Raw genomic sequence first — 230,686 nt, forward strand, 5'->3', positions numbered from 1 at the left:
CGACGTCCAGCGCGGTGGTCGGTTCGTCGAGAATCAAGAGTGATGGCTTGAGCGCTACGGCCATGGCGATTACGGCGCGCTGTCGCATGCCTCCTGAGAGCTGGTGTGGGTAGGACTTGAGGCGTGCGGGGTCGATCCTTACCAATTCCAGCAACTCGCCGGCACGCCGCATCGATTCCTTGCGCGAGTAGCCCGCATGCGTGGTAAAAATATCCACAATTTGCTCGCCGATGGTCAGCACCGGGTTGAGCGAGTTCATGGCCGACTGGAACACCATGGCAACGTCCTGCCAGCGGAAGCGCCGCAGCTCGTCCGGGCTCATCGCCAGGACATCCCTGCCGCCGAAGGAGATGCTGCCGCCAGCGATCTTCGCCGGATCCTTGAGAAGGCGCATGATCGAGTTGGCGATGGTGGACTTCCCACAGCCTGACTCGCCCGCCAGTCCGAACACCTCACCGGTGCCGATGCTGAAGGAAACACGGTCGACGGCGGTGGTCGAGCGCGTGTCGCCGATGTACTTGACAGTGAGGTTCTTGACGTCGAGGACGGGCTCATGGGAGCCGAAGGAAACTTGGGAGACTGTCACTTGGCGGCGCTCCTTTCGGTATTTTTTGGGGTTTTGATCTTCCGTAGCCGCGGATTGGTGACTTCGTCCACGGCATAGTTGATCAGGGCCAACGCGAACGCGACCAACGCGATGCACGCACCCGAGGGAACAAAGACCCACCAGCTGCCGGTCAGCAGGGCACCCTCGTTACCCGCCCAGAAGAGGTTGTTGCCCCAGGAAACAGTGCTCACGTCGCCCAAGCCCAGGAACTCCAGGCCGGCCTGGGCGCCGATGCCGTAAATGACGCAGCCGAGTAGCGTTCCCATGACTATCGATGCCATGTTCGGCAGGATTTCGCGGAACATGATCCGGCCGGCCCGTTCGCCGGACACTACGGCTGCGGCCACAAAGTCCTTTGAGCGGATGGACAGGGCCTGGGACCGCAATACCCGTGCCGAGCCAGCCCAACCGGTGACCACAAGCACCAGGATCACAGTTCCCAAACCTGGCGGCAGGAAAGCTGCCAGGATGACAAGGAGCGGGAGTCCGGGCAGGAGCAGGAAGACATTGGTCACCAGGGATAGTGCTTCGTCAATGAACTTGCCGAAGTACGCCGACGCCAAGCCCACCAAGACGCCGATGAAGGTGGATGCGAAGCCCACAGTCAACCCGACGAACAGTGAACTGCGGGAGCCATGCACTGTCAAGGCAAGTACGTCCTGACCTTTGGCCGTGGTGCCGAGCCAGTGCTCCGGAGACGGTTCGAGCGAGGCCATCGCGGTGATCCGCGACGGGTCACCGGGGAACAGTACGGGGGCCACCAAGGCAAGGACGATGAACACGAGCATCACAATCATGCCCACCAGGGCCTTCTTGTTGGTGATTAGTCCATGGACGAAACTGCGGTTGGGCCTGCGGGCAGCTGTGGGCTCAGTGGGCTGCTTGAGAATTGCGGTTGTCATGATGGCTCCTCAGTTGCTGCGCACGCGCGGGTCGAGGCGGACGTAGAGGATGTCCACCAGGAAGTTCGCCAGCAGCACGGCGGCGGTGATGGTCAGGAACAGGCCCTGCATAAGCGGGTAGTCGAGGCCTTGGACGGCGTTGAGGAGTTGGTAGCCGACGCCGGGATACGCGAACACCACCTCGGTGAGCATTGCGCCACCCACCACAAAGCCCAACCCCATGCCGAAACTCGTGACCGATGGGAGCATGGCGTTCCTCGCCGCGTAACGGAGCATGATGCGGCCCGGCCGGAGACCCTTGGCCTCAGCCATGGTGATGTAGTCCTCCGAGTTCGTCGCGATCATGGTGTTCCGCATGCCCAGCATCCAGCCACCGATAGACACCAGGACGATCGTCAGCGCCGGGAGTATGAGGTGCGCGCCGACGTCGCCGATGAACTCCGAGGTGAAAGCGGGCTCCAGTCCATCTGTGAACGCGTGGCGGATCGGGAACCAGCCCAGCACGACGCCGAACAGGTACAGGGCTCCCATGGCCAGCCAGAAGTACGGGAAGGATCCAATGAAGACCAGGAGCGGGGGAAGGGCGGAGTCGATCGCGCCGCCGCGTCGCCAGGCGGCCAGGATGCCCAGAAGATTGCCGACGACGGCGGCGCACACCAGGGCGGTTCCACCCAACAACAGGGTCCAGCCGATCTGGCTGGCGATGACCTCGGTGACAGGGGTGGGGAAACGCGAGATGGAGACACCCATCTGGCCGGTCAGGATGTTGTGCATGTAGTCGACGTACTGTTCCCAGAGCGGCCGCGTATCCACGCCGAGCATCTTGCGCAGGGCATCGATCTGTTCGGGCTGCATCTTGCCCTGGGTTCGGGCGAACATGCGTGAGACGGGGTCTCCCGGCATGAAACGCGGGAGTAGGAAGTTCAGGGTGATGGAGGCCCAGAAAGCGATCAGGTAGAAACCCAGGCGGCGCAGAATAAAGCGCACGGTTGCTCCGTTCGGGAAAGGCGGGGTCCTGGAGGAAAGTGGCCCCGGCGGAAAGGGTGAAGACGTTCTCGGCCGGTGGGAACCGGAATGGCAACGGCCGCCACCGGCCGAGAACTGGTGCGGGCTACTTGCGCGGTTCCAGGGTGGTCAGGATCAGGACCGTGGTGGGGGAGCGGTCGGAGAGCGTTGCGTAGGGGTTGTCCTGGGTGGGCCATCCCGTGAAGTGAACGTCCGTGTAGTCGCCCCATTCGGGGCCTGAGAACAGCGGAACCGTCGGGGCCACCGCGTTATATTCTGCTTGAAGCTGGTTTGCGATCTGCTTCTGCGTGGCTTCGTCACCGGCAGCGGCGAACTTCTGCAGGAGATCATCGGCCTTTGGATCGCCGAAACGGTGATAGTTCTCGGTGGCCTTCGCGCCCACCGGCTTGACGGTAGAGGTGCCCATTGTGGAGCTGAAGTACTTGAACGGGCTGGGGTCGTTCGCGCTCCAAACTATTCCGGTGTCGAACGTTCCCTGTTCGTAGCCGGAGACGACGGAGGCCCAGTCAGGGGAGTCCACCTTGGCAGTGACGCCGACGGCCTGGAGGTTCTGGGAGATCACGTTGGCCACAGAGAGCCAATCGGAGGAACTGGCGCCCACGGAGATCTTGAACTCGAAAGGCTTGCCGTCCTTGAGGGTGCGCTTGCCGTCGGCGCCCTTGGGGTAACCTGCGGCGTCGAGCATCTTGTTGGCTTCGTCAACGTTCAGCTTGGTCCAAGTGCAGTTATTCGTCACATCGGTGCTCTTCCAGCTCGCGTAGTTGCCGGACAGGCCTGAGCAGTCGGCCGGAGTGGCGTACCCGCTCATGCCGATCTTGGTGACCTGGTCACGGTCAACCGCCATGCTCAGTGCCTTGCGCACGGTCGCGTCATTGAACGGCGCCTTGGTGGTGTTCAACTGCCAGTTGATCATGGCGCCCGTCGGCGGGAACCAGAAGTGGCGGTGGTCCTTGTCCTTGGCGATGAAGGTCTTCTCGATGTTCGGGATGAACTGGGTGGACCAGTCCACATCTCCGTTGACGCTGGCCAAGTTGGCGGCATCGTTTCCGGACATCGCCAGCATCTTGATGCCGGCGATTTTCTGCTTGTCAGGCTGCCAGTAGTTCGGGTTCTTCTTCAGCACGAAGGACTGGGACTGGAAGCTGTCCACCTGGGTGTAGGGACCGGTTCCCACGGGATTGGCGTTGGTGTCCTTCGCCGGATCGGCTATGGATGACCAGATGTGCTTGGGGAGGATGGGGACTTGGCCGATCTCGTAGAGCGCGGGGGACCAGGGCTTGTTGAACGTGAATGTCACCTTGTCGGAGCCCACCGGAGTGACGGAGTCCAGGTACTCGAAGCCGCCCTTAAGCTTCTTCTGCAGCTGGAAGGTGTATGCCACATCGTCGGCGACGAAAGGCTGCCCGTCGGACCACTTCACGCCCTGGCGCAGGGTGAAGGTGACGGACTTGCCGTCCTTGGCAGCGTCCCAGGAGGCGCCCAGCCAGGGGACGGCGTTGCCTTTGGCCGGGTTGAAGACCAGCAGGGGTTCGTAAATCGCCTGCTGGACCATGGGGTTCACAGTGGGCGCGAAGGGATTGAAGTTACGGTCGAAGGTGCTCATGTCCTCACGCGGGATGGTGAGCAAGGCGTTCGCGTTAGCTCCGGCGTCGGTGCCTGCCGACTTATTGACGGTGGCGGAGCAGCCGGTCAGCAGCATCGCGCCTACTGCCAGTCCGGCCGCTGCTATGCGGGCGGACCTGAGGAACCTGGTTTGTGTCATGATGGGTTATCTCTTCCTGTCTTCATCAGCAAGGTGAAGGGTGGGTGGGGGATTTGCTCTTCGACGTTGATTTCGCGGTCAGACCGAAGAGCGTTCTAGCAGCGGACAGTCGACCAACTGCTGGTCGGCAGTGATCGGCTGTCCTGCTGTAAGAGCGGCGAGCGTCTGGACTCCCAGGGCGCCCATCTTTTCGAACGGCAACGCAACCGTGGTCAGCTTGGGCCTGAGGTAGGCCGCGATGAGTTCCTGGTTGTCGAAGCCGATCACGGCGATGTCACCTGGGATGGCCAGGCCACGTTCTTTGATGGCGTCATAAGCGCCCATGGCCATCCGGTCGTTGAGGCAAAAGAGGGCGGTGGGCCTGTCCTTGACAGGGTACCGGTCAAGGATTTGGCAGGCGGCGTCGTAACCGCCGTCGGCCGTCGCATACCCTGCCACCACCAGCTCGGGATCCAGCTCCAGGCATGCGTCGGCCAGGGCCTCCCGGACGCCCTGTAGACGCCCGATAGCTGCCGGGATGGTCGGGTCCAAGTTGATCACACCGATCTTGGTGTGGCCTGCTTGCAGTAAACGTTCGACGGCGACCCGTCCGCCGGCCCGTTCGTCAGGGATGATCGAGGGCAGCTTCCCGTCGAGGTCGAAACAGTTGATGAGCACCGTTGGCACTTCGTGGGCGCTGCTGGGCACAAGTACACCGCGGTGGTGTGTTGCGGCGTACAGCAAGCCTTCGACCCGCTGTTCGAGCAGCTTCTCTACGGCAGCATCTTCCATGCCCTGGTTCGGGCCAGCCGCAACTCCCTGGTCCGATGGGGCGACAAGGAGGAATCGGCGGTCAATCCAGGCCTGGTCCTGGGCGCCTTTGATGATGTCCACGGCGAAGGGTGCCGTCACGATCTCAGTGACAATTCCGTACCAGTCGCTGCGCTGGGAGGCCAACGCCCTCGCCCCGGCATTCGGGCGGTAGCCTAACGCCTGAACGGCCTCTGCGATGCGGGTGCGCGTTTCTTCCGAGATGCTTGCGTTTTCGCGGTTGCTGAGCACGAATGAGACAGCGGTGCGGGACACTCCGGCATGCTTGGCAACGTCATTCATCGTGACGCCACGCTGCCGGGCCGTGACGGGTTTATCTGAGGACGCTGTGTTCGCCATTGAATGCTCCAGTGATCTGCGTTGAGCTTGGTGTTGCCGGAACTACGGGGAGAAAGCCGGTCCGGTTTCGTTTGTCGAAGTAACTCGCGTTACTCCCGGGGTGTGATCCAAGTTACCCGCGTTACTTCCGGGTGTCAATAAGATCTTTAGGGTCGATGCGGCGAGTTCGGATTGCGTGCGGTGTGCTGGGCAGCGGCCCGGACAGAGGGGTTAAGCCTGAACGCCCAGCGCTGCCCCCGCAGGGCTCCCAGCGCGGTTCAGGGACGGTTCTTGAAGGATTCGACTTTGTCCGGGTCTCTTTCGACGACGGGGCCGAGGATGTCATCGATTCTCTGGAGCAGTTCAGGGTCGAGCTTAACTCCTGCGGCCTGGACGTTGTCGACGAGCTGGTCGGGCCGGGATGCTCCGACAATGGCCGCTGAGACGTTGGGGTTTTGCAGGACCCAGGCTACGGCGAAGGCCGCCATGGACAGTCCGGTCTCTTCGGCCAGGGGCTTCAGTTTCTGGACGCGGGCGAGGATGTCCTCGCTGAGAAAGCGGTTGTTACTCTTGAGCTCGCCGTCCTTGCCCCGGAAGCGCGAGCCTGGCGGAGCCGCCGCTCCGGGGGCGTACTTTCCTGTGAGGACTCCCTGGGCAAGTGGAGACCAGCAGATCTGGCCGATGCCCAATTCCTCACTCAGGGGAACGATCTCCTGTTCGATGACGCGCCAGAGCATGGAATACTGTGGCTGGTTGGAGATGAGCTGGACGCCAAGTTCCTTGGCAAGGGCAACGCCGGACCGGATCTCCTCCGTCCTCCACTCTGACACCCCGATGTAATGCGCTTTTCCCGCCCTGACGATATCGGCGAAGGCCTGCATGGTCTCTTCCAGCGGGGTCTCGTAGTCGTACCTGTGGGCCTGGTAGAGATCGACGTAGTCGGTTTGGAGCCGACGCAGCGATGAGTTGATGGATTCCATGAGGTGTTTGCGGGACAGGCCGCGATCGTTCCGGCCCTTCCCGGTCGGGAAGTAGGCCTTGGTGAAAATCTCGACGCTTTCACGACGTGTTCCTTTGAGCGCCTCGCCCAAGGCTTCTTCGGCACGGGTTCCGGCATACGCATCGGCGGTGTCGAAGGTGGTGATACCTAAATCCAGTGCCTGTTTGACGCATTGCGTAGCTGCGGCCTGGTCGATCTGCTCACCGTGGGTGAACCAGTTTCCGTAGGCGATTTCGCTGATGTACAGGCCGGAGGAGCCCAGCTTGCGGTGTTCCATCAGGGCTTGTCCTTTCCCAAGTCGATAAGTTGGAATGCAGCGTTGGCCGTCCCGCCGTTGGAGTAGAGGGTGAGGGATGTTTGGGTAGGATCCGGGAAAATCAGTTCGGTCACGGTAACGAGCCCGGCGTTGGCGAAGACTTCCACCGAACAGTGATCAACGAAGATCTGCAGGGTGTAGCTGCTGTCCGGTCCTGTGGTAATCGGGGCGCGGCTGGTGGAGGAAAAGGCTTCGTGGAAACCGGTGTCGCCGGAGTTGGTGCGGTCCACGATCAGTTCTCCGCTGCCGGGGCGGATCCCGACCCGTGTCCCAACCGTGCCGTCCGCTGACCCCCTGACAACAAGACCGAATTCCTCGGCGTCACCGGGCGTGAAGGCGATGTCAATAAGCTGAACTGCCGCACCGCCCTCAACCGGTACGGGCCCGTCTACGGTCATCCTCGTCACGCGACCGGGTTGCGAAGTTGCTCTCAGTTCCGGCACGGCTTGCTGCGCGAGCCGGGGTTGTCTGTTCACGGAAACGAGGGACACATCCCGGACCAAGCTCATGGGGCTGCGCCAGGGCGAGGTCGGTATGTGGTTGGCGTACTGCCAGTTGTTCATCCAACCAATCATCAGCCTCCGGCCGTCCGGGACATTGCTGAACGAGACGGCGGCGTAGTAGTCACGCCCCCAGTCCAGCCACTGGTAGTCAGTTACGCGTTCGGCGTCCTGCATTCCTTCGGTGAGGCTGGTCTCAGAGCTGAAGGTGACGCCGTCGAAGGTTCCCACAAAGTACTGCCCGGCCGACCCGCCGTTCGGGCCCCCGGGGTTCATGTTTACCGTTAGGACCCATTTCATGGCCGCGGCATCACCGTCCAGCGGCAGCTCAAAGAGGTCCGGGCATTCCCAGATTCCACCGGTGCCGTTGGCAGGGCCGAAAGTGCTGAGGTATTCCCAGTTCTTGAGGTCCGCCGAGCGATAGAGCAGGACAGTGAAGTCGTGTGCTTCGACTGCCACCATGACCCAGTAGCTGCCTGCCGGGCCGTTGTAGCGAAAGACCTTGGGATCCCGGAATTCCGGGGAATTTCTTGTTAGGACAGGGTTGTCAGCGTACTTGGACCAGGTGTAACCGCCGTCGGTGCTCCAGGCGATGGACTGGGCCTGCGTGCCTTCATGCAGGGAACCCGGTTTGTACGCGCTCGTGTAGATGGCCACCAAAGGAGCTTTCCCGTCTGCGCCGAATCCGCTGGTGTTGTCGGTGTCCACCACGACGCTGCCCGAGAATATCTCCTCGGTCTCATCGCAGGGGATTGCTACTGGTTGTTCTTTCCAGCTAACGAGGTCGGTGGAGGTGGCATGGCCCCAGGACATGTTGCTGTGGACGTTTCCGAAGGGGTTGTTCTGGTAGTAGAGATGGTAGACGCCCTCGTGGAAGACCAGTCCGTTCGGATCGTTAAGCCAAGTGTTCCGTGCGGCAAAGTGCATGGCCGGCCTGAAGGCCTCAAGGGTGGAAGTGACACTGTTCATTGTTCTCGTTTCATGGCCGTACGTGAGGTCCGCGGACCCGTGGAGGAGGCATGCGTTGGCGTGAAGGAGTAGCCCGGACTCAGGCAGGCTGCGCCGCGTGGGTGTTTCAGGGATCAATAGCTCATGGGTTCATCAGCATTGGACGCACCTCACGGAAGGATTCGTGGACCATTCTAGTAACCCGCGTTACTTGAGCTGCGTGATCTAGTTTACTCGCGTTACCTTTTCGGTGTCAAAGGGTTTTTAGGTCGAGGTCACGAGCGCATTGTGCAAAGCCGTTGCAGTAGAAGTTTTTGAGCCGGACTCCCAAGCGGGGGCCGGAAGCATCCGGTCTTCCGTATGGCCCCTGTCGCGCAGGACGAGCGGGCCGGCGCCTGTGCTGCCTTCAGCTGGAACGCCGACATCGGACTTCGGCAGGCTGTGGACGTGCTGCCGTTTGCAGCCGTCCTGTAGCCACATAAGTCGCAAAGCACGGGGCGGCGGACGGTTCAGGCTCGGTGTCGGAACATACGGCCAAGTCTCCGCTTTTGTTGCAGGGGGCCTGAGTTGGGTCTTCAGCGCCACGTGGGCCAGCGTGAGCTCACTTAATGCCCTGCATTTGTGGTGAGCATGACACCGAGCTGCTGAAGCGCTTTCTTGGAGTCGGCTGTCCGGTTCGGTGCGGGACTGGGCTGGATTCCGGGCCTGTCCGCGATTTTCCAGTGTTCTCAAGGCCTGGAATCCCGGTCGAGTCCCGCCTCGGGCACAGAAAGACCCCCTCTGCGGAGAGGGTTTTGCTTTAGCGCGTCGACAACGCTTGACAGGTGCCTCTGATTGGGAGCCCGAGCTGGTGCCTAGCCTCCGGGTACGGCCTGATCAGTTTAGGTGGGGGGAGCAGTTTCAGTGGCAGGCTGGTGTGCGCGCCGCTGTCGCTGAAACTGGGCTCATGCTGTTCCTTCTTCTGTTCAGTAGGTCTGAGTCGGGCTGCGGCTGTTCATGGGCGGGGGAATTAGTACGACATGACCGGGGAGGCTTTCCGTTCTGCAGGTACAGGCCAGGAAGTTTTCGGTTCCCACGCCGGCGCCGAAGCTGCTTTCTGTCGGGTCAGAACGGGTGTGCCCACTGTGGGCACTTAACTCTGGAGTGACCGCAAGATTTCTGTGAAATGAGCCCAACCTGACGCCGTTTTGGGGGGCATAAGACGTCGACTTGGGGATTGGCCTTACTATGCAAGCTCCTCGCATAGTAGGGCCAAACCTCTGTCTCACAACTCGATGGCTGCGGGCATGAAAGCACCCGGTTGCGCTACATGGTTGTAAGACTCGTGCGGCTCCGAATCGGTCTGCTCGGGCTGGAGGTGAAACCACTCACGTGAGGGGGTTGCATCCCACGCGCCCAGAGACACAAGCGACGTGAGCGGCGAAGGACAAGATTGCTCGTCTCGACCTCAAAAGCCTCCTGTCCGGGCCTGCTCAGGCGCCGGCCGGATGCAGGACCACTTTGGTCCAGCCGTCTTCACGGTTATCGAAGTTCCGGTAGCCCTCGGGAGCCTGGTCCAGCGGCAGTTCGTGGCTGACGATGAAGGATGGGCTGGCCTTACCGCCGGCGATCAGGTCGCGCAGGGCACGGTTGTATTTCTTGACTGGGCATTGCCCCGACCCCATCGTTTGTCCCTTAAACCAGTAGTTTCCGTAGTCGAAAGCAACCTGGCCTTGCTGTGCCAGTTTGTCGGGAGCCCCGGGGTCCTGCGGCAGGAACACGCCAACGACGCCCAGGCCACCGACGAACCGGACAGAGTCCACAAGGCGGTTCAGGGTGACGTTGGGCTGTTCGTTTCCGCTCGGGTCGTGCGCCTGGTAGCCAACGCATTCACAACCCCGGTCAGCCCCGAACCCCATGGTCTGGTCCTTGACGAACTCGACAGGGTCTACCTTTGAGTCATCCACCGGGATCGCGCCGATTTGTTCCGCGAGCTCCAAACGGTCGCTTTGGCGGTCCACCACCATGACTTTTCCGGCGCCTTTAATAATGGCCGAGTACGCGGCCATGAGCCCGACCGGTCCTGCGCCGTAGATAACGACAGAGTCGCCCGGGTATACCCCGGCCAGCTCGGTGGCATGCCAGCCTGTGGGGAAAATATCGGCGAGCATTACGTAGTCGAGTTCCTTCTCCACGGAGTCCTCGCCCAGGCGGAGGCAATTGAAGTCACCGTAGGGCACGCGCAGGTACTCCGCCTGCCCTCCCTGATACGGACCCATGTCCGCAAACCCGTAAGCTGCGCCGGCGAGCTTGGGCTCTGGCTGCATGGTCAGGCAGTAATTGGTGAAACCCCGTTCGCAGTTTTTACAGAATCCGCAGGCTATGTTGAACGGCAGCACAACACGGTCGCCAACTTTTACTTTGCTCACCCCGGAGCCGGTCTCGACGACTTCACCGAGGTTCTCGTGCCCGAAGGAGCGTCCGGTTTCGAAGCTGGTGCGGCCCTCGTACATGTGCAGGTCTGAACCGCAGATATTTGCCGAAGTGATTCGCACCAGCACATCGGCGGGGTGCTCAATTTTGGCATCCGGTACGTCCTCGACGCTGACGTCTTTCGGTCCTTTGTAAACTACTGCCTTCATTTTCCGCTCTTTTCTATATCCCATGCCGATCAGGCCATGCAGGAGCAAACGCCCCGAGGCGTTACAAAGCGCTGGAAGTAGGCGCCGGAAAGACGCCGGGGCGCTGAAACGCCTGGCTTGGGCGGTCGGGTACACGGGGAACAAGGGTTCTGTAGGCACTCCCGGAAGTGTTGGGAGGCGGAGGATTTCAGACCCGGGGCTTGACGGGAAACCGTAGCTGGTGGGTCTGTACGCGAACGAGAAACTCGTTGAGCCCCAATAGTAAGCACACTTAGCATAGATGTCGAGGGGTTAGCCGAAAGCGTCGGAAAGTGCCCGGTCGAGTTGATGCTGCAGCCCTTGGTTGGATGACCGGGATTGGCTTCGAAGTGGTGCGCAGGACAGACGGCGACGGCGAACAAGTTGTTCGCGCCGAAGTCGGGATGGGCCAGACGGTGCTGATGGACCCCGGTTATCCGGGGTCCACCGTTTGGGGTTGGGCCAGTGTCGCGCCGCTACTGCGCGTATGGGTCTGAGATGCCGATGTATTGGGTGGTTGTGTATTCGGCGATGCCTTCGGTGCCGCCTTCGCGGCCGAGGCCTGATTGCTTGACGCCGCCGAAGGGTGCTGCGGCGTTGGAGATGACGCCGGCGTTGAAGCCGACCATTCCGAACTCGATTTGCTCCGCGACCCGCAGGAGGCGGTTGAAGTCGCGGCTGTAGAGGTAGGACGCGAGCCCGTACTCGGATGCGTTGGCGAGACGGATGGCGTCTTCTTCGGTGGTGAAGGTGGTGACGGGGGCGACGGGGCCGAAGATTTCCTGACCCAGGATCGCTGCGTCGTTGGGCACGTCGGCCAGGACGGTGGGCTGGTAGAAGTACCCCGGCCCGTCCACGGGTGCGCCGCCGGTCACGGCCACGGCTCCGGCCTCCACGGCCGCTGATACCAGGGCGTGGACGTCGTCGCGGGCGCCGGCGTCGATGAGCGGGCCGACCTGGGTGTCCGGTTCGGTGCCCCGGCCGGTGGTCAGGGCGCTCATGGCTGCGGCGAACTTGCGGGTGAACTCCTGGGCGACGGATTCGTGGACGAGGAACCGGTTGGCTGCGGTGCAGGCCTCGCCCATGTTCCGCATTTTCGCCGCCATGGCCCCCTCGACGGCGGCATCGAGGTCGGCGTCCTCGAACACGATGAACGGGGCGTTCCCGCCGAGCTCCATTGAGGTGCGGAGGACGTTGTGCGCGGCGTCGGCCATCAGGCGCTTGCCGACCTGGGTGGAGCCGGTGAAGGAGACCTTGCGCAGGCGCGGGTCCGCGAGCAGCGGCGCGGAGATCCCGGAGGCGGAAGAGGAGGCGACGACGTTCAGGACCCCGGCGGGCAGGCCGGCGTCGAGCATGGTCTGGGCGAAGTACTGGGCCGTGAGTGGGGTGAGCTTGGCGGGTTTGAGGACCATGGTGCAGCCGGCGGCGACGGCGGGTGCGACCTTGCGGGTGGCCATGGCGAGGGGGAAGTTCCACGGCGTGATGAGCAGGCAGGGGCCCACGGGTTTGTGCTGGACCAGGATCTTGTTTTTGCCTTCGGGGGTGGTGAGGTAGCGGCCGTAGTCGCGGACTGTTTCTTCGGAGAACCAGCGCAGGAACTCGGCGCCGTAGGTGACCTCGCCGCGGGCTTCGGCCAACGGTTTGCCCATCTCGAGCGTCATCAGGAGGGCGAAGTCCTCCGCCCGCTCAGTCACGAGGTCAAAGGCACGGCGGAGGATCTCGGACCGTACCCGGGGCGCGGTGCGTGCCCAGGAGGCCTGGGCGGCGTCCGCTGCGTCCAGCGCCGCGACCGCGTCTTCGCTGGTGGCGGAAGCGAGGGTGGCGAGCACCTGCCCGGTGGCGGGATCGTGCACATCGAACGTGCCGCCGTCGGACGCCTCCACCCAGTCGCCGTTGATCAGCAGGCCAGTGGGAACAGACGCGAGCAGTTCGGTTTCGCGGTCAATCATCAAAGTCACGTTTTCGGCCACGTGGGGCTCCTTACTATGCGTAGCTCGGGTGTCTGAGAGTTCAACCGGCTGGGTTCATGGCGGGGATGGCTGGAAGTGGAGATGGACCACGCGGGAACCTCTTGGAGGTCATGGTTCTCCTGTCCGGTGTGGTGCTGCCTCGATGACGGCGTCCAGCCAGGGGACTCGGTTGGAGAAACGGCTGATTTTGGAGGGGATGCTCCAGCGGTAGGTGTCGTGTTCGTCGTTGATGGTCAGTCTGCGGCGGGTGGTTGTCGCGGTGAAGGTGTGCACCAGCCAGGGGTTTCCCTCGTGGTCGGGGATCAGGAGTTGTTCTCCGCGTTGAAAATCGGCGAGGTCATCTCGCGTGAGTCCTGCTTCTTCCTCGATCTCGGTCAGTGCTTGTTGTTCCGGGCTCACGTCCGGCTCGAGGTACCCGGTGATGCAGTGCCAGAGACCGCGTTCGTGTCCCACGGACTGGCTGCGCTTGAAGAGAGCGATCCGCCCGCGCCACTGAACGACGGCCGCGATAACTTCTCGGGGGAGTCTGTTGGTGGGATTGGGGTCCTCGCGGACCGTCGTTGGCAGTGTCAGGGCGCTCATGTGGTGCTCCGGATGTTGCAGGTTTTCACGGGTGGGAGTAGTGGGTGTTGCGCACTGTACGGGTGAGGAACTGGTCGCTGGTCATCACTTCACACATCGGTGAGAGGAGGTCAAGGAGGGCCAGCGTTTGTTGCTGGGCTTGATCGGTGACGGCGGCGCAGGCATCGGAAATGACGGTGACGAAACGTCCGGCGTCAATGGCGCCAAGCGCAGTGGACAGGACGCAGCAGTCAGTGGCTACTCCGGTCAGGATCATTTCCGTCCCTTCCGGGACGAGGGCTGCCAGCTGTGGCCCCCACTTGGAGAACGTCGACGCGTCAACTACCGTTGCCCCGCCTCGGACATCCAAGGTGATGTCCCAGGCGTTGGAATCGGCTGGGTATCGCATCTCGTTCCAGCGCTGGTAGTAAGCGGCCCAAGCGCCGTGTTCGGCCTCGTCCCGGATGAAGCGGGTGAACACGGCGCTGGATCCGCATTCGCGCTGGAGCCGTTCGATAACCGGCACGATCTCGTCGTAGCGGGGAACCTGCCATTGCCCCTCGTCCTGGAAGACCCGCTGCATGTCGATGACGACGAGCCTGGCCATGCCGGGGCGAGGGGCGCCGGTCACAGCGTTTGTCCGGCGGGGGTGCGGTCCAGCATCTCGTGGCCGGAGAGGCGCTGACGCCGGTGGGTGGCGAAGTAAACACCGACCGCGACGGCGGCTCCGACGTAGTAGGAAAGGTCACCGATCCCCGGGAAGGCTGCGGCGATGGGGCCGGTATAGATGGAGGACATCCAGAAGGGGGAGGAAAGGACGACGCCGGCGGCCCAGGCCACGAAGCCCCACTCGAATTTGCGGGACTTGTCAAAAAGTTCCCGCAGGCCGCGGTCGGTGCGTCGGCCGCCGAACAGGTAGTCGCAGACCAGGACGGCGACGTAGGGGGCGATGCAGTAGGCGGTCAGGTTCAGGAAGGCGGTGAAGCCTTCGTTGAATCCTGTCTGGCCCCACTGGGCCACCAGGTAGGAGGCGATGCAGATGAAGATAACTGCGGTGTGCCGCTTGACCGGTACGCCCATCGTTTGGATGGAGATGGCGCCGCCGTAGACGTTGAGGAAGTTCTGGGTAAAGGAAGATAGTGCGACGACGCCGAGGCCGACGGCGGCCCAGGGCCCCATGAGCTCTTTGAGGGCGCCGATGCTGTCGGACGCTGTGGTCGTGGTGCCCAGGAGGGTCCCGAGGATGCCCATCCAGACGAGGGTGACGAAGTTGCCGAGCATGGTGGCCCAGCCGGCGCCGCGCCGGTTCCCTGCGGTGTTGGGGAGGTAGCGGGAGTAGTCGGAGGCGAAGGGCATCCAGGCGACGATGAAGGAGAAGAACCAGCCGAAGAAGATGATCCACCCACCGACACCATCAAAGCCCTTGGCGGCGACGTTGAAGTCTGTTTCGACTCGTCCGTTGGCGGCGGCAACCACGGTGATGAAGACGAATCCGATTACCAGGACAAAGGAGAGGATCCGCTGCAGGAAGTGGATCAGGTTATAGCCGATCACGGCAACGCCAAGCTGGATTCCCATGAGGGCCAGCGAGGAAAGCCAGAAAGGAATGTCGGTGAGCAGGGAGATAGCCTTGCCGCCGAGAATGACGGTGACGGCAGCCCAGCCGATGCCGGCGAAGACATTCACGTAGGCGACCGGGAAGAGGTTGCCGATGAAGCCAAGTGGTCCGCGGCCTTGCATTTGCTGCGGGACTCCGAGCCGGACTCCCATCTGTGACAGGTACCCCATTCCTGCTGAGGAGGTCACCCCGGCAAGGATGATGGCCAACGCCGCGGCCCAGAAGGGCAGCCCAAAGTAGGTGGCGCTGAAGCCCAGGACGACGATGGGGAAGTTCATCCCTGCGGCGAACCAGAGGAAGAACTGGGAGCGGGGTTTCCCGTGGCGTTCGACGTCGGGGATGTGTTCGATGCCGTAGGGCTCGATTTTGGTGAGGCTGTTGCGGTAGCCGCGGTCTTCGGCGACGCTGTCTTCACCGGCACGCATGGTGTCAGGGCTCATCTTATGTCCTAATGTGGAAGGCGCACCTTTGGTGCGCTGCTTACGAGCAGATTGGGTCGGCGCGGCTGGTGCCTGTCGGATGGTGGCCAGCCCCGCCGGCCTTTTTAGAGTTCGGCGAGTTCAGCGCCGTCGAAAAACCGTCCGGCCTTGTAAACCATCGGGGTGGTGTCGCTGGTTTCGGCGTGGCGGACCCGGCAGATAAAAACGGTGTGGGTCTTGGCCTGGAAGCGTTCCTGGATTTCTGCTTCCAGGGAAGCTGCGGAGCCGTCCAGCAGAGGGCTCCCGTTGGGTCCTTGGTGCCAGTCGAGTTCGGCGAACTTGTTGGGTGCTTTGGAAGCGAAAACCTTGACTGTGTCCAGCTGTTCAGTGCCAAGGATGTTGATGCCCAGGTGGCTTGAGGAGAAGAGGGCAGAGTAAGTGCTCGAGGTCTTCTGGACGCAGACGAGCACCAGCGGTGGTTCGAGCGAAACGGAGCAGTAAGAGTTCGCGGCCAGCCCCTTGGGCGTCTCCCCTTCCTTCGTGGTGACGACCGTGACCCCGGTGATGAACTGCCGGTTGAAGGACTTCATCAGATCCGGGTCCAGTTCGGGGAAGTCCCCGCCGTCGGAGGCCGCCGGTGCGGCGATGCCGCGCAAGGGCCTGATGCCCAAGCCGGCAAGCAGTTCGCTGCCGTCCCAGGTCACCGACTCCGTAAGGATCTTCCCGTTTTCCAGCGTGAGGATGTTCGAGCCGCGGGTCTGGACGGTAAGTCCCGTCGGGGGTACTCCGAGGTATTCGTTGGTGTGGGTGCCGGTGGAGGTCCAGAAAACGGCAACGGTGCCATCTCCTTCGACGACGTCATCGACCGTAGTGCGCAGGTCGGGAAAAGCTTCCCGGACCGCCGAGATCTCTGACTTAAGGCCGGTAAGGTCAACGGTTGCGCCCGTTGCCTTGCTGGTACGCGTGTAACCGGGGGCTACCAAGCTGTCCAGGGCTTCTAAGTCACCCTTGTCCCAGGCTGCCAGCCACGCCGATGTAATAAGTGGTTCCAAGGTCTGTTGCATACCAATTACGGTAATGCAGCTCACAAGAGAAGGTCAAGAGGATCGAACTAATTCGCGGAAACTCCCGGTTTTAGGCAGTTTTCCAACGGATTCAGAAGAAGTGTTGACGCTCTTCATGTATGCAACATATGCTTTCATGTATGCAAGATGATCTCGTAACAGTAGGGGAGGCGGCCGAACAGGACGGCCTCCTGTATCGGATCCGCCGGCTTGTTCTGGGAGGCGACTTCCCTCCCGGGGCGGTCCTGCCGGAAGCTTTCCTGGCTCAGGAGTTCGATGTAAGCCGGACGCCGATCCGGGAAGCGTTGAAGCAGCTTCAGCACGAAGGTCTAGTGGAGATCCGCCCGAAGGTTGGCACCTTTGTACGGGAGCCCACGCGCAGGGAGATCATCGAGCTCTTCCAGCTCAAGGAATCCATGGAGGGGCTCGCGGCATCCCTGCTGGCCCGCCGAGGGGAGGTCGCGGAACTGGCTGTTTTGCGGCGGAATCTTGAAGAATCGGAAATGGCCTCGCTTACGCATGACACCGACGCGTACGCGCGGCTCGTCCACGAGTTCCACTGGACCATCGTCCGGGGTTCGGACAACACCAAGCTCGTGGAGCATTACGAGCGGCTCATGAACCAACTCGCCTACCAGCGGCTGGTCCTGCGCACGGTTGAACATCCCGGCCGGCTCGAAGCTTCCACGCGGGAACACCGCGCAGTCCTGGAAATGATCGAACACAAAGACCCCTTCGGAGCCGAATCTGCCATGAGGAACCACGTTCATGCCTCTTCGAGAGAGGCGCTGAGCGACCCGGCAACGGACCCCCGGCGTTAAACCCACCACGAAAGGAAGCCATGCGCTTCTCCATGAATGATGAGACCGAATGATGAACGACCAAAGATTCGGCATCCGCAAAATCGTCTACTACAGCGAAGAAATCCTGAGCGAGAACGGTCTCTCCCCGGCCAAGCCGGCAGTCCGCGCCACGGCAGCGGCAGTGGTCACCAACCCTTGGCTGGGTGGAAAGCCTACCGATGACCTCGGCGCCGAAGTAGTCCGGCTCGCCCCCGTCTTGGCACGCAAGCTCACCGATGTGCTTGCCGCCAACCTCGGCGGCGTGGAAGCGATCCAGGCGTTCGGCAAAGCGGCGATCGTCGGGACCGACGGCGAAATCGAACATGGCGCGGCGCTCATTCACACCCCTTTCTTCGGCAACCTGGTGCGTGAATTTTTCGAAGGCGAGTCGATCATCTGCTTCGCCGACGACCGCGCCGATGCCGGATCCTCGCTCGTCGTTCCGCTGTGGCACAAGAACGCGGCAGCAACACGGACCCACTACCAAACCATTACCACCCGCGTCAGTGACGCACCCCGCCCGGACGAGATCGTCGTCGTTGTCGGGGCCTCAACAGGCCCCCGGCCCCACTCCCGCATCGGTGACCGTCTCACCGATCCAATCGTCAAAGCAGAAACGCTAGGAGAACTTGTTCCATGAGCATCCGAAAAATCGTCACCGTCACTGAAGACATCCTCACCGAAGGGGGCCGGGAAGTCAGTCCCGCCGCCCGCGTCGCGGTGGTCGCAGCCATCGTCAAGAACCCCTGGGCCGGCCAGGGCTTCGTTGAAGACCTCTCCGAAGGCATCGACGCACACGCCTCCGACCTCGGCGCCCTGCTCGCCCCCCGCGTACTGGAAGCCCTCGGCGCGCCCGCCGAAGCGTACGGCAAAGCAGCCATCGTCGGGCTCAACGGCGAAATCGAGCACGGATCCGGGCTTATTCACACCCTCGCGTTCGGCAACCACTTCCGGGACGCCGCGAACGCCACCACGCTTCTTCCAGCCGTCGAAAAGCGCGGCCCCGCCGGTGTTATCTTCGACATCCCGCTCAAGCACATCACCGACGCGACCATCCGCTCCCACCACCAGAGCATCGAAATCCGCATCAATGATGCGCCACATGCCGATGAAATCGTGATCGCCCTCGCCGCCGCTGCCCAGGGCCGGCCCCAGCAACGCCTGGCAGCCTTCTCCACCGAAAAGAACTGAGGTGTCAACCGCCGTGAGCCGCGAGCGTGTCACACTGATCCACGGGGTGGGACTGGACGGATCGATGTGGAATCCCCTTCGTGAATTCCTGGAACCGGAATACGACGTCCAGGTACTTGAACTCCTTGGACACGGCCACCGTCCGCCGGCACCCGAAGGAATCACACTTGCCCGGCTCGCGGCGGACATCGCCGAACAGCTCGAACCGAATACCCATCTGGTGGGGTTCTCGCTCGGCGCCCTCGTGGCGCAGCACCTCGCCCGGTTCCGCCCTGATTTGGTCGCCAGCCTCGTCTCAGTGGCATCCGTGTGTACCCGTACGCCGCAGGAGCACGCCGCCGTCATGGTCAGGTTGGCCTCCGCGCAATCGGACTTCCCGGCAACGATCGAGGCATCCATCCAACGCTGGTATCCCGAGGGATCCAACGTTCCGGCGGAACTGGTCGAAGCAACACGTGCGGTATTGCAGAAGAACGACCCGAAGTCCTTCCTGGCCTGCTACCGGGTATTTGCCGCCGGCGACGCTGACATCGCACCCGAACTACCTCACATCTCTGTACCCGCCCACGCCGTGACAGGCGAACTGGACCCGGGCTCGACCCCGGAGATGAGCGCACGGCTTGCCGCGGCCATCCCCGGCTGCACCTACTCCATCATCCCCGGCGCACGTCACATGATGCCGGTCGAGCGACCCCAGGAGCTCGCCCACACGCTGACCGCCTTTATCAAGGAGCATTCCGATGTCCGTTGAACTCCGCTACGACCACTTCATCGGGGGCACCTGGACTGCTCCCGCTGGCGGGGAATACTTCCCCAGCACCAACCCCGCCACACTCGAAGTGCTGTATCAGGCAGCAAGGGGAACCGAGGAAGACGTCCGCCGTGCCGTGGCAGCAGCCAAGGACGCGTTTGAATCCCCCTTGTGGCGCGACCTCACGGCAACCAAGCGCGGCCATCTCCTCCGCCGCCTCGGTGACCTGATCGGTGAGCACGCCGATGAGCTCGCCGAGATGGAAACCCTCGACAACGGCAAGCTCCTGCGGGAAATGCGGGGCCAGCTCGCCTCCCTGCCCGAGTACCTGTACTACTACGCCGGGCTTGCCGACAAAGTTCAGGGCAGCCAAATCCCCACCAACTCCATCACGATGCTGAACTACACGCAGCGAGAACCCCTCGGCGTCGTCGGAGCCATCACGCCCTGGAACTCGCCGCTGACGCTGACCACCTCCAAGCTTGCTCCAGCCCTGGCCGGCGGCAACACCGTGGTCATCAAGCCCAGCGAATACACGTCCCGGACGATCCTCCGCGTCGCTGAACTCGCCTCCCAGGCCGGGTTCCCGGACGGTGTGGTCAACGTGGTCACGGGCTTCGGGCAGGAAGCCGGCGCCGCCTTGGTCAGCCACCGCGACCTAGCAAAGATTTCTTTTACTGGATCCACCCAGACCGGGGCGCGAATCGCCGCGGAGACCGCATCCCGCTTCATCGGCTCCACCCTTGAGCTTGGTGGCAAGAGCCCCAACATCGTCTTCGAGGACGCGGACATATCCAACGCCGCCATGGGCGTCATTGCCGGGATCTTCGCGGCTGCAGGACAGACCTGCATCGCCGGCAGCCGGGTCTTCGCCCACCGCAGCGTCTACGACGAACTTGTTGAACGCGTCGCCGAACGCGCGGCATCCATCATCATCGGTGACCCGCGGCTCGCCACCACCGAACTCGGTCCGCTCGCTTTCGGCGCGCAGCTGGAGAAGGTCAGCTCGTACGTGGACCTAGGCGTCTCCGAAGGCGCCACCGTACGGACCGGAGGCAAACGCCCTGACACCGACCTCCCCGGCTACTTCTTCTCACCCACAGTCCTGACCGACGTCAACAACTCCATGCGCGTTGTTCGGGAAGAGATTTTCGGCCCGGTCGCCGCGATCATGCCCTTCGACTCCGAAGACGAGGTCGTGGGCCTTGCCAACGACACCGAATACGGGCTCGCCGCCGGAATCTGGACACAGAACCTGGCACGGGCGCACCGGATGGCACGCCGGCTGGAAGCCGGCACCGTCTGGGTCAACACGTACCGCGCCATGTCCCCGATGTCACCCCGTCAGGGGTTCAAGAACTCCGGTGTCGGCATCGAACACGGACTCGAGTCCATGCACGAATACACCCGGCTCAAGAGCGTCTGGATCAACACCGACGAAGGCCCTGTCTCTGACCCGTTCATCATGCGCAGCTAAAGGAATTTCCAATGCCACTCATCGAAGTATCCATCGCACGGGGCCGCAGCCCGGAACAGCTCCGCGCCCTGATTAACGAGCTGCACCTCGCGGCCGAAAAAGCCGTCGGCGCTGTACCGGAAAACACCACCGTTATCATCCGCGAAATCGACCACGAACACTGGTCCCGCGGCAACCAGACCATCGCCGAACGCAACCAGGCAGCCACCCAACCGGCAACTGCCACCAATCACGCCCAGGCGTAAACCGCCGCAGAACGAAGGAATTACTCATGCGCTTTTCCCTCTTCGTCCACATGGAACGCTGGGACGAGTCCGTCTCGCACCAGGAATGCTTCGAGAACCTGACCGAGCTCACCCTCATGGCCGAAGCCGGTGGCTTCAGCACTGTGTGGATCGGCGAGCACCACTCCATGGAGTACACCATCTCGCCCAGCCCGATGCCCCAGCTCGCCTACCTGGCAGCAAAGACCTCCAAGATCCGTCTCGGCGCCGGCACCATCATCGCACCGTTCTGGAACCCCCTCCGGGTTGCGGGGGAGTGCGCACTGCTTGACGTCATCAGCAACGGCCGCATGGAGGTGGGGCTGGCCCGAGGCGCCTACCAGTTCGAGTTCGACCGCCTGATGGGCGGCATGTCAGCAGTCGACGGCGGCAAGCACCTCCGCGAACTCGTCCCCGCCGTGCGGAAGCTGTGGGAAGGCGACTACGAACACAACGGAGAGGTGTGGCAGTTCCCCACCTCCACCAGCGTCCCCAAGCCCGTCCAGAAGCCGACGCCGCCCATGTGGATTGCTGCCCGCGACATTTCCTCGCACGAGTTCGCCGTCGAAAACGGCTGCAACGTCATGGTGACGCCCCTCATGAAGGGCGACGAGGAAGTCGAAGACCTGGCGCGCAAGTTCGACTCCGCCGTCGAGAAGAACCCTGGGATCCCGCGCCCGGACCTTATGGTCCTCCGCCACACCCACGTCCACTCACCCGAGGACCCGGTAGGCTGGCGCCGCCCCGCAGAAGGCATCAACAAGTTCTACCGGACATTCGATGCCTGGTTCGGCAACAAGACCACCCCGACGAACGGCTTCCTCGAGCCCAGCCCCGAAGAAAAGTTCGCGGACCGCCCCGAGTTCACGGCCGAGGCCCTCCACAAGACAGCCATGATTGGCACCCCTGAGGAAATCATCGAACGGCTGCGTCACTACGAAGCGCTCGGCGTGACCGAATTCAGCGTCTGGTCGGACAACAGCCTCACCCACGAGGAAAAGAAACGCTCCCTCGAACTCTTCATCGAACACGTGGTACCGGCCTTCCAGGAGCAACCCGCTACAACAGCACGCTAAATCGCTGCTAAATGAAGCCCCCGGTGTTCTGACCCTAAAGCACAGGTCAGAACACCGGGGGCTTCCGCTGACGGAAGGCGAACGCGGTAACCGCGATGCTGTTCGCTACGTTTAGGGTGTTGGAAATCGCGACCTCCCGATAAGGAGTTGGAGCATGACCTACAAACCAGATCTGTCCCCAGACACCGAGGGCCTGCAGGCCCTCGTCATACAGCCAGATCCCTACTGCCCAATAGACCGTCTCGGTCCGTGGTTGCACGACGAGGGGATAACCACCCGAACTATTCAGCCTTTTAAAGGCGAGGTGATCCCGGATTCCATCCAGCAGGATGCGCTGGTGGTTCTGGGCGGAGACATGAGTTCCTTGGACGACCATGTCTATCCTTGGCTTTCCGACATCCGTCGCGTCGTTGCAGACGCCGCCAGCAGGAGAAAGCCCACGCTCGGGATTTGTCTCGGAGCGCAGCTGATGGCACAGACGTTCGGCGGAACCGTGACCAAAGGCGACCGGGGCCTGGAGGCAGGAGTCGCACAGATATCCTGGCGGGCCGAAGCCGCGCAGGATCAACTGATGGCCGGTTTGCCAGACCCTTTCTTCGCGGGGGCCATGCATCGGGACATGATCAGCCAACTTCCGGCTTCGGCCGTCTGGCTCGGGGTGACAGCGCAATATCCGTACCAGGCTTTCCGAGTAGGGGAGATGTCGTGGGGCGTTCAGTTTCATCCTGAGCTGTCGCCAGCGGTATACCGGCAATGGTTGACTCTGATCAACCAAACTGACGTGGTCACCAAGGAACGAGCACGCAGCGGAATGAAGGCCTTCGAGAATCAAGACCGAATCGTGAGGGAACACACCGAAGCGTTGGCGCGGCGCTTCGCTTACCTCGTCCGAATAACCGCAACCGTGGCCGCAAAATAAGCCTCCACCCTCGGCACGCGGGGCACCTGTTTATACTCGACTCATGACTATTGGCCGGGCGGAGAAGGCAGAAGTCCCCGAAACCGGCCCGGAAGCGCTTGATGCTCTTGGTCCGTTGGAGGGTGTTATTGCCGCGCAGGTAAAGCGGCACAGGCTCGACGCTGAGATGTCGGCCGCTGAGCTGGCCGCCCGGGCAGGCCTGTCGAAAGCGATGATTTCCAAGATCGAGTCGGCAAGCACCTCCTCCTCGCTTACTACTCTCCAGCGGCTGGCGCAAGGCTTGAATATCCCTGTGACTGCACTGTTCCAAGGCGCGGACACTGAACGTGAGGCCACGCTCACCCGTGCGGGAGAGGGCAGCGTCACGGTCCGGAGCGGGACCCGCCACGGGCACGAGTACCGTTCGTTGGGCTCCCTGAAGCGACGTGACCGAGCCATAGAGCCGAGCCTGGTAACTCTGACGAGTGCTTCGGATGTGTTTCCCCAGTTCCAACATGTAGGCACCGAGTTCATCTACATGCTTGAAGGCAGAATGGTCTACGGCCACGGGTCCTACGAATACGAACTTCGGCCAGGAGACTCACTGGTTTTTGAAGGTGAAGGTCCGCATGGGCCGCTACGGCTGGTGGAATTGCCCATCCGCTTCCTTGCGGTGACGGCCCCCTGACCCCCCCAGCGTCAGAAACACGTGCCCTAACGGCTTCAACGGCTGACGGCCCGATAGAGCCCAATCAGCGCCAGCGTCCCTTGGCCGCGGATCAAGGTTGGTTCTGTTTTCGAACCGAACACTGCGTCCAGGCCGAGTAGATCCTGATCATCCGCTCGGGCCTCGCCTTCCAGTAGAACAGCCGCCTGATGTGGAAGCAGCAAGTGTTCCCGCAGCGGAATGATGGACACGCTGCCTCCAACATGGCCGGTCCGACACATGAGGTTCAGGTTCTTCACCGGACCGCGCGGCAGGGCCGCCGTCGTGGGTGCGCTGCCGTCGAACGCCAGGGGCTGGAGGGCTGAAGCCAAACGGGGCTTGCCGTTAATGGTGAGACGAAGCGGACCACCTTCGACAACTGTGAGTATGCGCTTGACGCCGGGCAGCCGGGAGAAGTCCCCCGGCTGCCCAACGTCGGCTATGGAAAGTCGCCAGGCCCAGTAGTTGTCGGCCCCAAAATTGACGGCGCCATCTTTGCCCATGACTCCGGAGGCGATCACTTTGACGCTGCCACCTCCGTTGATCCAGGGAGACTCGGCGATGTCGGCACATCGGATGAGTTTCATCAGGAGCGTGAGGGGGAGCCGAGCATCTCCGGTTCTTCGTCGAGGAGATAGGCTTCCTCGGCGTGGGCCGTGAGGTCGATGCCGCGTAGTTCGTCTTCGGGTTTGATGCGGAGGCCCACCGTGATCTGGACGAACTTCGCCACGATCCAGGTTGCGGCGAAGGAGTACAGGAGCACTGCGCCGGTGGCTATGGTTTGTGTCCACAGCAGGCCAAAGCCGCCGCCGTAGAGAAGTCCTGCGGTCTTGTTGGGGGCGGCTTGGGTGGCGAAGATGCCGATGAGCAGTGTGCCGATGATGCCGCCTACCAGGTGAACGCCGACCACATCGAGGGAGTCGTCATAGCCCAGGCGGTACTTCCATTCGATGGCCAGTGAGCAGACAGCGCCGGCGATTGCCCCGATCGCGATGGCTCCCAGAGGGCTGACAGCGCCGCAGGCGGGGGTGATGGCAACGAGGCCGGCCACGAGTCCGGAGGCGGCGCCGATGCTGCTGGCGCGGCCGCGGCGGAGGCGTTCGACGGCGATCCAGCCAAGGAGGGCGGCGGCGCCTGCCACTGAGGTGGTCAGCAAGACGACGGCCGCGGCGTTTCCGGCGGCGAGGGCGGAGCCGGCGTTGAATCCGTACCAGCCGACCCAAAGGAGTCCTGCGCCCACGAGGACAAGTGGGCGGCTATGCGGGCGTACGTGTTCGCTTTTGGGCCAACCGGCGCTGCGGCCGAGGACAAGGGAGAGTGCGAGTGCGGCGACTCCGGCGTTGATGTGGACGGCAGTGCCGCCGGCGAAGTCGATTGCTTTGAGACGGTTCAGTATCCAGCCTCCGGTGGTGCTGCCGTCAGGGGAGTTCAGGGCGAAGACCCAGTGGGCGATGGGCAGGTAGACCACCGTTGCCCAGAGTGCCGCGAAGAGCATCCACGCGCCGAACTTCATGCGTCCTGCTGCCGCGCCGGCGATGATGGCGGTGGTGATGCCGGCGAAGAAGAGCTGGAATGCGGCAAAGAGTGCCGGTGGGATTGAAGCGTTGGGGTCATCGGTGAGTAGTTGGTCCAGTCCCAGGTACTGCGTGATGTCCCCGATCAGTCCGAGACCTCCGATGGAATTGCCGAAGACTGCGGAGTAGCCGAAGGCGGCCCACAGTACGGCGACGATGCTGACGCCGCCGAAGCACATCATCATCATGTTCAGGATGCGGCGGGAGCCCACCATTCCGCCGTAGAAGAGGGCCAACGCCGGGATCATCAAGCAAACCAAAGCCGAGCTGACCAGCAGCCAGGCGACATTTCCCGAATCCATGGGAAACCCCTTTCCAAAAGCACTTCGTCCGTGTTGATCGGTGGTGGTACGTGTGGGGGCAGGTGACCACTGCCCCCACACGGGTCTTGGGGTTAGGCCAGGGCTGGCGTGTCCCAAAGGTTCAGGACAGTGCCGATGTTCTTCTCTTCGGCAGCGTGGTAGAGGTCGGTTGCCCATGCGACGTCTTCGATGGGCATGCCACCGACGGAGTAGAGGATGATTTCTTCGTCGTCCCGGCGGGCGGGGAGTTTGCCGGTGGCGATGTCGGCGATCTCTTCGATTTTCGAGGCCGGGATTTTTCCGTCCTCCAGCAGCCCGAACCAGTGCGATCCGGGGATGCCAAGAATCTGGTAGGCGGTGGGTCCGTATTCCTCGAGCCAGGCCTGGTAGAGGCCTTCGGCGTCGATGACCAGGCGGGCGTCTCCTTGGAGGAAGTCGTCGTCGAAGCGGGCTGCTGCCGGCAGGAGCAGGAGTGCGCCGGGCTTGATAGCGTGTTTCGGGAAGTACGGGAAGGCGTCGCTGCCGGCGGCGTCGGTGGACGTGGTGGCCATGACGACGTCGGCGTCGGAGATTGCGTCTTCGATGGTCTCGGCTGCTGCGACGCTGGTGAGCTGCGGGAAGGTCGCTTTTGCCCAGTCAACGAAGGTTTTGGTGCTTCCTTCGCTGCGGCCCTTGACATACAGAGTGTCGATGGAAGGTCGCAGCGCCAGGGTGGTGGATAGGACTGAGCGGGCGATGACACCCGGGCCAACAACTGCAGCGACTTTGGCGTCGGCTTTAGCGAGGTGCTTGACCCCGACGCCGGGAACGGCGCCGGTGCGGTAGGCGCTCAAGAGGTTTGCGCTCATGATGGCAAGGGGCGCGCCTGTGTCGCTGTCGTTCAAGACGAACACGTGGATCGAACGGGGGAGCCCTTTCTGGCGGTTTTCGGTGTTGGAGCCGTACCACTTCACGCCCGATGTGCCAAAGCGTCCACCGAGGTAGGCAGGCATGGCCATGAACCGGCGGTCCGGACCGTCCTTGGGCATACCATCGAATTCAGGGTTCTCCGGGAAGGTGATCATGGCACCGTGGGAGTTGCCGTTCTCGCCGGCCATTCGGTAGTCCCCCTTGCGGAGGAGAACCAGGGCTTCCTCCATCACGTCCGTGCACCGGACCAGGTCGCCGACACCGGCCTCGATCATGTCGGGTTCGCTCAAGTAGCGGAAGTTGATCTGAGTGGACACATGAACTCCTAGGTATTGCGATTCTTGGTATGAAACGTTGATAACCACCAGTAAACCGATGGCAGATTTCCGATCCGTCACTCCAAAGTTTCCGGCGTGTAACTTCTCGCGGCATCGTTCTCAACTGACGACCGCTGCAGTGAGAATGCCGCTATCCGAGGACTACTTCATGAGGCCGGCGAGTGCATCCGCCAGTGCCTGCGCCCCGGTTTCGGCGTCCTCGTCCAGTACGTGTTCTTCGGGGGAGTGGGAGACGCCGCTGGGATTGCGGACAAACACCATTGCCGTAGGCACGAACGGTGAGAGTACTCCTGCATCGTGTCCGGCGCCGGTGTCCAGGATCGGGGCGTCGGGCAAGGCAGCGTGGAGTTGTTGCAGCAGTCCGGGGTCGAAATGGACGGTGGGGCTGAGTGATTCCTCGGCCAACTCGACGCTGCAGCCTTCTTCATTGGCAGCCAGTTGCGCCTGAGCATGGATGTTTTCGACGAGGGCAGCGGTGACGGCGTCGTCCGGGTGGCGGACATCGAGCCAGAAGTCCACACGGGAAGCGATGACGTTTGTTCCTCCGGGGACAGGCTGGAGCCTGCCGACGGTGGCCCGGGCGTGGGGCTGCTTCCGTGCAGCGTCGCGGATGGCTACCACGATTCGGGAAGCCGCAACCATGGGGTCGCGCCGGTCCACCATCAGCGTCGTGCCGGCATGGTTTCCCTGCCCGCGGATGGTCATGCGCCATCGGCCATGGCCCAGGATGGAAGAAGCAATGGCGATGGGTTGCTTGAAATCAACCAGCCCCCGGCCCTGCTCGACGTGCAGTTCAACGAATGACCCGATCTGCCCCAGAAGTCGCTGGTCACGCCCGACATGGCGCGGGTCCAGGCCGTTTGCCTTGGCAATGTCGGCGAATGTATTGCCGTCCGGGTCCCTGAGGTTTCGTGCCTTATCCGGATCGATGGCCCCGGTCATCAGTCGGGAGCCGAGGCAAGCGACGCCAAAACGGGAGCCTTCTTCCTCGGGAAAAACCACGACGGCGAGAGGCCGGGCAGGGGTGCTCATCCGGGCCTTGAGGATGTCGACGGCGACGAGGGCTGAGGCAACGCCCAGGGGACCGTCGAACGGGCCGCCGCCGGGGACTGAGTCCAAGTGGCTGCCGGTGACGATGCTGTTGCCGCGGTTCCCTCCAGGGATGTCCCACCACGCCCAAATTGCGCCGTTACGGTCGGTTTCAATGCTTAGGCCGCGCTTGCTCGCCTGTTCGACGAACCACGTCCGCAGGTCCAGTTCGGCCGTGGAGTAGACCGGGCGGGTGTAGCCGCCGCGCAGAGGATCGGTACCCGTGCCGGAGATGTCGGACAGAAGACCCGTCACAGTCGCTGTGGTGGCGCTGGAGTGGGGGGTGGTGGCGCTTTCCATTAGTGAGCTCCAGCAGTTGTAGCGTGAGCGGCGAGACGGAACTGTTCCGGGACCGTCCCGACGCCGGTGGCAAGGTCGGCTGCAAATTGACCGATCAGTGGTGCGAATTTGGCACCGTGCCCCGAGCAGGGAGAGAGGATGGTGATTCCGTCCGCACGGTCCAGAATGAAGTCTTCCGTGGGCGTATTGGTGAAGAGGCAGGTGGTCTCGGCGTACGGTTCCGGGATCAGTCCCGGAAGGTACTGTTCGACGTATTCGATGACGCCGCGGCGGTTGGCGGGGTCGATGATACCGTCCTGGGCTGCGGCCGACGGCAGGATTTTCCCGCCGTTGTACTCGGCGACCTTCTGTCCGCGGAAACCCGCGTCCCTGCCGCCCGGCAGGCCGTATGCCTGCCAGCCTTCACGTTTGTGAATGAAAGTCGGCCATGGCGCGTCGCCTGTGGTCGGCTCGGCGTAGGGGAAGTGGAAGGCCTGTTCCTGGCGTACTTCCAGAGTCGGCATGGTGGCCCGGAACGACGGGGGCAGGGATAGTGAGCCGAGCAGTTGCGGGAGCCAGCCCCCTGCGGCGACGATGACGTTCCCTGCCTTGATCGAGCGGCCATCCTTGGACGTCAGGGTGTAATTGCCAGTCGAGCCGGTAACGGCTTCCACGGCCCACTTGGTATGAACTGCGGCACCGTAGGCAACGGCCTGATCCACCATGGCGGTCACGGCTTCGTGCGCGTCGATAACGCCGGCGTCGGGGTGCCACAACACTTGAGTGTCGAAGGCTATCTGGGGCCAGCGGGTCCGGGCGTCTTCGGCGGTGAGCAACTCGTGGTTGATGCCATGGACAGCCAACGCTGCGGCGAGGCGTTCTGGTTGACGGATTGCTCCGTAGTCCACCGCGCCCGTTGCCGAGATCAGGCGCTTTCCACTAACACGGGCAAGCTCGTCCCAGCCGCGCTTCGCTTCGAGGACAAGGCCGGTGTAGAAGGTGTCCGGGTAGGCGTAACGGAAGATCCGTGCGGAGCCGTGGGAGCTGCCGGCGTCATTGGCCGGTGTCGTACGTTCAAGCAGTGCCACCTCGTGGCCGCGCGCGGCGAGATGCCACGCTGCGGCAGCGCCGGACAACCCTGCTCCGACAACGGCGTATTCGATCGTTTCCATATGTGCTCTTTCATGGTGCGTAGCTGGCTCGTAACATCGCTTCATCCAGTTACGCATTCACAAAAGTGCTGCGTCCAATATCATTTTTGTAAGGATTATTGCTTTCGAACGAAAGAATCAATGTGGAACTACGACAGCTCCGGTACTTCCTTGTAGCTGCCGAGGAACTCCACTTCGGCCGTGCGGCTGAACGTCTCCACCTCACGCAGCCGCCCCTGACGGTCGCCATCCGGCGGCTGGAGCGGGAACTTGGCGTTCAGCTGTTTGACCGCACCACGCGCAGGGTGACGTTGACCCCCGCTGGTGAGGCGTTCAGGCATCGCGTCCACGGAGCTGTCCATGAACTCGATGAAGCTGCCGACGACGTTGCCAGCGTGGCTGCCGGCATGAGCGGTCGGATCCGGCTGGGCTTTGTGAGTTCGGCCAGTTACACCACCGTCCCCGAGGCCATCCGGAGGTTCCGCGAGCAGCGGCCCAGGGTTGAGCTTGCGCTGAGTCCTCTCACCAGCGGCGAGCAGATCGAGCAGCTGCTCGACGGCGACTTGGACCTCGGACTGGTTCGTGACCCAGGTGAGATACCCGGACTGCGCATGGACTTGGTCAGTACCGAAGACCTCACCGCCGTGTTGCCAGAGACGCACACCCTGGCGTCACGCGCGGAAATCCAACCTCAGGACCTGGAGGGTGAACCGATGATCCTCTTCCCTTACCGCCTCATGCCCGGATTCGTAGCCCGAGTACTTCGCTTGTTCGAGGGCCTGGAAACATCTCCCCAGATTGTCCAGCAAGTCGTCCACCAGGAAACGGTTCTTGGACTGGTATCCGCTGGCCTCGGCATCTCCATCCTTCCCGAATCCGTAAGCCGCTTTCAGATGCCCGGCGTCATTACCCGCCCCATCGCTGGACGACCCCAAACAGCCCTCTATGCTGCGCAAGGAACCAGCCGTCACCCGTCCGTCGATTTGTTCCTCGATTGTCTGGCCCCTTCCAAGTTACAAGGCTGAAACCTTCGCGAGATGATGATGTAACCCGGGAGCGGTTTACTGTTATTCATCGTTGTTTCATATCGTGCAACTCGAAAACTGGAGTATCTGGTGAAGAACAGAATTCTCGTGAAGACAAGACGCAGCACGGCTTTCGGCATGCCTGGGCTCCGGCGCACCGGGGAGCACTGCCCCGTGAGTGGCTGGTGGGCATCGGAAGCGGAACCCCGGTCCCCGCAATTCATTAGCGAAGGAAGCATTATGCCAACGCTGGACGGGGTAGCGGTCACTTGGATGCGGCGGCAATGAAGAGGGCCGCAACAATGCGAAACGCCTGCCTTCGGGAACTATTGACATCGCTAGGGGCTGGGACTAGGACTGGCGGCATGGACCACGGCGGTCCGACCTAGGAGCAGTGATGGCTACTACATCGTACGGAATTGTTCACTTCTTTCCAGGTGGCACCCAAGAGCAGTACCTTGCCTCGATTGCTGCTGTCCACCCTGGCGAGGGTCAGCTGCCGGAGGGGCAAACCTTCCATGCGGGAGGTGCCTCCACCGGCGGATGGACGATCATGGCAGTGCATGAATCGAAAGAGAGCTGGGAAAAATTCAGGGATGAAATCCTTCTCCCGCGCATGCAGGCGGGCATCGAAGGAGGGTTTACAGCCCCTCCTGAGGAAACAGTAATCGACCTGTTCGCCGTCATGACCGGAACATAAAGGGAAGTTGATTCTGAATCCGCCCGGCATCTTGCTGCTGACCTCAAAGTCCCGGTGGGCGAGGACGGTTCACGATGTTGAAGTGCTTCTAATGGCAGCTGTCTTCTTGAGTTCGTGGAGGATTTCCAGTTGTTCGCGGTTGACGGCTATCAGCAGTTCGATCTCCTCCTTCGCCCTCAGATTCGTGTCGTAGTCGTGCTGGGCCATGGCGGCAGCAATGGCGTCTTGGCGTTTGGCGGCAATGAGAAGGATGGCACCCTGGAGCCCAGCCAGCATGGAGAGCAGGAGGTTCAAAAGGATGTAGGGGTATGGATCCCATGCCTTCGCCGCCAGCGCCCAGGTGTTGATTGCGGCCCAGATGATCATGAAGCCGATGAAGCTTCCAACGAAAGGCCAGCTTCCCATCCCGTTGCGCATGATGTCAGCGGCTCGCTGGCCTTTGGTGAGGGATGACTTATGCCTGTCGTGCCAGGTCTGTTGCTGATCGCTCATGTCTCAGACTAGTCCTCCGGCGAACCAGTGTTGACCCTTCGGTGATGCTGCCGATGCTTTGTACTGGCGGTCAGGTGAAGGCGGTTTGACGGGACGTATGCCGGCCAATCAGGTCGCAAAACTGCGCCGCGGGCGGGGCTTGGGCTGGGGTTGATGCCCGGTGGCCCGTCAGGGGTGAAGGTCCTCCATGGCCCAGGCCAGGAGGGTGAGTTCGAAGGGGTGCGGCTTCAATGCTTCGTGCACGTAGGCGTCCAGTTCCAGCCGACCGGCGTTTCCGCCTTCGGCCCAGTATTTGATCCATAACCGTTCAAGCGTGAGGTTCTCTTGTTCGAGCAGGTCTCGTGCTTTTTGCCTCGGGTCGTTCATCTCCTGATATCCCAGTACTATCGGCGGGGCCTCCTGCGCAGACTGAATAATCAGCTTGCTTAGTAATTACGTTACATGGAGCAGCTTTCCGGAACAACGGGGCCGGGGGGAAGAATGGACCTACCATGGGCTCATGGAAACCCCCGTACACACAGACCAGATCCTGAGTCTCCACGAACTGGTCACCGGAACAGCCGACATCAAAGCCATCCTGCAGGGAGTGACAGGCTTCGCGTCCACCGCGATGAGCCGGGCCGCGGGGGATCACATCGACTGCGCACTGACCCTGCGCCGACGTAAACGCACGGCGACGGTTGCGGGCAGCAGCGACAAGGCAGTCCTCCTGGACCACATCGAACAAAACCTCGGTCAGGGACCGTGCTTGGATGCCCTGGATCAGGGCAGGCCGCTGTTGCTGGACGACGTCGAAACCGATGTGTCATGGCCTGAGTACAGTCGAGCGCTGGCCGCCGAGGGATGCAGGAGTGCTTTGGGTGTTCCTATGGACCTGGGCGAGTCCTCCGAAGCGGTCCTGAACTTCTTCGCGTCCAAGCCCGGTCTCTTCACCCCTGAAGTCGTCGATGAAGCCGCGGCGTTCGCGCACGTGGCCGGCAGCGCCTTGCGCCTGGCGATCCGGATAGAAACTGTGGAACAACTCAATACCGACCTGAAAACGGCGATGGCCACCAGAACTGTCATCGACCTTGCCTGCGGGGCCATCATGGCCCAGAGCCGCTGCACCCAGGAAGAAGCCTTCAAGTTCATCACCAAAGCATCAAGCCACCGGAACGAAAAAGTCTCCAAGGTCGCCACCGACATCATCACCAACCTTGGCGGCGCAGCCGACGGGCCCCTGCGCTTCGAAGACTAGGGTTGCGGGCAGGTCACTGTCGTTTACTTCCAGCACCAGGCTGTCTCCTATAGGTGGTGGCCGCGGCGGTCAGCTTCGATTTGGGCGCTGGCACGTTGCTGCATTGCGTCCCGTTCGCGACCGGCTAACGACGGCGTACCCGGCTTTACGGTGCCAGCTCGACCCGGTTTCGGCCTTCTGCTTTGGCGGTGTACAGGGCTGTGTCGGCCTCACCAAGTACAGCGTCGGCGTCGCCGTGATGCCCCGCGGTGAAGGCCGATATTCCTGCGCTTATCGTTAGGTGGCCCGTCGGGTCCCCGGAATGGATGATGTTCAGGGCCTCAACGGCGTGAAGTGCCCGTTCCAGCATGTCATTGGCTCTCTGTCTTGACTGATTGGGCAGCACGAGGAGGAATTCCTCGCCGCCGTACCGGTAGACACCGTCGCTGCTGCGAACCACGCTGGCGAGAGCTGCCCCGATGGCCCGTAGCGCCTGGTCACCTGCCTGGTGTCCGTAGATGTCGTTGTAGCTTTTGAAATTGTCGACGTCGCACATGGCCAGGCAGTAATCCTCCTCGTACCGTTGGCTGCGCGCGTGCAGTTGTGTGAGGTCTTCGCTGAGTTTGAGCCTGTTGTTCAGGCCTGTCAGGGGATCGGTTCGGGCTTGCTGTGCGAGCATCTTCCGGTAATGGGCCAGGTCGGCGTGCAATGTGGTCACCCGGTTTGCCACCAGCAGCCGGGTGTGCAGGACAAAAGGGTCCAATGGCTTGGTGACGTAGTCGTCTGCGCCGGCTTGAAGCCCGGCGAGGATGTCGTCCCGGGAGCCTTGCGAGGTCAGTAGCACCAGGTAGGTGTACAGGTCTGTGTCCCGAGCCCGGATGGCCCGGCACAGGGCCAGACCGTCCAGGCCGGGCATCATCCAGTCCGTAACCACTACGTCCGGCTGGTGCTCCAGGAACAGGGCCCACGCCTCGTCGCCGTTTGTCGCCGTGAGACAGCTGTGTCCGGAGCGGTCGACGGCGGCCTTCGCTACCAGGAGCGATCCCGGGTCGTCATCTGCAACGAGGACCCTCACCGCGCACCATCCAAGGCCTGCTCGAGTTCGATATTCACGTTTGCAAGCTCCGCTTCCAATCGGCTGAGGAGCTGAGGGACGTCGTCGAATTTTCCGCTGTGCGCGGTTGCTTCGATCTCGCCGCATAGGGCTGCAGCGGTGGTGGCGCCGATGTTGGCGGCGGCGCCCCTGAGTGCGTGGGCAGTCCGGGTCATCGCCGGGCCGTCATTGTCGGTAATTGCTTGGTGCAGGGAGGCAATCCGGGACGGGATGTCCTTCCGGAATGCTTCTGCCGCCGCGGGAAGCAGGCCCATTCCGTCTGAAGGTCCGAGGTCGCGAAGTATGGCCAGCCGGCTTTCGTCGAGCCCCAGCCTCGCGGGTTCGGTGGCCACAGCCGAATGACCACCGGTCACGGCCAGGGGTCGCTCGGGCACGGCGCGCGTGCGTTGATACGGGACCCACCGGGCCAGCGCTGCTTCAAGTTCGGCGGCGTCGACCGGTTTGGCGAGGTAATCGTCCATGCCCGCGCCGAGGCAGCGTTCCCGGTCGCCGTCGAGGGCACCGGCAGTCATGGCGATGACGGGAAGCCTGCTGTTTCCGTTCTCGCGGCTCCGGATGATCCCGGTAGCCTCGAATCCGTCCATCACCGGCATATGGCAGTCCATCAGGACAGCGTCATACTGAACCTTTCCGACGGCGGCAACGGCGTCGGCCCCGTTGGGGACGACATCGACGTCGTAGCCCAGCTTCGCCACTGTGGAGCGGGCCACGAGCTGGTTGACTTCGTTGTCTTCGACGACGAGAAGGCGGCCGCGGACGGGTCCCCGGTAGGAGGGACCGGTTGCGGAGGGCTCGCTCATGGCCACCTTGGTAAGCCTCTTGGTCGGCGGCCGTTGTTCGCTGGTGGACATCAAGCGGATCAACCGGTTGTAGAACTCAGAGCTGCGGACTGGTTTCATCAGCCATTCCCGGACCCCGGCGTTGGCGATTGCGGAGCCGTCGATCTGCATGGTCGAGGTGAGCATGATCAGCTCGATGCTGGCCAGGGCCGGATCAGCTTTGAAGGCCCGGGCCAGTTCCAGGCCGTTGGTTTCAGGCATGCACATGTCCAGGACCGCAAGGTCGTAAGGTTCTCCCCGCTGTGCCGCATCCCGGGCCAGGGCCACGGCTGTCTTTGCGTCGGGCACGGCGTGAGGTTGCAGCCGCCAGCCGCGCAGCTGAGACTCCAGCACCAGGCGGTTCGTGGCGTTGTCGTCCACAACCAGTGCACGCATACCGGTGAGGAAGCCCGCGGCCGGCAAGGGGTCGTCGGACGGTGGTGCCACCGGTAACGGGATACGGAACCAGAAGACACTGCCTTCACCAGGCACGCTGTCCATTCCGATCTCACCGTTCATGGCTGTGGTCAGGCGGCTGCAAATTGCGAGCCCCAAGCCGGTTCCGCCATACCGGCGGGTGGTCGAGGCATCAGCCTGGGAAAATGATTCGAACAACCGTGCATGCTGCGTGGGCTCGATGCCGATTCCTGTATCCCGGACTTCGAAGTACACCATGGCAATCGATTCGGGCCGGGCGTCACGTGTTTCGGTCCTAATCCGGATGGCCACTTCTCCTGCGGCCGTGAACTTCACGGCGTTGGAAGCCAGGTTCAATAGGATCTGGCGGATCCGGCCCGAGTCTCCGATCAGCCTGCCGGGAAGGTCGGGCTCGCAATAGGCGATGAGCTCCAACCGCTTGGCCTGCGCCGGCTCGGCCAGCAGCCCTGCGACCTCTTCCACCAGGAGCCGGGGATCGAAGGGGCGCAGGTCCAGTTCAACCTTGCCCGCCTCGAGTTTGGAAAAATCAAGGATGTCATTGATCAAGGCCAGCAGCGCCTCGCCGGCGCCTTTGACTCCTTCCGCATACTGCTTCTGTGTCTCATCCAAAGCGGTGTCGAGCAAGAGGGCAGTCAGTCCCACAACACCATTCATCGGAGTCCGGATTTCGTGGCTCATGGTGGCCAGGAATTCGGACTTGAGCCTGCTTGCTTCCAGCGCGGCGGACCTTGCCGCTTTCAGCTCGTTTTCGGCGGCCCGGCGCCGGGTGATGTCCCTGGCGATGATGGCGATCCCTCGCAGGTCTCCATCTTTTTGGATCGGCGAGACCGTCATGGACACCGGAATGACAGACCCGTCCTTGCCTACGTGTTCGGTTTCAAAGTTCATCGCGTCGCGGCTCTCCCGGAGCCGACCGAACATCTCCTCCGTCCCGTCCGCGCTTCCCCCGGGCAGGAGCATGCGTATGTCGCGGCCGATGGCCTCCTCGGCAGGGTAGCCATACTGCCGCTCCGCACCGGGATTCCAGCTAATGATGGCTCCTTGCGGGGAGGTGCTCATGATGGCATCCGTGGAGGAATTCACAATCGCGCCCAAGCCCTCAAGCTCCGCAGTCCGTGAGGCTACTTCCCGTTCCAGCCCCGTAGTCAGAGTGATGTTCTGAACGACAATCAGCACCTGGCGGATCAGGATGAGGACGACCGTTGCCCTGGCCACCACCAGCAGGAACGGACCGAGTTCCTGAACATGCGGCCCGGCAACGACCACCAGCGCCACCATGATGGGGACGTAGGGGAGCAGTTCCAAGGCCAGAGCGAATGCCTTGCGCTCGGGCTGCGGCTTTTGCGCGTAGGGGACCAGTGGTGCAAGCGCAATCAGGAGGAAAGCACCGATCCACCCCAGTGCCAGGGGGGAACCTGTTACTCCAGTGACGCCGTCGAACGTGAGCCTGATGTAGGTGCTGTCGGTGATGGTGAGCGCGAGCAATCCGCCGCCGAAGCATAGCCAGGGGAGGCGTTCTCCTGGCTGCCGGCGCATGGCGAGCACCAGCACCAGGGATGTCATGACCACATCCACCACGGGGTAGGCCGAACTGACGAGCACCGTCAGGAAGTCACCTTCGGAGCTTAATGCCGGCCCGAGTGCCGTGTACCAGCTGACCGCCAGGACCGAGCCCGCGATCACCGAGGCATCAAGAGCTGCCCTGACCCAGCCCACCCTGGTGGTCCCGGCTGGCCGCTTGAAGCTGAACAGTGCGGCGGCGGCAGGTATGGAGTACGCGAGGAACAGGACGTCGGCGATCGAGGGAAACGGGTACGTGTTGTTGTTGGTGAGACCGAAGACCGTCCAGATCGCTTGGCCCCCAGCCCACGTAAAGGCGGCCACAGCCAGAAGGGACCACGCCCGGGCATTCTCACCCCTCCGGGCGGCCACGCTGCAGCTGAGACCGGCTGTCAGGGCGGCAGCAAGGATGCAAAAGTCACCTGTTACCTTGGCCTGCGCCGTTCCGTTGTTCCAAACGAAATATAACGCCAGCACCCCAAGGAGCATGGCAGTAAATACAACGAGCCCAACGACCCGGGCCATGCGTCCGCCGATCCGCCGTCGCGGTCTGAGGAGATCGTTCTGAGACACGTGGAGCCCTCCCAATAGAGCATCTCTCACCCGCACGAACCTGAGACCCGGGCCGCCCGAAGAGCCGGGCGGAGACGCACACTCAAAATATAGCTCTCAAGGCCACGCCAAGTGCTTCATGTGCCGGCTAATCGGCGATTCAGCCGAGGCCGAGCGTAGTGCATGGCAGGTGCGATACGGGTTCCTATCGTTAGTCTGGCTGACCGAGAAAAAGGCTCACGGTGGTCCCTTCACCAGGGTTACCTGAAATTTCCAGGCGCCCCTTGTGGGCTGCTGCGATGCGGGCACACGTCGCCAACCCCAACCCAGACCCGGGCGGATCCCCATCCCGGCGTAGACGGACCAGCGGCTCCACTACGCGGCTGCGGTCCCCTGGGGTGATTCCCTTACCGTTGTCCATCACCTGCACTACGGCGCCGGTACTGGTTGGCTGGCCTTGGACTCGAATCACCGGACGAACTCCGGAAGGGGCATAGGCGACCGCGTTTTGAATGAGATTTTGCAGCGCGGTGCGCATTTGTGCCTCGTCAGCATCGAAGGCAAAGTCCTCACATTCGATCACCGCACCCGCTTCACCTAACCCGAGGCTTAAGTCAGCGGTGACCTCCTCCACCAACTTTGCCAGCGAAAGCTGCTTCCTCTCCAGAGAGCCACCGATGGAGGCGAATGAGAGAAGTTCCTCAACCATGGACAGCATTCTGCGACCACTCGAACCTACTATTTCCAGGTACGCCGAGGTCTCGTTCGGAGGAGGGGCGGGGTCCGTGGACGCCAGTCCCACGTATCCAAGGATCGTCGTTAGAGGGGTACGGAGGTCGTGGCTGACCCTTCCGGTGAAGGCGGCCAGCCTCTCGTTACTCGCTGTTGCGGCACCCAAGGCGTCAGCGAGGTCGGCGTGCAGGGCTGTCACGCGGTGAGCGGCGAGGAGGCGAGTATGCAGGAGGAAGGGATCCAAGGGTTTGGTGACATAATCATCGGCTCCAGCCTCCATGCCGAGGAGGACATCCTCCCGGGAACCATGGGAGGTCACGAGCACCACGTATGTATAGGCGTCTCCGTCGGCGGAACGGATAGCGCGGCACAGACTTAGTCCATCCATCCCTGGCATCTGCAGGTCCGTTACGACCACGTGCGGGCGGCGCGTCTGGTACAGGTCCCACGCGGTATCGCCATCGGCGGCCGTGAAGCATTCATGCCCGGACTGTTCCACGGCAGCTTGGGCGACCAGCAAGGACCCGGGATCATCGTCGACGACGAGCACCTTTAGAGACTCCCCGGGTCTGCCCATGCGTCCTCCCCATTTCACGCGACATTGTGGCTAGCAGGGTCACCGTATCTTCCAACACTGCGACCACGCGGATCACGAACACTGAAGTCAACGGACACGCCGGCCACGCCACGCCGGTAACGGCGGCTATGCAGCCCCGACCTGCCCGAGTCTAGTCGCGCCCAGCACGGAATTAGACTCCCGTGCTGAGGGTGTCCAGAACTGATTGGGCGAACTTACTCCTGACGCTTTTCAGGCCGGCGCCTCGCGGGCACAACGAATGCCGCGGACATCCGCGTAACGGTCACCGCCAATGGCAAATCGCCCCACGCACAGTTCCGGATTGAGAATGACGGCGCCACAGGGGTAACCCTGACTGTGACGGACGCTTACGGCGCTGGTTCCCAAACGGTCTCGCTCACACGGGGCGAGGACAAGGTGGTCGTTATCCCGACCCAAGGCGGTTGGTATGACCTGACCGTCACCTCCGCCGCTGACCCGAAGCTTGTCCGGGTCCTGGCGGGCCGGCTGGAAAACGGGAGTCCGCTAACGAGCGATCCCCAGTTGGGTCGGTAACCGAACCCGCATCGGAGCCGAGCGCCGGTGTCGGCGCGGGCTGAGAGAGCTGTCCTCCACTTTGCCCTTGGGGTCTGAACAATTTGCAGTTACTATGCATATTGTTAGGTGAGTGTGATCTAGGCCTCATTACGGAACCCGAGCCGAAGGGGCCACGCGTTGATGCGAGCGGATGTGAACAGCGACTATTTCCTGCTTGATGATGAACTGACACCCAAGGAGCGGGGGCTGCGGGACACGGTCCGTTCCTACGTGGAATCGGACATCCTTCCGGTCATCAATGACTACTGGGAACGCGCGGAATTCCCTACCGAGGTGTTACCGGGGCTGGTCCGACTCGGGATTATCGGCGGCACGATCGAGGGATACGGCTGCCCGGGCTTGAGCCGCAGGGCGGCCGGAATCGTTGCCCGCGAGATAGCGCGCGGGGACGGTTCCATCAATACTTTCATCGGCGTTCATTCGTCCTTGGCCATGGGCGCGATCAATATGCTCGGCAATGAGGCCCAGCGCCAGCGCTGGCTGCCCTCCATGGCAATCCTGTCGAAAATCGGCGCGTTCGCGCTCACCGAACCGCTGCATGGCTCGGATTCGGTGGCCCTGGAAACCAGCGCCCGCCGGGAGGGTGACAGCTATGTCCTCAACGGACACAAGCGGTGGATCGGCAACGGATACATGGCTGACGTCGTCATCGTGTTCGCCCGCGATGATGCCGACGCCAAGGTGAAGGCGTTCGTGCTGGAAAGGGGCGACGACGGCGAGCACCCGGCCGGTTACCGGCCCACCGTGATCACGGGCAAGATCGGCAAGCGTGCAATACAGCAGGCTGACATTGTCCTCGACGGCGTGAGGGTCCCGGCCGAAAACCGGCTGGAGAACTGTGACTCATTCAAGGATGTCACCCGGGTTCTCACCGCGACTCGGGGCGGGGCCGCGTGGGAGGCGATGGGCCACGGCATGGCCGCCTACCAGATTGCCGCCCGTTATGCCCTGGAGCGGGAGCAGTTCGGCCGGCCGATCGGTTCGTTCCAGTTGGTGCAGAACAAGCTCGCCAACATGCTCAGCGAGCTGACAGCCATGCAGTTGATGTGCCACCGGATGGCCGAGCTTGCCGAAACCGGCCGGTTGACCAGCCCGATGGCTTCCATGGTGAAGATGTCCACGGCGCAGAAAGCCAAGTGGATATGCGCCGAGGCCCGCGACGTGCTGGCCGGCAACGGCATCCTGCTCGAACGGCATGTGGCCCGGCACATGACGGACATGGATGTCGTCAGCACCTACGAGGGAACTGACTCCATTCAATCCCTGCTGGTCGGCCGGGACATCACCGGCATCTCCGCATTCAAATAAGTACCTACAGAGGGGTCAGGGACATCATGACCGAACCAGCACACCGGATCGTCGCCGTCGACATCGTTGACGGCGTCGCACGAATCACCATGAACCACGGCCGGGTAAACGCATTAGGCCGGGAGTTGCGCGGGGCACTGAGCGATGCGCTCGAAAGGCTCGCCGGGGATCCAGCCGTCACTGCTGTCCTTTTGCTCGGCCAGCCCCAAGCATTCTCGGCCGGGGCGGACATCACCGAATTCAACAGCCCCGAATTTGGCACCCCCGGACGCGACAGCCGGCCCGCCGAACCGGATCTCGGGGAGCTGGTGGCGTTGGTCGAAGAGTTCCCGAAACCTGTCATCGCAGGAATCACCGGCGTAGCCTTGGGCGGGGGCCTGGAGCTGGCGATGGCCGCCCACGCCCGGATCGCCGCGCCGACGGCGCGCCTCGGCCTGCCGGAGATCACCCTTGGATTGCTGCCCGGAGCCGGCGGAACGGGGCGCCTGCCCCGCCTGGTTGGACCGGAACGTGCCCTGGAAATGATCCTCACCGGCAAACAAGTATCCGCCTCCGAAGCGCTCCGGGACGGCCTGGTCGATGCGCTGATCGACGATCCAGGCTCGCCGAAGACCGTGCGCTGGGCTGCCGATTTCGTGGCCACGCGCACAGCGGAGCGGACCCGTGACCGGGCCGGCAGAATTGCTGAGGCCGCGGCCACACCCGGGACCGTGAGGCGCCTGTCTGCGGACGCGCTGCGCAAGGCCAAGGACCCTTATGCTGCCCAGGCCGCGATTGAGGCTATGGCGACCAGTATCGAACAGTCGTTTGACCGCGGAGCGGACGTTGAGCGGACGAAGTTCGAGGAACGACTCAAGAGCCCTGAATCGGCAGCCCAGCGCCACCTCTTTACCGCTGAGCGGGCAGCGCGCAAACCCACTGATCTCAGTCCGGACGCGGCGAGGACCGTCCGGCGTGCAGGCGTCATCGGTGCCGGGACCATGGGCGGCGGGATCGCCATGGCCCTGGCAGGGGCGGCCATCCCCGTCACCGTTGTGGAGGCGGAACGAACCGCACTGGACCGCGGCCTGGCACAGATCGAGAAGAACCTTGCCATCTCGGTCTCCCGCGGCAGCCGGACCCAAGACGACGCAGCACGCCTGAAGTCGCTGATCACGGGCAGCCTGGACTACGCGGACCTCGCCGACGCCGACCTTGTCATTGAGGCAGCCTTCGAGGACCTGCAGGTCAAGCAGGAAATCTTCGCAACTCTGGACCGTCACGTGCGCCCCGACTGCGTCCTCGCCTCCAACACCTCCTACCTGAGCATCGACGGGATTGCAGCAGAAACGCGCCTTCCCGGCCGAATGCTGGGTCTGCACTTTTTCAGCCCGGCGAACGTGATGCCGCTGGTTGAGGTGGTCCGCGGAGCAGCGACCGACGCTGCGACGCTCGCCACAGGTTTCGCCACCGCCCGCCGGATGGGGAAGGCGCCCGTGGTCGTTCGTGTCTGCCATGGTTTCGTCGGGAACCGGATGCTTGAGGTGCGTTCGTTGCAGGCCGAGCAGCTGCTGCTCGAGGGTGCACTGCCGGGCCAGGTGGACAGACTCCTGAAAGGCTTCGGCTTCCGGATGGGGCCGTTTGAGATGGGTGACATGGCGGGTCTGGATATCGGTTGGCGGAGCCGCAAGGCCGAGGGTCGGACCGCGCCGACCGCGGACGCGCTGTGTGAGGCCGGGCGGTTCGGGCAGAAGACCGGTGCGGGCTACTACGCGTACGCGGGCCGGGAAAGGCGTGATGATCCCGAGGTTGAGCAGCTCATCCTGGACATCTCACGGAACCTTGGCATATCCCGCCGGGAAATTTCAGACCGCGAAATCCTCGAACGGTTGCTCTTTCCAATGATCAACGAAGGCGCACGCATCCTCGATGAGGGAATCGCGGAGCGGGCTGGTGACATCGACGTCATCTGGGCCAAAGGCTACAACTGGCCCGCATACCGGGGCGGGCCCATGTGGTACGCCGGCCACGTCGGTACAGGCTACGTCGCGGACCGCCTGAGATTCTACGCGGAGCAGACCGCAGATGTAACGTTGCTGCCCGCTGGGTTCTTGGCCGAAGCCGCCCACGATGTGGGTTCGGCCGCGGGCCTGCGGGGATGACGACAGCTGTGGATGGACGAACCGCCCGCGCCCGGCGGACCCTCAGGATTATCAGTGACGCCCATATCGGGCTGATCAACGACGGGGAACTCAAACCGTCCGCCAAGCAGATCGCGGCCCGTGCAGGGGTCTCTGTCCGTGCGCTGTGGGACCACTACAAGGACATGGAAGCCCTCATGGCCAACACGGCCGCCCGCCAACTCACCGAACAGGACGAGGCTTTCAAGCCGGTGCCAGCGGGGCTGCCTCTCGCGGAACGTGTCGCGGCATACAGCTTGCAGCGCGCTGCGGTCCTGGAGGCCATCGCACCGCTTGCCCGTGCCGCCGATCTGCAGCGTCCGTTCTCCGCGGCGTTGCAACAGAACTTGCAGGAGAACCTTAAGCGGATCAGGAACGACGTCGAACGGTTGTTCGAAGTTGAACTGGCCGGGCTGGACCCGGCACGCCGAACGCGCATGGTCCTGTCGATCTGCGCGGCCGCGGACTGGGCGACCTGGAAGCTGCTGAGGGACTCCCTGGGGCAGTCCGTGGAACAGGCACGGGCTGTCGTCGAAAACACGTTGACCGCATTGCTCGATGGTCCGACAATCGGGCCCGACAACACGAGAAAGCAGAACCCATGACCGCTTTATCGCTCGCCTCCATTCTCGCCGAATCGGCCCGCAAATACCCGGACAAGACCGCCGTCATAAGCGGCGGCCAGTCGTACACCTATTCGCGGCTGTGGCAGCACGCCCGCAGCTACGCCGGGCAGCTCCGGCAAGCCGGAATCGGACCGGGCGACGTCGTGGCGCTCATGTCCCCGAACGTCGTAGAGTTCCCCACCGCCTACTATGGCGTGCAGGCTGCCGGCGGAGTCGTGGTCCCCGTGCACCTGCTGCTGACGGTCGAGGAAGTCATCCATGTGCTCCGCGACAGCGGCGCCAAAATCCTCGTCTGCCACGCCGCGTTCCTCGCAATCGGGCGGCAGGCGGCCGAGGAGACCGGAATCCCGGTGCTGCTCGTGGGCCCCGTGCCCGAGGGAGAAGACAACGTGTCCCGCCTCCGCTCCGATGGCGACCGCGAATTGGGCAGCTACGTTACCCGGGAGGCGGAGGATCCGGCTGTCATCTTCTACACCTCCGGCACAACGGGCCGGCCCAAAGGCGCCGTCCTGACGCACCTGAACATGGTCATGAACGCGACCGTATCGGCCGTGGACGCCAACGACGTGCGTACCAGCGACATCGCACTCGGTTGCCTTCCGCTGTTCCACGTCTTCGGACAAACAGCCAGCATGAACGCACTGTTCCGGCTCGGCGGCACTCTCGTTCTGTTGCCACGGTTCACCGGCGAGGCAGCGCTGGAACTGATGGCCGCCCACGATGTGAACGTCTTCCACGGCGTCCCCACCATGTACATGCAGCTGCTTAGCGCCGCCGAAGGCAGACCTGAACTGCCGTCACTGCGGCTGTGCGTCTCTGGGGGCGCAGCGCTGCCCCTGGCCGTCATGGAAAAGTTCAATTCCACGTTCAACGCCACCATCTATGAAGGCTACGGACTGTCCGAAACATCCCCGGTGGTCAGCACCAATACCCCGCACTCAGGCGTCCGGCCCGGAAGCGTCGGACAGGCCATCTGGGGTGTGGAGGTCCAGATCGGCGATCACCGGGTACCCGAACGAGTGGTTCCCGTGCCAACCGGTGAGCTCGGAGAGATCTTGGTCCGCGGCCACAACGTCTTCGCCGGCTACCTCAACAACCCGCAAGCCACGCAGCAAGCAATGGTGGAGGGCTGGTTCCGTACCGGGGACCTCGGAACCATGGACGAGGACGGGTTCATCTATGTAGTCGACCGGACCAAGGACGTCATCATCCGCTCGGGCTACAACGTCTACCCGCGGGAGGTCGAAGAGGTCCTCTCCCGTCACCCCGCGATCGCCCAGGTCGCCGTCATCGGCATCCCGGACGAGTTGCGGGGCGAGGAAGTGTGCGCGGTCGTTGTCCTGGATCCTGCCCACGCGGACAACGCACCCAGCGCGCAGGACATCATCGACTGGAGCCAAGAGCACCTTGCCAAATACAAATACCCCCGCCACATCCGGTTCGTCGGCGAGTTTCCTTTGGGCCCCAGCCACAAAGTGCTCAAAAGGGAACTGCGCCGGACTGTGGGCCTCGGCGAACAAAACCAGGCCTGAAGGACCGCAGCCACACCCGCCTTGAAGCCGGAGCGTCGGGCGCTTGAGGAACTTTGGGAAGAAACCGGCCTGGGTGGGGCAAATCTCCTCGATCTCAGGGCTGGAACTGTTCAGCGGCTCAGCACCGTTTCGCCTGCGGCCTTCGGTCGGGCGTGCTGATGAGTATCCTGCCTTCACGCGGGCCTTGCCGGGCGTCCGACGTTTGGAGTTCTTGGGGCATGAAGCGGCCGCCCGATATGGAACTGGCACCCTGAAGAACCGATCGCTCGCCACTCCGCAAGAAGTCTTGAAAAGCGTTTCACTGAAAAGCTATGTGTTCGCGTGCTGGAATGGCACGATAGCGGTTGTCAGGAGACTGATCATTCATTTGGGGGATGTTGGGGATCCATGGGGCAGGACAGCCAGGATAGCGACACGAGCACGTCAGCAACGCGGCCACTTAGGGCTGGTTTGGATGCCTGAGGAGCGGCTTGGCTTCCGGCGCCATCAGAGTGTTTTGCCGGGGCGGCTGGGACACTGGCTGCTGGTTTTGATCGGACTCGAAGCCGGGGTGGCCGTGTCGATCAGTGTTCCTCATCTCTTTGGGGATGAACCGTGGATGGTTTTTGACGATTCCTCGTGGGTTCTGTACCTTCTGGCGCTGGCACTCATTCCCGTCGTCCTCTGGGCGGCCTGGGCTCTCGTGCGCCAGCAGCAGCGGGAGCGGGGTGAAGCATTCCGAATGGCACGGCTGATCGATACGATGTCGACCGCGAGCCGGGAATGGTTGTGGGCTACCGGGCCAGACGGGCGGTTTATCTTTTGCAGTCCGGCGTGCCGGGATTTGACCGGGTATGATTCTGCCGAGCTGGTGGGCCTGCACTTCAGCCTGGTGATTGCTGGTGATGACTTGGCCGCGGCGGTGCGAGATAGGGTTGCCAGTGAGTCTGAGGACGGCTCATGGTCCGGCCTTGAATCAGTTTGCCGGCGGAAGAATGGCACCACCGTTGTTGTAGAGGTTTCCGGCAGCCCGTTGCGCGACAGCGCGGGGAACGCTGTTGGATTCGAAGGATCGGCCAGGGCCGTGGCACCTCATGTCGTGGCAGCGACGAAAGTCCGGGGGCGGGTCGAAGCTATGATCGCGGATCATGCACTGCTGACTGCATTCCAGCCCATCAGGTCGTTGGATTCCGGATCCGTTATCGGTGCCGAGGCGCTCAGCCGTTTTCTTAGCTCACCGGGAAATTCTCCGGAAGCGTGGTTTGCGGAGGCTGAGTCCGTCGGGCTGGGACTGGAACTGGAAATAGCTGCCTTGGAAACGGCACTGTCCGCGGCCCGGGGTGTTCCCCCGTTCGTGTATGTGGCGTTCAATGTCTCACCCGGTCTTTGCCTTGACCCGAGACTGGTGCAGTTACTCTCAGGTGCCGGGGTCCCTGCGCGGCGAATCGTGCTGGAGGTGACTGAGCGCCATCCCGTGTTGGACTACGGACCGCTCGCCGCAGCTCTGTCCGGACTGCGTCGGGACGGGATAGGCATAGCGGTGGATGATGCCGGTGCCGGGTTCGCGTCCATGCGCCATATCCTGCAGCTCAAGCCTGACGTGATCAAACTAGACCGAAATATTATCGCTGGCATCGACTCGGACCTTGGCCAGCGGGCACTCGGAGCGGCGATGGTCGGATTCGCCACCCAGATCGGTGCCGTGCTGGTCGCCGAAGGCATCGAAACCTTCCAGGAGTTAGAGGCTGCCGCGGATCTGGGCATGAGTGCAGGCCAAGGGTTCCTGCTGGGTCGACCCACCGTCAGGCCCGAGGACTGGACCAGCTGGCGCGAAAAACCGGCCCTGAAGGGACGGCCTTGGCGTGCCAACGAAGCAGCCGACGGATGAAGCAGAAGGTGCTGCCGGCTTTCCTGAAGTGCCGGCATTTGACTAGGCGGTTTTCAGTCCTGCGCCTCTGGATTCCGGGCGTTGGGTGTGTGCATACTGGTTTTCCGGGCGACCCGGATCTGGGGTTTGGGAGCAATTTTGGACACTGCAACGCTGCGCGTCGCCTTCGGAGCGATCGCATTGACGCTGTTTCTGCTTTTTTATGGAGTCATATACCGCCGGACCCGCGCTCCCTACAGTGGGTGGTGGTCCTTGGCGCTGCTCCTGTTCCCCTTTGGCGCGGCCGGATACCTCTTGGACGGTACCACCCAACAGGTTTGGGCGAACCCTGCGGCGAACTCACTTTTGGTCGCAGGCGCAGCCAGTGTCTGGGCAGCGGCACGTTCCCTCAGCAAGGCCTCACCCAAACGGTGGCTGATCCTGCCTGGCCCGGCCGTCACAGCGGTGGCATCCGCGTTGGATCATCCGGCCTCAAACGACTGGGCCGGGGGACCGGTATTCCTTGGCCTGATGTGCGTGTTGTTCGCTCTTGCGTATCGTGAGGTGCGCTCACCGCCGGCAGAGTACGCACACATCCAAGTGCCCTTGGCGATTGCGGCAGGGTTCTTGGCCGCCTACTATTTGGGCCGCTGGGCCGCGTTCCTGGCAGAGGGGCCCCACGGCGCGGTGTTCGTCCAGTTTTTCGGTTCCCAGCCAACGACGTTCATCACCATGTTGCTCCTTGTCGTCGCTTCCTTCAGCATGGCCGCGCTCAACAACGAAGAGGTGGCAAAAGACCTGCGGATCCGGGCCAACAGGGATCCACTGACGGGGCTCCTCAACAGAGCCGGGTTCCTCGATCTGGCGGCCGGGCAAATACAGCGGACCAACCGGTTGGGACGCCCGGCCTCACTCATCCTGGCAGATCTTGACCACTTCAAAACAGTCAACGACACGTATGGGCATCCGGCCGGGGACCTGGTCCTTCAGGCGTTTGCCGCGGCCTGTAACGCCGAAGTCCGCTCTGGTGATCTCGTCGGGCGGTTCGGTGGTGAGGAATTTATTATCCTCCTGCCAGGAACTGGTATCGACACCGCCAAAACCATCGCAACACGGATAAGCCGCACCCTTCAGGCAACAGATACAGACTCCCGGCACCCGACGGTCAGCTACGGGATAGCCTCCGCCGGAACAGGCACTGCCCGGCTTGAGGCGATGATAGAGGCCGCGGACGCCGCCCTTTACCGTGCTAAATCCCAAGGCCGAGACCGCGTCGTCCATGCAGCGGACTGAGGCACGTATGGGCGCGGAGCACCTGAAGGCATCGGAATGCGCACTGTTTCGGGCATCCTCGAATTACCCGTCGTCCGTCAGTTCACGCTGGATAGCATCAATAGTGCCCAGAACGCGGAGGCCGTGCGGCAGCAGGAAACCGACCCGGTGTCATCGATCACCTGAGATCCTAGGACCCGCCGCGCTCATCAGGTTCAATAGGCAGTACCAATAAGCAGAGGGGGAGCCCATGGGCCTAATTTTCCGTAAAACCATCAAGCTCGGCAAGAAGACCCGCCTGAACGTTTCCAAATCGGGCGTCTCCGCATCCCGCAAGGCGGGACCGCTTACCGTCAACAGCCGCGGACGGATCACTATCCGTCTCGGCAAAGGCCTCACCTGGCGCCTCTAGCAGTATCCTCTGCGGATCACCGTGCCCGCTCGGGGACGTGTGCAGCTTTAGCCCACCTGGCCGGCGGCCAGAGGGCTTCCACCGGAGGCTTTGGACTGCCGCTCGAATCTCCGATAGAAGGCTGCAGCCGAGTGTCCGACCAGTCACCCGATCAAGCAGGCCTGTCTCCGTTCGAATCCTGTCATCCCGACGTTAGGGCGTGAACGCTGTCTGCGGATCAAGCCCGGCCGCTTCCAGGATGGCGGTGGCGAGCGCGACGGCGTCGACGGTGCGGTACTTCACCGCGCCGTCATTCCGTCGGACTGGTCGATCTGGATGCATGGCAGGTCATCCTTGATGATCGGCCGCCACATGGTGAGGGTATCCTCCGGAATCGTCGCGCTGGCAAGGGTGTCAACGATAAAATCCTCGGCTGCCATTTGTAGTCCGTTTCCTCGTCTGAAAATGGAGAACAGTGTAAGCACCATGGCCCCGGGGGAGTCGCGCACTTCACGTTGCAGCGATGGGGCTGAAAACAGACGTGCTACGCCGGTGCGCAATAACGTCGACCCAAAGCCGAGGTGGGAAAACCATACATTTCGAAATCGTGTCCCTCAGGCAAGCGGCGCAGCCTGCTAACTGCGGATCTTGTGCTCTCAGGCTGTGGCAAGGTCCGGGTGTTGGTGTGCTGCCACGTTCGGGTGCGCCCTAAGTCGGTAGCGGAGGGCGTTGTCCCCGTAGGTTTCAAGGATGGGGCTGTTGGTCGGGTCAACGGACAGGCCGCGGGCCTTGGTGTGGAATTCCGGGTTCATGGCGAGTTGGGGCATGCGCGCGTCCAGTGCGGGGTTGTAGAAGAAGGGCAGGGAGATTCTGTCGGTGCCGCGCGCGGGCGAGATGACGCGGTGAAGGGTTGCTTTGAGGTAGCCGTTGGTGGCGAGTTCCAGCATTTCACCGATGTTGACGACGAACGTTCCAGGTACTTGTGGTGCGTCGATCCACTGCCCCTGGTATTCGACCTGGAGGCCGCCTTTGCCCGGTTCAACGAGGAGTAGTGTCAGCACGCCGCCGTCGCGATGGGACCCCACCCCCTGTTTCGGTTCATCGCCGGATTCTCCTGGGTATCGGACGATTTTGAGCATCGGAAAGGCCTTGTCCCCGAACGCTGCGTCGAAGCTGTCCTCAGGTGCTCCGAGGGACACGGCAAGCGCCCGTAGGAGGTTCATAGAGATGGCAGCGAGCCGCTCGGTCCACTCGGAGACGATGTCCTGCATCTCGGGCAGCGCCGTCGGCCAAAGGTTGGGTCCTTCCAGGAGCCTGTAGCGGGGAACACCGGGTCCCGGTTCCACGGCACCGCGTTCGACGCCGATGTCGATTTGCTCGCGCCAGTCGACGGCGCGGTCGGTGATCTCAGCGCCCATACGGGTGTACCCGCGGAATTGAGGGCTGTGGATGTTCTCGACCTCAAGCTTTTGTTCCTCGGGCAGGTTGAAGAACCGGCGGGAGATATCGAGCATGGAGTCGGTGAGTTCTTGGGGGACGCCGTGCCCGGCGAGGTAGAGGAAGCCCACATTGTGCATGGCATCGCGGAGATCGTCCCGGAACCGGGAGGCTTCCTCTGGCCCTGCGCTCAAGCGGGAGTAGTCCAGAACGGGCAGTGATTCGAGTGACAAGGTCCTATAGTCCTTTGCAGCGAATTTCGGAAGAATATGTCGCGGTTGCTACCAACATTACGCCCGGCCGTTCAGGGGGTCTTGTTTACATGTCGAAATATGTCAATCCAAAGGGTATTCAGCTGGTCATGCCCTGTTGCGCTACGGCTTTCCCCCGTCTCAGCCGGAGACAGCGGCAGCTCTTACGCCTGGCCACCCGTACCTGGCTCCACGCAAACTTCCATTGCTGGGACCGCTTACGGACAGCTATTCTTCGAGTGTGGAATCGACCGTGGCAAGTTAGTTCTTTCCCACCCGCCGACGTACCCAGCCCGGCGTTTTGCGCGGCATGATTGCCGCCGTCAGGGGTCACCCGTGCCGCTTACCGAACGCATGGTCTCCGCCCGATGGGCGATGCGTTTCTCTGCAGAATCGTGAGGAGATCACCGTGTTCGTAAGAGTCCTTGTTCAGGCGTTTGAAGCCGTTCCCAACGCCTGCGGCACCTGACTGCACGCGTCAGAGGGCCGGTGCGGTTCTCGATCCTTCCCGCAGGCGTTTCCCATCCTGAGAGGTCAACGGGAAGCTACTGAGTTCCTGTCAATATATTCACGCTCAGTAATGAAGCCACGTTCGTTGCGTCGAATCTGACGCCTTGGTTTTCCCTTACGGATCCTGACCTGTCACGGCCAGTCGCATCAAAGGACCAATCATGCAACGCATCTTTTCCTCACGGCCCCTCGCGCTACTGGCGAGCTTATCCCTTGCAGTCGCAGGATCCGTCCTGAGCCTGCCCGTGGAAGCCCCGGCCGCCGCAGCAGCAGCACCTCTGGCCACGGACCGGATTGTCAGCACGCACCAGAGCACGCCTTCGACAAAAATCGTCTCGCCCGCCTTCACTACGAGCCAGGCGAACGAGCTCCTTATCGCCTTCGTCATGTCGGACGGCCCTCGTTCCACGGGCGAGTCTGTCTCATCGGTCGTGGGTGGCGGCCTCTCTTGGCGGTTGCGCGAGCGGACCAACGCCCGGCCTGGCACTGCGGAGATTTGGCAGGCCGTCGCGCCGACGTACTGACGAACGTCACGGTCACGGCCACTTACGCGGGCTCGTACCAGTCGTCGATGACTGTTGTCACATTCGTCGGCGCGGATTTGGCCACCGACGGCGCCGTCGGAACAGGGAGTGCCGTTACGGGGGCGCCCAGCGCTTCCCTGACCACTACGCGGGCGGGCTCATGGGTCTGGGGAGCGGGAAACGACTGGGACAAAGCGATCGCCCGGACAGTCGGCGTCGGACAGACAAAGGTCGATGAGTACCTCTCAAGCCAAGGCGATACATACTGGGTCCAGCGCCAAAGCACAACGACGACGGCGGCACCTCCTGCCGCCGTGGCGATCAATGACACAGCACCCACAACCGACCAGTGGAACCTCTCCCTCATAGAAATTCTTCCGGCCTCGCCCGCAACAGGTGACACGACAGCGCCACAGATCTCTGCCGTCTCTGCCGGCACGCCCAGTTCCAGCGGGGCAACCATCACCTGGACCACCGACGAAGCTTCCAGCTCGCAAGTGGAATACGGCACAACCACGGCATATGGCCAGAGCACGGTTCAGAATTCCACGCTACAGACCACGCACTCGCAGGCACTGTCAGGGCTTTCGGCCGGCACGCTGTACCACTACAGGGTGAAATCGGCCGACGTGGCAGGCAATCTTGCCGTCTCGGGCGACGCGACGTTTACCACAGCGAACGGGTCCAGCACGGACCCGTCAGTGGTCGGCTCGTGGGGCCCTGTCGTTCCATGGCCGGAGGTGTCCATTCACGCGGCACTGACACCTACCGGCAAGGTTCTCACCTGGCAGGGCGACTTTTCCCAAGGCGGCCAGCAGTACCTGCTCGATCCCGTGACAGGCAGCTACACCCAAGTACCGAGCGCAGCCGCCGATCTCTTCTGCGCAGGGCAAGCGGTCCTGTCGGACGGCCGCATCCTCGTCGTAGGAGGGACGGCGACACAAGGTGGACTGGGTATCCGCGATGTAACTGCCTTCGACCCGGCCACGGAAACCTGGCAGACCCTGGCGCCCATGAATCACCCACGGTGGTACCCGACAGCGACGACGTTGGCCGACGGACGCGTCCTGGTGACCTCGGGTTCCAACACCAGCTCGACAGACATCGTGCCCGTCCCGGAAGTCTATTCACCCACAATGAACTCGTGGACCGACCTGACTGGCGCGAGCCGGAGTATCCCGTATTACCCCTTTATGTATCAACTGGGCGACGGCAGTATCCTCCAGGCGGGAGCGTCCGAACAAGCCACCTCGAGCCTGGACCTCAATGTGTCCACGCAGCAATGGGCCACCGTGGACTCCCGCGTCCTGGACGGTGCCTCGATCGCGAACTACGCGCCGGGCAAATTCATCAAAGCCGGATCCGCCTCGGATGGGGGATTCACGGGGCAGTCCACTAATACCGCCTACACCTTGGACATGAACGGGCTAAACCCGGCATGGCAGGCGGCAGCCCCCATGGCGTTTCCCCGGAGCTTCGTGAACTTGACGAACCTTCCGGATGGCACAGTCCTTGCGACGGGAGGCGGAACCGACAAATCGGGTCAGGATGTCACCAAAGCTGTGATGCAGGCCGAGGTCTGGCAACCGGCCACGGGAGCGTGGAGCACTGTGGCGTCGATGTCAGCTCCCCGCCTGTACCACTCGGTGGCCGTCTTGCTTCCGGACGGTCGGGTCTTCGTATCCGGCAGCGGCGGGGACGCCGGGGTTGCGGACCAGAAAAGCTATCAGATCTACTCCCCGCCGTACCTCTTCAAAGGCCCGCGGCCGAGTATCTCCAACGTACCGGGCAGCGCCCAGTACGGTTCGACGGCGTTCATAGGAACACCTGACGCGACCCGGATCCAATCCGTATCCCTGATCAAGACGGGATCCGTGACCCACGCCTTCGACCAGAACGCGCGGGCCATGAGCCTGAGTTTCTCGCAAGCCTCCGGTGGTCTCAACGTACAGATGCCCGTCAACGGCAACTACGCCCCTCCGGGGTATTACCTGCTCTCGATCGTTGATGCCAATGGTGTTCCGTCCACAGCCGGCATGATCCGGTTGTCGGCGCCCAGCCAGGACACAACCCCGCCAACGGCGCCGGTGGGTCTGGCGGCCTCAGCATCTGCAGGACAGATCGCCTTGACGTGGACGGCCAGCACGGACAACGTGGGAGTCACCTCGTACCGGGTCTCTCGCGACGGAACCGCGATTGGGACCTCGCCGTCGACCAACTACACCGACAGTCCGTGGTCGCCGGTACGACCTACACCTACACGGTCACCGCTCTCGACGCGGCAGGCAATGTCAGCCCGCCGTCGAACACCGCCACGGCGCAAGCCGTCCCAATGGAATCACGATCGATAAGATCGTTTCCGCCCACCAAGGAACCAGCACGACGACGATCAGCACACCGGGCGTGACAACCACCGGCTCCAACGAACTCATCCTTGCCTTCATAAGTTCGGACGGACCGAATTCCGCGAATTCAGCCCGCATCGCCGGCGTTGCCGGCGCGGGGCTCACCTGGACACTCCGACAAAGAACCAACACGCAACCAGGCACCGCTGAGATCTGGCAAGCCGTTGCCCCCGGCCCGCTTTCGAGTGCGACCATCACCGCCACTCAGGCCTCGGGCAGTTGGCAGGCAGCCATGACGGTTGTCGCCTTCCGCGGGGCAGACACCGCAACCGGAGCAATACTTGGTTCGAACGCCTCCTCGGGCGCGCCGACGGCCACCCTCACCACCACCAGAGCCGGGTCCTGGATCTGGGGCGTGGGCACCGACTGGTCCAATCCGATATCCCACGCGCCGGGGTCGAATCAGACCCTGGTCGACCAGTATCTGGCGCCAGCGGGAGACACGTACTGGGTCCAACGACAGAACTCCACCACTCCGACGACCGGCACGCCTGTGACGATCAACGACACCTTCCCAACATCGGACCAGTGGAACCTCGCGAGCATTGAAGTTCTCGCCGCGCCCTAGCTCTGGGCTCGTTCCTAGTTCCAACCGTCCGCCAAGGACCTGACCGGACCAATTTCAATCAGGTGACCTATGCCACCCCGCGGACCTCTTCCACGAGCCAATGCGGCGCGTTGACGTTCCACGAGCTTGGGGGTAACCTCGGCGCCAAGCTGGCGCGAATGGATCACTGCACGCGTGGCTTACAGAGACGGGGAATTGGTCATGCAACAGGCGTATCGGATTATCTGTCACATCATCGCCGCTTGTGTCGTCATTCAGGCTGCCGCCATTGCCTGGGCGACGTTCACTATGGGCCAATATGTACAAGACGGCAAGCCCATCACTGACAGTACGGACTTCGCGGGTTTCGACGTCCATCAGGTTGTGGGCCAGTTCGTCATCCCACCGTTGGCCCTCGTGCTGTTGCTCATTGCTTTGATCGGCAAGCTCGGTGTCAAGTGGTCGGCGTGGCTGCTACTGGTCGTCGTGATTCAGGTCGCCCTAGCTTATGCATCCTTCGCCGTTCCCGGTCTGGGGATCCTGCACGGCATCGTCGCATTCGCCGTTCTGGGGCTGGCCGAAGTCGCCGCCCGTTCCGTCGGCGCACCATCCAGTCACTCCCGGGCAGCACAAGCTGGCCCCGCGACGTAGGTCCAGCGGTAGCACGGGACCCGTGCCGATCCTTTGAGGCCGTGCACTTGAGACCCAAACCCACGACCCACGACCCTCGACAACCGACCCATCATTCTGGAATGCGCGCCGTTTGGTTGACCGCCGCAATGATCCTTGGCGGGGATGGGGGATGACGCCCGGGTGGAGCCAGGCGATGCTTGCAAGCCAGGCACTACTGATAGAGGATGTGATCCATCATGTCTGACGACGACAAAATCGAAGTCCGCTGGCGGTCGGAACCTGAGGAGCAGGATTATCCGGGTGCCACTGACTACTTGTCCCTTTTGGCGTCCGATGAAGTGGTGGCCTCCGTGGTCCTGGCGCTCAAGGGCGCGCCGATACAGCACCGCAAAGCAAAGGACATTCTCAGGGCGGCGCGGCTGGTACTGCTTCCTGAGGACAACGCCCACGTGGCGGCTGACTTGCAGAAGATAAAGGATGGCAAGAAGCTGTCGCCTATTCTCATGGTCAGGGGCGACCTGGCCCGGGGTATCCCGGCGCAGGTGGCTGACGGCTACCACCGGGTATGTGCAAGCTACTACACGAACGAAAACACCGATATTCCGCTAAAACTCGTTGACGTGCCGGGGTAACCCGGCAGGCCTAGTTGCTGGCAGATCCCCTCGGTCTACACTCCAGTCATGACGGTCTCTATCGACGTGCACGTTGTTTTCCCCCGCAAGCTGGCCGCGGTCCGGCGCGTGGTCGCCCCCGGTGAGGTTGGCTCGGCATGGGGGCCAGCGGTGGGACAGGTCTGGAATTTCATCCGCAGCCAACCGGGCCTCTGGTCGAACGGCCATAACATCTTCGTCTACCACCATTCGAATGAGCCGGGCGCGACCATCCTGTGCGAGTTCGGCGTTGAAGTCACGCGTACCTTCGAAACGGCGGGCGAGGTCTACGCGACCGAAACGCCAAGTGGTGAGGCTGCCGTGGCCATCCACCGCGGGCCGTACGACCGGCTGAACGAGACGTACAACGCGATCGACGAGTGGATGGCGGGGAATCGTCGGGAGCCTGCCGGGCACTCATGGGAGATCTACGGAGATCCAACGCCGGATCCAGCCCAGACTGAGACAACAATCGTGCGCCTCCTCAAGTAGGAGCCAACAGGCCGTGCCCACTGTGCCTGGAGCCCGCCACCCGTTGAAGATGACAGGTTGTCCGGGCCGGAACTGGCTTGCAGCATTACCCTCGACGCGCCGTGACTCCCACCCGGGCGGAGCTTGCACTGTCCATTAGCATTGCTGCCAATTGACCAACGAGACAGGGAAGTCGTTTCATGCACTATGTCGTCCTGCAGGTGATCCTTAAAGAGAAACTATTGGGAACTGGTTCGGGCAACCTGACCGCCCTTGAAAAAACGATCAACGACCAAGCCGCGAAAGGCTACCGTCTCCACACCATCACTACAGCGAGCAGCGGTAGTAAGGGGCTGGGCGGCGGTGACCGCATCCAGGCAACGATGGTTTTCGAGAGCATTGGTTAGTCGCTCAGCAGTGATTTCTAGTCCCACCTGACCACGAGGTCCGCCCGCTCCTTCGTCGTCTCGATATACCGCGCGTTGTTTTCATCGGACCCATGTGCCCATGCTTCCGCGGCGGCCGGCTCCATTCCGGCGTCGATGTGCCGCTGAATGAGGCGTGACATGCGTTTTTCCCGTTCCGTCTCAACGAACCAGACCTCATCCAAGTAATTGCGAACTTTGTCCCAAGGGCCCTGCTCGGCCAGGAGGTAGTTGCCTTCAGTGAGGACGTATGCCGTTGAGGTGGGAATGGCTATGGACGCCGCGATGGGTTCTTCAAGGCCGCGGCGGTATTCGGGTGCGTAGACCAGCTCTTCGTCGTTGTTCCTGAGACGTTCCAGTATGGAAAGGTACCCGCCGACGTCGAACGTGTCGATGGCTCCCTTCCGGGCGCTGAGCGGCGTGCCGCTAATGATGGCGTTGGCGAGGTGGAAACCGTCCATGGGCACGACGGCGCTCTCCTCGCCAAGCTCCTGACGCAGAAGTTCGGCGAGCGTGGACTTGCCCGAACCCGGAGAGCCGGTAATCCCGATGATCTGACGCTTTCCCGCGACGGACCGGCCGCGGACGCGGTCAGCCAGGTTTACGACGTCGCCCGGAACGATCAGCTGCACTGACGCTCTCCCACGCCAGGGGACAGCGTAGCGCGGCGAAGCCCAGGCCTCATCGAATGGAATCGCCCTTGAGCGTGCCGTCCAGCAGCGCCTGCAGCTCCCGGAAATGCCGTTCGGTGGCTTCGTGGTGGTACGCGGAGGTGTCGGCCATGGTGTAGCCGTGAGAGGCGCCCTCATAGATTGTGTTGGAGGCGGTGAGCCCGGCTTCATCGAGGGCCTGGCCCAGACGCGACACTGCGGCCGGATCCATGCTGGGATCATGGTCGGCGTGCCCGAACACGAATTGTGCCCGTGCATCGCGCAGGCCCAAGTGTGGACTGTCAGACGCGTCGGTCGCCAGGCCCCCACCATGGAAACCACCGCATGCGGCTACCAGCTCGGGGTGAGCGGTGGCGGTACGGACGGCGAGCCTGGCGCCCATGCAGTATCCGGTGGTGCCAATGGGGCCGGGGCGCACGCCGTCGAGTTCTGTGATGGCGGAAACCCATGCCTGAATGTCCGGCAGCGCTTTGTCCGGCGTCAGGCGACCTACCCGGGGGAACGCAGCCTTGCCGGCGGCTTCCCTGCCCTCCTTGGTGGACATATCCAAGGTTGGGGCGAGGTCTTTGATGGAACCTTCACGGTAGAACACGTTCGGCGCCATGACCACATAGCCCCAGTCCGCAATGCGCTGGGCCATTTCTTCGATGCGGGGGCGCAGACCAAACGCGTCCATATAGAGAACGACGCCGGGAAAGTCACCTGTCCCGGTGGAGGGGCGGACGACTAAGGCTTCTGCGGTGCCGCCGGGGGCGGGAATGTCAATAAGCATGCGTTTACACTATCGGAGCCACCCCGGGAATTCCCTAGAACAACGGCCAGGGCACAGCTGGCATTTCACCGCTCGGGGCAGGAAACCGCCCCGTCAGACGCAACCGGTCGCAGCGCGCATGGAGGGCTGCGATTTCTCCAGCGCTGAGCAAGCCAGCCAGCTTTCGGCCCAACTCGCCATTTAGTTCTTCAGTGACACGATCGATGCCGTCGCATTCCTCGGAGGTCAGAGCGTCTCCCACCCAGCCCCACAGCACAGTACGTAGCTTGTGGTCACTGTGAAAGGTGAGCCCATGGTCCACGCCGTGCCGGTGCCCGTCCGTCATGGCAAGGATGTGGTTGCCTTTGCGGTCAGCGTTGTTGACCACCAGGTCGAACACCGCCATGCGTCTCAGCGCCGGCGAGTCTTCGTGGATGAGGGCGACCATCCGTCCGTTCTCATCCTGTCCCTCAAGAACGTGTTTCCAGCCTGTCTCCGGTGCGTCCTCGGCGGCAACAAGGTCCACTGCGTTTTGGCTGGGGTCTTGCTCCTGCCAGAGCTGCACCATTCCTTCGCCCAAGGGACCACCGCGCAGCCAGGTGTGCGGCACGACGTCCCAGCCGAAGACCTCCGAAACCAAGTAGGCGGCTACCTCCCGATGGGCGAGGGTGCCGTCGGGAAAATCCCACAGCGGACTTTCGCCTGCAATCGGCTTATAGACCACCGGCACGTCGCCGATGCTGCCGAGGAAAGTGGCGTTTGAGGCCGTCGTAATGCGGCCGGTAAGCGTCAGCTCGGCGGTCACCAGGTCCAGCGCCGGCATTAGACCTCAGGAAGGGTGCAGGTGTGCCCATCGGCGTCGATGGGATAACCGCAGAGCGGGCACATGGGACGCCCGGCGTCGACGATCTCACGGGTGCGCTTGGCGAACGCGCGGGCAGTGCCGACCGGCATGCGCACCAGCAACATCTCGGGCACTTCAGCGACGATCTCGCTCAGCGGCTCGACGTCGTCATCAGTATCGACGTCGGTGAGGGGGTACGCCTCGACGACGACCTGCGCAGTGGTTGGGTCCCAGTCCAAGGTTATGGCGCCGGTGCGAAACTGCTCGTGAGGAGCCTCGAGCGGGTCATTGTCGACGAGTTCAACAGGAGTTCCCGTAGGAATGCTGAAAGGGTTGCCGTCAATGGTGATGAGCTGGTCGAGAATTTCGTCAATCTTCTCCGCGAGTAAGGCAGACTGCTGCTTTTCGAGGGCAATACTCACGATCTGCGACCCTGCGCGCACCTGCAGGTAGAACGTCCGCGCCCCGGGAAGGCCAATAGTGCCGATGACAATCCGATCAGGCCAGGCAAACTCGTGAACGCGTGTAGGCATGTCAGTATTTTAGGCACATGGAATTCATGGCGTCTTCTGCCCTGCACCGCCGCCCACGGCCGCATCGCCAGAACTCATGCCATTCGACAACCACGACAAATCACCCGCTTCGGTGTTGATCGCGTAGACGCTCGGCCGGCTGGCGCCGTAGTGAACGATTGATACGGAGGCCGGGCTCACGTTGATTCGCTGGAACAAATCCAAGTGCATCCCGAGCGCGTCGGCGAGGATTGACTTGATGACGTCACCGTGACTCACGGCCACCCACACGGCCTCTCGCCCGTTGGCGGCTTCGAAAGCGGCATCGTGACGCCGAATGGCAGCCACGGAGCGTGCCTGCATCCCGGCCATGGATTCACCACCCGGAAACACGACGGCGGACGGCTGAGTCTGCACCATCGGCCACAATTCCTCGGTCGCGAGATCGCGGAGTTTACGGCCCTGCCACTGGCCGTAATCGCATTCCGTGAGATCGGGATCCACCGGCGCGTGCGGCGTGCCGGTCTGACGCTCGAGGATGAGTTGCGCGGTCTCCTGACAGCGTTCCAGGGGGCTCGAAACCACCCCGGCTACGGGCACGGACGCGAGCCTGTCTCCGGTCAAAGCCGCCTGCTCGCGTCCGACCTGGTCCAGGCTGACGCCGTCCGCCCGACCGGCCAGCAGTCCACTCGCGTTGGCTGTGGTGCGGCCGTGCCGCACGAGAATAAGTGTCGCCATCCCCCCAGCCTAACCATTCGGGCATTCGCCTGGCCCCAGGACCCGAGGACCCAAGACCCAAGCGCTCTACGAGCAGCAGCTCAAACAGACCTGAACGTCGGAGACAGCCCACCGTGAGAAACTGCTGCCGCCGACCAACCCCCGGGCGGGTATCGAGTACTACAGTTGACCTATGGCTGCCAGCCGCAATCCGCTTGATGACCTGCGTGAAACCATTGGCCACCTGGCCAACCAGCTCAAGCTGCCCGGTGCCGAGCGGGTCGATGACCTGATGGGCGATCTCATCGGTGCCAGGCCCGGCCCTGCCCGGCCGCTGTCAGAGGTTCAGGCCGAGCTCGACGCATTGGTGGGGCTGGAGACCGTGAAGGAACAGGTGCGGGCCCTCGTCGCATTGCTCCAGGTCCAAGCGCGGCGTAAGGCCTACGGCCTGCCGGAGGTGGCCACATCACAGCACCTGGTGTTCCTCGGAAATCCGGGCACGGGCAAGACGACCGTGGCGCGGCTACTGGCGGAAATGTACCGCGCGGTCGGTCTGCTGCAGAAAGGCCACCTGGTCGAGGTCGACCGTTCGGGCCTGGTGGGGCAATACGTCGGGGCGACGGCGATCAAGACGGACCGGGTCATTCGGCGTGCGCTGGACGGCGTGCTGTTCATTGACGAGGCCTACGCACTGGCCCCCGAAGACGGCCGGATGGACTTCGGCCCCGAAGCGATCGAGGTCCTGCTCAAGCGGATGGAGGACCACCGCCATCGGCTTGTCGTGATCGTGGCCGGGTATCCGCGCCTGATGGAATCCTTCCTGCTCTCCAACCCCGGACTGCGCTCCCGGTTCGCCCGCGAGATCACGTTCCCTGACTACTCCGTTGACGAACTCCAGACGATCTTCCAGCAGATGCTGGCCCAGCACGAGTACACCTTGGAAGCGGGGGCGGAGGAGATGCTGCGCCGTGTCCTCACCGGGCTCCATGCGGGGGAGGACTCCGGCAACGCGCGGTTCGCCCGCACCTTGTTCGAGCAGGCCCTCAACCGGCAGGCCCTACGGCTATCGCTCGACGAGGAACAAAGTCTCGACGCGCTCGATCGCGACGCCGTCATGACGCTCACTGCCGAGGACATAGTGGAGGCTGCGCTCGCCTTGGGTGAAGTGCCGGAGCCGGAGCCGACGGCGGAACCGGCGCGCTCGCGGTGGTGGCGCTGGCTGGAGTGACCAGATGGGCGGGATCTTACGCAGCGAAACAGTGCAACGCTTCCTGGAACCTGCCTGAATACCTGCATTTGTTCTCGGAGTGGTATTCCAGCCGAGGCCCCGGCGGCTGACTGAATCGGCCACGCCTCCCAGCACGTCGCGGGCGAGGACCGCCGCGCACGCGCCCACGCCGCCCATTAAGGTGGCGTGGAAGGTGAGTCCAATTATTGTGGACGGGACGGGCCATAGCTGGAGCGCAAAGTAAGCAATGCCCCACATATGGCACGGAATCGGGCGGGGAAACTCGAGCAACCTCGGAAAGGAACAGACAAATGAAGATCACCGGCGCAGTTCTTGAAGAAATCGGCCGTTCTCGTCCCTTCGCTGAGTCACGGCCCATCACCATTTCGGAGCTTGAGTTGGCAGGCCCTGGCCCCACCGAAATCCTCGTCCGGCTCGAGGCCGCCGGGATTTGCCACTCGGACTTGAGCGTCGTCGACGGAAACCGGGTCCGTCCCGTACCAATGTTGCTCGGACATGAAGCGGCCGGACGTGTTGTAGAGGTCGGCTCCGAAGTCAACGATCTGCAGCCGGGCCAGCGGGTGGTCATGTCTTTTCTTCCCCGATGCGAAAAATGCGCGAACTGTGCAGAGGACGGCCGGCTACCCTGCACTGCAGGATCAAAAACAAACGCCCAGGGAGTCCTGCTGCACGGATCCGCGCATCTCACCCGCGATGGGGAGACGATCTTCCATCACCTTGGCGTTTCGGGCTTCGCCACCCATGCCGTGGTCGACAGGGCCTCCGCAGTACCTGTCGGCGACGACGTTCCACCGGAGATCGCTGCTGTCCTTGGATGTGCTGTCCTTACCGGCGGCGGGACCGTGCTGAACGCGGCCCGCCCGAAGCCTGAAGACAGCATCATGATCGTCGGGCTTGGTGGCGTGGGGATGGCCGCGCTGATCACTGCTGTCTCACAAGGCGTCTCACGCATCGTCGCCGTGGATACCCTTGACGACAAGCTCGAGCATGCCCGTAGGCTCGGTGCCCACGAAACCTACACGCCGCAGCAGTTGCTCGAGCAGGGGATAAAGGCCAAATTCGTTATCGAATGCGCAGGAAACCCCAAGGCCTTCGAAACTGCCTTCGCTGCCACCGCTGTGGGTGGGACCACCATCACCGCCGGGCTTCCCTCACCCGATGCGCGCGCTCAGATTTCTCCCATGACCATCACCGGCGAAGCCCGCACAATCATCGGCAGCTACCTGGGGTCAGCAGTACCGGCACGTGACATCCCTAAATACGCCCAGCTCTGGCGCGAGGGGAAGCTCCCCGTTGAAGAACTGATCACCACCCGCATCGCCCTGGCCGATATCAACCAGGCCATGGATCAGCTGGCGGACGGAAAGGCGGTCCGGCAGGTCATCATGTTCGACGCCGATGACGAACACCCGAGGTAAATGGCGCGGCGCGGATCGACAGGCTTCGCGAGGCACGTCCTCGGAAGCCCTCCTGTGCTTCGTAGCGGCCCAGAAGCGAGCTGCTGCAGAAGTACGTGGCTGAAAGGGAGGAGCCCACTTCCGCGTTATGAATCCATGTTTCATGATGTGGGGTATGAGCAGAATAATCGGATGGATCGCGGCGGCTGCGGTCGTGACCGTCGTCTTCTGCAGTGTGTACATTGCCTTCCAACAATCTGGCCGGAGGTCCGCTGATATTGCACCCGCAGCGGCGGCCGCGTCCGCGGTACAGATGCTCGCCACGTCTGTCCCGTCCGTCCCGCGTCTCGAATTGACCCCGGAGAGCGGGGTTTTTGTGCTTGTGTACGGCAGCGACGACAGACCCGAAGCGGGAACGGCAACTCTTCACGGCGTACTTCCAACCGTTCCGGCGGGAGTTCTCGACACGGCACGAAGGTCGGGCGCGGATGCCGTGACATGGCAGCCTGAACCCGGGCTGCGGCTGGCGGTTGTTGCCCGGTCGGCAGAGGGAAAGGTTGTAGTTGCCGGGCAATCGCTCGCCCCCTACGAGGCCACGGACACCATGGTCATGGTCTATTTGATGCTCGGATGGTTCGGTTGTGTCCTCCTCCTCGGGGCCGGGTTCGCAGTGTCAGTTGTACTCGGGCACCACCAAAGCCGGGCGTTTGGAATTCGTTAAGGCCGGGGTCGGTACGGCCCTGCCCGTGCTCCCATGGAAGAGAGCGGCAGACAATGTGCTCATCCCTACGGAAATGGAAGATCCAGCATGGGAACAGCATCGAACCAAGCCCCCGACGTCACGGAAATTCGGGCTTTCCTCTCGATTGACGACGAAGGTGACTTCGCCTATCACCAGTCGGAAGAAGCAATGCTCGCAAGTTTCGAATATGTGAGTGAGGCCGCGTGTATCATCGACCCGGCGGGCACCCAGTACCGCCTCAGCCTTGACTCGGCGCGTCGGCTTCGACTGAGTCCCGGGCTGGGCAAGGTCGACGGAAGCTGGCTCAAGCAGGCCTGGTTTACGGCGCTGAGGACGCACTCACAGGAGCACCGAGTCCGCCGCCTCCTGCCCACGGATCCGGACGCCATGCTTGCGGAATTGCTTGAAGTTCTGGCGCTGGAGCAAGGAATCCGGGAACCGGGTGCTTCGTGGCGAATCACCGCTGCAGGGGTAACTGAGATGGCCCCGACAATGGCAGAGGTTGACCGGCGTATGAGCGAGCTGCGCCACCATGAAGGGCTGCGGGTGCAGGACCCCCGCGGCCACATCTACCGGCCGGAATGGCTCCACCAGCACCTGAATCCGGGTAAGCCGTTCTATGTCGAGCTGCCAGTAACGTCCCGGAGCAACAACTAAGCGGCTAGACCGTTGTGCCACCCGTTGGCGAAGCCGAAAGTCGGGCACCGGTCATCAAAGGCACTGGAACTCCAGTTTCCGGGTACGCACAGGGATCCAGTCCTCGGAGGCACCACGCCCGGGTTCATTGCAGGATGCTGCTCGGAGCACCCAGTACAGTTTATGAATATGCTCAGGTTCAAGTTCCGGTTGAATGTGCCCACGGGCAAGGTCTGCACCGCCTGGACCCTCGCCGCCCTGATGGTTGCTGCTGCTGTGCCAATGGCAAGCGCTGACGACACTCCGCCGTCAGGGTATCCCTCGTGGGCAGATGTCCAGGCCGCAAAAGACAATGCCGCTGCCAAGAGCGCCGAGGTCCAGAAGATCAATGCGCTTCTGGACGGCTTGCAGCAGCAGGCATCCTCACTTGGGGCTGCTGCGGTCAAAGCGGGCCTGACCTACGCGCTGGCGCGCAATAACCTTGATGCGTCAACAGCAAAGCTGAGTGCGCTGAAGGATCAGACTGACAAGGCCCACGCTGTGGCAACGAAGTTAAGGCGGCAAACAGGCGCCCTGGCCGCTCAGGACTACATGAACAGCGGAGCGAGTTTGGGTCCGTTGGTGGAACTGAACGCCCTGCAGAGCCGCGATGGGATGCAGCAACTGGGCGTCATGCAGATCGTCGCGCAGCGCACTTCCGATCTGTACAACCAAGCACAGGCTGCAGAGGCTGTCGCGTCGTCACTGGATCAGCAGCAGGCAGTCGTCCAGGCAGAGAATGAGCGGCTGGCCAGCGACGCCCAGTCGAAACTCACGGCGGCACAGGCGGCCCAGTCGGCCGCCGAACAGAAGGTGGCGGAGGAGACCAAATACAGCGGTACGCTGGTGGATCAACTGGCGAGCCTGAATAACACCAGCGCAGCCGTCGAACAGAATTATCGTGCAGGGGTCCAAGCCGAGGCGGCCTACGAAGCACAGCAGGAAGCCCGCCGCGCCGCCGCAGCAGCGGCAGCCGCGCAGGCACAAGCGCAGGCGGCAGCTGCCGCGCAGGCCGCTGCGGCCGCCCGGGCTGCAGCTCCCGCCGCTCCTGCGCCCGCGCCTGTTGTCGCTGCGCCGCCGTCGTCGGACCTTAGTCCGGTGGTATTGCTGCCCAACATCCCTCAAGGGGCCGTCAACGATCCGGGCGGGGCGCAGGCCTATGCCGCGTCGCAACTGGGTGCGCACGGCTGGGGCGGTGACCAAATGAGCTGCCTGCTCAAGTTGTGGAACCAGGAATCCAGTTGGATGACCAACGCTACAAACCCCTCCAGCGGGGCCTACGGCATTGCGCAGGCATTGCCCGCAGAGAAGTACGCCTCTACTGGTCCGGACTGGCTAACGAACTACCGCACCCAGATTAACTGGGGCCTCGGGTACATTGCGGGTCGCTATGGATCACCGTGCGGGGCTTGGGGCCATGAGGTGTCCAACAACTGGTACTAATTAGGGGCGGGTCCGCCCTGTGAGCGGGCTTAGCGAAGCGATAAGGCCCTCAACGCGGGACTTGATTTCATCGCGGATTGGACGGACTGCGTCAACACCCTGCCCTGCCGGGTCTTCGAGCACCCAGTCCTCGTAGCGTTTGCCCGGGAAGTATGGGCACTCATCCCCGCAGCCCATCGTAATAACGACGTCGGACTCCCGCACAGCCTCGGTGGTGAGGACCTTGGGGATCTCGGCGGACATGTCGATGCCAAGCTCTGCCATCGCCTTGACGGCGGCGGGATTGACCTGCTCCGCCGGTTGCGAACCGGCGGAACGGACCTCGATCGCGCCGCCTGCGAGGTTGGTCAGGAACGCTGCCGCCATTTGCGAACGGCCCGCGTTGTGGACACATACAAAGAGGACTGAGGGCTTCTTGGCGGCTTCGGTGCTCATGGTGTTTCTCCTGGCTCTGGTGCGGATGGGTCCGGTTGCTAATGATCAATATGCGGATGATGAGAGGCGCCCCAAGGCTGCGGTGCCTTCTAAGCTGCGTGGAGGCGTGGGGCAAGATCGGTGACCCGCCGGGCAATGTCCTTGAATGCGCACTCGAATGCAGTTGGCGTGTTGGCCCGTAGGGGGTCCGGGACGGACCAGTGAACCCCTTGGAGCGAGGAGAGTTCCTCATGGGCGTTGTCGCAGACTGTGACGATGAAGTCCTGACCTGTGGCCACTTCGTCCAGGTGGCGTGGGGAGAGGCTCCTCAGGTCCAGGCCATGCCGGCTCGCTACGTCGATGGCGCCGGATGCAACCTGCTCAGCCGGGTGGGTGCCCGCAGAGGCAGCCGGGATGTCGCTGGCCTCGCGCCAGAGGGCGGATGCCAGCTGGGAGCGGGCGCTGTTGTGTGTGCAGACAAACAGGACCCGGCCCGCCGCGTGCCGGGCTCCAGGGGTCAGTCCGGCCAGCGAGCCGGGGGTGAGGCTGATGTAGCTGCGGCGCCGGTCCGCTTCGGAGCGGTGCCGCCCGATCAGTCCGGCGCTCTCGAGGGTGCGCAGATGGTGCGAGAGCAGGTTCGAAGGGATGCTGAGTTCAGACTGCAGCTCGCTGGGGGAGTAGTCGCCGAGCGTGAGCATGTCAATGATCCGCAGGCGGGCAGGGTCGGCCAATGCGGCGTGCTTCACCAGCCGCTGCTGGAAGTCATCATTCTTCAGCTCAGTTTTCATTGGTTCAATTTTGACTGAGTTAATTTTGTGGGTCAAGCTGATGACATGACTTCACACCATCCGCCATTGTGGCGCCGGGCCTTGGCCGAGATGCTTGGCACGTGCCTGCTTGTTGCCATTGTGGTTGGCTCTGGGATCGCCGCGCAGCATCTGTCTCCAGGCGACACCGGGCTGCAGCTGCGGGAGAACAGCACCGCGACGGTTCTGGGCCTTGCGGTGCTGATCTTGGTTTTCGGACCCGTCAGCGGTGCTCATTTTAATCCCGTCGTGTCGGCCGCCGACTGGGCCTTGGGCCGCCGGCAAGGAACCGGATTGTCGTTGCAGGAACTGGGCGCGTACGTGGTGACCCAGACAGTGGGTGCGATCGGCGGCAGCGTCCTGGCGAACGTGATGTTCGACGTCGGGACCTCCATCTCGGGCAAAGACCGGATGACTGCCGGGCACCTGGCCGGTGAGATCGTCGCCACCGCCGGGCTGGTCCTGCTCATCTTCTCCCTCGCCCGTACCCATCGCGGGTTACTCGCAGCACCGGCCGTTGGGGCCTACATCGGCGCCGCTTACTGGTTCACATCCTCGACCTCGTTCGCGAACCCGGCGGTGACCGTCGGGCGGATCTTCAGTGACACTTTCGCCGGTATCGCCCCTGGCTCAGTCCCAGGTTTCATCCTCGCCCAGATCCTCGGCGCAGCCCTCGGCCTCGGCCTGCTGCTCGCACTGTTTCCCGTAGCGGCACCTCCCGCGGACGACGTCGTTATCCCGCACCCGGCCGAAGCGAACGGCTAACGCGCGCCTGATATCAATGCTTTCCCGCGCAAGGACGGGTCCCCTAGAACACCGCATCAGTTACGGCGGCCGTCAGTTGATGGATGACGTCGGTGCGCTCTTCTACGCTGCCCAAGTCCTCTGCCTTGGTGTAAATGACCAAGGCGTAGGTGTGGCCGTCCTTGGTGAGGATGGCGGCGTCGTGAAGTTCCCCGCCGAGCTCTCCGTACTTGTGATAGACCGTGACGCCGGCCGGCAAGGCAGCAGGGATGAGCGTCTCATCATTGGTGTCCTGCATGGTTGACAGCAACTGCGCGGTATCTGCCGAATTCAGCAGCCTTCCGGAATAAAGGCCAGCCAGGATGCGGGCCATATCTGCCGTGGTGAGCGTGTTGTCATTCGGGTTGTAGTTCACCCCCAGCGAGGCCGCGTAATCCGTCAGCCCCTGATAACCCACAGCATGTTCGATCAGCGACCACGAGTCGTTGTCGCTTTGCTGGATCATTGCCTGCAGCTGGAATGCCGCGGAATAGGCCCCCAATTGGTCATCAAGGGACGCTGCACCGGTCTCAACGAGGTGATAGTAGGCTTCGGCAGCCAAGACCTTGGCGGTGCTCGCGGCCTCGAACGGCTCATGGATCCCGTATTGATGAACCGTTTGGCCCGTGGCGGCATCCCCGGAGATCTCAAGGAGAGCCACCCCGACCTGGTACTGGTCGTTGGCGTCGATGATGCCGTTGATCTTGGCGTCCAGATCCGGACCGACGCCGTCTCCCGCCGCCGCTGCTGCACCAATGCTCGGTGGAGCAGCGGGCCGGGCGGACGCTTGCTTCTTCGTCGCGCTCGACCGGGCGGCCGACGTCGAACGGGCCTGCGCAGCCGAGTGGACACCAACAGGCACCGCGACGGCTAGGAGGGCGGCGCACGTCGCCATAATCAACGCTCGACGGCGGCGAAATGCACGCGATCGCAGCCCCGAGACATGACGACCGGCGGGACTCTCACGCGAATGCACGGACCAAGGCTCTTCCATAACTGGTGATGGTAACCAGGAGAGCTATGCGGGAGCTTTGTATTTGCTGTTGCCCAACCCGAAGTTGCCCAACCGGAGTTGCGCGCCCCGAAGTTGCCGAAACACAGGCTGGAGCGCGGCCTGCTACAGGGAGGGCAGGTCTTCCGAGGCGAGCGACAGGCGAGGGTCCAAAAGGTCGTTCCCATCCGCAATCGGAACCAGCCGGGAGAGGTATTTCCCCCGTGCGGCTTCGATGAACCCACGGAAAAGCCCGAATTCCTCGGGAAGTTCCTCGGGGTGCCACTGCACGCCGACGGTGAAGGTGTTAGCCGGGTATTCGATGGCCTCCACAACATGGTCATCACTCCATGCCGTCGCCACGAGTCCGTCCCCGAGCTCGGCTACAGCTTGGTGATGGGCCACCGGAACAGCTTTCAAGCCCGGGCCGATGAGTCGGGCCAGAACCGACGTGGGCCGCACATGGACAGGGATTCGGTTGAAGTTGTAGCCGCCCAGCTGGTATTTTCCGCCGTCGACAATGTCGGGGAGGTGCTGATGGAGGGTACCGCCACGGGCGACGTTCAGCAGTTGTTCGCCTCGGCAAATGCACAACAAGGGAAGGTCTTGGCGGATCGCTTCGTCGATCAGCGCCCTCTCCCAGGCATCCCTTTCGGGATGAGGCCGATCGGTCTGCTCGTGAGGTTCTTGGCCGTAGAGGGAAGGATCCACATCCCATCCACCGGGGACCACCAAGCCGTCCAGCCGACTCACGAGAAGCTCAATCACTCCCGGAACCACCGGTTGCGGTGGCAGGAGGACGGGAATACCGCCGGCTTCCGTGATGGGGGTGAGGTAGGTTTCAGGGAGGAAAGCTGCATTTACGGTGCCACAACCGTCCGTTGCGGCCTGTTCGAGGTAAGTAGTCAGGCCAATCACGGGTTGCATGGCTGCGTCGGTGGTTTCCACGGGTTCCTTCCTGGGCATTTCGCAATAATTCTAAGGCTCCGCGAGCCACGCAATGTTTCGTCCAGGTCAATTTCGCATGTCAGTACGATCACACTCGTGGCGTGCCGCTAACCCTTCAACGGCACGACGGCGAAGCGGCGGTTAGCCAGCGACGGTACCTTCGCCCGGACTTCTTCGATCCGGTGCAATGAGAGTTCGGAAAAAATCATGCCGGGGGCCTCTCCAGCGTTGGCTATGACGACTCCGAACGGGTCCACCACCATGGTGTGGCCTGTAGCGAGGGGCCCGGACTGGTTGGCGGTGACCACGTAGGACGTGTTCTCGATGGCACGGGCGCGGACCAACGTTGTCCAATGGTCTTCCTTTCCCGGACCAACAATCCACATGGCCGGAAGCAGCAGAACGTTAGCACCGGCGTCGATCAAGTGGCGTGCGCTCTCCGGAAATCGCAAGTCGTAGCAGGTCATCATGCCCAAAGACAGACCGCCCATGGTCAACAGCTGCGGCTGCGTGACGGTGCCGGGCTCGGTGCCGGAGCTCTCCTGGTAACCGAAAGCGTCGTATAAGTGGACCTTCCGGTACACGGCGGTGACGGCACCCGACGCGTCGAGGGCCACAAGGGTGTTGTAGGGGAGCCCGTCCGGGTTCGACTCCGCAAGTCCCACCACCACAGGCAGGTGGAGGTCCAAGGCCGCCGCTGCGATACTGCCAATGAACGGGCCGTCCAGCGGCTCGGCCACTTTGGCGAGGACGGCAGGGGGCTCGTTGCTGGCATAGAGGCTGGACTCGGGAAGCACCAGCAGGTCTGCGCCGCCGCGGGCCGCAATTGTCATCATGTCCAGGATGGCGGTCAGGTTGGATTGCGGGTCCTTGCCAGCGCTGAATTGTCCCGACGCGATTCTCATGGAACTAGGGTGCGCCTTTGCGGCGCCGACGTGAACCCCACGTAGCGTGAGCCTCATCGTCCTCCGGGACGGGCATGGAACGTCATGGATGCACGGATGGGGGTGGGCGGGTTCCTACGACCAGAAGTCGTCCAACTTGCCCGTGTCATCCGAATACTCATGCCCTTCCGTAACTTTACCGTCCCGCAGCACAAACGTGATGACCGTGGGCACGTCCACGGATTTGTCGCCGTTAGTAGCCTGGGTCCGAACGATCGAGACCGTGTGGCTATCCCCGCCCACGATGTCCTGGACTTCGGCATGGAAGCGGCCTTGGGTTCGCGACCCTAATTCACCGAAGTACGCAAATATCGCGTCCCGGCCCTGCTTCGTTCCGGACAACACATTGTTTCCGCCAACGTGCCACACCGCGTCGTCGGTAAACAGTTCTCCGAGGGCAGCCATGTCCCCGGAGTTAAAGGCCTCGAACCCCCGGCGGACGATTTCAACATTTTCTGCGTTTCCCATGACGGGACACCTTTCCTTCATCATCATTGACTGGTGGTGTTGTGACGAATTAACGGTATTCCTGCATTGCGTAAGCTGTCGATGGGAAACAAGCCGGAGTTAGACGCCGGGTGTTGATCCAGCCCTGGCCCTTCTTGAGAGGACAGCGACCAGTGCCGCGATGCACACGAGCAAACCCATACTGACAGGGCCGGTTCCCCAGGCCAGGCCGCCACGTTCCGGGGAAACAGCTGTCCAGTCAGCGAAGGACGCCCCGAGTGGCCGCGTCAGGATATAGGCACACCAGAAGGCGGGAATGGCCGACAACCAGCTCCGCCAGTAGACGACGCCGACCCCAGCGATCGCCAGTGCGAACAGGACACCTGACGAGAAGTAGCCAAGGTTCAGGCTGTACGCGGTCATGTCCCCGAAGGCGGTACCAAGGGCGAACGTGGACAGCACCGTTGCCCAATAGAACGCTTCGCGGCGCACAGTGTCCACGCTGTGGATCGACAAGGTGCCTTCAGACCGGTACCAGAGAACAAAAACGGCGGACAGCACGACGACGAAGAACGCCACGGACAGCACATAAGGGACACCCAAAACCACATGCACCGCATCGGCCGCCATCGTTCCGAAAACACTGACCATGACCACAGCTAGCCAGTAGATCCAGGGGACGTAGCGGCGGACGAGGAACTGCAGTAAAAGTGAGCCAACCAGCCCAACCCCGCCCAGAGCCAATGCTAATGCCGGGTTCATGCTATGGACCAAATAGTCCGACGTCGTTTCACCCATCCCAGTTGTGAGAACCTTCGCCACCCAGAACCCAGCCGTAATTTCCGGGACCTTGACTCCGGCCAAGCGGCCTGGTGTGCCGCCCCGTGCAGGAGTAATGAGTGCAGGAACGTGGCGTGCAGGAAGGCCTGACTGGGCAGAGTCGAGTGCAGTGTCCTGCGGTTGGGAATCTGTCATCCGGCGATTCTCTCGCACGATTCCAAGAATCAGCTGAGTCCGCCGGCCCGCACTGGGTTTGCGCGCGCGGTAGCTGCTTGGAATCAGCGGGCTTCGGCCTGAATGCGGTCGTGGATGCTCTGCGGCATGGTGGAGCATGCATCGCCGTCACCGCGCCGATCGGCATGGTCGGCCGCCGTGTCATTGATTCCTACGGTGGCTACGGCTGCCTGCCACCCACCCAGGCCGACCAGCTGCTTGGGAACCCAAACATTGGCAGCCCCATTCACGAGGTTCCATACTGCAGGATGGACGCCGGACCCGAGGTAGATCCCTCCATTCGGATCCCGCCGGACCAGGTCCGGCAGCGGCAGGACACCCATCAGCTGCGCCGACTGGTAGTCCGTCAAACTCCAAGGCGGTGCCCCAAAGTAATACCAGCTGGCGGCGCACACGCCATACAGGTGGGGCCCGAATTGGGCATAGTTCAGATAGAGTTCCAAGGTTCGTTGGTGACTCAACGTGTAGCTGAATTGGGTGGCTAAAACAGCCTCAATCCCTTTTCGGAGAGCACTCTGGTCGTCCCACAGGAAGATGTTTTTTACCAGCTGCTGCGGGATGGTGGAGCCACTGGGGTCAGGCTTTCCCTGAAAATATGCCTGGGCCCTGGCCTGGAAGTCTCCGACGTCGAAAGCTCCGCTGCGGGTGCCGAGCTGCTCGTCCTCGTGGGCGATGGTCGCCGCCAGCAGGCGGCGGCTCATGTGGTCGATCGAAACGAACTGATAAACGTTCGGCTCACCAGCCTCGAGCATGTATGCAGTGCGCGGCGGTGTCACGCCCATGCTGAACATGAATGCAACGACTTGCACCAGAACCAGGGGCATGATCAAAACCAGCAACAGCTTCAAGCGCCACTTTCGCTTGGGACGTCGGCCAGGTTGCCCGGCTGAACCGGGCAGCACCTGCTCTTGAGGGGGTTCCCCAACAGGACGCGTTAACCGTTGCGGCACGGCGTCCTGTGGCGTCCGGGGCTCGGGTGATCTCCGCGGCGGAGCCGGTGGTGTGGGGATATCCATCAATCTGCCTTCGCTGGTTCGCCCGTTCCCCGTGGAAGGAGAAGGATGAGATGAGAGTCTACCGGGCCTTCCGTATGATGGGACAAAGCCGCAGCTCAGAAAGGGTTTGGTGTCTGTAGTGGGGGAACTGCCCGAAGAGAGCCGTGAATCCCCGAAGCAAAACCGGGCCGAGTTGTGGAGGGCCTTTGCCCTGCCCGTGGTGATTGGCTTGGCGTTGCTTGGCATCGCCGGGGTGAACTTTGCCAACGGACTCGCCGAGAAGGAGAAGCAAAGCCAGTCGGCAGCATCTTTGGCGCCTTGCCAGGTAATGACTCGTGATCAACTAGTTCCGGCTGACGGGACGCTCTTCGGCGTGAATCTGGATTGGCACACCAAGTCGTTGTCCACGTTCGCGAAGGACCTGGGCCACAAGCCGGCCGTCAACGTTTCCTTTACGGGCTTTCCACTGACCGCCAAAGATGAAGACGATCTTCGACGGGCAGTTGACCAGATCCGCGCCGATGGCCACATGATGCTTCTGACCCTGGAACCGGACGGTGGCCTGGCCACTGTGACAGACCAGACGGCCACGGCCTTTGCGAAAGACCTCGCCATGTTCAATGACGACGGCGTCCCCGTGATCGTGCGTTTCGCGCACGAAATGAACGGTTCCTGGTATGCGTGGTCGCAGCAGCCTCAGAAGTACGTGGCCGCCTTTCAGACTTTGGCGAAGGCTGTGCACACCTTGGCCCCCGGTTCGGCCATGATGTGGGCACCAAACTACGGGGGAGGGTATCCCTTCGCCGGGGGAAAGTACGAAGCCAAACCCGGCACGCCCGAATTCGCCGCTTTGGACACGAACAAGGACGGCGTGTTGACCATGAGTGATGACGCCTATGCCCCTTACTACCCGGGCGACGAGGCCGTGGACTGGGTTGGCATGTCCCTGTACCACTGGGGGAACAAATATCCGTGGGGTGAGAACGAGCTCCCTGAGCCCAATAAGTTCGCCGATCAGCTCAGCGGCAACTATGTAGGTACGAACGGTGATGACAGTCTGCTTCCGGACTTCTACGGCGTCTACGGTGACCAACATGGCAAGCCGGTCGCGATCCCCGAAACGGCTGCTCTCTTTGCGCCCGGGGCCGGTGGCGCAGCCGAGCTCGCCATCAAGGAAGCTTGGTGGACGGAGCTTTTGGATCCTTCAATCCGGCAGAAGTTCCCCCGACTGAAAATGATCAATTGGTTCGAGTGGGACAAGAACGAGGTCGAAGTCAAAGGCCGCGTGGATTGGACGGTCACGAACACGGCTGCTGTGCGGGACGCTTTCAAGGCCGCTTTGCCAGCGTGGCTGCGCTATGGTCCCGAACAATCGTGCCAGCCGCGCCAGTGACGGCGGCCAGCGGGCCGCGGTTCCGTAGTCCAGCGGTACCGGGTGTTAGCCTCAGGCTCGGCTCACGGGGGCTGCCGCAGTCGTTGCGCGACGGACCAGGTGTGGGGTGCTCACGTCGTGGCCCAGCGGCTGCCTGTTCTCGATGCGGTCCACAGCTCGGTTAACGGCGGCGGCGGCAAGCAGCTGCGCATCTTGGCTGATGGACGTCAGCTGTATGTAGCTCAGGCGCGCAAATTGGCTGTCATCGTAGCCAACCACTGAGACATCCGTGGGCACGTTCCTTCCAGCCGAACGGAGGCTCTCCATGACGCCAAGGGCTGTTCGGTCATTGAAGGCTATAACCGCGGACGGGTTGAGCGCTAGCAGACGTTGGCCGGCCGCCAACCCGTCTTCTTCACTGGGACCTCCGGAAAGGGTCAAAGGCTCCAGCCCGTGGCCGATCATCTCTGCCCTAAAGGCTGCCCGGCGCTGGTCCGCGGACACGGCGGTACCGCCGTCGACGTGGATGATGCGCCGGTGACCCAAGCTCGTGAGGTGTTCAATAGCAAGCCGGATCCCAGCCGCGTCGTCACAGCTGACTGAATCGACATGGTCGCCCACGTCGTTGCGTAGAAGGCTGACCACCGGCACTTGATGTGCGTATCTGCCCAGATCGTTCTCGTTCAAAGTGGATGCGATAAGGATGAGCGCTTCGGAACCAGCATCGAGGAGTGACTCGACAGCACGCTCTTCGGCACGCCCACGCCCGACGGCGCTCAGGGCGACGTCGTATCCCTTCGCGGATGCTTGGGCGTAAACGGCGTCCACGATTTCACTGTGGAACGGCTGGGAAGTGGAAAATGTGAGGCCGAGGAGGCGGGTCCGGTTGCTGCGGAGCAGCCGCGCCCGGGCATCGGGCCGGTAGCCAAGTTCACCGGCAGCTTCCAGCACTCTCTGCCGGGTGGATTCTGATGCCCCTGGCGCTCCTCGCATGACAATGGACACGAGGGCCCGTGACACGCCGGCCGCGTGGGCTACATCAACGAGGGTCGGACGTCGCTGTTCTTGGGTCATGCTTTCGGCTCCATCAAACAATTATATAGAACGATCTAGACGCGAGGCTGGATGACATGTGAGCATGGAGCAATCTAGAACGATCTAGCAATTGAACAGCAGGAGTTGATATGACTTACATAGAGCATCGTGTCGCTGAAGAGCTGCCCGTCCGGGTCGGCCTGATTGGTGCCGGGTGGATTGGAAATTTTCATGCCGAATCCCTGGTGCGACGCGTCCCGGGCGCTCAACTCGAGGCCATCGCAGATCCCGCCCTTTCCGCCGTCGAAGCCCTCGCGAGTCGCCTGGGCATCACAAAGATCACCACGGATGCAGCAGATGTGCTTAACGATCCACACGTCGACGCGATTTTGATCGCCGCGCCGGCTCGGTTCCATTCCGCGTTGATTGCCGAGGCGGCGAGGGCTGGGAAACACGTCTTCTGTGAGAAGCCTGGTGGCCGCACCATGGAGGAGCTGGACGAAGCCCTGGCAACATCCGAGGCTGCCGGAATTGTGCTCCAATTTGGCTTCAACCGGCGCTTTAGCGCCGATTTCGCGGCCGCACGCAAACTTATCGACGACGGCGCTGTGGGCACCCCGCAGCTTCTTCGGTCCCTGACCCGCGACCCTGGCACCGCGTCCGGAATTGCCAATCCGGAAAGGATTGCGCCGGGAACCATCTTTCTTGAAACCCTCATCCACGATTTCGACACGCTGAACTGGTTGAACCCAGGAGCTGTTCCAGTGCGTGTCCACGCGGTCGCAGATGCGCTGGTTGCGCCGGAAGCCAAGGCGGGCGGCCTCCTCGATACCGCGGTCGTGACCATCACCTACAGCAATGGGGCCATCGCGGTGGCAGAAGCCAACTTCAACGCGCTGTACGGCTACGACGTGCGGGGCGAAGTTTTTGGATCGGCTGGCATGGTCGAGGCTGGCGGATCTCAGGCAACCAATACCAAGAGCTATACCTCTGCCGGCATAACCTCAGCCACCACGCGGTTGAACGTCGACCTTTTCCACGACGCCTACACGGCCGAACTCAGCCATTTCGTCCAGGCTGTCCGGTCACGCAGGGACAACCTCGAAGCCCCGGGCGTTCACGGTCCCGGGGGAGCGGACGCGCGGAACGCGCTGGCCGTGGCCTTGGCCTCCATCCGCTCGGCCGAAACCGGCCAGCCCATCGATGTGGCCTCTATTGCCGAGTTGCGCCCGGCCGAGCCTGCCGTCCTGCGAGCGGGCGGCAACGCATGAGTTTTCGCTTGGCCGTGTGTGCCGAGATGGTCTATAACGATCTGCCCATCATCGAACGGGTGGGAAGGATCCATGACCTGGGTTTCGAGGTCGAACTCTGGGATACCCGCCCGCGGGACGTGGCAGCGCTGGCGGCCACGGGCGCCCGATTCTCCTCAATGAGTGGCTACTACGGTGGCAGCCTCATCGACCCTGACGGCGCAGACGAGGTGGTTGCTTCGGCCGAGAAGCTGATTCCCACTGCCTTGGAACTGGGCGTCGAGCGAATGGTGGTCCACCCGGCAGAACTTGGCGAAGCCGGACGCGCGGTCCGTCCGATCCACCGGCCAACCGGTGAAATGTGGCTGACCGGACTTCGCACCCTCGAACGGCTCGCGGTCCTCGGGGCAGCACATGGCGTGACGTTCGCACTCGAGAACCTGAACACGATCGTGGACCACCCCGGCATACCGCTTGCGCGCGCCAAGGACACTATGGCCCTGGTCGCGGCTGTAGGTCATCCGAACATCACAATGATGCTGGATCTGTATCACGCCCAGATCGGTGAGGGAAACCTCATCGAATTGATTATCAAGGCCCAACAGTGGGTTGGAGAAATTCAAGTTGCCGACGTCCCGGGCCGATTCGAACCCGGGACGGGGGAAATCCGGTACCCCGCTGTCGCCAAGGTATTGGCCGGCATTGGTTATGAAGGCGTCGTCGGTCTTGAGGCCGCGGCAGCAGGGGGGCCCGGGATCGAATCAAGCGATCATGCCCTCGCGGCATTCCGAACGGCGTTCACTATCTGAGGAGTTCAATCAGCATCGACCATCGGCGGGCACAAGAACCCCCTCGAAAGAGGCGGTTCTAGTTGTTTCCGCCGGACGGCTTTCTCTGGGGCGCCCTTGAACGGCGCTAATCAACTTTGTTAGTATGTCAGGACAAACATGAAGGAGAGAAGCATGCCGCTAGTTCGTATTGACGTCAATGCAGGCCGCACCCAGGAGGAGTTGGGCCACGTGAGCCGAACGATCCATGATGCCATCCTGGCCGAATACGGCATCCCGGAACGCGATTATTTCCACATCATCACCGAGCATGCCGTCGGACAGATCGTTGCCCAGGATGCAGGGCTCGGCTTCGAGCGGTCCACGGGTGTGGTGATGATACAGATCTTCACCCAAGCCGGCCGGAGCGAGGCGGCCAGGCAGTCACTGTTTGCGGCCATCGCTGCAGGTCTTGTAGAAATCGGAGTCTCGGGGGCGGACGTATTCATTGGCTACGTGGAGAACGGTCCAAGTGACTGGTCGTTCGGATTTGGCCGAGCGCAGTATGCGACTGGCGAGCTGGCCGTCCCAGCGAAATGAGCCTCAATTCCGGTTTGACGCTCTTGTGTCGTCCCCGGGCATACATAGTCATCTTGTAAGCATGTCAGCACAAACTTTTGACAGGACATGCGCGTTGGTGCAAAGTAGTTCTTGTGGTCCCGCTCACGTGGCCCCGCCAGCACTTGCACTCAAACAGTCCTGCAAGAGTTCAGAAATAGAAAGGCCCGCGATCACCGTGACCCACGAACTTCTCACCATCGGGCGCATCAGCGTTGATATCTACCCGAATGACATCGGCGTGGACTTGGAGGATGTGCAATCCTTCGGTAAGTACCTCGGTGGCTCGCCGTCGAACGTCGCTGTTGCTGCTGCTCGGCACGGGCGCCGCGCGGGCGTCATCACCCGCACGGGAGACGACGCTTTCGGCAGATACCTGCACCGTGAACTGCATAAATTCAACGTCGACGATTCATTCGTTTTACCGGTCAAGGCATATCCCACGGCCGTGACATTCTGCGCCATCAAACCGGCCACCGACGAGTTCCCGCTTTACTTCTATGGCCGGACGCCTACGGCTCCGGACCTGCAGATCCAAGCGGAGGAGCTGCACCTTGAGGCCATCCGGGAGGCCGGGATTTTCTGGTCAACCGTCACCGGCCTGTGTCAGGAACCGTCACGTACGGCGCACCTCGCCGCTCATGAGGCACGTCCCCGAATTGGACTGAAGGAAGGCCAATTCACCATTCTGGACTTAGATTACCGGCCGATGTTCTGGGCCTCCGAGGATGAGGCCCGCGCCGAGGTTGCCAAGATCCTCCCGCACGTCACCGTTGCAATCGGCAATGACAAGGAATGCGCGGTAGCAGTGGGGGAGGGAACGCCCGATGAACAGGCCGACCGCCTGTTGGATGCCGGAGTCGAGATTGCCGTGGTCAAACTCGGCCCCGAGGGCGTGATGGCCAAGACCCGCACCGAGCGCGTTGTTTCCGCCCCCGTCCCGGTGCAGACCCTCAATGGCCTCGGAGCAGGTGACTCCTTCGGAGGGGCGTTCTGCCATGGCCTGCTGTCCGGCTGGCCACTTGCACAAGTGCTTGATTTCGCTAACGCCGCTGGCGCCATCGTGGCTTCCCGCCTGTCCTGCGCAGACGCAATGCCGACGCCGGATGAGGTTACGTCGCTGCTTGCTGAACGCGGCCGGCCCGTACCCGGCGTCACTATCACTGAAGGAGCGATCCGTTGAGCCGCAACGATGACCCCCGCCGCTACGAGCACTTGAGCCGGATCCGGTTGGAGGATCCGGAAGCCGTGGCACGCGCAGCCGCGACCCGGCGTCGGCATCCAGGCCTGAAGTACGGGCAGCAGAGCTTCATCGTAGCCGCTGACCACCCTGCCCGGGGCGCGCTCTCCGTCGGTTCGGAGCCAATGGCAATGGCCGATCGCCGCGACCTGCTGGACCGTTTGCAAGTGGCCCTGGCCAACCCTGCAGTTGATGGCATCCTCGCTTCGCCGGACATCATGGACGATCTCCTGCTGCTGGGGGCGTTAGAGGGCAAGCTGGTCTTCGGTTCCATGAACCGTGGCGGACTGTCGGGCCTGGTGAATGAACTTGACGACCGTTTTACCGGTCATACGGCCGCGGCACTGGAAGCTTTGGGGGCTGACGGTGGGAAGATGCTCACGCGAATCTGCCTGGGGGATCCGGACACGGTTGCCACGCTGGAGGCCACCGCCAAAGCCATTGACTCCCTCGCGGAGCGCAAGCTCATCGCCATGGTTGAGCCGTTCCTTTCCGTTCGTGATGCTCACGGCAAGGTCCGCAATGACCTCCGTGCCGATGCCGTGATCAAGTCTGTCGGCATCGCCGAGGGCCTCGGATCCACGAGTGCCTATACCTGGATGAAGCTTCCGGTGGTGAAGGACATGGAGCGCGTCATGGCTTCGACCACCCTGCCAACAGTCTTGTTGGGCGGCGATCCGGATGGCAGCCCGGACGAAGTCTTCGCTTCGTGGCAGGCGGCCCTGGCCCTGCCTGGTGTACAAGGCCTGACGGTCGGACGTACGCTGCTTTACCCGCACGACGGCGATGTGGCTGGTGCCGTAGCTACGGCCGCCTCGCTGTTGAATGACACTGCCCCTTTGCCCCCAGTCGCGGCACAGAATGGCGCTGATGCCCGCGTTCCAGTGAAAGTATCGGAGTAAGAACAGATGTCTTCCCGTCGGATGACCGTGGCGCAGGCTGTGGTCGAGTTTCTTTCAAAGCAATACACCGTGGATTTGGTCGGTGGTGTGGAATATCGGGAGCGGCTGATTCCAGGCACTTTCGGTATCTTCGGGCACGGGAACGTTGCCGGTGTGGGGCAGGCGTTGAAGCAGTATCAAGCTGCTGATCCGACCATCATGCCGTATTATCAGGGCCGCAACGAGCAGGCGCAGGTCCACCAGGCTGTGGGTTACGCCAGGCACACCCGCCGCCGGCAGACGTTTGCTATCAGCACCTCCATTGGCCCCGGTTCTTCCAACCTGCTGACAGGTGCTGCGTTGGCCACCACCAACCGCCTGCCCGTCCTGCTCCTTCCGAGCGATACGTTCGCAACCCGAGCAGCGGACCCCGTGCTGCAGCAGCTCGAGCAGCCCTACGCATACGACATCACCGTCAATGACGCCTTCCGTCCGTTGTCCAAGTTCTTCGACCGCGTTTCCCGCCCGGAGCAGTTGTTTTCAGCCTTCCATCACGGCCTGCGTGTATTGACGGATCCGGCTGAGACCGGTGCTGTCACAATCTCCTTGCCGCAGGATGTCCAAGCCGAGGCCCTCGAGGTTCCGGAGGAGTTCCTGTCCGAGCGCGAATGGCGGATCCGCCGTCCTGAGGCCGAAGACGAGGACATCCGCCGCGCGGCGGAAGCCATCCGCGCCGCAAAACGCCCGCTGATCATTGCTGGCGGCGGTGTGCTCTACGCGTTTGCCAACGACGAACTTACCAAGTTTGCTGAGCTGACTGGGATCCCGGTTGGCAACACTCAGGCTGGCGTCGGGGTGCTGCCTTGGGACCACAAGCAGTCCCTTGGGGCCATCGGTTCAACCGGCACGACGGCGGCGAATGCCATCGCGGCCGAAGCGGACCTCATCATAGGGATCGGCACCCGCTATGAAGACTTCACCACGGCCTCCCGTACCGCGTTCCAGAACCCGGATGTGAAGTTCGTGAACATTAACGTTGCGCCGATCGATGCGTACAAGCACGGCACGGCTATACCGGTGGTGGCTGATGCCCGCAAGGCGTTGGTCAAGTTGAACCAGGCTTTGGGCGGCTATCGCGTTGGCGGTGACTTGGAACAGAAGGTCGCAGCCGAGAAACAGCGCTGGAACGCTATCGTGGATGAGGCCTTCGAGACTCGCTACACCCCCTTGCCGGCCCAGAACGAGATCATCGGTGCTACCAACAAGGCCATGGACGACCAGGACGTCGTTATCTGCGCCGCCGGTTCCTTGCCCGGTGATCTGCACAAGATGTGGCGTGTCCGTGACCCGTTCGGATACCACGTCGAATACGCGTACTCGTGCATGGGCTATGAGATTCCCGGCGGGTTGGGTGTGAAGCGTGCGGCTCTGGCGGAAGCAGCCGCTGGCGGTGCCGATCGTGATGTGGTGGTGATGGTGGGGGACGGCTCCTACCTGATGATGCACACCGAACTGGTCACCGCCGTCGCCGAACGCATCAAACTGATCGTTGTGCTGATCCAGAACCACGGTTACGCCTCCATCGGTTCGCTGTCCGAATCCTTGGGTTCCCAGCGGTTCGGTACCCAGTACCGGGTTCTGGACAAGGAACAGCACAGCTTCGACGCCGGCGAAAACTTGCCCATCGATTTGGCCACCAACGCCGAATCCCTTGGCGCGAAGGTTATCCGTATTGAACCGGGTGAGAACGTCATTGAGGCCCTCGGAGCCGCGATCAAGGAAGCAAAGGCAGCTCCGGAGACGGGACCGATCGTGATCCACGTTGAGTCCGATCCCCTCCTGGACGCCCCGTCCTCCGAGTCGTGGTGGGACGTGCCCGTCTCACAGGTCTCAGACCTGGAATCCACCCAACAGGCCTACAAGACCTACACAGACCACAAGAACCGCCAGCGCAAGCTGCTCGGCTGAACACTTCACTTTTCACTACTCAAGGAAGTCCGCATATGTCGACGACGACCACACTGACCACCATTCACCACTTCATCGATGGCGCTGAGACCACCGGCGAAGGTGACCGCACGCAGCCTGTGTACAACCCGGCCACAGGGCAGGTCACCGCTGAACTGCGTTTGGCCAACGAATCCGATCTGAACACCACGGTTGCAGCCGCGAAGAAAGCGGCCGAGTCCTGGGGTGATTTCTCCCTTGCCAAGCGCACCGCCGTGTTGTTCAAGTTCCGCGAGCTCGTCGCCTCTCACGTGGACGACCTCGCCGAACTGATCACCGCCGAGCACGGCAAGGTCCTCTCCGACGCCAAGGGCGAGATCGGACGCGGCCTGGAAGTCATCGAGTACGCCTGCGGCATCCCCACCCTGCTCAAGGGCGACTACTCGGACCAGGTCTCCACCGGCATCGATGTCTTCTCTTTCCGTGAACCCCTCGGCGTGGTCGCGGGCATCACCCCGTTCAACTTCCCCGTGATGGTGCCATTGTGGATGGCTCCTATGGCGATCGCGACGGGCAACGCGTTTATCCTCAAGCCCTCCGAGCGTGACCCGTCAGCGTCCATGCTCCTGGCTAAGCTGTGGAAGCAAGCCGGCCTTCCCGATGGCGTGTTCCAGGTCCTGCACGGTGGCAAGGAAACCGTGGATGGGCTGCTGACCCACCCCGACGTGGACGGCATCAGCTTTGTTGGCTCCACCCCGATCGCGCAGTACGTCCACGAAACCGCCACCAAGCACGGTAAGCGCGTCCAAGCACTGGGCGGGGCCAAGAACCACGCGATCGTCATGCCGGACGCGGATCTCGATAACGCTGCAGACCACCTTGCTGCCGCTGCTTTCGGATCCGCCGGCGAGCGTTGCATGGCCATCTCCGTGGCTGTCGCGGTGGGGGACGCGGCCGACTTGATCGTGGAGAAGGTTCAGGAACGTGCACTGGCCGTGAAGGTGAACAACGGCACCGAACCCGACGCCGAGATGGGCCCGGTCATCACCCCGGCCTCGAAGGAACGCATCGTCAAGATCGTCACCGAAGCCGAGACCGCCGGAGCAGCCATGGTCGTTGACGGCCGCGACCTCGTGGTGCCCGGCCACGAAGAGGGCTTCTGGGTAGGGCCCACCGTCATTGACCAGGTCACCACCGAGATGACCGCTTACACCGAGGAAATCTTCGGGCCTGTCCTGGTGGTCGTGCGGGTCGCGGACCTGGACGAGGGCATCAAACTCATCAATTCCAACCCCTACGGTAACGGCACCGCGATCTTCACTTCCTCCGGCGCGAACGCCCGGAAGTTCCAGCGCTCTGTGACCGTGGGCATGGTCGGCGTCAACGTTCCCCTCCCCGTCCCGGTGGCGTACCACTCCTTCGGAGGTTGGAAGAACTCCCTTTTCGGTGACAAGCACATCTACGGCCCCGAAGGCGTGTCCTTCTACACCCGCGGCAAAGTGATCACCTCCCGCTGGCCCGAGCCCACCCACGCCTCCGGCGCCTCCTACAACTTCCCCTCCAACTAAGCTCACCGCCGTCGCGCCATAAAAGAAAGACAACGCAGTCATGACTGATGTCGAGAACAAACTGATCATCGGCACCGCACCCGATTCCTGGGGTGTCTGGTTCCCGGACGACCCCCAACAGACCCCGTGGGAACGGTTCTTGGACGAAGTGGCTGAGTCCGGCTACAAGTGGATCGAACTGGGCCCCTACGGCTACTTGCCGAACGATCCCACACGCTTGGCCGAGGAACTCAAGCAGCGTGACCTCAAAGTCACTGCCGGGACGGTCTTTACGGCTTTCCACCGCGGCGCCGCACAGTACGAGGAAGCCTGGGCACCGGCCCGCGCGGTTGCCGAGTTGACGGCGGCCATGGGCGGGGAACACATCGTGGTCATTCCTGCTATGTGGCGTGACGATGTGACGGGCGAGGCTGTAGAAAACGGTGAACTCTCACAGGAGCAGTGGGCAGATCTCTTTTCCGGGCACAACCGCATGGGCAAGGTGCTGCTGGAAGACTTCGGCCTCAGGCAGCAATTCCACTCCCACGCCGACTCACATGTTGGTGCCCAGCAAGACATCGAAACCTTGCTTGATGCCACGGACCCGCAGTACCTGAACCTCTGCTTGGACACCGGCCACGCCGAATACTGTGGCGCTTCCAGCCTGGAACTTATCAAGAATTACCCCGAACGCATCGGCTACCTGCACCTCAAGCAGATCAACCCCGAGGTCCTGGCCGAAGTCAACGAAAAGAACATGACCTGGGCCGCAGCCAACATCGCAGGCGTCATGACCGAGCCCCCGAACGGCCTCCCGGACCTGCGCGCGGTCATCGAAGCGGTGGAAGCGCTCAACCGTCCCATCTTCGGCATCGTCGAACAAGACATGTACCCGGTAGCGTTCGATGTGCCGATGCCCATTGCCAAGCGGACCCGAAACTACCTGCTCTCCTGCGGCTCCCGCACCCGCGTTAAGTAACGCCTGCCCAGCAACAGCAATTCAAGAACCTCACGAAGGATAGAAACAGTGACCAAGACTCTCCGCGTTGCCGTCATCGGTGCAGGCCGCATGGGTGCGGACCACATCAAGCGCCTCAGTACACGCATCCACGGCGCCGAAGTGGCCGCCGTCGTCGACGTCGACCTTTCCAGGGCGCAAGCTGCCATTGAGGGGATCGAAGGCGCAGTAGCGCTGGCCAGCGCTGACGAGGCGCTGAATAACGGCGATGTCAACGCCGTACTGATTGCCACCCCGGGATTCCTGCACGAGGAAATCCTTTATAAGGCACTGGAGAAGGACTTCCCGATTCTGTGCGAGAAGCCGCTGACTCCGGACGCTGAAAGCGCATGGAAGGTGGTCCAGGCCGAGCAGGCACTGGGACACAAGCGCATACAGGTGGGGTTCATGCGCCGGTTCGACGCTGAGTACTCTGCGCTTGGTGCGATCATCCGCAACAGGGAATTGGGGGAGCTGTTGATGTTGCACCACCAGCACCGCAACCCGAGCACTCCTGAGGGCTTTACCAATGAGATGCTGATCAACGACTCGGTGGTCCACGAGTTTGACGCCGTCCGCTACTTCACCGGTGAAGAAATCACTTCCGTCCAGGTTCGAATGGGCAAGCCGACCAGCAACGCTCCGCAGGGCCAGCACGATCCCCAGCAGGTGTTGCTTGAAACCGAGTCCGGCGTGCTGGCCGACGTCGAAATTTATGTCAACGCCAAGTTCGGTTACCAGGTTGCCACGCAGGCTTCTTTGGAGGACGGCATTGTGAGCATCGGCGGTGACAGCGGTCCCTACGTCCAGTCGGCAGGCAAGTGGGGCGGTAGCGTCCCCCCGGGTTTCGAGGACCGTTTCGGAGCAGCGTACGACGTCGAGGTGCAGGCTTGGGTGGACGCCGCCCTCCGTGGCGAAATCGGCGGACCGACTGCTTGGGACGGCTATGCGACGGCGGCTTGCTGCGAAGCCGGCGTGGAGGCCCAGAAGTCCGGCGAAAAGGTCAAGGTTCAGTTGAACTCCAAGCCCGAGCTGTACGGCTAGAGGACACAGCATGAAAATCGCCCTTGACCCTACCCCGTTCCATCACAGCCACAGCTTGCTTGAGTTCCCCCGGGTTGCAGCTGACCTCGGATACAAGTACCTGCAGCTGACTCCGCACGCAGACATGATCCCGTTTTACAACCACCCCAAAGCCGATGATGAACTTGTGGCACAGCTGAAGGCATCGTGCAGGGACGCCGACGTCGAAATCGCCTCCGTCCTGCCGGTCCTGCGCTGGTCGGGTCCGGACGAGGACGCCCGCGAAGCTGCGGTGCGGTACTGGAAGCGCGCCATTCAGATCGCCGTCGACCTCGGTGTCAGCACCATGAACACCGAATTCAGCGGTCGGCCGGAAAAGGCCGAAGAATCCGAACGTGCGTTCTACCGTTCCATGGAAGAACTCCTGCCGATTATCGAGCGTGAGGGCATGGACGTCTTGATCGATCCGCACCCGGACGACTTCGTTGAGGACGGGTTGGCCGCCATCCGCGTCATTCGCGGGGTGAACTCGCCGAACATCGGCATGGTCTACGTGGCTTCCCACACGTTCCATATGGGCAATAGCCCGTTGGAGATCATGCGCGCGGCGGGAGACAAGCTGAGGCTGGTCCATGTATCGGACACCATGGACCACCATGCCTCCCACGGTCTTCGCTACATCACCAACCCGCCGGGCAACGCCGTCCGGGTCCACCAACACCTGAAGATCGGCGATGGTGACGTGAACTGGGACGAGTTCTTTGGCGGGCTCCATGAGATCGGATTCCTGGATAAGGACAACACCGTGATGGTGTCCAGTGTCTTTGCCGAGGATGACAATGCCGAGGACGTGTCCATCTACCAGCTGGAAACGATGAAGCAGCATATCCAGAAGGTCAATGCATGAGTGCGCCGGTACCTGCCGAAACCAGGACGCGCACAGTCAACCATAAGCGGGCGCTGCGGACAGTCACGTTGGTTTCAACGTTCGGTGGTCTACTGTTCGGCTACGACACGGGGGTCATTAATGGTGCCCTGCCGTACATGCAGGCGGACTTGGGACTGACACCGCTCACGGAGGGGATGGTCACATCCTCCTTGTTGTTCGGCGCAGCCTTTGGGGCCCTTTTCGGCGGACGGCTGGCCGACCGCAACGGCCGCCGGAAAATGATCATGGTCCTGGCCATGATCTTCTTGCTGGGAACGCTGGCCTGCACCTTCGCCCCGAACACGGAAGTCATGATCGTGGCCCGGTTCGTGCTGGGCCTGGCCGTGGGCGGAGCTTCCGTCACGGTCCCCGTGTACCTCGCGGAGGTTTCACCAAGTGCCCGGCGCGGACGCATCGTCACCCAAAACGAGTTGATGATTGTCAGCGGCCAGCTTCTGGCTTTCATCTTCAACGCCTACCTCGGGAATGCTTATGGGGAGGCGGGGGGTATTTGGCGGTGGATGCTGGTCATTGCAACGCTGCCTGCCATTGCTTTGTGGATAGGCATGAACTTCATGCCGGAAAGCCCGCGGTGGCTGGCTTCCATGGGCAACTTCGGCGAAACCCTTAGCGTTTTGCGGCGGATCAGGTCACAGGAAGACGCCCGGACCGAGTTCGAGGACGTCAAGTCGATGGCCGTGGAGGACTATAAGTCCAAGATGGGCAGCTGGCAGGACCTCGGCGTCCCTTGGCTCCGCCGGATCTTCGTTGTGGGCCTCGGGCTGGCAGTCATACAGCAAATTACCGGTGTCAACTCGATCATGTACTACGGGACCCAGATTCTCGCCCAGTCCGGTTTCGGCCGCGAGGCTGCGTTGACCGCCAACATCGCCAACGGCGTCATTTCCGTCCTTGCGACGTTCGTGGGGATTTGGTTGCTGGGTAGAATCGGTCGCCGAAGGATGCTCATCACGGGCCAGATCGGCACTACCAGTGCGCTCTTGCTGATCGGAACCTTTTCCCTGGTCCTGCCTGAAGGTACCGGGCGCGGCTTCGTTATCCTCGCCCTGACCATCACCTTCCTGGCGTTCCAACAAGGAGCTATCTCTCCGGTGACGTGGTTGATGTTGTCGGAGATTTTCCCCTTGCGGATCCGTGGGCTGGGCATGGGAGCCTCGGCCTTCGTGCTCTGGATCATCAACTTCCTCGTCGGTTTTGGGTTCCCGCAGCTGCTTGCAGCCATAGGACTGTCCAGTACCTTCTTCACATTTGCCGTCCTGGGAATTGGGGCGATTCTCTTTGCGTCCAAATTTGTTCCTGAGACCAAGGACAAGAGCCTGGAAGACTTGGAGCACTATTTCAAGAGTGCGGCCGGGGAGCGCCACACACCCTGAATGCGTGAACGAATGGCCGGCACCGCTGCATGCGGCGCCGGCCATTTTCGCGTTAAATTCGCGAAACCGCGAGTGCGGGTGCACGGACTTCGCCGCTTTGTTACGTTCATACATACTAATGTCAGGACAAACTATTGACAAAGTGTGAGGCCAGTCACGATGATCTACATAGCAGATGATCCGGATACGAGCCTCCGGACGGCTGACCTGAAATCAAAGGAGATAATGGTGGCAAAATTCTCATGGCGCAAGGCGGCGATCGTCGCGGCAGTGGTTCCCTTGGTGGCGCTGAGCGCTTGTTCGAGCCAAGGCGGCAAGCCAGCCGATTCCGGCGCAGCAGCCGGTGCCGGGCAAGTGGCCAGCACCCCTCGCATCAAGATCGCACTGATCACCCATGCCGCTCCCGGAGACACGTTCTGGGACATCCTCCGCAAAGGCGCCGAAGAAGCAGCTGCGAAAGACAATGTGGAGCTGCTTTACACATCCGATCCCGAAGGCGGCAGGCAGGCACAGCTGATCCAGCAGGCGATCGATCAAAAAGTGGACGGGATCGCTGTGACGTTGGCGAAGCCTGATGCTCTGAAGGACGTCTTGAAGAAGGCAACAGCAGCCGGCATTCCCGTGGTCAGCCTGAACTCCGGAGCCGACGTCTGGAAGAGTGTTGGCGCGTTCACGCACTTCGGATCCGACGAAAACCTGGCGGGCGCAGCAGTGGGCGACAAGCTCACCACCTTGGGAGCCAAGCACCCGATCTGCGTCATCATGGAACAGGGCAATGTCGCCTTGGACTCGCGTTGTGCCGGCGTGAAGTCCAAGATTCCTGCCACTGAGAACCTGTTCGTCCAAGGCACGGACATGACACAGGTTTCCTCCACCGTTACCGCGAAGCTCCAAGCAACTCCCGATGCCGACGCCATCATCGGGCTCGGAGCTCCTTTCACGCTGACCATTGACAAGGCGGTGGAATCTTTGAACCTGCAGAGCAAGGTCAAGGTGGCTTCCTTTGACATGAACGGTGAGCTGGCCCAAGCCATCATTGATGGGAAGGTCGCTTTCACCGTGGACCAGCAGCCTTGGCTCCAGGGTTACGGGTCGGTGGACGCCTTGTGGCAGGCCAAGCGCGGAGGAATCCACGTAGGTGGCGGACTGCCCGTTCTGACCGGGCCTTCCATCATCGATAAGACCACAGCTTCTGACGTGCTCAAGTTCGCCAAGGAAGGCATCCGCTAAGGATGCGCTGAGCCGGGTTCAGGGTCCCTGTGGCCCTGAACCCGCATAGCAGGAGAAATATCATGACTCAGACCATATCCAAGCCCACACTTTCCGTGGCTGATGAGCGAATCGGCACGCGCAACCCGTTGCAGAAGTTGCTGAGCCGCCCGGAGGTCGGCGCCCTTGTCGGCGCGATCGTCCTCTTCATCTTCTTCGCGTCGGTTTCGTCAACCTTTGTGCAGCCCGCTTCCTTTGCAACTGTGCTTTACGGCAGTTCCACCATCGGCATCATGGCGGTTGGTGTTTCCCTGCTCATGATCGGGGGCGAATTCGACCTTTCAACCGGTGTTGCCGTGATCAGTTCGGCGCTCACGGCATCAATGTTCAGTTGGTACTTCAGCACCAACGTCTGGGTTGGCGTTGTCCTGGCATTGGTGGTTTCCCTTTCCATCGGATTCATCAATGGCTGGATTCTGATGAAGACGAAGCTGCCCAGCTTCATCGTCACGCTGGCAACGTTCCTGATGCTGACAGGCATCAACCTCGGATTGACCCGCATGATCGGCGGGGGAGTCTCCTCGCCGTCGATCTCCAACATGGATGGCTTCCAGTCCGCACAAGCGGTGTTCGCTTCCTCCGTGAACATTGGCGGCGTGGACGTCCGGATCACAGTATTCATCTGGATCGCCTTGGTCCTGATAGCCACGTGGGTGCTGATGCGTACGCGTGTTGGCAACTGGATCTTCGCCGTGGGCGGAGACGCGAACGCGGCGCGCGCAGTGGGCGTCCCGGTCAAGGCAACGAAGATCGGGCTCTTCATGGGAGTTGGCTTCTGCGGCTGGATACTCGGCATGCACAACCTCTTCGCCTTCGATGCCGTGCAGTCCGGTGAAGGCGTGGGCAACGAGTTCCTCTACATCATCGCCGCAGTGATCGGCGGTTGCCTTCTCACTGGTGGTTACGGCTCAGCCGTTGGCGGCGCCATCGGTGCATTTATCTTCGGTATGGCCAACAAGGGCATCGTTTACGCGCAGTGGAACCCGGACTGGTTCAAGTTCTTCCTCGGCCTGATGCTGTTGCTGGCCACGATTGTCAACCTCATCGTCAAACGCCGCGCGGAACTGAAGTAAGGGACCCAGGAACATGAATGGCCAGGAGATTAAGCAGCAAACATTGCTGAAGAATGAAAGCGATCCTCTCACGCACACGCCGGTGCACCTGCTGTCGCTTGACGACGTCGGCAAGCACTACGGCAATATCGTGGCGCTCAAGGACGTGACAATGGCAGTTGATAATGGCCGCGTCACGTGTGTGCTCGGTGACAACGGAGCGGGTAAGTCCACGCTGATCAAAATTATCGCGGGGCTGCACCAGCACGACGCCGGTCAGCTCAAAATCATGGGAGAGGAACGGAAGTTCGGTTCACCCCGTGACGCCTTGGATGCCGGAATCGCGACCGTCTACCAAGACCTCGCCGTGGTGCCACTGATGCCGATCTGGCGGAACTTCTTCCTCGGTTCGGAACTAACCAGTGGTTTTGGGCCTTTCAAGAGTATGGATGTCCAGCAAATGAAGGACATCACCAAGAAAGAACTCGCCGCAATGGGCATCGACCTGCGCGATGTCGAACAGCCCATCGGCCAACTCTCCGGCGGTGAACGGCAGTGCGTGGCAATCGCCCGGGCCGTCTACTTTGGTGCAAAGGTCCTGATCCTGGACGAACCGACCGCAGCACTCGGCGTGAAGCAGTCCGGCGTCGTCCTGCGTTATATCCTGCAGGCCCGTGACCGTGGGCTCGGGGTCATTTTCATCACCCACAATCCACACCACGCGTTCCCTGTGGGCGACCGCTTCCTGCTGCTCAAGCGCGGCAAGTCCATTGGGTACTACGACAAGAAGGACATCAGCCTGGACGAGTTGACCGCGCAGATGGCCGGCGGGGCCGAGTTGGCTGAACTTGCACACGAGTTGGAGCAACTCGGCGGACACAACGATCTCCTCAAGGAAGTCAAAGCGGAGGTTGCCGACGTCGTCAGCACACGTCCGGAAGGTCAGTAGCCCGCATAGGCGCGCATTCGGTGGGGTGCTTTGGCTGGTGTCGAAGCACCCCACGATGCTGCCTGCTTCCACCACCACACCGCTGACAATTACTTAACCTGAAAAGAGGAGCATCATGTCCATCCGGGTAGGCGTTATCGGCGCCGGAATCATGGGCGCAGACCACATCAGGAACCTATCTACCGCCGTCAAGGGGGCGGAGGTGACGTTTGTGGCCGATCTGGACATTGACCGCGCTGCCAGCGCCGCGCCGTCGTCGGCCCGCCTGACCACAGACCCCACCGAGCTGATCAACTCCAGTGAGGTGGAGGCCGTCCTGGTTGCCTCACACGATTCCACGCACGCAGGGTTGGTCCTTGAGTGCTTCGAAGCGATGACGCCGGTGCTGTGCGAGAAGCCGTTGGCGCCAACTGTCTTGGAAAGCCTCGAAGTGGTTGCTGCCGATGCGGACATGGTGGCAGCTACCGGCACCTCCCTGTTGTCCTTGGGGTTCATGCGCCGCTTCGACCCAGGCTACGTGGCACTCCGGGAGGGGATACAGCAGCGTGTCCAGGGGGAGCCATTGATGCTGCACTGCGTTAGTCGCGGTATCTCGGCCGGGCCTGGAACCACCTCGGAATCGGCCATCACTAACTCGGCAATCCACGAATTGGACATCGTCCCTTGGTTGTTGGGGTCCCCGATCATCGAAGTTTCATGGCAGGGTGGCCGCAGTTCCGGCGCCGCGGGCCCGGGTTTGCAGGATCCCGCGCTCATGACCTTCCGCTGCGAAGACGGCACTCTCACCACGCTGGAGCTTTTCCTCAACGCACAGTACGGCTACGTGACACGCTGCGAGGTGGTGAGCGAGCGCGGGACTACCGCGCTCAGGGAACCTGCCGTGCTGGACGTTGAGGAACAGGGCGCCAAACACGTCCTGGTTCCCCCGGATTGGCGCCCCCGCTTCGCTGACGCCTACCGGCTTCAGCTGCAGGCCTGGATCACTGCGCTCGCTGCGGGTGAGCGGCCGCCACTGGCGACTGCCCGGGATGGGCTCAACGCCTCCCTGGTGGCTCAGGCATTGACCCTGTCGCTTCGCAGCAACGGCGCCTTCACGAAAGTCAGCTACTCATGACGCATTCCGGCCTGCCGGCCTCACGGGTGCCGGATTCCCGCGATGCACCTGTCCTCCGCTGGGGCGTCATGGGTCCCGGATGGATAGCGGAACGTTTCACCGAGTCGGTCCAAGCCCACACCGGACAGGTCATCGCCGCCGTCGGCTCCCGCTCCCTCAAGCGTTCCAAGGCATTCGCCGAAGCGTACAACATTCCGGCAGCGTACGGCAGCTACGAGGAATTGGCTGCTGCGCCGGACATCGACATCGTCTACATCTGCACGCCGCACACGGGCCACCACGCAGCCGCTGTTCTCGCGATAGAGGCCGGCAAGCACGTTCTAATCGAGAAGCCGATCGGACTCGACGCTGCTCAAGCGCGCGATATCGCGGCCCGGGCCGAACAGGCCGGTGTATTCGCCGCTGAAGCCATGTGGACCTTCTTCCTCCCGAAGTTCGACGTTATCCGTCAGGTCCTCGAAGCCGGGATGCTTGGCGGGATAACCACCGTCGTGGCCGAATACGGGGAGCATTTCGATCCAAGCCACCGGATCTTCAATCCAGGGCTTGCAGGTGGACCTCTGTTGGACTTGGGAATGTACCCGTTGGCACTGGTCACCGAGGTCCTTGGTGACCCCCTTCAGGTGTTCGCCGTCGGCCAGCCCCACCCGTCCGGGGTCAATGCGCAGCTTTCGGCCATCATGACGTTCGACGGCGGTGCCCAAGCGGTGGTGAATACGCACCTGCACAACTTCACCCCCACGTCAGCCACGATCGTCGGCTCCCATGCCACATTGACAATCGACGGCCCCTTCAATATGCCCGGCGGCTTCGACGTGCGCTTTCCCGACGGAACCCGGTTGCGCTATGAGGAAGCCAAGGGAGGCCATGTCGAGGGGCTGCATCACGAAGCTACTGCTGTTGCGCGGGCAATCGCTGAAGGCCGCAAGGAAGCCGAACCGCGCACACTCTCCGCTTCCGTCCGCACCTTGGAAGTCGCAGATGAGATACGCCGCCAGTTAGGGATAGCTTTCCCGGAATCGACGAAGGAATGACCCAGATGAAAATCGTAGTTCTCGGATTAGTCGGAGTGGGACGCATAGGCGTAATGCATGCGAACAACATCGCAGGCCTACGCGATGTGCTTCATCGGCGTGGAGTGGACCTGCAGCTGAGGCTCACTGACGTCGCAGCGGACCATGCACGCACTATCGCTGCCGGGCTCGGTGCGGAGTTCTTCCCTTCAGCGGCAGCGATGCTTGCTTCGGGGCTGGACGGATTGATCATCGCCACGGGAACTGCGACGCACCCGGAGCTTATTCGTGCGGGCGTTACAGCCGGCATCCCGGTCTTTTGCGAGAAACCGGTGGCCATGAACGTCGCAGAATCCCTACCAGTGTTGGACTTCATCAGGGATAACCGCGGGGTGGTCCAGATTGGCCACCAGCGTCGGTTCGACGTTGGGTACCTTGAGGCCAGGCGTGCTTTCCTGGCCGGTGAGCTTGGCTGGATCCATTCACTGCGCGCGGTCACCTGCGACATGGCGCCGCCGCCGGTGGAATTCCTGGCCACCTCCGGCGGCCTCTTCCGGGACTGTTCGGTGCATGATTTTGATATTGTCCGGTGGTTAACCGGGCGGGAGATCGTTGAGGTCTACGCGAAAGGATCCAACCGCGGCGACCCGGCTATCGGGGGAGTGGGAGACGTGGACACCGCCTTGGCCCTGATAACGCTCGACGACGGCACCGTAGGCACGGTTTCGGCGAGCCGCTACAACGGGGCCGGACATGACGTCCGGCTGGAGATTCAGGGTTCGGACAACTCGGTCCTCGTTGGGCTGGACGATAAAACGGCATTGGTATCGGCTGAAAGCGGTGTCTCCTTTCCCGGCGGCCACCCGCACCAGACCTTCGCTGAACGCTTCGACCAGGCCTACCGGTTCGAGATGGCCGCTTTCGTCGAGTTGATTTTGGGAGAGCGGAGCAATCCCTGCACGCCGGAGGACGCCGTGGCGGCTTCCTTGGTAGCTGATGCTGCCCAGGAGTCCCTCGCTACCGGAGCGCCAGTACGGGTGGGAGTCAGTGTTCTCAGCTGACTAAGTGCAGCCTGAAAGCCCTGGAGAATAAACAGAGTGCTCCTTCCGGAACGTATTTCCGGAAGGAGCACTGTTCTGTTTGCGGGGAGTTGTACCGGTGGCAGCCGGGAGGAGTACTTTTGGTCAGGCCCCGAACGGTAGCCGCGGGTCGATCTCCATGCCGTCCCAGCTTTGCCTGACCCAGCCGTGGTGCGGATCATCGCTGATCAACCATTCGCGTACCGGTCCGGGGCCAGCCATGACGTTGAGGTAGTACAGGTCGTAACCCGGGGCCGCCATCGCCGGGCCATGCCAGCCGTAAGGAACCAGGACCACGTCCCCTGTCCGCACCTCAGCGGAGACATCGATAGGCCGTTCGTCAGAGGCATACACGCGCTGGTAACCGATCGCATCAGCGTCGCTCGGGGCCCCCATACCTGCAGCCACCTGCGTTTCGAAGTAGTAGATCTCCTCGAGATGTGTCTCGCCCTCCTTTTCTTCATCATGCTTGTGCGGAGGGTAGGACGACCAGTTACCGGCTGGGGTAATGACTTCGCAAACGATGAAACGATCTGCTTCCAAAGCCGCAGGGGTCCCGAAATTGTGGACCTGCCGGGAGCAGTTGCCGCCACCGCGAAGTTCCACGGGGGTTTCCGCGGCGGTGATCAGCCGCGTGGGGTAAGACGACTGTGCAGGCGCGGTCGCTACGGCTACGCGTCCGCCGTCGCTGGCCTTGATGGTGATCGCCCGCCCGATGCCTGAATACAGGACGTCGCTTGGGCCATGGAACACCGAGGGCCGCCCGGCGAGGGCGTAGTCGACGTCGTCAACCGTAACGCTGAATGATCCGCTCAGGGGTATGACGATGCGTTCCTCATCAACAGCAGGAAGGTCAACCGCATTCCCGGCTGGGAGGGTGGCAACTTTCAACCCGGTATGTTTCCAGCCAGCTACCGCAGTAGTGGAATCCGATGTTCCAAGGGAGATATCCCAATTACCGTCGGAAGCAGTTCCCAGAGGGTAGACCCAATTGGTCATAGTAGGTGTCCTTGCGTTAGCGCTGTACGAGGGTCATTTCAAAACTGTAGGAATCGGCCCGATACACGTGGTGGCCAGTCTCGACGTTGCGGCCGGTGTCGTCCACGGCCGTGCGCTCCATGGTTACCAGGGCGGAGTTGACGTCTGTTTCGAGGAGGGGCGCTTGGTAGTCATTAGCGATCATGGCCCCAATCCGTTGGGTTGCCAATCGGAAATTCACACCGCCACGTCGAAGAATGGAGTAAAGGCCTTCGGAGGCGAGCATCTCTTCATCCATCGCCGCAATGTCGTCCCGGACCCAGTTCTCCATCAGCGCCAGCGGCTTGCCGCCGACTTTACGAAGGCGGGTGAAGTGGTAAACCATGGAGCCCGCCGGAAGCTGAAGCGTGGCGAGGGTCGGTGCATCTGCCTCGACGTGGGAGAAGGTCAGAACCTGTGTGGTTGGCTTCTTGCCGTCGTTGGTGAGGTCATCGAACAGGCTCGAAAGTTCCAAGGGGCGCCGCACTTGGCTGGATACCACTTGGGTCCCGACTCCCCGTTTCCTGACCAAGAGACCGGAACGGACCAGTTCGTCCATAGCTTTCCGCATTGTGGGGCGGGACAGATTGAGCTGGGCGGCAAGGTCGATCTCGTTCTCCAGCCGGCTGCCGGGTTCCAAAAGGCCGCTATGGATAGCCGCTTCGATGCCCTGGACGACCTGATGGTACAAGGGCACCGGAGAGGAGCGGTCGATGTTGAGACCCAGTTGATTTGCCATTGGACATTCCCCACGTTTGAGGCCCACCCGCAACGTTGCGGATATGTCGCCATTTGTTCTCTTGATAGGACATACTTTCAAGATGATGTTAGCAGGATGGTAGAAATGGTCAAGATTCGGGGTTCCAGACTGTAAGCAAACTGTCTATTCTGAACGTGGACCGGAGTGGTGCCGGTCCGGCAGGCCACCCGTACGTTCCGGGAACCCTTCCTGATGCGGGAGCCGTCTTCATAAGGAGGCGTCCATGTCCAGTGCCGATATGCCGACCAGTCCCGAAGGGCCGGCCCGTCCTGATGTGCCGACCGACCACGATATGCCAACCAGGAGCCCGGCCAAGCCGGCCCCGTATGTGATCGCCGGTATCCTCCTGGCCATCGCAATCGTTGTGCCCTTGTTTGTGCCCAGCTACTCGAGCGATAGCCCGCGCTTGGCCGGCATCCCCTTCTTCTACTGGTACCAGATGCTGTGGGTGCCCATCACCGCAGGCCTGGTTGGCATCTCTTATCAGGTGGTGGTCAGGGAGGATCGACGACGTCGGGACGCCATACGCGGTGGGGTCGGGCAGGGGGAGGTCCGATGAACGCCATGAGCGTGCCGGTGGCTACGCCTGACCGGCCGGTGAACGGCGTGGCACTCACCGTCGTCATCGTACTTTTCCTGGTGGTGGCCGTCGTTGGCTTCCTCGCCGCCCGCTGGCGCGCCGGGGAGGAAAGTGGCCTTCATAGCCTCGACGAATGGGGACTCGGTGGCCGTGGATTCGGCACATGGGTCACTTGGTTCCTTCTGGGCGGGGACCTTTACACGGCTTACACTTTCGTGGCAGTCCCGGCCGCCATGTGGGCCACCGGGGCGGTCAGCGGATTCTTCGCCGTTCCCTACACCATCGTGCTCTACCCGATTGTCTTCGTGCTCATGAGCCGGCTATGGTCCGTCTCCCACCGCCACGGGTTCGTTACACCGGCCGATTTCGTCGGCGGACGCTATGGAAGCCGGGTGCTTACCGTCGCGGTAGCAGTCACGGGCATTGTCGCGACGATGCCCTACATTGCGCTCCAGTTGGTCGGCATCAAGGCTGTCCTGACCGTACTGGGCCTAGGCAGCGCCGAGAACGCGCTTCTGACGGACCTGCCACTGATCGTCGCCTTCGTCGTCTTGGCTGCTTACACCTACACCTCGGGACTGCGTGCTCCGGCGCTTATCGCCGTCGTCAAGGACCTGCTGATCTATCTCGCGGTCATCGTCGCCGTCATTTACCTGCCGATCAAATTCGGCGGCTGGGACAGCATTTTCGGCGCGGCACAGCAAAAACTCACTGCAGTGAGTCCGGCGACCGGGAAACCTGCTGGCGTCTTCATTCCGGGAGCAAGCAGTTACTCCGCTTACTGGACACTGGCACTGGGTTCGGCATTGGCGTTGTTCATGTACCCGCACTCAATCACCGGAGTCTTGGCAACGAAGAGCCGGAATACCATCCGTAAGAACGCCGCCGTCCTGCCGCTGTATTCATTGATGCTGGGCTTCCTGGCCCTTCTGGGTTACGTCGCCATCTCAGCGGGTACCAAACCCATTGACCTAAACGGCACAGTCAACCCCCAGCTGGTGGTTCCACAGCTCTTCCTCGACCACTTCCCGGCCTGGTTCGCGGGGATCGCACTGGCCGCCATCGCCATTGGGGCCTTGGTTCCAGCGGCCATCATGTCCATTGCCGCGGCAAACCTGTTCACGCGAAACATCTACCGGGACCTCATTCGGCCCACCGCAGACCCGCGGCAGGAGGCCAAGGTCTCCAAGATCGCGTCCCTGGTAGTCAAGTTTGGTGCCCTTGTGTTCGTTATCGGGATGGATCAATCGGCTGCGATCAACATGCAGCTCTTGGGCGGGATTTGGATCTTGCAGACCTTCCCGGCCATCGTCGCCGGCCTCTACACCCGCTGGTTCCACCGGTGGGCTTTGTTTGCCGGATGGGCCGCCGGCATCTTGTACGGCACTATCGCCGCCTACAACGTGGTTAACCCGGCGACGAAAGCGCACTTCGGCGGCTCTGTCGCAGCCATTCCGGGCACCGACATCCAGGTGTACATCGCCATCGTGGCTTTCGTGATCAATATTCTGGTGGCGGTCATCCTCACGCTGGTCTTCCGGGCGATGAAGATGGCAGATGGCAGGGACATCACCCGGGAGTCGGACTACGGTGCGGATGAGCATGATCCGAAAGTTGCCGAGATCGAACGCGCCTACCCGTTAAGCGAATCGGGTGATGCGCTGGGGTAGCGGGGGAAATCGGCCGTCGGCAATCGTCTTCTGTCCAACTTTGAAGCAAACAAGAATTTCATGCATAGTTGAGATGAAGTTTTTGCGCTGAAGAAGTCCGGCGATTCATTGGCTTACGCCCGGAGGATAACGCTTTGCACGACTTCAACGATGCTCTTCTGGGCGGCCACCATGGCAACTGAAGAACAGCACGATGACTTTCAACGGCTTCACCGGCTCATCACAGGCAGCGGGGATGTCAAAGGATTCCTGGATGGCATGACCAGGTTCGCAGCCACCACCATGAGCCGGGCAACGGGCGCACAGGTCGAGTGCGCGGTGACGTTGTGGCGCCGGAAAAGAGCGGTGACCATCGCGGGAAGCAGTGACGACGCAATTCTGCTGGACGGGATTGAGCAGTCCAATGGTGACGGCCCCGCCCAACTGGCGTTGGAAAGTTCAACGCCCGTGCTGCTCGCTGATGTTGGCACGGACCAACGGTGGCCCAAGTACTGCAAAGATCTATCCCTGTCCGGTGTTCGGAGCGTCCTTGGTGTTCCGTTGTCCTTGGGCGAGGACGCAGCGGCGGCCCTGAACTTCTTTGCTGGTGACATCGGCCTTTTCACTGAAGAAGCTACTCAGGAGGCGTCCGTCTTCGCCGATATCGCGGCCCAAGCGTTGCGGCTTTCCCTTCGGATCGCAGCCGCTGACTTGCTTGCGGAAGACCTGAAGGCGGCCATGGCGCGAAGGACCGCCATCGACCTGGCCAGCGGCATGATCATGGCGCAGAACAAGTGCACACAGGAAGAAGCCTTTGACTTCCTCTTGAAGGCCTCCCAAAATCGAAACCAGAAGCTGCACGACGTCGCGCTTGCCATGGTCAGTGGGCATTCCGGTAAAACGGAAGTGTCCGCTACTTTCGACAACTAGGATTTCGACAACCAGAGCACCCGCCGTCAACGGCCCAAACTACGGCGACACCTCCACCTGTGTCTTCACAGCGCCCGTACAGCCTGACGACAGGGCAGGCACAACGCACAACTCGAAGCTGAGTACATGGCCGCTCCTGCGGCCTGCCGGCGTGCCGGGTAACCCGACGCGCCGGGTCCAACTCAGGAGGAATGCACATGGCAAAGATCAATACGACCACCGCCGGCATCATGCTCGCTGCTGTGATCGGAGGCGGCGCGGTTGGAGTTTCAACGTTGCCGGCAATGGCTGACACTGGAGGCACGTCATCCAGTTCGACGGCGGCCACCAACGGCTACGGTACGGAAACCCAAGCTGCCCAGGGACCGCACCAAGCCAACGGCATCACGGAGTCAGTCCTCACCGGCGATACCGCGGCCAAGGTACAGGCGGCCGTCAAGGCGGCGCAGCCAACCGCCACCATCGACCGCATGGAGACCGACGCCGATGGTGCCACTTATGAGGCGCACATCACCAAGTCCGATGGCACCCACGCAACGGTGAAGCTCGACGCCAACTTCAAGGTCACCGGAACCGAGGCCGGTCCCGGCGCGGGCGGCCACGGCAGGGGAGGCAACGACGGGGACGCGGATGATGCCGGCGGTTCCAGTGGAAGCACGCAGTCCACGACGCCGGCCCCCTCTGGTTCCTAGCGGCCCTGGTTCCTAGCGGCTCTGATCCCTAACGGCGCGGGCACAGCCACGAGTGAAATGAGGTGATTGGGGCGCCGTCCCCTTGGGGCGGCGTCTCTCCCCGCGTCGCCGGATAGGCTGGCCGTTGTGACTACCATTGAAACCCTGAGTCCCACCCTGTTCTGCGTGGTGCTCTTTGTGGTGGTGTCGATCGGGGTATTGGGGCTTTTTGGAGTCCGTCCCCGGATGACTCTTGCCGTCGCGGTCTTGCGCGGAGCCGTCCAACTCGCGATTATCAGCGTGATCCTCAGCGGGATCATCACCAATCCTGCTTTCGTGGCATTGGCTTTGCTGGTGATGTTCAGTGTCGCCGTGCTGACTGCCACGCGCCGCATCGCGTGGTCGCGGCAGGGCCTCGCAATGGTCGCCGGCTCAATGGCGGCGGGAGTGACTGTCACGCTGCTGATCGTGTTTGCCTCCGGGGCAATTCCGTTGACGCCACGGTACGCGTTGGCTATCGGGGGGATCATCATCGGAAACACGATGACTACGGCCACCTTGGCCGGCCGTCGCTTCACGGAAGCAGTGGATGCCCGCTGGGAAGAAGTGGAGGGCTGGCTGGCGCTTGGAGCAACGCCCAGGCGGTCCACCCAAGACTTGGCCAGGACCAGTGTCTATGCCGCGATCATTCCCTCCATTGACCAGACCAAGACCACAGGCCTCGTGACGTTGCCTGGAGCATTTGTCGGCGCAATTTTCGGTGGCATCTCTCCTCTCGAGGCGGGCAGGTTCCAGATTGTGGTCCTTGCCGGCATCATGGCCGCCGGCACGGTCACGGCGACGGCGGTGATTGCGGCGCTGGCTCCCGTCCGGGTTCGCCCGAAGTTGCCCAGCTAACGGCCAGAACCGTTGGCCGGTGGCAAAGTTGTTGGGATCTGCTCGCGTGATCCATTCTTGGAGCATGCGAAGAACGCGTTGGGGGATCCGTAAACGTGCCACAGCCACCGCGGTGGGTGTCGTTGCGGCTGCCCTGCTGGTGGGGGCGATCGTCTTGCTTGTCCTCCTTCAGACCTCGCTCGCCGCGGACGCTGAAGGGACCGCGCGGCAGAAGGCTCAGGATGTGGCCGCCCAACTCGGCGATCCGGACGACACTGAGGCTGCCAGGTATGTGTCTTCTACGTCGCGTCCGGACCAAATCGTTCAAATCATCAATTCCGCAGGTGCAGTGGTTGCCGCGTCAGTCCCGGCCGCGGCAAAGACGCCCCTGACTCAACTGCGGCCGGCCGACGGCCAAACATTGACCCAGGATGTGTCTGACCTTTCGATCATCGGAAACGACGACGAGTTCTTGGTGGTTGCTACCGGGGCCAGCTCAAACAATAAAACCTTCACTGTGGTGGTGGCCGCGGCGGAGGCCATTCAGAAGCAAACAATCATCACGGTGGGATGGTTCATCCTAGGGGCAACTCCCGTGCTCCTGATGGTGGTGGGAGTATCCGTCTGGGCGTTGGTGGGACGGTCATTGCGACAGGTGGAAAGAATTCGCGCCCAAGTGGCAGCCATCAACGCCCGTCGATTGGACGAACGGGTGGAAGTACCCTCAACAGCGGATGAGATCCAAGCGCTGGCATTGACCATGAACAACATGCTGGAGCGGCTGGAGTCTTCGGACCGGGAACAACGCCGTTTCGTTGCAGACGCATCTCACGAGCTGCGCAGTCCGCTGGCAACCCTCAGCGCGGGAGTAGAGATAGCCTCTGCTGACCCCACAGGCGAGACGTGGCGGGACATGAAAGGGGTGCTGGGCGAGGAGACTGACCGTATGCGGTATCTTGTGGAAGACCTGCTGACCCTGGCCAAAACCAATGACGAAAGACTTGAAGTCGACGCCATCGACGTGGATTTGGACGATGTTGTCGACGCCGAACTCAGAAGGCTTAAGTCCACTGGCCGGAATGCGATCAACGCGCATTTGGGCCCTGCGCGCGTTCTGGGGGACGCGCGGCAGCTTGGCCAAGCCGTCCGCAATATCCTGGACAACGCGGACCGCCATGCCACCTCGCGGATTGACATTGACCTGCTGAGCCACGACGGAAACGCTGTGCTGACGATAGAGAATGACGGTCCTCCGATTCCCCTGGAAGAACGACAGAGGGTTTTTGAACGGTTTGTCCGCTTGGATGAAAGCCGGTCCCGGGAAAGTGGTGGCAGTGGCTTGGGGCTTGCGATCGTGGCCGGGATTGTGGCGGCGCATCATGGGACGGTTGAGGCGGGTGAAACGGCCGCTGGCACCAGTCGCTTCCGGATGGTGCTGCCTTTGGTGGGCAGCTAGTCCGCAGTCAGCCGATAGCCCATTCCCCGAACCGTCGACAACGTCTGCACGCCGAATGGCGAATCGATCTTGCGCCTCAAGTAGCCAATGTAAACCTCGACGACGTTGTCGCGGCCGTCGAAGTCAGGGTCCCATACGTTGTCGAGTATCTCGGCCTTTGACACCACTTGATCGTGCCGGCGCATCAGGTATTGCAGTAGCCCGTACTCCCGGGGCGTCAGGGTGATGGGTTCGGCGCCGCGACGGACAGTCCGGGCGACCGGGTCCAGTGAAAGGCTGCCCAAAGACAGAATCACCGGACGTTCAGGGGCCCCGCGGCGGATCAAGGCCCGGATCCGGGCCACGAGAACCAGGAAGCTGAAGGGTTTGGTGAGATAGTCGTCGGCACCGAGATCAAAGGCGTCAGTTTGGTCGTACTCGCCATCCTTGGCTGTCAGCATCATGACAGGGGTCCAGATGCTGCGGCTCCGCATCTCCCGGAGGACGTCATAGCCGTTCTTCAACGGAAGCATGAGGTCGAGCAAAACGACGTCGTAGGGGTTTTCCGTCGCCGCCCACAGACCGCTCACGCCGTCGTGGGTGACGTCCACCACGAATCCTTCGTTTGCCAAGCCGCGACGCAGCGTATCAGCGAGCGTCTTCTCATCCTCAACGAGCAGGATCCTCATGGTCTGGCCCTTTCGCCTCTCAGCATCTTCTCAGTACGCGGACCCCATGGTGTAACGAGGCCATTTACCCGTCCCGACGATAAGGACTAATCCTGTGGAGACTGCCACACCCGCGCACGACGCGCAAAAACCATCCGTGGGGATACTGCCTCTGCGATCATGGCTATGGATAATGCCGGCTGCTGTTCTGTACCTCGCAGGCCTCGGCCTAGGTTTGCTGGCGAAGTCGATGGGACGGACCACACCGGAACTGGGCGTTGATGTCGAATTAAGCCACGGACGGAGCGCTGTTCTGACAGGGTTCAGCGAAGTCATCAATTATGTCCTGGCACCAGCGGGGACAATCGTCCTCCTCGTGCTGATATTTTGTTGGATGGCCTGGCGTAGGCGCCGTCCACTGCAGGCTCTCGCCTTCACCTCGGTGGCGGCCGTTGGTTGGCTCAGCTCAACTGTGGCAAAACAAGTAGTCAGCCGACCCCGGCCCCCAGCGGACGCAGTTTCTGCCCTTGTCCGGGAAACGCAACTCGATAGTTTTCCCTCCGGACACACCGCAGTTGCTGTGTCTTTGGCTTTGGCGGTGGTGTTGGTTGTGGCGCGGAATCGGGCCCAGCGCCTGTTGGCAGGCGTGGCAGGACTCGTTTTCGTGGCACTCGTTGCGTTCTCCCGGTTGTACCTCGGCGCCCACTACATTTCGGACGTGTCCGGTTCGTTGCTGATCAGTGGTGCCGCAATCCTGGCCTGGCTGCCCATCTGGAACAACCTGCTCGCGCCGCCACTGGCACGCCGATGGGACAGCACTCGAATGCAGCGCGCCCCGCGGTAGTCCGAACCTTCCACAGGCCTTTCTCAGGAGGGCCCACATACCGTTGAACCATGGACTTTTCTCCGCGATTCATCAGTGCACTCGGCACGGGCAGGGTCGGTGCCGGCTTGCTCCCGGACTGGGCTGACCCCGCCGTCGTTCTTCATCAACCAGCCTTGGCTCCCTGGCTCCTGCTCATTATCGGCGGGTTCGTCTTCGCCGAGTCGGGGCTGTTGGTGGGTTTCTTCCTTCCCGGAGACTCGCTCCTCTTCACCGCTGGGCTGCTGGTGGCGACGGGAGCACTCAACATCAACATCTTCCTCTTGGGTGCCCTTGTTTTTGTCTGCGCATTTGTGGGGGACCAGACGGGCTACCTTATTGGCAAGAAGACCGGTCCCGCTCTCTTCAGGCGACCAGACGCCCGGTTGTTCAAGCAGGAGCGCCTGGCTAAGGCGCACGCATTCTTTGACAGGTACGGCGGCCGTGCGGTGATACTTGCCCGCTTTGTTCCGGTCATCCGCACCTTGACCCCGGTGGTAGCGGGAGCTGCCAACATGAGCTACCGCACATTCATCCTTTTCAACGCGATGGGTGCGTTCGTGTGGGGGATGGGCATGACATTGCTCGGCTACGGGCTGGGCCAATTCGACTGGATCGGCAAAAACATCGACCTGATCTTTGTTGCCATAGTCCTGGTGTCCGTGGTGCCAATGATTGCCGAACTGATCAGGTCCAAGCGCCGCCAGCCGGTAACGAGCGGGAGCCCCGAGCGGAACTAACCCGGAGCAACATCGCCGTCAGGCCGGACCTAGCTCCTGGCGTCCTGTCCATTCCTTACCTGCCCAGGGATCGTAGTCCGCAATAAGTTCTCCTTGGGCGGGGCGATCCGCTTGGGGAACGTGCTGCAGGTTCACGCGCACTCGGTACCACAAGGAACTTGAGCCACGCATGCCATCGACCAGTACGTCGGCAGGGTGGAGCGCAGGAACAACGCTAGCGTGAACTGCTTTCCACTCATCGAGCGCTGCCAGCGCTTCAGGCTTGGTCTTGGTTCGCGCTACCTCGATCAGCGGCATGGTGGATTGCCGCCTGCCGGTGCCGTCGCCAGCACGTGGTGCTTTCTCGGCCGGCCCCATGTCCGCGGCCATGGCGAGGAGTCCGTCCAGGGATCCCGCCACGTCATCGATGGCATGGTGGGGATCGCCGATCTCGGCGAAACGGGCAGGCACGGTGAGAACGGTGAACTGTTCGGGTCGGGCGCTTCGGACCTCGTCCCAGCTCAGCGGCGTCGAGACCCGGGCATCCGGCAGGGCCCTGACCGAATATGCCGACGCTACGGTCCGGTCCTTGGCGTTTTGATTGAAATCGACGAACACGCTTTCGCCGCGCTCCTCTTTCCACCACCGCGCCGTGGCCAGGCCAGGGGCCCGGTTCTCCACCTCACGGGCCAGGGTCTCAGCTGCCAGCCGCACGTCCCGGAACGACCACTGCGGCGCTATGCGCACCAAGATATGGAGTCCGCGCGAGCCGCTCGTTTTCGGCCATCCGATAAGCCCGACGTCGTCCAGCACCTCCCGCACCACATAGGCGACATCCACGATCTGGGACCAATCAACCCCGGGCATCGGATCAAGGTCCACCCGCAGCTCATCAGGGTGGTCCAGGTCTTCGGCGCGCACCGGGTGCGGGTTGAGATCGAGGCAGCCCAGATTGATTACCCACGCCAAACCGGCGGCATCCCGAATAACGGCTTCCTCCGCGGATGTCCCGGACGCGTAGTGCAGCGTTGCGGTGTCGATGAACTCCGGATGGTTCTCGGGGACGCGTTTTTGGAAGAACGGTTCGGCACTGATGCCTTTGGTGAAGCGCTTCAAAACCATCGGTCTGCCCCCGGCGCCGCGCAACGCGCCGTCGGCTATTGAGAGGTAGTACCGAACGAGGTCCAGCTTGGTGACCCCGGCTTCCGGGAACACCATCTTGTCCGGACTCGAGACGCGGACCTCATTGCCGGCAATGTCAAGGATCTCGGCCGGGGCCTTGGACGGACTCATGTCGCCACGCTAGCAACGATCCCCGGTCACAGCCAGACCATAAGGAGGCAGACTATATTGGCCATGTCAGCCCACCACCACAATCGCGGGAGCCTGCACATCATGGCCAAGGAACTTGCCACCCAACTCATCGAACAACTTCAGGCTGCCGGTGTGCAGCGGATTTACGGGATCGTGGGGGACAGCCTCAACCCGATCGTGAACGCAGTGCGGCAGACCGGCGGCTCAACCAAGGGCGGGATCGACTGGATCCATGTCCGGCACGAGGAAGCGGCGGCCTTCGCAGCGGCCGCGGAAGCGCAGCTGACCGGCAAGCTGGCTGTCTGTGCCGGTTCGTGCGGGCCCGGCAACCTGCACTTGATCAACGGACTGTATGACGCCAACCGCACCGGCGCCCCGGTGCTCGCCATCGCCTCGCACATTCCAAGCAAGCAGATCGGCAGCGGCTTCTTCCAGGAAACCCACCCCGACCGCCTGTTCAATGAGTGTTCCGTGTACTCGGAGATGATCAGCACCACGGATCAAGCACCTCGAGTCATGCACAGCGCCATTCAAAACGCGATCGGCCTGGGGGGAGTCGCCGTCGTGACCCTTCCCGGTGACATTGCCGGACTGGAGGCAACCGCGCCCACCCCGCTGCCCGCGACCTTCCGGCCTGCCAGCTTGGTGCCGGACGCGGCTAGCGTCCAGGAGTTGGCGGATGCCATTAACGACGCCGGCAAGGTCGCCATTTTCGCCGGGGCCGGCGTCGAGGGCGCCCATGACGAGCTCATTGCCCTTGCCGAGCTGGCCAAGGCACCCATAGGTCATTCCCTGCGCGGAAAGGACTTTGTCCAGTACGACAATCCGTTCGACATCGGCATGACGGGTTTGCTCGGCTACGGCGCGGCCGCGGAGGGCATCGACGATGCCGACCTGCTCATTCTCCTGGGGACCGACTTTCCCTACGACCAGTTCCTGCCGGATACGCGCACTGCGCAGGTTGATCGGGCGCCGCAGCGACTCGGACGGCGGACCGACGTCGACATTGCAGTCCACGGCGATGTCCTGCCCACCCTGCGGGCGTTACTGCCGCTGGTGACGCCGAAAAAGAGCAGCCGATTCCTGGACCAGATGCTCAAAAAGCACGATCGCCTCATGAACAAAGCTGTAGGCGCCTACACACGGAAGGTGGAAAAGAAGCAGCCCATCCATCCCGAGTACGCGGCGTCGCTGCTGGACCAGGTGGCCTCCGAGGATGCCATCTTCACGGCTGACACCGGCATGTGCAACGTCTGGACTGCCCGTTACATCAACCCGCTGGGCACGCGCCGCCTGATTGGTTCGTTCCTGCACGGCTCCATGGCCAACGCACTGCCCCATGCGATCGGCGCGCAGGTGGCCTATCCGGACCGGCAGGTGGTCTCTGTCTCCGGCGACGGCGGCCTTTCGATGCTGCTTGGCGAGCTGGTGACTGTTGCGGCTCACAAACTCCCCGTCAACGTCGTGGTGTTCAACAACTCCACTTTGGGCATGGTTAAGCTCGAGATGCTGGTGGACGGACTTCCGGACTTCGGCGTGGACGTTCCGGATGCAAACTACGCCGCTGTTGCCAAAGCACTGGGCTTCCACGCCGTGCGGGTCACCGATCCAGCCAAGATCGAGGCAGCTTACCGCGAGGCGTTCGCCTACCCCGGCCCGTCATTGGTGGAGCTCATTACTGATCCGAATGCGTTGTCCATTCCGCCCAAAATCTCGGGTTCCCAAGTGATCGGGTTCGCCACGGCCATGTCCAAGGTGGTGCTGAACCGCGGCGCCGGTGAAGCGGTCAGCATGGCGCGCAGCAACTTGCGGAACATTCCCCGGCGCTAGCGTTTGCGTTCCTCCACGGCCAACGCGGCAGCGAGGTACGGTGCCGTGCGGCTGGTGGTGGAACGGGCGACGACGGCTGGCGGCCCGGCGGCGACAATCGTGCCACCGGCGTCGCCTCCGCCTGGCCCGAGGTCGATGACCCAGTCGGCCGACGATACGACGTCCATTTCGTGCTCCACCACCACTACGGTGTTACCTGCATCCACGAGCTTGTGCAGTTGGGACATCAGGAGCTGGACATCAGCGGGGTGCAGGCCCGTGGTCGGCTCGTCCAAGAGGTAGAGTGTGTGGCCCCGTTGGAGGCGCTGCAACTCGGTGGCGAGCTTGATGCGCTGCGCTTCACCGCCTGAGAGTTCAGTCGCCGGCTGCCCGAGCCGGAGGTAGCCGAGCCCCACGTCCCGGAGTGTCTGCAGGCTGCGGGACACTGCGGGCAGGTCAGTAAGGAAGTCCGAGGCCACGTCCACCGTCATGCCCAGAACGTCGGCGATGGTGCGGCCCCTGTAGGTGACTTCCAGGGTTTCGGGATTGAACCGGGACCCGTGGCATTCGGGGCAAGGGCCATAGCTCCCGGGCAGGAACAGCAGTTCCACCGCAACGAAGCCTTCACCAAGGCAGGTCTCGCAGCGCCCTCCGGCCACGTTGAAGGAGAACCGGCCGGCACCAAAGCCGCGGGAACGTGCCCCGTCTGTGGCCGCGAACTCTTTCCGGACCCCGTCGAAAAGCCCGGTGTAGGTGGCCAGGTTTGATCGCGGCGTGCGGCCGATGGGCTTTTGGTCCACCGTGACCAACCTGTCCAGCCCGCGCAGGCCGGACGCCAGGCTCCCGGCCGTGGGTTTCAATCCATCCTGGCCCGCCGCATCCTGTCCCGATTCATCTTGCCCGGCCGGGTGTAGCGCGGCGCCCACCACCTCGGCCAGCACCTGGCTTACCAAGGTCGACTTTCCTGAGCCGGAAACCCCCGTGACGGCGCTGAGCACGCCCAACGGGAACTCAGCCTCGAGGCCGCGGAGGTTGTGCCGGGTGATCCCACGGAGCTTCAACCACTCTTGCGCTTCCCGCGGAGCAGCCGACCCGTCCGCCCTTGCAGCGGTGACAGGGCCGCCGTCGTGGAAGAGGAACGGCCGCGTGATCGACTCCGGTACGTCGTTGAGGCCCTGAACGGGGCCGCTGTAAAGGACGTGGCCGCCCGCCTCTCCGGCGCGGGGCCCGACGTCGACAATCCAGTCCGCTGCCCGGACAAAGTCCATGTTGTGCTCCACAACGAACACGGAGTTGCCTGAGGCCTTAAGTTGCGCCAGAACGTCCAAGAGTGGCTCGGCGTCGGCGGGGTGAAGGCCTGCGGAGGGTTCGTCGAGGACATAAATCACGCCGAAAAGCCCTGAGCGCAGTTGGGTGGCGATCCGCAGGCGCTGCATTTCGCCGGGGGAGAGGGTGGGGGTCGGCCGTCCGAGCGCAAGGTAGCCGAGCCCAAGGTCCATCAAAACCGTGAGCCGGCCCAGCAGGTCGCGGGTGATCGCGACGGCTACCTCATTGTCCTCCCCGGACGTCTGGGTCCGCGAAGCTGTGTTGGTGACCGTGAGTTCAGTGGTGGGGCGGATGGCGTCGGCCAGCTCGGTCATGGGCAGTGCATTGAGCTCTGCGATGGTCTTGCCCGCGAAGGTCACCGCGAGTGCGTCAGGCCGGAGGCCACTGCCACCGCATCGGGGGCAGGGGCCGGACTCCATGAAACGCATCACCCTTTCACGCATGCCCGGGCTCTTCGAATCGGCCAAAGTATGGAGCACATAGCTTCTGGCGCTCCAGAAGCGGCCCTTGTAGGGTTTGGCGACCCGATCCCGCTGTGGCGTGACTTCCACCACGGGCTGTTCTTCGGTGAAGAGGATCCAGTCCCGGTCCTTCTTGGGGAGTTTCCGCCACGGGGTGTCGACGTCGTATCCAAGGTGGGTGAGGATGTCGCGGAGGTTCTTGCCTTGCCAGGCTCCCGGCCAGGCGGCAATGGCACCGTCCCGGATGCTGAGGCTCGGGTCCGGGACGAGGGAGTTTTCGCTGACTGTGTGGGCTGTGCCCAGGCCGTGGCATTCGGGACAGGCGCCTGCGGCAGTGTTGGGCGAAAACGCATCGGAGTCCAACTGGCTTACGCCTGGCGGGTAGCTGCCCGCACGGGAGTAAAGCATCCGGAGAGAGTTGGAGAGCGTTGTTAGAGTCCCGACGCTGGAGCGGGACGTCGCTGTGCTGCGGCGCTGTTGAAGCGCGACGGCGGGAGGCAGGCCGGTGATCTGCTCCACCTTGGGGTTGTGGCCCTGTTGGATGAGTCGTCGGGCGTAGGGCGCCACTGATTCCAGGTAGCGGCGCTGAGCCTCCGCGAAGATGGTGCCAAAGGCCAACGACGACTTTCCCGACCCGGAAACGCCTGTGAACGCGACGATGGCATTCCGGGGCACGGCCACGTCAACATTGCGCAGGTTGTTTTCGCGGGCACCCCGGACTCTGACGTAGCCGTCTTCTGCAGGGTTGGCATGTCCCGCGGGGTGGAACGGCGTGGGGTGGAGCGGAGCGGGCTGTCCGGAAACCATCAGTTCACTGTCCATTTGAACGACTCTATCGGCAGTCCGGGCTGGGGACGCTCCCACTGACGCTTCGTTCATGGACGCAGGCCGCACGCTAGCCAACACCTTCGTGAGAGCCGTCACATGACGGGCCTTCGAGTTGGCTTCTTAGGGTTGGCTAACCTACGCTTCGATGGAAGGGTTTTCCCTTGCCCTGGACGTGCTCGCAGAAAGTAGCCCCGAATGAAGATCCGCAAAAACGCGTTGGCAGGCATCGCCGTCGTCGCCACCACCGCGCTTGGCCTCGCTGCCTGTGGCTCGGCCTCCACGCCCGCTGCCTCAGGCTCGGCAGGCTCCGTCTCCGGTGCGATCACTGTGTACAACGCCCAGCACGACACGCTGGCCAAAGAATGGGTTGACGAGTTCACCAAAGAGACCGGCGTCAAGGTCACCGTCCGCCAGGGCTCCGACACCGAGATGTCCAACCAGATTGTCCAGGAAGGCGCAGCTTCCCCGGCCGATGTCTTCCTGACGGAAAACTCCCCTGCAATGGCGCAGGTGGAAAATGCGGGCCTCTTCGCAGACGTCGACAAGAGCACCTTGGACCAGGTTCCTGCTGAGTTCCGGCCGTCCACCGGCAAATGGACGGGCATCGCAGCCCGATCCACGGTTTTGGTGTACGACAAGAACAAGATCAGTGCCGACAAGTTGCCCAAGTCCATGCTGGACCTTGCCAACCCGGAGTGGAAGGGTCGTTGGGCCGCATCCCCCTCGGGAGCTGACTTCCAGGCAATCGTCGCCGCTTTGCTCCAGCTTAAGGGCGAGGACGCCACGCAGGCTTGGCTCAAGGGAATGAAGGACAACGCCAAAATCTACAAGGGCAACAGCACGGCCATGAAGGCCGTAAATGCCGGTGAGGTGGACTCCGCCCTGATCTACCACTATTACTACTACGGCGACCAGGCCCAGACCGGCGAGAACTCCAACAAGGTCACGCCCTACTTCTTCAAGAAGCAGGACCCGGGAGCCTTCCTGTCGCTGTCCGGTGGTGGGGTGCTGAAGTCCGCCAAGAACGCCGCCGCAGCACAGGCTTTCCTGAAATTCATCACCGGCAAGAAGGGCCAGGACATCCTCAGGACGGGAACCTCCTTCGAGTATGCAATTGCTTCCCAGGTTGATTCCAACGCCAAACTGGTTCCCATCAAGGACCTTCAGGCACCCGTCGTTGATCCTGCGAAACTGGATTCCACCAAGGTCACGGACCTTATGACCAAGGCAGGACTGCTGTAGTTCAGTGACCACCAAGCACGTCGTTGTCGGCCCTACGGGCCCGGCAAGCACCACGGCAGGCAAGGGCAGCCGCCCTCGCCTGCCGATCGGTGTTTCCACCATCTCCCTGCTGGCAGTCCTGATTGCCCTCTTCTCCCTCCTTCCCCTTGGCTATGTGGTCTACATGACCGTCGCCACGGGTTGGGACACCGCCGTCGGACTCATTGTCCGGCCGCGGGTGGGCGAACTCTTGGCCAATACGGTGCTGCTTACTATTGTGACCGTGCCGCTTTGCCTGGTGCTTGGTGTGGGCGGCGCGTGGTTGGTGGAGCGGACACATTTGAAGGGTCATCGATGGTGGGCGGTGGCGCTGGCCGCTCCGCTGGCAATACCGGCGTTCGTTAACAGCTACGCATGGGTCTCCGCCGTTCCTTCCTTGGAAGGCCTGTGGTCCGGCGTGCTCATCGCCACGCTTTCGTACTTCCCGCTGGTCTATATTCCCGCCGCGGCCACACTAGGCCGCCTCGATCCGGCCATCGAACAATCAGCGGCGTCCTTGGGCTTGGGTCCTTGGGCGGTCTTCTTCAAGGTGGTCCTCCCACAGCTGCGCATCGCCATGTCCGGGGGAGCCCTGCTGGTAGGCCTGCACCTCCTGGCGGAGTACGGCGCGTTCGCCATGATCCGCTTTGATACCTTCACGACGGCGATCATGGTTCAGTTCCAGTCCACGTTCAACGGTGCCGCCGGCAACATGTTGGCCAGCGTGCTTGTACTGCTTTGTTTGTTGTTGCTCCTTGGCGAGGTGAAGAGCCGCGGCAATGCCCGGTACGCGCGTATCGGCTCCGGTGCCCAAGCAAAGGCATTGCGTTTGCCCCTGAGGGGCTATCAGATCCCGGCGCAGCTTGGATTGCTGGCCCTGACGTCGCTGGCGTTCGGCCTCCCGGTCTTCTTCGTTGTGCGCTGGGTCATCATGGGCGGACCGGGTGTGTGGGAGGCAGAAGAATTCCTTCCGGCCTTGCTGCAGACCCTGCTGTATGGCGCCTTCGGCGCTGCCGTCACAACTGTGGTGGCATTCCCCATGGCCTATTTGGCGGTGCGGCACCCGAGCTGGTTCAGCAAGATGCTCGAGCTATCAAACTATGTGACCAGCTCACTGCCGGGCATCGTCGTCGGGCTGGCATTTGTCACCGTCAGTATCCGGGTGGTTCCCGGTTTGTACCAGACCGCAGGTGTTTTGATCGCCGCTTACGTGCTGCTGTTCTTGCCGCGGGCCCTGGTGAATATCCGTTCCGGACTGGCCCAGGCGCCCAAGGAGCTTGATGAGGCCGCGCAATCCCTTGGCCGGCCCCCGCTCGTCTCGTTTTTCCGGGTCACGTTACGACTCACGGCACCGGCGGCAGCAGGGGGCGCGGCACTGGTGTTCCTCGCCATCGTCAACGAACTGACCGCCACCTTGCTCCTTTCGCCAAACGGTACGCGCACGCTTGCCACCCAGTTCTGGAGCAAAAGCAGCGAGATCGACTACACAGGTGCTGCCCCTTACGCCCTGCTGATGATCCTCCTTTCAGCCCCCATGACCTACCTGCTCTTCCAACAGTCCAAGAAAGTGGCCGGACAGTGACCGAACAAACCCCCTCCCGGCTTCCGACCCCCCGTGTTTCGCCGTCGGTGGCCCCCACTACCAACGCTCACTTGGACATCTCCGAGGTCACCAAGGACTTCGGGTCCCAAGCCGTGTTGAAGGGTGTTAACCTGTCCGTGGCTAGGGGAGGAACCACAGCAATAGTGGGTCCTTCCGGCTCTGGGAAGACCACCTTGTTGAGGCTCATAGCCGGTTTTGAACACCCCGGGACGGGTTCCATCAGCCTCGGCGGCTCGCCTGTTGCGGGAGACGGTATCTGGGTTCCTGCCCATAAGAGGCACGTGGGTTACGTCGCCCAGGACGGAGCACTTTTCCCGCATCTCACTGTGGGGCAGAACGTGGCTTTCGGCTTGAGCCCGGCCAAGCTCGACGGCGGACGGCGGGCTGTCGCTGCCCGCGTCGAGGAGTTGCTCGAGATGGTGTCCTTGGACGGTGCCATGGCCAAGCGGCGCCCTCATCAACTATCCGGCGGGCAACAGCAACGCGTGGCACTGGCGCGGGCGCTGGCCCGCGAACCTGAACTGATGCTCCTGGACGAGCCGTTTTCCGCCCTCGATGCCGGCCTACGGGTGGCTACGCGCAGGGCTGTGGCCAAGGTGTTGAACGCGGCAGGCGTGACCACCATCTTGGTGACCCATGACCAGGCGGAAGCCTTGTCGTTTGCCGATCAGGTTGCGATCATGCGAGGCGGTAAGCTCGCCCAGATCGGCAACCCTTTCGTGGTCTACACGCGCCCGGCAGACCGGGCCACCGCCGAATTCCTCGGCGATGCCGTGATTTTGGAAGCCTGGATGGAAGGCTCACTGGCCACGTGCTCGTTGGGCGGCATTCCCGTTCGCAGGCCCCCGGCCCAAGGGAAAGTCCAGCTCATGCTCCGCCCGGAACAGATCCGCATCGCACCCGATGGACCCATCAGGGGCGTGGTAGTGGATACAGACTATTTCGGCCCCGAAACAACGGTCCGGATCAAACTTGGCGAGAACGCCGCAGCCACAGCGGAACCTGGCTCCAGCCACCGGTACCCAGGCGGCGGGGAGATCATCACTATCCGGCATTGGAATGCTTCCATCACCCGTCCCGGCACCGAACTGTGCCTTCGCGTGGTGGGCGAGGGCGTTGCCTTCCCGCACGGAGACTAGTTTCCGCCCAATCCGGCGATTTTCCGCGGCGGCGAGTCTTTTATCGTGACCACGTCACTCGGCGGCAGGGCGTCGTCGTTGCTGTTTCGTGGCGGAGCGTTGCTCCTTGGCTGCACGGTGTCGGCGCGCCGAGCCGCGAGTGGGTTTGGAGGCGCGCCGCACTGACTCAGGTGCAAGTCCTGCAGCAATGAGTTGGGCCAGCTTATCCAGGGCGCTCTCACGATTGCGTAACTGCGATCGTTGCTCTGATGATGTGACGGCAATCGTGCCGCCGATAAGCCGTGAGCGGAGGCGCTGGAGCAGGACTTGCCGTTGGTAGTCCGTCAACGCTGCCGAATCCGCGACGTTCCAGAGGAGCTCCACGCGGCTGTCCGACGTGTTGACGTGCTGCCCTCCAGGGCCGGAGGATCGCGAAAAGCGCCACATGAGCTCCGACGCCGGAATTGTCAGCGTCGGGGAAATCTCCAGGTCCATCTGACCAGCGTTGCACAGTCTGGCCAGGACTGCGGTGCTGCGCGTACGTCGTTGCCGTCCGTGCAGCCAGCGTTTGGCGGACGCAGCATTTCCTGCAGCTGAGCCTTGCCCCCACATAATAAGCATGCTTACTATGTGGGGGGCGGCAGGAGGATGCATGGACCAGGACAGAACGCCGGTGCTTGACGCGCTGGCGGAGCACCAGAAGTTGGGTCGGTACGGATATACGCCGCCGGCCCATCGGCAAGGACGCGGCGTGGACCCCCGGGTCTTGGAAGTGCTGGGCGAGCAAAGCTTCCGCTCAGACGTAGTAGCGAGTTCCGGGCTTGATGACCGTTCCAATTCAAACGGCCATTTATCGGACGCAGAAGCGCTCATGGCGGACGCCGTGGGAGCGCGGCAGGCCTTCTTTTCCACGTGTGGAAGTTCGTTAGCCGTCAAGGCGGCCATCCTCGCCGTGACGCGCGATGACGGCGAGCTGTTGATTGGCCGGGACGCGCACAAGTCGGTCACTTCGGGCCTGGTCTTGTCCGGCCTCCAGCCGCGGTGGCTCAAGCCCCAGTGGGACAACGACCTGAAACTGGCCCATCCGCCGTCGCCCCGGACGGTTGAGGAGATGTGGAACCGCTATCCGGATGCGTCCGCGGCGCTGATCGTGAGTCCAACACCGTACGGGACGTGCGCGGACCTTGAGGCCATCGTCCGGATCTGCCATGACCGTGGCAAACCCTTGATCGTGGATGAGGCGTGGGGTGCCCACCTCCCCTTCAACGAGGACACCCCCACGTGGGCCATGTCAGCGGGAGCGGACATCTGCGTTGTCAGCGTCCACAAGATGGGTTTGGGCTTCGAGCAGGGTTCAGTCTTCCATCTTCAGGGTGACCTGGTGGATCCCGTTCGGCTGCAACAGTGCGCGGACGTTCTCACAACCACCAGCGCCAACGTGATGCTGTACGCGGCCATCGACGGCTGGAGGCGCCAGATGGTCCAGTCCGGGAGGGCCATGATCCAGGACGCGCTCACCCTGGCCAAACGCCTGCGGCGTGACATCGAAGCCCTGCCTGGCCTGCACGTGCTCGAAGATGAATTGGTGCGGAAAGAGGCATCCCATGACCTTGACATCCTGCACATCATGATCGACGTATCCGAGTTAGGGATCTCCGGCTTCCAGGCCACCGAATGGTTGCGGGAGAACTGCCTACTGGACATGGCTACCACCGATCACCGACGCATCGAGGCAGTGATCTCAGTGTCCGACGACGCCGAGACGGCAGGCTGGTTGATGGAGGGGCTGGGAAAGCTCATCGAGGCCGCGCCTTCACTTCCGCGACGTCCCAAGGTCCTGATCCCAGACGAAAGCGAACTATACCTGGAAACAGTTATATTGCCCCGGGACGCCTTTTTCGGACCCGTGGAAGTGGTGCCCGCGGATGAAGCCCCCGGACGGATAGCGGCCGAAATGGCAACTCCGTACCCGCCGGGAATTCCCCTTTTGCTACCAGGTGAACTGATCAATAAAGCCGCAATCGATTACCTCAGGAGCGGAGTCAAGGCGGGCATGGTCCTGCCCGACCCCGCTGATCCATCCTTGGAGACCGTACGGGTGGTCCGCAAGGAAGAGAAGAAACCCGAATAACCGGCAAGGTGAAGCGCAATGTGTGGAATAGCAGGTGAAATTGCGTTCAGGGGGAAAAGCGCAGACAGCTCAGCGGTGACTGCCATGGTTGCCGCAATGGTGGACCGAGGGCCGGATGGTTCGGGAACCTGGGACGGAGGGTGGGCGGCGTTAGGTCACCGTCGCCTGAGCATCATCGATCTTTCAGATGCCGGGGCTCAACCGATGCTGGACGAAGAACATGACCTCGCCCTAACGTTCAACGGCTGTATTTACAACTACAAAGAGCTCCGTACGCAGCTGGAAGCGGAGTACACGTTCCACTCCACCAGCGATACGGAGGCCATCCTCAGGGCGTACCAAAAATGGGGCGAAGACTTCGTCCATCACCTCGTCGGGATGTTTGCCATCGCAGTCGTGGACGGCAGGCAAGGCAAGGTAGTGCTGGTGCGTGACCGCCTGGGCATCAAGCCGCTATATGTTTCAAGCACCCCGGACTCAAGCACTTCAGACCGTGTCCGGTTTGCCTCGAGCCTCCCCGCATTGATTCAGGGTGGTGGCATCGATACGGGTATTGATGAGGTGGCGCTGCATCACTACCTCAGCTGGCATTCGATCATCCCGGCTCCGAGGACGATTCTTCGAGGAGTGAAAAAACTGCCGGCGGCAACCATTCGCGTCATCAGGCGGGACGGAAGCTCAACGGACCGCCGGTACTGGCAGCCCGAGTATTCCCGGCAGGACCGGTTCGCGAAGTGGACGGACGCCGACTGGCAGGACGCCATTCACGACTCCCTGCGCGTGGCCGTGAAACGCAGGACGGTGGCCGACGTTCCCGTTGGCGTCCTCCTTTCGGGCGGGTTGGACTCCAGCCTGTTGGTGGCGCTATTGGCCGAGGAAGGTCAACACGGCTTGTCCACCTTCAGCATCGGTTTCGACGACGTCGGCGGGGCCGAAGGGGACGAGTTTCAGTACTCGGATGTGGTTGCACGGACGTTTGGGACCCGCCACGAGCAACTCCACATCAGCACCGCGGACTTCGCTCCGGCAGTGGATGCAGCCGTAGCCGCGATGTCCGAACCCATGGCGAGCCATGATGTGACGGCTTTCCATCTGCTTTCAAGGGCAGTCGCTGACCACGTGAAAGTAGTGCAATGCGGCCAAGGAGCGGATGAAGTCTTTGCCGGATACGCCTATCATCAGCCCGCTGCCGACGTTGGCCGGGACCACGCCTTGGCGTCCTTTAGATCGGCCTTCGTGGACCGTAGCCACGCCCAGATCGTGGATTGCCTGGAACCGGAGTGGTACTGCGAGCGGGATGTCAGCGAGGACGTGTTGGCCTCCAACATGGCCGAACCCGGAGCGGACACGGCCCTGGATGCAATCCTGCGCCTGGACACCCACCTCCTGATGGTGGATGACCCGGTCAAGCGACTGGACAACATGTCCATGGCATGGGGGCTGGAAGCCCGGGTTCCTTTCTTGGACCAAGACCTGGTGCAACTGGCAGCGGCCTGCCCGCCCCATCTCAAGGCGGCCCAAGGTGGGAAGGCCATCCTGAAGGACCTGGGCCGGAAGCTACTTCCTAACGAAGTGGTGGACCGACCCAAGGGATACTTCCCCGTCCCCGCGCTCCAGCACCTTGAAGAACCGTTCCTTTCCATGGTGGAGGACGCCCTCCATGCACCCGAGGCCAAGCAGCGGAGACTATTCCGGCCCGACTACATCCAGGGCCTTCTGGCAGAGCCAAATCGGCGTCGGACCCGCGGAAACAGCAACGTGCTGTGGCAATTGGCAGTTCTGGAGATGTGGTTGCAGCGACACGGGGTAGGTTAACCGGCGGTGGAAGAGGCAACGGCGGGCCGGATTCGCCGGTACGTAGACTCTGGCCTTCCTGCGGTTCTGACTGAGTTGTCCGCCTTGGCCCGCATCCCGGCCATGGCCTGGGCCGCGTTCGATCCTGCGGAGCTGGACCGGGCGGCGGAAGCGGTTGCCGGGCTCTTCCGGGGAACGGGTTTCGACGACGTGCGGATCCTACGCGCGGACCGCCCTGACGGCTCGCACGGAGCGCCCGCGGTCATGGCGCGGAGGCAACCAGCTCCGGGGCAGACGACCGTCCTCCTCTATGCCCACTACGACGTCCAGCCCCCGGGCCGCCTGGCAGACTGGTTAAGCCCACCGTTCGACAGCGTCGCCCGGGACGGCAGGTTGTTCGGCCGCGGGGTTGCCGACAACAAAGGCGGCATCATGCTGCACGTGGCGGCTGTTCGCGCAGTTCTGCACGAGCTTGGTCCTGATTCGGGACTCGGCCTCATCGTGCTCATTGATGGTGAAGAGGAAGCCGGCTCGCCCAGCTTGCCGGAGCTCCTGGACCACGAGCTATCGCTGCCACACGACCAACCGCTGAAGCCTGACGTGATGATCATCGCCGACTCCGGCCAATGGAAGGTTGGAACTCCGGCCCTCACAACCAGCCTCCGGGGTCTTATCCTCGGCACCATTGAGGTCCGGGTTCTTGATCACGCACTGCACGCCGGCACCTACGGCGGACCGTTGGTTGATGCCATTACGGTTCTGTCGCGGCTGATTGCCACCCTGCACGACGACGACGGCAATGTCGCCATTGCCGGGCTGCCTGGCATGGAAGAGCCGGGCCCTGCTCTTTCCGAGGCCGAGTTCCGGAGGGACTCGGGGGTCCGGCCGAGTGTCCGCCTCACGGGGTCGGGCAGCCTGACATCACGGTTATGGACCAAGCCTGCCCTGGCCATCATCGGTATCGACGCTCCATCGGTGGCGGTGTCTTCGGACACCTTGCAGCCGACGGCGGCTGCCAAGTTCACCCTGAGCCTCGCTCCGGCGACCGACACAGCGGAGGCAATGGACGCCGTCGTGCGCCATCTCCAGCGCTACGCGCCATTCGGCGCGGAGGTTCGGGTTACCCCGGGTGGCCGCACGGAGGGTTACGCGGGGGACGGTGCCTCCCTGGCAGCGCGGTCGATGGCCGGCGCGATGTATGAGGCGTGGGGCGTTGATGCGGTCCGGATGGGCGTGGGTGGGTCGATACCCGCGGTGAGCATGCTCAAGGAGCGTTTTCCGGATGCTGAGGTACTGGTCACCGGCGTCGAGGATCCGGATTCCCGGGCACACGGCGCCAATGAGTCCATCCACATAGGCGACTTTGCCAAGGCAATCGTGGCCGAGAGCCTCTTCCTCGCGGGGCTTGCTCTTCCGGTGGCGGACTAATGCAGGTATCTTGAATAATAAGTACCCTGATTACTTTTGAAGGTACCCATTGGTGACTCGTGCAGGAGGGTCTTTTTGTTCGTATGGCAAGCGCCGCGTCGCGCTTGCCGCCACCGCTAGGGGTAGCTATGAAAACTTCTCCCATCTCATCCCGAGACCCGCAGCCCGCCCGGGGTGGCCTCAGAACCTTCGGCATTGAGGAGGAGTTCCTCCTCGTCGAGCCCCTCACTGGAAAACCGGTACCCAAGGCCGAGCAGGCCCTGATGATGACGCGGACCCGGCGAACCGCACGGCAAGGCAGCGCGGGTCCCACGCTTACATTGGAAGTCAAGCAAGAGCAGATCGAGGCTGTCAGCCCTGTATGCTCCACGTTGGACGAATTGGTGGACGTTATCCGGCGAGGGCGCCACCTTGCTGACACCGCTGCCCGTAGAGTTGGAGCGCGCGCAGTGGCCTTGGCCACCAGCCCCGTTGCGGGCACGCCGACCCTGGTTGAGCGTCCCCGATATGTCGATATGGCGTCCCGGTTCGGGATCACGCTCCGTGAACAATTGACGTGCGGCTTCCATGTCCACGTTGGCGTCACTTCGGGGGAGGAAGGCGTAGCTGTCCTGGATCGGATCCGGGTGTGGTTACCGTTGCTCTTGGCGCTCAGCGCCAACTCTCCGTACTGGCAAGGTTCTGACAGCGGGTATTCAAGCTACCGCTACCAAGCATGGAGTCGATGGCCGACGGCGGGACCTTGCGAAAGGTTCGGATCCGAGCCCGAGTACCGGCGTTACGTCGACTCGCTTTTGGCATCAGGGGTGCTTGTTGATGAAGGCATGGTGTACTTCGATGCCCGGCTCTCGCGGAACCACCCCACGGTGGAGATACGCATCGCCGACGTCTGCATGGAGGCTACGCACGCGGCGGCCATCGCTGCGCTGGTGCGGGCCTTGGTGGAAACAGCATCCAGCCAGTGGAGGGCTGGTGTGCGCCCGGCCCGGATATCCTGCGAACAACTCCGGCTGGCAAGCTGGAAGGCCAGTGAGTCCGGCATGGAAGGAGATCTGTTGCACCCACTGCTCAACACTCCCTGCCCGGCGTCCGAGGCATTAGAGGTTCTCCTGGCCCACGTCCGGCCGATGCTTGTCCGCAGCGGAGACGAGGCCGCTGTCCTCGCGGCGATGGCGGACATCATGACGGTGGGCACCGGGTCGCAACGTCAGCGGGACGCACTCCCAAGCAGCGGTGACATGGGCGCTGTGGTCCGGGACGCCGTCGTCCGAACCCACGGGACGGGAACCCGGGAGCGGGCCCACGGCCGCGATCGGCGCCTTCATCTCGCCGAATCGGAACTGGCAGAAGCGAACTAGGGGCAGGCCATGAACCACGACGACGCCGTCCGGAACTACTTGGACCACACCACACCGCAGTACCTTGACAAGCTCGCCGAATGGATCCGGATCCCGTCGGTGGCGGGCGTCCCCGAGCGCCAGAGGCACCTCACCCGGTCCGCGAACTGGCTCGCGGGTGAGCTTCGCGACGCAGGCTTTCCATCGACCGAGATCTGGGAGGGTGTCCAAGGCCCTGCCGTCTTTGCCGAATGGAAGGCAGCCCCAGGCGCGCCGACGATCCTGATCTACAGCCATCACGACGTTCGCGCCGTCAAAGACGAAAACTGGGACCAAACGGCTCCCTTTGAGCCGGTGCTCCGGGACGGGCGCCTGTATGGCCGAGGCAGTTCTGATGCAAAGGGCCAAGTGCTGGCGCACATCTGGGGCCTCGCGGCGCACCTTGCCGCCACGGGTCGGACGACGCCGGCCGTGAACCTTAAGTGGCTTGTTGAGGGCGAGGAAGAGGCTGGATCGCCGGGGTTGTCAGCCATCCTCGACGAACACCGGGCAGAGCTTGGTGCCGATGCCGTGATCTTCAGCGACACCTTGCTCTGGAAGGCCGAACACCCTGCCCTCTGCACCACCGTTCGCGGCATGGTCCCTGTGCACTTGGAAGTCCTCGGTCCACTCACCGATATCCATAGTGGTGCAGTGTCCGGACCGGCTCCAAATCCAGCGCTTGAGATCAGCAGGATGCTAACGGAGCTGCACGACGAGAAAGGCCGCATAGCGTTTCCCGCCTTCTATGACTCGGTGGAGGAAATCTCGCCGACCCGCCGCGAGGAACTCGCGGCGCTACCGTTTGATCCCGCTGACTGGCTGGAACGTAGCCATACCCGCAGCATCAGGCCGGAGGCCGGCTATTCGGTGCTTGAACAGTTGTGGGAGCGTCCCGCTCTTGAAGTGATCGCGCTGGTCGCGGGCGATCCCGTGGGAGTCAAAAGAGCCACCGTCCCGTCGATGGCATCGGTCGACATCAGCGTCCGGACCGTTGCCGGGCAGAGCGTCAACGAAGTGGCGGCCCTTATTCGGCGCTGGTTTGAAGTGCACAAGAGCCCCGACTTCGACTACCGGCTGTCCGTGGACACGGAGACGGCCCAAGAGCCGTACCGGACACCCCCTAATCCGGTTCTCGATGCCCTCTCACGCTCCATGGCGAAGGGCTTTGAGGTGCCGAGCGTGGGGCGGATGGGCAACGCCGGTGGCGGTCCCGCCGAACTCTTGTCCTCCAGGTTGGATGTACCTGTTGTGTTCTTCGGGACCGGGCTTGTTGAGGACAACTGGCACGATAGCGATGAGAGTGTGCGGGTGGACATGCTCAGGGCCGGTGCCGCAACCCTGGCATTCCTCTGGGCGGAGCTGGGCTCCTGAATGATTGACACCACAGGGTTCCGGCTCCTTCTGGAGGACGAGCGCGCCCAAAAACTCACACTCCTGAAGGACCTGGACCGGGACATAACCTCGGTCAACGCAGCCCGTCAAGACTCCAACGTGGACGACGAACACGATCCTGAAGGGAGCACCATCGCTTTCGAGCTGTCCCAAGCGACCGCACTCCTGAAACAAAGCCGGGCCAGCCTGGCGCAGATCGAGGCGGCGTTGGGCCGGATCTCCCAAGGGACCTACGGAGTGTGCAGCGTATGCGGCGCTGCTATTCCCGAGGGTCGCCTGGAAGCCCGGCCGTGGACACCTTTTTGTGTGGCGCACGCCTCCGGGCGCCCGTGACACTGTACGCCTACGGAGCCATTCGCGCCGGTTCCTTCTGTCCGGAATGCACGGCGGCGAAAAACTCGCCCAATTCTGCGGTTGCGTTCAGCGGCAGGATGTTCGCGACGTACTGGTCCGGCCGCACTACCACCACTACGCCGTCACGGCTCAGGCCGCGCTGGTCGAAAATGTCGTTGGTGGGGTCGGTGCCGAAAACCTTTTCCAAGTAGGTGAGCTTGAACGGTCCGACGGTGGGCTTGAAGGCGGCAGGGACGGCGTTGATGTCAACAGCCGTGTGGTCCTGCTGGTAAATCACCTTCACATCGAACCACGCATCGCTGTCCAGGTCCGACGGCGTTCCAACCACCGGCGAGTCCGGCGAGTTCGCGATCCACTCGGCGAAGTCTGCAACCGGTCCGGGGGCTCCGGCAGGGGCCGCGTCAGCGAACACGTAGATGCGCCAGCGCCCATCGGCCTTGGCATGGTGGCCGAGCTGCAGGGGGTTGGTGTCGCAGACACGCAGCACAGGTGCTGACTTGAATCGCTTGCCCAACGGGAATCCTGCCGCGAGTTCCTGGTACTTGGGCTCGGCAATAAGCATCGAGGGGGCATACTGCGTCATGAACCCGGCGGGGAACTCTGCGGTGCGGGTGTAGAAGTTCTCCAACTCCGTGGGATCTTCGAACTCTTCAGGTTTTTTCGCCATGAGGCTTGACCACTGCTTGTCGAAGTCGATGAGGTTCTTGGCAACCACCTGCCGCTCTGCCGAGTAGGTGTCCAGCAAGCTCTCGGGGCTGCGGCCCTCCAGCACGTGCCCGAGCTTCCAGCCGATGTTGAACCCGTCCTGCATGGAGACGTTCATGCCTTGGCCGGCCTTCGCGCTGTGAGTGTGGCAGGCGTCGCCGGTGATGAACACCCGTGGTGTACGGTGCCCGCGTTCCTCCGGCAGTACGTCGTCGAACCTGTCCGTGAGGCGGTGGCCGACCTCATACACGCTGTGCCACGCAACGTTGCGGACCTCCAAGGTGTACGGGTGGATGATGTCGTTGGCTTTTTCGATAATGTGCTCGATGGTGGTCTTGCGTACCGCACCGTTGTCGTTGGGATTGACCTCGCCCAAGTCCACGTACATGCGGAACAGGTGACCGCCTTCGCGGGGAATCAGGAGGATGCTTCCGCCAGCACCGGACTGGATGGCGCACTTCAATCGGATGTCGGGGAAATCGGTGGTTGCCAGGACGTCCATGACTCCCCACGCGTGGTTTGCTTGGTCTCCGGCCAGCGTGCAGCCGATGGCGCTGCGAACCTTGCTGCGCGCTCCATCGGCACCCACCACATACTTGGCCTTGATGATGCGCTCGGTCCCCTCATTGGGACCCGACGTGTGTCCCAAGGTCACCGTGACGGGGTAGTCACCCTTGCCGGTTGCCTCAAGGCTGTGGAATTCGTATCCATAGTCCGGGGTCATCCGTGTGGGGGAGTTGGCCATGACCTCAGCGAAGTAATCCAGAACCCGCGCCTGGTTAACAATCAGGTGCGGAAACTCGCTGATGCCGGCCGGGTCATCCACTGCCCGGGCAGCACGGACGATCCGTGAATGGTCGGCAGGGTCCGGCTTCCAAAAGGCCATCTCCGTGATCCGGTAGGCCTCGGCAATGATGCGCTCCGCGAAGCCGAACGCTTGGAATGTCTCCACGCTCCGGGCTTGGATGCCATCCGCCTGTCCGATGGCGAGCCGCCCAGGGCGGCGCTCGATGATGCGGGTGGTGACGTCCGGAAATTGGGACAACTGCGCCGCGGTCAACATGCCCGCCGGACCAGTGCCAACTATCAGGACGTCCACTTGGTCGGGTAGCTCAGCGGGGCGATTGATTCCGACGCCGGCAGCCGGCTCAACGCGCGGGTCACCTGAAACGTAACCGTGATGGTGGAACTGCACGGGCTTTCCTCACTTCTTTGTGTGTCGAGCGGTCTTTGTTCGATAATTGAACTCAGTGTTCGATTATTGCTCGTTCAATGGTAACCTCGGTCACAAAGATGGGCAAATTCTTTCGCCGGTGTCCAGTTCCTGGGCGCTGCATCCGCCAGCGGTAACTTCCATGTCAGGATCAGGTATGGCCCGCCTGATGCTCTTGGACACCGCCTCCCTGTACTTCCGCGCCTTCTACGGCGTCCCCGACACCATTCGCCGCTCCGACGGGACGCCGGTCAACGCCGTACGCGGACTCTTGGACATGATTGCCCGCCTCACCACCGACTACGGCGCCACCCATCTGGTGGCGTGCTGGGACAACGACTGGCGGCCCCAATGGCGCGTGGACCTGATCCCGAGCTACAAATCCCATCGCGTGGCCGAGGTCGTTGACGATGGCCCGGACCGTGAAGTGGTACCGGATCCCCTTGAGGCGCAGATTCCTCTGATCCGAAAAGTCCTTCAGTTGGCGGGTATTGCCGTGGTGGGAGTGGACGGGCACGAAGCCGACGACGTCGCAGGAACCTATGCCACCCACGCCACCATGCCCACAGACGTTGTCACCGGTGACCGGGATCTCTTCCAGCTGGTGGACGACGAACGCAACGTCAGGATCATCTACACTGCACGCGGCATGAAGAACCTTGAAGTGGTCACGGACGTGGTGGTGGTGGGCAAATACCGCGTTTTGCCGCAGCAATACGCTGACTTCGCGACGCTGCGCGGGGATGCGTCCGATGGCCTGCCCGGAGTCGCCGGGATCGGTGAGAAGACGGCGGCGTCCTTGCTTGGACGCTACGGATCCCTGGATGGCTTGCTCGAAGCTGCCCAGGACCCTGACGGTGGGGTGTCTGCACCTGTTCGCGCGAAATTGGCGGCCGGGTCCGAGTACCTCAAGGTGGCGCCCGTCGTCGTGAATGTGGTGCGGGACCTGCCGGTTCCCTCTCTTGAAGAGGTCCGCGCCGAGCTCGTTCCCGTCACGGGGGAAGCTCGGAGTGAACTTGAGAGGCTAGCGTCGGAATGGAATTTGGGCGGGTCCGTGAAGCGATTGCTCGAGGCTTTTGACGCCCGGTGATGAGATTTAGGTGATGAATGTACCGGGCAGGAGCCAACGCATCGAAGGGGGCCCTAACAGTACGTGTCCTGCCAGTACCTGCCTACACTCAGGGAATGAGTGTTAGATGGAAACGTCCACTTACGCCAGATACGTAGGAGAAACATGTCTACCGCTTCCGCTTACGCTTCACCCTCGGCCACGGGCGACCTGACGCTGACCACCATCGAGCGCCGGGACGTAGGATCCCACGATGTCCACATCGACATCAAGTTTGCCGGTATTTGCCACTCGGACATCCACACCGTTCGCGGTGACTGGGGTCCCCAGCAGTACCCGCTGGTGCCTGGACACGAGATAGCGGGCATCGTGACCGAGATTGGCTCGGAGGTCACCAAGCACAAAGTCGGCGATCGCGTCGGCGTCGGCTGCATGGTCAACTCGTGCAAGGAGTGCAAGAACTGCCTTGCCGGCGAGGAGCAATACTGCTTGAACGGCAACGTGGGCACCTACGGTGCGGTTGACCGGGACGGCACCATTACCCAAGGCGGATATTCCACCGATGTCGTGGTGAATGAGGACTTCGTCGTCTCCATCCCGGATGCGCTGGAGCTCGACGTCGCAGCGCCCCTGCTCTGCGCGGGCATCACCACCTTCTCCCCGCTGCATCACTGGGGTGCGGGTCCGGGCAAGAAGGTCGCCATCGTGGGCCTTGGCGGCCTGGGCCATATGGGCGTCAAGATCGCCCACGCCATGGGTGCCGAGGTGACTGTCCTTTCGCAGTCACTCAAGAAGATGGAAGACGGCCTCAAGCTGGGCGCCGACCACTACTACGCCACCAGCGATCCAGCTACGTTCGAGGAGCTTGCAGGCACCTTCGATCTCATCGTCAACACCGTCAGTGCCTCCATTGACATCAGCGCCTACCTTCAGTTGCTGACCCTCAACGGCACCCTTGTCAATGTCGGGGCGCCGGCTGAACCGCTGCCCGTCCAAGCCTTTGCCCTCATCGGCGGGCGTCGCCGGTTTGCAGGATCCATGATTGGGGGGATCCCCGAAACGCAGGAGATGTTGAACTTCTGTGCCGAGCATGGCCTCGGGGCCGAAATCGAGGTCATCCCCGCCAGCAAGATCAATGAAGCCTATGAGCGTGTCCTGGCATCCGACGTCAGGTACCGCTTCGTGATCGACACTGCGACGATCGGCTGATCGTCTCATCACACCAGATCAACATTCGCGACGCCCCTTCCACGTGGTGGAAGGGGCGTCGCTGTTTGAGAGGATGGACCGGTGACATTCCAACTGGCCGAGATGAGCGCGGGATTGGCTTTCGCGGAGTCCCTGGACCGGCTCGCTGCCGCACTGGCGGAACAGGGCGACGGCGGTGCGGCGGTGGTCCAGGCTCCGCCCGGCACCGGGAAGACAACGCTGGTGCCCCCGCTGCTGACAAACCTCATGTGGGCCGGCAAGAGCGGCCGGCCCCGTGTCGTCGTTACCCAACCCCGGCGCGTTGCGGTTCGCTCGGCGGCCCGGCGATTAGCCTCGCTGGACGGTACTCGCCTGGGCGATCGGGTGGGTTACACGGTCCGCGCTGAGAGCAAAACTAGCACCAACACCCTGGTGGAGTTCGTGACGCCCGGCATCCTGATCCAGCGCCTGCTCACGGATCCGGGCCTGGAGGGCATCCATGCGGTGGTGCTGGACGAGGTCCATGAGCGCAGCCTGGACTCTGATCTCCTCGTCGGCATGCTCGGCGAAGTCCGGGCATTGCGGGAAGACCTCATCCTCGTGGCCATGTCGGCAACCCTGGAAGCCCAGCGGTTTGCGGCGCTGTTGGGGCAGGCTCCTGTTGTTGACTGCCGTTCGGCCCTGCACTCCTTGGAGGTCCGGTGGGCGCCCGCGAGGGAACACCGGCTAAACGAGCGCGGGGTTTCCGCTGCCTTCCTCCACCACGTTGCCGATACTGCCGCCAGCGCTCATGCAGAGGTTCTCGCGATGCAGCCCGACGTCGACGCTTTGGTCTTCCTTCCTGGCGCTCGAGAGGTGTCCGACGTCGCGTCCCGGCTGCGCGGCCGCCTGGCCGGGACCGTTGAGGTTCTGGAGTTACACGGCCAGATCGGCCCTGAAGCACAGGACCGTGCCGTGTCCGGGAGGGAGCCCGGGGGCCCGCCACGGATCATCGTCTCCACCGCTTTGGCGGAGTCATCCCTCACGGTTCCCGGGGTGCGGTTGGTTATCGACTCCGGGCTGTCCAGGGAGCCACGCCGGGACCGTGGGCGCGGCATGTCGGGCCTTGTGACTGTGTCCTGCTCCCGGGCTTCGGCCGAGCAACGCGCCGGCCGTGCTGCGCGACAAGGACCAGGTACGGTCATTCGTTGCTACGATCCCCAGGCGTTCGCAGCTGCACCGGCGCATACAACACCGGAAATCACGGTTGCCGACCTGACGGGTGCCGCCCTGGTGCTGGCATGTTGGGGTGCCCCGGAGGGGCGTGGCCTGGACCTCCCCGACCCGGCGCCCCACCCGGCCATGGAGGAAGCCATGACAGTGCTGCGCGAGCTGGGCGCGGTGACGGGGGAGGGAGGAGCCACTTCCCTTGGCAAAGTCTTGGCTCGCGTTCCCGCCGACCCCCGTCTCGCGCGCGCATTGCTGGGCGGGTCCGCGATCGTCGGCCATCGGGCAGCCGCAGAAGCCGTGGCCCTGGTGGCAGGTGACATGCGGGCACCTTCGGCGGACTTGACGCAATTACTTGCCGCGCTGCATTCCGGTTCCGAACCGGCCTCGCGGCGATTTCGGGAGGATGTCCAGCGGCTGGAATCAATTGCCCGCAGGGAGGCGGCCGTCGTCGCGGGTTCCCTGCCCGACGTGAGCGTCAGTACGCAGCAGGCGCTGGGATTCGTCGTCGCCCTGGCCTTTCCGGACCGGGTGGCCCAGCGCGTCCCGGGGAAGGACTCCGGGACGTACCTCATGTCATCGGGCACGCGTGCCGGATTGCCGATGGGAAGTCCGTTGTCCGGCCACGAATGGCTCGCCGTTGCTGAGGTGTCGCGCGCCCACGGCCGGGCAGCTGCCGGCACGGGTGCGGTGATCAGGGCGGCCGCTCCGTTGTCTCCGGCGTTGGCTGAGGCTGCGGCGTCCGCTTTGATGACCGAGAATACGCGGGCGACGTTCGCGGACGGTCGCGTGACGGCAAGGGCGGAGCGCAGCCTGGGCGCTATCGTACTATCGTCCACTCCGGTCCGCCCCAGCGCGGAAGCCGGACGGAAGGCGGTCGCGGACGCCTTGCTGGGGGCGGGTTTATCCCTGATCGGCTGGTCAAGCGCAGCTGACTCCTTGCGTCGGCGCCTTGCACTCCTGCACCGTGTGCTCGGGACGCCGTGGCCCGATGTCACTGACGCGGCACTTCTTGCCTGCTTGGACCTGTGGCTGGCGCCCGAGATGGAGGCCATGGCCACGGGGAGCCCTGTCCGCGCCGTGGATCTTCACGAGCCGCTCGGGAGATTGCTTCCGTGGCCTGAAGCGGCACGTCTTGGGGAGTTGGCGCCCGAGCGGCTTGAGGTGCCGAGCGGCTCCCTGGTGCGGGTCCAGTATCCGGACGTGGACGACGACGGACGCCCGGTCCTGGCGGTCAAGCTGCAGGAATGCTTCGGCTGGGACCGCACGCCACGCTTGGTGGACGGCCGGGTTCCTGTGCTGTTCCATTTATTATCCCCGGCCGGACGGCCCCTGGCTGTCACGGACGATCTCGAATCCTTCTGGTCAGGGCCGTACGCGCAGGTCCGGGCCGAGATGCGTGGGCGTTACCCCAAGCATCCCTGGCCCGAGGATCCGTGGTCGGTCACACCTACTGCCCGGACCAAGAAACGGATGTAGCGGTGGGCATGGCTGCAGCTATTGCAGCCGCTCAAGCATGAACTGGACCTCCCCGTCCACGAAGGTGCCTAGAACCCCGCTGGCGGCAAGCTCATCCGGTTCCGTGGTCAGGGGATCGAGTTCGAACGCGGTCAAGTCGGCCCGTTTGCCCACCGTGATGGAGCCGGACACCTCCCATAAACCCGCGGCCTTGGCTGCATGTGAGGTGTAGCCTTCCAGCGCTTGGAGTGCCGTGAGTGCTTGGTGCGGAGCGATCGGTTCCTGTTCAGGATGCCCAGACCTTCTCCGGAGCCGGGCGTCGGCCATAATTGGAAGCGGCGCGAACGGTGCAACAGGCCAGTCCGAGCCCATGGCGACGGTAACCCCCGCCTCCCTGAGATCCCGGCAACGCCAGGCCCGGTTGGCGCGTTCGGGCCCCAGCCGCGTGGACCAATTGTCGCTGTGGTCAGCCAGCGAGTAGTGCGTGCAGTGCGTTGGCTGCATGCTTGCAACAATGCCTTGCTCTTTGAACCGCGCGATGAATTCGTCCGGAATAGTCTCGATGTGTTCAATCCTGTGCACGGATCGGCGCTGACCCGCTGGCAGGGCCTCCTCCGGTAGCGTCTCCAATGCCGCCAGAACGTGGGCAACGCCCGCGTCGCCGATGGCGTGGGTCGCCGTCGGAATGCCGCGTGTTGCAAAGTAGTGCACTGCAGCGCGGTAATCCTCCGGGCGTGGCCAGAATGGCGCCGTTGATTGTCCGTAGAGGTCCGGCTCGTAGAGCCAGGCGGTTCCGTTGTCCACGGTTCCGTCAACGAACAACTTGATGGCTTCAACGGACCAACGTCGTCCACCCGTGGCTGTTGCACGGGCCAAATCCTCCCATTCGGCTTCGCCCGTGCCTGGCATGCACCATGGTGCACTCCGAATCCGGAGGGGCAGCTCGGCTTCAGCTTCCAAGGCCCGGAACAGTGCTGCGGATTCCTCGCTGTGGTCCATGACGTGGACACTGGTCAAGCCCGAGCGTGCCAAGTCCTGCAACAGCGCCCCAAGCCGTGCCTTCCGCTGGGCAAAGGATTCCTGCGGCATATGCCGCTTGACAAGCTCCATTGCGGCGGCTTCCAGGAGGAAACCTGTAGGAACCCCGTCTGCGTCGCACACCACTTCCGCCGCCTGCCCGAACTCATGGCGGCCTCGGATTCCGGCGATCTCCAAGGCCTTGCTGTTGGCCAAGGCCGAATGGGCATCGAACAAGCGGATCAGTGCCGGCCGATCACCGGTGATGTCATCGAGGGAGTCCCGGTGCAAAGGGACTGTGCCGAAAGCGTTCGGGTTCAGGCCCCACGCACGTATCCAGCCGCCGTCGCCCGCTGGTTCCTGGCGCAGCAGCGCCCGCACCTCCTCCAGCGTGGTGGCACCGGACAGGTCCGCACCCATGGTGAGGTCAAGGCCGAAGACCGGATGGATGTGGCAATCCACCAGCCCGGGCGTGAGGGTCGCATCCCAAAGGTTAATAACGCGGGTGCGTGGACCGGCCCACTGGTTGGCTTCATGGCGGCTCCCCACCGCAGCGATAATGCCGTCGGTTATCGCGACAGCCTGCACCGGAGCCTGCGGATCTCTGCCGTTGTCTTCGTCCAGCGTGTGAACGGTGCCGGCAAGAATGATGAGGTCAGGATTCATGGGTTTCAAAGCTTCCAATTCGGGCGTATACGGCTGGTCGGGTGGTACGCAGTTTGCGGGCAATGAGCAACCCGGCAAGGAACACGACAGGTGCAACCAGCAAAAGGATGATGTTGGTGACGTCATCGGCGAAAGTCAGGAGTTCGATGTTGACGGCGATCAAGACCGCCACACCGAAGAGCAGGACCGCCGAGGCCACGCTGAGCGGAATCAGGAGGCGGTTGGTGACAGCAGCGGGATTGCGCCGCAGGTACAGGAAGGCTGCTACCGACACCAGGCCCTGCAGGCCAACGATGCCGAAGATGCCCGGCGTATTGACCCAGATGAGCAGCTGCTTGTACGGATCCGCGCCAACTACTGCGCAGATGAGGATGACGACGGCGGCCAGGATGGTCTGGATCTGCCCGGCACGGTGCGGGGATTTGTACTTGGGGTGGGTCTTTGCCAAGAAGGCGGGCAGCACACCGTCTTTGGCCAACATGTACACGTACCGGTTGATGGCGTTGTGGAAGGCCAACTGCGAAGCGTAAACGCTGGTGACGATCAGGACATACATCACCACCTCTGCCCAAGGACCCACATAGTGGTTGATGGTGGCGAAGAACATTCCGTCCGAGAGCTCTCCAGCGGCTTCGACCACACCGCCGTCACCGTAAGCCTGAACCACGGTCCATACGATGAAGGCGTAGAAGACCGACATGAAACCGACGGCGATGTAGGTGGCGCGCGGAACGGACCGGTCCGGATTCCTTGCTTCGCGACGGTAGAGGACGGTGGATTCAAATCCCATGAACGCGGCGAAACAGATGGCCAGGATGGCCAGGACGCCGGGAGTGAAGGCGTGCTCAGGGGAGAACGAGGCAAAACTGATGCCGGAAGCGCCGCCTTTGGCGAGAATGCCCACACCCATGACTGCCAGGATCGCTGTCTCGGCGACCAGCAGGACGCCCAAGACTTTGGCGCCGACGTCAATGCCACGGTAGCCAAGGAACCACACTGCGGCGATGGCAACCAAGGCCACCACCGGCCACGGCACGTCCAAGCCAAACAAAGTATGGAGCATGGCCTGCGTCTGGACTGCGAACAGTCCGTAGACGCCGATCTGGAGGCAGTTATAGGAGACAATGGCAACGATGGCAGAGGCCAAGCCCACCGTCTTCCCCATCGCCAACGCGATGTAGGTATAGAAGCCACCGGCCGCTTTGACGTGCTTGGTGATGGCCATGAAGGAAATAGCGAAAATCAAAAGCACCGCACCGGCTATGACGTAGCCCATAGGGGCGCCAATGCCCCCGATGCCGATGGCGACAGGGGCAACGCCCGCCATCACCGTCAGCGGTGCAGCTGCGGAAATCACCAGGAAGGCAATGCCACCTGTTCCAATGGCATTCCGTTTCAGCCCAGTGGCCGCTTCGGCCGTGGGCGGCCGGGTTTCGAGATCTGACATGGTGGTCCTCGGGGTCAGGAAGGGGGAGGGAAGCCAAGCGTAAGCGAAAGGCTTTCGTTTATCGTAAGGCTTTGTGATGCACTGCACAAGGCCTCACCGGTAACTTCTGGCTAGAGTCGTAACTACGCCGTAGATAGGAGAACCGAAATGGCACGCCCCCGCGTCCCGTTGATTTCCGTAGATGCCTTAGTTACTGCCGCACTGGAGTTGGTGGACGAATCAGGGGACTTCAGCCTGCCCAAGCTGGCCAAGCGGATCGGGGTGAGCCAATCCTCGATCTACAACCATGTCAGTGGCCGCGAGGAAATCCTGGAACTGATGCGGGGCCGGATCATTTCGGAAAGCCCGTACGACCTCGACGCCGCGGACGGTTGGGAAGCTGCCTTGGGCTCGATCGTACGCAGCTACCGTGATGCCTTCGCCAGGCACCCCCGTTTGGCGCCCTTGATGGTCCTGCAAACGGTCCAGGACAGCCAGGTCCTGGCACTGTACGAGGACCTCGCGAAGGTCCTGGAGCAGGCTGGATTTCACGGTAGGGACGTGGTTTCTGCGATCTCCACCGTGGACAGTTTCGCGCTCGGCTTCGCCCTTGACCTGGCAGCGCCCGACGTCGTATGGGCGCCTCCGGCGGACGGGTATCCCGCCCTGACCGGCGCCTTGGCCCAAGGAGCTTCGCCTGAGGACCGTGGAGGAGCCGCTTTCGATTTCGGCCTGGAGATCCTGATGGCGGGCCTCCGCAGCCGACTCAAAGCGACGGTCCGGTGAGCTTCGCCGCTACGTGGTGGGCCGCCGTCGTTCGTGGTTTCACGGAATCACAAACCACTGCGGTTCCGATGCCTGTGTTGGTGGGGATAGTGGCGGCCGCAATCGTTCTTAGCGTTCCGGCCGCAACGTGGCGGTGGTTTGGGCTCTATGTGACGTTCGTCCACGAGCTTGGCCATGCTTATGCCGCGCTCATGACCGGGCGGTACGTCCACGGGCTCCGCATTGGACTGGACCACTCCGGCCGCCTGGTCAGCAGTGGGCGCAGTGCCTTCGGCGCGGCCTGGTCAGGGTTCTGGGGCTACCCCGCACCGGCTGTCGTGGGCCTGGGGCTGATAGCGTCATTCACGGCGGGGCGGGCAGGCGCGGCCATGTCCGTAGGGGCGGTGCTCCTCCTGGTCTCACTGATCTTCCTGCGGAACATCACGGGGATCGCCGTAGCCCTCTGCAGTGCAGCTATTGCCCAAGCCCTTGTACTTTTCGCCTCTCCCACTGCCGTCAATTATGTAGTTCTGGGGCTCGGAATTGCCCTGACAGTGGGGGGAGTCCGCGACCTCGTCAAACTCGTCGGCGTCCACACACGGCGTCGCCACCAATTGGCGTCCTCAGATGCCTACATCCTTGCCCGCACCACCGGTGCGCCCTCGCTCCTATGGCTGACGGGTTTCACGGCAGTAATAGTTGGAGCCGTGTCACTGAGTGCCTGGCTTCTGTGGGAAATGTTCCGCCTGACGCAGTGACATTGGCGCCCAGAGCCGGCACATCAGGTCGCCTGCCGCAGGAACGCGGCCACTGCAGGCGCGAGCGAGGCGCCTACCTCCGCGGCGGTGCGCTTCACGCCTTTGATGGCAAAGGAATGGTCCCCGCCCTCAACCCATTGGAGGGCCGCCGTCGGGCCTATAGCGGCAACCACCCGTTCAAGGAGCTCCGTTGTGGCGAACGTGTCCCTGGGGCCTTGGAGGAAAAGCATAGGCGCGGTGAGCCCGTACAGGTGTTCATCCCGCAACTTCTCCGGCTTGCCGGGTGGGTGCAACGGGTAGCCGAGGTATACCAAACCCTTGGCATTCATGCCTTCCGCGACGGCCATAGAGGCCATCCTGCCCCCAAAGGATTTCCCACCGGCCCACAGGGGCTGGTCGGGCACTATCGCTGCAACGTGCTCCATCACCGCCCGCCACGCGGCGACGGCAACCGGGGGCCGATCCGGGAAGCGACGCCCGGCCTCCCGGTAGGGAAAGTTGAATCGCACCGTCGCCACCCCTAAACCGGCGACCGCTTGCGAGAAGCCGTCAAGGAATGGGTGATCCATCCCTGCGCCAGCGCCGTGTGCCAGCACCAAGGTGGCGAAAGGCTGCTCCGGGCGGAGGTGGATGGCGGAGACGGCTCCCTCGCCTACGGCAATCTTCAAGGATGTTTCCGTGGTCGGCATGTCTCCATCATGCTGCAATCGGGGACGCTGAAGCGGCGAATAACAGGGAAGCCGGTAAGGCCAAATCAAATATGCGACGCACTGGCGGCGGGGATCAAGACGCAATAGGGTCTGGCGGGGTAGTTTGTGGCCATGGCAAGCGAAGCAACCACTGTCACCGTCCCAGGTCCCCACGGTCCCCGGGAGGTGCGGATTTCAAGCCCCAGCAGGGTGATGTGGCCCGAGGCAGGACTGACCAAGCTGGACCTCGCGAATTACCTGATCGACGTCGGTGAGGCTTTCGTCACGGCCAACGGGAACCGGCCCGTGAGCCTTCAGCGGTACTCAGGCAGCATCGACGGTGAGATGTTCTTCTCCAAAAATCCGCCCAAGGGCGCGCCGGAGTACGTGCGCTCGGTGCCGGTGACCTACCCCAGCGCCCGGTCCCACCCGCAACTCGTCATCGACGAACCAGCGGCAGCGGTGTGGGCGGCGCAAATGAATACCGTGGTCTTCCACCCGTGGGCGTCGCGTGCGGACAATTCGGACAACCCCGACCAGTTGCGGATAGATCTGGATCCCCAACCGGGAACAGACTTTGCCGACGCCATTCCGGCTGCCCTTGAACTCCGTAAAGTCTTGGCCGACGCCGGACTGACCGCGTTCATCAAGACTTCGGGCAACCGTGGGCTTCACGTCTATGCACCCATCGATCCGGTCTTCGAGTTCCTGGATGTGCGGCACGCGGTGATAGCGGCCGGACGGGAGCTGGAGCGAAGAATGCCCGAGCAGGTGACCACTGCCTGGTGGAAAGAGGAGCGGGGCTCACGAATCTTCGTCGATTTCAACCAAGCCAACCGCGACCGGACCATCGCCGGTGCCTATAGCCCCCGGGCTGTGCCCCAAGCCCAGGTGTCCTGCCCCCTGACGTGGGAGGAACTAGGCAGCGCCGATCCGGCCAAATACACCATCAGGACTGTTCCTGAGCGTTTGAAGACAGCGGGAGACCCTTGGGCAGCCATGCATGATCACCCTGGCAAAATTGACGTGTTGCTTCAGTGGTGGGAGCGCGACGTCGCTAACGGCCTAGGCGAGATGCCTTTCCCGCCCGAATTCCCTAAGATGCCCGGAGAGCCAATGCGGGTCCAACCGAGCCGGGCCCGTAAGCCGGAGTAGGACTCATTCGAACCGGGAGGGGTCCCCGGTACCGCGACGAACAACCTCTGCAACACCGCTTGAAAAGTCGATCACGGTGGTGGGCTCGGACCCGGTGTCCCCGGAATCGATCACGGCGTCCACCTCATTGTCCAATCGTTCCTTGATCTCCCATCCTTGGGTGAGGGGTTCCTCTTGGTCTGGAAGCAGCAAGGTGCTGGAGAGCAACGGTTCACCGAGTTCGGCCAAGAGTGCTTGGACCACCTTGTGGTCGGGAATTCTGACGCCCACGGTCTTCTTTTTGGGGTGAAGGAGCCGCTTAGGCACTTCACGCGTTGCCGGGAGGATGAAGGTGTAGCTTCCCGGAGTAACGGCCTTGATGCTCCTGAAAACGTCATTGTCCAGCATGACAAATTGGCCCATCTGGGCGAAATCCTTGCAGACAAGGGTGAAGTGGTGCTTGTCGTCCAAGTTCCGGATGGTCCTGATGCGGTCAAGTGCCTCCCGGTTCCCGATCTGTGCTCCCAATGCGTAGCAGGAGTCCGTGGGATACGCGATCAATCCGCCGTCCTGCAGCATCTTCACCACCTGGCCGATGGCTCGCGGTTGCGGATCTTCAGGATGCACATCAAAGAATCTGGCCATGGAAAAAGCGTACGGCAAAGCTAAGACAACACGTCTTTATTGGAGAAATTCGCGTAAGCCAAAGCGCCGCACACTGCGATGTAGCCGCCCTGCAGCAGGAGGTTATCTCCGAACGACGCCCACGATATGGGCTGACGTAAAAGATCGGCGAAACCCACCCAGTGGTGGCTGAACAACCAGGGATGGAGCGAGTCCAGTTGCGGCAGCGTATCCAGGACCTGCGAGACCACGGCGAGTACGATCGTGGCCGCCATTGCACCCACGGGGACGTCCGTCATGGTGGAAATCAGTAAGCCGATGGCGGACAGTCCTATCAGGGAGACCGTGGCGTACGCAGCTATCAGCAACGATCTCACGGCTGCCTCGCCCACGCTGACAGTTTCACCGGACAACAGGGTCACCGGTCCCACAGGAAAGAAGACGACGCCGGCCAAGGCACCTGCCGCCGCAACAGTCGCCGTCGCCGCACAGCAGAAGGCGACCGCGCCGGCGTATTTGACCAGGAGCAGCCGGGTCCTTCCGGTCGGCGCCAGCAGCAGGTAGCGCAGTGTTCCTATGCTGGCTTCCCCGGCAAGGGTGTCACCGGCCACCACGCCAACGGTCAACGGCAGGAACAGGGGCACGCATACCACCAGCGCCGTGACTGCGACGAAGAGTCCATTCTGGCTGATCCGGTCCAGGAACAGTGGGCCCCTTCCTGGCGCTGTAGGCCGCGACGAGAGCTTGACGGCGACGGCAATCAGGACGGGAACAGCCGCCAGCGCCGCCAACATTGCCCACGTCCGCACCCTGCGGAAAAGTACCGATAACTCCGAGGCAAGGAGGGGCCAAGCCACCGATGCCCGTCCGGAGTTGGGGCCTGCCTCAGGACTGCCTGCCGTATCGCCGCTTCCCTTGGTGCGGCCTCGCTCAACCCGCGACATCAAAACCCTCCCCGGTCAGGGACAGGAAACGGTCTTCCAAGCTCGCGCTTTCCACTGAAAAGCCCCTGACTCGAACCCCATCAGCAACGAGGGCTGCAACCACTGTTTCTGGTTCACGTCCGTCCAAGCCGGTGGCAAGCACTGCATCGGCGGCAAGGGAAGGACCATCCCAAGGCTGGGGGACCAAGCCCAGACGGGTCAGTACGTTTTTGGCGCGGTCGACGTCGGGCGTGAGAACCCGGACCCGGGACTGGCCAGCAGATCGGAGCTCTTCCAACGGCCCCTGCGCCACCAGGCGGCCAACGCTCATGACTCCCACGTGGGTGCACATCTGCTCGACCTCGGCGAGCAGATGGCTGGAAACGAATACGGTGGTTCCGCCGGCGGCCAACGAACGGATCAACCCTCGGACCTCCCGAGTGCCTTGCGGATCAAGTCCGTTGGTCGGTTCGTCCAACACCAACAACCGGCGCGGCCTGAGTAGCGCATTGGCCAAGCCCAGGCGCTGCTTCATGCCCAAGGAGTATGCCCGAACCTTCTTTTTCGCCGCGTGGCTGAGGCCCACCTGGTCCAAGGCCTCGTGAATCCGCTGCTTTCGGGTTTCGGATGGGGCAAGCGGGTCCGCCGAGTCAAGCCGCCGCAGGTTGTCGGCGCCCGTCAAAAAGGGATAAAAGCCCGGTCCCTCAACCAGCGCCCCGACGTCGGACAGCACCGAAGCCAGCGCCGCTGGCATCTTCCTCCCGAGCACCCGAACATCGCCGCTGTTGGCCGATGCAAGCCCCAGCAGGAGACGGATGGTGGTTGTCTTTCCGGAACCGTTCGGGCCCAGGAAGCCGAAAACGGAACCAGCGGGTACGGCTAGGTCGATGCCGTTGACAGCAATTCGTCCACCGAAGCGCTTGGTCAAGCCCTGGGTTTCGATGGCCCACCGGTCGGGCAGGTCAACGCTGTCCTGGTGCGGAGATTGCCCGCCTTGCTGGGACCTGTCGAGCCAGGTTCCGCTCACTGGGCGGCAGCCGCGGATTGGAGTCGGTCCAACGGCACCATGCCTGCGAAGACGCGGCCGTCGTCAAGGACCAACACGTTGACCAGGGACGTGGTCAGCGCATGCCCACCCGGAACCGGTTGCATCACTTGGGCGTACGTCGGATTGGTGGTGATCCCGGAAGGGACTGATCCCGCGGGCAGCGCAACGATTGCGCTCCAGCCTTGGCCCGTTACTGTGAGATTGGGATGGGAGAGTTTACCTGTAGGGCTCGGTGGGACAGCGCTTGAAGCAGGCGTGGGTTTCGCCGGCAAAGCCTTCTCGGTGACGGATGCGCCCTGCGGGGGAGTGAAATCGAACAATCCCGCGTCGGGCGAGGACAAAGACAAGTCTGTATAGGCCAACGTGTAGGCCGGATCAGTTTGCCCCTTGGCCTTGACCTCCACTGCCAGTGGCAGCCCTGTCTCGGAATCGACGTCGATGCCCACCGAGTCAACCAAGGTGTCCGCACTGCCAGGCGCCAAGTCCAGGCGGTATGCGGTGCGACCGGCGATTGTGGAAGACGGCCCAACAGTCATGCGGGTGTCCGCCTTGATCGCTGTCAGGAAGTGGTTGGCCATGGTTCCCGGCGTGGGAACCGGGACTGGCGCCGGAGTCGCCTCCTGCGGTGTAGCCGGCTCCGTACCGCCACTCACGTGGGTAGCGCTGTTGTCCGCTGAGTTGTAGAACCACACTTGATGCTGGTTGACCACCAGATCCCGTTCGGCGAGCGCGTCCATGATTTGTATCCGGGCTTTGGCCGGACCGTCCACATAGACACGGGCGGTGTGCGTCCCGGTCAAGAACTCCAGGGCTGGGGCCGCCCCCGGAACGGTGCCGGGGCCCAGCGTCGGAACCGCAGGTAACCCGAGCCCTGCCGTTTGCTGCACTGTCCCGGATAAAGCACGTACCGGAGTGTGGGTCATCATGGACACAAGCTCGTCCGGTGTCTTGGGCGGCAGGGAGACAGTGGCTCCCGCCCGGACTGAAGCAGTCATGACAGCGAGCATCAAGGCAAGCGGTATCAGAAGGGCCGTGAGCCACCGCCGCCTAGCCGGTCCCATTGCTACAGATCTTCCTGCAGGAACGCCATGTCACCAGAATACTCCCGTTGAACCCTGCGAACGCGGGATGAACAGCAGGAACCGGATCAGGCTGGCAGGAGCCGGCGCGCGAGCTCAACGGCTCCACGGACGGGTAGCTGGTCCAGGATGCGGACCGATGACGGGTCGTCCAAGGAAACCTTCCGGGACACTGCTGCTGCCAACTCGTGATGGTTGACCAAGACGCGTCCGGCCATGACCAACGGCAAGTCGAGGCCAAGCTCGCCCAACACCTGACGGGCCAGGGCCGCGAGCGAATGGGCGGCCTCCGCTTGGATGCGCAACGCGGCCGGCTCGCCCTCGGAAGCAAGTTCGAGGACCAGGGGAGCCAGCCCGGCCCAATAGTCCGGTTCGCGTTTGGTATAGAAAGAATCCATGAGCTGGAGGGCGTCCACGCTTCCTGTGGCTGCCATCAAAGAGGGGACCAGGGTGCCAGGTTCCAATCCGGCGTAGTACTCGCGCAATGCCTCGCGAACGGCGTCGCGCACCACCGAGTAGCCGCCGCCCTCATCGCCGAGCAAGTAGCCATAGCCGCCGCTGCGGGCTTCTCGCCCTTGGCGATTCCGGCCCCACGCGACGGAGCCGGTCCCCGCCACGAGAACCACACCGGCTTCCAGTCCGGCAGCGGCGAGCACTATGCGCGTGTCGTGGACGACGTCGATCGCTGCACCGGGGAAATGTTCTGTCAGCAAGGCAGAAAGGACCGCCCTGCTTGCGGGTGTATCGGCTCCGGCGGCTCCGGCGCACACGGCTTGGACGCCGTCGCCAACGCTTGCTGCGATGCGCCGGAGCACAGCGTCAACGCCTTGGTGCCCTACTGAGGAGAGGTTGGCGCTGCTCTCGGTGATTTCGACGTCGCTGCTGGCTCCGCCTGCTCCACCATCAGTTGATCCTGCCTCGGCCAGAACCGCGTGTGTCTTGGAACCGCCGATATGCAAACCGAGAACTTTTTGCTGCCCAGCTGTTTCCCGGTGCTGCTGTGTTTCCCCCAAGAGGCGTCCCTTCACTGCGGATGGTCTGTAGGGCCTGACGGGCTCCACGCCGGAACGCTGCGCATAGGGGCGGCAGCTGCCGGGCAGCACAAGACTGGCACAGAGCCCGTGCCTTGTCTAGCAAAACGGCTCGTCTAGCAAAAGGGGGCCGCCTCAGGGGTCCACGAAGGCGGCCCGCCGCTGCACTCCGGCGGATGCCGCGGTGATCGGCGCGGTTCCGTGGACGTCAGCCTGAGACCCCCAACGTGGCGCGCAGGAACTGCCCACTTGGCTCCGAATAGGCCTCCACGATGCGTGTGAAGAGCTCGACGCCTTGGGCCCCGGGCCAGTCGTCCGGTAGGAACGCCAGCGGGAGCCCTGGGTCCAGGTACGGAATGACCCGCCAGCGGTCAATGCACTGCACGTAGACAGCAAAAGCTTCGGCCGAGGGTTCCACGTGGCCGCTCCGGGCTGCCCGCCCCGCAGCGTCGAGTTCCCGGATGAAGTCCTTGTGCAGCCCAGCCACGGCGTCCAAATCCCACCACGAGGACACGGCCTCCTTCAAGCTGCCGCCCGCCAGCGGAGTTTCCGTGACGAAGATAGTTGCCATCTGCCGCAGCTGCAGGTCCTCAAGGATCTCTTCGACCTCGACGCGAAGGGAATCCGGGCAGATCCACAGCCCTGCTGCCACCGTTCCGCAGCCTATCCAGTGGAACCTGCGCCGCAACTGATGGCGCTTTTCCCGCTCAGTCTCGGGGATGGAAAACGAGATGAGGCACCACGGATCGGAGGGGGCCATGCTCCGCGGGTTGAAAATCCGGCGATCGCCCCGGGAGAGCATTGCCGCGGCGCCGTCGGTGAGCATGAATCCGGGAATTCCGTCACGCACCTCCTGGACCACCACGTCCTTCTTGCGCAAGCGGCCAAGCGCGGTCCTAGTCACTGTTCCGGAGGTCCCTAGTGCTTCCATGAGCGCAACGATGTCCTTGGCGGCCATCCATCCACCGGCGTCGCGCAGGTACAGCCCGATGATCGTGCGTAGAAGTGACGTGGTACTCCCGGGCCGGGAATCCATGTCATCGAGGACTGCACTCACAGCTGGCTCACAGAAGCTCGGAGAGGGCACTGCGGATTGCTGCCACCCCCACTTCCACCTCTGCGTAACTGGTGCTCAAGGGTGAAAGGCCGATGCGCAGTCCATGTGGAGGACGGAAGTCGGGAATGACGCCCTTCTCCCACAGCGCGGCTGTGACGTCGGCAAAGAGCGGGTGGTCCACGGTGATGTGGGAGCCACGCTCGGCGGCATCCCGGGGGCTCACGATTTCGGCACCCAGGGGAACCAGTTGTTCCTCGGCGAGCGCGATTGCGTATTCGGTCAGCTTGATGGACTTCTCCCGGACAGCCTCCATGCCCACGGAGGCGATGAGTTCCACCATGTCCTTGATGGGCTGCATGGCCAAGACCGGGGGAGTGCCTGTGATGAAGCGGCGGATGCCCTGCGCAGGCCGGTACGCCTCGGTCATTCCGAACGGATTATCAGCTCCCATCCAGCCCCAAATGGGCTGCTGGAGCTGTTCCTGGCGGGATGCGTTGACGTAGGCGAAGGCCGGGGAACCGGGACCGCCGTTGAGGTACTTGTAGGTGCAACCTACTGCCAGGTCGACGCCCCATGCGTCGAGCTCCAGCGGCACCGAACCAACGGAGTGGCAGAGGTCCCACAGCATCAACGCACCGGCCTGGTGCACCTTGGCGGTGATTGCCGGCGCATCGGCGAGGAACCCTGAACGGTACGCGACATGGCTGAGGACCACGACGGCGGTACGCTCGCCCAGCAGCCCGTCAAGGTCGGCCGGGCGGACACCGCTGGCAGGGTTCGCGGCGATCCATTTGATGCTCGCCCCGCGTTCCTTGGCAATTCCCTCGATGATGAACCGGTCCGTGGGGAAGTTATCGCGGTCAATGATGATCTCGTCCCGGCCCGGTTGGGAATCTACCGCGGCGCGGATCATCTTGTAGAGCATCACGGAGGTGGAGTCACCCACCGTGACTTGGCCCGCGGCGGCTCCCAGCGTCACTTCACCGATGCGGTCGCCAACGGCGGCGGGCTCGTCCATCCATTGTTCGTCCCACCCGCGGATGAGCCGGCTGCCCCAGGCGTCGTGGACAAAGGAAGTGAGGTTTTCGGCCGTGACTTTAAGGGGCCTGCCAAGTGAATTTCCGTCGAGGTACGACGTGAGCTGTCCGGCGTCGGGCGCGTAAAAGGCGTCCCTCTGAGCGGCGAGGGGATCGGCGGCGTCCAGTTCGGCCGACGTCGGCCATTGGGTCTGGGGAGCGGTGGTCATGGTGTCTCCTGCTGCTGGTGTTGGTCCGAGGCCTTGGGTGATGAGCGAAAATCAGCTTCCGATGAGCGTGCGTACGGCGTAGAGCTCGGGGAAAAAGGTCAGGTCGAGGGCGCGTTTGAGGAAGTCGACGCCCGAGGAGCCGCCCGTTCCCACCTTGAAGCCAATGGTTCTTTGGACCGTGCGGAGGTGGCGGAAACGCCAGGCTTGGAAGTTGTCTTCAATGTCCACGAGGTCTTCGCAGGCTTCGTACAGTCCCCAGGGGGTTTCGTCCGACTCGTAGATTTTCCGGAATACCGGCACGAGGTCCTCGCGAAAAGTCCAGGGTTCGCTGGTGTCGCGCTCCAGGATGTCCTGGGGGATCTCGAAGCCTGCCCGGGCAAGTACAGCGAGGAACGCATCATAAAGCGTGGGTTCATCGAGCAGGGAGCTCAAAAGGGCATGTGCTTGGGGATCGCTTTCGAAGACACGCAGCATTGCCCTGTTCTTGTTGCCGAGCAGGAACTCCACACCGCGGTACTGGTAGGACTGAAAGCCCGATGAACTGCCGAGGAAACCACGGAACTGCGAGTATTCGCGAGGCGTCAGGGTTCCCAGGACAGACCACTGTTCGGTCATGGTGCGCTGGATGGCTTTGACGCGCGCGATGCACTTCAGTGCCTTACCGAGGTTGTCGACGTCGAAAAGCCTCCTTGCTTCCAGGAGTTCATGCAGGACCAGCTTGAGCCACAGCTCACTGGTCTGGTGCTGAATGATGAACAGCAGTTCATCGTGGTGCTCCGGCTCGCTGAGTGGGTGCTGGGAGCTGAGCAGCCGCTCGAGGTCCAGATATCCGCCGTAGGACATCGCGTGCCTGAAATCAGTGCGCACGGTGTCCTCGATGGGACGGACATTCTGCTGTGACTGGTCTGCGGGCTTTTCCATGGTTCAAGAATATCACTTCCATGACGAACGTCAGCAGATTGATGGGTTCTCGCAGTGGTGTAGCTCACTGGTGTACCGATTTTCCTGCCGATTCTCACGTAGTCTGATGGGAGCCTGTGGGGGAGGGGCGGTGGACATGGATGCAGGCATGAACTTTGACATAGAACCAGCGGCACCCGGTTCCAAGGCATCCCGACTGTCGATTTATCTGGACGTCGACGGCGTCGTGAATCCGTTTAGTCCCACCGGCGCCACTGACTGGGGTGGTGAATGGCGGAAAGTCGACGCCGGCGTCGTTGACGTCGCTTATGCGCCCGAAGTCGTCGCCGAACTTAACGAGCTCGCCCGCCACCCCGCTGCCCGCTTTGTTTGGTTGACAACGTGGGAGCAGCTTGCGCCGGGTATGCTCTGCCCGGCCATCGGCCTCAACGGAGAGGACTGGCCCGTCCTCTCCAGTGACGGCTGGGAGGGATCCTCTGACTGGTGGAAGCTTGTGGCACTGCAAAAGGACCTGTCGGAGTCCGGGAGCGGACGCTTCATCTGGGTTGATGACCAGCTCGACCAGGAGCCCCAAGCTCGCTCCTGGGCAGAGGATCAGCGTGATCTTGCCCTCTGCATCTCGCCGGATCCCCGCAAGGGCCTGACGCGCAAGGACATCGAGGCTTTGCGGGATTACTTGGAGCGGATGGGCTGAGCGGATCGTCCCGTCATTCCCGGTGCCGGGCACGTTTGTCCGCGCGGCTTTGTCCGCCCCGTCAATGCCACGTAGGATTCTTAAGGTTTCACGCCTGCGCCACTGAAATCCGCAAGCCGCGTCAGTTGAACGATCGCTGAACTATGCTGTGGAGGGCAGGTATGGGGAAGAGAAACTGCTGAACGTCGACTCTGCAGATTGGGCAACAGGTGGCAATCACCTTCATGGTCGCGCTGGTTATAGCGCTGGCCCTATTTTTTGACTTCACCAACGGCTTTCACGACACAGCTAATGCGATGGCCACGCCTATCGCTACGGGCGCCATCAAGCCCAAGACGGCCGTGGCGCTGGCGGCGGTGCTTAACCTCGTGGGTGCCTTCTTGTCCACAGAGGTGGCCAAGACAATTTCCGGAGGCTTGATCCGTGAAGGAACTGACGGCATCCACATCACTCCTGACATTATTTTTGCCGGACTTATGGGCGCCGTTCTCTGGAACATGATCACTTGGCTCAAAGGCTTGCCGTCAAGTTCCTCGCATGCACTCTTTGGCGGCCTGATCGGCGCTGCCATCGTCGGCATCGGAATCCACTCCATCAATTTCGACACGGTATTGATCAAGGTCATCCTTCCTGCGCTCTTCGCCCCCCTGATCGCCGGCGGCGTGGCCTATATCTGCACCCGGTTGGCCTACGCGCTGACCTCGCGGCACGATCCGGAGACCGGAGACAAACTGACGCAGAAGCGCGGTGGATTCCGTACGGGCCAGATCTTCACTTCAAGCCTGGTGGCCCTTGCACACGGAACCAACGACGCCCAGAAAACGATGGGTATCATCACTCTTGTATTGATCTCCGCCGGCACCCAATCGCCGGGTTCCGGACCCCAGCTCTGGGTCATCACTGCATGTGCACTCGCCATCGCCGTGGGGACGTATGCAGGCGGGTGGCGCATCATCCGGACCATGGGATCCGGCCTGACCGAAGTCAAGCCTGCCCAAGGCTTTTCCGCAGAGACCAGCACCGCGACGGCGATCCTCGCGTCCTCGCACCTTGGCTTCGCCCTTTCCACAACCCAGGTCGCTTCCGGGTCCGTCATTGGATCGGGCCTCGGCCGCAAGGGAACCTCCGTCCGCTGGGGAACCGCGGGAAAGATTGCCCTGGGGTGGCTCTTTACCTTGCCCGCCTCAGCCATCGTCGGCGCCCTGACGGCGTTGCTTGTGAACATCGGCGTCGTAGGTGTTGTTATCGCTGCAGTGGTTGGCACGGCCGCTGTCGCGTACATGTTCATCGCCTCGCGGAAATCGCAGGTCGGCCACCATAACGCCGTCGAGGTCGATGAGGCCGGCCGCGCCGTGCGGTTCCGGAAAAAGAAGAAACCGGGCAAGAACAACCGGAGCGAAGGTGTGCAGCGATGAAATGGATGGAAGTGCTGCAGGTAGCCGGGGTTACCCTGGTGGCCGCCGTGACGTTGGTGGTCCTCTACTCGCTGGGTGTCCGGCTGACGGCGATCGCGGCGGACGCACGGCAAAAATCCACGGTGGCGGCCCGTTCCCTTGCCTACGCCTGCTTTGCCGCCTGCGCAGTGGCCGTGCTTTATGGCATCTACCTGATCGTCCCGTACTTCGGGAAGTAGCTAGCATGGGCCTATGGCCATCTTCCAGTACTACGTTGCCTCCACTATCGACGGCTTCATTGCCTCGCCGGACGACGACCTTGGCTGGCTGCTGCAGTTTGACGGCGTCGACGGTCTTGATGCCGGAATAGAGACGTTCATGGACGGTGTGGGATGCATCGTCATGGGCGGTAGTACATACCGGTGGCTGATGGCGCACCAACCGGACCCTTGGCCGTACCCGGATCACCCGTGTTGGGTGTTCACACGCCAAAAGCATGAGCCGCCCGCAGGGGCGGACGTGACCTTTGTGGAGGGCGATGTTGGGGACATCGCGCCTCGGCTCTTGTCCGACGCCGGGGAGAAGAACGTATGGCTCGTGGGCGGCGGCGACCTTGCAGCCCAGTTCGCGAAGGCGAAACTCCTGCATGAGCTGATCGTCACGGTGGTGCCCGTGGTCCTCGGCGCCGGTAAGCCCCTGCTGCCCCTGGATGGCCCCACGCCGCCCATGGAGTTGGTCTCGTCCAGGATCCTTGGCGGAGTGGCCGCCGAATTGCGCTACCGCTTGTCCTGAATGGTCAGGTTGTCCCGAACGCTCACGTGGTCCTGAACGGTCAGAGCCTGCGGAACAACCTCAATCCCGATTGTCCCGGATCATGTTGGTGATTCGGGCCGTGGACAACCGGCGGCCTTGGTCGTCGGTCATGACAACCTCGTGGGTGGTCAGCGTTCCGCCCAAATGGATGGCCGTGCAGGTCCCTGTCACTGTTCCTCCCGCAACAGAGCGGTGGTGGGTGGCGCCCACTTCAATGCCCACCACGTGACGCCCTTCGCCTGCATGCAGGGAAGCCGCGAAGGATCCCAAGGTTTCGGCGAGGACCACATGGGCCCCGCCATGCAGGATTCCGGCCACCTGGGTATTTCCTTCCACCGGCATGGTTGCCACGGTGCGTTCGGGGCTCATTTCAACAAACTTGATCCCCATCTTCACCACTAACGCACCCACCCCGTGGGCGGAAAGCCAACCGTGAAATTCTTCGGGCACCCCGGCGAGGTAGAGTTCCTCAGCGATGTGCTCGGGCGTGAAATTGTCCATCATGCCAACTAGGCTGGCACCTGTGAGTGAAACAACCAAACCGGACCACGTTCCCGCAGCCCCCGCTGCTGCCATTGCTACAGCCAACCCCTCGGCCTCCGCCCCCACGGAATCTCTCGGCGAGGGCAGGCCCCGGTTGCTGGTGCTGGACGGCCATTCCATGGCGTTCAGGGCTTTCTACGCACTTCCGGCGGAGAACTTTTCCACGGCCAGGGGGCAGTACACCAACGCGGTCCACGGTTTCACGTCAATGCTCATCAACTTGATCAAGGATCAGAAGCCCACGCACGTCGCCGTGGCTTTCGACGTTTCCGATGACACCACCTTCCGCAAGGCTGAATACAGCGAATATAAGGGTGGCCGCAATGCAACCCCGGCCGAGTTCGCAGGCCAGATCTCCCTCATTGCCAGGGTCATGGACGCTTGGGGCATTAAGACCATTGCCCTGCCCGGCTATGAAGCTGATGACGTCTTGGCCACGTTGGCCGCACAAGGGGATGCTGCCGGTTTCGAGGTATTGCTGGTTTCCGGCGACAGGGACTCGTTCCAGCTCATCAATGAGAACGTGTTCGTTTTGTATCCCAAACAAGGCGTGAGCAACATTCCCAAGCTGGATGCTGCGGCCATTGAAGAGAAGTACTTCGTGAAGCCTTCTTTGTACTCGGACCTCGCAGCCCTGGTGGGTGAATCGGCTGACAACTTGCCCGGGGTTCCGGGCGTGGGGCCCAAGACGGCGGCAAAGTGGATCAATCTCTATGGGGGTTTGGAGGGAATCCTGGAAAACCTGGACGCCATCGGCGGCAAGGTAGGGGGAGCCCTGAAGGAGAACCTGGAAAACGTCAAGCGGAACCGCAGGCTCAACCGACTACTCACAGACCTTGAACTGCCAGTGACCCTGGAAGATCTTTACCAGCCACGCCCGGACCGGCGAGCGATTGAGGAGCTTTTCGAAGAACTCGAATTCCGTACCCTCCGCGCGCGGCTCTTCGACCTCTACGGTGATGACACAGCCGGTGAAGCACCTGACACCATCGCTGTTCCGGAGTTCTCCACGCTTTCGGACGCCGACGCCTTGGCGGAATTCTTCACGGCCGGTGCGGGTGTCCGCTCGGCACTGGCGGTACAGCTGCTTCCCGGCCGGATCGGTGACGACGCCACCGCGCTGGCCGTCGTTCGCGCGAACGGGGCGGGCTACATCGACCTAGCAGGCCTGGACGCCGCCGCTGAGTCGGTCTTGGCGCGATGGCTGCAGGACCCGGAGGAAGCAAAAGTCCTCCACGAATTCAAGTCTGCGCTCAAAGCCCTGCATAACCGCGGATTTGGGTTGGAAGGCGTCGTGGATGACACGTCGATCTCCGGCTACCTCATCCAGCCGGACCGCAGGAGCTACGATCTGGCCGAACTCGCCCAGGTTCACTTGAAAATCAGTGTGGCTTCGGCCTCGGCCCAGTCGGGGCAACTGGAACTCGATCTCTCCGGCGGCTCTGACCTTGCTGCCGCCACCGCGCTCGTCCAGCAGGCCGCCGTCGTCCACGCACTCAGCAAGCACTTCGAGAAAGAAGTGGCCGACATCAAGGCCGATGCCCTCCTGACCACGCTGGAGCTGCCGGTGGCGCGCGTCCTGGCCCTCATGGAGCTCACAGGCATCTACGTGTCCCAGGAGCGCATGAACGAGCAGCTCGCGGACCTGACCAAGGTGATCGAGAATGCCCAGGAACAGGCATTCGCGGCCATCGGGCATGAGGTCAACCTCGGTTCACCCAAGCAGCTGCAAACTGTCCTCTTCGAGGAATTGGGGCTGCCCAAGACCAAGAAAATCAAGTCCGGTTACACCACGGATGCAGCGTCCCTGAAGACCCTGCTGGAGAAGACCGGACACGAATTCCTGGTCCAGTTGATGGCCCACCGTGAGTCCTCCAAGTTGGCGCAAATGGTGGAAACACTCAAGAAGTCCGTGGCCGATGATGCCCGGATCCACACCACGTACGCCCAAAATATCGCTGCCACGGGTCGTATTTCTTCGAACAATCCCAACCTGCAGAACATCCCGGTCCGTAGCGAGGAAGGGCGCAGGGTCCGCGGCATCTTCATGGTCAGCGAGGGCTATGAGTGCTTGTTGTCGGCGGATTATTCGCAGATTGAAATGCGCATCATGGCCCACCTCTCCGGCGATGAGGCCCTGATCCAGGCCTACCGCGACGGCGAGGACCTGCACCGTTTTGTGGGCTCACGCATTTTCAACGTGACTCCGGCCGAGGTAACCAGTGCAATGCGCTCCAAGGTCAAAGCCATGTCCTACGGATTGGCGTACGGATTGACGTCCTTCGGCCTGTCCAAGCAGTTGGAGATCTCGGTGGACGAGGCCCGAACGCTCATGAAGGACTACTTCGACCGCTTCGGCGGTGTCCGGGATTATCTCCGCGGCGTGGTGGACCAGGCGCGCGTGGACGGGTTCACGGCCACCATCGAGGGCCGCCGTCGTTACCTGCCCGACTTGACCAGCACCAACCGTCAGGCGCGTGAGGCGGCCGAGCGCATCGCATTGAACTCACCGATCCAGGGCTCCGCGGCGGACATCATCAAACGGGCCATGCTGGGAGTCGCCGCCGAACTGGCAGGGCGAGGATTGAAGTCGCGGATGTTGCTGCAGGTCCATGATGAACTCGTTCTCGAGGTGGCTCCCGGAGAGCGCGAAACAGTGGAGAAGCTTGTGGTGGAGCAGATGGGTGCCGCTGCCGAACTTTCGGTCCCGCTCGATGTCCAGATCGGCGTCGGTTCAAGCTGGTATGAAGCTGGCCACTAGAATCCCATGACCGTTTTCCGCCGGTCGGCCTCCACGCGACAGTAGGGGCTAGAGGCGCGCCGCCGCATGGTGGCGCGCCTTGCTGCTTCTGGTTAGGCTCGGGAGGTGGCTGATCCCAAGGTAGAACTCATCTCGCACGTGGTGCCGGACAACCTGCCTGCAGAGATTCCGGTCCAGTCCGTCCAGGCCGAATACACCGTGCGGCAATTTGGGGCCGCCGGCCCGGACGACCCCGGGTACCGACGTTGCGTGGACTGGATGCACGCGGTCTCCCACGGATTCCACGAGCAGCGGCGCACCGATGACCATGTGGCCAAGGCTTTAGCCAGCTACAAGGTGGACGGCCGCGAATTTACTGGCGTCTACGTCAGCGGCAACATGCCTCAACACGCCCTTGGCGCCGAGGTGCCGGTTGCCACGTACGCCACCATGCGCAAGAGCCTCAACGTTGGCCTCGGCCGACTCGTGAAAGCCCACTTGGTAACTGCTGTGACGGTGCGGGGGACGCATCGCCGCAAGGGGATTCTCCGCGGACTGATCACGGCGGACCTTGAGGGTGCCAAAGATGAGGGCTTGGCCATTGCCGCGTTGACTGCCTCCGAGGGGTCCATTTATGGCAGGTTCGGGTTCGGCGTCGCCACGTTCGAACGCTCAGTAGCGGTGGATACCGGCCCGCGTTTCCGGCTCAAGGGAGAACCGACGGGTCGAGGTCGAATGGAAGTCTCCGATCCCGCTGCGCTGTTGGAGGTGGCACCTGAGGTATTCCGACGCCTCCACCAAGTGACCCCCGGGTCGGTGGACCGGCAGGAGTATTACCGGCTTATTGCTTCCGGCCAGCTCGGCCGCGACGGAAAGCCCGACGCCGGTATTCGCACCGCCCTGCATTACGACGCTGCGGGAGCCGTGGACGGCTACGTTTCCTACCGCTTCAAGGGATGGGAGACCAAGCCGTTCACCATGGAAATCGTGGACCTCATTGCCGCCACCGACGCCGCGTACTTGGACATTTGGCGCTTCCTCGGAAGCCTTGACCTCATAGACCAAGTGACGTGGACCGAAGCGCCCGTGGATGACCCGTTAACATGGGCGCTGGAAGATCCACGCTGTGTCGCGTCCTCCGACGTGCGCGACATGCTGTGGCTGAGGGTTCTTGATGTGAAGGCCGCCCTGGAGGCCCGGACACTTTCTGCATCGGGAAAACTGGTGGTGGAGGTGACAGACGCTTTGGGTCTTGCCAACGGTACGTGGGTAGTTGAGTCCGACGCCGGTGCTCCCGCCGTCGTGGAGGAAGCGTCGGGTCAGTCCCCGGAACTGACAATGGACGTAGCCGATCTTGCATCCATCTACGTGGGTGCGGTGTCGCCGGTTACCTTGGCGGCCGCCGGGCGGATCCAAGAACACACTGCAGGCTCGGTTTTCCGGGCCCAGCAGCTGTTTGCCGTTGAGCGACCGTCACGGTGCGTCACGCACTTCTAGCAGTCCCGTTTCCGTTCGCCCTGCTTTTGACCCGGCTTTGCCAATGCGACTAGAATAAGCGGGCGTGTACTACGTGCATGCATCCATTTGTATTAATCCACAAATCAGGATGACCCGGCGCTTTGCCGTGTTCTGCCGTCCGGACCCGGGCGGCAGCGGTTTGCCTGACCGACTTACTATCCACAACGGAGCCCCTACTACATGACCATCACCTCCACCGAGAAGCCCGGCACCCCCGTAGTCGCCATTAACGACATCGGTACCGCTGAGGACTTCCTCGCAGCTGTCGACGCGACCATCAAGTACTTCAACGACGGTGACCTCGTCGAAGGTACCGTCGTCAAGGTCGACCGCGACGAAGTTCTGCTCGACATCGGTTACAAGACCGAAGGTGTCATCCCTTCCCGCGAGCTTTCCATCAAGCACGATGTTGACCCCGGTGACGTTGTCGCCGTTGGCGATCAGGTCGAAGCTTTGGTTCTCACCAAGGAAGACAAAGAAGGCCGTCTGATCCTCTCCAAGAAGCGTGCTCAGTACGAGCGTGCCTGGGGCGACATCGAGAAGGTCAAGGAAGAAGACGGTGTCGTTACCGGTACCGTCATCGAGGTTGTCAAGGGTGGCCTCATCCTGGACATCGGCCTGCGCGGCTTCCTGCCCGCATCCCTCGTCGAGATGCGTCGTGTCCGCGACCTGGCTCCGTACATCGGTCAGCAGATCGAAGCCAAGATCATCGAGCTGGACAAGAACCGCAACAACGTTGTGCTGTCCCGCCGTGCATGGCTCGAGCAGACCCAGTCCGAGGTCCGCTCCACGTTCCTCAACAAGCTGGAAAAGGGCCAGGTTCGTCCCGGCGTCGTGTCCTCCATCGTCAACTTCGGTGCCTTCGTGGACCTGGGTGGCGTGGACGGCCTCGTTCACGTTTCCGAGCTGTCCTGGAAGCACATCGACCACCCGTCCGAGGTTGTCGAGGTCGGCCAGGAAGTCACCGTCGAGGTCCTCGAAGTGGATCTGGACCGCGAGCGTGTCTCCCTGTCGCTCAAGGCTACGCAGGAAGATCCGTGGCAGACCTTCGCCCGCACCCACGCCCTGGGCCAGGTTGTTCCGGGTAAGGTCACCAAGCTGGTTCCGTTCGGTGCGTTCGTTCGCGTCGAAGACGGCATCGAAGGCCTCGTGCACATCTCCGAGCTGGCAGTCCGCCACGTTGAGCTCGCCGAGCAGGTTGTCTCCGTTGGCGACGAACTGTTCGTCAAGGTCATCGACATCGACCTCGAGCGTCGCCGCATCTCCCTCTCCCTCAAGCAGGCTAACGAGGGCGTTGACGCTGACAGCACCGAGTTCGATCCCGCTCTCTACGGCATGGCCGCTGAGTACGACGAAGAGGGCAACTACAAGTACCCCGAGGGCTTCGACCCCGAGTCGAACGAATGGCTCGAAGGGTACGAGAACCAGCGCGCAGCTTGGGAGCAGCAGTACGCTGACGCCCAGACCCGCTGGGAAGCCCACAAGAAGCAGGTTGCCCAGCACGCTGCTGACGACGCTGCTGCTGCCACATCCGGTGAGTCCGATTCCGGCACCACCAGCTACTCCTCGGAGCCGGCTGCTGCTGAGTCCAACACCGGCGGCGGCACCCTGGCATCTGACGAGGCGCTTGCCGCGCTGCGTGAGAAGCTGACCGGCAACTAATTCCGCCCTCCCTCACGGGATGTGCTGATAGCCGACAGAGGACCCTCGCCTTCGGGCGGGGGTCCTCTGCTTTAACCCGAGTCAGCTTTGAGGCAGGCCGTCCGTCCCCTATGGCAAACTAGCGCCGCGCGATCCACGTCACTCAAAGTCAACATCGACCCACTCCGCTCCTTCGGGCTGGAGTTCGACTGTGCCAGCGGTCAGGGACGAGACACGGGCGTGTGCGTCAGCAAGGTCCCGGGCGTCGTCGGGAAGGGCCAGACGAAGGACCGCATGGCTGGCCAGGTACTCCGTTGGTGCCATCACCAAACCGGCGGCCCGCAGTTCATTTTCCAAGCGGCCGGCATCAGAATGGCGGACTTCCATGGCACAGAGCCGCAACCGGCGGCGCCTCACCAGCGGCGCGAGATCCAAGGCGCTGGAAACGGACTCGGAGTACGCGCGAACAAGGCCTCCTGCGCCCAACAGGATGCCGCCGAAATAGCGCACCACGACGGCGGCAACGTCACTGAGGTGGCCGCCGTCGTTGGCTTCCTGGGTCCCACGGACGGCGGTCTCACGGCGTATGAGTGCCTCCAACATGGGCACGCCCGCCGTGCCGGAGGGTTCCCCGTCGTCGCTTGAGCGTTGGATCATCCGGTCAGGGCCTATGACAAATGCCGAGCAGTGATGCCGGGCGTCATGGAATTCGCGGCGCAGCTCGGCCACCAGGGAGCGGGCGCTTTCTTCAGTGGGGGAGCGCCGGAGGACAGTGATGAACCTGGAGCGACGGATATCCAGTTCGTGGCGGAAATCCGCGCCGGGAGCAAGAGTCGTGTAGCTGGTTGCCCGGCTCTCCTCCTCACTTTCCACCGCTTCAGTCTAGTGTTGAGGAGTGCTGAAGATCGGGCTTACGGGCGGTATCGCCTCAGGAAAATCGTTGGTGGCTTCCAGGTTGCAGGAACTTGGCGCGCTCCTTATCGACGCCGACCTCATTGCCCGCCGGGTGGTGGAGCGCGGGACTCCCGGGCTGGAGCGTGTGGTGGAGGCATTCGGCCCAAGCATCCTCACTGAGGACGGCGAGCTCGACAGGCCCAAACTGGGTGCCATCGTCTTCCGTGATCCATCACAGCGTGAGGTGCTCAACGGCATCGTCCACCCCCTCGTTCGCCAGAGCGCTGCCGCAACCATGGCACAGGCAACCGATAGTGACATCGTGGTTCAGGACATCCCGCTGCTCGTGGAAACCGGGCAGGGCAGCAACTTCCACTTGGTGGTGGTGGTGGACGCGCCTGAGGATATCCGGGTTCAACGGATGGTGGAGTTGAGGGGGATGACACCGGAAGAAGCACATTCACGGATTGCCGCCCAGGCTACGCGCCAAGCGCGCAACGAAGCTGCCGACGTCGTACTGGACAACGCGGGCGACCGGAACGATCTGCTGGCCGCGGTGGACGCGCTGTGGACGGATCGGCTCGTGGCCTTTGCCGAGAACATCAGCCGCGGCACCAGGGCCAGCAGGCAGGAGGGCCCGGTGATCGTCGAATCGGAGGAGGGCTGGCCCCGTGCCGCCCGAAGGTTGGCAGGACGGATATTGGCCGCTGCGCCGGGAGACATCCTGGCCGTGGACCACATCGGCTCGACGGCGGTCCCGGGATTAGCTGCGAAGGACGTCATCGACCTGCAAGCAACAGTCACAGACATGGCGACGGCGGATCGGATCGCTCCGCTCCTGGCGACGGCCGGATTCCCGAGGGTGCCAGCGGCGGATCGCGATACCCCGAAGCCTTCGGCACCGGACCCGGAACAGTGGCAGAAGCGCTTCCACGCCAATGCTGACCCCGGCAGGGCCGCCAATCTGCATGTTCGGGCGGCCGGGACGCCTGGTTGGCGATACGCGTTGTTGTTCCGCGATTGGCTGCTGGCGGAGCCCTACGCCGTCTCAGCGTATGAGGCGCATAAAAGGGACCTCGCGGACAAGCATGCCGGCGATTCCTCTACCGTTCCTTACGCTGATGCCAAGGAGCCGTGGTTTACGGAGGTGGCGTCGCCGCTCATGGATGAGTGGGCCGAACGCACGGGGTGGGAACCGCCGTCGTACTCCACTTCCGCTGAGCGCAAACGGGGCCAATAGCTGTCGGTGGGCAGGAGTAGATTGGATTCATGAGCCTCGCCCAGGAAATCAACCGTGTTGTCGCGCCCTTTGAAGTTGTCAGTGAGTACAAGCCTGCAGGCGATCAGCCTGCCGCGATTGCCGAACTGACCGAGCGGATCAACAACGGAGAGAAGGACGTCGTCCTCCTGGGTGCCACCGGTACGGGTAAGAGTGCCACCACGGCCTGGCTCATTGAACAGGTGCAGCGACCCACTCTGGTCATGGTTCAAAACAAGACCCTGGCGGCTCAGCTGGCCAACGAATTCCGGGAACTCCTGCCCAATAACGCGGTGGAGTACTTCGTGTCCTACTACGATTATTACCAGCCCGAAGCTTACGTCGCGCAAACGGACACGTTCATCGAGAAGGACTCCTCCATCAACGAGGAAGTGGAACGCCTCCGCCACTCCGCAACCAATGCCCTGTTGACGCGTCGCGACGTCATTGTGGTGGCCACCGTGTCCTGCATCTACGGTTTGGGAACACCGGAAGAGTACATCGCCGGGATGGTCACCCTGCGCAAGGGTGCGGAGATGAACCGGGACGTGCTCCTGCGGAAGTTCGTCTCGATGCAGTACGCCCGCAATGACATGGACTTCCACCGCGGCACGTTCCGGGTCCGCGGCGACACCGTGGAGATCATCCCCATGTATGAGGAACTTGCCATCCGCATTGAGTTCTTCGGGGACGAGATCGAGAACATCCAAACCCTTCATCCCTTGACGGGCGAAGTGCTCCGCGATGAGGAAGAGATGTATGTTTTCCCGGCCTCGCACTATGTTGCCGGCCCCGAGCGGATGGCCCGGGCCATCAAACGGATCGAGGACGAGCTGGCGGATCGATTGAAGGTCCTCGAGAGCCAGAACAAACTCGTGGAGGCTCAACGCTTGCGGATGCGCACCACATATGACCTCGAGATGATGCAGCAGATGGGTTTCTGCAACGGCATCGAGAACTATTCTTCGCATATTGATGGCCGTGGCCCGGGGACCGCCCCGCACTGCCTTCTTGATTATTTCCCTGAGGACTTCCTCTTGGTGGTTGACGAGTCGCACGTGACCATCCCGCAGATCGGGGCCATGTACGAGGGCGATATGTCACGTAAGCGCAACTTGGTGGACTTTGGTTTCCGGCTCCCGTCGGCCATGGATAACCGCCCCCTGAAATGGGATGAATTCCTTGAACGGATCGGTCAGACCGTCTACCTCTCGGCGACTCCAGGAAAGTACGAGCTCGGAAAGGCGGACGGCTACGTCCAGCAGATTATCCGGCCTACGGGCTTGATTGATCCCGAGGTGGTGGTCAAGCCCACCAAGGGCCAAATCGACGACCTCCTGGGCGAGATCCGCACCCGCACCGAAAAGAATGAGCGGGTGTTGGTCACCACGTTGACCAAGAGAATGGCCGAGGACCTCACCGACTATCTGGTGGGGCATGGCGTGAAAGTGGAGTACCTGCACTCGGATGTGGATACCTTGCGCCGGGTTGAGTTGCTTCGCGAGTTGCGCATGGGCGTCTTCGACGTGTTGGTTGGCATCAACCTGCTCCGGGAAGGCTTGGACTTGCCCGAGGTTTCCTTGGTGAGCATCCTCGACGCTGACAAGGAGGGCTTCCTTCGATCGTCCACGTCCTTGATCCAGACCATCGGCCGCGCGGCCCGCAACGTGTCCGGCCAGGTCCATATGTATGCCGACCGGATTACCGACTCGATGGCCCACGCCATCGAGGAGACCAACCGTCGTCGTGCCATCCAGGTCAAATACAACGCAGACCACGGTATCGACCCGCAGCCGTTGCGGAAGAAGATTGCCGACATCACGGATCAGCTGGCCAAGGAAGACGCGGACACCCAGGAATTGTTGAACAACAACCGTCTCGCCAAGGGTGCGAAGCGCGGCAAGTCAGCAGCCAAGGGTGCAGCCACTGTTCGCAAGGACGGGCTTTCCGCTGCGCCTGCCGAAGACCTGGTGGGACTGATCGAACAGCTGACCGAGCAAATGCACGGCGCAGCAGCGGAACTGCAATTCGAGGTTGCCGCGAGGATCCGGGACGAGGTCGGAGACCTCAAGCGAGAGCTACGGCAAATGCAGGCCGCCGGTCACGCCTAAGGTAAGCTGGAGCCTACGTAGGGGAGTATCCCAAGCGCTACGTCCGTCAGCACGCAAGGCATGGATGCCTCGCCGGACTTAGTGGGTCGCCAGCGGTGCAGTCAATGCATCCAGCAGGCCGGAGAGACTTACACCGCTTTCCCGTACCCTGCGAAAGGCCCTGTAATGGAGCTCCCCGTCTGGTTCGAGATCGGCTCATTCGTCGTCCTCGGAATCATTTTGCTGATTGACCTTCTCCTGGTGCTCAAGCGCCCCCACGCACCTTCAATGAAGGAAGCCGGACTGTGGGTCGGATTCTACGTTGCCTTGGCGATGATCTTCGCCGCTGCAATGTTCTACTTCACCGGCCCGGAATACGGCGGCCAGTTCATCGCCGGCTGGGTCACTGAGTACAGCCTGAGTATCGATAACCTGTTCGTCTTCATCATTATCATGGCGCGCTTCTCGGTGCCCCGGAAGTATCAGCAGGAAGTGTTGATGGTGGGCATCATCATCGCGCTGGTACTTCGCGGAATCTTCATAGCCTTGGGCGCTGTGGTCATTGAGCAGTTCAGCTGGATCTTCTACATCTTCGGAGCCTTCCTTTTGTGGACGGCCTGGAAGCAGGCGCGCGACACTGGTGAAGACGAGGAGGAGGGCGCCGAAAACCCGCTGATTGCCCGTCTACGCCGCGTGTTGCCGATGTCCGAAAAGTTCGACGGCGGCAAGCTCCGGACCGTGGTTGGGGGCAAGAAGGTTTTCACGCCCATGCTGATCGTTTTTGTGACCATCGGCCTCACTGACCTACTGTTCGCCGTCGACTCCATCCCGGCGATCTTTGGCCTCACTCAAAGCGCTTTCATCGTGTTTACGGCCAACATTTTCGCCCTGATGGGCCTACGTCAGCTGTATTTCCTACTCGGTGGGCTGATGACGCGTCTGGTTTACCTCAAGCACGCCTTGTCAATGATCTTGGCCTTCATCGGCGTCAAGCTGGTCCTCCACGCGATGCACGTCAACGAGCTTCCGTTCATCAACGGAGGCCATCACATCGCGTGGGCACCTGAGATTCCGACGTATGTCTCCTTGGCGGTCATCATGGGCACCATCGTCGTGGCCGTCATCGCCAGTTTGATGAGTCCAGCAGCCCGCCAGGCGAAGCTGGACGCGCGCCTGGAGGAGGACGCGAAGAAGAGTCACAGCCAAGCGGATTAGCCCGCATCAGCCGGTACGCAGCAGCGGCCGCGCACCAATGTGTGCACGGCCGCTGCTGGTCGGTCCTGGCTTAGGAGGCTGACCGGACCAGAGCCAAGAGACGCCCGAAAATACCTTCACCGTCTTCGCCGATGCCGTCGTGGTGGAAGTCGCCGGTCACCCAGCGTTCCAGTCCATGGACGGCCGCTGCTGTTTCCATTGAAAGCGCATGATCCACATAGATGTCGTCTTTATAGACTGCCGCCGCAACCGGGACGGTGTTCGCGGCCAGTTGACGACGGTCGTACAGCGGGCCCCAGTCGTCCTTTTCGGCCAGCAATGCAGCAACCTCGCGGAAGGGAACCAAGGCCGGATCCTGCTCGAAGTACCACGGATACACCATCTCGCCGGTTAGTAGTGGTGACTCCGCATCGGGCTGGAATTCCCCGAACTCCTCCAGCACCCGCCAGGCCGCCCAGCTAGTGGCCTGGCCTTGCCCATAAATAGACTCGTGCATAACGGCGTAGAGCGGATTTGCCGCTCGGCTGACCAGCCCCCGGACTTGTTCCAGAAATGCCTCGGACAGCCGAGGCCCTTCCGGTGTGGTGATGAAAGCGTCTTCCAGCAGGTAATGCAATGCATCAACCCGGGCGTTGCCGCCCAGGAATGAGCCCACCATTTGGAATCGCTCGGGGGTCAACCGCTCGCCGCTGGCCAGGTATTCCGGGACGTCCCGAAGATGGCACATGGTGCGGTTGACCTCGTCACGGTCCTCGGGGTACCAGGAAAAGTACTCGGAATTCCTGGCCGCTACCCTGCGAAAGGTTGCTTGGTACACACGATCAGCAGCGCCGTGCAGGGGAGCAAGGCCGCCGGTGATGAGAACTTCCCGTAAACCACCGGGTGCGAAAGACAGATACGTTAGGGCGCAAAATCCGCCGAAGCTCTGCCCCAACACCGACCAAGGCGCCGAGCCCAGCGTGCGCCTTATGTGCTCGGCGTCCGCCACGATCGAGTCAGCACGAAAATGCGTCAGGTATTCCGCTTGCGCCGCGGCGTTCCCGCGCAGTCTTAGCGACTGGTACTCCACCGGAGTGGACAGGCCAGTTCCACGCTGGTCCAGCATCAGGATACGGAACTCTTTGGCCGCCGCTTTCATCCAGCCGGACAGGGACGTAACCCTGTTCCCGCGTCCGCCCGGGCCTCCTTGGAGAAACAACAACCACGGCAGGTTTTCGGCCTCTTCCGGAGTGTGCTGCGTGGATGAATATTCGCGCGCGAACACGGTGATGGTCTCGCCGTCGTTGTCCGGCCGGCCATTGCTGGCAGGTGCGTGTACCAACGGCACCGTGAAGTAGTGCTCGACCGTGCGGAGACCACGGAATTCGTGGCGGCCCCGGATCAGGTGACCTTCAACCACCTGCTCTTCGGTCAGTTGGCCTTCAGCCACGAGCGAGGGCCGCGGAGGTCTGGGCCGCGGACGCGCCGTAGGATGCCAGCGCTTCACCGGTCAGCCGGAAAGTGGACCACTCATCCATGGAGTACGCGCCGAGGTTCTTGTAGAAGTTGATGGAAGGCTCGTTCCACTTAAGTACGCTCCACTCGACGCGTGCATAACCGCGTTCGACGGCGGTGGCGGCCAAGTGCTGGAGCAGGGCCTTGCCGTGTCCTTCCCCTCGCGCATCCGGCTCCACATAGAGGTCCTCGAGGTAGATGCCGTGAACTCCCTCCCAGGTGGAGTAATTCAGGAACCACAGGGCGAAGCCCTGAACGGTCCCGGCCGAGTTCTCGGCCATGGTGGCATACACCCGGGGGTTCTCACCGAAAAGTGCATCCGTGAGCATGGCAGGGGTGTTTTTTACCGCGTCCGGTTCCTTTTCATAGATCGCCAGATCATGGATCATGCGCAGGATCGCGGGGATGTCTTCAACGGTTGCAGGACGGATTACACTCATGCACCGAGCTTACTAGGGCAAGCCGAAGGGCAAGCCGGCGCAACTCACCACCAAGCAAGCGCGGACGAACCGTAGCTGACCGGCGGTTTAGTGAAGGCGAGCTGGACGCCGTCGACAAGAAGGGGAGGCCCGACGAAGCGTAGACGGCCGTAGTGGCTATCCAGGAAGTGGTACTCCGGCTCCGGCATACTTTCAGCCGGGACGGAACAATTGGCCGGTGTCAGGCGATAGAGTTCCTCGGCTGTGCGCGCCAACGACAGTCGAGCAGCGCCCCCCACCCCAGTGACGAGCCTTTCCGCCAACAGAGCCAGCACCGCAGCGGCCAAGCCGTAGCCCGTGGCGTGGTCAAGGGCTTGGACGGGCAGCGCTCCGGGCCTCCAGCCGTTTTTAGCTTCCGTTCCGTACTGGGCCGCGATTCCGCAGGCCGCCTGCACCAGGCTGTCAAAACCACGGCGTCCGTCCCATGGGCCACCACGGCCCCAGGCGCTCAATGTCGCAACCACGGTTCCGTGGTTCCGGGACATCAGGGAGTCCGGGTCCAATCCGAAACGCTGCAATGCGCCATCGCGATATCCGCTCACCACGACGTCGGCAGAGGCCGCAAGTGCCTGCACCCGTTCCACAACGCGATCGTCGCGGAAGTCAGCCACCGTGCTGCGCTTGTTGAATCCTGAATCAATGAACGCATCAGGCAGTTCAGGGATGGAGGGGGGATCGATGCGGAGGACGTCTGCGCCCAATGCAGCAAGGACGCGGGTAGCCGTGGGGCCGGCGATGACCCGGGTCAAGTCCAAGACTTTGAGGTGCGCCAGCGGTGTCATGGGGTCTGTTGACGGAAGCCACGACGACGGGCGATGCTCCCCGGATTTCGGTGGAGGGATGAAACTGATCCAGGGCCCGGAGCGTGCCGCTTGGTACATCGGGCTCATGAGCCATTCCCTGCGTGTCCGTACAGCAGCGGCTACACCACCGGCCGCCACAATGGCGTGCTCTGCATCCACCGCTGCCTGGGACAGCAGGGCGCGCACCACACCTTCAGGGTCCGAGGCACCAACTGCGGCCATCAAGGCGGCGGCGTGGTGCGGGTAATTGGCATGGAGCCGGATCCAGCCGTCTAAGGTTTGCCGGAATCCTGACATGGGTCCAAAGCTCTGTGGCTCTCGCCCGTCAACTCGCAGGTGTGCCAGCGAATTGAAGGCAGCCGAGGCCGCAGAGGACGAGACCGTGTACCTTTCCGCCGCGCCGGTCAGGGCGTCCAGTGCGGTTGCGGTGGCCTGCACGGCACCCAAGGCAAGACCTTCGACGTCGAGCGGTCCATCCCACCAGCGTCGCGGACCTGCAACCGGCGCCGGTGGCTGCCCATCAAGGGCAGCCAACTGGCGGAGACTGGCGGTGAGGTCCGGAACTGAAGCCACAGCTCTGGTCCTAGAGCCTGTTCACGTCCGTGACGCGGACTGCTGCCGTTCCGGTTTCATCGGAGGCAGCCAGGTCGATTTCCGCGGAGATTCCCCAGTCATGGTTGTGGGCTGGGTCGTCGAAGATTTGGCGGACCTTCCAGATGCCGGGTTCTTCGGTGATGATCAGGAGCCCGGGCCCCCGGGCATCGGGACCGGTGCCAATGTCGTCGTGTTCGTCGAAATAGTCGTCCAGGACTTCTTCCCAACGCTCGGCGTCCCAGCCGGCCTCGGCATCCAGTTCACCCAAGGCGACCGAATCCTCGTCCGCGAAGAGCTCCACCCTGCGGAACATTTCGTTCCTGACCATCACCCGGAATGCCCGGGCATTGGACGTCAGGGACGGCGGCAGCGGCGGCGGAGCATCGTGCGGAGTAGGGGTGAGGCCGGAAGTGAGCTCTTCCCATTCGTCCAACAGGCTGGAGTCCACTTGGCGCACCAGTTCACCCAGCCATGCAATAAGGTCCTCAAGGTCCTCGCGGAGCAAGTCTTGGGGGACGGTCTGCCTGAGGGCGCGGTAGCCGTCAGCGAGGTATCGCAACACGATGCCCTCGGAGCGGGCCAGACCGTAAAACTGGACAAACTCGCCGAAGTTCATGGCGCGCTCGTACATATCCCGGATGATCGATTTCGGTGCCAGCTCGAAGTCTCCCACCCAAGGCGCGGCTTTCCGGTAGACCTCGAACGCCTCGCCGAGTATCTCCGCCAAGGGCATCGGGTAGGTGACCTCGTCCAGCAGGGCCATGCGTTGGTCGTACTCCATACCCTCGGCCTTCATTGCCGCCACGGCCTCGCCGCGTGCTTTCTTCTGCTGGGCCGAGAGTATCTGACGTGGCTTTTCCAGTGTGGATTCGATGACCGAAACAACGTCAAGGGCATACGACGGCGACTCCGGGTCCAAGAGCTCGAGCGCGGCCAAAGCGAAAGGCGAAAGGGGCTGGTTGAGGGCGAAGTTTGCTTGCAGGTGCACTGTCAGCCGCACAGACCGGCCCTCGGCGTCGCGCTCATCGTCCGGGATGCGTTCCACTACCCCCGCGGCCAGGAGTTCCCGGTAGATTCCGAGTGCCTTCTTCATCAGCTTCAACTGGGCCGGACGGCTTTCATGGTTTTCAGTGAGCAAGCGGCGCGCTGCGTGGAAGGGGTCTCCGGGCCGTTCCATGACGTTCAGCAGCATGGCGTGGGAAACGGAGAAGCTGGAGGTGAGGGGATCCGGGACGGACTCCACCAGTCTCTTAAACGTAGGTTCGCCCCAGGACACAAAGCCCTCTGGCGGCTTCTTCTTGACCACTTGCCGGAGCTTCTTCTGGTCATCGCCGAACTTGGCAGTGGCCTTGGCCATGGCTTTGGTGTTTTCCACCACGTGCTCCGGCGCCTGCACCACCACCGTGCCCGCGGTGTCGTAACCCGCCCTGCCGGCACGGCCGGCAATTTGGTGGAACTCACGGGAGTTGAGCACCCGGGTGCGTACGCCGTCGTACTTGCTCAATGCCGTGAGCAGCACGGTTCGGATGGGGACGTTGATGCCCACACCCAAAGTGTCGGTACCGCAAATCACTTTCAGGAGGCCGGCCTGTGCAAGCTGTTCCACCAAGCGCCGGTACTTCGGCAGCATGCCGGCGTGATGCACGCCTATGCCGTGCCGGACCAGCCTGTTGAGGGTCTTGCCGAACCCGGCGGCGAAGCGGAAACCCGCGATGAGCTCGGCGATCCGGTCCTTTTCGTCCCGGCTGCACATATTGATGCTCATCAGGTTCTGGGCGCGCTCGATCGCTTCGGCCTGACTGAAATGCACCACATAGACCGGCACCTGCTTGGTGGCGAGAAGTTCTTCCAACGTCTCGTGGACCGGGGTCAGGTGGTAGTAGTAATGGAGCGGAATGGGTCGTTCAGCTGAGCTGACAGTAGTTGTTGCGCGCCCCGTGAGCTCGGACAGTCCTGCTTCGAACCGGGATACGTCCCCGAGGGTGGCGGACATTAACAGGAATTGGGCCTGCGGCAGTTCCAGCAGCGGTACTTGCCACGCCCAGCCGCGCTGCGGATCAGAGTAGAAATGGAATTCATCCATGATCACAGCGCCCAGTTCCGCTGCAGCGCCCTCGCGCAAGGCAATATTGGCCAGGATCTCGGCCGTGCAACAGATGATGGGCGCGTCTTGGTTAACCCCTGAGTCTCCCGTAATCATGCCAACGTTTTCCGCCCCAAAAATCTCACACAGGGCAAAGAACTTTTCCGACACCAATGCCTTGATCGGTGCGGTGTAGTAGCTGCGACGGCCGCGGGACATTGCTTCGAAGTGGGCGGCGATAGCTACCAGGGATTTACCCGAGCCGGTGGGGGTGGCGAGGATGACGTTGGCACCTGAGGCAAGCTCCATGATGGCCTCGTCCTGGGCAGGGTAAAGCTGCAGCCCCCGGCTTTCGGTCCATTCCACAAAACGCGTGTATATCTCGTCGGGCCCAAGGGAATCGGCATCGGCGGAACCGGGAAGCTGCTCAAGAAGTTTCATTGGTTTCCAGCTTAGTGCCCGCACGGTTTAGGCTCAGCCCAAGAGTGATGGGTGAGCGAGGGGCTTTTCGTGAAATGGGATCCGGCCGTTTACAGGCAGTTCGGCGATCATCGGGACCGGCCGTTCCATGACCTCCTTGCCCGGGTAGGGGCGGACCGGCCGCACACGGTGGTGGACCTCGGATGCGGTACCGGCCACCTGACTGCCATTTTGGCTGCTCGCTGGCCGGACGCCCGGATTGTAGGGGTGGATTCCTCGGAGGAGATGCTTACCAAGGCCCGGGCCGATGCGGCCGTGACCCGCTACATGGAGTTTCACCTGGGTGATATCTCGGAGTGGGAGCCCGATGCCGAGACCGACGTGGTGGTGACCAACGCCGCGCTCCAGTGGGTGCCGGGACACGAAAAGATGCTGGCGGACTGGTTGCAGGCGCTGAAGCCAGGCGCTTGGTTCGCCCTTCAGGTGCCGGGCAATTTCACCTCCCCATCGCATGTCTTGATGCGGCGGCTCGCCGAGTCCGCCCGATGGCGAACACGCTTGGGTGGGGTGCTGAGGCACGATGGCGCTGTTGCCGCCCCGTCCGATTACCTTGGCATCATGCTCGACGCCGGATGCGAGGCTGACGCTTGGGAAACCACCTACCAGCAACTGTTGCCCGGGGAGAACCCCGTCCTTGAATGGGTGCGGGGGACTGGGCTGCGGCCTGTCCTCGCTGCCTTGACGGGGGAGGAAGCCGCAGAGTTCGAACAGGAATACTCAGAGCTGCTCCGGGATGCGTACCCGGCCACAGCGCACGGAACGGTGTTCCCGTTCCGGCGCATCTTCGCAGTGGCCCGTAAGGGCTCATGAGCATGTCGGGTGGTAGACCCTTGTTCCAGACCGCCGTCTTGTCCCGGGCCGCCGTCGCTGGTCTAATTCTTGGCATGGATGAAGGTAGTTTCGTGCCGCCGCAGGGCGGGTCCGCGTCAAGGCTTGCCCGGGTCCCGCGATGAGCCCGGCGGACGATTTCCCGGGTACGTGGCGGCCAAACTCCAGCAGTGCAGTCGCCCTCTTTGACCAACTGAGGCTTCGCATTATCGAGCTGGTTGACTCCGGGGTGCTTGCCGTCGGCGCCAAACTGCCTCCGGTGCGGAACCTCGCCGGCGCGTTGGACGTGGCGCCGCATACGGTTGCCCGCGCCTACAAGGAATTGGAGGCTGCCGGCGTCGTCGCTACCCGGGGCCGCAATGGAACCATCGTGTGCCCGAGGGATGACCGTTGGGGTGCGCTGGCAAGTGTTGCCGCTGAATACGCTGCGGCGTCCAAAGCCCAAGGTGCCTCCTTTGCCGAAGCGGTCCAACTCCTGGCTGCGGCCTACGATGCGGACTGATCCCGGCCGATGCGGACCCGTACCCGCCAGTAGCGTGTGAGGAACGACATGGAAATTCGAAGAAGTTTTCGATTAGCATTGGTAGGTGCCCAAAGCCTTAGCTGACGATACAGCCCTCGAATCCCTCACCAGCGTTTCCGTTGTTGCCGAAACCAAGCCCTCCCGGCCGGACCTGTCCCGCCTGGTGGTCAAGGGTGCTCGGGAACACAACCTGCGCAATGTGGATCTGGATCTGCCCCGGGACGCCATGATCGTGTTTACGGGCCTCTCCGGTTCAGGTAAATCTTCCTTGGCGTTCGACACGATCTTTGCTGAAGGGCAGCGCCGGTACGTCGAGTCCCTGTCCGCCTACGCGCGCCAGTTCCTGGGCCAGGTAGACAAACCGGACGTCGATTTCATCGAAGGCCTGTCGCCCGCTGTGTCGATCGACCAGAAGTCAACGAGCAAGAACCCCCGCTCCACGGTGGGAACCATCACGGAGATCTACGACTACATGCGGTTGCTCTGGGCCCGCGTCGGCCGCCCGCACTGCCCCGTGTGTGGCGAGCCCATCAGCAAGCAAACTCCGCAGCAGATCGTCGATCAACTTCTGGAACTGGAGACGGGCACGCGTTTCCAGGTGCTGGCGCCCGTAGTTCGTGGGCGCAAGGGCGAATTCGTTGAGCTCTTCAAGGAGCTAACGGCCAAGGGGTACTCCCGCGCCCGCGTGGATGGGGAGCTTATCCAACTCAATGATGCTCCCAAGCTCGGAAAGCAGTTCAAGCACACCATCGAGGTTGTGGTGGACCGCTTGGTGGTCAAGGAGGGAATCAGCCAGCGGCTCACGGATTCCGTGGAAACAGCACTGGGCCTGGCAGAAGGCCGCGTCCTGGTTGAATTCGTTGATGTCGACGCCGATGACCCCGCCCGTATCAGGGCCTTCTCGGAAAACCTGGCGTGCCCTAACGAACACCCTTTGGCCATTGACGAAATCGAGCCCCGCTCCTTCTCATTCAACAATCCCTTCGGCGCTTGTTCGGCGTGCAGTGGCATCGGGACCAAGCTGGAAGTGGACGAGGAACTGATTATCCCCAACCCTGAGCTTTCACTCGGGGAGGGCGCCATTGCGCCATGGGCGCTCGGAACAGCCACCACCGAATACTGGACCAGGCTCCTGGAAGGGCTGTCCCACGAGCTCGGCTTTTCCATGAAGACCCCGTGGGAGAAGCTCTCCAAGGATGTGCGGAACACGGTTCTTCACGGCAAGGACCACAAGGTTGTTGTCCAGTACAAGAACCGTTTTGGCCGCGAACGTAAATACAGCACCGGATTCGAAGGCGCCATCCAGTACGTGCACAGGAAGCACGGCGAAACCGATTCGGACTGGGCCCGGGACCGCTACGAAGAATACATGCGGCAGGTACCGTGCCCCGCATGCAACGGCGCGCGCCTCAACCCGGCGTCGTTGTCAGTGCTCATCAACGGCAAGTCCATCGCTGAGGTCGCTGCATTGCCTATGCGGGATTGCGCGGCTTTCCTGGGCGGCTTGACACTTACGGACAGGGAGGCCCAGATTGCCAACCAAGTCCTGAAGGAAATTCAAGCGCGGCTTACGTTTCTTCTCGACGTCGGATTGGAGTACCTGAACCTTGAACGGGCCTCGGGAACCTTGTCCGGCGGTGAGGCACAGCGCATCCGCCTGGCTACCCAGATCGGGTCTGGGCTTGTGGGTGTCCTCTACGTCCTGGACGAACCGTCCATCGGGCTACACCAGCGCGACAACCGTCGGCTGATCGAAACCTTGACCAGGCTCCGGGACCTCGGCAATACGCTGATTGTTGTCGAGCACGATGAAGACACCATCCACGAGGCAGACTGGATCGTTGACATTGGCCCCGGCGCCGGTGAGCACGGCGGTCAAGTAGTGCACTCAGGCACCTACAAGGACCTCCTGGCCAACACAGAGTCCTTGACGGGTGACTACCTGTCCGGCCGGCGTCGAATCGAGATTCCCGCCAAGCGTCGCAAATACGACAAAAAGCGTGAGTTGAAGGTGATCGGGGCCAAGGAGAACAACCTCGACAACGTTGATGCCACGTTCCCGCTGGGGCTCTTCACCGCCGTGACAGGAGTCAGTGGCTCCGGTAAGTCCACGTTGGTCAATGAAATCCTGTACAAGGTTCTCGCCAATAAGCTCAACGGTGCCAAGCAGGTAGCGGGCCGCCACCGGAGCGTTGCCGGCCTCGAACACCTGGACAAAGTAGTGCACGTCGACCAAAGCCCCATTGGACGTACCCCACGGTCCAACCCGGCCACGTACACGGGAGTCTTTGACAACATCCGCAAACTGTTTGCTGAGACCACAGAGGCGAAGGTCCGGGGATACTTGCCCGGTCGCTTCTCCTTCAACGTCAAGGGCGGACGCTGTGAGGCCTGTTCGGGCGACGGCACGCTGAAGATCGAGATGAACTTCCTCCCCGATGTCTACGTCCCCTGTGAAGTGTGCCACGGGGCCCGGTACAACCGGGAGACCCTTGAGGTTCATTACAAGGGGAAGACCATTGCGGACGTCCTCAACATGCCCATCGAAGAAGGCGCTGAGTTCTTTGCAGCGTTCACTCCGATTGCCCGGCACTTGAAGACGTTGGTGGACGTGGGCCTGGGTTACGTCCGGCTTGGGCAGCCCGCTACCACCCTCTCCGGCGGCGAGGCGCAGCGCGTCAAGCTCGCTGCGGAACTTCAGAAGCGCTCCAATGGTCGCAGCATCTACGTTTTGGATGAGCCCACAACCGGCCTGCACTTTGAGGACATCCGGAAGTTGCTGATGGTTCTCCAAGGCTTGGTGGACAAGGGCAACACGGTCATCACCATTGAACACAACCTGGACGTGATCAAGTCCGCCGACTGGATCGTGGATCTGGGACCTAACGGCGGTTCGGGCGGTGGCAAAATTGTCGCAACCGGCACCCCGGAACAAGTAGCAAAGTCAGCAGATAGCCACACGGCTGCGTTCTTGGCCGAAATTCTGGGATAAGAACAAAACGCTGCCCCTGTTTTTCGCCAAAGGAATATCTGCGGAGACCGAAGTATTCCGGTAGCGGCATGCGAGTTTCAAGCATGCCGCTACTCGTGAGAAACTAAGCCGGTGACTCAAACAATGGTGCCCGTAATATTCGATCTGGACGGCACCCTCGTCGATCCAGCCGGCGGTATTACGGGAGGAATAGCGGCGGCCCTCGAAGAGCTGGGCCTACCGGTTCCGCAGCAATCCGTTTTGAATTCCATGGTGGGACCGAAACTGAGCGATTCCTTGCTCCATCTGGCCAATGTGCCCGTCGAATTAGTGGATGAGATCATCGCGCGCTATCGGGTCCACTACAGGCAGTACGGAATACCCCAGAGCACGCTGTACCCCGGGGTATACGACCTCCTTGCGTCCTTTGCACGCGCTGGACGTCCGGTGGCCGTAGCCACCCAAAAGCCACAAGCACTGGCCCGGCTCGTCCTGGAGCACCACGGAATTGCCCGCTTCTTCGTGACAATCCAAGGCGCCGCGGATGACGAGTCCGTGGCCGCCAATTCGGCGCCAGGCAAGGTCGAGATAGTTGCCGCAGCATTGGCGGGCCTCAACCCCCAAACAGCTGTGATGGTGGGGGACCGGCACCAGGACGTCGCAGGAGCGATGGCGAACGGCTTGGATTGCATCGGTGTGAGCTGGGGGTTCGCCCCCGATGGTGAACTTGTGGAAGCCGGAGCGGTCGCCGTCGTCGACACGGCGCTGGAACTGCGGCGAGCCATCGAAGAATTGGACGCTGTCCGAGTGGCGGCCTTGAGCGAGGTGCACAACGATGGCAGTCTTTGATGCGATTCGGTGGACCACCCGCGGATTGGTCTCCTCCACCTGCCGCCCCACTGTCATCGGACTGGAGAACGTCCCCCAAGAAGGTCCGTTCATCGTCGCACCCAACCACCTGTCGTTTTTGGACAGTGTGATCGTGCAGGCTCTCATGCCGCGCCCTGTTGCCTTCTTTGCCAAGGCCGAGTACTTCACCACCAAGGGCATTAAGGGCGCCGTCATGAAGTCCTTCTTCGAGGCGGTCGGGTCCATTCCCGTTGAACGTGGTGAGCAGGCCGCGAGCGTGCAGGCGTTGAAGACGCTCCTGGATATTCTGGAGTCCGGGAAAGGGATCGGTATCTACCCCGAGGGCACCCGGTCTCGCGACGGAATCCTTTACCGCGGGCGCACCGGCGTCGGTTGGCTCGCCCTGACCACGGGAGCGCCCGTCATTCCGGTAGGCCTTATCGGCACCGAGAAGCTCCAGCCTGCGGGGAAGAACGCCGTCCGCCCGCAGCACTTCACCATGAAAGTTGGCGAACCGCTGTACTTCGAGAAGACCGGTCCGGACCACTCGTTGCCGGCCAGGCGCGAAGTGACGGACAAGATCATGGACGCCATCGCCTCGCTCAGCGGACAGGATAGGTCCACGAGCTACAACCAGAGCAAAACGGTCGACTAATGCCCCTCGCCGGGGACTACTAGACTGGAACCGTGGCAGATCCAGCAAGTTACCGACCCCAAACGGGGGAAATTCCCACCACTCCAGGCGTCTACAGGTTCCGCGATCCCCACGGTCGGGTCATCTATGTGGGAAAGGCCAAGAACCTTCGGTCACGGCTGAACTCATACTTCGCCAACCCCGCCGGTCTTCTGCCTAAGACCCACGCCATGGTCCACGCTGCCAGCAGTGTTGAGTGGACGGTGGTAGGCAGTGAGCTCGAATCACTCCAGCTGGAATACACCTGGATCAAAGAGTTCAAGCCCCGCTTCAACGTGGTTTTCCGGGATGACAAGACGTATCCGTACCTCGCCGTCACCATGGGGGAGAAGTTCCCTCGGGTACAGGTCATGCGCGGTGAGCGGAAGAAGGGCACCAAGTATTTCGGTCCCTATACCGCCGGAGCCATCCGCGAAACCATGGACACGCTGCTGCGGGTCTTCCCCGTCCGCAGCTGCAGCGCAGGGGTTTTCAAGCGGGCGAACGCCAGTGGACGCCCGTGCTTGCTGGGGTATATCGACAAATGCTCTGCTCCTTGCGTTGGCCGGGTAACTCCCGAAGAGCACCGCGACCTTGCGGAGGACTTTTGCTCCTTCATGGGCGGTGAGGCCAAGCGCTTCATCAGCCGGCTGGAGAAGGACATGGCCGCAGCGGTCGCGGAGCTCGACTACGAACGCGCTGCCGGCCTCCGGGATGACATCATCGCCCTGCGAAAGGTCTTCGAACGGAACGCCGTGGTTCTTGCCGAGGATACGGACGCCGACATCTTCGCTTTGCATGAAGACGAACTTGAAGCCTCTGTCCAAGTTTTCCATGTCCGAGGTGGACGGGTCCGTGGCCAACGGGGCTGGGTGGTGGAGAAGGTAGAGGATGTCACGACGCCGGAACTCATCGAGCACTTGCTGCAGCAGGTATATGGGGAAGACAGCGAAGTCCAAGGCCGTCTCCCCCGGGAAGTCCTGGTGCCTGAAAACCCGAGCAACCATGAGGAATTGATGGAGTGGCTTGGCGGGTTGCGGGGTGCCAAAGTGGACATTCGGGTACCCCAACGCGGGGATAAGGCCGCTTTGATGTCAACCGTGAGAGACAACGCCGAGCAGGCATTGAAATTGCACAAGACGCGCCGCGCCGGTGACATCACCGTGCGTTCGGTGGCTCTGCAGGAACTGCAGGAAGCTCTGGAGCTGCCTGTTCCGTTGTTGAGGATCGAGTGCTACGACATCTCGCACGTCCAAGGAACCAATGTGGTGGCGTCCATGGTGGTGGTGGAGGACGGGCTGCCCAAAAAGTCGGATTACCGAAAGTTCTCCATCACAGGGCCGGCGGCTTCAGATGACACCGCGGCAATGCACGACGTACTGACGCGTCGGTTCAGGCACTACTTGACTGACAAGGCCGCACAAGTTCCGGTCGTGTCCGGCGAGATCGTGAATCCCACGCGGGCAGGCGCCAAGAGCGCTACGGAAGTTTCGACGTCGGACCCCTCCATGCCCGCGCCGAAGGCCAAGTTTGCCTATCCGCCCAACCTCGTGGTGGTGGACGGTGGCCAACCCCAGGTAAACGCCGCAGCCCGTGCCCTTGCCGAGCTGGGGATCGACGACGTGTACCTGGTGGGCCTCGCCAAACGGCTCGAAGAGGTCTGGCTGCCCAACAGCGATTTCCCCGTCATTTTGCCGCGGACGTCCCAGGGACTGTATTTACTCCAGCGCATCCGGGATGAGGCCCACCGCTTCGCCATCACGTTCCACCGGCAAAAGCGTGGCAAGGCCATGACGGTGTCGGCTTTGGACGGTGTGCCGGGGCTCGGCGAAGCGAAACGCAAGGCGTTGATTGCCCAATTTGGGTCCCTCAAAAAGATCAAAGCAGCGTCCGTTGCCGAGCTCACCTCCGCGAAAGGCATCGGGCCTACCTTGGCCGCTGCAGTCCTCGAGCACCTTGGATCCAGCGGCGAAGCCGACAATGTCGTTCCAGCGGTCAACATGACCACCGGCGAAATCCTCGAATCTTAGCTAGGGTAAGAAATCTTAGCTAGGGTAAGAACCTGGCCAGTGGAGACCACAGGCCAGGGCGTCATGCCATGTCAGAAGGCGGTACAAGCTGCAAACGATCACTTCCGATGAAACGGGGACAACTGATGGATGAGGCAACGGCCGGATTCGGTGCCGAGCAGGAGGACCTCACACCAGTGAAGCCGCCGGAGGCACAGCTTTTGGTGGTGACCGGGATGTCCGGGGCAGGACGAAGCACCGCCTCTGACGCCCTGGAGGACCATGGCTGGTACGTGGTGGACAACCTGCCCCCGCAGATGCTGGGGACGTTGGCAGAGATCGTTTCCCATGCGCCAAAGTCGATTCCCAAGCTCGCCGTCGTGGTCGACGTCCGGAGCAAGGATCTCTTCACCGATATCCAAACCGCGTTGGGCGCCTTGAGCGCCAGCGGAGTCTCCTTCCGTGTCCTGTTCCTCGACGCCAACGACGAAGTCTTGGTGCGCCGGTTCGAACAGGGCCGGCGGCCGCACCCGCTGCAGGGCGGAGGCCGGATTCTCGATGGCATCGGAGTGGAGCGCGAAGTCCTCCGCGAACTGCGCGAGCATGCGGACGTCGTCTTGGACACGTCGGACTTCAACGTCCATGGACTTGCCACAGCCATCACGGAGCTCTTCAGCGACACGGGGCCGGTGACGCTGCGGTTGAACGTCATGAGCTTCGGCTTTAAGTACGGCTTGCCGGTGGATGCGAACTTTGTGGCGGACGCACGTTTTATCCCTAATCCGCACTGGGTTCCGCAGCTTCGACCGCACACAGGGCTGGATGCCGATGTCAGCGCGTACGTTCTGGGTGCTGACGGTGTCCAGGAATTCGTGGACCGCTACGTGCAGGCGCTGGAGCCCGTCCTTGACGGCTACCGCCAGGAAAACAAGCATTACGCCACCTTGGCCATCGGTTGTACCGGCGGCAAACACCGTTCCGTGGCGGTCGCCGTCGAACTGTCCAAACGGCTCGCCCAATTTCCGCGCGTGACGGTGACCACCGCGCACCGCGACCTGGGACGCGAGTAGTGGGTGTCCTGACCGGGCCGCTGCCGCTTATCCCTCCGAAGGGCGTGCCCGGCAGCCAGCAGAAGAAGAGTCCCTCGGTGGTCGCCTTGGGCGGCGGCCACGGACTGGCTGCCTCCTTGTCTGCCCTCCGGTTGTTGACTTCCGAATTGACGGCCATCGTCACAGTAGCGGACGACGGCGGCTCTTCCGGCCGCTTGCGGGACGAGTACGGCGTCCTGCCGCCGGGGGACCTGCGGATGGCGCTGAGTGCGCTCTGTGACGACACCGACTGGGGCCGGACGTGGCGGGACGTGATGCAGCACCGGTTCGACACAGGCTCTGCCAAGGGCGGATCGTTGGATCACCACGCGATGGGCAACTTGCTCATTGTTACGCTCTGGGAGCTCTTGGGCGATGCCGTGGCGGGCCTCAAGTGGGCCGGCGCCCTGTTGGGTGCGCGCGGTCAGGTTCTTCCGATGTCCAGCGTGCCCCTGACTATTGAGGGGCACGCCCGGGTGGACTTGGGCGATGGGCGGCACGAGCTTCAGCTGGTCCGCGGCCAGGCCAAGTGTGCGGTCGCCGGAAAGCTGGAGGACGTGCGGCTGCTTCCAGAGGACGCGCCTGCCTGCACGGAGGCTTTGACGGCCATCGAATTGGCGGACTGGGTGATCCTGGGACCGGGTTCGTGGTATACGTCGGTGCTTCCGCACCTCCTTCTGCCCGAACTCCGGCAGGCACTCGGTGACACCGCGGCCAAGCGGTGCTTGACCATGAACCTCGACGTCGAAACCAAAGAGACATCCGGCATGACTGCGGCGGATCATTTGGACGTTTTACGCCGGTATGCACCGGAGTTCAGCGTCGACGTCGTCCTGGCTGATCCTGCCGCAATCCAGGATCTCAAGGCTTTCGAGAAGGCCGCCGGGATGATCGGTGCCGAGGTGGTGTTGGGTAGAGTAGGGGCGTCGAGGCGCCGCCCCGTCCATGATCCACTGCTGTTGGCAGCGGCGTACCACGATATTTTTGGGAACAGTTAGGAACACGCGATGGCACTTACTGCGTCGGTCAAGGACGAACTGTCCCGGCTGGACATCAAAAAATCCTCGGTCCGAAAGGCTGAGGTTTCGGCAATGCTGCGGTTTGCGGGCGGATTGCATATCATTTCGGGGCGCATCGTGATCGAGGCCGAAGTCGACCTGGCTTCCACCGCCCGCCGCCTCCGGGCGGCCATCGCCGAGGTTTACGGCCACCAGAGCGAAATCATTGTTGTCTCAGGGGGCGGACTGCGGCGGGGTAGCCGCTACGTGGTCCGGGTGGTGCGTGATGGCGAGGCGTTGGCACGCCAGACAGGGCTCCTGGATGGACGCGGGCGCCCGGTACGCGGGCTGCCGTCCGTGGTGGTTAACGGTTCGGCGGCCGATGCAGAGGCCGTTTGGCGCGGTGCGTTCCTGGCCCACGGCTCCCTCACGGAACCGGGACGTTCCTCCTCCTTGGAAGTCACGTGTCCTGGTCCTGAATCGGCTCTCGCTTTGGTAGGGGCTGCGCGGCGGCTCGGCATCCAGGCCAAGGCACGGGAAGTGCGCGGCGTGGACCGCGTTGTGATCCGTGACGGTGACACGATCGCAACCCTCCTGACACGGATGGGCGCCCATGACGCGCTGATGGTTTGGGAAGAGCGTCGGATGCGTAAGGAAGTCCGGGCCACTGCCAACCGCCTTGCCAATTTCGACGACGCCAACTTGCGCCGCTCTGCCCAAGCGGCTGTTGCAGCGGGCGCCAGGGTGGACCGGGCCCTTGAGATTTTGGGCGACGACGTTCCGGACCACCTCAAGTACGCCGGAGAATTGCGGGTGGCCCACAAGCAGGCGAGCTTGGACGAATTGGGACGGCTCGCCGATCCGCCGATGACCAAGGACGCCATCGCCGGCCGGATCCGGAGGCTGTTGGCCATGGCAGACAAGAGAGCAATTGATCTTGGCATCCCGGGCACGGAGGCAAATGTGACTCCGGAAATGATGGACGAGTAGACCCCACCCATAGAATCGGAGAGGTGCGGAGGAAATACTGCGACGCCGCGGTCGGTTGTCCCCGTTGGCGGCGGAGAAGGTTTCTTCCCCAGGGTTTCCTGCCGGTTCGCCGGTTGGATGAACACAACGAGAGTTACCAACCCGGACTTCGGTCCACAACATTGGAGGATTTCGTGACAGAGTACGTTCTGCCGGAACTTGGCTACGATTACGCAGCACTTGAGCCGAACATCTCGGCAAGGATCATGGAGCTGCACCACAGCAAGCACCACGCTGCCTACGTTGCAGGCGCCAACAATGCACTTGCCCAGCTCGCAGAAGCCCGCGACAAGGGTGACTTCGCGAACATCAACCGTCTGTCCAAGGACCTTGCCTTCCACACCGGTGGACACATCAACCACACGGTCTTCTGGAACAACATCTCCCCGGACGGCGGGGACAAGCCGGAAGGCGAGCTCGCAGCTGCTATCGATGACGCCTTTGGCTCCTTCGACGCATTCCGCGCACAGTTCAGCGCTGCGGCGCTGGCGCTGCAGGGGTCCGGCTGGGCCTTCCTGGCATACGAACCCATTGGCGGCAACCTGGTCATCGAACAGCTTTACGATCAGCAGGGCAATGTTGCAGTGGGCACCACTCCGTTGCTCATGCTCGACATGTGGGAGCACGCCTTCTACCTGGACTACGTCAACGTCAAGGCAGATTACGTCAAGGCTTTCTGGAACATCGCCAACTGGGCCGACGTCGCCAAGCGCTTCGAGGCTGCCCGCACCAACGCCACGGGCCTCATCGTTCTGTAGCTGGTGAGGCCGCATTCACGCAGATGTAACAAAAGTCACTATTTGCGCGAATTTGGACCGAATGCTGAAAAGCCTGCCCCCGCAGTTGCGGGGGCAGGCTTGGTTAAACGTAAGATGGATCACGGAAGGCGGTTAGCCTTCAGCAATGTGGCTGGTCGCCCTCCGATCTGATAATCACCTCTGCCCAAAGACGTGCGGGGTCTGTTAGTTGGAAATGTTTATCCGACTCACTAGGCGTGCTTGCAAGAGCACCAAGGAGATTGACACATAGTGACCACCCGAATTGGTATCAACGGCTTCGGCCGCATCGGCCGTAACTACTTCCGCGCAGCGCTGGCCCAGGGCGCAGACCTTGAGATCGTCGCCGTCAACGACCTCACCAGCCCTGAGACCCTCGCCCACCTCCTCAAGTACGACTCCGTCGGTGGCCGCTTGGCCCAGACGGTGGAAGTTACGGACGGAAACCTGGTTGTAGACGGCAAGTCCATCAAGGTTCTCGCTGAGCGCGATCCCGCCAACCTCCCTTGGGGCGAGCTGGGTGTGGACATCGTTATCGAGTCCACCGGCTTCTTCACGAAGGCCGCTGCTGCGCAGAAGCACATCGACGCCGGCGCCAAAAAGGTCCTGATCTCCGCCCCCGCCAGTGGCGAAGACATCACCATCGTCATGGGCGTCAACCACGAGCTCTATGACCCCGCAGCCCACCACATCATTTCCAATGCGTCCTGCACCACCAACTGCTTGGGCCCGCTGGCCAAGGTAGTCAACGACGCCTTTGGCATCGAGCGTGGCTTGATGACCACCATTCACGCTTACACCGCTGACCAGAACCTGCAGGACGGTCCGCACGGCGACCTCCGCCGCGCCCGCGCCGCAGCAATCAACATGGTTCCCACCTCTACCGGTGCCGCCAAGGCCATCGGCCTGGTTCTCCCGGAGCTCAAGGGCAAGCTGGACGGTTATGCCATCCGGGTACCGGTCCCGACCGGTTCGGCCACCGACCTCACGGTCACGGTGTCCCGCGAAGTTTCCGTTGAGGAAGTGAACGCTGCCCTGAAGGCAGCCTCGGAGTCGGAGCAGTTCGCCGGCATCCTGAGCTACACGGATGCACCGATCGTGTCGTCCGATATCGTTGGTGACCCCGCTTCCTCCATCTTCGACTCGGGCCTGACCAAGGTCATCGGCAACCAGGTCAAGGTCGTCTCCTGGTACGACAACGAGTGGGGTTACTCCAACCGCCTCGTAGACCTCACGGAGCTCGTCGCAGCCAAGCTGGGCTAGGGTAGACACATGACATCTCACACCCTCAACGAACTCATCGCTGAAGGTGTCCGCGGGCGGTACGTTCTGGTCAGAAGTGACCTGAACGTGCCGCTCGACGGCTCTACAGTGACCGATGACGGCCGCATCAAGGCGTCCCTCCCGGTCCTTAAGAAGCTCTCGGACGCCGGTGCCCGTGTGCTCGTAACCGCCCACCTCGGACGCCCCAAGGGCTCCCCTGAGGACAAGTACTCGCTGAAGCCCGCTGTGACCCGCCTCGCTGAACTCGCCGACTTCACGGTGCACCTCGCCGCGGATACGGTCGGAGAATCCGCCAAGGAGCACGCCGCCCTCCTGCAGGATGGGGAGGTGCTCGTCCTTGAGAACGTGCGCTTCGACCCCCGGGAAACTAGCAAGGACGACGCCGAGCGGGGCGCCTTCGCGGACGAACTCGTGGCCCTCACCGGAGACAACGGTGCATTCGTGGACGACGCATTCGGTGCCGTTCACCGCAAGCACGCCAGTGTCTACGACGTCGCGACCCGGTTGCCGTCCTACCAGGGCGATCTCGTGCACACCGAAGTGGAAGTCCTCAGGAAGCTCACCACCGACACCCAGCGTCCCTACGTTGTGGTTCTTGGCGGTTCCAAGGTCTCCGACAAGCTGGCCGTTATCGACAACCTCCTTGGCAAGGCAGACACCATTTTGGTGGGTGGCGGCATGCTGTTCACCTTCTTGGCCGCAGCAGGCCACAAGGTAGCAGGCAGCCTCTTGGAACAAGACCAGATCCCGGTGGTCCAGGACTACCTCGAACGCGCCTCTGCAGCCGGAACGTCTTTCGTGATCCCGACGGATGTGGTAGTCGCCAGCGCCTTTTCCGCCAGCGCGGATCACGAGGTCGTCAAGGCCGATGCTATCGAGGACAGCGCCTTCGGCGCCTCGGGCATTGGCCTGGACATTGGTCCCGAATCCACGTCCGCATTTGCGGCACAGATCGCCGGGGCCAAGACTGTGTTCTGGAACGGGCCCATGGGCGTGTTCGAGTTCGAGGCCTTCGCAAACGGTACGCGTGCCATTGCACAGGCCTTGACCGAGACGGAAGCCTTCACCGTTGTCGGCGGTGGCGACTCCGCCGCTGCCGTGAGGACCCTCGGCTTCGAAGACTCCCAGTTCGGCCACATCTCAACAGGCGGTGGCGCCAGCTTGGAATACCTTGAAGGCAAGGAACTTCCCGGGCTCAGCGTCCTGGACCGCTAGCAATCTATTGGCCGGCAGGATGCCTTCGCGTCCTGCCGGCTGTGCACACCCCTCAAAACGCATTCATTGGAGCTCATGTGACTACCTCTGCCAACGGCGCATTTGTCCGTAAGCCGTTCATCGCCGGCAACTGGAAGATGAACATGGACCACGTCCAAGGCATCACGTTGCTGCAAAAGCTCGCTTGGACGTTGTCAGACGCCAAGCATGACTACAACCGCGTTGAAGTCGCCGTATTCCCTCCCTTCACCGATCTCCGAGGGGTGCAGACCCTGGTGCAGGGCGATGAGCTGGACGTTGTTTACGGAGGCCAGGACCTTTCCCAGTTCGACTCGGGAGCCTATACCGGAGACATCTCGGGGCAGTTCCTTGGCAAGCTGGGTTGCTCTTACGTCCTCGTGGGCCACAGTGAGCGCCGCACCATCCACAATGAGACCGACGAGGTCCTGAACGCCAAGGTCAAAGCCGCATTCCGCCACGACGTCGTCCCGGTCCTGTGTGTTGGGGAGGGGCTGGAAGTCCGCCAGGCGGGTACACACGTAGAGCACACCTTGGCCCAGTTGCGTGCCGGCGTGGATGGCCTCACAGCCGAGCAGGCGTCGGAGCTGGTGGTTGCCTACGAGCCCGTGTGGGCCATCGGAACCGGGGAAGTCGCCGGTCCTGAGGACGCACAGGAGATGTGCAACGCCCTCCGTGCCGAGCTCGCCAAGCTTTTCGATGAGAGCGTCGCTGCCAAGACCCGCTTGCTGTACGGCGGTTCCGTCAAGGCAAACAACGCGGCCGCAATCATGGCGGAAAGTGACGTGGATGGATTGCTTGTGGGTGGCGCCAGCCTTGACGCCGCTGAGTTTGCTAACATTGTCAGGTTCGAGAGCCACCTCGTCACGGACTAGTCCGGCTCCCGTTTTCCGCTTCTTCGAAAGGCCGTCGTGGACGTTCTTCAAGTCATTCTGCAGATCCTGCTGGGTATCACCAGCCTTCTGCTGACGTTGCTCATCCTCCTGCACAAGGGGCGTGGCGGCGGTTTGTCCGACATGTTCGGTGGCGGCATGAGTTCGGGGTTGAGTTCGTCCGGTGTGGCCGAGCGAAACCTGAATCGCTTCACCATCATCCTTGGTATCACGTGGGGTGTTGTAATCATCGGACTTGGTTTGATCATGCGCTTCTCCTCGGGCGGTACCTCCTAACCACTCGGGTCAGGGGAGGTTCCTTCGGGAGCCTCCCTTTTTCATGCCGCAAATTGTTTAAACAACGACGCTCCAGCCCGACGCCAGGGCGTCGTGGCTGGAGCGTCGCATTTTGCTTAGGCGCCAGCCGGATCCTTGCGGACCAACTGCTGGGGGACACGGGACGCAGCATTCTCGTCGATGAGCCACAGGGTCCTTGTGCGACCCACGGGACCTGCTGCCGGAACCTGGACGGGGTTGGCGCCGGCAAGCGCCAAGCCAACAGCGCCGGCCTTGTCCTCCCCGGCAACGACCATCCAGATTTCCTGCGCGGTGTTGATGGCGGGGAGTGTCAGGGAAATGCGCGACGGCGGCGGCTTGGGTGAGTTCTCCACCCCGACAACCATCCGATTCTTCTCCCGGATGCCTGCCTGCTCCGGGAAGAGCGAGGCAACGTGCGCGTCCGGGCCTACACCGAGGAGCAGCACATCGAAGCGAGGGAGCTCGCTCGGGGCGTCCGGCCGATTATCGGACATGTCCGCTGCATGCTCTGCTTCCGCTGCGGCCTTCAGGTCGGCAGCATATGCGGCAGCGGCCTCCTCCGCGGTCCCGAAATCATCTGTTGAACCGGGCTGGTGCACGCGGTCCGGGTCTACCTGCAGGTGCGCCAACAGCGCCTGATGGGCCTGGTAGGTGTTCCTGTCTTCACTGTCAGCGGCGACAAATCGTTCATCTCCCCACCAGAAATTAACCTTGGACCAATCCACCGCGGGTGCTGCCGGAGAGTCTGCTACAGCTTTGAGCGTGCCGATGCCGACGGTTCCGCCGGTGAGGACAACGGTCGCCTCCCCATGCTTGTCTTGGACATCCACCAGCTTGGTGATCAGCCGCGCGGCGATGGCGGCCATGAGGACCTTGGAGTCTGGGTGGATGCTTACTCTTGGCTCAGCGTGCACTGGTCTGGACTCTCCTCTGGCTGGTAAGTGGCAGTCCCATGGTAATCACTTCGCCGAAGACTTCGTCGGGGTCGAGCCTGCGGAGTTCTTCTGCGAGGCAGTCTTTGAGGCTGCGGCGTGGAAGGGTGATCCTTTGCGCGGGCTGTCCCGGCTGCGTCAGTTCCGCCACGGACAGGCCGGGGCGGAAGAGTTGCACGTCGCCGCTGGCACGGGTTAGGCGCACCCTGCGGATGCCGGTGCCGGCTGGGTCGGCCACGATGGTCACGGGGGCTTGTAGCGCCAAGCTAAGCCACGCTGCGAGCAGAAGCGTGCTGGGAGAGTCGGAGGCGCCCTCCACGGCGACGGCGGAGACGGGATCGCCGTCGACCTGGTCGAAGACGGCCGCGAGTTGCATCCGCCAGTTGGTCAGGCGGGTCCACGCGAGGTCGGTGTCTCCTGCCTTGTAGGTGGCCCGGATGTTCTCCAACGCCAGGCGTGGGTCGGGTTCGTTGGCGGAGTCGGTGATCCGCCGGTGTGCGATGCGTCCAATGGACGTTTCGCAGGCGTTTTCCGGGGCGCCGTGAGGCCACCAAGCAACGATCGGCGCGTCGGGCAGCAGCAAGGCAGAGACGAGTGATTCACTTTCGTGTGCCATATGTCCGTGGCCTCGCAAGACGATGACTTCCGAGGCGCCCGCGTCTCCGCCTACCCGGATTTGTGCATCGAGGCGATCCGGACCTTCGGTACCGGCGTCGGCGAGCACGATGATCCGGCAGGGGTGCTCACGGCTGGCCTCGTTGGCGGCCTCGATGGCTTCCTCTTCCAGCCCGGACTTGGTGACCACCACCAGTGTCAGGACACGGCCGAGGGCTATCACACCGCCCTGTTCACGCAAGGACTGGATCTTCTTGGAGATCTTGGAAGTGGTGGTGTCCGGTAGATCTACGATCATGGCCTTCTCCAGGTTCGTCCGTCGCGGGCCAGCAGGGCATCGGCCGAGGCCGGACCCCAACTGCCGGGTGCGTAGGGTTGTGGTTGTTCATCCAGGCCCGCCCAGTATTCCTCGAACGGATCGAGGATCTTCCAGGACAGTTCCACTTCCTGATGCCGTGGAAACAGCGGTGGTTCTCCCAGGAGAACATCAAGGATGAGCCGTTCGTAGGCTTCCGGGCTGGATTCGGTGAAGGAATGGCCGTAACCGAAGTCCATGGTCACGTCACGGACCTCCATCTGCGTACCCGGGACCTTGGAACCGAAGCGGATGGTGGCGCCCTCATCCGGCTGCACACGGATGACCACTGCGTTCTGACCGAAGTCGTCTTCCCCGTGGTCACGGAACAAGAGGTTAGGTGCCCGTTTGAACACCACGGCGATTTCCGTGACGCGGCGGCCCAGTCGCTTGCCGGCACGAAGGTAGAACGGGACGCCGTTCCAGCGGCGGGTGTTGATGTCCACGCGGATGGCCGCGTAGGTCTCCGTCTTGGAGTCGGCCGGGATTCCGTCCTCGTCCAAGTAGCCGAGGACTTCCTCACCGCCCTGCCAGCCACCAGTGAACTGACCACGTGCTGAGTGCGTGGACAGATCATCAGGGAGCTTCACAGCTGCAAGAACCTTTTCCTTCTCAGCCCTCAGGTCACTGGCGTTGAAAGAGATGGGCTCTTCCATCGCCGTCAAGGCCAGCAACTGCAGCAAGTGGTTCTGGATCACGTCACGTGCCGCGCCGACGCCGTCGTAATAACCTGCGCGGCCACCGGTGCCAATGTCCTCGGCCATGGTGATCTGGACGTGGTCCACGTAGTTGGCATTCCACAGTGGTTCGAACAACTGGTTCGCGAAGCGCAGGGCCAGGATGTTCTGGACTGTTTCCTTGCCCAGGTAGTGATCGATCCGGAACACGGCATCGGCCGGGAACACCGATTCGACGATGTCGTTCAGCTGCCGGGCGGACTCGAGGTCGTGCCCGAACGGCTTCTCAATCACCACGCGGCGCCACTGCCCGGGCTTGCCTTCGGCCAGCCCGTGTTTGGAGAGCTGACGGCAGACTTGCTCGAACGCCTTGGGCGGGATGGACAGGTAGAAGCCATGGTTGCCCCGGGTTCCGCGCGTCTCGTCCAGCTCGTCCAGAACGTCGCCCAAGCGCTCGAAAGCGTCGTCGTCGTCGAACTCGCCTTGGACGAAGCGGATACCGGAAGCAAGCTGCTCCCAGACGCCGTCGTCGAACTTTGTCCTGGCGTTGGCCTTGACGTTCTCTTTAACCTCGGCGGCGAAATCAGCGTTGTCCCAATCGCGCCTGCCAAACCCCACCAAAGCGAAGCTTGGCGGCAGGAGGCCACGGTTGGCGAGGTCATACACCGCGGGCATCAGTTTTTTACGGGCAAGGTCCCCGGTGACTCCAAAGAACACCAAGGACGAAGGCCCCGCAATGCGGTTCAGGCGCCGGTCCCGCGGGTCCCGGAGAGGATTGCGTGGGGGAGTGTTCTTCCGGCCGTTTTCAGATTCTGGCATGTTTGGTTCTAAGCCTTAGCTTCCGATTTCGCTGGCCTGGCCGGCCAGAGCAGCGACGACTTCCTGGAGTTGGGCCACGCCAGCGGCACGCTCAGTGAGGTGCAGCCGCAGGACGGGGCGGCCATGACCCTCCAGGACTTGGGCATCACCAGAGGCCTGGGCCGCAATGAGCTGCCCGAAGGTAAACGGACGCTCCGGGATCTCGAGATCCTTGGACGAGGCCGCGGTGACCTGCAGGAAGACGCCGATGGCGGGCCCCCCCTTGTGGAACTGCCCAGTGGAGTGGAGGAACCTGGGGCCCCAACCAAACGTCACCGGACGTCCCGTCACAGCCGCGAGCTCATCGCGGATCCCGGCAAGCGGCGCGTGGGAAATACGGTCAAGGTAGGCCTGAACACTGAGATAGCCGTCGGAACCCAGTTGTCCAAGGAGCGCCTGCACCGCCCCGGACACCGTCGATGCGGAACCGAGCCAGTCACCTCCGCGAACTTCCACGGCACCATCGGTGAAGGCAGCCGGAGTCGGCTCGGGGCGTGCGTCCAGCAAGCCGCGGGCGGCTACCTTCGCAGCCTCGACGTCGGGCTGATCGAAGGGATTGATGGCCAGAAGGCGACCGGCAACCGCAGTTGCGAATTCCCAGAGGAACATCTGCGACGCCAGTCCACCAGCGATCGCTACTTCATTCTCGCGAAGTTCGACGTCGGCTTCCGCGCCCACGAGTCGCACCACCAAGACATCCGAGGCGCCGCCGAGGGCTTCAGGCGAGTCCGGACCGGCGACTACCGGGAGCAGGCCGGTGCCGAGCTTGCCCGTGGACTCAGCTATAAGCTGTTCTGCCCAATCAGCGAATCCAACGATTCCGGAGCCGTCCTCGGCGATGACGATCTTGTTGCGCAGCGGCGTGGTCCCGCCGAGTGCACTGCCCAAGGCGAGACCGATGTTGTCTGCCGAATCCTCATTGAGGATCTCCGCAGCTTCCTCAGCCTCGTCCAGGAACGCCTGAATATCCACACCGGCCAGTCCGCAGGGCACGAGGCCGAATGCGGTGAGTGCCGAGAAGCGGCCGCCGACATGAGGGTCAGCGTTGAACACCGCACGGTAGCCTGCCTCGCGGGAGGCTTTGTCCAAGGGAGACCCTGGATCGGTGACAATGACGATCCGGCTCTTGGCATCGATCCCGGCGTCGTTGAACGCTTTCTCGAAGACCCGCCGCTGGGAGTCGGTTTCAACCGTGGAGCCGGACTTGGACGAAACGACAATGGCCGTTTCCGCCAATCGGTCCGCCACAGCAGCACTGACCTGTTCAGGATCCGTGCTGTCCAGGACAGTCAGCTCGACGCCGGCGGTACCGGCAATGACCTCCGGAGCCAGTGAAGAGCCTCCCATGCCGCACAGGACAATGCGGGAGACTCCCTCGGCGCGGAGGGCATCACGAAGTTCCACGATTCCGTCAACCAAAGACTGGGACACGGTGGGAGCTTCCACCCAGCCGAGTCGAATTGCTGACTCGGATTCCGCGTCAGGACCCCACAGGGTGTGGTCCTTGGCAAAAATCCGGGTAGCAATCCTGTCTTCGACCAGGCCGTCGATGTGCTGGGCGATGGCCTGCTGGGCGGCACCGCTGGCGTCGTAGCTGATTGTGCTCATAGTGGGTTAGGAAGCCTTCCGTGCGTTGACCAGTGCACCTTCGACGTCGGCGAGGAGTTCCTTCCATGCGCCGACGAACTTATCGAGGCCCTCGGTCTCGAGCAGCTTGACGACGTCGTTGTAGGAGACGCCGAGCGTTTCGAGGGCATTGAGTGTCTCGTTGGCCTCATCATAGGTGCCGGTAATCGTGTCACCAGTGACTTCGCCGTGATCGAACGTCGCGTCCAAGGTCTTCTCAGGCATGGTGTTGACAACGCCGGCAGCCACAAGCTGCGTCACGTAGAGAGTGTCCGGGTAGGCGGGGTCTTTCACACCGGTGGAGGCCCACAGCGGGCGCTGGGGGAGGGCGCCGGCCTCGGCCAGTACCGCCCACCGCTCCGTGGAGAAGAGTTCCTCGTAGACCTGGTAGGCCAGGCGCGCGTTCGCAACGCCGGCTTTGCCCTTCAAAGCCTTGGCTTCATCAGTGCCGATAGCGTCCAGCCGCTTGTCGATTTCGGTGTCGACCCGGGAGACAAAGAAAGAAGCCACGGAGTGGATCTTGGCGAGGTCGTGGCCGTTTTCCTTGGCCTTCTCGAGACCGGTCTGGAAAGCGTTGATAACCGCGCGGTAGCGCTCCAGGGAGAAGATCAGGGTCACGTTCACGCTGATGCCCTCGGCCAGGGTGGCGGTGATTGCTTCAAGGCCCTCAAGGGTGGCAGGGATCTTGATGTGGACGTTGTCCTTGTTAACCCGTGCGTGCAGCTTCTTGGCCTCGGTGATGGTTCCGGCCGTGTCCCACGCCAGGCGGGGGTCCACCTCAATGGACACGCGTCCATCGACGCCGTTCGTGGCAGCCGCGACCGGGGCGAAAAGATCGCAGGCGTCAGCAACGTCCGTGGTGGTGATCTCAAAGATCGTGTCCTCAACGCTGGCACCGGCCGCAGCCTTCTTGGCGATGGTGTCGTCGTAGTCGGTGCCAGTGGTGATGGCTGCGTGGAAGATGGACGGGTTGGTGGTTACACCCACCACGTTCTTCTCATCGATGAGTTTCTGGAGTGTGCCGGTGTCGAGGCGACCACGGGAGAGATCGTCAAGCCAGATCGAAACGCCGGCGTCGGAGAGCTTCTGTGTGGGAGTGGTAGTCATGTGTTTCTCCTTTTTGGGGGTCTCAGGCCGTCAAGCCGGAGAGGGAGTCTTTGGCAGCGGCAGCAACGGCGTCGGCGGTAATGCCGAATTCCTGGAAAAGCCGCTTGTAGTCAGCCGATGCACCGAAGTGCTCCAATGAAATGGAACGGCCCGAATCTCCAACGAATTCCCTCCAGCCCAGTGCCAGGCCGGCTTCCACCGAAACCCTGGCCTTCACAGCTGCCGGGAGCACCGACTCGCGGTAGGCGTCATCCTGCCTCTTGAACCATTCGACACAGGGCATGGACACAACGCGGGTTGGGATGCCTTCAGCTTGGAGTGCCTCCCGGGCCTGGACAGCAAGCTGCACTTCCGAGCCGGTACCGATCAGGATGACCTCAGCCTGGACAGTTGCGCCGTCTTTCGAGGCTTCAGCAAGGACGTAGCCGCCCTTCGCAACGCCTGCCGCGGTGCCGAAGCTGTCGCCGTCGGCAACGCCCTCGCCACGGGCGTAGGTGGGGATGTTCTGGCGCGTGAGCACGATGCCGGCAGGGTTCTCATGGTTCTCGAGCATGACCTTCCACGCTGCTGAGACCTCATTCGCGTCTCCAGGACGGACCACGTCCAGGCCAGGAACGGCGCGCAGCGATGCAAGCTGCTCCACTGGCTGGTGGGTGGGTCCGTCTTCGCCCAAACCGATGGAGTCGTGTGTCCAGACGTACAAGGACGGTACACCCATCAGCGCGCCGAGGCGGATCGCCGGCCGCTGGTAATCGGAGAAGATCAGGAACGTACCGGAGAAAGCCCGGGTGCGGCCGTGGAGGGAGATGCCGTTCACGATTGCCGCAGCCGCGTGCTCGCGAATACCGAAGTGCAGTACGCGGCCGTAGGGGTTTCCCTTCCAGGCTGCGGTGGAGCGCGAGTCGGGGATGAACGACGGCGAGCCCTCGATAGTGGTGTTGTTGGACTCGGCAAGGTCAGCCGAACCGCCCCAGAGCTCGGGCAGCAACGGTGCAATGGCGTTGAGCACCTTGCCGGAGGCTACACGCGTGGAGACCTCCTTGCCGGCTTCGAAGACGGGCAGTGCTGCGTCGATACCGACCGGAAGCTTCTTGGCCTCCACACGCTCGAGCAACGAGGCACCGTCCGGGTTGGAGGACTGCCATGCTTCGAATGACTCCTGCCAGGCCGCGCGGGCCTCGGCGCCGCGGTCCAAGACCTTACGCGTGTGGGAAAGGACTTCGGGGTCCACATCGAAGGACTTCTCCGGGTCGAAGCCGAGGGCGGTCTTCAGTGCTGCGACTTCCTCGGCGCCAAGGGCGGAGCCATGGATCTTGCCCGTGTTCTGCTTTTTGGGAGCCGGGTAGCCAATGATGGTCCGCAAGGAAATGATGGAGGGCTTGGTGGTCTCTGCCTTGGCCGCCTGCAAAGCGGAGTAGAGCTCCTGGACGTCTTCGACGTAATGGCCGGTCTTGGTCCAGTCCACGCGCTGGGTGTGCCAGCCATAGGCTTCGTAGCGCTTGAGGACGTCCTCGGTGAACGCGATATCGGTGTCGTCCTCGATGGAGATGTGGTTCTCGTCGTAAACCACCACGAGGTTGCCCAGCTCCTGGTGCCCGGCCAGCGAGGAAGCCTCGGAGGTGATGCCCTCTTGCATGTCCCCGTCGGAGGCGATGACCCAGATGGTGTGGTCGAACGGCGACTCGCCGGCGGGAGCGTCGGCGTCGAACAGGCCACGCTGGCGGCGCTGGGAGTAGGCGAAGCCAACAGCCGTGGCCAGGCCCTGGCCCAACGGGCCGGTGGTGATTTCCACACCGGCAGTGTGCTTGTACTCGGGATGGCCCGGGGTCAGCGAGCCCCACGTGCGGAGAGCTTCAAGGTCCTTCAGTTCCAAACCGTAACCGGAGAGGAACAGCTGGATGTAAAGCGTGAGGGAGGTGTGGCCGGGGGACAGGACAAAACGGTCCCGCCCCAGCCAGTCCGGGTTCTTCGGGTCATGACGCATCAGCTTCTGGAACAGCAGGTATGCTGCCGGAGCCAAACTCATTGCCGTTCCGGGGTGGCCGTTACCGACCTTCTCCACGGCATCGGCGGCCAACACGCGAATGGTGTCAACTGCCTTCTGGTCCAGATCCGTCCATGACAGTTGTTGCTCTTCCAAATGTGGCACGAAAACCGAGCCCCTTTCTGTGCTGACGGCAAGTTGAGGACACGGCGCGCAGGAAGCTCAGGATGGCGCCCGCTGCAATGTTTCTACCAGCCGTTCACCATTGAAACGTTGATCTCTCATCCAGACGCACGGACATCCGAGAATACGGTTTCCCGGACAGTCGACGTGTGTCTGATCTGCTCACAGCTTAGCCCCAAATAGGCCACGGCAGTCTGGAATCCCACGTACTGGACAGAAATTTGCCTTATATGAATCACATGGCTCGCTCGCGGGAAGTGAAGTTTCGGAAACATTCACGGTTTTCCGGGGACATCGGTGCACCTGCAGCCACGGTATGATATCTGAAGGCCGCCAGCGGTTCATGCGCCCGCATTTCAGGGACTGCCGCTGTGAGAACCCCAGAGCATAGAACAGAGTGACTGCCGCTGTGAGCACAACCGATACGCCCCTTAACGCGTCCCCGGCCCGGGGAGGCATGGGAATGTCCCGCAAGTTCAAGGCGTATCTGGCTCTCACGAAACCGCGCGTCATTGAGCTGCTCCTGGTCAGCACCCTCCCCACCATGATTTTCGCCCAGCGCGGGTTCCCTTCCATCGGCCTGATCCTCGCGACACTGGTCGGTGGTGCTTTCGCCGCTGGAAGTGCCGGTGTTTTCAACTGCTACATCGACCGCGACATCGACAAACTGATGCACCGCACGGAGAAGCGCCCGCTCGTCACGGGTGAGGTCACCCCCCGCGAAGCGCTGGTGTTCGCCTGGGTCTTGGGGGCCGCATCGATCGCCATCTTGTGGTTCGGCGCCAATCCGCTGTCCGCATGGCTTGGCCTCGCTGCGATTGTTTTCTACGTGGTCATCTACACGATGATCCTCAAGCGCCGCACTGCCCAGAACATCGTGTGGGGCGGCGCCGCAGGTTGCTTCCCGGTTCTGATTGCGTGGGCCGCGGTGACCAACACCGTTCAGTGGCCGGCTTTCGTTCTGTTCATGGTCATCTTCCTGTGGACGCCCCCGCATTACTGGCCCTTGTCCATGCGCTACGGCGAGGACTACCGCAACGCCAACGTGCCTATGCTTGGCGCGATCGCCGGCGCCAAAGTGGTCTCGGTTCAGGTGGTCCTGTATGCATGGGCCATGGTTGCCTGCTCGCTGTTGTTGATCCCGGTGGGTGGCGCGGGCTGGGTGTACAGCGTCGTGGCCGTCTTGGCCGGTGCATGGTTCCTGTACGAAAGCCACGCCCTGTACAAGAGGGCCCAGGGCGGCGACATGTCCAACAAGGGCGCCATGAAGGTTTTCCACGGCTCCATCAGCTACCTGACACTTCTGTTCATTGCCTTGGCAGTGGACCCGTTCATCGGGTTCCCTATCATCGGCGGCTAGCCAGTCCAAGAGCTTTCCAGATAAAGGCTCGACGCCGGTACTCAAGCGAGTTCCGGCGTCGAGCCTTTTCGTTCACTTGCAACGAAACCGCACGACTCAGCCGCGAACCGCTAAAGCCACCTAGTCGGACTCCGACAACACCCATTTCGAAGCCCGCAGAGTACTCAGCCGCAAAATCAACGATGATCCGCGGCGGCTGAAGGCTCGTCGCCGGTGATTCCCGGGTACGCAACCCTCCTGGGCATCGGCGCAGGCCTGTTGAGCGGCACGCTGTCGGCGGCCTATCCCGCAGTGGCGGCGTCCCGGGCCGATCCCGCCCAGTTGATCCGCGGCTAGCGGCGCGGGCTATGCGTCGCGAGGTCAGCAGCGTTCGTAGACGCAATCATCAAGAGCGCAGCGCCCAGCATGTGGGTGCCCACGAGCAGGGCCGGAATCCCGTTGTAGTACTGGGTGAAGCCAATGACGGCCTGCAGGACCGTGACAGCGAGCAACAGGTATGTCGCGGTGCGGAACGGGCCGGTGATCTTGCGCCGAAGCACGAAGTACAGCGCGAAAAGGCTTCCTGCGGTAATGAGGTAGGCGGGAATCGCATGCAGATGCGACACGAGGTCCCAATCGAGGTCATTGCGGGGCGCATTGGCGTCCCCGGCATGCGGCCCGGCGCCAGTCACGATGACGCCGAGCATCACGGCTATGGCGGAACAAACAGCCACGGCCACCATGACCGGCCGCGCCACACCGGGCAAATCAACGAGCAAACGGTTTTTGAACCGCCCCGTCCGTCCATAGGCCCGATTGACCAGGAGCGTAGAGATGACCACCAGGGCCATCGACACCAGGAAGTGCAGGCCCACCACCCAGGGGTTGAGGTTGGACAACACCGTAATCCCGCCGATGATCGCTTGGGCAGGGATGCTGGCCAAGAGCCCAAGGGCGAGGAGGAAAAGGTCCCTGCGCTCCTTGCGGAGCTTCCACAAGTACACCAACAGGAAGACGGCGACGGCGGCCAGCGCGAAGGTCAGCAGCCTGTTGCCGAATTCGATGAAGCCGTGGATACCCATCTCAGGTGTGTTGACCAGGGAATTGTTGGTGCAACGGGGCCAGGTAGGGCAGCCCAAGCCTGAGGACGTGAGGCGCACTGCCCCTCCTGTCACCACAAGCACGGTTTGTCCGATCAGTGACAGCAGGGCCAGGCGCCGGACGGCAGTATTGACTTCCGTGGGCAATTTGGACGCTAGCCGCTGAACGGTTCTGGGGAATCGCGATGCCGTGGTCACAGTTTTCTCAATTCTGAAATCGTTAGTTCCACTTGAACCAGCGGATGGCTGCGGCGCCGGCAAGCACCGTCCACAGCAGCAGGGTGAGTACGGCGGAGAGGGGTGCTGAGCCGGAGAGGAAGGAATCCCGGAGAGCCAGGCCTAACGCCCCGGACGGCAGGAAGTGGACAATGTCCTGGGTCAGGGGTGGAAGCCGTTCGGCGGGCACCACGATGCCGCCCAGTGCCCCCAAAAGGATCCATAGAAGGTTGGTAATTGCGAGTGTTGCCTCGGGTCTTACAGTTCCGGCAACGAGCAACCCCAGCGCGGTGAACGCGGCTGCGCCGAGCACCAACACGCACATACCTGGAAGCCAGCCGTCCAGGCGGGGGTGCCAGCCCAGCATGCCTGCAACGCTTCCCACGATCACAACTTGCAGGAAGAGCACCACGAGGACCGCAAGAATTTTGCCCGCAATGAGGCCGCCCCTGCCGAGCGGAGTGGTGGACAGGAAACGGAGGACGCCATAGCGCCGATCAAATCCGGTGGCGATGCCTTGTCCCGTGAAAGCTGTGGACATTGCGCAAAGCGCGAGTATTCCGGGGGTGGCGATGTCAACCCGTGAGGCACCCAGTCCGTCCAGCAGCGGCGTCACCGCAAGGCCTACCAGCGCCATCAGGGGCAGGACAATGGCCAGGATCAACTGCTCGCCATTGCGCAGCATGGTGACGGTTTCGTATCGGCCTTGCTGGAGAATTCTTCGCAGGAGTGAAGCTGGCCCGGCGTTTGGCGAAAGTAGCTTGCTCATCGGAGGTCCCTTCCGGAAATGTCCAGGAACACGTCTTCGAGGCTGCGGGCCTCAAGGCGCAGTGATGCGGGCATGATGTCCCGTTCGGCCAGCGATGCCATCAATGTCGCCAGGTCCGTTGGCGTCAGGACGCCCTTCAGCGAGTAGCTTCCCGGGCGGGACTCGGCCACCTCGAGGCCGGCCCTGAGCACTGTGGAGAAGTCCAAACCGGCTACGGCGTCGAAATACAGCGTGCGATCGGTGACGCCCGTGTCCGCGGAGTGGTCGTGCTGCAGGAGCTCGGCCACCGTTCCCTCGGCAACGTTGTGTCCACCGTCGATGATGTAGACATAATCGGCGAGGCGTTCGGCGTCGTCCATCAAATGGGTGGTGAGGACGATGCCCATGCCTGCGTCGCGAAGCTCGGCGATGAGGTCAAACACCATCTGCCGCGACTGCGGGTCCAAACCGGCGCTGGGTTCGTCGAGAAACAGGATCTCGGGATTTCCTACCAGGGCCGCGGCCAGGGCCAACCGCTGCTTCTGTCCACCGGAGAGCCGGCGGACACTGGTTTTGCTGAATTGGGAGATGCCGAGCCGGTCAACCAGGGCGTCGACGTCCATTGGGCGTTGGTACATTCCCGCCACGTGGCGCAGCAGGGGAATGGGACGGGCCGACGGCGGGAGGCCGCCGTCCTGGAGCATGACCCCAACGCGGGACCGGAGCTCAGCTCCAGCACTGTCAGGATCGGCACCAAGAAGGGAAATGGAACCACCGGTCCGTTTTTGGACGCCTTGGGCGCATTCAAGCGTGGTGGTTTTGCCAGCGCCGTTGGCTCCCAAAAGCGCTGTCACCTGGCCGCGCTCGGCCACCAAGGACAGCCCACTGACCACCCGCAGCATTTTGCCGTCAAGGGAGGCCAGGGGTCCAACATCCTTAATGAGTCCGTCAATGGTGAGGACAGGGGATTCGGGGGATCGCACCAAAGTATTCTACGCGAAGTAGTAGGGTCACATTGTGCGGACAGGCTCCCCGCGGAGCAAGGTCAGTCTTGCCTTACTGGAGCTCGGAAACAAATTACGACATGATTATGTTGTGTATTCCATGAGCAGTCCACTATCCATGCCCTCCAAGCGGCATGCTGCAGCACCGGAGGCAGCTGTGTCTTCGCCCGTGCTGCCGGACGCGGAAGAACGCACCAAAGACCGCGTCCTGAGTGCCGTGCTTGAAAATGGCCCCGTGAGCGCCGCTGAACTCGGAGATCTTCTCGGATTTACACCGGCCGCTGTCCGCCGCCACCTCGATCACCTTGAACGCAGCGGTGTCATCGAGGTCAAGCGGGTGGCCCGGGCGGGTTCGGGCGCCGGTCGGCCGGCCAGGCGATACGTCCTCAGTTCCCGGGGACAGTCCAAACTCGGTGACGACTACCTGAACATTGCCAGCTCGGCCCTCAGGCGGCTGCAGGACATTGCCGGTACGGAAGCCGTCCGGGAATACGCCGAGGAGCGGTTTGCGGAGCTGGAACAGCGCTACGCGCCGGAGGTGGAGGCTGCAGGGGAGGACATCACATCCCGCGCCAACGCGTTGTCCCAAGCGCTCAGCCGGGATGGCTACGTCGCCTCCGCCCACTCCATAGAGGCCAAAGCCCCGCTGCCCGCAGCATTGTCCAGCGTCCAGTTATGCCAGGGCCACTGTCCCATCCAGCAGCTGGCCGCTGAGTTCCCGGTGTTCTGTGACGCTGAGACCAAGGCGTTTTCCCGGCTGGTCGGAGTAGACGTCCGCCGGCTCTCCACGCTCGCCCAAGGCGGCCACGTGTGCACCACCCACATACCTACCGGGCGCTTGGCTGCCAGGGTGCCCCTCGGCACCGCCGTGCAGCCCAGCAACCCGTACCAGGAATCCAACAACCAGCAAGAAAGGCCGTAATGACGGGTCAAATAGCTGAAGGAACAGCAGCGCAAGCGATTGCTGACGGCACCGTGATCTCGGAGATTCTGGAGAAGAATCCCGAGCTGCACGGTATCGGAAACTACGAGTACGGTTGGGCGGACAAGAACGACGTCGGGGCAAATGCCCGGCGTGGCCTCAACGAGGACGTCGTCCGTGACATCTCCTCGAAGAAGAGCGAGCCCGAGTGGATGCTCGATTTGCGCCTTAAGGGCCTGAAGTACTTTGACCGGAAGCCCATGCCCACGTGGGGCGCGGACCTTTCCGGCATTGATTTCGACAACATCAAGTACTTCGTGCGTTCCACCGAGAAGCAGGCAGCAACGTGGGAAGACCTGCCGGAGGACATCCGAAACACGTACGAGAAGCTTGGCATTCCGGAAGCTGAGCGCAGCCGCTTGGTCTCGGGTGTCGCAGCGCAGTACGAATCGGAGGTCGTCTACCACCAGATCCGCGAGGACCTCGAAGCCCAGGGCGTCATCTTCCTGGACACCGACACCGCGTTGAGGGAACACCCGGAGATCTTCCAGGAGTACTTCGGCACCATCATTCCGGTTGGTGACAACAAGTTCGCGTCCTTGAACACGGCAGTTTGGTCCGGCGGCTCGTTCGTGTACGTGCCCAAGGGCGTCCACGTCGACATCCCGCTGCAGGCCTACTTCCGTATTAATACGGAAAACATGGGCCAGTTCGAACGCACCCTCATCATCGCTGATGAGGACTCCTACGTTCACTACATCGAGGGCTGCACGGCTCCGATCTACACCTCCGACTCCTTGCACTCGGCCGTTGTGGAAATCATTGTGAAGAAGGGCGCCCGCGTCCGTTACACCACCATCCAGAACTGGTCCACCAACGTGTACAACCTGGTGACCAAGCGCGCCATCTGCGAAGAGGGCGCCACTATGGAGTGGATCGATGGAAACATCGGTTCCAAGGTGACCATGAAGTACCCGGCCGTCTACCTGGTGGGCGAACACGCCAAGGGTGAGACCTTGTCCATCGCTTTCGCCGGTGAGGGCCAGCACCAGGACACGGGTTCAAAGATGGTGCACATCGCGCCGAACACCAAGAGCTCCATCATTTCCAAGTCCGTGGCCCGCGGCGGTGGCCGCGCGGCCTACCGTGGTTTGGTCCAGGTCCGCGAAGGCGCCAAGCACTCGGCCAACACCGTGCGCTGTGACGCCCTCCTGGTGGACACCATCTCCCGGTCGGACACATATCCCTACATCGATATCCGCGAGGATGACGTCGTCATGGGTCACGAGGCGACTGTTTCCCGCGTCAGCGAAGAGCAGCTCTTCTATCTGATGTCCCGCGGCATGCCTGAGGACGAGGCCATGGCCATGATCGTGCGCGGCTTCATCGAGCCGATCGCCCGTGAGCTTCCCATGGAATACGCCCTTGAGTTGAACCGCTTGATCGAACTGCAGATGGAAGGGTCCGTCGGTTAACAATGACTGATATCACTACTGAAAAAGCGCGCATCGGCGCTCCCTCGGCCCAGCCGTTCATCAACGGCTTCACCGAGGAAGGCGAGAACCTTTCGCCCGTAAACACCGGAACCAACACCAGCACGACGTCGGAGCAGCCTTCCGCTGGTCCGCTCGCTGGCGCTTCCGCCAAGAGCCATTCGCACGGTGGCGGAGTCGGCGTACCCGACAGCTCCCGTGCGGGCCGCCTCACCTCCTACAAAGTGGCTGACTTCAAGCCGCTGAACGGCCTTGAGGAAGACTGGCGCTTCACACCCCTGAAGCGCTTGCGGGGCCTCCACACCGAGGTCCTCAACGGCGCAGCTCCGGCTGTCAGCGTCACGGCACCGGCCGGCGTCGTCGTTGAAACCGTTGGCCGGGATGACAAGCGGATCGGGCAGGCAGCGATCCCGGAGGACCGCGTTTCCGCTAACGCATGGGAAAACTTCGCAGAAGCCACCGTGGTCACCATTCCCGCGGAGTTGCAGGCTGAGGGCGAGGTTACTGTCTTAGTGACCGGTACCCTCGAGTCGCCGGCCGCTCAGCACATTGTGATCGTGGCGGAGCGCTTCTCCAAGGCCGTCGTTGTCCTGGACCACCAGGGCACGGCTGTGCTTTCGCAGAACGTTGAAATCCTCGTCGAAGACGGTGCCGAACTCACGGTTGTTTCTTTGCAGGAATGGGCTGACAATGCCGTCCATGCATCGGCCCAGCAAGCCAAGATCGGCCGCGATGCCAAGCTCAAGCACATCGTGGTGAGCTTGGGTGGAGACCTTGTCCGCATCACGCCGTCCACCCGCTTTACTGCGCCGGGGGCCGACGTCGAAATGTTTGGCCTGTACTTCGCTGATGCAGGGCAGCACCTGGAGCAGCGGCTCTTCGTTGACCACGCGGTGGCCAACTGCAAGTCACGCGTTCTCTACAAGGGTGCCCTTCAAGGCCGCAACGCGCACACTGTGTGGGTAGGCGACGTCCTGATCCGTAAGGAAGCCGAAGGCACAGACACCTACGAAGCCAACCGGAACCTGGTGCTGACCGACGGCGCGCGCGCTGACTCGGTGCCCAACCTCGAAATCGAAACCGGTCTGATCGAGGGCGCCGGCCATGCCAGTGCCACCGGCCGGTTCGACGACGAGCACCTGTTCTACCTGATGGCCCGCGGCATTCCCGAAAAGGTTGCCCGTCGTTTGGTGGTCCGTGGCTTCCTCAACGAAATCATCCAGCAGATCAAGGTTCCGGCCATCGAAGATCGCCTCACCGCAGCCGTAGAGCGCGAGCTCGCCGCGACGGACAACTGAAACAGTCAGGTACAAGGACAATGAGCGAAGAATCCAAGGGCGAGCTGGTATGCAACGCCAATGACATCCAGGTCAAGCAGGCGCTGCGAGTTCTCATCGATGACTACCCCGTAGCCATCGTGAAGGACTCCATGGGTGAAATCCATGCGATCGCCGATACTTGCTCGCACGCGGACATCTCATTGTCCGAAGGTGAAGTTGAAGGCTGCGCCATCGAATGCTGGGGACATGGTTCACAGTTCGATCTGCGCAGCGGACAACCCCTCCAGCTCCCTGCCTATGACCCCGTCGCCGTATTTGCCGTCACTCTTGATGGCGACGACGTCTATGTGGATGTCACCAACGTTGTGAACGGCGCTTCGGTAGATCACTACTGAGCGCCCAGTATCGCCAGACTTACGAACGGAAGAAAGAAGAGCATGTCTACTCTTGAAATCAAGGATCTGCACGTCAGCATCGAGACGGAGCAGGGCACCAAGGAAATCCTGAAGGGCGTCAGCCTGACCATCAGGACCGGCGAGACCCACGCCATCATGGGGCCCAACGGCTCCGGCAAGTCCACCTTGGCCTCCACCATCGCCGGACACCCCCGTTACAACGTCACCAGCGGAACCATCACGTTGGACGGCGAAGACGTCCTCGCGATGAGCGTCGACCAGCGCGCCCGCGCAGGCGTTTTCCTGGCCATGCAGTACCCGGTGGAAGTTCCCGGCGTCACAATGACCAACTTCCTGCGCACCGCCAAGACCGCCATCGACGGCGAAGCGCCGGCACTGCGTACCTGGACCAAGGATGTCAAAGCTGCCATGCAGCAGCTTCGCATTGACGCCGACTTTGCCCAGCGCAACGTCAACGAAGGCTTCTCCGGTGGCGAGAAGAAGCGTGTTGAGATCCTTCAGCTCGAGCTCTTCAAGCCCAAGTTCGCCATCCTCGATGAGACCGACTCCGGCCTCGACGTCGACGCGCTCAAGGTCGTTTCCGAAGGCGTCAACCGAGCACATGCAGAGGGCAACATGGGCACTCTGCTCATCACCCACTACACCCGGATCTTGCGCTACATCAAGCCGGAATTCGTCCACGTTTTCGTTGACGGCAAGGTTGTTGAAGAGGGCGGCCCCGAGCTTGCGGACCGCCTTGAAGAAGAGGGCTACGACCGTTACGCCCCGGGTGCGGGCGTAGCTGTTGCCCCTGCTGTGCAGGCCTAGTTAGGATCCCCTTATGACCGAAATCAAAGCCGCGCGCACCAGCCTCGAGGATGTCGAGGAAGCGCTCAAGGACGTGATTGACCCTGAATTAGGGGTCAATGTTGTGGACTTGGGCCTTCTTTACGGGCTGAAATACTCCGAGGAGGATGGTGCCCTCCTGATCGACATGACGCTGACGACGGCGGCTTGCCCCCTTACCGATGTGCTTGAAGAGCAAGTGGGCAAATCGTTGGACGGTGTGGTCGATGAGTGGCGACTGAATTGGGTGTGGATGCCGCCTTGGGGTCCTGAGCGGATTACCGACGACGGCAAGGACCAGATGCGGGCCCTCGGCTTCAACATCTGATTACTTCACAAAAAATGGTTCCAGGCATGATGCCTGGAACCATTTTTGTGCCTCCCGGTAGGCTACGGCGTTGCCACACCGAAGGTGTCGCATTTATTGATGTCACCGGTGGTGTAGCCCTGATAGAACCACTTCTGCCGTTGTGCACTGGAGCCGTGGGTCCAGGACTCGGGGGAGACCCTGCCGGTTGCGGCCTTTTGGATACGGTCATCGCCCACGGCGGACGCGGCGGACAGTGCGTCCTTCACGTCTTGTTGGGTCACCGGATCCAAGAAAGGCTTCCCGGTTGCCGGATCCTTCTGGGTTGCGGCATGCTCAACCCAAATCCCGGCGAAGCAATCGGCTTGGAGTTCCACGCGGACGCTGCCTGACGCCGGTCCCTGCGGGTCTTGCTGAGCCTTGTCCAAAGTGCCGATGAGGCTTTGAACGTGGTGCCCAAACTCGTGGGCAACAACGTACTCTTGGGCGAGCGGTCCGCCCGAGGAGCCGAATCGCGTGACCAGTTCATCGAAGAAACCAGGATCGAAATACGCGGTTGAGTCGGCCGGGCAGTAAAACGGACCGACATCCGTGGTGGCCTGCCCGCAGCCCGTGGTGGTGGCCTGGCTGAAGATGACAGCCTTCGGCCGCGGATACTTCACGTTGTAGTCAGCCAGGTAGGCGGGCCAGAAGGCGTTCAGGCTGTTCACGGTTCCCGTGATCCTACAGTCCAGCCTCTTATCGGCATCCGCCCCGGTTTTACACTGTTGCAGTGCCGTACCGGAGCTACCGGCGTCGATGGCCGGTGGCTGGCTTCCCGTCCCTGACAGGTCTCCGAGGATGTTCGTGTTGAAGCCCAGTAAGGCAAGAATGATGACGACGATCCCGCCGCCTATCCCACCACCGATCTTGGTTCCGCGGCCCATTCCGCCGCCACGTCGGTCTTCCACTTGGGAGGGGTCAAGTTGTGCACCGTCATTGAAGCTCATACAGCCACAATAGACGTCACTTTCAGTGTTGAATGCCCGAGGCTACCGTAAAATCGACACGATGCCATTCTTGAACAAACTCCAACTCTGGGCCGACGAGCACCCCTACGACACCGCTGTCGTTGTGGGGAACGCCCGGCGCACTTGGGCTGACCTGCGCGATGCCGCCTCTGTGCTTGCCCGCGATGCCAAGGCCACCACCATCCTAGCCGAGCGGAACTCCGTGGACTTCGTTGAACGTTACGTCGCCGCCGTTTCGGGTGAACGGCGGTGCGCTGTCCTGGACCCTGAGTGGCCCGAGGCACTAATTGACGAAGTCAGCCTTCGTTTGGTGGATGCCCCGGCCACTGGCCGGAAAAAGCCGGGCGGCGCAGAGCCCACCGGTCTGCCGGCAGGCACCTTGGTGGACGGCGACCCAACCACTACTTTTCTGGTGGGCCTGACATCCGGAACCACGGCGATGCCCAAAGCCTTCACACGGTCACGCCGCTCCTGGCAAGTCTCCTTCGATGCATCGATCGCGTTCTTCGGGCTGACCCGTCAGGACCGCACATTAGCCCCCGGCCCCCTGTCCGCGAGCCTGAACCTCTACGCGTTGTCGGAGTGTCTCTATGCCGGGGCGGCGTTCCATACGTTGGAGTCCTTCGACGTCGGAGATGCGCACGCCGCCATCAGCCACGATGGCATCACCCGCTTGGTGTTGGTGCCCACCATGCTCAGGTTGCTCAGTGAGCGGGGGCTGGCTGGGGGCGTGGATGCCTCGGGCGTTCGAAGCATCATATGTGCTGGTTCCAAGCTGGACGCGCGGACCTTGGAAGCAGCACGCCGTTGGGCGCCGAACGCCGCCATCTTCGAGTATTACGGCGCCTCCGAACTCAGTTTCGTTTCCGGAACGGAACTCCCGGCGGACCAGCCCCTCGACGCCGGAGGAACCGGTATCGGTTCACCGTTCCCCGGTGTTGAGTTGAAGATTCTCGACGACGCCGGCCAGCCACTTCCGGACGGTGAACACGGAAACATCTGCGTCCGGAGCGGTATGGTCAGCAACGGGTACCTGTGGGGAGACGACGGGCACGCCCTTCGTTGCCTCGATGGCTGGTACACAGTGGGGGACCAGGGATTTGTGAAGAACGGCATCCTCAATATGCTGGGGCGCCAGTCGGACATGATCATCACCGCCGGAAAGAACGTCTATCCCCATGAAGTGGAACTGGCCCTTGCTTCGGTTCCGGGCATCGACACCGCAATTGCTGCAGGTGCGCCTGATGACATCCGTGGGCAAAAGGTAGTTGCCGGCGTCGTCCCTGCGTATGGTGCGGTTACGGCCACACAACTGCGGACGGGGTTGGACGGCCTGCTGGCCAGGGACAAGCGGCCGGTCCAGTACTACGTCCTCTCCGAGTTGCCCATGACAGACCGGGGCAAGATCAGCCGCAATGTTCTCTTGGACTGGATCAAGAACCATGACCCCCGGGCTGTCCCACTTGGCTAGCATGCCGTCTTCCGATATCGCGGACGACCCGTCGCGGCAACCGGTCATCATCGCTGCCCTACGGACGCCCATCTGCCGCGCGAATGGCCAACTGAAGCACCTCCGGGCACCGGAACTGCTGGCGCCCGTCCTACGGGCGTTGGTTGATGCCACGGGGGCGAACCCTGCCCAGGTAGACGACGTGATTATTGGCAACGCGGTGGGCGGTGGCGGAAACCTTGCACGATTTGCGGCGCTCGAAGCAGGCCTGCCGGTCACCGTCCCCGGCGTCACCGTCGACCGCCAGTGCGGTTCCGGGCTGGATGCTATTGCTCTGGCTGCCCGTTTGGTTGCCGGTCGCGGCGATCCGCTGTTCCTGGCCGGCGGAGTTGAAAGTATCAGCACAGCTCCAGCGCGCGCCCACCGAAATGCGGACGGGAGCCTCGACTTCTACGCCAGGGCCACTTTCGTTCCCCAAGGCTTCGGGGATCCGGACATGGGCGTTGCGGCTGAGAACGTTGCCGAGGAATTCAACATCACCCGGGAACATCAGGACGAGTTCGCGCTTCGGAGCCACCGACGGGCCATTGACGCCTCGTCTGCGGGCCGGTTTTCGGGGGAAATCGTACCCCTGCCATCGCCTGTACCGGGCCGTTGGGTGGATGCCGACGACGGCCCCAGGCCGTCGCTGAGTTCGGCACTTATGGTGCGATTTCCGCCGTCGTTTGTCAGCGGCGGAACGGTCACCGCAGGGAACTCATGCTTCGACGCGGACGCCGCGGCCGCCGTCGTCATCACCTCCCTCAAGCGGGCGCGCGAGCTTGGGGCGGCGGAGGGAATGATGGTGCTCGGTTGCGATACCAAGGGCGTGGACCCGAAACTGTTGGGAATAGGCGCTGCACATGCTGCCGAACGGCTTCTGGCTACCCGTCAAGTTTCTGCCGGGGATGTGGGGCTGTGGGAATTCAACGAAGCGTTCGCCTCCCAGACGATTGCCTGCCTGCAACACCTCGGCATTGATCCGGCGCGCGCCAACGTGGAAGGCGGCGCTTTAGCCTTGGGCCACGGCTATGGCGCGTCCGGAGCGGTGCTGGTGACCAGGTTGCTGGCCCAGGCCCGGGCCCGCTACAAAGACACAGGGGAATTGGCGCTGGGACTGGCCATGATCAGCAGCGCTGGCGGCATGGGTACGGCAGCCCTGCTGCAGTACGCGCGCCTCTAAGCAGCGGGGTTTAGGACTGCTCGCTGGGTTCCTCGGGTTCGCCCAGACCGCGGGCGGTCAGGGCGTCCCCGGTCTGGCGGGCGTACGCCACGGTAGTGATGAACACGGGCAAAATGAGGGCCCTTGGGTTCCGTTCAAGTCCACGGGCGCGCGCCGAATCCCGCACGTCGGCGAAGGCGCCAGCAATATAGGGGATGCTACGCAGCATCACAGCGATAGTCAGGGCGAAGCGTTCGGGGTCGGCACCCAACCTGCGGAAGGGCTTCGCCAAGGAGGCCACGCCATCCAAAAGGTCTTGTACGGGGGTGGTCGCCGTCAGCACGGCAGCGGCTACAACGCAGATCAACACGTTTAACACGATTCGGGCCGACGTCGGTCCGCCCAGCTGCCACCACTGGAAAAGTCCAATGACCAGAAGGATAGGGGCCACTGTTCGGATGGTACGCAGAAGCCGCCGCATTCCGATTCTGGTGCTGAGGAACACGGCGCACATCACCACGAAGACCAGCAGGGACACGCGCCAGTCCACGATCAGGAATGATGCAGTTCCGCAGGCGGCCACCACGAGGAATTTCAGCCATAGGGGAGCGCGGTGGACCACGGAATGGCCAGGCACGTAATTGCCCACCAGGTAGCCGTGGCCCCTCATCGACGGGTGCCCCCGAGCTGGTCGGCGTTCAGCGCTGTGGCACACGCGTGCCGGTAGTACGCAACGGCCTCGGCGGCCTCGCCGTCGAACATGATCTGCCCCGAATCCACCACCAGCACCCGATCCATGCCCAGCACCAGGTCGAGGTCGTGGGTGGACATGACCACCTGTTGTTCCAAACCAGCAATCGTGGTCCGCAGCAGTTCCCGGTTCCTGAGGTCGAGCAGGGTGGACGGCTCGTCGAGGACCAGCACGGCAGGGTCCACAGCCAGGACTACAGCCAGGGCCAGCAGCTGACGTTCGCCGCCGGACAATTCGTAGATACTCTGGTCCGCGAGGCGAAGCAACCCGAAGCGGTCCAAGACAGCCTCAGCACGGGCTGTCCTTTCCTTGCGGTTCTTCACTGTCCGGCGCAGGGAAAGCTCGACGTCCTCGCGCCCTGTCGGCGTCACCAGTTGGGATAAGGGGTCGGTGAACACGAATCCGACGTTCCCACGGACCCGGCGCCCCGCCGAAACAGTGTCCTGACCGTGAACCACTACGGTTCCCTCGCTCGGTTCAACCAAGCCGTTCAAAAGCCGGAGCAAAGTGGACTTCCCGGAACCGTTGGCGCCGATGACGCCTATCCGCTGTTCGGTCAAGTTCAGTGTTACGTCGTGGAGCAGGGTTTTAGCTGCGTCGCTGCCCTCGACCGTGACCCGTACCGAGACCCGGTCCATACAGATGGCGTCCATGGGGTAATTGTTCCAGCTCTACTTGACCCGGCGCACCAAGACGTCCGGGAACGCTTTGTGGATGGCCACGGCTATGACCACTGCCAGGACGTTCTTCAAGATGTCACCCGGGTAGAAGGGAAGGTCGGCCAAGAAAGCCTTGCTGAGGTCCAGCTTCGCGTTGACCATCATGCCCAGCACTCCCAGGGCGTGAACGATCACGACGCTGCTGATCATCGTTGCCACGAACAGCCACGGCGCGCGAGCCTTGGACGTCCGCCGAATGACGAAGGCGGCGAGGTATCCGGTTGCGGCGGCAGCCAGCGGGAACGCGATGATGTATCCGGCCGACGGCGTAGCCAAGATCCCAAGGCCGCTGCGGCCACCGCTGAAGATCGGCAAGCCCGCTAGTCCCAACAGGACATACAGCCCGACGGCGGCGAACCCACGGCCCGCGCCCAGGACCAGGCCACTGAGCATGACGGTCAGGGTCACCAAGGTGATGGGCACCCCAAGCGCGCCCACGGGAATTCCGGGAACAACCGCCGATGCAGCAACGAGGGCCGCGAAGACGGCAATCAGCCCGATGTCGGTTGCGGTCCAACGTTTCCGCGAAGGGGCGCCCCGCTGGAGTGACGGGGTGGAAGCTGTCGGAGAGTCAGTGGTGTTCATGATGGTCCTATCGGAATGATGCGGGTGATGTGGGCGGGTTCCCCCTGATATCGAGGATAGGGAGCATGGGGGTGGGGTTTTTTGGAGCCTCTCCACAATACGGAAGCGGAATTGTTTAGCCCTTGGCACAGATTGCCTTCCTCGCCGGCTGCATGCCCCCCACCCGGCCCCGTTTCGACGGGTGCATGCGCGCGTCCGGGGTGCCGGTAGACTTGGTAAGGCTGTTCTTACGGCCGTACCCGCCTCACTCACCCGGCCCACCGGTTCCGCAGGCGTTCCCCATTGAAAGGCATCACCCGAATTGATTACCGTCCAGGATCTTGAACTCCGCGCCGGCGCACGCCTGCTCATGGACCAGGTGAACTTCAGGGTGGACAGGGGGGACAAGATCGGGTTGGTTGGCCGCAATGGAGCCGGCAAAACAACCCTTACCCGAGTTCTTGCAGGTGAGGGCCTTCCGGCCAGCGGAAAAGTGACCCGTAGCGGCGAGATCGGGTACTTGCCGCAGGATCCCCGGACTCCGGACATGGAGCAGCTCGCCCGCGACCGGATTCTCTCCGCGCGGGGCCTGGATGTGGTGGTCGGGAAACTGAAGAAGGCCCACGAGGACATGGCGAGCGAGGACGCCGCGGTTCAGCGTAAGGCCATGAACCGCTATGACCGTTTGGAAACGGAATTCCTGGCCGGCGGCGGTTACGCGGCAGAGGCCGAAGCTGCCGCCATCTCCTCCAACCTTGCGTTGCCCGATCGGCTCCTCAACCAGCCGCTGAAGACGCTCTCCGGTGGCCAGCGCCGCCGCGTGGAGTTGGCGCGGATCCTGTACTCGGACGCTGAGACGCTCCTTCTTGACGAGCCCACCAACCACCTTGACGCCGATTCCATCACGTGGTTGCGCGACTTCCTCAAGAATCACCAAGGCGGCCTGATCGTGATCAGCCACGACACGGATCTCCTGGAAGCCACAGTGAACAAGGTCTTCCTGCTTGACGCCAACCGCGCGCAGATCGACTACTACAACATGGACTGGAAGCGCTACCTGCTTCAGCGCGAGACGGACGAGCGTGCGCGCAAGCGCGAGCGTGCCAACGCCGAAAAGAAGGCCCAAGTACTTATTGACCAAGCCAACAAGATGCGTGCCAAGGCTACGAAGGCCGTGGCTGCGCAAAACATGGCCAAGCGAGCTGAGCGCCTTCTGAGCGGCCTCGAGGCAGTGCGCGAGAATGACCGCGTGGCAGCTCTGCGCTTCCCCGATCCATCGCCGTGTGGCAAGACACCGCTTACCGCTGAAGGCCTCAGTAAGTCCTACGGCTCCCTTGAAATCTTCACCGACGTCGATTTGGCGATCGATCGCGGGTCGAAGGTGGTCATTCTTGGCCTCAACGGTGCCGGCAAGACCACTCTTCTGCGCATGCTGGCCGGAGTCGACAAACCGGACACCGGCGAAATCATCCCCGGGCACGGACTGAAGGTCGGTTACTACGCCCAGGAGCACGAAACGCTCGACGTCGACCGCACCGTTCTTGAGAACATGCGCTCCTCCGCCCCGGACATGAAGGATGCGGAGGTTCGGGGCATCCTGGGCTCATTCCTCTTCTCGGGAGACGACGTCGAGAAGCCGGCGGGCGTATTGTCCGGTGGTGAAAAGACACGACTTGCACTTGCCACCATCGTGGCGTCCAGTGCCAACGTCTTGCTGCTGGACGAACCCACCAACAACCTGGACCCCGCCAGCCGCGCGGAAATTCTGGGGGCGCTCAAAAACTACAGCGGCGCCGTCGTGATGGTCAGCCACGACGAAGGCGCGGTCTCAGCCCTGAACCCCGAGCGTGTGGTGTTGCTTCCCGACGGGGTGGAGGATCACTGGAACGAGGACTACCTCGACCTCATCACGTTGGCCTAGCGCCGCCACCGCGGGTTCTTACTTCAGCGGGTTCTTACTTCAGCGGACCCTGAGTGGCTCCGCTTCTGTGATCCGCGCGAGTTCCTCATAGCTGATGGAGAACATGGCGTTGTGGTCACCGGCTCCGGCCCACAGCAGCGGGTACTGCTCAAGCGAGGCGTCAAGAACAGTGCGAAGGGGGGCCGGGTGGCCCACGGGGGCAACTCCGCCAACTTCCTGGCCCGTATGTTTCAGGACGAAATCCGGGCTGGCCCGGCGGATCCGGCCGAGCCCCAACTGATCGGCCACAAGCGCGGTATCCGCCTTGGCCCCGCCGCTGGCGAGGATCAGCAGGGGACGGCCGGAGAGCTCGAACACAAGACTGTTTGCGATGGCTGCAACGTCGCAGCCGAGAACGGCAGCCGCCGCTGCCGCCGTCGGAACGCTATGCTCGAAGATCCTGACTGTGTCCGGGGCGCCGGCTGCCTTGAGTGCCAGCCTGACGTTTCCTACAGGATCAGTAACCTTGGGCATCAAGGATCGCGTCTTCCTCATCTTCGGCGGTCGGCCGCTTATTCTTTCGGGGGGCCGGAGCCCTGCGCTTGGGCAGTCCGCCCGCAGCGATGATCTCGTCCTCTTCATCTTCTTCCGCGTCAAGCGCCGCATTACGGGCCTGTTGGCGCGCTGCGTATCCGAAGCCGATGAACATCAGAACGCCGAAGGCAAACCACTGCAACGAATAGGAGAGGTGGGTCCCTTCGTCGGTTTCGGGCTTGGGGAACGGCGCGGGCATGTCATGCACGCTGGGGGTCTCGCTTGCCAGTTGTCCGTAAGCTCCCGTCGCTATCGGGAACGGGAGTTCACTGGCGTAAGTGGGGAGGTCGATGGACGCGAGCTGGCCTTCCACGGATCCTCGGTCCAAATTGGGTTCCGAAGCCTTGAGGCGGGCGACCACTGTCACTTGTCCACTTGGTGGCGCGGGGATGGTGTCGGGGTGGCCCGGGGTCTTGTTGCCGATGGGTAACCAGCCACGATCAATCACCACAGCATCTCCGGTGGTCAAGCGGAAAGGCACAACAACCTCATAGCCAGGTTGCCCGTTGAGGGGACGGTTTCGAACCACACGTTCACCGGCCAGATCATAGCTGCCTCTTAGCTCGACCTGCGTCCATTCCCGCTCCGGATCCAAGGACGTGAATTGGTTCTTTACCTGGGAAAAGGGGACGGGAGCGGCTGAGTAATTGGTCACCACGCGGTTTATCTCAGCGAGGGTTTCCGCGCGGCGGTCCATCTGCCACCGGCCAAGCAGCACGCATCCCGTGGCGAAGACGGCAGCCAAGACGAAGTACCCCAGCCACTTGCTGGAGAAAAGGAAACGGTACATTCAGCCGGCCTCGTTCGATGGTGCATCAACAACTTTAAAAGGCTGGGTTTCTTTCCAGAGTTCCCGTGTCTTCAGGTATTCCTCCAGCCATTCCCGGTGCTCTTCGCAAGCCAACCAGACCTTACGGCGTTCCGGAGTGTGGATGCGGGGATTATTCCACAGCAACTGCCACGTGGCGCCGGCACGGCATCCTTTGCGGGCACACAGGGCAGGGCCAGTGGTGCTCCTTGAATCCTGTTGGGGGGATGCCACACCACCAAGGTTGAGGATGTTCATGACGTCGCCTCCTCGCTGTTGGGTTTTCGGGGCGGGTTGCCGGAGCGCACGTCCGGAGCTTCTGTGGTCGGCGGCTCTTCGTCCACCACTTCGCCTTGGAGGATTGTCGGTCCTTCCTCTGGGGGCGTCCCGACATGCGTGGCCGGCCCTTCGATCTCGGGAACCGGGAGGTATTCCAGGAGGGAATCGCTGGGGACTTCCGCCTTGTCGCTGCCGTTAGCGATAACCACGGCAATCCACGGAAGAAAGACTGCCCCTGCGATCGCGATGATTTTGAACCAGCCGTCCACCACGAAGATCAGGACGATGCACACCATGCGGATTCCCATAGCTACGGCGTACTTGATCATGCGATCCCGCATGTCTTCCGAGTGCGCGGCGGCGGCATCGGTAATGCTGTGCACCTCCGGGTCCCCGGATACGTCATCCGGATCCCCGGGCGCATGCTGCAGGGGACTGTCTTCTTGTGTCACAGCTGAATCATCACGCTCCAAAGGCTTCCCCCAATTCTCTCACCAAGGCCGTGACCACCCAAACCAGGTCTTCTATCCGCGGCGGGCGTGCGCTGCGGATAAGATCAAACCAGAAAAATCCCTCTTCATCGTGGCGGATGCCTGCCGCAGAATCCGGAGTCCAAGCATGTCTGAAGCAGTATCCAACGGCCGTAGCGTCCTCATCACCGGCGGTAATCGCGGCATCGGCTTGGCCATTGCCGAGTCATTCCTGGCCAACGGGGACAAGGTGGCGGTTACTTACCGCAGTGAAACTGAACTGCCTGAAGGAATCCTGGGCGTCAAGGCCGACGTTACCGATGAGGCTTCCATCGATGAGGCCTTTAAAAAGGTGGAAGAGGCACACGGTCCTGTTGAAGTGTTGGTGGCAAATGCCGGCATCACCAAGGACACGCTGTTGCTGCGGATGAGCGAGGCCGACTTCACGTCCGTCCTGGACACCAACCTCACCGGCGCCTTCCGCGTTATCAAGCGCGCGTCCAAGGGGATGATCCGCCTGCGCAAAGGTCGGGTCGTGCTCATTTCTTCGGTTTCCGGCCTCTACGGCGCCCCCGGCCAGATTAACTACTCAGCTTCCAAAGCCGGGATGGTTGGCATTGCCCGCTCGCTGACGCGGGAACTCGGCAGCCGCGGCATCACCGCCAACGTCGTGGCCCCCGGCTTCATCAATACCGACATGACCGCTGAACTGCCCGAAGAGACGCAGAAATCGTACTTGGCGAATGTCCCGGCCGGCCGGTTCGCCGAAGCTTCCGAGGTAGCCAACGTGGTTCGTTGGGTGGCCAGCGATGAAGCCGCCTACATATCCGGTGCCGTAATCCCCGTTGACGGCGGCCTCGGAATGGGCCACTAGCCCCGATAGCGGTTTTTGTCCGGGCCCTACAACGGATTCCATCCAAGCCGCTGGCATGATGGAGATCAGGCCACGATTTTTGGATGTAGTGAACAAAAGGAGCATGAATGGGAAAGCTGGAACACAAGACCGCGATCGTGACGGGGTCCTCTCGCGGAATCGGGGCAGAAGTTGCCAAGTTCCTGGCAGCTGAGGGTGCCGCCGTCGTCGTGAACTACCGCCAAAAAGCGCCACGCGCCAACAAGGTCGTGGCGGAAATCCAGGCAGCGGGAGGCCGCGCTGCGGCCGTTGGTGCGGACCTGACAACCGAGGAGGGCGTACACGCCCTCGCCAGCAAGGCTATGGAAGAATTCGGCTCCCTGGATGTCCTGGTGCTGAATGCATCCGGCGGCATGGAGACGGGCATGGAAGAGGGCTACGCCCTCAAGCTGAACCGCGACGCACAGGTCAACATGCTCAACGCGGCTGTCCCACTCATGCCGGAAGGTTCGCGGGTCGTGTTCGTCACCAGCCACCAAGCCCACTTTGTGGAATCCGTTCCCACCATGCCCGAGTACGAGCCCGTAGCGAAGAGCAAGCGGGCGGGCGAGGATGCACTGCGTCACCTTCTGCCTCAGCTCGAGGACAAGGGAATCTCCTTGGTGGTGGTTTCCGGCGACATGATCGAGGGAACGGTAACAGCCACTCTGCTGGACCGCTCCAACCCGGGTGCTATCGAAGCACGGCGAGCCGAGGCCGGAAAGTTGTACTCAGTCAAGGAATTCGCCGCGGAGGTCGCCAAGATGGTCACCGCCGACGTCGAGTCCGGACACACCGAGTACGTCGGAGGCGCTGACTACTTCGGCAAGGCTGCCCAGTAGGACAGCCTCCGAACGTAACGGAAGTAGCAGAGCGGCCCGGGACTGACGTCCCGGGCCGCTCTGCTTTTACCCTTGGTGACAATCTAATAAATAGTTCGGCATTCCGCGTCACGAATTAGAAAATGTTGTTTCGTCTTTCTGTCTTTGCGTTTATCGTCGTGATCTGGTTGACTCTGCAATGCGCCCTCGCTGTAGTGGCGCGCCGAATGCGGAAATTGGGTGATGCGCAACCTACGGAATTCTCCGCCGGGCACTGAACGCATAACGCCAAACCAGGAGCACAATTGGACTTGTTACTCCACGCTGACGACATTCACGCCTCCTATGATCAGCGGCGCATCCTCAAAGGCATTGGCATCTCGTTGTACCGAGGCGAAATTCTTGGTGTCATCGGAACGAACGGTGCGGGCAAAACCACCCTCATGAAGGTGTTGGCAGGTTCTCACCAACACGACGCCGGCCACATCATGATGGCTGGTGAACGCTACTCGCCGGAATCTCCTGAGGAAGCGCGTGCCTGCGGGGTGGGGCTCATTCCACAGAATTTCCGGCTCGATCCCGAATTGACCGTGGCAAAGGCGATATTCCGTGGAACCTTCCAGGCAGCCAAATCCCACGCGGAGCTAAGGGCTCAAGCACTCGAGCTCATCGACGGCATCGGCGTTTCCATGGACCCTGACGCTAAAGTCGGCACGTTGATCCGGGCGGAGCAGGCCCTCGTTGAGGTTCTCCGAATGGTGGCCGAAGAAGCCCAGTTGGTCATTATGGATGAAGTTGCCGCGTCACTGCCCGATCACGACGTCGCTATCCTCCACCACGTTCTCCGGATGCTTGTCGGTCAAGGGCGGGCGATCATTTACATCACCCACAGGCTGGACGAGGTCCGTTCCATCGCGCACCGCATCGCTGTCCTGCGGGACGGCAAAGTCCACCGGATCGTCGATGCCAGCCAAACAAGCGTTGATGAGCTCACCTTCATGCTGCTGCAGCAGAAGTTGCAGGACACTGCGAGGCCTGCTGATCCGGCGGATGCTTCCGAGGTGCTGCAGGTCAGGAACCTCGCGGTAGGAGATGTTGTTCGCAATGTCAGTTTCAGCGTAGCCAAGGGTGAAATTTTCGGCATCGTCGGTACGCATCGTTCCGGCGTCTACCAGTTGACGGAGGCACTCGTGGGCATTCGCCCGAGCATCTCGGGCGACATTTTCATGCACGGAAATAAGGTCGAGATCCGGCGGCTGGAGGATGCACGGAGGCTGAAGATTGGTTACCTGTCGGATGATGATGACAACCTCGAGCCCCAAGCCAGCATTGTTGAGGGCCTGCAGCAGAGTAGTGAGGACACGCAGGCCACGCTTCAAGCCGAGGTCAGCCAGCTCCGGGGCGTGATTGAACTGGTCCGGCGCATGAGGATCAACACAACGAATATCCATGGGAGCCTCACACATCTGTCCGGAGGTGATCGGCAAAAGGTCCAGTTGGCCAGATGGATGACCACCGACTGTGACGTGTTGATCCTCAGCCACCCCAGCCGCGGCATCGACATCGGCGCCAAAGAGGTGGTGTACAAGATGCTCAACGAGCTCAGCCAGACCGGCGTCGCGATCATTCTTCTGTCCTCGGATCTATCGGAACTCGTCAGTTGGTGCCACCGGATCGCCGTGATGCGCGACGGCGAACTGGTCACCATCGAAGCGAACACCAACACCAACGAGGACGTCTTGGTACACCACATGCTGGGTGGCACGCCCGCGTTGGGAGCCACTATGGCACGCAGGGTGAAGGCTTGACGGCTGCTGGGCACATTTTCCAAGCCCAGCAGTTGCTATGGAGCAGCCCAGCAGTTGCCATGGAGCAAAGGGGCGGCCCCCATCGCGATTACTCTGCAATGGTGGCCGCCCCTTTCTGGGTTCGGTTCTTGCTAGATGATGATCCCGTTGGCGAGGTTGTTCAGCTTGTGGCGTGCCAACGCCAGGTTTGCGTAGGTCCGGTCCAACACCAGGTAGACGAACAGGCCCTTGGAACCACCGGAGTTCAGGACGTTGATCAGGTGGTACTGGGACCCCAGGGTGATGAGGATGTCTTCGATGTCGCTGTTCAGGTTTAGGTCCGCCATGGTGCGCAGCTTCGCACTGACGACATTTGAATTACCCGCAGCAGCCACGCCGAGGTCAAAGCCGGGACTTCCCCCCTGAGCCAGTGCCATGCCGCTGGAATAGTCGACGATCGCCGCACCCGTGGCGCCTTCGATGGACAGCAGTTGCCTGATAGCTTCATCAAGTGAGCTCATAATGTCTTCTTCCTGTTCTGCTCTGTCTCCAAGGGCGTCCGCAAAGTAGACGGAACTGGCTTCCTGGTACAAAGGGGTGCTTTGGAGCAACTCCCAGGAAACGAAGTCCACCTCTGGAGGCTCCGCCTCTGGCGTTTTCGTCAGCGAGGGCTCCGCAGCGGAAGAGCCTTCGTCGCGTCGCCACCACTTCCATGTACGTTGCGTACCGTTCACGTCCTGCCTCTGTACTTCCGTCATCCTGGATTGCGGGATGCTTTACGGCTCCCTGATGAGTTTGCAATTGTGCACGAAAATAACGAACTCGAACAATATACGTCGAATTCACCGGGTGACATAAATTTAGGCAAGGTGAGGGAATTAGGGACTGAGAAACTAGGTTTTTAGCATCAATTTAATAAATAGTTTGCTTTTTCGCGTCACGAAATCAAGGCAGCCTACACGTTAGCGATATGCCGAACCGCGTCCAAGTACGGCATATTGATCGCGGCGTCGGCCACGGCCCGGACGGCGGGCTTGGCATTAAAGGCAATACCTATTCCCGCAGCTCCGAGCATGTCGAGATCGTTGGCGCCGTCGCCGACAGCTATGGTGTGTTCCAAACTGATGCCTTCAGCCGCAGCCCACTCGCGGAGGTACTTTTCCTTGGCAGCCCGATCAATGACAGCACCGAGAACCTTGCCGGTCAGGACGCCGTCGACGATTTCCAGTTCGTTGGCGATCCAATAATCCAGACGCAGTTCGGCCGCGAGCGGACCCAGGATCTGGTTGAAACCACCCGAAACCACTGCCACCACGTGGCCGGCGTCCTTGAACGCGGCAACGAGTTCTGCCGCGCCCAGGCTAAGGCGGACTTCTTGCCGCACTGCGTCGACGACGGCGGCCGGCAGCCCGGCGAGGACAGCAACCCGGGCGTGCAGGCTCTGGGCGAAATCCAATTCACCACGCATCGCCGCCTCCGTGACGGCGGCGACTTCTTCCCGCTTACCCGCATGGGCGGCCAGGAGCTCTATGACTTCCTGCTGGATCAACGTGGAGTCGACGTCCATCACGAGGAGTTTCCGCGGGGCTTGCCGCAGGGCCTCTGGAATGATGGCCGTGTCTACGCCGTCCACGGCGTTCGACGCCACGTAACTACGGATTTCGGCAAGGTCCGATGATGCGTCCGCAGTCACCGTGAGGGTTGCGCTGTGGACGGCAAACCGCTCATCTCCGGACTGTGACTCCGACGAAACCACCGCCCCCGCATCTGCCAAGGTCTTCCTTAGCGTTTCCAGTGATTCGGGGGACAAATTCACGGCATAGGTGACCGCAGCCAGGTTCGACGTCATGGCCTCAATCCTATCGAGCGCCCCCGGGCGTCCCGAATTCGTTTCACCCCGGAACCCGGAGCCATGGCCGGTTATCAGTCAGCCGGATTTTTGTCCTAGTGTCTACTGCTATGAGTGATGTTCTGGAATTGGCTTCCGTCAGCGTTGTCCGAGGCAAAAAGACCCTGCTGGACAAGGTTGACTGGGAAGTCAACGAAGGTGAGCGCTGGGTGGTGCTCGGGCCTAACGGCGCGGGTAAGACCACGCTTCTCCAGGTCGCGGCCGCCCGCCTCCATCCCAGCAGTGGCAAAGCCGGCATCCTTGACGAGACGATGGGGCGTGTTGACGTTTTTGAACTCCGTCCCCGGATCGGGCTCTCTTCGGCAGCACTCGCCAACCAGATTCCAGAGAATGAAACTGTCCTGAACGTAGTCGTCACCGCGGCCTACGGCGTGACTGGCCGTTGGCGCGAAGGCTACGAGCGCGACGACGAACGGCGCGCCTTCCGCCTCCTGAACGACTGGGGGATGGGACCGTTGCTTAATCGCACGTTCGCCACGCTCTCTGAAGGGGAGCGCAAGCGGGTCCAGATCGCCCGGGCTTTGATGACCGATCCGGAGTTATTGCTCCTGGACGAGCCAGCAGCTGGACTCGACCTGGGCGGACGCGAGGAACTGGTCCACAAGCTCGGCGAGCTTGCCCGTGACGAAGCCTCACCTGCCATGGTCCTGGTGACCCATCACCTTGAGGAAGTGCCCCCCGGATTTACCCACGCCATGCTGTTGCGCGACGGCGCCGTCGTAGCGGCCGGTCCCATCGGCGAAGTCCTCACCCCGGAGCACCTGAGCGAAACTTTCGGCCTGCCGTTGGACGTTATTGAAAATGCCGGACGCTACACGGCCACGGCCCGCCGCTAGGCGGGGGCTCATGCGACAGTGGAGATTCTAAGCGGCGCCCTGGTCTTTATTGCGGGGTTGTGGGCAGGCACCATCAACGCGGTGGTGGGCTCCGGCACCCTCGTGACCTTCCCGGTCCTCATCGCCCTTGGCGTGGTTCCGGTGGTCGCATCCATGAGCAATGCCATGGGATTGGTGGCGGGAACTGCGGCCGGCGCCTGGGGCTACCGGCGTGAGCTTGCCGGTCGGCGTCAACAACTGCTGAAGCTCCTGCCTGCTTCCCTCCTCGGTGGAATCACCGGAGCATGGCTCCTGCTGCACCTACCCGAGACGGTGTTCGGCTATGTGGCTCCCGTGCTGCTGGTCCTGGCGCTCTTGATGGTGCTGTTCCAACCGAAGCTGCAGGCATGGATACGGAGCAGGCAGCAAGATCCGGAGCAGGCCATCCGCGATCACAGCCATGGAGTAGTCCTGGTCGTGCTTGTCTATCTGGCTGGTGTCTACGGTGGATACTTCGTCGCTGCCCAAGGCATCCTGCTGGTCGGCATCCTGGGGGTCTTCCTCACCGGAACCATGCAGAACGCAAACGCCATGAAAAACATCCTGGTGCTCGGCGTCAACATGGTGGCGGCCGCTTCCTACCTGATCTTCGCCTTTGACCGGATCAATTGGTTGGTTGTGCTCCTGATTGCCGTCAGCTCCACGATTGGTGGCCTGCTCGGTTCCAAAGTGGGCCGGAGGCTTTCGCCCACGGTGCTCCGTGCCGTGATCTTTACGCTCGGCATCGTGGCTTTGGGCTTCATGATCGCCAACCTGCTGAAATGATTCTCCCGTGACGTTCCATTACCTTGAGTCTGCCGATGATCCCCGGGTCAGCGACTACACCACCCTGACCGATGTGCACCTCCGGAAGCTGCGTGAGCCCGAAGAGGGAATGTACATAGCGGAGTCCTCGAGGGTGCTGCGCCGCGCCCTAGCGGCCGGACATCAACCCCGGTCCTTTTTCCTCGCGGAAAAGTGGTTGGCCGATCTCGAGGATGTCTTCCATGACTATCCGGACGTTCCGGTCTTCATCGGCACAGCCTCGCTGCTTGAGGAGATCACCGGCTTCCATTTGCACCGTGGCGCCATGGCCGCAATGCACCGTCCCGCAGCAGTGCCGCTCACGGAGCTTCTCGCCGGAGCGCAACGCGTGGCTGTGCTGGAAGACATCGTGGACCACACCAACGTCGGGGCGATCTTCAGGTCCGCGGCGGCCCTCGGGGTGGACGCTGTGCTGGTCTCTCCGCGCTGCGGGGACCCGCTGTACCGCCGGAGCGTGCGCGTGAGCATGGGCACTGTCTTCCAAGTGCCCTGGGCGAGGCTGCAGTCCTGGCCCGCGGACCTTGGCCAACTGAAAGACCAAGGATTCACTGTCGCAGCCATGGAGCTGACACCTGACGCGCTCACCCTCGATGAACTGGCGGAGAAGCAGTTCCCGAAACTCGCTTTGGTGCTGGGCACCGAGGGCGCCGGCATGAGCGAGGAGACACTTGCCGCCGTCGACCTCGCCGTCAAGATACCCATGCGGGCAGGCGTGGACTCCCTCAACGTCGCGGCGGCGTCCGCTGTCGCGTTTTGGGAACTCCGGCCCCGGGGCTGAGCCCGGTTCGTGCCCGCTGGCCACTTCGGCTATGATTGATTGTTGGCCCGCCCACTGAAATGTTGTTCGCAGTGGCGGACCACCTCCATTCATACCTGGCAGCTGGCAAAATCCAGTTGCGTGAACAAAAGGTCCCATTATGAAGTCTGATATCCACCCGAAGTACGAAGCTGTTGTTTTCAACGACCTCGCTTCCGGTACCAAGTTCCTGACCAAGTCGACTGTTTCTTCGTCGAAGACCATCGAATGGGAAGACGGAAACACCTACCCCGTCATCGACGTCGAAATCTCTTCGGAGTCCCACCCGTTCTACACGGGCAAGCAGCGCATCATGGACTCCGCTGGCCGCGTCGAGCGCTTCAACGCCCGCTTCAAGGGCTTCGGCGGCAAGAAGTAACCACTTCGCCCTCAAGTCTTTTTCGAAGGCCCGCATCTGCTGGATTTCCAGCGGTGCGGGCCTTTTCGTTTTCCGGCAAGATGGAACCCATGACTCACCGGATTTCCCCCGACCAGCAAAACCACGACGCCGGCACCCGCCTTCACGGCGAATATAAGGTTCCCGGCGGCAAACTCGTCGTGGTGGACCTCGAGGTTGTAGAGGGGAAGTTCGCCGATGTCTCGCTGAGCGGTGACTTTTTCTTGGAGCCCGATGAGGCGCTGGAAGCAATCAACGGCGCTTTGACGGGGCTTCCCGAGTCCACGCCGGCCTCAGAGATTGCTTCCGCCGTGACGGCAAGCCTTCCTGCTGGAGCTGTTCTGTTTGGCTTCTCTGCTGATGCCGTTGCTGTCACAGTCCGCAGGGCACTTTCCAAGGCGACCAGCTGGGCTGACCACCAATGGGAAATGATCCCGCCCTCCATCTTGCCTACACAGGTCAACGTCGCCCTGGACGAGGTCCTTACCGAAGAGGTTGGAAATGGCAGCCGCAACCCCACCCTCAGGTTCTGGGATTGGGAGGAACCTTCGGTCGTCATTGGAAGCTTCCAGTCGGTACACAACGAAGTGGACCCTGAGGGGGTGTCCCGCCACGGCATCACGGTGGTGCGGCGCATCAGCGGGGGCGGTGCCATGTTCATGGAAGCCGGCAACTGTATTACCTATTCTCTCTACTTGCCGCAGACGTTGGTTGATGGGATGAGCTTCGCCGATTCCTACGCCTTCCTCGATGCTTGGGTGATGGCCGCACTGGAGAAGCTTGGCATCAGTGCCTTCTATGTTCCGCTCAACGACATCGCTACGGAACAGGGCAAGATCGGCGGAGCAGCACAGAAGCGCCTGTCCAACGGGGGAATGCTGCACCACGTCACCATGAGCTATGACATCGACGCCGACAAAATGGTCGAAGTCCTCCGCATCGGCAAGGAAAAACTCTCCGACAAAGGCACGCGAAGCGCCAAGAAGCGCGTGGACCCCTTGCGTCGCCAGACGGGCTTGGCCCGTTCGGCGATACTCCAAGCGATGCAGGAAGTTTTCACGGAGAGGTACGGCGCGATTGAGTCACAGGTAACGGAGGCAGAGCTCAGCGAAGCCCGCCGACGGGTGGACGCCAAATTCGGTACCGAAGAATGGCTGAACCGCGTCCCGTAGGGCGCGGCGGGGCCTTAGCCGTTGGCTTGGGCCGTCAGTGCAAGCAAGAGGTGGCTTCGCTGCTCGATAACGATGCGTCGCAGTGCCCGCGGTGCGTCCGGATGTAAACCCAGCCAGTGGTCTGTCCGGACCAGAACGGGGTGCTGGGCCGGGTCTGCGCCGATAGCAAGGTCTTGCCAGCCCGGGAAAAGTCCCCGGACAAGCCTGCCAGCGATCTCAATGCTGCGCTCTGCCCAGACCCGGTCAAGGGATTCAAAATAGGGTTCCACGTACACGTCCAGCATGGGCGCGGGGGCTGTCACGAAACCTGCGATGGTGGCACCGAGGATCTCATTGGAGAGTTCCTCGCTGTTGACCACCCGGTCCCAGGCTGCAGCTTTCACTGCGGCATCAGGACGTGCGGCGGACGCCAAGGAATGGCCTTCCTTCCCTGACGCTGTCTGATCGGCCTCGAGTTCCCGGTCCAGTTCAGCTTGGGTCGCTTGACCGTGGGCGGCCAGCGCTTGCCACATGCTCCAGCGCAGCTCGGGGTCCACGGCCAAGCCGTTAATAACCGTGCCGCCGTCGAGTATGCCGCGTAGCAAGTCCAACTCGCTGTCCCCGTGCCGCGAGACAGTCGCCAGCGTTCGGGCCCAGGCGAGCTGGTGATCGGAACCGGCAGGAGCATCCCGCAGGCGGGCGGCCGAAACTGCAAGGAAGTCCCGGCGGACGTGATCCCTTCGCGCGGCCGGTACAAATCGTTCAATGGCGCTGGAGGCGTTACCCAAGATGTTGAGCAGCACGCCGATGCCGTTCTCCATCGGCGCGAACCGTTCCACCGCGGCCACGTACTGAACCGCCGGGGTGACGGCGTCGCGTGCCGAGTCCCATAAAGCGGTCCAGCATAGGGCCCGGGCCATGGGGTCTTGAATCCTATCGAGCGAGGTACGGACCGTTCGCTCGGACACGGGATCGAGACGGACCTTGGCATAGCTCAGGTCCTCGTCGTTGACCAAGAGAAGGGCCGGGCGTGCTTTGCCCGCGAGTTCCGGCACGAGGGTGCTGGGCCCGGCAACGTCTACTTCGAGGCTTTCCGACCGGACGATGGCGCCGGTCCCATCTGCCCCGTACAGGCCCAAGCGCAGCCGGTGCGGCCGCAATTCCTGGTGTCCCGTCAGGGGGTCGACGGCATCCTGCCGGACCGTCACTGCACCCAACAGGCCGCCGTCTTCAACGATCTCTGCGGAGACCGTGGAGATACCTGACGTCTGCAGCCACTGGCGGGCCCAGGTGTCAAGATCCCGGCCCGAGGCCTCGCTGAGTGCTTTGAGAAGATCACGGAGGGACGTATTGCCGAACGCGTTGTCACGGAAGTACTGCCGGGACCCGGCGATGAAAGCATCAAAGCCGACGTAGGCCACCAGCTGTTTGAGGACGGACGCACCCTTGGCGTACGTGATGCCGTCAAAGTTCTGCTTCGCGGCTTCAAGGTCCGGGATATCAGCCACGATCGGGTGGGTTGTGGGCAGCTGGTCCTGCACATAGGCCCAGGCCTTGCGTCGGCTGGCGAAGTTGACCCACGCGGTATCCCAGTCCGTGGCGCGGTCCACGCCGAGGGTCCCCATGTAATCGGCAAATGACTCTTTAAGCCAGAGATCGTCCCACCAGTTCATGGTGACGAGATCGCCGAACCACATGTGGGCCATCTCGTGCATCAGGGTGTTGGCGCGGCCCTGGTATTGCGCGTCAGTAGCCCGTGAGGCGTAAATGTACTTCTCCGTGAAGGTGACCAGCCCGGGGTTCTCCATGGCACCGAGGTTGTACTCGGGCACGAATGCCTGGTCGTATTTACCCCACGGATAAGGGTAGTCAAAGAGCTCATTGAAGAAAGCAAGGCCACTCTTGGTGAGCCGGAAGATTTCCTCGGCATCGAAGGACCCTGACAATGAGGCGCGGCAGTAGAGGGCCAGCGGTACCTCAAGCCGCGCACCGCCGTCGAGCGTTGCTGTCCAATGATCCGTAGCTTTGAAGTACGGGCCTGCAAGTACCGTGGTGATGTAGGTGGACATCCGCTCCGTGGTGGCGAAGTCCCATCGGGCACTCCGAGCGTCATCGGGGAGGGTGGCCCGCGTAAGCTCCACGCCGTTGGAAGCTACCTCCCATCCGGCCGGGGCGATGACGTGGAACGTGAACAAGGCTTTGAGATCGGGCTGCTCAAAGTTGGCAAAGACCCGGCGGCTGTCCGCCGGCTCGTACTGCGTGTAGAGGTAGCACTGGCCGTCGGCAGGATCCACGAAACGGTGCATGCCTTCCCCGGAGCGGCTGTACAGCGACGTTCCGGTCACTGTCACCGTATTTTCCGCGGCGAGGCCTTCCAGGATGATCCGGTCCCCATCCACGACGTTTGCTGCATCAAGGACGCGTCCGTTCAGCACTACCGATTCCACGCCGCCACTGATGTAGTCCAGGAAAGTTGCGGAGCCGGGAGTGGCCGAGAACGAGATGATGCTGATGCTGGCGTACCCGGAGGCGGCCGGATCAGCGGCGCTGCGGACATCCAAGGTGACGTCATAGCTGTGGGTGGTGATCAGGGCCGAACGGGTGGCGGCTTCGTCGCGGGACAGGTTGTGATTCGACACACAGCTATCTAATCATGATCCATGCGGCGGCCAGTCCGAGCCCTGCAATCAGCAGCCAGGATCCCAAGGCGACCACAACGGCCCGCCCGCCCGTTCGGATGAGCATCCGTACCCGCACAGCGGAGCCCAGGCCGAAAAGGGCCATCGCGAGCAGGATGTCCTGCAGGGAAGCGGCCGCGTCCAAGACCGGTTGCGGGGCCCACCCCAGCGAACGAACCACCACCAGGAGAATGAAACCCACCACAAACAGCGGGACAACGGGAGGGAACTTCCCGTCGTCGTCGCTGTCCCTCAGAGCGGAGCCGGCCGCGCGCGACCGCGTGTGCACCATCCGCTGGTGGAGGCCGGCTGCGGCCACTACCGGGGCGAGGAGGACCACCCGGGTCAGTTTGACGACGACGGCGATCGCCAGCGCCGCAGCACCGGCGGTTTGGGCGGTGGCCACCACCTGGCCGACGTCGTGTACAGAGGCCCCGGTCCAGGCCCCGAAACGTTCAGGGCTGAGGCTCAAAGGGTGCATCAAGAGCGGTAGGACACCGATCGCCAACGTCCCGCACAAGGTCACCAAGGCAACGGGGAGAACTGTGTCCTGATGCCTCACCCGGCGCACCGCGGCCATTGCGCCGATCGCCGAAGCTCCGCAGATGGAGAACCCCGTGGCGATAAGCAACGCTGTTTCCGCGGGAAGTCGCAGCAGCCTGGCCAGTGCGTACGTTCCCGCGAAGCTCGCCATGACGATGAGGGTGATCAGGACCAGCGCCAACCATCCCAAACCCAGCACGTCCGCAATGCTGACCTTCAGTCCCAGGAAAACTATGCCTGCGCGCATGAGGTGCTTCCCGGCGAAGTCCAACCCTGGCCGGGCGCGCCCCGCAGTCCACGCAGCCGTGCCCGGTATATTTGCTGAGAGCAAACCCAAAGCAACGGCCAGTGTCATGGCGGGAATAGCAGGCAATACTGCGTGCAAGCTGAAGGCGAGGCCCATTGCCACAGCGCTCAGGGCCAAGCCTGGCGCACACCGGACGAGCTGGGGCGCAAGGGTGTTCAAAGGCATTCCCCAACCCTGCCGGAACAAGGCACTGAAATGCGAACCGGGGCCGCCGCCCACACAGCGACACAAGCAGCGCGTAATGCGCTCGAATCAAAAAGGTGATTGTCTAATTCCCATGTCTGACCTATTCCAGGATTATTCCGAGGCCGCCGCCCGTAGTGGCGCCTACGACGAGATGTTTGCCCCGGGCCAGGTCGCCAGAAAATCTTACGGACAGGTTTCAGGAGCCTTGCGTGAACTTTCGCTCGCGGACGTTAGTGCCCGGGCCGATTCCATGGCGAGGACGTTCCTGGACCGTGGAGTGACGTTTGACTACGCAGGGGAGGAGCGGCCTTTCCCCCTGGACATCGTTCCGCGCGTGATTCCGGCGGATGAATGGGACGTCTTGGAACGGGGGGTGGCGCAGCGCGTCAAGGCATTGGAAGCCTTCCTGAACGATGTCTACGGGCGGATGGCAGTGGTGGCTGATGGGGTGATTCCGAGGCAACTCATCACCACGAGCGCCCATTTCCATCGGGCGGTCCACGGTTTCGAGCCGGCCGGCGGTGTCCGCGTGCATGTCTCGGGCATCGACGTCGTCCGTGACGCTGCCGGGACTTTCCGCGTTCTGGAAGACAACGTCCGTGTCCCGTCCGGCGTGAGCTACGTCTTGGAGAACCGCCGGGCCATGGCCAAGGGACTCCCGGAAGCGTTTGGCCAGCAGCATATCCGGCCTGTGGAGGAATATCCCCGCAGGCTCCTGTCCGCGCTCCGCAAGACCGCCCCGGCCGGCGTCGATGATCCCACTGTTGTGGTCCTGACCCCGGGGGTGTTCAACAGCGCGTACTTTGAGCACACCCTGCTGGCCGGGCTCATGGGGGTGGAGCTCGTGGAGGGACGGGATTTGATTTGCCGCGGCAACCGCGTTTACATGCGGACCACTGCCGGCGAACAGCGCGTTGATGTCATCTACAAGCGCATCGATGATGACTTCCTGGACCCGCTGCAGTTCCGCTCCGATTCGATGCTGGGTTGCCCCGGCTTGGTCAACGCCGCGCGCGCTGGGGGAGTGACCATCGCCAACGCAGTGGGTAACGGCGTCGCCGATGACAAGCTCGTGTACAGTTACGTCCCTGACTTGATCCGGTACTACCTCCACGAAGAGCCGATCATCGCCAACGTTGACACGTTCCGACTCGAGGAAAAGGAAGCAAGGGAGCATGTGCTTGACCGCTTGCACGAATTGGTGGTCAAGCCGGTTGACGGCTCCGGGGGCAAAGGGCTCGTGATCGGCCCGGATGCTTCCAAGGAAGAATTGGACGCTTTGCGCAAGCGAGTCATTGCCGATCCACGGGGTTGGATCGCGCAGCCGGTGTTGCAACTGTCCACGGTGCCGACCCTTTCAGGGGACAAGTTCGGACCTCGCCACGTGGACCTGCGTCCCTTTGCAGTGAACGACGGCGACGACGTCTGGGTCCTTCCCGGCGGACTCACCCGGGTAGCCCTCAAGGAAGGGTCTTTGATCGTCAACTCCAGCCAAGGCGGCGGCTCCAAGGACACCTGGGTCCTGGCGAATTCGTCGCAACTTCCCGCTGAAGCCATCCCACGCCAGTCGGTAAGGGTCCGTGAACAGGTCTCTGTGTGGCCCGTGGAGAGCAACTGGCGGGACCGCCAAACGGAGCAACAGCAGTGAGCGCCCGCACCCCTGACCTGAACTCCGACCGGCACCATGTGAAGGAGGCCCAGTTAGATGCTGAGCCGTATTGCTGAATCACTCTTTTGGATCGGACGCTACGTTGAACGCGCCGATGGCACGGCACGGATCCTGGACGTGCACCTCGAGCGACTGAACCATCTTCCCCTTGAAGAACAACAAAGTGTGGCACGTGACCTGCTGGCCGTCATGGGAGCCAAGCCGCAGAGCGATGACTTCGGGCTTCCCGAACTACTCCATGCCCTTGCCTACGACAAAGCGAGTGCTTCTTCCATCGCCGGTTCACTCGGCGCCGCACGCGAGAACGCCCGCCGCGCACGGGAAACCGTCTCACAGTCCTTGTGGGAGAGCCTCAACACCACCTACTACGGGTTGAACCAGCACCGCAAGGATGTTGTGGGGACGTACCGCTTCTGTAACTGGGTCCTTGAGCGGACCGCGATGGTCCGTGGGCTTGCGGACACCACCGTCAGCCACGATGAGAGTTGGCTGTTCATGGTCCTGGGCCGCTCCCTTGAGCGGGCTGACATGACGGCGCGGATGCTCTCCACCCGTGACGTCCAGTCCGCGGGAATGTCGTGGGTGAACATGCTCCGGTGCGCCGGCGCCTATGAGTCGTTCATCCGGACCCGTCGGGCAGCCTTCGGTGACCAGCACGCGGCCGAATTCCTGCTCCTGGACCGCCTCTTCCCGCGATCGATCGTTTACGCGCTGCGCGACGCCGACGAATGCCTCGCAAAGCTGGATCCCTCGGCACAGCGCGTTGGCTTCATCAACGATGCACGGCGGATCGTGGGCCAGGCCCGCACGTTTTTGGAGTTCCACCGCACCGATGACCTGATGTCGGAACTGCCCGAGCACATGGAACGCGTGCAAAAGGCAGTGACGCAGGCGTCGGACGCGATTTCCCGTAAGTACTTCAATCAGGCTGATGAACACGCCTGGGTGGGAGAAGTTTCATGACCCGGCTAAGTATCGTCCACACCACGGCCTATAGATATAACGGCCGCGTGACGCTGTCCTACAACGAGGCACGGATGACGCCCCTCACCGATGCCCAGCAGGTGGTCTTGGAGTCCTCACTCAAAGTTTCCCCCCATCAGGCAGCGGTGAGTACGTACCGCGACTACTGGGGCACCCGCGTGACAGCTTTCGACATGCAGATGCCCCATGAGAGCCTCGAGGTTGAGGCGACCGCCACGGTGGAGGTCCATCGCCCCGAACGGGTGGCCACCGAGGACGACATTGTGGGTTGGGACGTCATTGCCTCGGACAAGATCCAGGATGAATTCAGTGACTGGCTTCCGCAATCCCGCCTGAGCGGGCCCGGGGATGAGGTTCTTGGGATCGTTCCGGATGTGGTTGCCGGTAAGAACCCGCACGACGCCGCACTCGCGGTTTTTTCGTGGATGGCCGGAGAGATGACCTACATGAAAGGCAGTACCGGCGTCACCACCAATGCCGAACAGGCGTGGTCACAGCGCCAAGGCGTGTGCCAGGACCTGGCACACTTGGCGATCGGCGCGCTGCGCTGCAGCGGCATTCCGGCGCGTTACGTCTCGGGCTACATCCATCCACGCTCGACGGCGGGTATCGGCGAAGCGGTGGCGGGGCAATCGCATGCGTGGCTCGAATGGTGGGATGGGGAGTGGCGCAGTTGGGATCCCACCAACCACAAGCCGGCCGGCGACTACCACGTCACCGTAGCCAGGGGCCGGGACTACCGCGATGTCCCACCGCTTAAAGGCATCCTGTCCGGGGGCGGCGGCTCGGGTCTGTCGGTAACAGTGCAAATCACGCGCCTGGCGTAGCGCTTTACCAGGGCGAGGGCTTGTAGTCCTTGAGGAAGACTCCGTATTGGTCCTCGCCCTTCTCGCCCATCACGATCGGGTCATAAACCCTGGCGGCCCCGTCCACCAGGTCCAAGGGAGCGTGGAAGCCCTCCTCCATGAGCCGGACCTTGGTGTAATGCGGACGCTCGTCCGTGATCCAGCCGGTGTCCACCGCAGTCATGAGGATGCCGTCGGAGTCAAGCATCTCTTGGGCGCTAGTACGGGTCATCATGTTCAAGGCGGCCTTGGCCATGTTCGTGTGCGGATGACCGGGGCCCTTGTAGGCGCGGGAGAATTGTCCTTCCATCGCCGAAACGTTAACGATGTACTTGCGGTGCGCCGTGGAGCGCTTCATGGCATCACGGAGCCTGCTCACCAGCAAGAACGGCGCGGTGACGTTGCAGAGTTGGACTTCCAGCATCTCCAGCGGGTCCACCTCGTCCACCACCTGGGTCCAACTGTTGATGGACGCCAAGTCCGGAACCAAGCCACCGGCGTCGATAGCGGTACCGGTTTCTATTCGCTGCAAGGAGGCTGAACCTGTGGACAGGGCCAGGGACGTGATCGCGTCACCGGCCAACACAGGGTGTTCGGTGACGCTGCTGGCCAAGGCCAGCGGGTGCTTGTCGTGGGCATGGCCGAAGGTGACCAGCTCGGGTCCGCCGTTGGCCGGTTCCAGTGCCGCAGGTAGAGGCTCATCTTCGGCGTCAACCAGCGGCTTGTACGCATTTCCGGAACGGCGCACGGTTTGGGCGGCGTTGTTAATGATGATGTCCAAGGGCCCGGCCTCGTTCAGTGAGTCCGTGAGCGCCATGACCTGGGCCGGATCGCGAAGATCGATGCCCACAATCCGCAGCCGGTGCAGCCACTCAGCGCTGTCCTCCATGGCGGCGAAGCGGCGGGCGGCATCCTTGGGGAACCGGGTGGTGATGGTGGTGTGTGCGCCGTCCCGGAGGAGGCGCAAAGCGATATACATACCGATCTTGGCCCGGCCACCGGTCAGTAAAGCCCTCCGGCCTGTGAGGTCGGTCCGTGCGTCCCGTTTGCTGTGGCTGAAAGCCGCGCATTCAGGGCAAAGCTGGTGGTAGAACGCGTCCACTTGGGTGTAGTGCTTCTTGCAGATATAACAAGGACGCGAACGGATCAGGTGGCCCGCTATCTCTCCCGTGGCAGAGGGCGCAAGCTTGTTGCCGCGCGTCTCGTCATCGATCCGGTCCGGTGCCGCCGTCGCCGTCAGGGCAATGACGGCGCGGTCTGCTTCGGCGATGGAATCACGCTTGGTGACTCGACGATGGCGCTTGACGGCCTTGAACATCTTGCCGGTAGCACGCCGGACGGCAACGTAGTCCGGGTGCTCTTCGTCGTAGACGTGGATCGTGGTCAAAACCTTGAGGCAGGCCTGGATCTCTTCGGGCGTCAGATTGGTGGAGCTCATTGACCTGATTTTACAGCCTGAAGAGACCTCGGCCTGCCCCGGGGCCTGGGTGACCGCCGGCGCCTGCTACCTAGTTGACGACTCCTTGCCGGGCAACATCGGGTACGCGGGCTTGGATTCCGGCAGCGACCTTTTCGGCGGAGTCGCGGATATCGGGATCGTCGTGTGTTGCTGCCTTGACCGCCTCCGGAAGGCTGCGGCGATGCTGGGCGGAGAGGGCAAGCTCAGCCTCGCCGGGCTCCGGAACCATCTGTCCCTTCGCCAGCACCGTGATCCCCGACTCGGTGACTTTGTAACCGCGGGCCCTATCCAGCTCCGGGTCCAGTCCGATGGCAGCGCCGGCCGGAACCTGTACGTTCTTATCCAGAATGGCCCGCTTGATGACTGCGCCCTCGCCCACACGGACCTTATCCATCAGGACCGAGTCCTGGACGCGGCTCCCAGCGGCAACGTACGCGTCGTTGGAAAGCACCGAGCCTTCAACAATGCCACCGGAAATAACCACGCCGCTGGCCACGATGGAATCCAAGGCCGTACCCACCGTGTTGTTGCCGCCTCGGACGAACTTGGCCGGCGGTGAAATGCTCTGGCGGGTGTAGATAGGCCACTCGGAGTTGTACAGGTTGAACACCGGCACGGGCGAGATGAGGTCCATGTGGGCGTCGTAGAACGAATCGATAGTACCGACGTCGCGCCAGTACGTCCGGTCGCGATCCGTGGCGCCCGGGATATCGTTCAGCGTGAAGTCGTAGACACCGGCTTCGCCTTGGTCCACGAAGTAGGGAATGATGTCCCCACCCATGTCGTGCTTGGTGTCGAGCCGCTCCGCGTCCACATGCAAGGCATCAACGAGGGCGTCGGCGTTGAAGACGTAGTTCCCCATGGAAGCCAGGAATTGAGTGGGGTCAGCTGCCAACCCGGGGGTGCTGGACGGCTTTTCCACGAAAGCGGCGATTTTTTGCGGATCATTCTGGTCCACTTCGATCACACCGAACTGGTCCGCCATGTTCAGGGGCTGGCGGACCGCTGCCACCGTGGCCTTGGCGCCGCTGGCGATGTGTTGTTCCACCATCTGGGAGAAGTCCATGCGATAAACGTGGTCAGCACCGACCACAACCACGATGTCGGGAGCGTCGTCGTGAATGAGGTTCAAGGACTGGTAGATAGCGTTCGCACTCCCCAGGAACCAACTCTTGCCCACGCGTTGCTGCGCCGGAACGGAGGCTACGTACCGGCCCAATTGCGTCGACATCCGCCACGTCTCTGAGATGTGGCGGTCCAAACTATGGGATTTGTACTGCGTGAGCACAACAATTTTCAGGTATCCCGAATTAACGAGGTTGGATAGTGCAAAGTCAATTAACCTGTAACCGCCGGCAAACGGAACCGCGGGTTTGGCCCGGTCCGCTGTCAGCGGCATGAGGCGGTTGCCTTCCCCGCCTGCCAATACGATTGCCAAAACTTTCTTCAACGCCATGGTCACAGCTCCCCGTACGTCTTCGTATTCCCCCAAAAGTCCGATTTTCCGGACTCTTTCACACTAGAACACATACGCGGGAACGACTACGTTGGTTAGCGTGCGAATAGACATTGTGACTAAAGAGTTCCCTCCGGAAATATATGGCGGTGCCGGCGTCCATGTTGCCGAGCTCAGCCGCGTGCTTGCGAAGCACGTCGAACTCCATGTGCGGGCGTTCGGTTCGCCCCGTGATTCCGACTACCACGGGGCATCGGTTGAGTCTTATGCGACCCCGGATGAGCTCGGCGGAGCCAACGCCGCCATCCAAACGCTCGGCGTGGACCTGAGGATCGTTCCGGACATCGCGGGAGCGGACCTTGTGCACTCGCATACGTGGTACGCGAACATGGCAGGCCACTTGGCGTCCTTGCTCCATGGCATTCCCCACGTGTTGAGCGCCCACAGCCTTGAGCCGCTCCGCCCGTGGAAGTCTGAACAGCTCGGTGGTGGCTACGCACTGTCTTCATGGGTCGAAAAAACGGCCTACGAAGCCGCCGACGCCATCATTGCCGTTTCGGACGGGATGCGGAAAGACATCCTCCGCAGCTATCCGAACGTGGACCCGAACAAGGTCAAGGTGGTGCACAACGGGATTGACGTTTCCTTGTGGGAAAGGGACGAAGAGGTCGATGCGATCCGCGCTCTTGGGATCGATCCGGACAAGCCCAGTGTGGTGTTCGTGGGGCGCAACACCCGCCAAAAGGGTGTTCCGTACTTGTTGCGGGCAGCTTCAAGCCTGCCCGATGACGTGCAACTGGTCCTCTGCTTGGGCGCGGCCGACACACCGGAGCTCGCCGCTGAGACCGCACGCCTGATCGAGGATCTTCAGGCGAAGCGCCAGGGCGTGGTCCTGATCGAGCGGATGCTCCCACGCCGGGAGCTGATTCAGGTCCTCAGCCATGCCACGGCCTTTGCCTGCCCCTCCATCTATGAGCCCTTGGGGATCGTCAACCTCGAAGCGATGGCGTGTGGTGCAGCCGTTGTGGCCAGCGCGACGGGTGGCATTCCGGAGGTGGTCCAGCACGGAGAAACCGGCTTGCTGGTCCAACTGGAGCAGGTGACGGACGGAACGGGGACACCGCTCGATCCGGAAAAGTTCGTCAGTGATTTCGCCGCTGCGTTGAACGAGGTGGTGGCAGATCCGGCCCGCGCCCGCCAGATGGGCGTCGCAGGCCGACGTCGGGCCGAAGAACACTTTTCTTGGGAGTCCATTACCGAGGCGACGCTCGAGGTCTACCGTTCAGTCTTGCGCTGACCCCTAGCGTCCCAAACAGCAGACCGCGTTCGACGGCGCCGCCCCCTAAGTGGGGACGGCGCCGTCGTTCGTGTCCTGCGAGGCTCCTAACGGGGCCTGGCGGCTTTCAATGCCAGCAAGGCTTTTTCATCCGCCGGCGCGCTGCCGCTGGCGCGCTGTTCCCTGAAATATTTGGCGGCTTCGTCCTGCCGGACGGACTCTGCCCCGGTGGCGATCGCAGCTCGCAGATGCTCCGGGCCGTATCCGAAAGCATCCACCAAGTCCACGGCATGAGGCCGTATTTTGACCAGCAAACGGTTGATGTAGGCACCCACCGTCCGGCCGCGCTGCATAGAGAGCCGGCCGTTCATGAGATACCAAGACAGGTGCTTCTCAATGAGCGACAATCCGAAGAGATCACGCAACCACGTCAGGACTCGCTTGGTGCCTTCGTCCGTGACCTCGCCCAGCGCCTCGGTGAACGCTTCCCATTGCAAGAGCTCCGCATGGGCGTTCGCCGCTTCGATGAGTTCGTTCTGGTGCTGGTTGAAGAGCGCCGCAGCCTGGTGCTGGGGCAGTTTATTGGCGCCCTTCAGTGCCGCGCCAACCTCCGCCACCATGGACTGCACACGGTCAGTGAGCAGAGTCCGCTGACCTTCCTCATCGCGCAACGCCAGCGCTGCCTTCTGGACGGAACCGGTATCGGCGACGAACTGGGCCACCTGCCGCAGCCCCGTCCGGTGCAGGGCAACCCCGGCAGCCTGGTCCACCACGTAGCGGGCAAGGACGCCGAAATCGGCCCCGCGGAATTCTTTGCCGTAGTCAGCCAGGAGACGTTTGGCTACCAACTGCAGCAGAACGGTGTTGTCGCCCTCGAAGGTGACGTAGACATCCAGGTCCGCCCGCAGCGACGCAAAACGGTTTTCGATCAGGAAGCCGGCGCCACCACAGGCTTCGCGGCACTCCTGCAGTGTGTCGAGGGCGTGCCAGGTGCTGAGCGGCTTGAGCGCGGCCGCCAGCGTCTCGAGGTCCTGTCGATCGGCGTCTGAGTCGTGCGCGCCGGAGAACACGTCATCGAACTTCTGCAGCAATTGTTCGTGGGCAAAGCTGGCTGCGTAGGTGGTGGCCAAACGGGTGAACAGCCGGCGCTGGTGCCGCTGGTAGTCCAGCAGGACTTCCTCGTCCGTGTGAGACGAAGCATTGAACTGGCGGCGCTCCGTGGCGTATTGAATGGCGGTCTTGAGAGCCACCTTGCTCGCGGCGACTGCCGCCCCGTCAAGGGAGACACGGCCTTGGACCAAGGTTCCCAGCATCGTGAAGAAGCGGCGGCCCGGGCTCTGGATAGGGGAGGAGTAGGTGCCGTCCGCGGCTACATCACCGTAGCGGTTCAAGAGGTTAGTGCGGGGGATCCGGACATTCGTGAAGTGAAGCCGGCCGTTATCGATGCCGTTCAGGCCACCCTTGATCCCATCGTCCTCGCCGCCGATGCCCGGGAGGAATTCCTTTGTGTCCGGATCCCGGAGCTCAACATAGAAAGCATGGACGCCGTGGTTGACGTCCTTGGTGACCAACTGCGCAAACACGACGGCGGCCAGGCCATCTGTTGCAGCGTTGCCAATGTAGTCCTTCCACGCTGCGCGGAACGGTGTGTTGACCACGAATTCCTGGCTCTCCGGGTGGTACGTGGCCGTGGTGGCGATGCTGGCGACGTCGGACCCATGTCCCGTTTCGGTCATGGCGAAGCAACCGGGGATCTCCAGGCTCATGATGCCCGGCAACCATTTGTCCTGGTGTTCCTTGGTTCCGAGGTGCATGACGGCGGAGCCAAAGAGACCCCACTGGACGCCTGCCTTGATTTGGAGGGAGGGGTCGGCCGTAACGATTTCCTCAAAGCCGGCGATGTTTCCGCCGTGGTCGTCCGAACCACCCAAGCGGGAAGGGAAGGCTCGGTGGACGGCGTTGTTGTCGACGAGGAACTTCAGCTGCTCGAAGACCCGGGCCCGGTGCTCAGTGTGGGACAGCCCCTCAATTTTCTGCACGGATGGGTTGCCCGCCACTGCACGGGCTTCGCGCCGGATATGTGCCCACTTGCCCAGGAGCTGTTCGCCCAGCGCAGCTACATTCACAACGGGTTCCGCGGCCGAGGCCTCAACGCGTTTGCCCGAGGGCTGATGCTGCGATGCGGTTCTGTCCACTACTTCAGTCATGTTGATTCCTTCTTTGGTCCGACAACTGATGAGTCGTTACTGGTATCAGGTGGTGGTTTTGAGTTCAGGGGCGATGCCCAGGCATAGCCAGTCCGTAATTCGCGCGGCCATGGTGGCTTGGTCTGGCTTGGCTGGGCTGGCCGGGCTCCCAAGCCACATCTCGCCGGCGTTCCTGACCAGCCCGATGGCAGCGGTGGGCCAGTAGACA

212 protein-coding genes (2 of these 212 only partly in view) are annotated in these 230,686 nt (G+C 62.3%); 124 read left to right on the forward strand and 88 right to left on the reverse strand.

Going from position 1 to position 230,686, the window contains the following annotated elements; all coding sequences use genetic code 11:
• From SB659_RS05240 to SB659_RS05275, 8 genes are all read right to left on the reverse strand, one after another.
• Positions 1-586 carry the 5' portion of an ABC transporter ATP-binding protein gene (locus SB659_RS05240; protein WP_284980367.1) on the reverse strand. 368 nt of this gene lie to the left of the window's left edge, so 586 of the gene's 954 nt are visible here — the first part of the coding sequence; it begins with the start codon at positions 584-586; its stop codon lies off the left edge, out of view.
• The gene (locus SB659_RS05245) at positions 583-1,509 is read right to left on the reverse strand and encodes an ABC transporter permease (RefSeq protein ID WP_410549721.1); all 927 of its coding nucleotides are present in this window, start codon (positions 1,507-1,509) and stop codon (positions 583-585) included. The genes SB659_RS05240 and SB659_RS05245 overlap by 4 nt, the downstream gene beginning before the upstream one ends.
• A gap of 9 nt (positions 1,510-1,518) precedes the next feature.
• Positions 1,519-2,496: an ABC transporter permease gene (locus SB659_RS05250; RefSeq protein WP_410549722.1), complete on the reverse strand. Its 978-nt coding sequence runs from the start codon at positions 2,494-2,496 to the stop codon at positions 1,519-1,521.
• A gap of 124 nt (positions 2,497-2,620) precedes the next feature.
• Positions 2,621-4,297, reverse strand: a complete 1,677-nt coding sequence (locus tag SB659_RS05255; RefSeq protein WP_410549723.1) for an ABC transporter substrate-binding protein — start codon at positions 4,295-4,297, stop codon at positions 2,621-2,623.
• Between the two features lie 78 nt (positions 4,298-4,375).
• Positions 4,376-5,446, reverse strand: coding sequence for a LacI family DNA-binding transcriptional regulator (locus SB659_RS05260; protein WP_410549724.1), 1,071 nt, complete (start codon positions 5,444-5,446; stop codon positions 4,376-4,378).
• 257 nt (positions 5,447-5,703) lie between these two features.
• Entirely contained in the window at positions 5,704-6,702 is a 999-nt protein-coding gene (locus tag SB659_RS05265) for an aldo/keto reductase family protein (RefSeq protein WP_410549725.1), read from the reverse strand.
• Positions 6,702-8,210: a glycoside hydrolase family 32 protein gene (locus SB659_RS05270; RefSeq protein WP_410549726.1), complete on the reverse strand. Its 1,509-nt coding sequence runs from the start codon at positions 8,208-8,210 to the stop codon at positions 6,702-6,704. Before SB659_RS05270 ends, SB659_RS05265 begins: the two co-directional genes overlap by 1 nt.
• 1,451 nt (positions 8,211-9,661) lie before the next feature.
• Positions 9,662-10,810 (reverse strand): glutathione-independent formaldehyde dehydrogenase, encoded by a 1,149-nt coding sequence (locus tag SB659_RS05275; RefSeq protein ID WP_284976731.1) that lies wholly within the window; start codon positions 10,808-10,810, stop codon positions 9,662-9,664.
• Between the two features lie 311 nt (positions 10,811-11,121).
• Between SB659_RS05275 and SB659_RS05280 the strand changes: the two genes are divergently transcribed.
• Positions 11,122-11,325 (forward strand): hypothetical protein, encoded by a 204-nt coding sequence (locus SB659_RS05280; protein ID WP_284980373.1) that lies wholly within the window; start codon positions 11,122-11,124, stop codon positions 11,323-11,325.
• Here SB659_RS05280 and SB659_RS05285 read toward each other — a convergent pair.
• From SB659_RS05285 to SB659_RS05305, 5 genes are all read right to left on the reverse strand, one after another.
• Positions 11,305-12,777: an NAD-dependent succinate-semialdehyde dehydrogenase gene (locus tag SB659_RS05285; protein WP_410549862.1), complete on the reverse strand. Its 1,473-nt coding sequence runs from the start codon at positions 12,775-12,777 to the stop codon at positions 11,305-11,307. The two genes, SB659_RS05280 and SB659_RS05285, sit on opposite strands and share 21 nt — an antisense overlap.
• A gap of 129 nt (positions 12,778-12,906) precedes the next feature.
• A complete protein-coding gene (locus SB659_RS05290) occupies positions 12,907-13,380 on the reverse strand; it encodes an NUDIX domain-containing protein (protein WP_284978513.1) in 474 nt (157 codons plus the stop codon).
• A 25-nt stretch (positions 13,381-13,405) separates the two neighbouring features.
• Positions 13,406-13,990, reverse strand: coding sequence for a cysteine hydrolase family protein (locus SB659_RS05295; protein WP_410549727.1), 585 nt, complete (start codon positions 13,988-13,990; stop codon positions 13,406-13,408).
• On the reverse strand, positions 13,987-15,417 hold the full coding sequence (locus tag SB659_RS05300) for a purine-cytosine permease family protein (protein ID WP_284976727.1): 1,431 nt from the start codon (positions 15,415-15,417) through the stop codon (positions 13,987-13,989). Before SB659_RS05300 ends, SB659_RS05295 begins: the two co-directional genes overlap by 4 nt.
• A gap of 104 nt (positions 15,418-15,521) precedes the next feature.
• On the reverse strand, positions 15,522-16,460 hold the full coding sequence (locus SB659_RS05305; protein ID WP_284976726.1) for a flavin reductase: 939 nt from the start codon (positions 16,458-16,460) through the stop codon (positions 15,522-15,524).
• 140 nt (positions 16,461-16,600) lie between these two features.
• On the opposite strand from SB659_RS05305, the gene SB659_RS05310 reads away from it, so the two are divergent.
• The 9 genes from SB659_RS05310 to SB659_RS05350 all read left to right on the forward strand — a co-directional run bounded on the left by SB659_RS05310 (position 16,601) and on the right by SB659_RS05350 (position 23,646).
• Positions 16,601-17,281, forward strand: coding sequence for a GntR family transcriptional regulator (locus tag SB659_RS05310; protein ID WP_284976725.1), 681 nt, complete (start codon positions 16,601-16,603; stop codon positions 17,279-17,281).
• A 49-nt stretch (positions 17,282-17,330) separates the two neighbouring features.
• Entirely contained in the window at positions 17,331-17,942 is a 612-nt protein-coding gene (locus tag SB659_RS05315) for an amino acid synthesis family protein (protein WP_284976724.1), read from the forward strand.
• Entirely contained in the window at positions 17,939-18,493 is a 555-nt protein-coding gene (locus SB659_RS05320) for an amino acid synthesis family protein (RefSeq protein WP_284976723.1), read from the forward strand. The genes SB659_RS05315 and SB659_RS05320 overlap by 4 nt, the downstream gene beginning before the upstream one ends.
• 1 nt (position 18,494) lies before the next feature.
• Positions 18,495-19,244: an alpha/beta fold hydrolase gene (locus tag SB659_RS05325; RefSeq protein WP_284976722.1), complete on the forward strand. Its 750-nt coding sequence runs from the start codon at positions 18,495-18,497 to the stop codon at positions 19,242-19,244.
• Positions 19,234-20,721, forward strand: a complete 1,488-nt coding sequence (locus tag SB659_RS05330) for an aldehyde dehydrogenase (RefSeq protein WP_410549728.1) — start codon at positions 19,234-19,236, stop codon at positions 20,719-20,721. Before SB659_RS05325 ends, SB659_RS05330 begins: the two co-directional genes overlap by 11 nt.
• Positions 20,722-20,732: 11 nt before the next feature.
• Entirely contained in the window at positions 20,733-20,966 is a 234-nt protein-coding gene (locus SB659_RS05335) for a tautomerase family protein (protein WP_284976720.1), read from the forward strand.
• Between the two features lie 26 nt (positions 20,967-20,992).
• Complete coding sequence (locus SB659_RS05340; protein ID WP_284978508.1) at positions 20,993-22,060, forward strand: LLM class flavin-dependent oxidoreductase; 1,068 nt, start codon at positions 20,993-20,995, stop codon at positions 22,058-22,060.
• Between the two features lie 154 nt (positions 22,061-22,214).
• Positions 22,215-22,979, forward strand: coding sequence for a type 1 glutamine amidotransferase (locus tag SB659_RS05345; RefSeq protein ID WP_410549729.1), 765 nt, complete (start codon positions 22,215-22,217; stop codon positions 22,977-22,979).
• 43 nt (positions 22,980-23,022) lie between these two features.
• Positions 23,023-23,646, forward strand: coding sequence for a helix-turn-helix domain-containing protein (locus SB659_RS05350; protein WP_410549730.1), 624 nt, complete (start codon positions 23,023-23,025; stop codon positions 23,644-23,646).
• 35 nt (positions 23,647-23,681) lie between these two features.
• Here SB659_RS05350 and SB659_RS05355 read toward each other — a convergent pair whose 3' ends face one another.
• The 5 genes from SB659_RS05355 to SB659_RS05375 all read right to left on the reverse strand — a co-directional run bounded on the left by SB659_RS05355 (position 23,682) and on the right by SB659_RS05375 (position 29,327).
• Entirely contained in the window at positions 23,682-24,251 is a 570-nt protein-coding gene (locus SB659_RS05355; RefSeq protein WP_410549731.1) for a HutD family protein, read from the reverse strand.
• Positions 24,251-25,540: an ammonium transporter gene (locus SB659_RS05360; RefSeq protein WP_410549732.1), complete on the reverse strand. Its 1,290-nt coding sequence runs from the start codon at positions 25,538-25,540 to the stop codon at positions 24,251-24,253. Before SB659_RS05360 ends, SB659_RS05355 begins: the two co-directional genes overlap by 1 nt.
• Positions 25,541-25,632: 92 nt before the next feature.
• Entirely contained in the window at positions 25,633-26,766 is a 1,134-nt protein-coding gene (locus SB659_RS05365) for a tyramine oxidase subunit B (protein ID WP_410549733.1), read from the reverse strand.
• Between the two features lie 162 nt (positions 26,767-26,928).
• Entirely contained in the window at positions 26,929-28,176 is a 1,248-nt protein-coding gene (locus SB659_RS05370) for an allantoate amidohydrolase (protein ID WP_284976713.1), read from the reverse strand.
• Complete coding sequence (locus SB659_RS05375) at positions 28,176-29,327, reverse strand: FAD-dependent oxidoreductase (protein WP_284978501.1); 1,152 nt, start codon at positions 29,325-29,327, stop codon at positions 28,176-28,178. The genes SB659_RS05370 and SB659_RS05375 overlap by 1 nt, the downstream gene beginning before the upstream one ends.
• A 122-nt stretch (positions 29,328-29,449) precedes the next feature.
• Here SB659_RS05375 and SB659_RS05380 point away from each other — a divergent pair, with 122 nt between their 5' ends.
• Together SB659_RS05380 and SB659_RS05385 are read left to right on the forward strand one after the other, a co-directional pair.
• Positions 29,450-30,331 carry a LysR substrate-binding domain-containing protein gene (locus SB659_RS05380; RefSeq protein WP_410549734.1) on the forward strand — a complete coding sequence of 294 codons (882 nt, stop codon included), beginning with the start codon at positions 29,450-29,452 and terminating at the stop codon, positions 30,329-30,331.
• Between the two features lie 397 nt (positions 30,332-30,728).
• On the forward strand, positions 30,729-31,031 hold the full coding sequence (locus SB659_RS05385) for a hypothetical protein (RefSeq protein ID WP_284976710.1): 303 nt from the start codon (positions 30,729-30,731) through the stop codon (positions 31,029-31,031).
• Positions 31,032-31,100: 69 nt separating this feature from the next.
• Here the strand turns inward: SB659_RS05385 and SB659_RS05390 are convergent, their stop codons facing one another.
• Together SB659_RS05390 and SB659_RS05395 are read right to left on the reverse strand one after the other, a co-directional pair.
• Positions 31,101-31,523: a DUF1003 domain-containing protein gene (locus SB659_RS05390; RefSeq protein WP_284976709.1), complete on the reverse strand. Its 423-nt coding sequence runs from the start codon at positions 31,521-31,523 to the stop codon at positions 31,101-31,103.
• Between the two features lie 168 nt (positions 31,524-31,691).
• Positions 31,692-31,889 (reverse strand): hypothetical protein, encoded by a 198-nt coding sequence (locus SB659_RS05395; RefSeq protein ID WP_284978497.1) that lies wholly within the window; start codon positions 31,887-31,889, stop codon positions 31,692-31,694.
• 133 nt (positions 31,890-32,022) lie between these two features.
• Between SB659_RS05395 and SB659_RS05400 the strand changes: the two genes are divergently transcribed.
• On the forward strand, positions 32,023-32,760 hold the full coding sequence (locus SB659_RS05400) for a GAF and ANTAR domain-containing protein (protein WP_284976707.1): 738 nt from the start codon (positions 32,023-32,025) through the stop codon (positions 32,758-32,760).
• A gap of 145 nt (positions 32,761-32,905) precedes the next feature.
• Here SB659_RS05400 and SB659_RS05405 read toward each other — a convergent pair whose 3' ends face one another.
• From SB659_RS05405 to SB659_RS05415, 3 genes are all read right to left on the reverse strand, one after another.
• Positions 32,906-33,814, reverse strand: coding sequence for a GGDEF domain-containing protein (locus SB659_RS05405; RefSeq protein ID WP_284976706.1), 909 nt, complete (start codon positions 33,812-33,814; stop codon positions 32,906-32,908).
• The gene (locus SB659_RS05410) at positions 33,811-37,242 is read right to left on the reverse strand and encodes a response regulator (RefSeq protein ID WP_410549735.1); all 3,432 of its coding nucleotides are present in this window, start codon (positions 37,240-37,242) and stop codon (positions 33,811-33,813) included. The genes SB659_RS05405 and SB659_RS05410 overlap by 4 nt, the downstream gene beginning before the upstream one ends.
• 190 nt (positions 37,243-37,432) lie before the next feature.
• Positions 37,433-38,530: a response regulator gene (locus tag SB659_RS05415; RefSeq protein ID WP_410549736.1), complete on the reverse strand. Its 1,098-nt coding sequence runs from the start codon at positions 38,528-38,530 to the stop codon at positions 37,433-37,435.
• 321 nt (positions 38,531-38,851) lie between these two features.
• On the opposite strand from SB659_RS05415, the gene SB659_RS05420 reads away from it, so the two are divergent.
• From SB659_RS05420 to SB659_RS05460, 9 genes are all read left to right on the forward strand, one after another.
• Positions 38,852-39,085 carry a phospholipase domain-containing protein gene (locus SB659_RS05420; RefSeq protein WP_410549863.1) on the forward strand — a complete coding sequence of 78 codons (234 nt, stop codon included), beginning with the start codon at positions 38,852-38,854 and terminating at the stop codon, positions 39,083-39,085.
• Between the two features lie 162 nt (positions 39,086-39,247).
• A complete protein-coding gene (locus SB659_RS05425; protein ID WP_284976703.1) occupies positions 39,248-40,435 on the forward strand; it encodes an acyl-CoA dehydrogenase family protein in 1,188 nt (395 codons plus the stop codon).
• Between the two features lie 26 nt (positions 40,436-40,461).
• Positions 40,462-42,576 (forward strand): 3-hydroxyacyl-CoA dehydrogenase NAD-binding domain-containing protein, encoded by a 2,115-nt coding sequence (locus SB659_RS05430; protein WP_410549737.1) that lies wholly within the window; start codon positions 40,462-40,464, stop codon positions 42,574-42,576.
• Between the two features lie 8 nt (positions 42,577-42,584).
• Complete coding sequence (locus SB659_RS05435) at positions 42,585-43,199, forward strand: TetR/AcrR family transcriptional regulator (RefSeq protein ID WP_284976701.1); 615 nt, start codon at positions 42,585-42,587, stop codon at positions 43,197-43,199.
• Positions 43,196-44,752 carry a long-chain-fatty-acid--CoA ligase gene (locus SB659_RS05440; protein WP_410549738.1) on the forward strand — a complete coding sequence of 519 codons (1,557 nt, stop codon included), beginning with the start codon at positions 43,196-43,198 and terminating at the stop codon, positions 44,750-44,752. Before SB659_RS05435 ends, SB659_RS05440 begins: the two co-directional genes overlap by 4 nt.
• Positions 44,753-45,206: 454 nt before the next feature.
• Positions 45,207-46,619, forward strand: a complete 1,413-nt coding sequence (locus tag SB659_RS05445; RefSeq protein WP_410549739.1) for an EAL domain-containing protein — start codon at positions 45,207-45,209, stop codon at positions 46,617-46,619.
• Positions 46,620-46,757: 138 nt separating this feature from the next.
• Positions 46,758-47,891, forward strand: a complete 1,134-nt coding sequence (locus SB659_RS05450; protein ID WP_350224863.1) for a GGDEF domain-containing protein — start codon at positions 46,758-46,760, stop codon at positions 47,889-47,891.
• Between the two features lie 36 nt (positions 47,892-47,927).
• Positions 47,928-48,056, forward strand: coding sequence for a hypothetical protein (locus tag SB659_RS05455; RefSeq protein ID WP_284978488.1), 129 nt, complete (start codon positions 47,928-47,930; stop codon positions 48,054-48,056).
• A gap of 64 nt (positions 48,057-48,120) precedes the next feature.
• Positions 48,121-48,282, forward strand: coding sequence for a DUF4236 domain-containing protein (locus SB659_RS05460; RefSeq protein WP_284978487.1), 162 nt, complete (start codon positions 48,121-48,123; stop codon positions 48,280-48,282).
• A 192-nt stretch (positions 48,283-48,474) separates the two neighbouring features.
• On the opposite strand, the gene SB659_RS05465 is transcribed toward SB659_RS05460, so the two are convergent.
• Together SB659_RS05465 and SB659_RS05470 are read right to left on the reverse strand one after the other, a co-directional pair.
• Positions 48,475-48,603, reverse strand: coding sequence for a hypothetical protein (locus SB659_RS05465; protein ID WP_410549740.1), 129 nt, complete (start codon positions 48,601-48,603; stop codon positions 48,475-48,477).
• Between the two features lie 314 nt (positions 48,604-48,917).
• On the reverse strand, positions 48,918-49,931 hold the full coding sequence (locus SB659_RS05470; protein WP_410549741.1) for an isopenicillin N synthase family dioxygenase: 1,014 nt from the start codon (positions 49,929-49,931) through the stop codon (positions 48,918-48,920).
• 689 nt (positions 49,932-50,620) lie between these two features.
• Here SB659_RS05470 and SB659_RS05475 point away from each other — a divergent pair.
• The 7 genes from SB659_RS05475 (at position 50,621) to SB659_RS05505 (ending at position 56,096) form a co-directional block, all read left to right on the forward strand.
• A complete protein-coding gene (locus tag SB659_RS05475; protein WP_284978484.1) occupies positions 50,621-50,983 on the forward strand; it encodes a hypothetical protein in 363 nt (120 codons plus the stop codon).
• 47 nt (positions 50,984-51,030) lie between these two features.
• On the forward strand, positions 51,031-53,334 hold the full coding sequence (locus SB659_RS05480; protein ID WP_410549742.1) for a galactose oxidase-like domain-containing protein: 2,304 nt from the start codon (positions 51,031-51,033) through the stop codon (positions 53,332-53,334).
• A gap of 52 nt (positions 53,335-53,386) precedes the next feature.
• A complete protein-coding gene (locus tag SB659_RS05485) occupies positions 53,387-53,956 on the forward strand; it encodes a hypothetical protein (protein ID WP_284978482.1) in 570 nt (189 codons plus the stop codon).
• A gap of 174 nt (positions 53,957-54,130) precedes the next feature.
• Positions 54,131-54,586, forward strand: coding sequence for a hypothetical protein (locus SB659_RS05490; protein ID WP_284978481.1), 456 nt, complete (start codon positions 54,131-54,133; stop codon positions 54,584-54,586).
• A gap of 218 nt (positions 54,587-54,804) precedes the next feature.
• Positions 54,805-55,200: a hypothetical protein gene (locus tag SB659_RS05495; protein ID WP_284978480.1), complete on the forward strand. Its 396-nt coding sequence runs from the start codon at positions 54,805-54,807 to the stop codon at positions 55,198-55,200.
• Positions 55,201-55,248: 48 nt separating this feature from the next.
• Positions 55,249-55,710, forward strand: coding sequence for a GyrI-like domain-containing protein (locus tag SB659_RS05500; RefSeq protein ID WP_410549743.1), 462 nt, complete (start codon positions 55,249-55,251; stop codon positions 55,708-55,710).
• Positions 55,711-55,889: 179 nt separating this feature from the next.
• Entirely contained in the window at positions 55,890-56,096 is a 207-nt protein-coding gene (locus tag SB659_RS05505; protein WP_410549744.1) for a DUF4177 domain-containing protein, read from the forward strand.
• Positions 56,097-56,113: 17 nt separating this feature from the next.
• On the opposite strand, the gene SB659_RS05510 is transcribed toward SB659_RS05505, so the two are convergent.
• Genes SB659_RS05510 through SB659_RS05530 form a run of 5 tightly spaced genes read right to left on the reverse strand, consistent with a single transcriptional unit; the run spans position 56,114 to position 59,630 of the window.
• The gene (locus tag SB659_RS05510) at positions 56,114-56,746 is read right to left on the reverse strand and encodes a nucleoside/nucleotide kinase family protein (protein WP_410549745.1); all 633 of its coding nucleotides are present in this window, start codon (positions 56,744-56,746) and stop codon (positions 56,114-56,116) included.
• Positions 56,747-56,795: 49 nt separating this feature from the next.
• On the reverse strand, positions 56,796-57,557 hold the full coding sequence (locus tag SB659_RS05515) for a dienelactone hydrolase family protein (RefSeq protein ID WP_410549746.1): 762 nt from the start codon (positions 57,555-57,557) through the stop codon (positions 56,796-56,798).
• A 34-nt stretch (positions 57,558-57,591) separates the two neighbouring features.
• Positions 57,592-58,359 carry an SCO1664 family protein gene (locus tag SB659_RS05520; protein ID WP_410549747.1) on the reverse strand — a complete coding sequence of 256 codons (768 nt, stop codon included), beginning with the start codon at positions 58,357-58,359 and terminating at the stop codon, positions 57,592-57,594.
• The gene (locus SB659_RS05525; protein ID WP_284978474.1) at positions 58,359-58,913 is read right to left on the reverse strand and encodes a DUF3090 domain-containing protein; all 555 of its coding nucleotides are present in this window, start codon (positions 58,911-58,913) and stop codon (positions 58,359-58,361) included. Before SB659_RS05525 ends, SB659_RS05520 begins: the two co-directional genes overlap by 1 nt.
• Positions 58,914-58,937: 24 nt before the next feature.
• Positions 58,938-59,630: a histidine phosphatase family protein gene (locus SB659_RS05530; protein ID WP_410549748.1), complete on the reverse strand. Its 693-nt coding sequence runs from the start codon at positions 59,628-59,630 to the stop codon at positions 58,938-58,940.
• Between the two features lie 172 nt (positions 59,631-59,802).
• On the opposite strand from SB659_RS05530, the gene SB659_RS05535 reads away from it, so the two are divergent.
• The 5 genes from SB659_RS05535 to SB659_RS05555 all read left to right on the forward strand — a co-directional run bounded on the left by SB659_RS05535 (position 59,803) and on the right by SB659_RS05555 (position 65,115).
• Positions 59,803-60,837, forward strand: coding sequence for an AAA family ATPase (locus SB659_RS05535; RefSeq protein WP_284978472.1), 1,035 nt, complete (start codon positions 59,803-59,805; stop codon positions 60,835-60,837).
• 311 nt (positions 60,838-61,148) lie between these two features.
• Positions 61,149-62,276, forward strand: a complete 1,128-nt coding sequence (locus SB659_RS05540) for an alcohol dehydrogenase catalytic domain-containing protein (protein WP_284978471.1) — start codon at positions 61,149-61,151, stop codon at positions 62,274-62,276.
• A gap of 154 nt (positions 62,277-62,430) precedes the next feature.
• Complete coding sequence (locus SB659_RS05545) at positions 62,431-62,976, forward strand: hypothetical protein (RefSeq protein ID WP_284978470.1); 546 nt, start codon at positions 62,431-62,433, stop codon at positions 62,974-62,976.
• Between the two features lie 87 nt (positions 62,977-63,063).
• Positions 63,064-63,654 carry a hypothetical protein gene (locus tag SB659_RS05550; RefSeq protein WP_284978469.1) on the forward strand — a complete coding sequence of 197 codons (591 nt, stop codon included), beginning with the start codon at positions 63,064-63,066 and terminating at the stop codon, positions 63,652-63,654.
• A gap of 168 nt (positions 63,655-63,822) precedes the next feature.
• Positions 63,823-65,115: a hypothetical protein gene (locus SB659_RS05555; RefSeq protein WP_284978468.1), complete on the forward strand. Its 1,293-nt coding sequence runs from the start codon at positions 63,823-63,825 to the stop codon at positions 65,113-65,115.
• Here SB659_RS05555 and SB659_RS05560 read toward each other — a convergent pair whose 3' ends face one another.
• Together SB659_RS05560 and SB659_RS05565 are read right to left on the reverse strand one after the other, a co-directional pair.
• On the reverse strand, positions 65,116-65,550 hold the full coding sequence (locus tag SB659_RS05560) for an arsenate reductase ArsC (RefSeq protein WP_284978467.1): 435 nt from the start codon (positions 65,548-65,550) through the stop codon (positions 65,116-65,118). It lies immediately after the preceding gene.
• A gap of 89 nt (positions 65,551-65,639) precedes the next feature.
• Complete coding sequence (locus SB659_RS05565) at positions 65,640-66,317, reverse strand: helix-turn-helix domain-containing protein (protein WP_284978466.1); 678 nt, start codon at positions 66,315-66,317, stop codon at positions 65,640-65,642.
• Positions 66,318-66,362: 45 nt separating this feature from the next.
• Here SB659_RS05565 and SB659_RS05570 point away from each other — a divergent pair, with 45 nt between their 5' ends.
• Positions 66,363-67,100 (forward strand): aquaporin, encoded by a 738-nt coding sequence (locus tag SB659_RS05570; protein ID WP_410549749.1) that lies wholly within the window; start codon positions 66,363-66,365, stop codon positions 67,098-67,100.
• A gap of 43 nt (positions 67,101-67,143) precedes the next feature.
• On the opposite strand, the gene SB659_RS05575 is transcribed toward SB659_RS05570, so the two are convergent.
• The 6 genes from SB659_RS05575 to SB659_RS05600 form a co-directional block, all read right to left on the reverse strand.
• The gene (locus tag SB659_RS05575) at positions 67,144-68,013 is read right to left on the reverse strand and encodes a serine hydrolase (RefSeq protein WP_284978464.1); all 870 of its coding nucleotides are present in this window, start codon (positions 68,011-68,013) and stop codon (positions 67,144-67,146) included.
• A 222-nt stretch (positions 68,014-68,235) separates the two neighbouring features.
• Positions 68,236-69,075: a gamma-glutamyl-gamma-aminobutyrate hydrolase family protein gene (locus SB659_RS05580; RefSeq protein ID WP_284978463.1), complete on the reverse strand. Its 840-nt coding sequence runs from the start codon at positions 69,073-69,075 to the stop codon at positions 68,236-68,238.
• Between the two features lie 89 nt (positions 69,076-69,164).
• Positions 69,165-69,962 carry a carbon-nitrogen hydrolase family protein gene (locus tag SB659_RS05585; protein WP_284978462.1) on the reverse strand — a complete coding sequence of 266 codons (798 nt, stop codon included), beginning with the start codon at positions 69,960-69,962 and terminating at the stop codon, positions 69,165-69,167.
• A gap of 114 nt (positions 69,963-70,076) precedes the next feature.
• On the reverse strand, positions 70,077-70,469 hold the full coding sequence (locus SB659_RS05590) for a nuclear transport factor 2 family protein (protein WP_284978461.1): 393 nt from the start codon (positions 70,467-70,469) through the stop codon (positions 70,077-70,079).
• Between the two features lie 99 nt (positions 70,470-70,568).
• Positions 70,569-71,423 carry a hypothetical protein gene (locus SB659_RS05595; protein WP_284978460.1) on the reverse strand — a complete coding sequence of 285 codons (855 nt, stop codon included), beginning with the start codon at positions 71,421-71,423 and terminating at the stop codon, positions 70,569-70,571.
• Positions 71,424-71,506: 83 nt separating this feature from the next.
• Complete coding sequence (locus SB659_RS05600) at positions 71,507-72,286, reverse strand: transglycosylase domain-containing protein (RefSeq protein WP_284978459.1); 780 nt, start codon at positions 72,284-72,286, stop codon at positions 71,507-71,509.
• 301 nt (positions 72,287-72,587) lie between these two features.
• Between SB659_RS05600 and SB659_RS05605 the strand changes: the two genes are divergently transcribed.
• A complete protein-coding gene (locus tag SB659_RS05605) occupies positions 72,588-73,850 on the forward strand; it encodes a glycoside hydrolase family 26 protein (protein ID WP_284978458.1) in 1,263 nt (420 codons plus the stop codon).
• 51 nt (positions 73,851-73,901) lie between these two features.
• Here SB659_RS05605 and SB659_RS05610 read toward each other — a convergent pair whose 3' ends face one another.
• Entirely contained in the window at positions 73,902-74,903 is a 1,002-nt protein-coding gene (locus SB659_RS05610) for a LacI family DNA-binding transcriptional regulator (protein ID WP_284978457.1), read from the reverse strand.
• A gap of 110 nt (positions 74,904-75,013) precedes the next feature.
• Between SB659_RS05610 and SB659_RS05615 the strand changes: the two genes are divergently transcribed.
• From SB659_RS05615 to SB659_RS05695, 17 genes are all read left to right on the forward strand, one after another.
• Positions 75,014-76,135: a Gfo/Idh/MocA family oxidoreductase gene (locus SB659_RS05615; RefSeq protein ID WP_284978456.1), complete on the forward strand. Its 1,122-nt coding sequence runs from the start codon at positions 75,014-75,016 to the stop codon at positions 76,133-76,135.
• Positions 76,132-76,923, forward strand: coding sequence for a TIM barrel protein (locus SB659_RS05620; protein WP_284978455.1), 792 nt, complete (start codon positions 76,132-76,134; stop codon positions 76,921-76,923). The genes SB659_RS05615 and SB659_RS05620 overlap by 4 nt, the downstream gene beginning before the upstream one ends.
• A 153-nt stretch (positions 76,924-77,076) precedes the next feature.
• Positions 77,077-77,481, forward strand: a complete 405-nt coding sequence (locus tag SB659_RS05625) for a tautomerase family protein (RefSeq protein WP_284978454.1) — start codon at positions 77,077-77,079, stop codon at positions 77,479-77,481.
• A 196-nt stretch (positions 77,482-77,677) separates the two neighbouring features.
• Complete coding sequence (gene iolC, locus SB659_RS05630; RefSeq protein ID WP_284978453.1) at positions 77,678-78,682, forward strand: 5-dehydro-2-deoxygluconokinase; 1,005 nt, start codon at positions 77,678-77,680, stop codon at positions 78,680-78,682.
• The gene (locus SB659_RS05635) at positions 78,679-79,641 is read left to right on the forward strand and encodes a deoxyribose-phosphate aldolase (protein WP_284978452.1); all 963 of its coding nucleotides are present in this window, start codon (positions 78,679-78,681) and stop codon (positions 79,639-79,641) included. The genes iolC and SB659_RS05635 overlap by 4 nt, the downstream gene beginning before the upstream one ends.
• Positions 79,642-79,662: 21 nt before the next feature.
• Positions 79,663-81,588 carry a 3D-(3,5/4)-trihydroxycyclohexane-1,2-dione acylhydrolase (decyclizing) gene (iolD, locus tag SB659_RS05640; RefSeq protein ID WP_284978526.1) on the forward strand — a complete coding sequence of 642 codons (1,926 nt, stop codon included), beginning with the start codon at positions 79,663-79,665 and terminating at the stop codon, positions 81,586-81,588.
• Between the two features lie 35 nt (positions 81,589-81,623).
• On the forward strand, positions 81,624-83,135 hold the full coding sequence (locus SB659_RS05645; protein ID WP_284978451.1) for a CoA-acylating methylmalonate-semialdehyde dehydrogenase: 1,512 nt from the start codon (positions 81,624-81,626) through the stop codon (positions 83,133-83,135).
• Positions 83,136-83,175: 40 nt separating this feature from the next.
• Positions 83,176-84,093 (forward strand): sugar phosphate isomerase/epimerase family protein, encoded by a 918-nt coding sequence (locus SB659_RS05650; protein WP_284978450.1) that lies wholly within the window; start codon positions 83,176-83,178, stop codon positions 84,091-84,093.
• A 48-nt stretch (positions 84,094-84,141) separates the two neighbouring features.
• Positions 84,142-85,155 (forward strand): Gfo/Idh/MocA family protein, encoded by a 1,014-nt coding sequence (locus SB659_RS05655; protein ID WP_410549750.1) that lies wholly within the window; start codon positions 84,142-84,144, stop codon positions 85,153-85,155.
• A gap of 10 nt (positions 85,156-85,165) precedes the next feature.
• Positions 85,166-86,041, forward strand: coding sequence for a sugar phosphate isomerase/epimerase family protein (locus SB659_RS05660; RefSeq protein ID WP_410549751.1), 876 nt, complete (start codon positions 85,166-85,168; stop codon positions 86,039-86,041).
• The gene (locus SB659_RS05665; RefSeq protein WP_410549752.1) at positions 86,038-87,456 is read left to right on the forward strand and encodes a sugar porter family MFS transporter; all 1,419 of its coding nucleotides are present in this window, start codon (positions 86,038-86,040) and stop codon (positions 87,454-87,456) included. The genes SB659_RS05660 and SB659_RS05665 overlap by 4 nt, the downstream gene beginning before the upstream one ends.
• A gap of 228 nt (positions 87,457-87,684) precedes the next feature.
• Positions 87,685-88,686 (forward strand): substrate-binding domain-containing protein, encoded by a 1,002-nt coding sequence (locus SB659_RS05670; RefSeq protein WP_284974878.1) that lies wholly within the window; start codon positions 87,685-87,687, stop codon positions 88,684-88,686.
• Positions 88,687-88,748: 62 nt separating this feature from the next.
• Complete coding sequence (locus SB659_RS05675; protein WP_284974815.1) at positions 88,749-89,798, forward strand: ABC transporter permease; 1,050 nt, start codon at positions 88,749-88,751, stop codon at positions 89,796-89,798.
• Positions 89,799-89,811: 13 nt separating this feature from the next.
• The gene (locus SB659_RS05680) at positions 89,812-90,726 is read left to right on the forward strand and encodes an ATP-binding cassette domain-containing protein (protein ID WP_284978446.1); all 915 of its coding nucleotides are present in this window, start codon (positions 89,812-89,814) and stop codon (positions 90,724-90,726) included.
• A gap of 115 nt (positions 90,727-90,841) precedes the next feature.
• A complete protein-coding gene (locus SB659_RS05685; RefSeq protein ID WP_284978445.1) occupies positions 90,842-91,840 on the forward strand; it encodes a Gfo/Idh/MocA family oxidoreductase in 999 nt (332 codons plus the stop codon).
• Positions 91,837-92,874, forward strand: coding sequence for a Gfo/Idh/MocA family protein (locus tag SB659_RS05690; RefSeq protein ID WP_410549753.1), 1,038 nt, complete (start codon positions 91,837-91,839; stop codon positions 92,872-92,874). Before SB659_RS05685 ends, SB659_RS05690 begins: the two co-directional genes overlap by 4 nt.
• A gap of 5 nt (positions 92,875-92,879) precedes the next feature.
• Positions 92,880-93,914, forward strand: coding sequence for a Gfo/Idh/MocA family oxidoreductase (locus SB659_RS05695; RefSeq protein WP_410549754.1), 1,035 nt, complete (start codon positions 92,880-92,882; stop codon positions 93,912-93,914).
• Between the two features lie 123 nt (positions 93,915-94,037).
• Here the strand turns inward: SB659_RS05695 and iolB are convergent, their stop codons facing one another.
• Complete coding sequence (gene iolB / locus SB659_RS05700) at positions 94,038-94,931, reverse strand: 5-deoxy-glucuronate isomerase (protein WP_284978442.1); 894 nt, start codon at positions 94,929-94,931, stop codon at positions 94,038-94,040.
• Between the two features lie 16 nt (positions 94,932-94,947).
• Positions 94,948-95,688, reverse strand: a complete 741-nt coding sequence (locus tag SB659_RS05705) for a GntR family transcriptional regulator (protein ID WP_284978441.1) — start codon at positions 95,686-95,688, stop codon at positions 94,948-94,950.
• Positions 95,689-95,932: 244 nt separating this feature from the next.
• On the opposite strand from SB659_RS05705, the gene SB659_RS05710 reads away from it, so the two are divergent.
• The 6 genes from SB659_RS05710 (at position 95,933) to SB659_RS05735 (ending at position 101,871) form a co-directional block, all read left to right on the forward strand.
• A complete protein-coding gene (locus SB659_RS05710; protein WP_284978440.1) occupies positions 95,933-96,268 on the forward strand; it encodes a DUF3311 domain-containing protein in 336 nt (111 codons plus the stop codon).
• On the forward strand, positions 96,265-97,959 hold the full coding sequence (gene mctP, locus SB659_RS05715; RefSeq protein WP_410549755.1) for a monocarboxylate uptake permease MctP: 1,695 nt from the start codon (positions 96,265-96,267) through the stop codon (positions 97,957-97,959). Before SB659_RS05710 ends, mctP begins: the two co-directional genes overlap by 4 nt.
• Positions 97,960-98,130: 171 nt before the next feature.
• Positions 98,131-98,868: a GAF and ANTAR domain-containing protein gene (locus tag SB659_RS05720; RefSeq protein WP_284978439.1), complete on the forward strand. Its 738-nt coding sequence runs from the start codon at positions 98,131-98,133 to the stop codon at positions 98,866-98,868.
• A 197-nt stretch (positions 98,869-99,065) separates the two neighbouring features.
• Positions 99,066-99,560, forward strand: a complete 495-nt coding sequence (locus SB659_RS05725) for a hypothetical protein (RefSeq protein WP_284978438.1) — start codon at positions 99,066-99,068, stop codon at positions 99,558-99,560.
• Between the two features lie 126 nt (positions 99,561-99,686).
• Positions 99,687-100,436, forward strand: a complete 750-nt coding sequence (locus tag SB659_RS05730; RefSeq protein ID WP_410549756.1) for an ABC transporter permease — start codon at positions 99,687-99,689, stop codon at positions 100,434-100,436.
• Positions 100,437-100,500: 64 nt separating this feature from the next.
• The gene (locus SB659_RS05735; protein WP_410549757.1) at positions 100,501-101,871 is read left to right on the forward strand and encodes a sensor histidine kinase; all 1,371 of its coding nucleotides are present in this window, start codon (positions 100,501-100,503) and stop codon (positions 101,869-101,871) included.
• Here the strand turns inward: SB659_RS05735 and SB659_RS05740 are convergent.
• Complete coding sequence (locus SB659_RS05740) at positions 101,868-102,539, reverse strand: response regulator transcription factor (RefSeq protein ID WP_410549758.1); 672 nt, start codon at positions 102,537-102,539, stop codon at positions 101,868-101,870. The genes SB659_RS05735 and SB659_RS05740 overlap by 4 nt on opposite strands.
• A 94-nt stretch (positions 102,540-102,633) precedes the next feature.
• Between SB659_RS05740 and SB659_RS05745 the strand changes: the two genes are divergently transcribed.
• Both SB659_RS05745 and SB659_RS05750 read left to right on the forward strand, forming a co-directional pair.
• The gene (locus SB659_RS05745; protein ID WP_410549759.1) at positions 102,634-103,362 is read left to right on the forward strand and encodes a phosphatase PAP2 family protein; all 729 of its coding nucleotides are present in this window, start codon (positions 102,634-102,636) and stop codon (positions 103,360-103,362) included.
• A gap of 50 nt (positions 103,363-103,412) precedes the next feature.
• Positions 103,413-104,120, forward strand: coding sequence for a DedA family protein (locus tag SB659_RS05750; RefSeq protein ID WP_410549760.1), 708 nt, complete (start codon positions 103,413-103,415; stop codon positions 104,118-104,120).
• Positions 104,121-104,138: 18 nt separating this feature from the next.
• Here SB659_RS05750 and ligD (SB659_RS05755) read toward each other — a convergent pair whose 3' ends face one another.
• Entirely contained in the window at positions 104,139-105,392 is a 1,254-nt protein-coding gene (gene ligD / locus SB659_RS05755; protein WP_410549761.1) for a non-homologous end-joining DNA ligase, read from the reverse strand.
• A gap of 102 nt (positions 105,393-105,494) precedes the next feature.
• Between ligD (SB659_RS05755) and SB659_RS05760 the strand changes: the two genes are divergently transcribed.
• Positions 105,495-107,243: a pyruvate dehydrogenase gene (locus SB659_RS05760; protein ID WP_284978524.1), complete on the forward strand. Its 1,749-nt coding sequence runs from the start codon at positions 105,495-105,497 to the stop codon at positions 107,241-107,243.
• Here the strand turns inward: SB659_RS05760 and uvrA (SB659_RS05765) are convergent.
• Positions 107,240-109,816 (reverse strand): excinuclease ABC subunit UvrA, encoded by a 2,577-nt coding sequence (gene uvrA / locus SB659_RS05765; RefSeq protein WP_410549864.1) that lies wholly within the window; start codon positions 109,814-109,816, stop codon positions 107,240-107,242. The genes SB659_RS05760 and uvrA (SB659_RS05765) overlap by 4 nt on opposite strands.
• 216 nt (positions 109,817-110,032) lie before the next feature.
• On the opposite strand from uvrA (SB659_RS05765), the gene SB659_RS05770 reads away from it, so the two are divergent.
• From SB659_RS05770 to SB659_RS05780, 3 genes are all read left to right on the forward strand, one after another.
• Positions 110,033-111,079 (forward strand): iron ABC transporter substrate-binding protein, encoded by a 1,047-nt coding sequence (locus SB659_RS05770; protein WP_410549762.1) that lies wholly within the window; start codon positions 110,033-110,035, stop codon positions 111,077-111,079.
• Positions 111,080-111,179: 100 nt separating this feature from the next.
• Positions 111,180-112,679 (forward strand): ABC transporter permease, encoded by a 1,500-nt coding sequence (locus SB659_RS05775; protein ID WP_410549865.1) that lies wholly within the window; start codon positions 111,180-111,182, stop codon positions 112,677-112,679.
• A complete protein-coding gene (locus SB659_RS05780; RefSeq protein ID WP_284978429.1) occupies positions 112,676-113,839 on the forward strand; it encodes an ABC transporter ATP-binding protein in 1,164 nt (387 codons plus the stop codon). The genes SB659_RS05775 and SB659_RS05780 overlap by 4 nt, the downstream gene beginning before the upstream one ends.
• Before the next feature lie 54 nt (positions 113,840-113,893).
• On the opposite strand, the gene arfB is transcribed toward SB659_RS05780, so the two are convergent.
• On the reverse strand, positions 113,894-114,313 hold the full coding sequence (gene arfB / locus SB659_RS05785) for an alternative ribosome rescue aminoacyl-tRNA hydrolase ArfB (protein WP_284978428.1): 420 nt from the start codon (positions 114,311-114,313) through the stop codon (positions 113,894-113,896).
• A gap of 157 nt (positions 114,314-114,470) precedes the next feature.
• Between arfB and SB659_RS05790 the strand changes: the two genes are divergently transcribed.
• The 6 genes from SB659_RS05790 (at position 114,471) to SB659_RS05815 (ending at position 122,275) form a co-directional block, all read left to right on the forward strand.
• Entirely contained in the window at positions 114,471-115,949 is a 1,479-nt protein-coding gene (locus SB659_RS05790) for an aminotransferase class I/II-fold pyridoxal phosphate-dependent enzyme (RefSeq protein ID WP_410549763.1), read from the forward strand.
• A gap of 18 nt (positions 115,950-115,967) precedes the next feature.
• A complete protein-coding gene (locus SB659_RS05795) occupies positions 115,968-117,764 on the forward strand; it encodes an N-acetylglutaminylglutamine amidotransferase (protein ID WP_284978426.1) in 1,797 nt (598 codons plus the stop codon).
• Between the two features lie 6 nt (positions 117,765-117,770).
• Positions 117,771-119,171 carry a M20/M25/M40 family metallo-hydrolase gene (locus SB659_RS05800; protein WP_410549764.1) on the forward strand — a complete coding sequence of 467 codons (1,401 nt, stop codon included), beginning with the start codon at positions 117,771-117,773 and terminating at the stop codon, positions 119,169-119,171.
• Positions 119,172-119,299: 128 nt separating this feature from the next.
• Complete coding sequence (locus SB659_RS05805) at positions 119,300-120,529, forward strand: glutamate--cysteine ligase (protein ID WP_284978424.1); 1,230 nt, start codon at positions 119,300-119,302, stop codon at positions 120,527-120,529.
• Between the two features lie 9 nt (positions 120,530-120,538).
• Positions 120,539-121,921 carry a M20/M25/M40 family metallo-hydrolase gene (locus SB659_RS05810; protein ID WP_410549765.1) on the forward strand — a complete coding sequence of 461 codons (1,383 nt, stop codon included), beginning with the start codon at positions 120,539-120,541 and terminating at the stop codon, positions 121,919-121,921.
• On the forward strand, positions 121,922-122,275 hold the full coding sequence (locus SB659_RS05815; RefSeq protein WP_410549766.1) for a TraR/DksA family transcriptional regulator: 354 nt from the start codon (positions 121,922-121,924) through the stop codon (positions 122,273-122,275).
• A 10-nt stretch (positions 122,276-122,285) separates the two neighbouring features.
• Here SB659_RS05815 and SB659_RS05820 read toward each other — a convergent pair whose 3' ends face one another.
• Positions 122,286-124,196, reverse strand: a complete 1,911-nt coding sequence (locus SB659_RS05820; protein ID WP_410549767.1) for an FAD-binding monooxygenase — start codon at positions 124,194-124,196, stop codon at positions 122,286-122,288.
• 160 nt (positions 124,197-124,356) lie between these two features.
• On the opposite strand from SB659_RS05820, the gene SB659_RS05825 reads away from it, so the two are divergent.
• From SB659_RS05825 to hrpB, 3 genes are all read left to right on the forward strand, one after another.
• The gene (locus tag SB659_RS05825) at positions 124,357-125,304 is read left to right on the forward strand and encodes a 5'-3' exonuclease H3TH domain-containing protein (RefSeq protein WP_410549866.1); all 948 of its coding nucleotides are present in this window, start codon (positions 124,357-124,359) and stop codon (positions 125,302-125,304) included.
• Between the two features lie 144 nt (positions 125,305-125,448).
• Positions 125,449-126,492 carry an NAD(P)-dependent alcohol dehydrogenase gene (locus tag SB659_RS05830; RefSeq protein ID WP_284978420.1) on the forward strand — a complete coding sequence of 348 codons (1,044 nt, stop codon included), beginning with the start codon at positions 125,449-125,451 and terminating at the stop codon, positions 126,490-126,492.
• 102 nt (positions 126,493-126,594) lie between these two features.
• The gene (gene hrpB / locus SB659_RS05835; protein ID WP_410549867.1) at positions 126,595-129,156 is read left to right on the forward strand and encodes an ATP-dependent helicase HrpB; all 2,562 of its coding nucleotides are present in this window, start codon (positions 126,595-126,597) and stop codon (positions 129,154-129,156) included.
• A gap of 18 nt (positions 129,157-129,174) precedes the next feature.
• Here hrpB and SB659_RS05840 read toward each other — a convergent pair whose 3' ends face one another.
• Both SB659_RS05840 and SB659_RS05845 read right to left on the reverse strand, forming a co-directional pair.
• Positions 129,175-130,818 carry an amidohydrolase gene (locus tag SB659_RS05840; protein WP_410549768.1) on the reverse strand — a complete coding sequence of 548 codons (1,644 nt, stop codon included), beginning with the start codon at positions 130,816-130,818 and terminating at the stop codon, positions 129,175-129,177.
• The gene (locus SB659_RS05845; protein ID WP_410549769.1) at positions 130,808-132,265 is read right to left on the reverse strand and encodes an APC family permease; all 1,458 of its coding nucleotides are present in this window, start codon (positions 132,263-132,265) and stop codon (positions 130,808-130,810) included. The genes SB659_RS05840 and SB659_RS05845 overlap by 11 nt, the downstream gene beginning before the upstream one ends.
• Before the next feature lie 147 nt (positions 132,266-132,412).
• Here SB659_RS05845 and SB659_RS05850 point away from each other — a divergent pair, with 147 nt between their 5' ends.
• Positions 132,413-133,030: a TetR/AcrR family transcriptional regulator C-terminal domain-containing protein gene (locus SB659_RS05850; protein ID WP_284978417.1), complete on the forward strand. Its 618-nt coding sequence runs from the start codon at positions 132,413-132,415 to the stop codon at positions 133,028-133,030.
• Positions 133,027-133,767 (forward strand): M50 family metallopeptidase, encoded by a 741-nt coding sequence (locus SB659_RS05855; protein WP_410549770.1) that lies wholly within the window; start codon positions 133,027-133,029, stop codon positions 133,765-133,767. Before SB659_RS05850 ends, SB659_RS05855 begins: the two co-directional genes overlap by 4 nt.
• A gap of 23 nt (positions 133,768-133,790) precedes the next feature.
• Here SB659_RS05855 and SB659_RS05860 read toward each other — a convergent pair whose 3' ends face one another.
• On the reverse strand, positions 133,791-134,456 hold the full coding sequence (locus SB659_RS05860; protein WP_410549771.1) for an alpha/beta family hydrolase: 666 nt from the start codon (positions 134,454-134,456) through the stop codon (positions 133,791-133,793).
• A gap of 132 nt (positions 134,457-134,588) precedes the next feature.
• Here SB659_RS05860 and ligD (SB659_RS05865) point away from each other — a divergent pair, with 132 nt between their 5' ends.
• Positions 134,589-135,611, forward strand: a complete 1,023-nt coding sequence (gene ligD, locus SB659_RS05865) for a non-homologous end-joining DNA ligase (protein ID WP_410549772.1) — start codon at positions 134,589-134,591, stop codon at positions 135,609-135,611.
• 3 nt (positions 135,612-135,614) lie between these two features.
• On the opposite strand, the gene SB659_RS05870 is transcribed toward ligD (SB659_RS05865), so the two are convergent.
• The 8 genes from SB659_RS05870 to kynA form a co-directional block, all read right to left on the reverse strand.
• Positions 135,615-136,235 (reverse strand): L-threonylcarbamoyladenylate synthase, encoded by a 621-nt coding sequence (locus SB659_RS05870; protein ID WP_284974780.1) that lies wholly within the window; start codon positions 136,233-136,235, stop codon positions 135,615-135,617.
• Positions 136,236-136,255: 20 nt separating this feature from the next.
• Complete coding sequence (locus SB659_RS05875) at positions 136,256-137,158, reverse strand: ABC transporter permease (protein WP_410549773.1); 903 nt, start codon at positions 137,156-137,158, stop codon at positions 136,256-136,258.
• Positions 137,145-138,098 (reverse strand): ABC transporter ATP-binding protein, encoded by a 954-nt coding sequence (locus SB659_RS05880; protein ID WP_410549868.1) that lies wholly within the window; start codon positions 138,096-138,098, stop codon positions 137,145-137,147. The genes SB659_RS05875 and SB659_RS05880 overlap by 14 nt, the downstream gene beginning before the upstream one ends.
• A gap of 62 nt (positions 138,099-138,160) precedes the next feature.
• On the reverse strand, positions 138,161-139,180 hold the full coding sequence (locus SB659_RS05885; RefSeq protein WP_410549774.1) for a LolA family protein: 1,020 nt from the start codon (positions 139,178-139,180) through the stop codon (positions 138,161-138,163).
• 152 nt (positions 139,181-139,332) lie between these two features.
• The gene (locus SB659_RS05890) at positions 139,333-140,277 is read right to left on the reverse strand and encodes an N-acetylglucosamine kinase (protein WP_410549775.1); all 945 of its coding nucleotides are present in this window, start codon (positions 140,275-140,277) and stop codon (positions 139,333-139,335) included.
• Positions 140,278-140,503: 226 nt separating this feature from the next.
• Entirely contained in the window at positions 140,504-141,352 is an 849-nt protein-coding gene (locus SB659_RS05895; protein WP_284978410.1) for a PaaX family transcriptional regulator C-terminal domain-containing protein, read from the reverse strand.
• 7 nt (positions 141,353-141,359) lie between these two features.
• Complete coding sequence (kynU, locus tag SB659_RS05900) at positions 141,360-142,598, reverse strand: kynureninase (RefSeq protein ID WP_410549776.1); 1,239 nt, start codon at positions 142,596-142,598, stop codon at positions 141,360-141,362.
• Between the two features lie 51 nt (positions 142,599-142,649).
• Complete coding sequence (gene kynA / locus SB659_RS05905) at positions 142,650-143,519, reverse strand: tryptophan 2,3-dioxygenase (protein WP_410549777.1); 870 nt, start codon at positions 143,517-143,519, stop codon at positions 142,650-142,652.
• Positions 143,520-143,667: 148 nt separating this feature from the next.
• Here kynA and SB659_RS05910 point away from each other — a divergent pair, with 148 nt between their 5' ends.
• The 4 genes from SB659_RS05910 (at position 143,668) to SB659_RS05925 (ending at position 146,399) form a co-directional block, all read left to right on the forward strand.
• Positions 143,668-144,213, forward strand: coding sequence for an HAD domain-containing protein (locus SB659_RS05910; RefSeq protein WP_410549778.1), 546 nt, complete (start codon positions 143,668-143,670; stop codon positions 144,211-144,213).
• 209 nt (positions 144,214-144,422) lie between these two features.
• The gene (locus tag SB659_RS05915) at positions 144,423-145,628 is read left to right on the forward strand and encodes an inorganic phosphate transporter (RefSeq protein WP_284978406.1); all 1,206 of its coding nucleotides are present in this window, start codon (positions 144,423-144,425) and stop codon (positions 145,626-145,628) included.
• The gene (locus SB659_RS05920; RefSeq protein ID WP_410549779.1) at positions 145,625-145,846 is read left to right on the forward strand and encodes a hypothetical protein; all 222 of its coding nucleotides are present in this window, start codon (positions 145,625-145,627) and stop codon (positions 145,844-145,846) included. Before SB659_RS05915 ends, SB659_RS05920 begins: the two co-directional genes overlap by 4 nt.
• Before the next feature lie 13 nt (positions 145,847-145,859).
• Positions 145,860-146,399, forward strand: a complete 540-nt coding sequence (locus SB659_RS05925) for a dihydrofolate reductase family protein (protein ID WP_410549780.1) — start codon at positions 145,860-145,862, stop codon at positions 146,397-146,399.
• 60 nt (positions 146,400-146,459) lie between these two features.
• Here the strand turns inward: SB659_RS05925 and SB659_RS05930 are convergent, their stop codons facing one another.
• Entirely contained in the window at positions 146,460-146,924 is a 465-nt protein-coding gene (locus tag SB659_RS05930; protein WP_284978403.1) for a hotdog fold thioesterase, read from the reverse strand.
• Positions 146,925-147,081: 157 nt separating this feature from the next.
• Between SB659_RS05930 and polA the strand changes: the two genes are divergently transcribed.
• The 3 genes from polA to rpsA all read left to right on the forward strand — a co-directional run bounded on the left by polA (position 147,082) and on the right by rpsA (position 152,883).
• Entirely contained in the window at positions 147,082-149,724 is a 2,643-nt protein-coding gene (gene polA, locus SB659_RS05935; RefSeq protein ID WP_410549869.1) for a DNA polymerase I, read from the forward strand.
• Positions 149,725-149,889: 165 nt separating this feature from the next.
• Positions 149,890-151,200 (forward strand): GNAT family N-acetyltransferase, encoded by a 1,311-nt coding sequence (locus SB659_RS05940; protein ID WP_410549870.1) that lies wholly within the window; start codon positions 149,890-149,892, stop codon positions 151,198-151,200.
• A 201-nt stretch (positions 151,201-151,401) separates the two neighbouring features.
• A complete protein-coding gene (gene rpsA, locus SB659_RS05945) occupies positions 151,402-152,883 on the forward strand; it encodes a 30S ribosomal protein S1 (protein ID WP_167266766.1) in 1,482 nt (493 codons plus the stop codon).
• 138 nt (positions 152,884-153,021) lie between these two features.
• On the opposite strand, the gene SB659_RS05950 is transcribed toward rpsA, so the two are convergent.
• Positions 153,022-153,735 (reverse strand): IMPACT family protein, encoded by a 714-nt coding sequence (locus SB659_RS05950; protein WP_284978402.1) that lies wholly within the window; start codon positions 153,733-153,735, stop codon positions 153,022-153,024.
• Positions 153,736-153,757: 22 nt separating this feature from the next.
• Here SB659_RS05950 and coaE point away from each other — a divergent pair, with 22 nt between their 5' ends.
• The 3 genes from coaE to SB659_RS05965 all read left to right on the forward strand — a co-directional run bounded on the left by coaE (position 153,758) and on the right by SB659_RS05965 (position 158,319).
• Complete coding sequence (coaE, locus tag SB659_RS05955; protein ID WP_410549781.1) at positions 153,758-154,996, forward strand: dephospho-CoA kinase; 1,239 nt, start codon at positions 153,758-153,760, stop codon at positions 154,994-154,996.
• A gap of 29 nt (positions 154,997-155,025) precedes the next feature.
• Positions 155,026-157,125 (forward strand): excinuclease ABC subunit UvrB, encoded by a 2,100-nt coding sequence (gene uvrB / locus SB659_RS05960; protein WP_410549782.1) that lies wholly within the window; start codon positions 155,026-155,028, stop codon positions 157,123-157,125.
• A gap of 165 nt (positions 157,126-157,290) precedes the next feature.
• Positions 157,291-158,319 (forward strand): TerC family protein, encoded by a 1,029-nt coding sequence (locus SB659_RS05965; RefSeq protein ID WP_410549783.1) that lies wholly within the window; start codon positions 157,291-157,293, stop codon positions 158,317-158,319.
• A 70-nt stretch (positions 158,320-158,389) separates the two neighbouring features.
• On the opposite strand, the gene SB659_RS05970 is transcribed toward SB659_RS05965, so the two are convergent.
• Genes SB659_RS05970 through SB659_RS05985 form a run of 4 tightly spaced genes read right to left on the reverse strand, consistent with a single transcriptional unit; the run spans position 158,390 to position 164,213 of the window.
• Positions 158,390-159,748 carry an alpha/beta fold hydrolase gene (locus SB659_RS05970; RefSeq protein WP_410549784.1) on the reverse strand — a complete coding sequence of 453 codons (1,359 nt, stop codon included), beginning with the start codon at positions 159,746-159,748 and terminating at the stop codon, positions 158,390-158,392.
• Positions 159,741-160,253 carry a GNAT family N-acetyltransferase gene (locus SB659_RS05975; RefSeq protein WP_284978397.1) on the reverse strand — a complete coding sequence of 171 codons (513 nt, stop codon included), beginning with the start codon at positions 160,251-160,253 and terminating at the stop codon, positions 159,741-159,743. Before SB659_RS05975 ends, SB659_RS05970 begins: the two co-directional genes overlap by 8 nt.
• A 44-nt stretch (positions 160,254-160,297) precedes the next feature.
• On the reverse strand, positions 160,298-161,668 hold the full coding sequence (locus tag SB659_RS05980) for a CoA transferase (RefSeq protein ID WP_410549785.1): 1,371 nt from the start codon (positions 161,666-161,668) through the stop codon (positions 160,298-160,300).
• 10 nt (positions 161,669-161,678) lie between these two features.
• Positions 161,679-164,213 carry a DEAD/DEAH box helicase gene (locus SB659_RS05985; RefSeq protein WP_410549786.1) on the reverse strand — a complete coding sequence of 845 codons (2,535 nt, stop codon included), beginning with the start codon at positions 164,211-164,213 and terminating at the stop codon, positions 161,679-161,681.
• Between the two features lie 69 nt (positions 164,214-164,282).
• On the opposite strand from SB659_RS05985, the gene SB659_RS05990 reads away from it, so the two are divergent.
• The 14 genes from SB659_RS05990 (at position 164,283) to secG (ending at position 179,682) form a co-directional block, all read left to right on the forward strand.
• Complete coding sequence (locus SB659_RS05990) at positions 164,283-165,062, forward strand: trans-aconitate 2-methyltransferase (protein WP_410549787.1); 780 nt, start codon at positions 164,283-164,285, stop codon at positions 165,060-165,062.
• 139 nt (positions 165,063-165,201) lie between these two features.
• Entirely contained in the window at positions 165,202-165,582 is a 381-nt protein-coding gene (locus SB659_RS05995; RefSeq protein WP_284974753.1) for a GntR family transcriptional regulator, read from the forward strand.
• Positions 165,583-165,667: 85 nt separating this feature from the next.
• A complete protein-coding gene (gene uvrA / locus SB659_RS06000) occupies positions 165,668-168,595 on the forward strand; it encodes an excinuclease ABC subunit UvrA (protein WP_410549788.1) in 2,928 nt (975 codons plus the stop codon).
• 111 nt (positions 168,596-168,706) lie between these two features.
• Positions 168,707-169,423, forward strand: coding sequence for an HAD hydrolase-like protein (locus tag SB659_RS06005; RefSeq protein WP_410549789.1), 717 nt, complete (start codon positions 168,707-168,709; stop codon positions 169,421-169,423).
• Entirely contained in the window at positions 169,410-170,078 is a 669-nt protein-coding gene (locus SB659_RS06010) for a lysophospholipid acyltransferase family protein (RefSeq protein WP_284974750.1), read from the forward strand. Before SB659_RS06005 ends, SB659_RS06010 begins: the two co-directional genes overlap by 14 nt.
• A gap of 32 nt (positions 170,079-170,110) precedes the next feature.
• Complete coding sequence (gene uvrC / locus SB659_RS06015; protein WP_410549790.1) at positions 170,111-172,126, forward strand: excinuclease ABC subunit UvrC; 2,016 nt, start codon at positions 170,111-170,113, stop codon at positions 172,124-172,126.
• A 125-nt stretch (positions 172,127-172,251) separates the two neighbouring features.
• On the forward strand, positions 172,252-173,175 hold the full coding sequence (rapZ, locus tag SB659_RS06020) for an RNase adapter RapZ (RefSeq protein WP_410549791.1): 924 nt from the start codon (positions 172,252-172,254) through the stop codon (positions 173,173-173,175).
• Complete coding sequence (locus SB659_RS06025) at positions 173,175-174,191, forward strand: uridine diphosphate-N-acetylglucosamine-binding protein YvcK (RefSeq protein WP_284974747.1); 1,017 nt, start codon at positions 173,175-173,177, stop codon at positions 174,189-174,191. The genes rapZ and SB659_RS06025 overlap by 1 nt, the downstream gene beginning before the upstream one ends.
• A gap of 9 nt (positions 174,192-174,200) precedes the next feature.
• A complete protein-coding gene (whiA, locus tag SB659_RS06030) occupies positions 174,201-175,181 on the forward strand; it encodes a DNA-binding protein WhiA (protein WP_284978390.1) in 981 nt (326 codons plus the stop codon).
• A gap of 173 nt (positions 175,182-175,354) precedes the next feature.
• A complete protein-coding gene (locus tag SB659_RS06035) occupies positions 175,355-175,978 on the forward strand; it encodes a superoxide dismutase (RefSeq protein WP_284974745.1) in 624 nt (207 codons plus the stop codon).
• A gap of 270 nt (positions 175,979-176,248) precedes the next feature.
• Complete coding sequence (gap, locus tag SB659_RS06040; RefSeq protein WP_284974744.1) at positions 176,249-177,259, forward strand: type I glyceraldehyde-3-phosphate dehydrogenase; 1,011 nt, start codon at positions 176,249-176,251, stop codon at positions 177,257-177,259.
• Positions 177,260-177,268: 9 nt separating this feature from the next.
• The gene (locus SB659_RS06045; RefSeq protein ID WP_410549792.1) at positions 177,269-178,495 is read left to right on the forward strand and encodes a phosphoglycerate kinase; all 1,227 of its coding nucleotides are present in this window, start codon (positions 177,269-177,271) and stop codon (positions 178,493-178,495) included.
• Between the two features lie 77 nt (positions 178,496-178,572).
• The gene (gene tpiA, locus SB659_RS06050) at positions 178,573-179,388 is read left to right on the forward strand and encodes a triose-phosphate isomerase (RefSeq protein ID WP_284978388.1); all 816 of its coding nucleotides are present in this window, start codon (positions 178,573-178,575) and stop codon (positions 179,386-179,388) included.
• Between the two features lie 36 nt (positions 179,389-179,424).
• Positions 179,425-179,682, forward strand: coding sequence for a preprotein translocase subunit SecG (secG, locus tag SB659_RS06055; protein ID WP_284974741.1), 258 nt, complete (start codon positions 179,425-179,427; stop codon positions 179,680-179,682).
• A gap of 116 nt (positions 179,683-179,798) precedes the next feature.
• Here secG and pgl read toward each other — a convergent pair whose 3' ends face one another.
• Genes pgl through tkt form a run of 6 tightly spaced genes read right to left on the reverse strand, consistent with a single transcriptional unit; the run spans position 179,799 to position 188,013 of the window.
• Complete coding sequence (gene pgl, locus SB659_RS06060; RefSeq protein WP_284974740.1) at positions 179,799-180,617, reverse strand: 6-phosphogluconolactonase; 819 nt, start codon at positions 180,615-180,617, stop codon at positions 179,799-179,801.
• Positions 180,607-181,548, reverse strand: coding sequence for a glucose-6-phosphate dehydrogenase assembly protein OpcA (locus SB659_RS06065; protein WP_284974739.1), 942 nt, complete (start codon positions 181,546-181,548; stop codon positions 180,607-180,609). Before SB659_RS06065 ends, pgl begins: the two co-directional genes overlap by 11 nt.
• The gene (zwf, locus tag SB659_RS06070; RefSeq protein ID WP_284978385.1) at positions 181,545-183,101 is read right to left on the reverse strand and encodes a glucose-6-phosphate dehydrogenase; all 1,557 of its coding nucleotides are present in this window, start codon (positions 183,099-183,101) and stop codon (positions 181,545-181,547) included. The genes SB659_RS06065 and zwf overlap by 4 nt, the downstream gene beginning before the upstream one ends.
• A gap of 15 nt (positions 183,102-183,116) precedes the next feature.
• Positions 183,117-184,748 (reverse strand): glucose-6-phosphate isomerase, encoded by a 1,632-nt coding sequence (locus SB659_RS06075; protein WP_284978384.1) that lies wholly within the window; start codon positions 184,746-184,748, stop codon positions 183,117-183,119.
• A gap of 6 nt (positions 184,749-184,754) precedes the next feature.
• Positions 184,755-185,873 (reverse strand): transaldolase, encoded by a 1,119-nt coding sequence (gene tal / locus SB659_RS06080; RefSeq protein WP_284978383.1) that lies wholly within the window; start codon positions 185,871-185,873, stop codon positions 184,755-184,757.
• A 22-nt stretch (positions 185,874-185,895) separates the two neighbouring features.
• Entirely contained in the window at positions 185,896-188,013 is a 2,118-nt protein-coding gene (gene tkt / locus SB659_RS06085; protein ID WP_410549871.1) for a transketolase, read from the reverse strand.
• Between the two features lie 424 nt (positions 188,014-188,437).
• Between tkt and SB659_RS06090 the strand changes: the two genes are divergently transcribed.
• Together SB659_RS06090 and SB659_RS06095 are read left to right on the forward strand one after the other, a co-directional pair.
• Positions 188,438-189,400 carry a heme o synthase gene (locus SB659_RS06090; RefSeq protein ID WP_410549793.1) on the forward strand — a complete coding sequence of 321 codons (963 nt, stop codon included), beginning with the start codon at positions 188,438-188,440 and terminating at the stop codon, positions 189,398-189,400.
• A gap of 213 nt (positions 189,401-189,613) precedes the next feature.
• Positions 189,614-189,736, forward strand: a complete 123-nt coding sequence (locus SB659_RS06095) for a hypothetical protein (RefSeq protein ID WP_284978381.1) — start codon at positions 189,614-189,616, stop codon at positions 189,734-189,736.
• Here the strand turns inward: SB659_RS06095 and SB659_RS06100 are convergent.
• The 3 genes from SB659_RS06100 to SB659_RS06110 are packed head-to-tail and all read right to left on the reverse strand — an operon-like array spanning position 189,733 to position 192,426.
• Positions 189,733-190,677 (reverse strand): COX15/CtaA family protein, encoded by a 945-nt coding sequence (locus SB659_RS06100; protein ID WP_410549794.1) that lies wholly within the window; start codon positions 190,675-190,677, stop codon positions 189,733-189,735. The genes SB659_RS06095 and SB659_RS06100 overlap by 4 nt on opposite strands.
• 22 nt (positions 190,678-190,699) lie before the next feature.
• On the reverse strand, positions 190,700-191,464 hold the full coding sequence (locus tag SB659_RS06105) for an ABC transporter permease (RefSeq protein WP_410549795.1): 765 nt from the start codon (positions 191,462-191,464) through the stop codon (positions 190,700-190,702).
• Positions 191,461-192,426, reverse strand: coding sequence for an ABC transporter ATP-binding protein (locus SB659_RS06110; RefSeq protein WP_410549796.1), 966 nt, complete (start codon positions 192,424-192,426; stop codon positions 191,461-191,463). Before SB659_RS06110 ends, SB659_RS06105 begins: the two co-directional genes overlap by 4 nt.
• A 121-nt stretch (positions 192,427-192,547) precedes the next feature.
• Between SB659_RS06110 and SB659_RS06115 the strand changes: the two genes are divergently transcribed.
• From SB659_RS06115 to SB659_RS06140, 6 genes are read left to right on the forward strand one after another with little or no spacing between them, the layout of a single operon-like run.
• A complete protein-coding gene (locus tag SB659_RS06115; RefSeq protein ID WP_410549797.1) occupies positions 192,548-193,369 on the forward strand; it encodes a helix-turn-helix transcriptional regulator in 822 nt (273 codons plus the stop codon).
• Positions 193,369-194,844, forward strand: coding sequence for a Fe-S cluster assembly protein SufB (sufB, locus tag SB659_RS06120; RefSeq protein ID WP_284974730.1), 1,476 nt, complete (start codon positions 193,369-193,371; stop codon positions 194,842-194,844). The genes SB659_RS06115 and sufB overlap by 1 nt, the downstream gene beginning before the upstream one ends.
• A 2-nt stretch (positions 194,845-194,846) precedes the next feature.
• Entirely contained in the window at positions 194,847-196,160 is a 1,314-nt protein-coding gene (sufD, locus tag SB659_RS06125; RefSeq protein WP_410549798.1) for a Fe-S cluster assembly protein SufD, read from the forward strand.
• Positions 196,161-196,180: 20 nt separating this feature from the next.
• On the forward strand, positions 196,181-196,537 hold the full coding sequence (locus tag SB659_RS06130) for a non-heme iron oxygenase ferredoxin subunit (protein WP_284978376.1): 357 nt from the start codon (positions 196,181-196,183) through the stop codon (positions 196,535-196,537).
• Between the two features lie 42 nt (positions 196,538-196,579).
• On the forward strand, positions 196,580-197,365 hold the full coding sequence (gene sufC, locus SB659_RS06135) for a Fe-S cluster assembly ATPase SufC (RefSeq protein WP_284974727.1): 786 nt from the start codon (positions 196,580-196,582) through the stop codon (positions 197,363-197,365).
• A gap of 13 nt (positions 197,366-197,378) precedes the next feature.
• A complete protein-coding gene (locus SB659_RS06140; protein WP_284978375.1) occupies positions 197,379-197,711 on the forward strand; it encodes a metal-sulfur cluster assembly factor in 333 nt (110 codons plus the stop codon).
• A gap of 62 nt (positions 197,712-197,773) precedes the next feature.
• Here SB659_RS06140 and SB659_RS06145 read toward each other — a convergent pair whose 3' ends face one another.
• Positions 197,774-198,679: a neutral zinc metallopeptidase gene (locus SB659_RS06145; protein ID WP_284978374.1), complete on the reverse strand. Its 906-nt coding sequence runs from the start codon at positions 198,677-198,679 to the stop codon at positions 197,774-197,776.
• 61 nt (positions 198,680-198,740) lie between these two features.
• Between SB659_RS06145 and SB659_RS06150 the strand changes: the two genes are divergently transcribed.
• Both SB659_RS06150 and SB659_RS06155 read left to right on the forward strand, forming a co-directional pair.
• On the forward strand, positions 198,741-200,171 hold the full coding sequence (locus tag SB659_RS06150) for a class I adenylate-forming enzyme family protein (RefSeq protein ID WP_410549799.1): 1,431 nt from the start codon (positions 198,741-198,743) through the stop codon (positions 200,169-200,171).
• A gap of 1 nt (position 200,172) precedes the next feature.
• Positions 200,173-201,372, forward strand: coding sequence for a thiolase family protein (locus SB659_RS06155; protein WP_410549800.1), 1,200 nt, complete (start codon positions 200,173-200,175; stop codon positions 201,370-201,372).
• A gap of 10 nt (positions 201,373-201,382) precedes the next feature.
• On the opposite strand, the gene SB659_RS06160 is transcribed toward SB659_RS06155, so the two are convergent.
• The 3 genes from SB659_RS06160 to SB659_RS06170 are packed head-to-tail and all read right to left on the reverse strand — an operon-like array spanning position 201,383 to position 203,406.
• Positions 201,383-202,021 carry an energy-coupling factor transporter transmembrane component T family protein gene (locus SB659_RS06160; protein WP_410549801.1) on the reverse strand — a complete coding sequence of 213 codons (639 nt, stop codon included), beginning with the start codon at positions 202,019-202,021 and terminating at the stop codon, positions 201,383-201,385.
• Complete coding sequence (locus SB659_RS06165; protein ID WP_410549802.1) at positions 202,018-202,755, reverse strand: energy-coupling factor ABC transporter ATP-binding protein; 738 nt, start codon at positions 202,753-202,755, stop codon at positions 202,018-202,020. The genes SB659_RS06160 and SB659_RS06165 overlap by 4 nt, the downstream gene beginning before the upstream one ends.
• An 18-nt stretch (positions 202,756-202,773) precedes the next feature.
• On the reverse strand, positions 202,774-203,406 hold the full coding sequence (locus tag SB659_RS06170; RefSeq protein WP_410549803.1) for a biotin transporter BioY: 633 nt from the start codon (positions 203,404-203,406) through the stop codon (positions 202,774-202,776).
• A 301-nt stretch (positions 203,407-203,707) separates the two neighbouring features.
• Between SB659_RS06170 and SB659_RS06175 the strand changes: the two genes are divergently transcribed.
• Positions 203,708-205,306, forward strand: coding sequence for an ABC-F family ATP-binding cassette domain-containing protein (locus SB659_RS06175; protein WP_284974719.1), 1,599 nt, complete (start codon positions 203,708-203,710; stop codon positions 205,304-205,306).
• A 39-nt stretch (positions 205,307-205,345) separates the two neighbouring features.
• Here SB659_RS06175 and SB659_RS06180 read toward each other — a convergent pair whose 3' ends face one another.
• From SB659_RS06180 to SB659_RS06195, 4 genes are read right to left on the reverse strand one after another with little or no spacing between them, the layout of a single operon-like run.
• Positions 205,346-205,819 carry a YbaK/EbsC family protein gene (locus SB659_RS06180; RefSeq protein ID WP_410549804.1) on the reverse strand — a complete coding sequence of 158 codons (474 nt, stop codon included), beginning with the start codon at positions 205,817-205,819 and terminating at the stop codon, positions 205,346-205,348.
• Positions 205,803-206,669 (reverse strand): SURF1 family protein, encoded by an 867-nt coding sequence (locus SB659_RS06185; protein WP_410549805.1) that lies wholly within the window; start codon positions 206,667-206,669, stop codon positions 205,803-205,805. The genes SB659_RS06180 and SB659_RS06185 overlap by 17 nt, the downstream gene beginning before the upstream one ends.
• The gene (locus SB659_RS06190) at positions 206,670-206,945 is read right to left on the reverse strand and encodes a hypothetical protein (RefSeq protein WP_410549806.1); all 276 of its coding nucleotides are present in this window, start codon (positions 206,943-206,945) and stop codon (positions 206,670-206,672) included. It abuts the gene before it with no gap.
• Entirely contained in the window at positions 206,942-207,418 is a 477-nt protein-coding gene (locus tag SB659_RS06195) for a DUF3099 domain-containing protein (RefSeq protein WP_410549807.1), read from the reverse strand. Before SB659_RS06195 ends, SB659_RS06190 begins: the two co-directional genes overlap by 4 nt.
• 166 nt (positions 207,419-207,584) lie before the next feature.
• Between SB659_RS06195 and SB659_RS06200 the strand changes: the two genes are divergently transcribed.
• From SB659_RS06200 to SB659_RS06210, 3 genes are all read left to right on the forward strand, one after another.
• Positions 207,585-208,310, forward strand: coding sequence for a beta-ketoacyl-ACP reductase (locus tag SB659_RS06200; RefSeq protein ID WP_284974714.1), 726 nt, complete (start codon positions 207,585-207,587; stop codon positions 208,308-208,310).
• A 107-nt stretch (positions 208,311-208,417) separates the two neighbouring features.
• The gene (locus SB659_RS06205) at positions 208,418-209,170 is read left to right on the forward strand and encodes an SDR family oxidoreductase (RefSeq protein ID WP_410549808.1); all 753 of its coding nucleotides are present in this window, start codon (positions 208,418-208,420) and stop codon (positions 209,168-209,170) included.
• Positions 209,171-209,454: 284 nt separating this feature from the next.
• Entirely contained in the window at positions 209,455-210,957 is a 1,503-nt protein-coding gene (locus SB659_RS06210; RefSeq protein ID WP_410549809.1) for a sugar ABC transporter ATP-binding protein, read from the forward strand.
• A 131-nt stretch (positions 210,958-211,088) separates the two neighbouring features.
• Here the strand turns inward: SB659_RS06210 and SB659_RS06215 are convergent, their stop codons facing one another.
• Entirely contained in the window at positions 211,089-211,694 is a 606-nt protein-coding gene (locus tag SB659_RS06215; protein ID WP_410549810.1) for a hypothetical protein, read from the reverse strand.
• 197 nt (positions 211,695-211,891) lie between these two features.
• Positions 211,892-212,785 carry a phosphoserine phosphatase SerB gene (gene serB / locus SB659_RS06220; RefSeq protein ID WP_410549811.1) on the reverse strand — a complete coding sequence of 298 codons (894 nt, stop codon included), beginning with the start codon at positions 212,783-212,785 and terminating at the stop codon, positions 211,892-211,894.
• A 110-nt stretch (positions 212,786-212,895) separates the two neighbouring features.
• Between serB and SB659_RS06225 the strand changes: the two genes are divergently transcribed.
• The 5 genes from SB659_RS06225 to SB659_RS06245 all read left to right on the forward strand — a co-directional run bounded on the left by SB659_RS06225 (position 212,896) and on the right by SB659_RS06245 (position 216,889).
• Positions 212,896-213,681 carry an ABC transporter ATP-binding protein gene (locus SB659_RS06225; RefSeq protein WP_410549812.1) on the forward strand — a complete coding sequence of 262 codons (786 nt, stop codon included), beginning with the start codon at positions 212,896-212,898 and terminating at the stop codon, positions 213,679-213,681.
• An 18-nt stretch (positions 213,682-213,699) separates the two neighbouring features.
• The gene (locus tag SB659_RS06230; RefSeq protein ID WP_284978359.1) at positions 213,700-214,485 is read left to right on the forward strand and encodes a sulfite exporter TauE/SafE family protein; all 786 of its coding nucleotides are present in this window, start codon (positions 213,700-213,702) and stop codon (positions 214,483-214,485) included.
• Positions 214,486-214,492: 7 nt separating this feature from the next.
• A complete protein-coding gene (locus SB659_RS06235; protein WP_410549813.1) occupies positions 214,493-215,302 on the forward strand; it encodes a TrmH family RNA methyltransferase in 810 nt (269 codons plus the stop codon).
• 139 nt (positions 215,303-215,441) lie between these two features.
• The gene (locus tag SB659_RS06240; RefSeq protein WP_066275740.1) at positions 215,442-215,699 is read left to right on the forward strand and encodes a type B 50S ribosomal protein L31; all 258 of its coding nucleotides are present in this window, start codon (positions 215,442-215,444) and stop codon (positions 215,697-215,699) included.
• A gap of 89 nt (positions 215,700-215,788) precedes the next feature.
• On the forward strand, positions 215,789-216,889 hold the full coding sequence (locus tag SB659_RS06245; protein WP_410549814.1) for a biotin/lipoate A/B protein ligase family protein: 1,101 nt from the start codon (positions 215,789-215,791) through the stop codon (positions 216,887-216,889).
• A gap of 14 nt (positions 216,890-216,903) precedes the next feature.
• Here the strand turns inward: SB659_RS06245 and pepN are convergent, their stop codons facing one another.
• Both pepN and SB659_RS06255 read right to left on the reverse strand, forming a co-directional pair.
• The gene (gene pepN, locus SB659_RS06250) at positions 216,904-219,507 is read right to left on the reverse strand and encodes an aminopeptidase N (protein ID WP_410549815.1); all 2,604 of its coding nucleotides are present in this window, start codon (positions 219,505-219,507) and stop codon (positions 216,904-216,906) included.
• A 4-nt stretch (positions 219,508-219,511) separates the two neighbouring features.
• Complete coding sequence (locus tag SB659_RS06255; RefSeq protein ID WP_284978355.1) at positions 219,512-220,561, reverse strand: YeiH family protein; 1,050 nt, start codon at positions 220,559-220,561, stop codon at positions 219,512-219,514.
• A gap of 112 nt (positions 220,562-220,673) precedes the next feature.
• Here SB659_RS06255 and SB659_RS06260 point away from each other — a divergent pair, with 112 nt between their 5' ends.
• From SB659_RS06260 to SB659_RS06270, 3 genes are read left to right on the forward strand one after another with little or no spacing between them, the layout of a single operon-like run.
• Entirely contained in the window at positions 220,674-222,230 is a 1,557-nt protein-coding gene (locus SB659_RS06260; protein ID WP_410549816.1) for a circularly permuted type 2 ATP-grasp protein, read from the forward strand.
• Between the two features lie 57 nt (positions 222,231-222,287).
• Complete coding sequence (locus SB659_RS06265; protein ID WP_284978353.1) at positions 222,288-223,214, forward strand: alpha-E domain-containing protein; 927 nt, start codon at positions 222,288-222,290, stop codon at positions 223,212-223,214.
• A complete protein-coding gene (locus SB659_RS06270; protein WP_410549817.1) occupies positions 223,211-224,062 on the forward strand; it encodes a transglutaminase family protein in 852 nt (283 codons plus the stop codon). Before SB659_RS06265 ends, SB659_RS06270 begins: the two co-directional genes overlap by 4 nt.
• A gap of 4 nt (positions 224,063-224,066) precedes the next feature.
• On the opposite strand, the gene SB659_RS06275 is transcribed toward SB659_RS06270, so the two are convergent.
• Entirely contained in the window at positions 224,067-225,518 is a 1,452-nt protein-coding gene (locus SB659_RS06275; protein WP_284978351.1) for an SDR family NAD(P)-dependent oxidoreductase, read from the reverse strand.
• Positions 225,519-225,588: 70 nt separating this feature from the next.
• On the reverse strand, positions 225,589-227,001 hold the full coding sequence (glgC, locus tag SB659_RS06280; RefSeq protein WP_284974870.1) for a glucose-1-phosphate adenylyltransferase: 1,413 nt from the start codon (positions 226,999-227,001) through the stop codon (positions 225,589-225,591).
• 94 nt (positions 227,002-227,095) lie between these two features.
• On the opposite strand from glgC, the gene glgA reads away from it, so the two are divergent.
• Positions 227,096-228,292: a glycogen synthase gene (gene glgA / locus SB659_RS06285; protein WP_284978350.1), complete on the forward strand. Its 1,197-nt coding sequence runs from the start codon at positions 227,096-227,098 to the stop codon at positions 228,290-228,292.
• An 86-nt stretch (positions 228,293-228,378) separates the two neighbouring features.
• Here the strand turns inward: glgA and SB659_RS06290 are convergent, their stop codons facing one another.
• Together SB659_RS06290 and SB659_RS06295 are read right to left on the reverse strand one after the other, a co-directional pair.
• Positions 228,379-230,478, reverse strand: coding sequence for an acyl-CoA dehydrogenase (locus SB659_RS06290; protein ID WP_410549818.1), 2,100 nt, complete (start codon positions 230,476-230,478; stop codon positions 228,379-228,381).
• A 45-nt stretch (positions 230,479-230,523) separates the two neighbouring features.
• Positions 230,524-230,686 carry the end of a TetR/AcrR family transcriptional regulator gene (locus tag SB659_RS06295; protein WP_284978516.1) on the reverse strand. 473 nt of this gene lie beyond the right edge of the window, so 163 of the gene's 636 nt are visible here — the last part of the coding sequence; the start codon falls outside the window, past its right edge; its stop codon occupies positions 230,524-230,526.

The organism is Arthrobacter sp. SIMBA_036, from assembly GCF_046535135.1.
Lineage (GTDB): Bacteria > Actinomycetota > Actinomycetes > Actinomycetales > Micrococcaceae > Arthrobacter.

Bases quoted from the DNA above. Each gene is read 5' to 3' on its own strand.
- SB659_RS05615 (WP_284978456.1), top strand. From the start codon at position 75,014: ATGACTTACATAGAGCATCGTGTCGCTGAAGAGCTGCCCGTCCGGGTC.
- SB659_RS05660 (WP_410549751.1), top strand. From the start codon at position 85,166: ATGAAAATCGCCCTTGACCCTACCCCGTTCCATCACAGCCACAGCTTG.
- SB659_RS06140 (WP_284978375.1), top strand. From the start codon at position 197,379: ATGACCGAAATCAAAGCCGCGCGCACCAGCCTCGAGGATGTCGAGGAA.
- SB659_RS05545 (WP_284978470.1), top strand. From the start codon at position 62,431: ATGAGCAGAATAATCGGATGGATCGCGGCGGCTGCGGTCGTGACCGTC.
- SB659_RS05805 (WP_284978424.1), top strand. From the start codon at position 119,300: ATGAAAACTTCTCCCATCTCATCCCGAGACCCGCAGCCCGCCCGGGGT.
- SB659_RS05610 (WP_284978457.1), bottom strand. From the start codon at position 74,903: ATGACCCAAGAACAGCGACGTCCGACCCTCGTTGATGTAGCCCACGCG.
- SB659_RS05455 (WP_284978488.1), top strand. From the start codon at position 47,928: ATGCGCACTGTTTCGGGCATCCTCGAATTACCCGTCGTCCGTCAGTTC.
- ligD (WP_410549772.1), top strand. From the start codon at position 134,589: ATGGCAAGCGAAGCAACCACTGTCACCGTCCCAGGTCCCCACGGTCCC.
- SB659_RS05725 (WP_284978438.1), top strand. From the start codon at position 99,066: ATGGCAAAGATCAATACGACCACCGCCGGCATCATGCTCGCTGCTGTG.
- SB659_RS06105 (WP_410549795.1), bottom strand. From the start codon at position 191,464: ATGAGCAAGCTACTTTCGCCAAACGCCGGGCCAGCTTCACTCCTGCGA.
- SB659_RS05690 (WP_410549753.1), top strand. From the start codon at position 91,837: ATGACGCATTCCGGCCTGCCGGCCTCACGGGTGCCGGATTCCCGCGAT.
- SB659_RS05595 (WP_284978460.1), bottom strand. From the start codon at position 71,423: ATGACAGATTCCCAACCGCAGGACACTGCACTCGACTCTGCCCAGTCA.
- SB659_RS06225 (WP_410549812.1), top strand. From the start codon at position 212,896: ATGAGTGATGTTCTGGAATTGGCTTCCGTCAGCGTTGTCCGAGGCAAA.
- SB659_RS05675 (WP_284974815.1), top strand. From the start codon at position 88,749: ATGACTCAGACCATATCCAAGCCCACACTTTCCGTGGCTGATGAGCGA.
- SB659_RS05500 (WP_410549743.1), top strand. From the start codon at position 55,249: ATGACGGTCTCTATCGACGTGCACGTTGTTTTCCCCCGCAAGCTGGCC.
- SB659_RS05390 (WP_284976709.1), bottom strand. From the start codon at position 31,523: ATGAGCGATCAGCAACAGACCTGGCACGACAGGCATAAGTCATCCCTC.
- SB659_RS05460 (WP_284978487.1), top strand. From the start codon at position 48,121: ATGGGCCTAATTTTCCGTAAAACCATCAAGCTCGGCAAGAAGACCCGC.
- SB659_RS05925 (WP_410549780.1), top strand. From the start codon at position 145,860: ATGGCCATCTTCCAGTACTACGTTGCCTCCACTATCGACGGCTTCATT.
- SB659_RS05770 (WP_410549762.1), top strand. From the start codon at position 110,033: ATGAAGATCCGCAAAAACGCGTTGGCAGGCATCGCCGTCGTCGCCACC.
- SB659_RS05750 (WP_410549760.1), top strand. From the start codon at position 103,413: ATGGACTTTTCTCCGCGATTCATCAGTGCACTCGGCACGGGCAGGGTC.
- SB659_RS06240 (WP_066275740.1), top strand. From the start codon at position 215,442: ATGAAGTCTGATATCCACCCGAAGTACGAAGCTGTTGTTTTCAACGAC.
- SB659_RS05710 (WP_284978440.1), top strand. From the start codon at position 95,933: ATGTCCAGTGCCGATATGCCGACCAGTCCCGAAGGGCCGGCCCGTCCT.
- SB659_RS06160 (WP_410549801.1), bottom strand. From the start codon at position 202,021: ATGAGGGGCCACGGCTACCTGGTGGGCAATTACGTGCCTGGCCATTCC.
- SB659_RS06130 (WP_284978376.1), top strand. From the start codon at position 196,181: ATGAGCGAAGAATCCAAGGGCGAGCTGGTATGCAACGCCAATGACATC.
- kynU (WP_410549776.1), bottom strand. From the start codon at position 142,598: ATGACCACCGCTCCCCAGACCCAATGGCCGACGTCGGCCGAACTGGAC.
- SB659_RS06145 (WP_284978374.1), bottom strand. From the start codon at position 198,679: ATGAGCTTCAATGACGGTGCACAACTTGACCCCTCCCAAGTGGAAGAC.
- SB659_RS05425 (WP_284976703.1), top strand. From the start codon at position 39,248: ATGCGAGCGGATGTGAACAGCGACTATTTCCTGCTTGATGATGAACTG.
- SB659_RS05345 (WP_410549729.1), top strand. From the start codon at position 22,215: ATGACCTACAAACCAGATCTGTCCCCAGACACCGAGGGCCTGCAGGCC.
- SB659_RS05705 (WP_284978441.1), bottom strand. From the start codon at position 95,688: ATGGCAAATCAACTGGGTCTCAACATCGACCGCTCCTCTCCGGTGCCC.
- SB659_RS05815 (WP_410549766.1), top strand. From the start codon at position 121,922: ATGATTGACACCACAGGGTTCCGGCTCCTTCTGGAGGACGAGCGCGCC.
- SB659_RS06275 (WP_284978351.1), bottom strand. From the start codon at position 225,518: ATGAGCTCCACCAATCTGACGCCCGAAGAGATCCAGGCCTGCCTCAAG.
- SB659_RS06290 (WP_410549818.1), bottom strand. From the start codon at position 230,478: ATGACTGAAGTAGTGGACAGAACCGCATCGCAGCATCAGCCCTCGGGC.
- SB659_RS05320 (WP_284976723.1), top strand. From the start codon at position 17,939: ATGAGCATCCGAAAAATCGTCACCGTCACTGAAGACATCCTCACCGAA.
- SB659_RS05910 (WP_410549778.1), top strand. From the start codon at position 143,668: ATGAACTTTGACATAGAACCAGCGGCACCCGGTTCCAAGGCATCCCGA.
- SB659_RS05270 (WP_410549726.1), bottom strand. From the start codon at position 8,210: ATGAACAGTGTCACTTCCACCCTTGAGGCCTTCAGGCCGGCCATGCAC.
- SB659_RS05565 (WP_284978466.1), bottom strand. From the start codon at position 66,317: ATGAAAACTGAGCTGAAGAATGATGACTTCCAGCAGCGGCTGGTGAAG.
- SB659_RS05555 (WP_284978468.1), top strand. From the start codon at position 63,823: ATGCTCAGGTTCAAGTTCCGGTTGAATGTGCCCACGGGCAAGGTCTGC.
- SB659_RS05385 (WP_284976710.1), top strand. From the start codon at position 30,729: ATGGCTACTACATCGTACGGAATTGTTCACTTCTTTCCAGGTGGCACC.
- SB659_RS06260 (WP_410549816.1), top strand. From the start codon at position 220,674: ATGTCTGACCTATTCCAGGATTATTCCGAGGCCGCCGCCCGTAGTGGC.
- SB659_RS05480 (WP_410549742.1), top strand. From the start codon at position 51,031: ATGACTGTTGTCACATTCGTCGGCGCGGATTTGGCCACCGACGGCGCC.
- sufD (WP_410549798.1), top strand. From the start codon at position 194,847: ATGACTGATATCACTACTGAAAAAGCGCGCATCGGCGCTCCCTCGGCC.
- SB659_RS05575 (WP_284978464.1), bottom strand. From the start codon at position 68,013: ATGGCGACGTGCGCCGCCCTCCTAGCCGTCGCGGTGCCTGTTGGTGTC.
- SB659_RS05360 (WP_410549732.1), bottom strand. From the start codon at position 25,540: ATGGATTCGGGAAATGTCGCCTGGCTGCTGGTCAGCTCGGCTTTGGTT.
- SB659_RS05975 (WP_284978397.1), bottom strand. From the start codon at position 160,253: ATGAGTGTAATCCGTCCTGCAACCGTTGAAGACATCCCCGCGATCCTG.
- SB659_RS06245 (WP_410549814.1), top strand. From the start codon at position 215,789: ATGACTCACCGGATTTCCCCCGACCAGCAAAACCACGACGCCGGCACC.
- SB659_RS05965 (WP_410549783.1), top strand. From the start codon at position 157,291: ATGGAGCTCCCCGTCTGGTTCGAGATCGGCTCATTCGTCGTCCTCGGA.
- mctP (WP_410549755.1), top strand. From the start codon at position 96,265: ATGAACGCCATGAGCGTGCCGGTGGCTACGCCTGACCGGCCGGTGAAC.
- SB659_RS05995 (WP_284974753.1), top strand. From the start codon at position 165,202: ATGAGCCCGGCGGACGATTTCCCGGGTACGTGGCGGCCAAACTCCAGC.
- SB659_RS06200 (WP_284974714.1), top strand. From the start codon at position 207,585: ATGTCTGAAGCAGTATCCAACGGCCGTAGCGTCCTCATCACCGGCGGT.
- SB659_RS05255 (WP_410549723.1), bottom strand. From the start codon at position 4,297: ATGACACAAACCAGGTTCCTCAGGTCCGCCCGCATAGCAGCGGCCGGA.
- SB659_RS06180 (WP_410549804.1), bottom strand. From the start codon at position 205,819: ATGCCCAAGGTTACTGATCCTGTAGGAAACGTCAGGCTGGCACTCAAG.
- SB659_RS06255 (WP_284978355.1), bottom strand. From the start codon at position 220,561: ATGCCTTTGAACACCCTTGCGCCCCAGCTCGTCCGGTGTGCGCCAGGC.
- SB659_RS06215 (WP_410549810.1), bottom strand. From the start codon at position 211,694: ATGACGGAAGTACAGAGGCAGGACGTGAACGGTACGCAACGTACATGG.
- SB659_RS05790 (WP_410549763.1), top strand. From the start codon at position 114,471: ATGGACCAGGACAGAACGCCGGTGCTTGACGCGCTGGCGGAGCACCAG.
- SB659_RS05735 (WP_410549757.1), top strand. From the start codon at position 100,501: ATGCGAAGAACGCGTTGGGGGATCCGTAAACGTGCCACAGCCACCGCG.
- SB659_RS05505 (WP_410549744.1), top strand. From the start codon at position 55,890: ATGCACTATGTCGTCCTGCAGGTGATCCTTAAAGAGAAACTATTGGGA.
- SB659_RS06065 (WP_284974739.1), bottom strand. From the start codon at position 181,548: ATGATCGTAGATCTACCGGACACCACCACTTCCAAGATCTCCAAGAAG.
- SB659_RS06075 (WP_284978384.1), bottom strand. From the start codon at position 184,748: ATGAGCACAATCAGCTACGACGCCAGCGGTGCCGCCCAGCAGGCCATC.
- SB659_RS05645 (WP_284978451.1), top strand. From the start codon at position 81,624: ATGTCGACGACGACCACACTGACCACCATTCACCACTTCATCGATGGC.
- SB659_RS05760 (WP_284978524.1), top strand. From the start codon at position 105,495: ATGGCCAAGGAACTTGCCACCCAACTCATCGAACAACTTCAGGCTGCC.
- SB659_RS05340 (WP_284978508.1), top strand. From the start codon at position 20,993: ATGCGCTTTTCCCTCTTCGTCCACATGGAACGCTGGGACGAGTCCGTC.
- SB659_RS05245 (WP_410549721.1), bottom strand. From the start codon at position 1,509: ATGACAACCGCAATTCTCAAGCAGCCCACTGAGCCCACAGCTGCCCGC.
- SB659_RS05795 (WP_284978426.1), top strand. From the start codon at position 115,968: ATGTGTGGAATAGCAGGTGAAATTGCGTTCAGGGGGAAAAGCGCAGAC.
- SB659_RS05825 (WP_410549866.1), top strand. From the start codon at position 124,357: ATGTCAGGATCAGGTATGGCCCGCCTGATGCTCTTGGACACCGCCTCC.
- polA (WP_410549869.1), top strand. From the start codon at position 147,082: ATGGCGTTCAGGGCTTTCTACGCACTTCCGGCGGAGAACTTTTCCACG.
- SB659_RS05875 (WP_410549773.1), bottom strand. From the start codon at position 137,158: ATGTCGCGGGTTGAGCGAGGCCGCACCAAGGGAAGCGGCGATACGGCA.
- SB659_RS05985 (WP_410549786.1), bottom strand. From the start codon at position 164,213: ATGAAACTTCTTGAGCAGCTTCCCGGTTCCGCCGATGCCGATTCCCTT.
- SB659_RS05275 (WP_284976731.1), bottom strand. From the start codon at position 10,810: ATGAAGGCAGTAGTTTACAAAGGACCGAAAGACGTCAGCGTCGAGGAC.
- SB659_RS05440 (WP_410549738.1), top strand. From the start codon at position 43,196: ATGACCGCTTTATCGCTCGCCTCCATTCTCGCCGAATCGGCCCGCAAA.
- SB659_RS06150 (WP_410549799.1), top strand. From the start codon at position 198,741: ATGCCATTCTTGAACAAACTCCAACTCTGGGCCGACGAGCACCCCTAC.
- SB659_RS05375 (WP_284978501.1), bottom strand. From the start codon at position 29,327: ATGGAAACGATCGAATACGCCGTTGTCGGAGCAGGGTTGTCCGGCGCT.
- SB659_RS06165 (WP_410549802.1), bottom strand. From the start codon at position 202,755: ATGGACGCCATCTGTATGGACCGGGTCTCGGTACGGGTCACGGTCGAG.
- SB659_RS05475 (WP_284978484.1), top strand. From the start codon at position 50,621: ATGCAACGCATCTTTTCCTCACGGCCCCTCGCGCTACTGGCGAGCTTA.
- SB659_RS06010 (WP_284974750.1), top strand. From the start codon at position 169,410: ATGGCAGTCTTTGATGCGATTCGGTGGACCACCCGCGGATTGGTCTCC.
- SB659_RS05265 (WP_410549725.1), bottom strand. From the start codon at position 6,702: ATGGAACACCGCAAGCTGGGCTCCTCCGGCCTGTACATCAGCGAAATC.
- SB659_RS06155 (WP_410549800.1), top strand. From the start codon at position 200,173: ATGCCGTCTTCCGATATCGCGGACGACCCGTCGCGGCAACCGGTCATC.
- SB659_RS05495 (WP_284978480.1), top strand. From the start codon at position 54,805: ATGTCTGACGACGACAAAATCGAAGTCCGCTGGCGGTCGGAACCTGAG.
- SB659_RS05620 (WP_284978455.1), top strand. From the start codon at position 76,132: ATGAGTTTTCGCTTGGCCGTGTGTGCCGAGATGGTCTATAACGATCTG.
- iolB (WP_284978442.1), bottom strand. From the start codon at position 94,931: ATGACCAATTGGGTCTACCCTCTGGGAACTGCTTCCGACGGTAATTGG.
- SB659_RS05370 (WP_284976713.1), bottom strand. From the start codon at position 28,176: ATGGAAAGCGCCACCACCCCCCACTCCAGCGCCACCACAGCGACTGTG.
- SB659_RS05810 (WP_410549765.1), top strand. From the start codon at position 120,539: ATGAACCACGACGACGCCGTCCGGAACTACTTGGACCACACCACACCG.
- SB659_RS05920 (WP_410549779.1), top strand. From the start codon at position 145,625: ATGAAATGGATGGAAGTGCTGCAGGTAGCCGGGGTTACCCTGGTGGCC.
- SB659_RS05850 (WP_284978417.1), top strand. From the start codon at position 132,413: ATGGCACGCCCCCGCGTCCCGTTGATTTCCGTAGATGCCTTAGTTACT.
- SB659_RS06190 (WP_410549806.1), bottom strand. From the start codon at position 206,945: ATGAACATCCTCAACCTTGGTGGTGTGGCATCCCCCCAACAGGATTCA.
- SB659_RS06265 (WP_284978353.1), top strand. From the start codon at position 222,288: ATGCTGAGCCGTATTGCTGAATCACTCTTTTGGATCGGACGCTACGTT.
- SB659_RS05430 (WP_410549737.1), top strand. From the start codon at position 40,462: ATGACCGAACCAGCACACCGGATCGTCGCCGTCGACATCGTTGACGGC.
- whiA (WP_284978390.1), top strand. From the start codon at position 174,201: ATGGCACTTACTGCGTCGGTCAAGGACGAACTGTCCCGGCTGGACATC.
- SB659_RS05285 (WP_410549862.1), bottom strand. From the start codon at position 12,777: ATGATTGACCGCGAAACCGAACTGCTCGCGTCTGTTCCCACTGGCCTG.
- SB659_RS05290 (WP_284978513.1), bottom strand. From the start codon at position 13,380: ATGAGCGCCCTGACACTGCCAACGACGGTCCGCGAGGACCCCAATCCC.
- SB659_RS05695 (WP_410549754.1), top strand. From the start codon at position 92,880: ATGAAAATCGTAGTTCTCGGATTAGTCGGAGTGGGACGCATAGGCGTA.
- SB659_RS05580 (WP_284978463.1), bottom strand. From the start codon at position 69,075: ATGCCCAGGAAGGAACCCGTGGAAACCACCGACGCAGCCATGCAACCC.
- SB659_RS05685 (WP_284978445.1), top strand. From the start codon at position 90,842: ATGTCCATCCGGGTAGGCGTTATCGGCGCCGGAATCATGGGCGCAGAC.
- SB659_RS05930 (WP_284978403.1), bottom strand. From the start codon at position 146,924: ATGATGGACAATTTCACGCCCGAGCACATCGCTGAGGAACTCTACCTC.
- kynA (WP_410549777.1), bottom strand. From the start codon at position 143,519: ATGGAAAAGCCCGCAGACCAGTCACAGCAGAATGTCCGTCCCATCGAG.
- SB659_RS06045 (WP_410549792.1), top strand. From the start codon at position 177,269: ATGACATCTCACACCCTCAACGAACTCATCGCTGAAGGTGTCCGCGGG.
- SB659_RS05870 (WP_284974780.1), bottom strand. From the start codon at position 136,235: ATGGCCAGATTCTTTGATGTGCATCCTGAAGATCCGCAACCGCGAGCC.
- SB659_RS05520 (WP_410549747.1), bottom strand. From the start codon at position 58,359: ATGCCGGCGCTGGACCTGGTGACCGCCGAGCTGACGCTTACCGGCCGC.
- SB659_RS05590 (WP_284978461.1), bottom strand. From the start codon at position 70,469: ATGGGAAACGCAGAAAATGTTGAAATCGTCCGCCGGGGGTTCGAGGCC.
- rpsA (WP_167266766.1), top strand. From the start codon at position 151,402: ATGACCATCACCTCCACCGAGAAGCCCGGCACCCCCGTAGTCGCCATT.
- SB659_RS05560 (WP_284978467.1), bottom strand. From the start codon at position 65,550: ATGAGCACCGAAGCCGCCAAGAAGCCCTCAGTCCTCTTTGTATGTGTC.
- SB659_RS05535 (WP_284978472.1), top strand. From the start codon at position 59,803: ATGGCTGCCAGCCGCAATCCGCTTGATGACCTGCGTGAAACCATTGGC.
- SB659_RS05845 (WP_410549769.1), bottom strand. From the start codon at position 132,265: ATGTCAGATCTCGAAACCCGGCCGCCCACGGCCGAAGCGGCCACTGGG.
- iolD (WP_284978526.1), top strand. From the start codon at position 79,663: ATGACCGTGGCGCAGGCTGTGGTCGAGTTTCTTTCAAAGCAATACACC.
- SB659_RS05585 (WP_284978462.1), bottom strand. From the start codon at position 69,962: ATGAGAATCGCGTCGGGACAATTCAGCGCTGGCAAGGACCCGCAATCC.
- ligD (WP_410549761.1), bottom strand. From the start codon at position 105,392: ATGAGTCCGTCCAAGGCCCCGGCCGAGATCCTTGACATTGCCGGCAAT.
- SB659_RS05395 (WP_284978497.1), bottom strand. From the start codon at position 31,889: ATGAACGACCCGAGGCAAAAAGCACGAGACCTGCTCGAACAAGAGAAC.
- SB659_RS05530 (WP_410549748.1), bottom strand. From the start codon at position 59,630: ATGGCGACACTTATTCTCGTGCGGCACGGCCGCACCACAGCCAACGCG.
- SB659_RS05305 (WP_284976726.1), bottom strand. From the start codon at position 16,460: ATGCAACAGACCTTGGAACCACTTATTACATCGGCGTGGCTGGCAGCC.
- SB659_RS06170 (WP_410549803.1), bottom strand. From the start codon at position 203,406: ATGAACACCACTGACTCTCCGACAGCTTCCACCCCGTCACTCCAGCGG.
- rapZ (WP_410549791.1), top strand. From the start codon at position 172,252: ATGGATGAGGCAACGGCCGGATTCGGTGCCGAGCAGGAGGACCTCACA.
- SB659_RS05415 (WP_410549736.1), bottom strand. From the start codon at position 38,530: ATGGGCAGACCCGGGGAGTCTCTAAAGGTGCTCGTCGTCGACGATGAT.
- SB659_RS05830 (WP_284978420.1), top strand. From the start codon at position 125,449: ATGTCTACCGCTTCCGCTTACGCTTCACCCTCGGCCACGGGCGACCTG.
- arfB (WP_284978428.1), bottom strand. From the start codon at position 114,313: ATGGACCTGGAGATTTCCCCGACGCTGACAATTCCGGCGTCGGAGCTC.
- SB659_RS05720 (WP_284978439.1), top strand. From the start codon at position 98,131: ATGGCAACTGAAGAACAGCACGATGACTTTCAACGGCTTCACCGGCTC.
- tal (WP_284978383.1), bottom strand. From the start codon at position 185,873: ATGACTACCACTCCCACACAGAAGCTCTCCGACGCCGGCGTTTCGATC.
- SB659_RS06205 (WP_410549808.1), top strand. From the start codon at position 208,418: ATGGGAAAGCTGGAACACAAGACCGCGATCGTGACGGGGTCCTCTCGC.
- SB659_RS05570 (WP_410549749.1), top strand. From the start codon at position 66,363: ATGACTTCACACCATCCGCCATTGTGGCGCCGGGCCTTGGCCGAGATG.
- SB659_RS05540 (WP_284978471.1), top strand. From the start codon at position 61,149: ATGAAGATCACCGGCGCAGTTCTTGAAGAAATCGGCCGTTCTCGTCCC.
- SB659_RS05330 (WP_410549728.1), top strand. From the start codon at position 19,234: ATGTCCGTTGAACTCCGCTACGACCACTTCATCGGGGGCACCTGGACT.
- SB659_RS05525 (WP_284978474.1), bottom strand. From the start codon at position 58,913: ATGCCTACACGCGTTCACGAGTTTGCCTGGCCTGATCGGATTGTCATC.
- SB659_RS05445 (WP_410549739.1), top strand. From the start codon at position 45,207: ATGCCTGAGGAGCGGCTTGGCTTCCGGCGCCATCAGAGTGTTTTGCCG.
- SB659_RS05550 (WP_284978469.1), top strand. From the start codon at position 63,064: ATGGGAACAGCATCGAACCAAGCCCCCGACGTCACGGAAATTCGGGCT.
- SB659_RS05400 (WP_284976707.1), top strand. From the start codon at position 32,023: ATGGAAACCCCCGTACACACAGACCAGATCCTGAGTCTCCACGAACTG.
- SB659_RS05665 (WP_410549752.1), top strand. From the start codon at position 86,038: ATGAGTGCGCCGGTACCTGCCGAAACCAGGACGCGCACAGTCAACCAT.
- SB659_RS05315 (WP_284976724.1), top strand. From the start codon at position 17,331: ATGATGAACGACCAAAGATTCGGCATCCGCAAAATCGTCTACTACAGC.
- SB659_RS05355 (WP_410549731.1), bottom strand. From the start codon at position 24,251: ATGAAACTCATCCGATGTGCCGACATCGCCGAGTCTCCCTGGATCAAC.
- SB659_RS05515 (WP_410549746.1), bottom strand. From the start codon at position 57,557: ATGCTTATTGACATTCCCGCCCCCGGCGGCACCGCAGAAGCCTTAGTC.
- uvrA (WP_410549864.1), bottom strand. From the start codon at position 109,816: ATGGTTTCCGGACAGCCCGCTCCGCTCCACCCCACGCCGTTCCACCCC.
- SB659_RS05650 (WP_284978450.1), top strand. From the start codon at position 83,176: ATGACTGATGTCGAGAACAAACTGATCATCGGCACCGCACCCGATTCC.
- SB659_RS05335 (WP_284976720.1), top strand. From the start codon at position 20,733: ATGCCACTCATCGAAGTATCCATCGCACGGGGCCGCAGCCCGGAACAG.
- SB659_RS05350 (WP_410549730.1), top strand. From the start codon at position 23,023: ATGACTATTGGCCGGGCGGAGAAGGCAGAAGTCCCCGAAACCGGCCCG.
- SB659_RS05465 (WP_410549740.1), bottom strand. From the start codon at position 48,603: ATGCATCCAGATCGACCAGTCCGACGGAATGACGGCGCGGTGAAGTAC.
- sufC (WP_284974727.1), top strand. From the start codon at position 196,580: ATGTCTACTCTTGAAATCAAGGATCTGCACGTCAGCATCGAGACGGAG.
- SB659_RS05740 (WP_410549758.1), bottom strand. From the start codon at position 102,539: ATGAGGATCCTGCTCGTTGAGGATGAGAAGACGCTCGCTGATACGCTG.
- hrpB (WP_410549867.1), top strand. From the start codon at position 126,595: ATGAGCGCGGGATTGGCTTTCGCGGAGTCCCTGGACCGGCTCGCTGCC.
- SB659_RS05260 (WP_410549724.1), bottom strand. From the start codon at position 5,446: ATGGCGAACACAGCGTCCTCAGATAAACCCGTCACGGCCCGGCAGCGT.
- SB659_RS06270 (WP_410549817.1), top strand. From the start codon at position 223,211: ATGACCCGGCTAAGTATCGTCCACACCACGGCCTATAGATATAACGGC.
- sufB (WP_284974730.1), top strand. From the start codon at position 193,369: ATGACGGGTCAAATAGCTGAAGGAACAGCAGCGCAAGCGATTGCTGAC.
- SB659_RS06115 (WP_410549797.1), top strand. From the start codon at position 192,548: ATGAGCAGTCCACTATCCATGCCCTCCAAGCGGCATGCTGCAGCACCG.
- SB659_RS05310 (WP_284976725.1), top strand. From the start codon at position 16,601: ATGCAAGATGATCTCGTAACAGTAGGGGAGGCGGCCGAACAGGACGGC.
- SB659_RS05840 (WP_410549768.1), bottom strand. From the start codon at position 130,818: ATGAATCCTGACCTCATCATTCTTGCCGGCACCGTTCACACGCTGGAC.
- SB659_RS05625 (WP_284978454.1), top strand. From the start codon at position 77,077: ATGCCGCTAGTTCGTATTGACGTCAATGCAGGCCGCACCCAGGAGGAG.
- serB (WP_410549811.1), bottom strand. From the start codon at position 212,785: ATGACGTCGAACCTGGCTGCGGTCACCTATGCCGTGAATTTGTCCCCC.
- SB659_RS05600 (WP_284978459.1), bottom strand. From the start codon at position 72,286: ATGCCCCTGGTTCTGGTGCAAGTCGTTGCATTCATGTTCAGCATGGGC.
- zwf (WP_284978385.1), bottom strand. From the start codon at position 183,101: ATGCCAGAATCTGAAAACGGCCGGAAGAACACTCCCCCACGCAATCCT.
- SB659_RS05885 (WP_410549774.1), bottom strand. From the start codon at position 139,180: ATGACTGCTTCAGTCCGGGCGGGAGCCACTGTCTCCCTGCCGCCCAAG.
- SB659_RS05680 (WP_284978446.1), top strand. From the start codon at position 89,812: ATGAATGGCCAGGAGATTAAGCAGCAAACATTGCTGAAGAATGAAAGC.
- SB659_RS05300 (WP_284976727.1), bottom strand. From the start codon at position 15,417: ATGAGCCCTGACACCATGCGTGCCGGTGAAGACAGCGTCGCCGAAGAC.
- uvrB (WP_410549782.1), top strand. From the start codon at position 155,026: ATGAGCCTCGCCCAGGAAATCAACCGTGTTGTCGCGCCCTTTGAAGTT.
- SB659_RS05860 (WP_410549771.1), bottom strand. From the start codon at position 134,456: ATGCCGACCACGGAAACATCCTTGAAGATTGCCGTAGGCGAGGGAGCC.
- SB659_RS06185 (WP_410549805.1), bottom strand. From the start codon at position 206,669: ATGTACCGTTTCCTTTTCTCCAGCAAGTGGCTGGGGTACTTCGTCTTG.